The 185,357-nt window shown below is 29.4% G+C and carries 141 protein-coding genes, 1 pseudogene and 2 riboswitches (1 of these 144 only partly in view); of the genes and pseudogenes, 17 read left to right on the top strand and 125 right to left on the bottom strand.

Annotated features, from left to right (window positions below):
• Positions 1-70: 70 nt before the first annotated feature.
• The gene (locus AAT22_RS02755) at positions 71-1,366 is read right to left on the bottom strand and encodes a M18 family aminopeptidase (RefSeq protein ID WP_016205670.1); all 1,296 of its coding nucleotides are present in this window, start codon (positions 1,364-1,366) and stop codon (positions 71-73) included.
• Positions 1,367-2,084: 718 nt separating this feature from the next.
• Here AAT22_RS02755 and AAT22_RS02750 point away from each other — a divergent pair.
• Entirely contained in the window at positions 2,085-3,263 is a 1,179-nt protein-coding gene (locus AAT22_RS02750; RefSeq protein WP_047000175.1) for a cation diffusion facilitator family transporter, read from the top strand.
• Positions 3,264-3,449: 186 nt separating this feature from the next.
• Here the strand turns inward: AAT22_RS02750 and AAT22_RS02745 are convergent, their stop codons facing one another.
• The 7 genes from AAT22_RS02745 to AAT22_RS02715 form a co-directional block, all read right to left on the bottom strand.
• Positions 3,450-4,397: a BadF/BadG/BcrA/BcrD ATPase family protein gene (locus tag AAT22_RS02745; RefSeq protein WP_047000174.1), complete on the bottom strand. Its 948-nt coding sequence runs from the start codon at positions 4,395-4,397 to the stop codon at positions 3,450-3,452.
• Between the two features lie 14 nt (positions 4,398-4,411).
• The gene (locus AAT22_RS02740; protein WP_047000173.1) at positions 4,412-5,506 is read right to left on the bottom strand and encodes a MupG family TIM beta-alpha barrel fold protein; all 1,095 of its coding nucleotides are present in this window, start codon (positions 5,504-5,506) and stop codon (positions 4,412-4,414) included.
• Between the two features lie 67 nt (positions 5,507-5,573).
• Entirely contained in the window at positions 5,574-6,911 is a 1,338-nt protein-coding gene (locus AAT22_RS02735) for a PTS sugar transporter subunit IIC (RefSeq protein ID WP_047000172.1), read from the bottom strand.
• 67 nt (positions 6,912-6,978) lie between these two features.
• Positions 6,979-7,290 carry a PTS sugar transporter subunit IIB gene (locus AAT22_RS02730; RefSeq protein WP_047000171.1) on the bottom strand — a complete coding sequence of 104 codons (312 nt, stop codon included), beginning with the start codon at positions 7,288-7,290 and terminating at the stop codon, positions 6,979-6,981.
• A gap of 155 nt (positions 7,291-7,445) precedes the next feature.
• Positions 7,446-7,778: a hypothetical protein gene (locus AAT22_RS02725; protein WP_047000170.1), complete on the bottom strand. Its 333-nt coding sequence runs from the start codon at positions 7,776-7,778 to the stop codon at positions 7,446-7,448.
• 38 nt (positions 7,779-7,816) lie between these two features.
• Positions 7,817-8,134, bottom strand: a complete 318-nt coding sequence (locus tag AAT22_RS02720) for a PTS lactose/cellobiose transporter subunit IIA (protein WP_047000169.1) — start codon at positions 8,132-8,134, stop codon at positions 7,817-7,819.
• A gap of 396 nt (positions 8,135-8,530) precedes the next feature.
• A complete protein-coding gene (locus AAT22_RS02715) occupies positions 8,531-11,050 on the bottom strand; it encodes a tetratricopeptide repeat protein (RefSeq protein ID WP_047000168.1) in 2,520 nt (839 codons plus the stop codon).
• Positions 11,051-11,344: 294 nt separating this feature from the next.
• On the opposite strand from AAT22_RS02715, the gene AAT22_RS02710 reads away from it, so the two are divergent.
• The gene (locus tag AAT22_RS02710) at positions 11,345-11,728 is read left to right on the top strand and encodes a VOC family protein (protein WP_016205676.1); all 384 of its coding nucleotides are present in this window, start codon (positions 11,345-11,347) and stop codon (positions 11,726-11,728) included.
• A 137-nt stretch (positions 11,729-11,865) separates the two neighbouring features.
• On the opposite strand, the gene AAT22_RS02705 is transcribed toward AAT22_RS02710, so the two are convergent.
• The 8 genes from AAT22_RS02705 to AAT22_RS02670 form a co-directional block, all read right to left on the bottom strand.
• The gene (locus AAT22_RS02705) at positions 11,866-12,627 is read right to left on the bottom strand and encodes an alpha/beta hydrolase (RefSeq protein ID WP_016205677.1); all 762 of its coding nucleotides are present in this window, start codon (positions 12,625-12,627) and stop codon (positions 11,866-11,868) included.
• A 91-nt stretch (positions 12,628-12,718) separates the two neighbouring features.
• Complete coding sequence (locus AAT22_RS02700) at positions 12,719-13,339, bottom strand: TetR/AcrR family transcriptional regulator (protein WP_047000167.1); 621 nt, start codon at positions 13,337-13,339, stop codon at positions 12,719-12,721.
• Positions 13,340-13,535: 196 nt separating this feature from the next.
• The gene (gene glpK / locus AAT22_RS02695) at positions 13,536-15,032 is read right to left on the bottom strand and encodes a glycerol kinase GlpK (protein ID WP_047000166.1); all 1,497 of its coding nucleotides are present in this window, start codon (positions 15,030-15,032) and stop codon (positions 13,536-13,538) included.
• A gap of 33 nt (positions 15,033-15,065) precedes the next feature.
• Positions 15,066-15,821: an MIP/aquaporin family protein gene (locus AAT22_RS02690; RefSeq protein ID WP_040436363.1), complete on the bottom strand. Its 756-nt coding sequence runs from the start codon at positions 15,819-15,821 to the stop codon at positions 15,066-15,068.
• A gap of 92 nt (positions 15,822-15,913) precedes the next feature.
• Complete coding sequence (locus AAT22_RS02685) at positions 15,914-16,474, bottom strand: glycerol-3-phosphate responsive antiterminator (protein WP_016205681.1); 561 nt, start codon at positions 16,472-16,474, stop codon at positions 15,914-15,916.
• Positions 16,475-17,265: 791 nt separating this feature from the next.
• Complete coding sequence (locus AAT22_RS02680) at positions 17,266-17,988, bottom strand: amino acid ABC transporter ATP-binding protein (RefSeq protein ID WP_016205682.1); 723 nt, start codon at positions 17,986-17,988, stop codon at positions 17,266-17,268.
• On the bottom strand, positions 17,975-18,622 hold the full coding sequence (locus AAT22_RS02675; RefSeq protein ID WP_040436367.1) for an amino acid ABC transporter permease: 648 nt from the start codon (positions 18,620-18,622) through the stop codon (positions 17,975-17,977). Before AAT22_RS02675 ends, AAT22_RS02680 begins: the two co-directional genes overlap by 14 nt.
• 54 nt (positions 18,623-18,676) lie before the next feature.
• On the bottom strand, positions 18,677-19,498 hold the full coding sequence (locus AAT22_RS02670; RefSeq protein WP_016205684.1) for a transporter substrate-binding domain-containing protein: 822 nt from the start codon (positions 19,496-19,498) through the stop codon (positions 18,677-18,679).
• A gap of 369 nt (positions 19,499-19,867) precedes the next feature.
• On the opposite strand from AAT22_RS02670, the gene AAT22_RS02665 reads away from it, so the two are divergent.
• Positions 19,868-20,956 (top strand): PRK06851 family protein, encoded by a 1,089-nt coding sequence (locus AAT22_RS02665; protein WP_047000165.1) that lies wholly within the window; start codon positions 19,868-19,870, stop codon positions 20,954-20,956.
• A 67-nt stretch (positions 20,957-21,023) separates the two neighbouring features.
• Here AAT22_RS02665 and AAT22_RS02660 read toward each other — a convergent pair whose 3' ends face one another.
• From AAT22_RS02660 to AAT22_RS02600, 14 genes are all read right to left on the bottom strand, one after another.
• A complete protein-coding gene (locus tag AAT22_RS02660; RefSeq protein ID WP_047000164.1) occupies positions 21,024-21,311 on the bottom strand; it encodes a hypothetical protein in 288 nt (95 codons plus the stop codon).
• A 6-nt stretch (positions 21,312-21,317) separates the two neighbouring features.
• Positions 21,318-23,309 carry an NAD-dependent DNA ligase LigA gene (gene ligA / locus AAT22_RS02655; protein WP_047000163.1) on the bottom strand — a complete coding sequence of 664 codons (1,992 nt, stop codon included), beginning with the start codon at positions 23,307-23,309 and terminating at the stop codon, positions 21,318-21,320.
• Between the two features lie 408 nt (positions 23,310-23,717).
• Positions 23,718-27,023: a UvrD-helicase domain-containing protein gene (locus tag AAT22_RS02650; RefSeq protein WP_047000162.1), complete on the bottom strand. Its 3,306-nt coding sequence runs from the start codon at positions 27,021-27,023 to the stop codon at positions 23,718-23,720.
• 596 nt (positions 27,024-27,619) lie between these two features.
• A complete protein-coding gene (locus AAT22_RS02645; protein ID WP_047000161.1) occupies positions 27,620-28,336 on the bottom strand; it encodes a pseudouridine synthase in 717 nt (238 codons plus the stop codon).
• Positions 28,337-28,699: 363 nt separating this feature from the next.
• Complete coding sequence (locus tag AAT22_RS02640) at positions 28,700-29,443, bottom strand: lytic transglycosylase domain-containing protein (protein ID WP_016205690.1); 744 nt, start codon at positions 29,441-29,443, stop codon at positions 28,700-28,702.
• Between the two features lie 56 nt (positions 29,444-29,499).
• Positions 29,500-31,548, bottom strand: a complete 2,049-nt coding sequence (locus tag AAT22_RS02635; protein ID WP_047000160.1) for a triple tyrosine motif-containing protein — start codon at positions 31,546-31,548, stop codon at positions 29,500-29,502.
• Between the two features lie 126 nt (positions 31,549-31,674).
• Positions 31,675-32,118 carry a YaiI/YqxD family protein gene (locus tag AAT22_RS02630; RefSeq protein ID WP_047000159.1) on the bottom strand — a complete coding sequence of 148 codons (444 nt, stop codon included), beginning with the start codon at positions 32,116-32,118 and terminating at the stop codon, positions 31,675-31,677.
• Complete coding sequence (locus AAT22_RS02625; RefSeq protein ID WP_016205693.1) at positions 32,118-33,470, bottom strand: glucose-6-phosphate isomerase; 1,353 nt, start codon at positions 33,468-33,470, stop codon at positions 32,118-32,120. The genes AAT22_RS02630 and AAT22_RS02625 overlap by 1 nt, the downstream gene beginning before the upstream one ends.
• Before the next feature lie 228 nt (positions 33,471-33,698).
• Positions 33,699-35,585: a ribosomal protection-like ABC-F family protein gene (gene abc-f, locus AAT22_RS02620; protein WP_047000158.1), complete on the bottom strand. Its 1,887-nt coding sequence runs from the start codon at positions 35,583-35,585 to the stop codon at positions 33,699-33,701.
• Between the two features lie 277 nt (positions 35,586-35,862).
• Positions 35,863-36,009 carry a hypothetical protein gene (locus tag AAT22_RS19235; RefSeq protein WP_172654997.1) on the bottom strand — a complete coding sequence of 49 codons (147 nt, stop codon included), beginning with the start codon at positions 36,007-36,009 and terminating at the stop codon, positions 35,863-35,865.
• Positions 36,010-36,224: 215 nt separating this feature from the next.
• Positions 36,225-36,578 (bottom strand): DUF1667 domain-containing protein, encoded by a 354-nt coding sequence (locus AAT22_RS02615; protein WP_047000157.1) that lies wholly within the window; start codon positions 36,576-36,578, stop codon positions 36,225-36,227.
• A gap of 2 nt (positions 36,579-36,580) precedes the next feature.
• Positions 36,581-37,834 carry an FAD-dependent oxidoreductase gene (locus AAT22_RS02610; RefSeq protein WP_047000156.1) on the bottom strand — a complete coding sequence of 418 codons (1,254 nt, stop codon included), beginning with the start codon at positions 37,832-37,834 and terminating at the stop codon, positions 36,581-36,583.
• Positions 37,835-37,845: 11 nt separating this feature from the next.
• Positions 37,846-39,273 carry an NAD(P)/FAD-dependent oxidoreductase gene (locus tag AAT22_RS02605; protein ID WP_047000155.1) on the bottom strand — a complete coding sequence of 476 codons (1,428 nt, stop codon included), beginning with the start codon at positions 39,271-39,273 and terminating at the stop codon, positions 37,846-37,848.
• Positions 39,274-39,597: 324 nt separating this feature from the next.
• Positions 39,598-40,416 (bottom strand): N-acetylmuramoyl-L-alanine amidase, encoded by an 819-nt coding sequence (locus AAT22_RS02600; RefSeq protein WP_047000154.1) that lies wholly within the window; start codon positions 40,414-40,416, stop codon positions 39,598-39,600.
• A gap of 189 nt (positions 40,417-40,605) precedes the next feature.
• Between AAT22_RS02600 and AAT22_RS02595 the strand changes: the two genes are divergently transcribed.
• A complete protein-coding gene (locus tag AAT22_RS02595; RefSeq protein ID WP_016205698.1) occupies positions 40,606-41,028 on the top strand; it encodes a GNAT family N-acetyltransferase in 423 nt (140 codons plus the stop codon).
• A gap of 67 nt (positions 41,029-41,095) precedes the next feature.
• On the opposite strand, the gene gltS is transcribed toward AAT22_RS02595, so the two are convergent.
• On the bottom strand, positions 41,096-42,292 hold the full coding sequence (gene gltS / locus AAT22_RS02590) for a sodium/glutamate symporter (protein ID WP_047000153.1): 1,197 nt from the start codon (positions 42,290-42,292) through the stop codon (positions 41,096-41,098).
• Positions 42,293-42,596: 304 nt separating this feature from the next.
• Between gltS and AAT22_RS18510 the strand changes: the two genes are divergently transcribed.
• Complete coding sequence (locus tag AAT22_RS18510) at positions 42,597-43,037, top strand: hypothetical protein (protein WP_156174274.1); 441 nt, start codon at positions 42,597-42,599, stop codon at positions 43,035-43,037.
• A 143-nt stretch (positions 43,038-43,180) separates the two neighbouring features.
• On the opposite strand, the gene AAT22_RS02580 is transcribed toward AAT22_RS18510, so the two are convergent.
• From AAT22_RS02580 to AAT22_RS02570, 3 genes are all read right to left on the bottom strand, one after another.
• Positions 43,181-44,920 (bottom strand): ammonium transporter, encoded by a 1,740-nt coding sequence (locus tag AAT22_RS02580; protein WP_047000152.1) that lies wholly within the window; start codon positions 44,918-44,920, stop codon positions 43,181-43,183.
• Between the two features lie 168 nt (positions 44,921-45,088).
• Entirely contained in the window at positions 45,089-47,809 is a 2,721-nt protein-coding gene (locus tag AAT22_RS02575; protein WP_047000151.1) for an ABC transporter ATP-binding protein/permease, read from the bottom strand.
• A 102-nt stretch (positions 47,810-47,911) separates the two neighbouring features.
• Positions 47,912-48,766: a MerR family transcriptional regulator gene (locus AAT22_RS02570; protein WP_047000150.1), complete on the bottom strand. Its 855-nt coding sequence runs from the start codon at positions 48,764-48,766 to the stop codon at positions 47,912-47,914.
• A 215-nt stretch (positions 48,767-48,981) separates the two neighbouring features.
• Between AAT22_RS02570 and AAT22_RS02565 the strand changes: the two genes are divergently transcribed.
• From AAT22_RS02565 to AAT22_RS02555, 3 genes are all read left to right on the top strand, one after another.
• Complete coding sequence (locus tag AAT22_RS02565; protein WP_047000149.1) at positions 48,982-50,064, top strand: dihydrodipicolinate reductase; 1,083 nt, start codon at positions 48,982-48,984, stop codon at positions 50,062-50,064.
• Between the two features lie 723 nt (positions 50,065-50,787).
• Positions 50,788-51,618: a MerR family transcriptional regulator gene (locus AAT22_RS02560; protein ID WP_047000148.1), complete on the top strand. Its 831-nt coding sequence runs from the start codon at positions 50,788-50,790 to the stop codon at positions 51,616-51,618.
• 13 nt (positions 51,619-51,631) lie between these two features.
• Entirely contained in the window at positions 51,632-52,606 is a 975-nt protein-coding gene (locus tag AAT22_RS02555; protein WP_047000147.1) for a serine hydrolase, read from the top strand.
• Between the two features lie 83 nt (positions 52,607-52,689).
• Here the strand turns inward: AAT22_RS02555 and AAT22_RS02550 are convergent, their stop codons facing one another.
• From AAT22_RS02550 to chbG, 3 genes are all read right to left on the bottom strand, one after another.
• Positions 52,690-54,015, bottom strand: coding sequence for a maltose-6'-phosphate glucosidase (locus AAT22_RS02550; RefSeq protein ID WP_047000146.1), 1,326 nt, complete (start codon positions 54,013-54,015; stop codon positions 52,690-52,692).
• Between the two features lie 39 nt (positions 54,016-54,054).
• Complete coding sequence (locus AAT22_RS02545; protein WP_047000145.1) at positions 54,055-55,617, bottom strand: PTS transporter subunit EIIC; 1,563 nt, start codon at positions 55,615-55,617, stop codon at positions 54,055-54,057.
• Positions 55,618-55,688: 71 nt separating this feature from the next.
• Positions 55,689-56,474, bottom strand: a complete 786-nt coding sequence (chbG, locus tag AAT22_RS02540; RefSeq protein WP_047000144.1) for a chitin disaccharide deacetylase — start codon at positions 56,472-56,474, stop codon at positions 55,689-55,691.
• Positions 56,475-56,909: 435 nt separating this feature from the next.
• Between chbG and AAT22_RS02535 the strand changes: the two genes are divergently transcribed.
• The 3 genes from AAT22_RS02535 (at position 56,910) to AAT22_RS02525 (ending at position 58,621) form a co-directional block, all read left to right on the top strand.
• A complete protein-coding gene (locus AAT22_RS02535) occupies positions 56,910-57,638 on the top strand; it encodes an SIS domain-containing protein (RefSeq protein WP_047000143.1) in 729 nt (242 codons plus the stop codon).
• 370 nt (positions 57,639-58,008) lie between these two features.
• On the top strand, positions 58,009-58,377 hold the full coding sequence (locus AAT22_RS02530; protein WP_047000142.1) for a hypothetical protein: 369 nt from the start codon (positions 58,009-58,011) through the stop codon (positions 58,375-58,377).
• Positions 58,370-58,621 carry a hypothetical protein gene (locus AAT22_RS02525; RefSeq protein ID WP_242849778.1) on the top strand — a complete coding sequence of 84 codons (252 nt, stop codon included), beginning with the start codon at positions 58,370-58,372 and terminating at the stop codon, positions 58,619-58,621. The genes AAT22_RS02530 and AAT22_RS02525 overlap by 8 nt, the downstream gene beginning before the upstream one ends.
• 477 nt (positions 58,622-59,098) lie before the next feature.
• Here AAT22_RS02525 and AAT22_RS02520 read toward each other — a convergent pair whose 3' ends face one another.
• The 16 genes from AAT22_RS02520 to AAT22_RS02445 form a co-directional block, all read right to left on the bottom strand.
• A complete protein-coding gene (locus AAT22_RS02520; RefSeq protein ID WP_047000141.1) occupies positions 59,099-59,824 on the bottom strand; it encodes a VTT domain-containing protein in 726 nt (241 codons plus the stop codon).
• Positions 59,825-59,889: 65 nt separating this feature from the next.
• A complete protein-coding gene (locus tag AAT22_RS02515; protein ID WP_047000140.1) occupies positions 59,890-61,236 on the bottom strand; it encodes a HAMP domain-containing sensor histidine kinase in 1,347 nt (448 codons plus the stop codon).
• A 4-nt stretch (positions 61,237-61,240) separates the two neighbouring features.
• A complete protein-coding gene (locus AAT22_RS02510) occupies positions 61,241-61,903 on the bottom strand; it encodes a response regulator transcription factor (RefSeq protein ID WP_347456684.1) in 663 nt (220 codons plus the stop codon).
• Between the two features lie 168 nt (positions 61,904-62,071).
• Positions 62,072-62,686, bottom strand: coding sequence for an L-2-amino-thiazoline-4-carboxylic acid hydrolase (locus tag AAT22_RS02505; protein ID WP_047000138.1), 615 nt, complete (start codon positions 62,684-62,686; stop codon positions 62,072-62,074).
• Between the two features lie 8 nt (positions 62,687-62,694).
• Positions 62,695-63,351: an L-2-amino-thiazoline-4-carboxylic acid hydrolase gene (locus tag AAT22_RS02500; RefSeq protein WP_047000137.1), complete on the bottom strand. Its 657-nt coding sequence runs from the start codon at positions 63,349-63,351 to the stop codon at positions 62,695-62,697.
• Positions 63,352-63,372: 21 nt separating this feature from the next.
• Positions 63,373-63,969, bottom strand: coding sequence for a class I SAM-dependent methyltransferase (locus AAT22_RS02495; RefSeq protein WP_047000136.1), 597 nt, complete (start codon positions 63,967-63,969; stop codon positions 63,373-63,375).
• Positions 63,970-64,075: 106 nt separating this feature from the next.
• The gene (locus tag AAT22_RS02490) at positions 64,076-64,810 is read right to left on the bottom strand and encodes a protein kinase (RefSeq protein ID WP_047000135.1); all 735 of its coding nucleotides are present in this window, start codon (positions 64,808-64,810) and stop codon (positions 64,076-64,078) included.
• Positions 64,811-65,132: 322 nt separating this feature from the next.
• Positions 65,133-66,014 carry a cation diffusion facilitator family transporter gene (locus tag AAT22_RS02485; protein ID WP_047000134.1) on the bottom strand — a complete coding sequence of 294 codons (882 nt, stop codon included), beginning with the start codon at positions 66,012-66,014 and terminating at the stop codon, positions 65,133-65,135.
• 14 nt (positions 66,015-66,028) lie between these two features.
• Entirely contained in the window at positions 66,029-66,424 is a 396-nt protein-coding gene (locus AAT22_RS02480) for a zinc-ribbon domain-containing protein (protein ID WP_047000133.1), read from the bottom strand.
• A 98-nt stretch (positions 66,425-66,522) separates the two neighbouring features.
• The gene (flgB, locus tag AAT22_RS02475; RefSeq protein ID WP_242849777.1) at positions 66,523-66,906 is read right to left on the bottom strand and encodes a flagellar basal body rod protein FlgB; all 384 of its coding nucleotides are present in this window, start codon (positions 66,904-66,906) and stop codon (positions 66,523-66,525) included.
• A 153-nt stretch (positions 66,907-67,059) separates the two neighbouring features.
• A complete protein-coding gene (locus AAT22_RS02470; protein ID WP_047000131.1) occupies positions 67,060-69,579 on the bottom strand; it encodes a cation-translocating P-type ATPase in 2,520 nt (839 codons plus the stop codon).
• Between the two features lie 110 nt (positions 69,580-69,689).
• A riboswitch (NiCo riboswitch) is annotated at positions 69,690-69,796 on the bottom strand.
• Between the two features lie 366 nt (positions 69,797-70,162).
• The gene (locus AAT22_RS18505; protein WP_052953891.1) at positions 70,163-72,184 is read right to left on the bottom strand and encodes a relaxase/mobilization nuclease domain-containing protein; all 2,022 of its coding nucleotides are present in this window, start codon (positions 72,182-72,184) and stop codon (positions 70,163-70,165) included.
• Positions 72,175-72,732, bottom strand: a complete 558-nt coding sequence (gene mobC / locus AAT22_RS18730) for a plasmid mobilization relaxosome protein MobC (RefSeq protein ID WP_156174272.1) — start codon at positions 72,730-72,732, stop codon at positions 72,175-72,177. Before mobC ends, AAT22_RS18505 begins: the two co-directional genes overlap by 10 nt.
• A gap of 111 nt (positions 72,733-72,843) precedes the next feature.
• The gene (locus AAT22_RS02455; RefSeq protein WP_047000130.1) at positions 72,844-73,359 is read right to left on the bottom strand and encodes a hypothetical protein; all 516 of its coding nucleotides are present in this window, start codon (positions 73,357-73,359) and stop codon (positions 72,844-72,846) included.
• A complete protein-coding gene (locus AAT22_RS02450) occupies positions 73,352-74,284 on the bottom strand; it encodes a ParM/StbA family protein (RefSeq protein WP_047000129.1) in 933 nt (310 codons plus the stop codon). Before AAT22_RS02450 ends, AAT22_RS02455 begins: the two co-directional genes overlap by 8 nt.
• Before the next feature lie 151 nt (positions 74,285-74,435).
• A complete protein-coding gene (locus tag AAT22_RS02445) occupies positions 74,436-74,714 on the bottom strand; it encodes a hypothetical protein (protein ID WP_047000128.1) in 279 nt (92 codons plus the stop codon).
• A 220-nt stretch (positions 74,715-74,934) separates the two neighbouring features.
• Here AAT22_RS02445 and AAT22_RS02440 point away from each other — a divergent pair, with 220 nt between their 5' ends.
• Together AAT22_RS02440 and AAT22_RS02435 are read left to right on the top strand one after the other, a co-directional pair.
• Entirely contained in the window at positions 74,935-75,603 is a 669-nt protein-coding gene (locus AAT22_RS02440) for a helix-turn-helix transcriptional regulator (RefSeq protein WP_052953890.1), read from the top strand.
• A gap of 197 nt (positions 75,604-75,800) precedes the next feature.
• Positions 75,801-76,985, top strand: coding sequence for a site-specific integrase (locus tag AAT22_RS02435; protein ID WP_047000127.1), 1,185 nt, complete (start codon positions 75,801-75,803; stop codon positions 76,983-76,985).
• A gap of 195 nt (positions 76,986-77,180) precedes the next feature.
• On the opposite strand, the gene guaA is transcribed toward AAT22_RS02435, so the two are convergent.
• From guaA to bglX, 13 genes are all read right to left on the bottom strand, one after another.
• The gene (gene guaA / locus AAT22_RS02430) at positions 77,181-78,722 is read right to left on the bottom strand and encodes a glutamine-hydrolyzing GMP synthase (RefSeq protein ID WP_047000126.1); all 1,542 of its coding nucleotides are present in this window, start codon (positions 78,720-78,722) and stop codon (positions 77,181-77,183) included.
• A 370-nt stretch (positions 78,723-79,092) separates the two neighbouring features.
• A complete protein-coding gene (guaB, locus tag AAT22_RS02425; protein ID WP_047000125.1) occupies positions 79,093-80,541 on the bottom strand; it encodes an IMP dehydrogenase in 1,449 nt (482 codons plus the stop codon).
• Positions 80,542-80,695: 154 nt separating this feature from the next.
• Positions 80,696-80,793, bottom strand: a riboswitch (purine riboswitch).
• A gap of 202 nt (positions 80,794-80,995) precedes the next feature.
• Entirely contained in the window at positions 80,996-81,694 is a 699-nt protein-coding gene (locus AAT22_RS02420; RefSeq protein WP_084820707.1) for a response regulator transcription factor, read from the bottom strand.
• Positions 81,669-84,374, bottom strand: a complete 2,706-nt coding sequence (locus tag AAT22_RS02415) for a sensor histidine kinase KdpD (RefSeq protein WP_047000123.1) — start codon at positions 84,372-84,374, stop codon at positions 81,669-81,671. The genes AAT22_RS02420 and AAT22_RS02415 overlap by 26 nt, the downstream gene beginning before the upstream one ends.
• Positions 84,375-84,434: 60 nt before the next feature.
• A complete protein-coding gene (gene kdpC / locus AAT22_RS02410; protein WP_047000122.1) occupies positions 84,435-85,028 on the bottom strand; it encodes a potassium-transporting ATPase subunit KdpC in 594 nt (197 codons plus the stop codon).
• A 15-nt stretch (positions 85,029-85,043) separates the two neighbouring features.
• The gene (kdpB, locus tag AAT22_RS02405; protein ID WP_047000121.1) at positions 85,044-87,110 is read right to left on the bottom strand and encodes a potassium-transporting ATPase subunit KdpB; all 2,067 of its coding nucleotides are present in this window, start codon (positions 87,108-87,110) and stop codon (positions 85,044-85,046) included.
• A gap of 16 nt (positions 87,111-87,126) precedes the next feature.
• On the bottom strand, positions 87,127-88,866 hold the full coding sequence (kdpA, locus tag AAT22_RS02400) for a potassium-transporting ATPase subunit KdpA (RefSeq protein ID WP_047000120.1): 1,740 nt from the start codon (positions 88,864-88,866) through the stop codon (positions 87,127-87,129).
• Between the two features lie 285 nt (positions 88,867-89,151).
• Complete coding sequence (locus AAT22_RS18970) at positions 89,152-89,310, bottom strand: hypothetical protein (protein ID WP_156174271.1); 159 nt, start codon at positions 89,308-89,310, stop codon at positions 89,152-89,154.
• Between the two features lie 59 nt (positions 89,311-89,369).
• Positions 89,370-90,998: an alpha-glucosidase gene (locus AAT22_RS02395; RefSeq protein WP_047000119.1), complete on the bottom strand. Its 1,629-nt coding sequence runs from the start codon at positions 90,996-90,998 to the stop codon at positions 89,370-89,372.
• Positions 90,999-91,012: 14 nt separating this feature from the next.
• Positions 91,013-92,281, bottom strand: a complete 1,269-nt coding sequence (locus AAT22_RS02390) for a glucoamylase family protein (RefSeq protein ID WP_047000118.1) — start codon at positions 92,279-92,281, stop codon at positions 91,013-91,015.
• Positions 92,282-92,296: 15 nt separating this feature from the next.
• Entirely contained in the window at positions 92,297-93,562 is a 1,266-nt protein-coding gene (locus AAT22_RS02385) for a glucoamylase family protein (protein WP_047000117.1), read from the bottom strand.
• A 126-nt stretch (positions 93,563-93,688) separates the two neighbouring features.
• Complete coding sequence (locus AAT22_RS02380) at positions 93,689-96,094, bottom strand: beta-galactosidase (RefSeq protein ID WP_047000116.1); 2,406 nt, start codon at positions 96,092-96,094, stop codon at positions 93,689-93,691.
• An 85-nt stretch (positions 96,095-96,179) separates the two neighbouring features.
• Positions 96,180-98,378 (bottom strand): beta-glucosidase BglX, encoded by a 2,199-nt coding sequence (gene bglX / locus AAT22_RS02375; RefSeq protein ID WP_047000115.1) that lies wholly within the window; start codon positions 98,376-98,378, stop codon positions 96,180-96,182.
• A 515-nt stretch (positions 98,379-98,893) separates the two neighbouring features.
• On the opposite strand from bglX, the gene AAT22_RS02370 reads away from it, so the two are divergent.
• On the top strand, positions 98,894-99,745 hold the full coding sequence (locus AAT22_RS02370; protein ID WP_047000114.1) for an AraC family transcriptional regulator: 852 nt from the start codon (positions 98,894-98,896) through the stop codon (positions 99,743-99,745).
• A gap of 130 nt (positions 99,746-99,875) precedes the next feature.
• Here AAT22_RS02370 and AAT22_RS02365 read toward each other — a convergent pair whose 3' ends face one another.
• The gene (locus AAT22_RS02365; RefSeq protein WP_047000113.1) at positions 99,876-102,257 is read right to left on the bottom strand and encodes a glycoside hydrolase family 31 protein; all 2,382 of its coding nucleotides are present in this window, start codon (positions 102,255-102,257) and stop codon (positions 99,876-99,878) included.
• A gap of 87 nt (positions 102,258-102,344) precedes the next feature.
• Between AAT22_RS02365 and AAT22_RS02360 the strand changes: the two genes are divergently transcribed.
• Positions 102,345-103,088 (top strand): alpha/beta hydrolase family protein, encoded by a 744-nt coding sequence (locus tag AAT22_RS02360; RefSeq protein ID WP_047000112.1) that lies wholly within the window; start codon positions 102,345-102,347, stop codon positions 103,086-103,088.
• 51 nt (positions 103,089-103,139) lie between these two features.
• On the opposite strand, the gene AAT22_RS02355 is transcribed toward AAT22_RS02360, so the two are convergent.
• The 34 genes and pseudogenes from AAT22_RS02355 to AAT22_RS02190 all read right to left on the bottom strand — a co-directional run.
• A complete protein-coding gene (locus tag AAT22_RS02355) occupies positions 103,140-105,491 on the bottom strand; it encodes a beta-galactosidase (RefSeq protein WP_047000111.1) in 2,352 nt (783 codons plus the stop codon).
• Between the two features lie 84 nt (positions 105,492-105,575).
• Positions 105,576-106,568 (bottom strand): LacI family DNA-binding transcriptional regulator, encoded by a 993-nt coding sequence (locus AAT22_RS02350; protein ID WP_047000110.1) that lies wholly within the window; start codon positions 106,566-106,568, stop codon positions 105,576-105,578.
• Between the two features lie 185 nt (positions 106,569-106,753).
• Positions 106,754-107,695, bottom strand: coding sequence for a carbohydrate ABC transporter permease (locus AAT22_RS02345; RefSeq protein WP_047000109.1), 942 nt, complete (start codon positions 107,693-107,695; stop codon positions 106,754-106,756).
• Between the two features lie 26 nt (positions 107,696-107,721).
• Positions 107,722-108,591: a sugar ABC transporter permease gene (locus AAT22_RS02340; RefSeq protein WP_047000108.1), complete on the bottom strand. Its 870-nt coding sequence runs from the start codon at positions 108,589-108,591 to the stop codon at positions 107,722-107,724.
• 2 nt (positions 108,592-108,593) lie between these two features.
• A complete protein-coding gene (locus AAT22_RS02335) occupies positions 108,594-110,804 on the bottom strand; it encodes a DUF5696 domain-containing protein (RefSeq protein WP_052953889.1) in 2,211 nt (736 codons plus the stop codon).
• Positions 110,797-112,812, bottom strand: coding sequence for an NHL repeat containing protein (locus AAT22_RS02330; protein WP_047000107.1), 2,016 nt, complete (start codon positions 112,810-112,812; stop codon positions 110,797-110,799). The genes AAT22_RS02335 and AAT22_RS02330 overlap by 8 nt, the downstream gene beginning before the upstream one ends.
• A 12-nt stretch (positions 112,813-112,824) precedes the next feature.
• Entirely contained in the window at positions 112,825-113,697 is an 873-nt protein-coding gene (locus tag AAT22_RS02325; RefSeq protein ID WP_047000106.1) for a carbohydrate ABC transporter permease, read from the bottom strand.
• 15 nt (positions 113,698-113,712) lie between these two features.
• The gene (locus AAT22_RS02320) at positions 113,713-114,669 is read right to left on the bottom strand and encodes a sugar ABC transporter permease (protein WP_084820706.1); all 957 of its coding nucleotides are present in this window, start codon (positions 114,667-114,669) and stop codon (positions 113,713-113,715) included.
• Between the two features lie 4 nt (positions 114,670-114,673).
• Positions 114,674-117,595: an extracellular solute-binding protein gene (locus tag AAT22_RS02315; protein ID WP_052953888.1), complete on the bottom strand. Its 2,922-nt coding sequence runs from the start codon at positions 117,593-117,595 to the stop codon at positions 114,674-114,676.
• Positions 117,596-117,628: 33 nt separating this feature from the next.
• Positions 117,629-118,996 (bottom strand): extracellular solute-binding protein, encoded by a 1,368-nt coding sequence (locus AAT22_RS02310; RefSeq protein WP_052953887.1) that lies wholly within the window; start codon positions 118,994-118,996, stop codon positions 117,629-117,631.
• 317 nt (positions 118,997-119,313) lie between these two features.
• On the bottom strand, positions 119,314-122,673 hold the full coding sequence (locus AAT22_RS02305; protein WP_047000105.1) for an amylo-alpha-1,6-glucosidase: 3,360 nt from the start codon (positions 122,671-122,673) through the stop codon (positions 119,314-119,316).
• A 211-nt stretch (positions 122,674-122,884) separates the two neighbouring features.
• On the bottom strand, positions 122,885-125,749 hold the full coding sequence (locus AAT22_RS02300) for a vWA domain-containing protein (protein WP_047000104.1): 2,865 nt from the start codon (positions 125,747-125,749) through the stop codon (positions 122,885-122,887).
• Positions 125,750-125,766: 17 nt separating this feature from the next.
• Complete coding sequence (locus tag AAT22_RS02295; protein ID WP_242849776.1) at positions 125,767-126,375, bottom strand: prepilin-type N-terminal cleavage/methylation domain-containing protein; 609 nt, start codon at positions 126,373-126,375, stop codon at positions 125,767-125,769.
• Positions 126,376-126,380: 5 nt separating this feature from the next.
• Positions 126,381-128,456: a hypothetical protein gene (locus AAT22_RS02290; protein WP_047000102.1), complete on the bottom strand. Its 2,076-nt coding sequence runs from the start codon at positions 128,454-128,456 to the stop codon at positions 126,381-126,383.
• Positions 128,457-128,478: 22 nt separating this feature from the next.
• Positions 128,479-129,384 carry a prepilin-type N-terminal cleavage/methylation domain-containing protein gene (locus AAT22_RS02285; RefSeq protein ID WP_047000101.1) on the bottom strand — a complete coding sequence of 302 codons (906 nt, stop codon included), beginning with the start codon at positions 129,382-129,384 and terminating at the stop codon, positions 128,479-128,481.
• A gap of 9 nt (positions 129,385-129,393) precedes the next feature.
• Positions 129,394-130,644 (bottom strand): hypothetical protein, encoded by a 1,251-nt coding sequence (locus AAT22_RS02280; protein WP_047000100.1) that lies wholly within the window; start codon positions 130,642-130,644, stop codon positions 129,394-129,396.
• A gap of 1 nt (position 130,645) precedes the next feature.
• Entirely contained in the window at positions 130,646-131,194 is a 549-nt protein-coding gene (locus tag AAT22_RS02275; RefSeq protein ID WP_047000099.1) for a PilN domain-containing protein, read from the bottom strand.
• Between the two features lie 12 nt (positions 131,195-131,206).
• Entirely contained in the window at positions 131,207-132,403 is a 1,197-nt protein-coding gene (pilM, locus tag AAT22_RS02270) for a type IV pilus assembly protein PilM (RefSeq protein WP_047000098.1), read from the bottom strand.
• Positions 132,404-132,536: 133 nt separating this feature from the next.
• Positions 132,537-132,956 carry a prepilin-type N-terminal cleavage/methylation domain-containing protein gene (locus AAT22_RS19505; RefSeq protein WP_047000097.1) on the bottom strand — a complete coding sequence of 140 codons (420 nt, stop codon included), beginning with the start codon at positions 132,954-132,956 and terminating at the stop codon, positions 132,537-132,539.
• Between the two features lie 318 nt (positions 132,957-133,274).
• Complete coding sequence (locus AAT22_RS02260; protein WP_047000096.1) at positions 133,275-134,477, bottom strand: type II secretion system F family protein; 1,203 nt, start codon at positions 134,475-134,477, stop codon at positions 133,275-133,277.
• A gap of 16 nt (positions 134,478-134,493) precedes the next feature.
• Complete coding sequence (locus tag AAT22_RS02255) at positions 134,494-136,185, bottom strand: GspE/PulE family protein (RefSeq protein WP_047000095.1); 1,692 nt, start codon at positions 136,183-136,185, stop codon at positions 134,494-134,496.
• 137 nt (positions 136,186-136,322) lie between these two features.
• Positions 136,323-137,072: an A24 family peptidase gene (locus AAT22_RS02250; protein ID WP_047000094.1), complete on the bottom strand. Its 750-nt coding sequence runs from the start codon at positions 137,070-137,072 to the stop codon at positions 136,323-136,325.
• Positions 137,073-137,247: 175 nt separating this feature from the next.
• On the bottom strand, positions 137,248-137,727 hold the full coding sequence (locus AAT22_RS02245; protein WP_047000093.1) for a hypothetical protein: 480 nt from the start codon (positions 137,725-137,727) through the stop codon (positions 137,248-137,250).
• A gap of 168 nt (positions 137,728-137,895) precedes the next feature.
• Complete coding sequence (groL, locus tag AAT22_RS02240) at positions 137,896-139,521, bottom strand: chaperonin GroEL (RefSeq protein ID WP_047000092.1); 1,626 nt, start codon at positions 139,519-139,521, stop codon at positions 137,896-137,898.
• 14 nt (positions 139,522-139,535) lie between these two features.
• Entirely contained in the window at positions 139,536-139,820 is a 285-nt protein-coding gene (groES, locus tag AAT22_RS02235) for a co-chaperone GroES (RefSeq protein WP_047000091.1), read from the bottom strand.
• Positions 139,821-140,051: 231 nt separating this feature from the next.
• Positions 140,052-141,332 carry an O-antigen ligase family protein gene (locus AAT22_RS02230; RefSeq protein ID WP_047000090.1) on the bottom strand — a complete coding sequence of 427 codons (1,281 nt, stop codon included), beginning with the start codon at positions 141,330-141,332 and terminating at the stop codon, positions 140,052-140,054.
• Positions 141,333-141,486: 154 nt separating this feature from the next.
• Positions 141,487-142,980, bottom strand: coding sequence for a 4Fe-4S dicluster domain-containing protein (locus AAT22_RS02225; protein ID WP_016205726.1), 1,494 nt, complete (start codon positions 142,978-142,980; stop codon positions 141,487-141,489).
• A gap of 353 nt (positions 142,981-143,333) precedes the next feature.
• A complete protein-coding gene (locus AAT22_RS02220; RefSeq protein ID WP_047000089.1) occupies positions 143,334-144,662 on the bottom strand; it encodes a class II D-tagatose-bisphosphate aldolase, non-catalytic subunit in 1,329 nt (442 codons plus the stop codon).
• Between the two features lie 191 nt (positions 144,663-144,853).
• Complete coding sequence (locus AAT22_RS02215; RefSeq protein WP_047000088.1) at positions 144,854-145,711, bottom strand: tagatose bisphosphate family class II aldolase; 858 nt, start codon at positions 145,709-145,711, stop codon at positions 144,854-144,856.
• A 94-nt stretch (positions 145,712-145,805) separates the two neighbouring features.
• The gene (locus tag AAT22_RS02210) at positions 145,806-146,969 is read right to left on the bottom strand and encodes an SIS domain-containing protein (RefSeq protein WP_047000087.1); all 1,164 of its coding nucleotides are present in this window, start codon (positions 146,967-146,969) and stop codon (positions 145,806-145,808) included.
• Between the two features lie 63 nt (positions 146,970-147,032).
• A complete protein-coding gene (locus tag AAT22_RS02205; RefSeq protein ID WP_047000086.1) occupies positions 147,033-147,761 on the bottom strand; it encodes a GntR family transcriptional regulator in 729 nt (242 codons plus the stop codon).
• Between the two features lie 257 nt (positions 147,762-148,018).
• Positions 148,019-154,801 (bottom strand): discoidin domain-containing protein, encoded by a 6,783-nt coding sequence (locus AAT22_RS02200; protein ID WP_052953886.1) that lies wholly within the window; start codon positions 154,799-154,801, stop codon positions 148,019-148,021.
• A gap of 407 nt (positions 154,802-155,208) precedes the next feature.
• Positions 155,209-155,733, bottom strand: a complete 525-nt coding sequence (locus AAT22_RS02195) for a hypothetical protein (protein WP_047000085.1) — start codon at positions 155,731-155,733, stop codon at positions 155,209-155,211.
• Positions 155,733-155,996, bottom strand: a pseudogene (locus AAT22_RS02190) (amidohydrolase family protein); the annotation flags it as partial. The pseudogene AAT22_RS02190 and the gene AAT22_RS02195, both read right to left, overlap by 1 nt.
• Before the next feature lie 90 nt (positions 155,997-156,086).
• On the opposite strand from AAT22_RS02190, the gene AAT22_RS02185 reads away from it, so the two are divergent.
• Together AAT22_RS02185 and AAT22_RS02180 are read left to right on the top strand one after the other, a co-directional pair.
• Positions 156,087-156,470, top strand: a complete 384-nt coding sequence (locus AAT22_RS02185; protein ID WP_047000083.1) for a transposase — start codon at positions 156,087-156,089, stop codon at positions 156,468-156,470.
• The gene (locus AAT22_RS02180; protein WP_242849775.1) at positions 156,467-157,324 is read left to right on the top strand and encodes an IS3 family transposase; all 858 of its coding nucleotides are present in this window, start codon (positions 156,467-156,469) and stop codon (positions 157,322-157,324) included. Before AAT22_RS02185 ends, AAT22_RS02180 begins: the two co-directional genes overlap by 4 nt.
• 204 nt (positions 157,325-157,528) lie before the next feature.
• Here AAT22_RS02180 and AAT22_RS02175 read toward each other — a convergent pair whose 3' ends face one another.
• From AAT22_RS02175 to AAT22_RS02060, 24 genes are all read right to left on the bottom strand, one after another.
• A complete protein-coding gene (locus AAT22_RS02175; protein WP_047000082.1) occupies positions 157,529-158,482 on the bottom strand; it encodes a BadF/BadG/BcrA/BcrD ATPase family protein in 954 nt (317 codons plus the stop codon).
• 510 nt (positions 158,483-158,992) lie between these two features.
• Positions 158,993-159,934 (bottom strand): DNA glycosylase, encoded by a 942-nt coding sequence (locus AAT22_RS02170; protein WP_047000081.1) that lies wholly within the window; start codon positions 159,932-159,934, stop codon positions 158,993-158,995.
• 324 nt (positions 159,935-160,258) lie between these two features.
• Complete coding sequence (locus AAT22_RS02165; protein WP_016205737.1) at positions 160,259-161,101, bottom strand: 3-hydroxybutyryl-CoA dehydrogenase; 843 nt, start codon at positions 161,099-161,101, stop codon at positions 160,259-160,261.
• 26 nt (positions 161,102-161,127) lie between these two features.
• Complete coding sequence (locus AAT22_RS02160; protein ID WP_047000080.1) at positions 161,128-162,132, bottom strand: electron transfer flavoprotein subunit alpha/FixB family protein; 1,005 nt, start codon at positions 162,130-162,132, stop codon at positions 161,128-161,130.
• Between the two features lie 21 nt (positions 162,133-162,153).
• On the bottom strand, positions 162,154-162,933 hold the full coding sequence (locus AAT22_RS02155) for an electron transfer flavoprotein subunit beta/FixA family protein (protein WP_016205739.1): 780 nt from the start codon (positions 162,931-162,933) through the stop codon (positions 162,154-162,156).
• A gap of 17 nt (positions 162,934-162,950) precedes the next feature.
• Complete coding sequence (locus AAT22_RS02150) at positions 162,951-164,090, bottom strand: acyl-CoA dehydrogenase (RefSeq protein ID WP_047000079.1); 1,140 nt, start codon at positions 164,088-164,090, stop codon at positions 162,951-162,953.
• 78 nt (positions 164,091-164,168) lie between these two features.
• Positions 164,169-164,951: a short-chain-enoyl-CoA hydratase gene (locus AAT22_RS02145; RefSeq protein WP_047000078.1), complete on the bottom strand. Its 783-nt coding sequence runs from the start codon at positions 164,949-164,951 to the stop codon at positions 164,169-164,171.
• A gap of 248 nt (positions 164,952-165,199) precedes the next feature.
• Entirely contained in the window at positions 165,200-165,841 is a 642-nt protein-coding gene (locus AAT22_RS02140) for a redox-sensing transcriptional repressor Rex (protein ID WP_047000077.1), read from the bottom strand.
• Between the two features lie 427 nt (positions 165,842-166,268).
• Positions 166,269-168,506: a heavy metal translocating P-type ATPase gene (locus AAT22_RS02135; RefSeq protein ID WP_016205743.1), complete on the bottom strand. Its 2,238-nt coding sequence runs from the start codon at positions 168,504-168,506 to the stop codon at positions 166,269-166,271.
• A gap of 16 nt (positions 168,507-168,522) precedes the next feature.
• Complete coding sequence (locus AAT22_RS02130) at positions 168,523-168,882, bottom strand: metalloregulator ArsR/SmtB family transcription factor (protein WP_016205744.1); 360 nt, start codon at positions 168,880-168,882, stop codon at positions 168,523-168,525.
• Between the two features lie 135 nt (positions 168,883-169,017).
• Entirely contained in the window at positions 169,018-169,611 is a 594-nt protein-coding gene (locus AAT22_RS02125; protein WP_156174270.1) for a zinc dependent phospholipase C family protein, read from the bottom strand.
• A 228-nt stretch (positions 169,612-169,839) separates the two neighbouring features.
• On the bottom strand, positions 169,840-170,913 hold the full coding sequence (gene ytvI, locus AAT22_RS02120; protein ID WP_047000076.1) for a sporulation integral membrane protein YtvI: 1,074 nt from the start codon (positions 170,911-170,913) through the stop codon (positions 169,840-169,842).
• A gap of 193 nt (positions 170,914-171,106) precedes the next feature.
• Complete coding sequence (locus tag AAT22_RS02115) at positions 171,107-171,721, bottom strand: PH domain-containing protein (protein ID WP_047000075.1); 615 nt, start codon at positions 171,719-171,721, stop codon at positions 171,107-171,109.
• Between the two features lie 49 nt (positions 171,722-171,770).
• Positions 171,771-172,163 carry a hypothetical protein gene (locus AAT22_RS02110; RefSeq protein WP_047000074.1) on the bottom strand — a complete coding sequence of 131 codons (393 nt, stop codon included), beginning with the start codon at positions 172,161-172,163 and terminating at the stop codon, positions 171,771-171,773.
• Positions 172,164-172,566: 403 nt separating this feature from the next.
• Positions 172,567-175,092, bottom strand: a complete 2,526-nt coding sequence (locus AAT22_RS02105; protein ID WP_047000073.1) for an SIR2 family protein — start codon at positions 175,090-175,092, stop codon at positions 172,567-172,569.
• A gap of 46 nt (positions 175,093-175,138) precedes the next feature.
• Positions 175,139-175,855 (bottom strand): SprT family zinc-dependent metalloprotease, encoded by a 717-nt coding sequence (locus tag AAT22_RS02100; RefSeq protein WP_047000072.1) that lies wholly within the window; start codon positions 175,853-175,855, stop codon positions 175,139-175,141.
• Positions 175,845-176,303: a hypothetical protein gene (locus tag AAT22_RS02095; protein WP_047000071.1), complete on the bottom strand. Its 459-nt coding sequence runs from the start codon at positions 176,301-176,303 to the stop codon at positions 175,845-175,847. Before AAT22_RS02095 ends, AAT22_RS02100 begins: the two co-directional genes overlap by 11 nt.
• A 43-nt stretch (positions 176,304-176,346) precedes the next feature.
• A complete protein-coding gene (locus AAT22_RS02090) occupies positions 176,347-179,541 on the bottom strand; it encodes a type I restriction endonuclease subunit R (RefSeq protein ID WP_047000070.1) in 3,195 nt (1,064 codons plus the stop codon).
• Positions 179,542-179,665: 124 nt separating this feature from the next.
• The gene (locus AAT22_RS02085; RefSeq protein ID WP_047000069.1) at positions 179,666-180,349 is read right to left on the bottom strand and encodes a hypothetical protein; all 684 of its coding nucleotides are present in this window, start codon (positions 180,347-180,349) and stop codon (positions 179,666-179,668) included.
• Entirely contained in the window at positions 180,339-181,727 is a 1,389-nt protein-coding gene (locus AAT22_RS02080; protein WP_047000068.1) for an AAA family ATPase, read from the bottom strand. The genes AAT22_RS02085 and AAT22_RS02080 overlap by 11 nt, the downstream gene beginning before the upstream one ends.
• 542 nt (positions 181,728-182,269) lie before the next feature.
• Entirely contained in the window at positions 182,270-183,082 is an 813-nt protein-coding gene (locus AAT22_RS02075) for a hypothetical protein (protein WP_047000067.1), read from the bottom strand.
• Positions 183,069-183,527 carry a hypothetical protein gene (locus AAT22_RS02070; protein ID WP_047000066.1) on the bottom strand — a complete coding sequence of 153 codons (459 nt, stop codon included), beginning with the start codon at positions 183,525-183,527 and terminating at the stop codon, positions 183,069-183,071. The genes AAT22_RS02075 and AAT22_RS02070 overlap by 14 nt, the downstream gene beginning before the upstream one ends.
• 29 nt (positions 183,528-183,556) lie before the next feature.
• Positions 183,557-184,837 carry a restriction endonuclease subunit S gene (locus AAT22_RS18500; protein WP_052953885.1) on the bottom strand — a complete coding sequence of 427 codons (1,281 nt, stop codon included), beginning with the start codon at positions 184,835-184,837 and terminating at the stop codon, positions 183,557-183,559.
• 12 nt (positions 184,838-184,849) lie between these two features.
• Positions 184,850-185,357, bottom strand: partial view of a type I restriction-modification system subunit M gene (locus AAT22_RS02060; protein WP_047000065.1) — the 3' end only. It continues 1,010 nt past the right edge of the window; the window shows 508 of its 1,518 coding nt (coding positions 1,011-1,518); its start codon lies beyond the right edge, outside the window — the gene reads right to left on this strand; the stop codon is at positions 184,850-184,852.

Raw genomic sequence — 185,357 nt, 5'->3', positions numbered from 1 at the left:
CACTAATGCGACAGCTCCTTGAGTAATTGTTTGTATTTAATTACTAATATTTAAATCTAAGTCATATATATTAAGAATTATAGAATTCAGTAAATAACTTTATAGTATAGGAATTATCTTTTACTGATGCTAATTCTCTTATTGAGTGCATTGAAAGTAAAGGTGCACCCATATCCATAACAGGAATTGTTAATAATGATGATGTTATAGGGCCTATAGTTGTTCCTCCTCTAACATCTGATCTGTTAAAGAATTTTTGATATGGAACTTCTGCTTTTTTGCAAAGTCCTTCAAAAATAGCTGCATTATAACTATCTGTACTATAGCTTCCTGAAGCAGCAGTCTTTAATACTGGTCCTTCACCTAAAACTGGTCTATTTGTTGGGTCATGTTTTTCTTCGGCATTTGGATGTACTGCATGAGCTAAATCAGCTGAAATCATTATTGAATTTGCTAATGCTCTATGCATTCCTTCTCTATCTTTTCCTAATGATAAAGTTATTCTTTCTAAAATATTTAATAATAATGCTGAGTTTGCTCCTTGAGCTGTAAGACTTCCTATTTCTTCATTATCCATACAAACCATAACCTTAGTTGATTTGTTTACTTTACTATCTATTAAAGCTTGAATTCCTGTATAAACCATCCACATATCATCTAATCTACCAGCTGATATAAACTCTTCATTTAATCCTATTAAAGCTCCCTTTTCTACTTCATATAATCCTAAATCAAATCCTAATATTTCATTTGCATCAACTTTTAATTCATCAGCTAAGACATTAACTAAGAATCCATCTTTCTCAAACTTATCATTTATAAGGCTTAATAAAGGTAATGTATCTTTTTGTTTATTTATATTAAACCCTTCATTTACTGTTCTATTCATATGAATAGCAACACTTGGTATTATAAGAAGCGGCTTATTAATATTAACAAGCTTTACTTCTGGCTTTAAAGATGATTGTCCTTTTAATGTTACTTTTCCTGCTAAACCTAAAGGTCTATCAAACCAAGTATAAAGTATAGGGCCGCCATAAACTTCAGTATTTAACTTTAAATACTTTCCTTCTGAAACCATTTCTGGATTTGCTTTTACTCTAAATCCTGGTGAATCAGTATGTGCTCCTATTAATTTAAATCCATCTTCTTCAACATCTCCATTCCCAATAATGAATGCAATAAGTGCTGAATCATTTTTTATAACATAATACTTACCCTCTTTTTGTAAGTTCCATTTTTCACTTTCTTTTACTTCACTAAAACCATTTAAATCTAATCTTTCTTTTATAGTTTCAACTGAGTGATATGCTGTTGGACTCTTATATAAAAAGTCTACTAAATCTAATGCTAATTCTCTTTCCATTTGTTTACCTCCAGTTTGTAAAATTTTGCGAAGCAAAATTTCTAGTGCACAGTTCACAAGGCACAGTTCACAGTTTATGATAAAACTACTTCGTAGTTTCTGAATTTTAAGTTATATCAACTCTTAAATTGTTGATATAACAATTTCTTAATTCAGCAAAGCTGAATTGTTCGCTGTTCCCTGTTCCATGTTACCTATTACCTGTTCCCTGTTCCCTGTTACCTGTTACTTATTACCTGTTACTTTATTCCCAGAACTGTGAACTGTGAATTGTGTGCTGTAAACTATATAAATTGTTTCGCAAAATAAATCTATTTATAACTTTTATTATAATTGAACTTAGTAAATTTTAATATACCTTTTTTATATCTTAAATCTACTTAACTTTAACTTCTTTTAAATTTTATTGTAATTGAAATTAGTAAATTTTAGTATATAATAATTCTTATATATTTCAATTAATAATAGGTTAAATTTAAAATATAATAATATGAATCTGTTTTATATTTTAAATTTAAGAATATAAAGTTAATTTATTTTTAGTAACTCGAAGAACATTACATCAATAATTATATATTTTATTTGTTACCTGTTACCTGTTTACCTGTTACCTGTTCCCTGTTCCCTGTTCCCTGTTACTTATTATACCTGTTTCCTAAAAAAGTTTGAATATATAAATAACTACTTGGGAAAATATTATATAGATAGGAGTGATACTGTGATTTCTAATTTTTTAGTTAAGTCATTTGTTAAAAATAATGAAGATACAAAAAATCCAAAGGTACGTAATTCTTATGGTACTTTAGGTGGAGTTATTGGAATTATAATTAATTTTATTTTGTTTGTAATAAAATTTTCAGTTGGTATGCTAGTTGGATCAATTGCGATTTCTGCAGATGCCTTTAATAATTTATCTGATGCTGCTTCATCTATAATTACTATTATTGGTTTCAAAATGTCAAACAAGCCTGCTGATGCGGAGCATCCATTTGGACATGGTAGAATAGAATATTTATCAGCGCTTTTAGTTGCTTTCATGGTAATGCTTGTTGGTGTACAATTTGTTAAATCCTCTATTGAAAGAATTATGAATCCCGAAGTTATAACTTTTGAATTGATACCATTTATCTTGCTTTTAATTTCAATTGGATTTAAAGTATGGCTTTCAACCTTTAATAGATTTATAGGAAACAAAATTAATTCTTCTGCATTAAAAGCAGCTGCTACAGATGCTTTAGGTGATGTTTTTACTTCCAGTACAGTTGTAATCTCATTTTTATTTGCTAAATTCACAAGTCTTCCTATAGATGGATATATTGGTATATTTGTGGCACTAGCGATTTTATATGCTGGCTTTGGATTAGTAAGAGAAACTTTAAATCCCTTACTTGGAGAAGCACCAGATCCTGAACTTGTAAATGAACTATGTGAAAAAATATTAGCTTATCCACTTATATCAGGAGTTCATGATTTAATAGTTCATAACTACGGTCCTGGAAGAATTATAGCTTCATTACATGCTGAAATTCCAGCTGATGTAGATATAATGGAAATTCATAACGTAATAGATAAAGCTGAGCGAGAGATATCTGCGGATTTAAATTTACATTTAGTAATTCATATGGATCCAATTTGTGTTCTTACAGATGAAATAAAAGAAACTTGGGATTACGTTGAAAAAATTCTTAGAAAATATCCTGAAATAAAATCAATGCATGATTTTAGAATAGTTGGTGAAGGCGATATTAAAAACTTGATATTTGATATAGTCTTAGAAGCTTCAGAATCAGGAAATAAGAAAAAACAAGAAAAAATGATAGCTGATATAAAGACATCTATAAAAAAAGAACATCCACAATACAATTGTGTAATCACTGTTGATTATGATTTTATGTAATTAATAATGGAAAATGAAAATTCATTTTAAATAAATATTTGAAATTTCAGTGAAAGAATTAAGAAATAAATGCCTTGAAATTTTAAAAAATAAAAAGAGAAATTCGGAAGAATTTCTCTTTTTATTTACATAACTTCTTCATTTTTTCCTATAATTCAGATTACCTAAATTATTTTTTTGAATTTCTCATTCTTTCATTTTTATTATGATTTCTTTAGTAATCTTATTTCCTGAATTAATATATGCAAGCAAACATGCACCCAAATCTGGATCTAACTGTGGCTCTACTAACTCAATATTGCATCCTTTTAAGTTTTCTCTTAATGGTTTTAGAATTAAATCTCCACTTTTGAATACTCCGCCTGTATATGATACTTTTACTACATTTTTATCATAATTTTTTGCTAATGTTCTTATCATTTGTGAAAGTTCTATAGCAGCTTCATTAAATATTGCTATTGCACCCTCATCTCCTGATTTTGCAGCATCAGAGCATAATTTAGCAAGCTTTGCTATTTCACCTCTATCACCTTTTAATTTTTCATTTACATAAGAAACTATTTCAAAATCTGTCTTTAATCCAAGTTCCTTTTTAAATATTTCATATAATGGTGCTTTTTCTAATCTTCCATCACTTTGTTTGCTAAATAAAGCTAATGCTTTTTTACCTATCCAATATGCTGAAGCTTCATCACCTATAGAGTAGCCCCATCCACCACATCTTAAGACTTTTTCATCTTTTAATGCTAATGCTATTGAACCTGTACCAGCGACAACATTAATACCATCCTCGCCTGCTAATGCACCTGCTATTGCAACTCTTACATCATTATTTAAGATATAATCCATTTTACTAAATACTCTAGAAACAACCTGTGCTATTCCTTCTGCAATTTCTTTTACTATTCCATAGCCAGCTAATCCTAAATAACTTTTTGTAATTTCTTCTTTAGAAATATTACTAGACTTTATTATTTCTTCTAATCCTTCTGTTAATAATATCTCTAGATTAGTAAATCCTATTTGAGCTGGATGACAAGTTCCCTTTATAACTCTATTAATAACTTTTCCATTTTCATTTATTAATGTGAAGCATGTTTTAGTACCGCCACCATCTATCCCTAAAAAATACATAAATTAACCTCCAATTACTTGATTAAGTTGAAGTTGAATTTTTGCCATGGTTTTATATAATCTAAAATAAATATTTCATCTTCTTTAATATGTCCTACAACATTAGATTTTCCACTATTCTTCATATCACTTAATGCAATTTGAAGTTCGCCAGCATAATGACCATATTCACTGCTCTCTATTACTATATCACCTCTTTTTATTATTTCTGGTGCATTAAATAGTTCAAACTTATGTCCTTTATACTTAACTCTGCTTTGTGTTGATCTAATTAAATTATCTGAAAAGTCTCCACGATTAAAGTGCTTTTCTTCAAATAATATTTTTCTTTCTATTTCTGGGGTAGACTCTTCAAGATAAACATCGAAGGTTACCATATCTTTTCTCATAGTACCTAGCTTTTTCATTTCTTCTTCTGTAGGATAACAATTTGATATTATTATGTCATTTATATTACCTAAAGCTATTAAATGCTTTGCTTGAACTTCTATTGGTAAGTTACGATGAAGTTCTAATGTAGGAAGCCCATCTGTAACTGGCCAAGGACCAAATGTTCCTTCATTTTGACTTGTTATAAACGCAGCTGTTCTTAATCCATGCTTATTAAATCTTTCTGTACATTTCATGAAATGTTCAAAATTTAAACCGCTATATCTATGTGGATAGAAGTTATGACAAGCAATTAAATTATCTTTATTAGGCATATAATCAATTATTGTATCTATATAATTAGTATTATTACTCATATTGATTTCAATTTTAAGATTTTCATCATTAAAAGTCATTAATGATTCTTCTGAACCAGTGAATCCCATATCTAACCTAAGTCCATCTGCTCCAATTTCTTTAAAGAAGCTTAAATCTTTATAGCTTATTCCTAATTCGTCAAAAACTCTTGGACTTACATCTACTATAATTTCAAAGCCCTTCAATTTTGCATATTCATTTATTTTTTTAAATTTATTTTTTATATTTTCTTTAGTATCATTTACTGAAAGTAAACAGGAAAATATTCTACTAAATCCATATTCACTAGCTGTATCTATATATTTATATATTGCTTCCTCTGTTGTTTTTTCTGAGTAAATTGATATTCCTAACTTTCCCATATTGTTCACCTCTAAATTTTTTTAAAATAAAGTGGTGAATTTCTTCACCACTCTAATGATTCTTATTTTATTCAGCTATAGCTTCGCCTTGTTCTTCTTGTAATAACTTCTTATCATACATTTTAACAAATGGATAATAAATTACTACTGAAATTATTATACAAACTACATTTAGTACTGCCGCTCTCCAGTCATTTGTTGCTATAAATGCTCCAATTGGTCCTGGTAATGTCCAAGGTGCTGTTACTATAACTCTAGATACTAATCCTACAGATGTAGCAATCCATGCTAATGTTCCTGTTACTAATGGAGTAATTATAAATGGTATTATTAATGTTGGGTTTAAAACTACTGGTGCACCAAATATAATTGGCTCATTAATATTAAATATACCTGGAACTAAAGCAACTCTTCCTAGTTGTTTAGCATAACTTGATTTAGCAAATATCGCTAAACATATAACTAATCCTATTGTACATCCTGATCCTCCAATCCATATAAACCATTGGAAGAAAGGTTCTGCTGCTATTGCTGGTAAAGTTTGTCCAGCTGCTGCTGCAGTTGAATTTTGTTCTAATAAAACTAACCATAATGGTCTTGCAATAGATCCAACTATTGACACACCGTGGATACCAAATGACCAGAAGAATGTAACTAATAGTACTAATATCCAAACACTTGGTAATGTATCAGAAGCTGATACTAATGGTGCAACTAGCTTTCCAACAAATCCATGCCAATCAAATTTTGCATAGTAAGTTATTGAGCCTATTAATAAAACTATAATTGCTGCTGGTGTTAGCGCTTCAAAACTTCTTGCAACTGATGGTGGAACTTGTTCTGGCATTGAAATTTTAAATCCACTTTTATTTGTAAATCTAAATATTTCAACTGCAAGTATTGATACTATAATACCAACGAACATTCCGCCTCCACCCATGTTTGCCATAGGCATTTGGAATCCTTGAGGTACTCCTTGATACCATTTTAAAAGATCTGGATTTCCCTTAACTATTTCCATTAACTCTGGAGCTAATGCTGCTGCACTCTTTGGTACAAGTGTTAAGAAAAATGCTGCTGCTGATAATGTACCTCCAGTAACTCCGTCAAGTTTATAAGATCTAGCTAAACTATATCCTATTCCCCAACAAGCATAAATTGTCATAATATACATTGTCATTCTAAAAGGAAGTACTATTGTTGCGGCATTAGCCTTTAATGTTTTAGTAATTCCCCATGCTTCTGGAAGTGGTGGGTTTGCGATTATTAAGAAAAATGATCCAACAATGATTAATGGTAATGTAGCTATAATACCATCACGCACAGCACGCAAATGACGTTGCTCTGCTAATTTTGCCATTGGCGTAGATAATTTCTTATCTAAAAATTCAGCAAAATTGTTCATAAACTGATTCCCCCTTATAATAAATAAAATAAAATGAAAAGTAAATTTATTTAAAGCTTGTATAAAACTATTTAGCTTCTACAAGATCTTTAACTTGTTTTAATAGCTTTGGTCCACCTAATGGGCTATAAGCTTGAGGCTGTATTAATGCACATGGAACATTAGCTGCATCTGCATATTCTTTTAAATAATCAAAACGATGTCTAACTTGTGGTGCCACCATTGCTACGTCATAACCTTCTTTAACTTCTTCTTCAAATTCTTGTGTACTTACAGCTTTTACTTCCATTGATACACCATTTTTTTCTGCTTCTTTCTTTAGCGCATTTACTGCTATGGCACTTGACATTCCTTGTGAGCATACAAATAAAACTTTCATAAATAATACCTCCAATTTTTTAATTTTTCTAATTATTAGAATAATTTTTATAATATGAATTCTTTGTCTTTATTATAAATCGTTTTCAAAAATTATTCAATATTTTCTTTCATGTTTTTTTAAATTTTATGAAATTATGTTTCATAAGCCTTAAGTTATATGAAGAAATTTAAGTATTTCCATAAATATGATATAATTCCAAAAGAAAATGCAAAAAATGCATAGTTCATCCAAAAAGCTTTACAATATCCCTTTTTAGTTTCTATAAAATATCTTGAATAAGTAATAGCAAAACTTGTTATAAATGTATTTCCTAGCAATATACTAAAATTTGTACTTACACCTAAAGTACTTAAAATCATTGGTAATATTATGGTTCCAGTTATAGCTCCTAATAATATTACTAAAGCACTTTTATATCCAAAGGTTGGTATATTATAATCTGTTCTTTTGGCTTTTAAATCACTAACAACAGATTTTCTTCCCATAAGTTTAAATACCTCCTTTAACTATAAATTTCAAATTATTATTTATCTGCAATTTTTTTGTGTAACTTTATAATGTGTTCAATTAAAGTTTTGGCTTCAATTGCTGTCATTAAATGATCTTGAGCATGTACAAATAATACTGATACTTCTGTTTTTTCGCCTCTTGCTTCTGCTTGGATTATACTAGTTTGTATCTTATGTGCTTCTCCTAAGCATACATCTGCTTCTTTTAATAACTCTTCTGCCTTATCAAAGTCTCCATCTTCTGCCGCTGCTAAAGCTTCATAAGCTAATCCTTTTGCTGTACCACCTTGACTAATAATTTCAAATATTATTACTTCCATATCTTCTGCCATAATTATTACCTCCTGATATCGTTTTACATTTAAGTTGTATTATTTTACCTTAACTATAATTCTATTATACACTAATATTTTTTTATTTCAATATTTTTTTAATTTTTTGAAATTTTATTTTATTAAGATAATTATATTGTTAATTTTTAAATTTCTTCAATAAATATTTTTTAAATACATAATTATTATATTTTTTATCATTATATATTTTTTAGAATCATATAATTATATATTGGCATTAATGCTACATATGCTTAACATAATAAATTAATAATCAATATTTTATTAAAATTTCTAAGTATCTTATGAAAACTTCATGAAATTCCTTTTTATAAGATATATAAGAGACTTTATCAGAATTTATATTAAAATTCTGATAAAGTCTCTTCATTCTCTTTAATTGCTTATTCCATAATAAACTGACTTTTGCTTATATTTAAACAATTCAATTAAGTTACTTTTAGTTTTTTCCTCATTTTCATAATAATCTATTATATCTTTTATAGCATCATAGAATCCTAAATGTACACTTTTCTTTAACTGCTTAATTCCTTCTTTTATTAAACTGTAGTTATTATCTCTTTTACCTTGCTCTATTTTATTTTTTCCCTCTATGAAAATACTCTTTCCTCTATCAAGTTTATAATTTATTTTTTCTATAGTTTTCTCTAAATTTTCAAACTCATCTATGCTTCTTCCTCTTTTATATAAATAATATTCTAAATTTGAATATGCTTTAGTTTCACCTAGGGAAATAGCCTTTAAATAATACTCTACTGCATCCTCTTCTTTTTTATCAAACAAATTTTCTTCTGCTAGCTCTCCTAAAAAATTGAAAGCTTTTCCTTCATCTAATATCAATAATTCTTCTATATATTTACCGGCCTCTTCTTTAGATGCCTGTACACCTATTCCCTTTAAATAATAATATGCTAATTTCAAGTTTCCTTCAACAATATTAATTTCCTTTAAAAGATATGCTCCCTCTAAAGCTTTTTTATAATTTTTATCTATTCCTATTCCTTTTTCATGAATCTCTATTATATTTAATAAAGCTTCTGTATTATAATTTTCTGCTGCATTTTTATACCATTCTATTGCTTCTCTTGAATTTGCTTTAACGAATATTCCATGTTTGTACCAATGCCCAAGCTTTATCATTGCCTTTTCAGATCCCTTTTCAGCTGCTTCTAAAAAGTATTTAAAGGCTTTTTCATTGTTTTTTTCTACACATGCTCCATAAACATGAAGTAATCCATAGTAATATATTGCTTCTACCATTTCATGTTCTTTAGCTGTAGTTATATATTCTAACAATTCATCTTCATTTATTTTCTTTTCATTTACTAAATCTAGTAAGTATTCGCTTGCAAGAGCCTCTGCTGCATTATAAGAACCTTTATCATAAGCCAATTTTAAATATTTTATTCCTTTTTTTCTGTCATCCTTTAGATATGCTATACCTATAACATAAAGTGAGTGTGGATCTTCACTTTCTGTAGCTAACTTCATATAAGTTAATGCTTTTCTTTTATCTATTTCAACTATTTCTCCATTGTAATACATTATTCCAAGTCTTTGAGTAGACTTCAAATCTCCATTATTATGTCCTTTTAAATAATTTAATAATGCCATTTCAAATTTATTTTCTTCTTCATATAATTTTCCAACTTTATAGTAAAGACTTGTATTACCTTCTTCTATACTTTTATCATATAATGAAAATGCTTTTTCCTTATCTTCATCTACATATAATCCCCAATAATACATGTCCCCTAGACTTTCTAAGCAACTAATATCATTTTTTTCTGCTCCCTTAGACAAATAAAAAAATGCTTTTTTATAATTAGTTTCTATATTATTACCTTCTAGATAGGATTGTCCTAAAATATAATAAGCATCTTCAAAATCGTTTTCCGCTGATTCCTCTAACCAATAATATGCTTTGAAATTACTTTGCTCACAGCCTTCCCCATTCTTATAAAGATAAGACAGTGCATATTGTGCTGGAGCAAAACCACTTTCTGCTGCTTCTTTGTACCACTTAAAAGAATATTCTAAATTCCTTTCTACTTCTTCTCCTGCAAAATACATATATCCCAGAGAATATTGTGAGAATGAATTTCCTTTTAAGGCAGCCTTCTTATACCAATATAAAGCCTGTTCTATATCCTTTTCTCCGCCATACCCTTTTTCATAAAAAAGTCCTAAATAACTTTCTGCATATTCGCTACCTTCTTCTGCTGCTTTTTCAAAGTATTCCTTAGCTTTGCAATAGTCTTTCTCAACATTCTTACCTAAATAATATAATTCTCCTGCTAGTAAATATTCTTCTGCTGAATTTATTTCATCATCTTCTTCATCTTCTTCAATTTCCTTTTGGTACTCAATTCCATTTATAGAATTTAACAAATCTGTGGAATAATTATTTTCATCTCTTTCATCATAATTTAAATATTCATTAAAAACATTTTTTTCAGCTTCACTTAGCTTATCATAGAAAAGAGAATAATCCTCCTCACCGCAGTTTATTACAAGCCATACGCATACTCTATAAATTACTTTTTCATCCTTTAATAAATCCTTATACTCTAATTTTTTTGATATATCCACATTGTCATCATTCAATATATCTCTTATATAATATAAATTTTCTAAATAATTTATTATATATTTCATAAGCTCATATGGAATTATATCTTTTCTAGATAAATATTCGATATTTTCTACAAGTGAATTTTCACTATTATAAAATAATTTATTATTTAAGTGGATTGTTATAATTATTTCCTTAAATACCTTAATTAGCCTTGAGCATATTACCTTTAAATCAGTCTCTTTTCTTATTTTTTCTAAAATATAATATAAATCCCTAAATTCAAGTAATAAAAAATTAAAGTCAAACTTAAGTTTCATTATTCCCCCATAAACTATATTTAATTTCTTACTACTATATTTATTTTCTTATTTCTTTTATAGAACAAAAAAAGGGATAGATATTATATTCTTTGCTCCGTCGCAAGCTCCAAGTCGCCAGAATATAATATCTATCTCCTTATATACTAAAGGTAATAATTCCTCATTTCATTCGGAATTATGAAAATTATCCATATATTTAGGAATTTACTCCTTAATTCTACATTCATGATTAAATGTTTAAAAAGGATGCTATAATTAAATAACAAATAAATTCAATTTATGGAGGTATTTATGAAGATAGAACATATTGCAATGTATGTAGAGGACTTAGAAAAAGCAAAGGACTTTTTTATTAAGTATTTTGGGGCAACTTCAAATGATTGTTATCATAATAAAAACACTAATTTTAGGTCTTATTTTTTAACCTTTGATGATGGTGCTAGATTAGAGATAATGAATAAACCACAAATGGAAAATGGAGAAAAAACTTTAACTCGTACTGGATATATTCACATTGCTTTTAGTGTAGGTAGTATGGAAAAGGTTAATGAATTAACTTCTAAATTAAAAAGTGATGGTTATGAAGTTATAAGTGGTCCAAGAACTACTGGAGATGGCTATTATGAAAGCTGCATTATTGGTATTGAAGATAATCAAATTGAAATAACTGTTTAGATAAATTCTAATTTCCTTTAATAATTAACTCTAACAACAACTAGTTGTTAGGGGGCAATTTAAGTACTGGTTTAAAATAACTATTAATATAAAAAATGAAACCCCAATAATATATTAATTATGAGACTAATATATTTCTATTCGCCTAAGATGGATGTGGTGAAAATAAGATTTTCTAATTTCTCTACATATTGCTCTGGGTGATTGATGCTTAGTTCCCCATGATAATACCCATCTAATATTTCTAATTTACTTCCTTTAATTATCTCTTGTGTTTTTCTAGCTGAAGCTTTCATTATTGCTCTTTCTTTTCCACCAACTAATATTAGTACTTTGGCAGAAGTATTTTTAAGAGTACTTTTAATCTCATACTTAGTATTAGCTTTCATAAAAGCAATTAGACTTTCCTTATTAATATTACAACTATCATAATAGTATTCATTAAACAAATCTTTTCTAATTTTTAAAGAATTGAATTGCAACTTTGAAAACCACTTTTTTGAAATTAGACCATAGAACATAGAAAAAGAAAAATCCACCATTTTATTAGTAACTTTCATTGGTATTGTTAAAGCACTTTCTATAATGGCATAGTCACAAATATCACTTTTCTGAGATAATATTTCAATAAGTATTTGTCCACCCAAAGAAAGCCCTCCCATCATTAGAATATGTCCACTACAATGTTCATCAATATATTCAATTATCCGACTTGCATTTTCTTCAATAGATATAAATTCTGCATCACTTCCTGAATGTCCATCTAAAATTGGAATAATAATATGAAAATTGTTTTTTAAATATTCAATTTCATATTTATAATTCCACCATGACAATCCACCACCATAAAGTAGCATTATAGTTTCTTTGTTTTCATTTCCATATTCTTTTATTATCATATTAATCAGCCTATCCTTTCATAAATAAACCTTGTAATTTCAAAATTAACCTTATTGGGATTATCACTATTGGTAAAATACTTTTTATCTTTTATTTCTCTTGTTCATTGTGCATATATACTTTTTTCCAAAATTCTATTAGTAATTTCATTTCCTTTTCAATTTCATCAACAACTATATTTTGAGAACGATACTTATTAAGCATAAATCCATCAACAGAGTACATTATCTCTTTATACATAAGTTTTAAGTCTATATCTGAACGAAAAACAGAAGTATCTATTTTTTCAAATACTTTAATTTCACTATCCAAAGTTGCATCTGCAAAACTTTTCTGAATGGAGTCCGCAATATCTGCTAACTGCTCATAATAGGCATTAAGGGAAAATGCATATATGTGAGGATATTTTTTCATAAGTGAACACTTAGCCGATAATGCCCTATATAACATTTCAAAAAAATCCTCCGTATCTAAGACACTATATTTTGAAGTAGCTTCCCTTGTTATTTCTATAGAGTGATTCCATAAATACATATATAATTCTTTTTTATTGGTAAAATAATGAAACAGTAATGACTTTGATATTCCACCCTCATTTGCAATTTCAGACATTGAAGCCTTTTTATAATTGTTTTCTGAAAAAACTTTATAGGCAGCATTTAATATCTTTTGCTGTTTATCTATTGGTAAATTAAAGAATTTAATATTCATAACAGCCTCCATTGACCATATCGGTTAATATGCTCTAATTATAAATCTATTGACCATTTCTGAGAAGACCATTGAAAATATAAATTCAAAAACAAATTTCTCCATTATCAATATTTTATAAACTCCGAAAGGAGTTTTTTCCTTAATTCTACATTCTTCATTAAAAAAGGGTTGCTTTCGCAACCCTATTTTTATCTTATTCTTCTTCCCACTTTAATGATCTCTTAACAGCTTTTTGCCATCCATGATAATACTTATTAACTTTATCAGCATCTAACTGTGGCTCAAATTCATCTGACATATGCCAGAACTTCTTAATTTCTTCTTTATCCTTCCAGAATCCTACAGCAAGACCTGCTAAGCATGCAGCTCCTAAAGCAGTAGTTTCTGATATTATAGGTCTAATTACATTTGTACCTACTATATCTGCTTGGAATTGCATTAAGAATTTATTTCTACTTGCTCCTCCATCTACTTTTATTCCCTTAAGTTCAGTTCCTACATCTTCCTTCATAGCATCTATAAGATCCTTAGTTTGATATGCTATAGATTCTAAAGCAGCTCTAATTAAATGGTTTCTATTTGCTCCTCTAGTTAAACCAAATATAGCTCCTCTTGCATACATATCCCAATGTGGTGCTCCTAGTCCAACAAAAGCCGGTACTATATAAACTCCTCCATTGTCGTCAACCTTAGTAGCAAAATATTCAGTATCAGCTGAATCATTAACTAGTTTTAATTCATCTCTAAGCCATTGAACTACTGCTCCACCAACGAAAACGGAACCTTCTAAAGCATATTGAACCTTTCCATCTAGTCCAATTGCAATAGTAGTTAAAAGTCCATTTTTACTTTCAACCATTTCTTCTCCTGTATTCATTAATAAGAAACATCCAGTTCCATAAGTATTTTTAGCTTCTCCCTTTTCAAAGCATGTTTGTCCAAATAATGCTGATTGCTGATCTCCAGCTATTCCAGCTATAGGAACCATTATATCACTCTTACCACCAAGGTTAGTATATCCATAAACTTCTGATGAATTTCTTACTTCTGGTAACATTGATTTTGGAATATTTAATTCTTCTAAAATCTTATCGTCCCATCTTAATTCTTTTATATTATAAAGCATTGTTCTAGAAGCATTTGTATAGTCTGTAACGTGAACTTTTCCGTTAGTTAGCTTCCATACAAGCCATGTATCTACAGTACCAAATAATAATTCTCCTCTTTCTGCCTTTTCTCTTGCACCCTCTACATTATCTAATATCCACTTAATCTTAGTTCCTGAAAAATATGCATCAACAACTAATCCAGTATTTTCTTTTATATATCCCTCTAACCCTTTAGCTTTTAAAGCATCACAAATATCTGCAGTTCTTCTACATTGCCAAACTATTGCATTATATACAGGGTTTCCTGTATTCTTGTCCCATACTATTGTAGTTTCCCTTTGATTTGTTATACCTATTGCTGCTACTTCATCTTGGCTAATATTTGTCTTAGCAATAACTTCTTGAAGAACACCATATTGAGTAGCCCAAATTTCTAATGGATCATGTTCTACCCATCCTTCTTTAGGATATATTTGTGTAAATTCCTTTTGGCTAATACCTAAAATATTTTGTTCCTTATCAAATACAATTGATCTTGAACTAGTCGTACCTTGGTCTAAAGCTATAATGTATTTTTTCATAATCTCTCACTCCCTCATCTACAATCCTATTTATTATAATTTTAATACAAAATCAAAAACTAAGCTACCAACAACTCCCCCAAGTATTGGTGCTATTACTGGTATCCATGCATATCCCCAATCTGAATCTATTTTGTTTTTCATTGGTAAGAAAGCATGTACTATTCTAGGTCCTAAATCTCTAGCTGGATTTATTGCATAACCAGTTGTTCCTCCTAATGATAAACCAATTGCCCATACTAATATACCTACTAAAAATGATGCCATAATTCCTACTGTACCAACGATTTCTCCACCAGAGCTTTGGAAAGTAGTTTTAAATACTTCACTATAAGTTATTCCTCTTATGCCTATTAATAATATAAAAGTCCCAGTAAATTCACAGATAAAATTGTATAAGTTACTTCTTATAGCTGGGGCTGTACAGAAGGTTCCTCTTACGTCTTCTCCAACTGTTGTTTCATCATAATGTAATTTGTAGTTAGCATATACTAGAAGCATTCCTACCATAGCTCCAAGCATTTGAGCAACAATATACATTAAAACTTTATCCCATGGAAATAATCCTGATGCTGCAAGTCCAATAGTTACTGCTGGATTTAAATGAGCTCCACCCATCCATCCTGTAATATAGGCTGCTATTGCTACAGCGAACCCCCATCCTGCTGTAATTACGATCCAACCTGAAGAATTTCCCTTTGTTTTTCTTAATACCACATTTGCAACAACTCCGTTACCAAGTAGAATTAAAATAAGAGTACCTAAGAATTCTGAAAAATAAGCTTGCATTTTGCTCTCCCCTTTTATAATTTTTTATAAAAAAACTACATAGAAATGCATAAAAAACACTCCTATGTAGATTTCTCTCCAGATCTCCATTTCTACATATACCAAATTTCCTTTTTAGTTGTAGATATACATGTTGCTCCACTTTTTAGTGTCTCCATTACATCTTCCTTATCAGAGATTAATCCTCCTGCTATTAAAGGCTTATTAAGAGTTAATGAAAGTTCTTTAATTATCTTAAATAGCAATCCTGGTAAAATTTCTACTGCATCACATTCTTCTACCAAATGATTCTTCATATTTTCCTTTGACAAACTATCTATCATAAATACTCTCTGTATCGCTATAAATCCAAGTTTTTTACCTGCCCTTATAACTTGAGATTTGGTACTTATTATGCCCTCAAATCTTGTGTTTTCCTTAATAAATCTTAACGCTACTTCCTTGCTAGAAATTCCTTCAACTAAATCAACATGTAATATTCCAGTTTTATTACTTTTATATATCTTTTCACTTATGGTCTTAATATTTAATATATCACCAAACAAAATAAAAATAACTTGAATATCACTTTGTAATGCTAGATCTAGTTCCTTTTCATCCTTTACAGCTGCTACTATAGGGTTGTCCTCTAAAAGACTTTTAAAATTATTCATCTCCCTTTAACTCCTTCTTTGTAATCATTTACAAAAGTGCTATTAAAATACTTAAGTATACCTTAATGACTTCAATATTAGTCTAAATACATATTAGATAAAATAGTAAATACTAAAAGTTTATCTTATTATAAATTCATTTGATACTTAGCTTTATATTTTTTAAAACTAAAAAAGAGCTTAGCAAAAAGAGGATATTACATCCTAGACTCTTGTGCTTAACTCTACATTCTCTTGCACTTATATAATAATTTTATCTTTATATTCTAATTCTATAATTAATATCTATATTTTACTATATATAAAATTAATAATCTATACAATTATTATAATACAAAATAAGTTTAAATTACAATATATTTATATTAATTTACATTTTTTTCAATTCATATCCTTTCCAGTTAATATTTCATATTTTTCTCAATATAAAATTAATAATTTAGAAATAAAACACTATATATTAATAATAATTAGTAATTAGTCATTATCATTTTTTTATCTGGCAAATATAAATACTCCATATCTTTTCATATCTTAACTTTCTTATACTTTTATCTTTCACTATTTCATTATTATATATATTATTATAATCTAATTTTATAACAAAAAATTAGAAAAGGTCATATAAGTTTCATTATTCCAACCTTTCACTCTAAGTCAACATGAACCTATATATGAACCTTCGCCACTAAAGGAAGAAATTATAAATACTTATTCTCATGATAAACTTTTTATAATTTATTAAAGAAAAAAATCAGCTTCGTATAAATACAAAACTGATTTTTAAATCTCTAAAGTACTTTTGATAAGAAATCTATAGTTCTTGGATTCTTAGGATTTGTAAATATTTCTTCTGGTACTCCTTGTTCTACTATATTACCGCCATCCATAAATATTATTCTATCTCCAACTTCCTTTGCAAATCCCATTTCATGAGTTACAACAACCATAGTCATTCCTTCTTTAGCTAGGCTTTTCATAACATTTAAAACTTCCCCAACCATTTCTGGATCTAAAGCAGATGTTGGTTCATCAAATAGCATAACATCTGGTTCCATAGCCAAAGCTCTTGCTATTGCAATTCTTTGCTTTTGTCCACCTGATAAAGATGATGGATAAGCATCAGATTTTTCTAGCAATCCAACTTTTGCTAGTAAATCTTTTGCTATTTTTTCAGCTTCTGCTTTTGATTTATTTTTTACATTTATAGGCGATATAGTTATATTTTCTAAAACTGTCTTATGTGGGAATAAATTAAATTGTTGAAATACCATTCCCATTTTTTCTCTTATTTTATTTATATCTATATTTTTATCTGTTATATTTTGACCTTCAAATATTATCTCACCATCTGTTGGTGCTTCTAATAAATTTAAACATCTTAGAAAAGTGCTTTTCCCAGAGCCTGAAGGACCAATTACAACCACAACTTCACCTTTTTTTATGTTTTCATTAATGCCTTTTAAAACTTCGTTTTCTCCAAAATACTTATGCAAGTTATTAACGTGAATCACTAGCCTTCATTCTCCTTTCTATATAATTCATAATTCTTCCAAGCGTAAATGTAATAACAAAATAGAATATAGCTGCAACAATTAAAGGTTCAAATGCTCTAAAAGTTTTTCCTGTAATGACTTTTGCACTATACATAATTTCTCCAACCCCTATTACAGATGCCATTGAAGATTCCTTTATTACTGTAACAAATTCATTACCTATAGCAGGTAAAATGTTCTTAGTTGCTTGTGGCATTATTATAAGCCTCATAGCCATAAATTGGCTCATTCCTAGACTTCTTGCAGCTTCTAATTGTCCCTTATCTACAGCATCTATACCTGCTCTTATAATCTCAGAAACATAGGCTGCTGAATTTAAAGAAACTGCTATAATACCAGCTGGTAGAGGATCCATATTTATATTTAATAACTGATCAAATCCATAATAAACTAACATAATTTGTAATAACATTGGCGTTCCTCTAATTATTTCTATATATGCTGTTGCCAACATACTTAGAGGTTTTACTTTTCCAATTTTAAATTTTGATCTTTTCATAAGAGTTAATAATGCACCAAATATAACTCCAAATAGAACACTTAAAAGTGATATTAATATTGTCCACTGAACACCCTTATAGAAATAATCCATATTTCCAGCTAATACACTAAAATCTAATGACAAGGCTTATACCCTCCTTAATAATTATTTTTGCTTTTCTGCCAATTCATTTGCTTCTATAATAAATTTATCTAATAACTTTTCTTCTTTAATTCTATTGATTGTAGCATTTACCTTCTCTAATAAAGCTTCTTGATTCTTTTGAATTCCTACTGCAGAACCACCTTCAGTATCTTTTACTTTTTCTTCTCCGATTGTAAGTTCTGGATTATTTTTAACTATCATTTGAGCAACTGGTAATTCTACTACTAAAGCTTCAATTTTTCCACCCTTTAAAGCAAGAACTAAATCATTAACATTTGAAAGTAATTGAAGATTTGCTTCTGGCACTTTCTCTTCTGCTATTTCTGCTTGAATAGCACCCATTTGTGCTCCAACCTTTTGTCCCTTTAAATCTTCAAATGTTTTATATTTATCTTTATCAGCTACTCTTACTAACATACCATGTTCAGCAGTGTAATATATATCTGAGAAATCTATTGATTTTTTTCTTTCCTCATCTGGAGTCATTCCTGATATAGCTAAATCTATTTTACCTGAAGAAACTCCAGCTACTAAATTTTCAAAATTCATATCTTGTAATTCTAATTCTACTCCAAGATCCTTTGCTATTTCATTTGCTATATCAACATCAAATCCAACTATTTTATCTTGTCCATTCTCATCTAATATATGAAACTCGTATGGAGCATAGTCTGCACTTAAACCAACTACTAATTTGCCTTTTTCTTTTATTTCTGAAAGTTTATCTTTAGCATCTTTCTTTCCACCACAGCTTACTAAACCTAATCCCATAACCCCAACTATAGTTACAGCTAAAATTTTCTTTATCATTCCTTTTTTCATTTCAAATTCCCCCTCTTTATAATTAATTACTTATTATGATTAAATATACAATCTCTCAAAATTGCGATAGCATAATTATACACCTATTTTTTATTTTTATTCAATACTTTTTTTGATTTTTTTTATATATTTTTATTTTTTATAATATTTTAATGAAAATATTATAAAAAACCATATTTTTAATTTGTAATATTAAAAGTATATGCATTTTTTTGTCTTTTTATTAATTGAAACTTTCTGTATATTTAAAAGTTGTTAGTTAATATTATACATAATATTAAATTTACTAATATTGTTTCACTTTCTAAATATACACATATATTATTATTGAAAATTAAATGAATAAAACAATTATTAGGAGTGATATACTTGACTTATCCAAAAGAAAGGCATCTTTTTCCAGGAGGAAATACTTATAAGGGATTTTTCTCATTTTATAAGTATATATTAACACAAAAAGATGCGAATAGAATTATCTGCATGAAAGGTGGCCCTGGAACAGGCAAGTCCTCTTTAATGAAAAAAGTTGCTGCCCACTTTAAGAATAAAGGATATTCTATAGAATATCATCATTGTTCTTCTGATAATAATTCTTTAGATGGAATTGTTATAAAGGAACTAGGATTAGCCATTTTAGATGGTACATCACCTCATATGGTTGATCCAATTCATCCAGGCGCAGTAGATGAAATCCTTAATATGGGGATTGCACTTGACACTGATGCTCTTTCTTCAAATAAGGGGAACATTATAAATATTTGTAAGGATATTAGCAATAATTTTCAAAGAGCTTATACATTTCTATCTTCTGCAAAGTCTATCCATGATGACTGGAGTAGATTAAATTCTAGTGCTTTGGAATATAGTAAAATAATAACTATATCTGAAAGCCTAAAAGAAGAAATCTTTAATAAGCAAAAACCTGGATTTGGTGATGAAAGACATTTATTTGCAACGGCATTTACTCCAAATGGAATAATCACTTTTGCTAATGACCTTACTAATGAATTTAAGCATAAATTTGTATTAAAAGGCGGTCCTGGATTTAGTAAAACAACTATTTTATTAGAAATAGGTAAACTTGCTCAAAAGAAAGGCTACTTCGTGGAATATATGCATGATCCGTTCATTCCTGAAAGAATAGAGCATATTTTAATTCCTGAAATTTCTACCTGTGTCTTAACAGAAAATGAAATTAGTCAAACTTCCTTTAATGGAAAATTATATAATATTGAAGATTTCTGTAATACCTCTATACTTTCAAGAAATAAGGAAGATATAAATTACAATAAAAAAGTTTTTTATGACTTAATTAATAAAGCTATTTTTTTAATTTCTGAAGCTCATAGACTTCATGATGATTTAGAATCTTATTATATAAACTCTATAGATTTTAAGGTATTAGATAATATTTATGAAGATGTAATTCAAAAATTTGAGAAATATGTTCCTCTTTAAAATCACAACTAAAATAATAAAATAGAAGTAGATTTTAAGCCTACTTCTATTTTATTTATTAGCTAATTTATTTTACTAAGTTTATTATAAAAAATAAACTTATAACAGATATAATTATACATATTGATGAATATATATATTTTTCTCTACCTGATCTGTATATAAAAAATCTTATTGCCCATAATGCCATAGTTAAGCATATTCCTATTTGTAATAATAGATAAGAATTAAATATAGGCATGATATTTATGAAATGATATGTGGTTAAAAAGGTAAGAACTATAATTACACTAGTTGCTATTGCAGCTAAAGTACATATTAATGTAAAAAAATCCTTAGCTCTAAATTTACCCATTTCTACTTACTCCTTTATTATAGCTTCAAACTCCTCTTCATTTAATACATTTACTCCAAGTTCGATAGCTTTATCCAATTTTGAACCAGCTTCATCTCCAGCTATTACAAAATCAGTTTTTTTACTTACACTTCCTGAAACCTTAGCTCCAAGTAATTCAAGCTTTGACTTAATATCTGTTCTTGAATAATTTTTTAAAGTACCTGTTACAACTACAGTTTTTCCTTCAAAAGGACTTGCTATTATTTCTTTTTCTTCAAACCTAGGATTAACACCAAGTTCTAAAAGCTCACTTATTGTATTTAATGTCTTTTCTTCTTTAAAGAACTCTAAAACGCATTTAGCTACAATTCCACCAACATCCTGTACTGAAACTAACTCATCAAAAGTTGCTCTTTTTAATCCATCTAATGACTTAAACTTATTAACTAAATCTTTAGCAGTCTTAACTCCAACATTAGGAATCCCTAAAGAATATATAAATCTATATAATTCACAATCTTTACTTCTTTCAACTGCATCTAATAAGTTTTGTGCTTTCTTTGGTCCAAACTTCTCTAACTGTAATAATTCATCTTTTTTAAGCTTATATAAGTCTGCTATAGATTTTATATCTAGCTTTTCAAATAACTGTTCTGCTGTTTTTTCTGAAAAGCCTTCAATATTCATAGCATCTCTTGATGCAAAGTGAACAATAGTTTTTACCATTTGAGGTTTGCATGAAAGAGTATTTTCACAGAAATAATGAACTCCATTTTGAACAAGATGTGCTCCACATGCTGGGCAAGCATTTGGAACATTTATTTCTTGTGTCTCTTCTAATGATTCTGTAACTACTCCCATTATTTCAGGAATAACATCATTAGATCTTCTTACAAAAACTTCTGAGCCTATTTTCACACCTTTTCTTCTTATATCATCTATATTATTTAAAGTTGCTCTTTTTACAGTTACTCCAGCTAGCTCTATAGGTTCTAGTATGGCAGTAGGGCCTACTCTTCCACTTCTACCAACATTCCATTCTACATCTAAAAGCTTTGTTGTAGCTTCTTGTGCTTCAAATTTATATGCTATTGCCCACTTTGGAAATTTCACTGTATATCCCATTAGCTCTCTTGTTCTTATATCATCAATAGCAATAACTACTCCATCAATATCATAATTTAATTCAAACCTTATTTCTCTTATATAGTCTATTTCTCTTTCTATTTCTTCAAGAGTAGTACAAAACTTAACATAATTATCTATTGGAAGACCTTTTTCCTTTATGAAGTCCAACATTTCTTCATATGTTTTAAAATCTCCGCCTTCTTTATATCCTACATCATAGAAAAATGCTGATAAATTTCTTTTAGCCGTTTCTTTTAAATTAAGATTTCTTAAAGCTCCCGCTGCACCATTTCTTAGATTTTTAAGAGGGATAACAGCATCCTTATTATAACTTTCAAAAGCTTCTGTAGTCATTATAGCTTCACCGTGAACCTCAAATACATCTTTACAATTTATTTTTAATGGTATTGATTTTATTGTTTTTACTTGTGCAGAAACCTCTTCACCCACTTCTCCATTTCCTCTTGTAGCTGCAGATGATAGTATTCCATTTTCATCATAAGTTAAATTTATAGTTAATCCATCAAATTTCTTTGTTAATACATATCTAGGAGCTGGTAAATTTTCTCCCCTTGAATTCATCTCTTTTATAAATTTTAAATTTCTATTATGCCAATCCTGTAGTTCTCCTACACTTTGAGCTTTGTCTAAGCTCCATAGTCTAGCCTTATGAGTATATTTAGTAAATCCTTCTAATATTCTATCTCCAACCCTTAGGGTAGGAGAATATGATAATACGTATCCTGTTTCGTCTTCTAAAGATTTTAGTTCATAATACTTTTCATCATACTCCTTATCTGTAACAGATGGATTATCTAATGAATAATATTCATAAGCATATCTATTTAATTCTTCTACTAATTCTTCTATTCTTTGCTTTTTATCCAAATAAAACACACCTCTTTTCCAGTGCACAGTTATCAGTTCACAGCGCACAGTTTTATTCAGTTGAGAGTTATCAGTTCACAATTCACAGTTTTTTGTTTCTAAGTTAATAGCTTATTTCAGTTTAAAGTCTTCCTGAATCTGTTTACTAAAACTTCTTTCATTCCTTATGGTAATTATTCTTTCTAAAGCTTAAACTGGCTATGAATTGTGCGCTGTTCCTTGTTACCTATTACATATTCTTTAATCGCTCACAACCCAAAATCAACTGTGAACCGTGCATTGTAAACTAATTCCTTTTACCTGACACTTGTTACCTGTTACCTAATGCCTCTTATTTAATCACTCACAATGCAAAATAAACTGTGAACTGTGCGTTGTGCACTGTAAACTAATTATACTGTTCCCTTTTTACATAAGTTCTAGGTTTGCTAATGAAAGCATTAATATTTTTACTCCTTGATTATCAAAAGCTATTGTAAGTTTTTTATCATCCCCTGAATTTGCTATTGATACTATTGTTCCAACACCAAATTTACTATGCTTTACTTTTCTTCCTATAGTAACATCATCCTTTGAAAGAGATGATTGTATATTTTGTTCCTTAGGTTTAGGCATATTTATTGAATTGTTTCTTAAACTATGTGGATTATTGTTTCTATTATCTCTTGGAAACATTGAAGTCCTAGCACTTTGTGCTGAATTATTTCCTGACACATATTCCTTTAAATCAGATTTTATTTCTGCTATAAAATCTGATTGAGCATATGCAACAGTTCTACCAAATTGTCTTCTAACTTCTGCTGATGTCATGAATAATTGCTCTTTTGCTCTTGTTATACCAACATAACAAAGTCTTCTTGATTCCTCCATTTCAGATTCACTATCAAAGGATGCTGTTCCTGGGAATATTCCATTTTCCATTCCAACCATAAATACAACTGGAAATTCTAATCCCTTAGCACTATGCACAGTCATTAAAACTATAGCATCATCTTCTTCTTTTAGTTTATCTGTATCTTGAACTAAGGAAACTTTTTCTAAATATGCTAAAAGGGTTTTATCTTCACTGCTTCTTTCAAAATCAACTGCATCAGAAACTAACTCCTTTAAGTTTTCTATTCTGCTTTTATCTTCTATTTCTTTTGATTTTTCTAATTCTGATATATATCCAGTTTCCTTTAATATAGTTTCAATTAAGTTAGATACAGGTAGTATTTCACTTAATTCCATGAACTTATCCATCATTTCCATAAAAATTTCTATTCCACCACAATTTCTTGCTGTAAGAGTTGGAATATTTCTTACTGTACTTAAGGCATCCCATAAAGGTAATTCATAATCATCTGCAAAGTCAATAACTTTATTTACCGTTGCATCTCCAATACCTCTCTTAGGTACATTTATAATTCTTCTTAAGCTTACACTGTCTGTAGGATTAACAAGTACCTTCAGATATGAAATCATATCCTTAATTTCTTTTCTATCATAAAACCTTGTTCCGCCTAAAATCCTATAAGGTATAGCCTTTCTTCTTAGACTTTCTTCAAATATACGTGATTGAGCATTTGTTCTATAAAGAATTGCAAAATCTTTATACTTTTTCTCTTCTTCTTGCTTTATTTTATTTATTTGAGTTGCAACAAAATCACCTTCATCACTATCTGAATAAGCTCTATAAACTTTTATTTTATTTCCTGATTCTTGTTCTGTTCTTAAAACTTTACTTTTTCTATTTGCATTATTTACAATTACAACATTGGCAGCATCTAATATATTTCCTTTTGAACGATAATTTTGCTCAAGCTTTATAACTTTTGCCTCTGGATAATCTTTTTCAAAGTCTAATATATTTCTTATATCTGCACCTCTCCATTGATATATACAATTATGAACAACTACATCATTAGCTATATAATTTCTTGCATTATCTATATTTAAATCATATACATAACCTTCATAATCTTCGATTTCTACTGAAGTTATAATATCTTCAATTACCTTTTTTCCCTCTAAAACTGCAATTGCCATTCCTTCCTTCATGCTTCCCAAAGGCATGAATTTAAAGGTATTATCTGATGTTAATTTTGCTTTTCTAAAAACCTCATAAGCATCTTCTACAGATGCAAGCTTGCTTGAAAATTCTTCAGCATCATCATACAAGGCACGTTCCGTTTCTACTCTAAAGGTATTTCTTTGCCCATTTCTAACATTAAATCCAGCTTCAATAAGCTTATTTTTACTTTCTTCCCCTGATGAGTTTAAACCTATTCTATGTGAATATAAACCTCTTTCTTCACATTTACGTCCACCAAAGAAGCTTACATTTACTATCTTTCTTACACTTTCTCCCCTTATTACAGCTGAACTTATATGATGAGGATAATCTAAATAAAGATATTCTTCATCCATTAGCTTTTGTGCACTATCATATGTGTTTATTTCTTTAAACAATTTATTTATTTGTTCTTGAGTTAACGAAATATGTCTTCCTCTTGAATTAAACACAACCTTTGGAATGCCATATTTTACAGAATAGTATTCTTCATAATAAGTGGCTTCACCTCTTGAATTACAAACCTTTATTATCCACATTTTATCTGCTTGCTCTCCATTTAGTCTTACAGCCAATCCACTTACATCAATACCTTTTCTGCTTCGTACTGCTGAAGTTTGACCTATTCTATATCCAAAACCTTTTTTATACATCAAATAAACATAGTATTTATCTTCTCTCACAGTAACTCTTGCAAAACTTATGTGATTTGGTGTTCCCTTTATTATCTTTCCAGTATTTGTAGTTATCCTTACCACTGTTCCATTATATTCTCTTTTAGATATATCTTTTATTTTTAATAAAGTACTTTCTCCATTTCCTGCTGCCACTCTAATTTTATCTGAAGCCTTTAATTCCTCTATTTTATAAATTTTATCTTCACCTTGAATTAATGTTCCTTCAACTAGGCATTGGTCATCATCACCCACCACACATACATTTTTGTATTTTTCCGCTAAAAGTCTAACTAATTCATATTGGACCTTATTAGTATCCTGATATTCATCCACCATAATATATTGAAATTTTCTTTGATAAAACTCCAATGTTTCTTTATCGGTTTTAAATAATTCTACAGTTTTGGCAATTAAATCATCAAAGTCTAAAGCATTATTTTCCTTAAGCCTCTTTTGATACATTTGATATACATCGGCTATTTTCTTTTCTCTAAAATTACTTTCATGCTCTCTCATGAAACTTGCAGGGCTTTGCATATTATCCTTAGCCTTACTAATTTTACTCATTATCTCTTGTTCTGTTATATCTTTATCATTTATATTTAAAGCTTTCATACACTCTTTTATAAGTGTCTTTTGATCTGAAGTATCATATATTGTAAAACTTCTTTTATATCCTAACTTTTCTATTTCTCTTCTAAGGATTCTTACACAAGTTGAGTGAAAAGTAGATATCCACATATCCTCAGCTCTTTCACCTATTAAAGCTTTAACTCTATCCTTCATTTCTTTTGCAGCTTTATTAGTAAAGGTAATAGCCAATATTTTATATGGTAAAATTCCTAAATCATCTATCATATGAGCCATTCTATGTGTCAAAACTCTGGTCTTACCTGAACCAGCTCCTGCTAATATTAATACTTGACCTTCTATAGTAGTAGCCCCTTCATATTGTTCTTTGTTAAGTAATGACTTTAAATCCATTTGTACAGACTCCTTTCCTATTACTAACATATTATAACATACATATCTTTTATATTGTTGCCTAAAAGCATTAATTAGATTACAACTATTTGTATATATTTTCCTTATTGTAATTTTATACTCTTACCTTATTTCAGTCAATCAACATAATTAATTTATCTTTTTGCAATAATACTTTCATTATTTAATATTAATGATTTTTTTATTTCAAATAAATCATACACAATTCTTAAAAATGCAATTTTTAAGAATTTAATATTCATAAAATTACATATTAAAATAATGTTTAGTTTTATTTTAATATATAGTCAAGTAATTCAACAGACCTCTCTGAAAATGTTTACCTTCCTTAAATGTTATAATTTTATATAAGGTAAACGTTTATATATAAAAATGAACAACAAAAAACGCAACCCTTGGGGCCAGGTTGCGCTTTAGCAATAAGCAATAAATAAAAAGGGGGCTATTTATTCCTTTTATTTATCCTTGCAAAAACATTATAGTGCATCTCATTATAAAATGCAAGATATTTTGATAATATTATTGTAAAGTTTGTTCTTTGTGAATGTTAAACATTCACTATATTTAAACGTTCGTTAAAATCCTTTTAAAGTAGCTACTTCCTCATCTGTTAATTCTCTATATTCGCCCTCTTCTAAATCCTCATCTAATTTTAATGTTCCAAACTCTACTCTTTTTAAATAAGTTACTTTTTTATCAACTGCTTCGAACATCCTCTTTACTTGGTGGAACTTGCCTTCTTGAATAGTAAGCATAACCTCTGACCCCTCTTCAGAAGCTTTAATAATTTCAAGCTTAGCCTCTTTGCAAATATATCCATCATCTAACGTTATTCCACTTTCAAATTTCTTTATATCACTATCTGTCACCAATTTATCTATTTTTGCATAATAAATTTTATCCACCTTCCACTTTGGGGATATAAGCCTGTGGTTTAACTCACCATCATTTGTAAGTAATAATAACCCAACTGTATCCTTATCCAACCTTCCTATAGGAAACGGATTAAACACTTGATGCTCTATTTCTAATAAATCAATAACAGTTTCATCCCTATTATCAAAAGTTGCAGAAATAACCCCATCAGGCTTATTCATCATTAAGTATATGTACTTTCTATAAAATATTTCTTCTCCATTTATAGAAATCCTGTCTACTTCAGGATCAACCTGCATACCATTATCCTTTACAATTTCACCATTTACCTTAATAAGTCCCTTCTTTGCAACCTGCTTAATTTCTTTTCTAGTTCCATATCCTAAATTAGATAAAACCTTATCTAGTCTTTCCATTAAAGCACCTTCTTTCTTAATTATTATATTGAGCCTTTATCACTTATTTTATTACTTAAAATCAAAAGACACAAGGAGAGAATTAACAATTGACAATTGACAATTGACAATTAACAATTAACAATTAACAATTAAAGTTAATTTTTTTACATAATCCTTGAAATTAAAGGTGAAAAAGTTAATAATAAAATCCTTTTATGCTCTAAATAAATTGGCTAAATCAAAAAAATAATGGACATAATCCTCAAAAATTATATCCATTACTAATTATTCATAACTCATTATTTTATTTTTTATAATTCTGCATAGACGAATTATTTCCCTAACTTTTTACTCTTTACCTTTTTCACTCTTTCATTTCTCTTACGCATTATTACTATAGTTTCTATAGTTGCTTAGTATTTTGGGAACATAATTTTGAGTTTCTTGTGGCATTTTATATAAATCACTAGCAGATTTAACCCCTCTTCTCTCCATTGTTCCAGGCCCACCGTTATAAGCCATTAGTGCCATTTCTAAATTTCCATTATACATATCTAAATATGATTTAATATGTTTAACTCCAGCTTCTATATTTTGATCGATGTCATATGGATTGGTTAATCCATATGCTTCTGAATTAAAGTCCATTAATTGCATAAGACCCTTTGCACCTGCTGATGAAACAGCATTAGGATTAAAATTTGATTCTTGCTTTATTATAGCTAGTACTAAATTTTTATCTACTCCATATTTTTGTGAGTATTTATCAACAGTAGAATATATTTTTTCCACATCAACTGTAGTATCTTGACTTAAATCTGTGTATAAGTTATCAAAACTTATGTTTAAACTTGTATCACTATTTGTTCTATTTAAATATAATTCCCCTGTTTTTATAGGTTCAGTTCTTATTCTAAGAGGAATATTTTCAAGTTTTTGTCCTACAGCTGCGGGAATATAACTTTCTGAACTTTCTTCATTATTGCTATTAAAAATATTTTCTTCATTACTGTTTAATAATGCTTCATAGACAATATCAAATTCTGGTCCATCGCCTATTGCTTTTTTTAAAGCTTCTTTACTAACAACGCTTCCCATAAACTCTTCTACTTTAGAAATATTCACATTTGTTCCCCCCGAATTTTACTTTTGCTATAAATATCGTATTAATTATACTATTCTTAAGCCTTAACTTCAAATTCTAATAATGTATAATCTTCATAATTAATCTTTTTATAGTAACTCTTGCTAAGTACTAAAATTCTATAATTTCCTATTGAAAATGGTAAAAAAGTATAATAATTTTTTCTACTATAACTTTGTACTCTTACCCAATTTCCCTTTTCCATAATATAAAATTCATAACATACTTCTTTTCCGCCTTCGCTACTTACATCAAATGTTACTTCATTATTAGCAATAATATTATTATTTCTTATTATTATTTTTGTGTTACTAACTGGAATAGCTTCATGAACATAAAGTGATAATTCTTTTTTTATATCATACTCTTCATTACATAATATATTTTTCGCATAAATTTCAAAGGTATATTTCCCTGAACATTTTGGCTTTAATCTCAATCTTTTACTTTCAATAAATCCTGTGTCTTCAACTTCATGTCCATTTATTTTCGTTACATACCTTAATAAAATATTCTTAGTATTTTGTACTATTGTTTCAAGTTCAATAATATCTCCAACTAAATATATTTCTTTTGGTGAAAGTAATACATAATCTATTTCAGCTTCTTCATAATCTCTCACTTTAAAGAATATAAAATCATGACAATCATATTCTTTAGATGAATATTTATCTATTACTCTAATTTCAACTTCATATTCTCCACTTTCCTCTGGAGTAAAGTTAACCCAATTTGTTATTCCATAATTACTTCTTTCTTTTTCTTTGCCATTCTTATAAACAACAAAAGAATATTTAAGTTCTGTTCCACCCTCTGCTTTAACCTTAATATTTATAGGTTCATTTTTTATGCATCCTCTTGTTTTGCTTGCTGTTATATCTGTTATTTTTACAGGTTTTTCACCCTTCTTATCTATTTTAAAATTCAACTCTCTTATATCTTCATAATCACCATCGAAGGAAATATCTTTAACTTTTAATATTATTTTATAATCTCCTTCAATTTTAGTCTCCCAATTAAAGTTTCTTGATCTTATATATCCTGTATCTTCAGCAACTGGTCCTTCAACTATATATCTATACAGTATTTCCTTTCCCCCTATTACCGAAGATTTAAATAGTATATTGCTTCCTTCAACTTGAGGTGAATTTGAATCAGAAGAAAATTTTCTTATTTTTATTTCATCATAGGCTTTTACAGAATATATCATGCAAGCTCTATCATCATATTGCTTATTAGAAAAAATATCTCTCACATAACATAATAACTTATAATCTCCCTTTTGCTTTTCTGAAATTGATATTATATTTTTAGTGGAATAATCCTGTACACAATTTATTCTTCCATTACTATCCATTCTTAAAAACTTATATAAAATTGTTCTACTATTATCACAGTTTACGCCTACCTTAAATATCAATTCTTCATTTATTAATAAATTTTCACTTAAGCATTCAAAAGCATTTATTTCTATAATTGGCTGCTCTTTTACTTTAAATATCACAGTTGTAAAATCATCTACATTTTCCTTTGATGATGGTCTTTTGCATTCAATTAATATTTCACCATCTTCTGCCTTTGTTGTTGTATAAGTTAACTTATTTTCTATACTGTAGTCTTTAAGAGGTTCCCATCCTTGCTTTCCTTTAACCCAAAATCTATATAATAATATTTCTTCATCTTCTGATGCAAGAACTTCTAAGTTTATTTTATCTCCTATAACTAAAGATGTCTTATCTATTATTATATCTTTTATCAACTTATTATTTTTATTGTTGTTTTCTAAAACATCTTTTTCTTCTATCCCCTTTATTTGATAACTTATCTTTGTATTTTTAATCTTTTTCGAATTTTTATCTTTATATTGGACCATTATCATATAATCTCCTGATTTTCTTGGTCTCCATTGACATTCCTTTTTATCTGAAAAATCTTGAATTGGCTTCCAAGTTAAATTTCTTTCTCCTGGAGCACCTTCTAAAAACTTGCACTCTACTTCGCTTTCTTCTGGCAGCACTTTTATATTTATTTTTTCATCTACTAATGATGGACTTTCTTTATCAAAAGTTATTAATAATTCACTCATATCTACCCACCCTATTTTTCTCAATTTTCCCTAATATTATTATACAGTTTACATAACAAAATATAAAACGAAATTTGTCATCAATAAAAAAAAATAAGGATAAACCGTCCTTTATATTTCTACAGTTTATCCTTTTAAATTACATTCTATTATTCTTATTAAGTTTTTCTTTAGCCTTATATCATCTTCTATTGTTCTTTTCTTTGGATTTGAGGTTCTTCCACCTGCTCTTCTAATTTTCTGAGAAATATGCCTTTCTTCTAGCATTCTATCTATATTCTCTTCTGTATATAAATATCCCTTTGGGTTTAATATATGAGCTTTTTTTCCTAAGCAAATTGCTGCAACACCGTAATCTTGACTAATTACTACATCATTTGACTTACAATAATTAACTACATACATATCCACACTTTGAAATCCACTATCTACAACTTTAACTTCTCCGTAATCTAAAGTTATAAAATGATGTATATCACAAAAAACTATTAATTCTAATTCATATTTTCTTGCTACATCTTGAATTATGGAGATACCCGGACAGGCATCTCCATCTACTATAATTCTCATTATTTTAATTTTGCTTCCAATTCAGCTTTTAATTCTTCATATCCAGGTTTTCCTAGTAAAGCAAACATATTTTTCTTATATGCTTCAACTCCTGGTTGATCAAATGGATTTACTCCTAGTAAGTATCCACTTATTCCACAAGCTTTTTCAAAGAAGTAAACCATGTATCCAAAGTAATATGGGCTAAGTTCTGGGATATTTACTACCATGTTTGGAACTCCGCCATCATTATGTGCTAATAAAGTTCCATTAAATGCTTGTTTATTAACAAAATCTATAGTTTTTCCAGCTAAGAAATTTAATCCATCTAAATCTCCTTCAGCTTTTTCTATAGTAAGCTCTCTCTTTGCCTTTTCTACATTAAGAACAGTCTCGAACATTATTCTATTACCCTCTTGGATAAATTGTCCCATTGAGTGTAGGTCAGTTGAAAAGTCAACAGCTGCTGGGAATATTCCTTTTTGATCTTTTCCTTCTGATTCTCCAAATAATTGTTTCCACCATTCATTAAAGTAGTGTAAACCTGGCTCATAGTTAACTAAGATTTCTATATCTTTACCTTTGTTGTATAATGCATTTCTCATTGCAGCATATTTATAACAATCATTATTTTTTAAATCTGCTGTAGCATATGCCTCTCTTGCATCTGCAGCTCCTTGCATCATTTCATCTATATTAATTCCTGCAACTGCTATTGGTAGTAAACCAACTGCAGTTAAAACTGAAAATCTTCCACCAACATCATCTGGAATTACAAATGTTTCATACCCCATTTCATTAGCTAATGATTTTAATGCCCCTTTACTTTTGTCAGTAGTTGCATAAATTCTTTCCTTAGCTCCATCCACTCCATATTTCTTTTCCATATAATCTTTAAACACTCTAAATGCTATTGCAGGTTCTGTTGTTGTACCTGATTTCGAAATAACATTTACACTTATATCAATGCCTTCTATTGCATCTAAAAGATCTGCTAAATATGTTGAACTTATATTATTTCCAACAAAGAATACCTTTGGGTCATTTCTTTTATCATTTCCTAACACATTATGAAAATTGCTATTTAACATTTCTATAGCTGCTCTAGGTCCTAGGTATGAACCACCAATTCCTATAACTATCAAAGCTTGTGAGTTTTTCTTAATTTTTTCTGCTGCATTTTTTATTCTTGAAAATTCTTCTTTGTCATAATTGACAGGTAAATCAAGCCATCCCAAAAAGTCATTTCCTGCACCTGTTTTGTTGTGAAGAGTATCATGTGCTGCTTTTACCATTGCTTCCATATGGTCTAATTCTTGTAATTTCGCATATGGTTCTACTTTAGATAAATCTAATCTTAAACCTTTATTCATAACTATACCTCCGAATTTTTCATTGTGTATTTTTCCTTTTATTTCTTTTATATTATATCATATTTATAAATCTATGCTTTATTTTTTTCTTCTACTTAAACTTTTTTCGTAAATATATCTAAAAAAAACTCTAGTATTATTATTAATTCTTAATAATCTTTTATACTAGAGTTTTTTGTTTATTTTTGATTTTGAAAAAACATAATATAATGAAGTAAATAATATTTTTTAATTGTTATTAAAATACTCTTCCATTAATATTTCAAGTTCTTTTTCAAAATTTATTTTTTTATTGTATAATTCATTTAACTTCTCATAGTCATCACAAAACTTATTTATTTCATCTTCTATGGTTTTTAAATCTTCTTCTAATTGTTCTATATCCTTTTCTAATTTATCTACTTTCCACTTATTATTAGATTTCTTTTCAAATATAAAAGATTTTTCTTCTTTAACTTTACTTGCTTTAGTATCTATAGTAACATTTATAGCTTTTGCCTGCACTACTTTTTCTTTATAGTATTCATAGTTACCATTATAAGAAATAAGAGAACCTCTTGATAATTCAACTACTCTACTAGCTATACTATTTATGAAATATCTATCATGAGATATAAATAAAAGTGTCCCGTTAAACTCTTTTAAGAACTCTTCTAATTCTTCTCTTGAATCAATATCTAAATGATTTGTTGGCTCATCTAAAATCAATAAATTTAATTCATTGTGCATTAACATAGCTAATTTAAGCTTACTTCTTTCTCCTCCAGAAAGGCTTCCAACCCTTTTAAAAACATCTTCGCCAAAGAACATATATTTTGCTAAATACTCTCTTGCTTTTCCTTCACTTATAACTATGTCATTCCTAAAGGCTTCTAATATAGTTTGCTCTTCATCATCAAATATTATATTTTGTGGAAGATAACCTAATTTTATAGAACTTCCTAAAGCTGCTATGCCACTGTCTGCATTATCTGCTCCAAGTAAAATTTTAATCATTGTTGATTTTCCACAACCATTTTGACCTATTAAAGCTACAGCTTCTTTATTTCTTATAAGTAGTTGTGCTTTATTTAAAAGAACCTTTTCTTCGTATCTCTTACATAGATCCTTTATTACTATGACTTCATTTCCTGACCTATCTGCATTTTTTACATTAATATTAATTCTTTCCTTTTCTAAAATAGGTTTCTCTATTCTTTCAATTTTATTAAGCAACTTTTGCATACTGGCTGCTCTTTTAAAGAACTTTTCATTATCTCCTCTAGCTCCCCAATCTCTTAACTGAGATATAGACTTTTCAATAGCCTTAATCTTTTTTTGTTGTTCTAAAAATTCATTCATTTGAAGTTGTAGCTGTATTTCTTTTTCCTTTACAAACTCAGTATAATTACCAAAATAAGTTTTTGACTTCATATCTTCTATTTCAATTATTTTAGTTACTACATTATCTAAGAAATACCTGTCATGAGATACTATTATTACTATACCTTTATACTGCTTAAGATAATCTTCAAGCCATTCCATCGAATCTAAATCCAAATGATTTGATGGTTCATCTAGCAATAATATATCCGGATTTTGAAGTAGTATTTTTCCTAATATAATAGTAGTTTTTTCTCCTCCACTTAAGTTGCAAAATAGCTTTTCCTTAAATTTATTATTTATCTTAAGCCCAGTGCATACCTTGCTTAACTTTTCTTCTTTTTCATAGCCACCTAAACTTTCATAAGCAGATTGAAGATTTGAATATTTATTTAAAATTTTTCCAATATCACATTCACTAGACTTTGAAAGTTGCTTTTCCATATTTCTTAATTCTTGAGCCATTTTATCAATATCCTTAAATGCTGAATTTAATACATCAATTACTTTAAACTCTTTTGGATAAACTGGCATTTGTTCAAGATATCCTAATGTGGCTCCTTTTTTTATAGATAAATTTCCTTTTTCGTATTCTTCAATGCCCATAATTATTTTTAAAAGAGTACTTTTACCGCTACCATTTCCACCTACGATGCCTACTTTCTCAGAAGTTTGAACATCAAAGGTTATATCCTCTAAGACCATAGTTGCACCATAATATTTTTGTAATTTATTTAAAGATAATTCTATCATTTTTAATTCCTCCAAAATTTTTCTCTGCTTTATTTTAAATTTTTATTAAAATTCTTAGATAAATAAAATAAGCCCCATTTAATAACTTATTTCTAATTTAAAATAAGTTATTTAAAAGGCTTATGAGAGAAATTGCGTATAAAAAGGACTCAAAGCATAAAACCTTGAGTCCTAAAAATCTTTACTTAATAGAATTATAAATTTATATATAGCTAAAATTTGTCTTAAATATAATCAAGCTTAAATATAATAAATTTATTAACTGTAAGATATAGAATCATGGATTTATACAATAGTCAGCATTTATTCTAAAAATGGACGCACTTCTCCCGTCAAAGCCTAAAATTGCACTTTTTTGTACTGAGCTGCTATATTTCCATTGTTTATTTAAAACAAACTTAGAATTACTAACTATATTAGCCATGATCTACCCTCCTTTTGTTATAATTAAATTTATTATATACTACATAGCTGTTATTTACAATATTTTTCAATTATAAATTTTCACTCTTTCATTTTTTAACTAATTCTACTTAATTCAATGTTTTAATTCCATATTACTAACAAATTATTTTATATTCATAATTCATCAAAGATGAATTATCCCCTCAACTTTTTCACTTTTAACTCTTAACTTCTTCACCTCTCTTCCATGTTTCTACTAGCAATAACATCTACTCCAGTTCCAAGTATATTTTTAACAATAATATCTCCCATTTTTACTGGAGCCTTTACTGTTATTTCATTTAATACTTCAACACATTTAAAGTTTAAATCTTTTGGTATTGCACTTTTTGTTTTCACAGGTAAAACTGCATGGCTTCCACCCTGAATTTTCACTGTTGTAGTTACTACTCTTACAGGATTTGTTACTTCATTTATTCCATATATCTCGCCTCTTTTACAGCTATTGCCTGTTACAGTTTGTTTTTCTGTATCTACTTTCAAATGACATCCCATAGGACAACTTATGCATATTAATTCTTTAACCACAATTATTCACCATCCTCTAAAGATATAACTATATTTCCTTCGATTTCTTCTAACAGTTTCTTATTTAAAATTATTTTTTCCATTTCAGAAGGTGCTAAATGCTTTCTTTTAAAACTAGCTATTACCTTATCTTTATTTTTTACTGTAATAACCTTATCTTTGTAAATATTATTAACCCTCATAAATATTGTTAATTTATCCTGTACAGCTTCAACTGATACCTTCTGAGGAACGGTATAATTAATATTTTTCCCATTTAGAATATCAATATCTTCGCTTCTAACTAAATTATCTTTTACATATTTAGCTGCTGATAATCCAGCATGTTTGGCTTCTCCTGTTACAAAATCAACTAAATCATGAACATGAACAACGTTTCCACAAGCAAAAATTCCTTCTATTGAAGTTTCCATACTTTCATTAACTATAAGTCCATTAGTTCTCTTGTCTCCATTTAATCCAACTTTATTTGATAATTCATTTTCTGGTATTAACCCTACTGATAACAATAAAGTATCACATTCAAATTCAATTTCTGTTCCTTTTATAGGTTTTCTATTTTCATCAACCTTACATATAACAACCTTTTCTAATCTTTTATCTCCAACTATATTTACAACTGTATGAGAAAGATAAAGTGGTATATCATAATCATTTAAACATTGCACTATATTTCTATTAAGTCCATTTGAATATGGCATAAGCTCAACTACAGCTTTAACCTTAGCTCCTTCTAAAGTCATTCTTCTTGCCATTATAAGACCTATATCACCAGATCCTAAAATAACAACTTCCTTTCCTGGCATATATCCTTCAATATTCATATATCTTTGTGCTGTCCCAGCATTAAATATTCCTGATGGCCTATCTCCAGGGATATTAATTGCTCCTCTTGTTCTTTCTCTACATCCCATAGCTAGAATTATTGATTTTGCATTTATCTCCATATATCCATTATCTGAATTTATTGCATGTATTGTTTTATCTTTTTCAATATCTAGTACCATAGTATTTAACATCACTTCAATTTTAGTTTCTTTAATTAAATTAATGAATCTTTGAGCGTATTCTGGGCCTGTTAGCTCTTCTTTAAATGTATGAAGACCAAACCCATTATGAATACATTGATTCAATATTCCTCCAAGTTCCATATCTCTTTCTATAATCAAAATACTACTAACTCCATTATTATAGGCTTCATAAGCTGCAGCTAAACCTGCTGGGCCTCCTCCAACTACTACTAAATCATATCTCATAATTAATCCCCCTACTTTGTTTTTTCCACTAAAATATAAGAATTTTCTTTTTCTTGATAAACTTCCTTAAAGTCTTTCTTCTTTTCTCGTGCTATAATTTCTAAGACCTTTGGACCACAAAATCCACCTTGGCATCTTCCCATTCCTGGTCTACATCTTCTTTTTACTCCATCTAATGTTATATCTCCAAAAGACCTAGATATGGCATCAACTATTTCTCCTTCAGTTATCACTTCACATCTACAAATTACATTCCCATAAGAAGGATTTTTCTTTATAAGTTCTTGTTTTTCATCCTTAGATAAATCCATAAAATAAAGTTGCTTCCTATTTCCATTAAAAGTTTTATTTTTTTCTTTAGTCAATCCTATAGATTGAAGAATTTCTATTGTCTCTAGTGCAATTGCTGGAGCTGAAGATAAACCCGGAGATTTCATACCCGCTACATCAATAAATCCTTTTACATCCTTTGCTTCTTCTATTATAAAATCATTTGTATCAGGTATTGCTCTAAGCCCTGCAAAATTTCTAATACTTTCTCTAAAGTTAATATTTTCTGTTGTTTTTTTAGTAGTTTCTCTCACATATTCAAGTCCTGTATTAGTTGTTCCAACATCATCTTTATCTTCAAGATTTTCTGCATCTGGACCTACAATAAGATTTCCATGAACTGTAGGTGTTACTAAAATTCCTTTACCAAGAGTTGATGGGCATTGAAAAATTGTATGGCTAAATAAATTACCTTGAGACTTATCCATAACAAAATATTGTCCTCTTCTAGGAGTTATTTTAAAGCTTTCATTACAAATTAAATTGTGAACCTTATCAGCATAAACACCTGCTGCATTAATTATAAATTTTGCTTCTATTATTTCATTTTTACTAGTTGTAATCTTAAAATTCTTATCCTTCTCTATTTTTATTACTTCTGAATCTAATATTATCTCTCCCCCATTTGAAACTCCATTTTCAGCTAAGGCGATTGTATATTCCATAACACCAACTATTCCGCCTGTTGGTGCATATAATGCCTTAAGAACCTTATCTGATATATTTGGCTCCTTATCTAAAATTTCTTCTTTTTCAAGTATTCTTAAATTTTTAACTCCAATTTTTGTTCCATTTTCATATAAATTATTTATAGATTTAACTTCTTCTTCATTAAAAGCAAGCACTAAAGATCCATTTCTTTTAAAAGGAACATCTAGTTCTTTACAAATGTCTTCAAACATTTCATTCCCTTTAACATTAAGTTTTGCCATTAAAGTTCCTTCCTTTGGATCGTATCCAGCATGGACTATTGCAGAATTGGCTTTTGATGTTCCCATAGAAACATCATTTTCCTTTTCAATTATAGCTACTTTTACATTATATTTTGTTAATTCCCTGAAAATAGATGTTCCAATTACCCCAGCACCAATTATTACTACATCATACATATTTTTTACCTCCCATAATTTCATAAAGAATAAAAAAAGCCAAGACAAAATAAAGGTATTACCCTTATTTTGTGCTTGACTCTTATTCTCTAATCGCACTTTATTTTGAAAACAAACTATTTTAGCTATAAGCTTATATAAACTAAAACAAGTTGCTTCGAACTTCTATTATTAAATTCTTTTATATTTGTCTTCATTATACCATATTTCTATATAAAAAAATAGAGTATTCATGTAATTATAAATATTTAATTATTTAAGTTTATAAAAAGAGTAGATAAATTTATAAACTTATCTACTCTTCCATTTTAACCTTTCATTATATTATGCTAGTATTAAATCTTTTAAATACACCCAACTTGTTATTTCTTTTAATAATGCTTTATTATCTACTATTTGGCTAACTGTGTATGTTCCTTGCTTAACCCAATCTGGTATTACTTCCCCTGTTGCATAATTATTTCCTATAACTTTTACTTTAGATCCTACTACTATATTTGAAACTGGATATATTTTAACGCCACTACTATTAAATACACTATACCCAGGATTTGCATCTGCACAATCTTTTGCATTTTGCAAGTTACTAAATGCTCCTATTTGTGATGCTGCATCTTCCCATGTTTTTCTAACCCTATATAATTCAGTTGTTGGTGGGTTTAATATATCTAGTTCATCTTGAATCATATTTAAGAACCTTTGCCATCCCATATCTAATGTTCTATGAGGGCAATATTTCCCACTGAAATCTTGATGTTTTCTAATTTGAGCTATACCCCATCCATATTGTTTTAATAGTGCTGCAACTTCCTTTGCTGCTCTTTTTTCAGCATTTATAAATTTAGTTCCACCTGATTTTGAATAACAAATTTCAACAGATATATAATTTCTGTTTCCATCTCCAGTTGAGCCATCTCCTGCATGCCAAGCATTACGATTAAAAGGTATTCCTTGAATAGCTTCCACATCATCTATTGCAATGTGGAAAGATACACTGTTAGTATTTGATTGCATATAAGATATTTCATTTGATGCAGTTGCATCATTTGCAGTGTTATGAATGCATATCCCCTTTGGTGTCATAGAATATGGACACTTTATACTGTATTTGTCTGATGATATAAGTCTTTGTACTAAAGCCATTTTAAATCCTCTCCTTTTTAATTTAATTTTTATTTTTGAAGCTAGCTTCCTACATCTATTACATATGCACTTTAAAAAATTTTTTAAAAATTTCCTTAAATTATTTTGTAAGTATTTTTTAACTTAATAGATATAGACTTTATGCTATAATATAAATTAATTTTATAGATTAAAATGAGGTGTTTATTTATGAGCTTGAGAGTTCAAGATAATTGTTTAAATGTAAATTGGAATGATGTAGTTAAAATATTAAAAACTGTTGGTATGTCTTATTCTGATAATGAGACTCACAGAATTTCCTTTGAAAACAGTCATACTGTTATATTTGTTTTTGATAATGATACTTTAATAGGATTTGGAAGAGCTATTTCAGATGGTATTAGACAAGCAGCTATTTATGACTTAGCAATAATTCCAGAATACCAAGGTAAGGGAGTTGGAAGATTAATTTTAAATAATATAACTAAAAGACTTCCTAACTGTAACTTCATTTTATATGCTGCAAAAGGGAAGGAGCCTTTCTATGAAAAATTGGGATTCGGGCATTTAAAAACAGGTATGGGATTGTTTATTGATATGGAAAGAATGAGAAATAAAGGATTAATAGAATAATATAAAAAAGTTCCAATACAAAACTACTTTTGTATTGGAACTTTTTAATGAATATAATTTTTATTTATTATCCAAATATATTTATAAATAAAGTAATTACAGCCGAATTTATGAAATCAATGAATAAACCACCTACAATTGGTACTACAAAATATGGGGTTTCACTAAATCCATATTTATCAGTTAATGCATCCATATTAGCTATTGCATTTGCTGTTGAACCCATTCCGAATCCACAAGCAGCTGATGCAAAAACTGCTGCATCATAATTTCTTCCCATAATCCTAAACATAATTATATAAGCAAAAACTCCCATAAGTATTGTTTGAGAAACAAGCATAACTATCATTGGAATTGCTAAATCAAATAACTCCCACAGCTTTAATCCCATTAATGCCAATGAAAGATAAAAAGAAAGACTAATTCCTCCTATAGTTTCTATTTCCTTATCTTCAAGTTCAACTTTCTTAAAATCTAGTATATTTTTTATAACTGCTGCTACAAGCATTGCTCCTATGTATGATGGGAACGTTAAGCCTAGACTTTGAATATATTTAGTTATAATTGAACCTATTCCCATTGCTATAAATATCCATGATGATGCCTTCATAATTCTATTATATGATAGAACTGCAGTTTCATCATGATGAAAGTCACTTAAAGGAATATCTTTATCATGATATTCTTTAGAAGTTTTTATTTTATTTTTTTCTATTAAAGTTTTTGCGATAAATCCACCTAAAATACTACCCATTACTAATCCAAATGTTGCTGATGCAAAAGATACCGTAGTAGCGCCACTAACACCAAGATTCTCTAAAAGCGGTCCAAAAGAACCTGATGTTCCATGTCCCCCAACTAAGGGAATCGACCCTGTAGCTAAACCTAATAATGGATTAATATTAAATATTGATGCTAATGAAACACCAACTATATCTTGCAAAATTACAAGTATTACTGACAGTGTCAGAAAAATTGCTACTTTTACTCCTCCATTTTTTAATACTCTAAGACTAGCTGTATATCCTATGCTTGTAAAAAACGCAGTCATAAAAACATTTTGTAATGTAGTGTCTAAACTTATTGATGCTACATTTGTTAACCTTAAAATAAGAGCAATTATCGAAAAAATCATACCTCCAATTACTGCAGACGGTATACAATATTTTTCTAGAAATCTTATTTTTTTTCGCAAGTATCCTCCAAAGTAAAATACAACTGTTGCTAATGCCATTGTTTGAAATATATCTAGTTTAAATTCCATGTATTCACTCACCTCTCTAATATATAAGTCTTATATATTTGTTTTTCTTAAGTTAAACTATATTTAATGAAATGAAATCGTATAAAAAAATAATATAAAATAAAAAAGAGATGCTAAAACATCCCAAATTGGTATAAGGTTCCATTACATACTATCTCTTAACTAATATAAAAAAGATAGAATTAAATATAGTACATCATATTATAAATTAAAATAAATTACTTTTCAATAAAAATTACTCATTTCTATTATGTAATTTATTCAACTCTGTAACACTTTTGATATAATTAACATATTATAGACTATGTGTATTATAAAAATAAATCTTAGTGGAGATGAATTTGCTATGACATGTAATTCAAATAATAGATTCTATAATGATTACACTGATTATGATAATGAATATTATGATGATAATAATTATAATAAGAAAAATAATCATGAAAATGATTATTATGATAGATGTTGTAAAGAACAAGAAAGCAATAAGCATGATAGATGCTGCAAAAATAATGATGACTATGATAAACACGATTGCAAACACCATGATAAATGTTGCAAAAAACAAGAAAATAATCACGAAAATAAATGTAATGGCAAGAAGCCTGCTTCTTGCTATATATGCTGTATATGTTGTAAAAAAGTTCATGATGATAAGTGCGACAAGAAATCTAATAAGTATGACTATGAAGATTACTTTAATTGGTGTAAATACAATCACGAAAACTCTAGAGAATGCAAATAAATTAGTTATTTTATAACTATGTAATTAAAAATTTATAGACTGTATTTAAATTACTTTATTATAAAATAATTTAGATACAGTCTTTTTACTCTTATATTATCTATATATTTTTATTTAAATTATATAATTTTTTTAAGATGTCACTATTCTTCATCTTGTAATGCATCATATCCATGTTCATTAGTACGAATTTTAATTACGTCTTCTACATCATATATAAATATCTTTCCATCACCAATATTACCTGTATAAAGTACCTTTTTAACTGTGTCAACTAAAGTTTCAATTGGAATCTTACATATTACAACATCTACTTTAACTTTAGGAAGTAATCTTGTGTCCATAGGGATTCCCCTAAAGAAGGTAGGATTTCCCTTTTGCATACCGTGTCCAAGAACATTTGTAACTGTAAGACCAGTTACTCCAAGATTTCCAAGAGCATCTTGTAATGCAGATAATTTGTTTTGGTTTGTTATTATAGTAACCTTTGTCATCTTATCACCTGAATGTTCTTTATGAACTACAGGAACTGCGACATTTGCTGGAACAGTATCTTTAGAATTATCTGTAACCTCTATATTTATATCTTCAATACTATTTATATATCCATTTCCACTTGCAACTAAAGCAAAATCTGGATAAGCTATATTTCCATGTTCACCAATATCAAGACCAGCTATTTCTTCTTCAGCAGATACACGAATTCCTATTGTCTTTTTTATTAAATACCAAACAAGTAGAGATGAAGCAAATACGAAGGCACCTACAGCAACTATTCCTATAATTTGAGCCCATAACAACTGGAATCCACCACCATAAAATAAACCATTTTGAGTAGATAGGCTTGTAATTCCTTCCTTTGCAAATAGACCAACACAGATTGTCCCAAAAACACCACAAGCTAGATGGACTGCTGTTGCCCCAACAGGATCATCAACCTTTATCTTATCAAAAAACATTACTGCATATACAACTAATATTCCTGCAATAGCTCCAATTAATAAAGAAGCTTCAATACTAACATAGGCACAACTTCCTGTAATTCCTACTAAACCTGCAAGACATCCATTGATAGTCATTCCTAAATCAGGCTTTCCTATTATAATCCAAGCAGTGGCAGTAGATGTTAATATAGCTGCAATAGCTGCAGTATTAGTTGTCATTAATATATGCATTACATCATCTGGATTTTGAAAGCTCATAGTAGAGCCTGGATTAAATCCAAACCAACCAAGCCAAAGTATAAATAAACCTATAACTGCTAAAGACATATTATGACCTGGAATTGCTTTTATCTTACCATCCTTGCTGTATTTTCCAATACGAGGTCCAAGGATTAATGCACCAGCAAGTGCTGCCCAACCGCCAACTGAATGAACTACAGTATCGCCAGCAAAATCCATAAATCCAATATTTGCAAGCCAACCGCCGCCCCATATCCAGTGACCTACTATTGGATAGATAATAAGAGTTAATACAAACGAGAAAATAATAAATGATAAATATTTTACACGTTCTGCTACAGCACCAGAAACTATAGTTGCTGCAGTTCCACAGAAAACTAATTGAAAGAAAAATTTGCCCCAAAAGGGAACATTTGATGTTAATGTGTCATTATAGAAAGATAAGTCCGCATTTCCTAAAATAAACAAATTTTCTGTTCCTATAAATGGATTATCTCCCCCAAACATTATCCCCCAACCAAGCAGCATAAACCCTAAGGATGAAACTGCAAATACTATAAAGTTTTTTGATAGAATATTAACTGTATTCTTTGATCTTGCAAAACCTGCCTCAACTGATGCAAAACCAAGATTCATAAAGAAAACTAAAATAGCTGCAAGAAATACCCAAACGGTGTCAATTATCATTGTAGAATTCATAATAAATACCCCCTTTATAAAATAAAAAAAGAGAGCAAAGACTTTCTTAATAGAACGTCTTTGCTCTCTCTTTTTTTAATGTTCTAATGATATCACACCAAATATTTGCTGTCAATATTTGAAAATCTATATTTTTAATATTTTTTCTAAATATTTTCCCCTTTAAATTTACTCTGTTCTTAATGCAGTTACCGGATCTTTTTTAGCTGCTTTTTTCGCAGGAATCAAGCCTCCAATTAATGTTAAAATCACACTTAAACCAATTAATATGAAAGCACTACTTACCGGTAATCTGGCATTTATTGTTGTAGTATCAGTTAATGAGTGAATCACTATATTTGTAGGTATTAAAAGCAATAATGTAACAGCAATACCTATCAAACCAGAAAATAACCCGATAATAAATGTTTCTGCATTAAACACTTGACTAATATTACCTTTTGAAGCACCTATTGCACGTAATATACCAATTTCTTTTGTTCTTTCAAGTACTGAAATATAAGTAATAATCCCAATCATTATTGAAGAAACAACTAATGATACTCCAACAAATGCAATCAATACATAAGAAATAACATCTATTATTGTTGTGATTGAAGACATTAATAAAGCAACATAATCAGTATAAGTAATTTTATTTTCTTCTGAAGCACTAGCATTGTATTCTTCTATACATCTTGAAATTTCTTCCTTTGCCTCAAAACTATCCGCATAAATATTAATTGAAGTAGGTGCATCTAAACTAACAACTCCAAATGCACTTAAATTATCATCATAATTACCTGTAGATATATATTCATCATATATCTTAATTAATGTTTCATCACCAGCGCTAGCTAAATATTGATCAAACATACTAGCTAATTCATTTTCCCCCATAGCCATCATTTGTCCTAACATCATATTTTCAGATTTCATAATGGACATAGCTAAGCTTGCTTTATCAGATATACCTAATTGTTCAACATAAGTTTTAGCATCTTTAACTTTTGTTGAATCATCAGCTGGTGTAAATGTCATTCCATTTAATACATTAACTTCTTTATTATCTAATTGTGATTTCACAACAACACTTTCATTTGCGTAATTAATAAGATAATCAGTAAGTAACCTTGTGTATCCTAATGTAGAATTAATGGATAAATTAGCATCTTCCTTTTGACGAATAACTCCGCTAATTTGAAGTTTAACTGCACTATCTAATAATTCTTCAAGTTGTGCCTCATCCTCAATCAAATCAAATGTGCCATAATGATTCTTTACATATTTATCACTAGCAGGAATTAAGTAAAATTCTTGTTTTGCTATATCCTCATAAGTCCATTGTCTTGTTTCTAAACTAACCTCTTTACCCTCCTCCATATCTTTCATTACCTTTTTATATTCAGAAGCAGGCAATATTCCTAATTCATATAAAGTTTTTGAAGAAATTTCATTATTTTTATTAAGGGCCAATACAACTTCATTATATTTTGTTGGCCATTCACCATATAAAATATCATAACTATCTTTTAAAGCATCGCTAATAACCTTATCACCAGTACCAGGCATCAATTCAGAAAAATTAGAATTTGATCTATTTCCTCCCATAACTGATGGCATTCCGCTAGAGTTACCTCCCATAGCTGGTGGCATTGCCATAGAATTAGAATCTTCAAAAGAACTTCCATCTGTATTAATAAATTTATTTTCACTATCATAAGTAAATGCATCAAATTTCACATCATAAGAATAGACAATACCATTTTCACCAATAAATTGATGAATTTCACTATTTTCATCATCTAAATATTTCTTAAATTGTGTTAGATTGTTTTCACTAATACTTGTTGTCATACTTGATGTCATTTCCAATTCAGTATTATTAGAATAAATTGCATCTAATTCATGATTAACATCTTGATCTTTATTACCAGAATTTTCTCTACCACTTTCAATTATTCCACTTAAATCAAAAGCTTGTGATTCAATGGCAATTGGATAAGAAGTCATTGTATCTTTTTGAATATCTTCTATATAGGTATTTACACCTGTGGATAAAGATAAGATTAATGCTATACCAATAATCCCTATAGATCCTGCAAATGCAGTTAAAAATGTTCTGGCTTTTTTAGTACGAAGATTATTGAAACTTAATGATAAGGCTGTAAGAAATGACATGGAAGATTTACCCATATTCTTATGTTCTATTACTTCTTTCTCTTCTTCGATAATAAAAGGATCAGTATCCTCTAATATAACCCCATCCTTTACCCTTACAATTCTAGTTGCATATTCTTGAGCTAATTCTGGATTATGAGTAACCATAACAACCAGTCTCTCTTTAGCTACTTCTTTTAATAATTCCATAACCTGCATACTAGTATCACTATCTAAGGCTCCTGTTGGCTCATCAGCAAGTAGAATATCAGGGTTATTAACTAAGGCACGAGCAATGGCAACACGTTGCATTTGGCCACCTGACATTTGATTGGGTTTTTTGTGAATTTGATCACCTAAACCTACTTCTTCTAATGCCTTAATTGCTTTTTTTCTTCTTTCACTCTTAGATATACCTGAAATTGTTAGAGCTAATTCTACATTTGATAATATTGTTTGATGAGGAATTAGGTTATAGCTTTGAAATACGAATCCTATTGTATGATTTCTATATGAATCCCAATCTCTATCAGTATACTTCTTCGTAGAAATATCATTGATAATTAAATCTCCAGAATCATAATTATCTAACCCACCAATAATATTTAATAATGTTGTCTTTCCAGAACCACTAGGTCCTAAAATAGCAACAAATTCATTATTTCTTAAATTCAAACTAACATCATTTAAAGCATTTTGTACCAAATCGCCAGTTATATATTGTTTTTTAATATTTTTAATTTGTAGCATCTTAAAACTCCTTTCCTTTTGTATAAAGATTATTTTACCATACTTTAATAAATTTAAAATTAAATATATAATATTTTCCAATAACTTTTGAATTGTTTTTTCTTAATTAATAGAATTATGAGTTTTCATTATTGGAACTTGCATTTTATATTTCATGTATTTATTTTGTTTTTTATTGTACGGTGTAAATAGAATAACTTCACAAAGATATTCTCCTGCTATCTCATAGCCTTCTTTCTTAATTTCGGAGTATATTTTCTTTGCATATTCATATTCTTGTGAAGTATCATCTGCATAAATTGTCATATACATATTTTCTGGTAAAATACGTTGAGATTTACTTACAGGATAATCATCATCTATAAATATAAACACTTTATTTGATTTTAGTATTTGTTTTGTAAAATCATCCTTTTCAATAAGTGTTCCTGCATTAAAGAAATATGAAAGTGGTAATCCATTTTTAATCATATAGCTTTTAAATTCTCTTAGCATTTCCTCATATCCTGAATATCCCTTTTCAAAAAAATCAATATCTGAAGTAAAAGTGTCTATCCTTCTTTCAGGTAAATACTCATATATTATCTTTCCTATAGGAGGAATAGAATTTAGGCGACTTAGATTTGATGTGAATCTCCTTATTGTATATAAACTTCTTGTAAGCTGTTTAATTTCCTTGCTTAATTTTTTCTCTTGCTCAATAAGAGATTTGTGAAGATCTTCTTGAGATGCTTGAGTTAGCTGTTTGTGAATTTGTTCTAATGTCATTCCACATATTTTCATAGTATGAATTAAGTCTAATTCATCACTTTGGGCTATATGATAATAGCGATAACCATTCTGTGGGTCTTGATATTCTGGCTTTAGCAATCCTTTTCTATCATAAAGTCGTAGTGTTTGAGTTGATACATGGTTTAATTTTGCCATTTGTCCTATTGTTAAATAATTCTCACTCATATATGTACCCCTACCTTATACTATAGTATAGTCTTTCCACTTTAATATACTTATATTATAAAACATAAAGAATTAAATCATCAAGCTATTAACTCTTATACATATGTTAATCCCTAGAATGTAAAAAATTTAACAATTTATTTGACTTTATACTTACTATAAGCTTTATAATGAAATCAGAAAATTCAATTTTTTAATATTAGGAGGTAACTTTAATGGAAAATAAAGTTAAAGTAGTGCAATATGGCTGTGGAAAAATGAGCTTATATCTTATGAGGTACGTATTAGAACATGGTGGAGAGCTTGTTGGTGCCTTAGATTTAAATCCAAAAGTAATTGGAAAAGATGTTGGTGAACTGTTGGGTATGAAGCCACTTGGTGTAAAGATAAGCAGTGTTGAAGAAGCTGATAAATTGTTAAAGGAAACACAACCTGATGTTTGCGTTATCGCTACAAGATCAACTATGGAAGATTTAAAACCTGCATTTACAGTTTGTGCTGAAAATGGTATAAATGCCATAAGTACCTGCGAAGAAGCCTTATATCCTTGGAACTCATCTTATGATATTACAAAAGAATTAGATGAACTTGCAAAGAAAAACGGTTGTACATTATGTGGAAGTGGATATCCTGATATGTATTGGGGAAGCTTAATTACAACTTTAGCAGGATCAATGCATAAAATTACTAAAATAAGAGGTGTTAGTAGCTATAATGTAGAAGATTATGGAATTGCTCTTGCAGAAGGTCATGGAGCTGGTCTTTCTATTGAAAAGTTTGAAAAAGAAATTGGTAACTATAATGGATTGAATCATGAAGAAACTGCACAAGCAATTAAGGATGGTAAAGTTGTTCCTTCTTATATGTGGAACCAAAATGGATGGTTATGTAGTCAGTTAGGCTTAACTATAAAATCACAAACTCAAAAATGTATTCCTATGACACATAAAGAAGACTTGTATTCTTCAACGTTAGATATGACTGTTAAAGCTGGAGATGCAACCGGAATGTCAGCTATTGTTACAACCGAAACTGAAGAAGGAGTAACTTTAGAAACTCAATGTCAAGGTTATGTTTATGGTCCTGATGATTTTGATAAAAATGATTGGACATTTGAAGGCGAACCTGAAACATCAATTAAAGTTGATAGACCTGCAACGGTAGAATTAACATGTGCTACTCTTGTTAATAGAATTCCTATGTTAATTGATGCTGAAGCTGGATATATCACTACTGAAAAACTTCCTGTAAATCATTACCTTGTTAAATCAATGAATGAATACGTTAAAACAAAATAATTAGTATAAAAAATCCCTAATAATTAGGGATTTTTTTATGGCTCTATTTTAAAGTTATGTTGATAATGGCAGCTATAAAAGTATATAAATCTAATTATTACCTTTTAATTCGTAATAGTTATAAATTGCGAATATAAAGGCTACGATAAATAGATATGTTTCATAAGCTAAATAGCTACGAAAAGAAGTACTAGGCTCGGAGAACTACTATGCCAAGAGTTTTCGTTAAACTCGCTGCGCTCAGACAAACCAACAACACTAAGGCATAGTAGTTCTTCCTTCACCAAGTACTTCTAGTTTCTCGCTATATGCTTATTTCACATATCCTATTTACCTTCACCAACTTATATTAAGAATTTAAATTAATAATGAATTAATTTATTAGTAAAAAATAATTGGTGAGGGAAATTAAAAACTTAGTTAAAGGGAGCAAACTATAATTGAGCTTGTTCCCTGATACCTGTTCCCTTTTCCCTAAAAAAATAAAAACAATTGTGTGCTGTGAACTGAAAAATGCTTCGCATTTTAATACAATTGTGCAATAATATATATTTTTATTATATACCCATTTAGTATATACTTCCATAAATAACCACAATAACCAACTTAGTTTTATTCAATATTATTCATATAATCCATGTCCTTTATATCATTGACTTTTCCCTTAGGATAAGGTGTAAGATAAAGATATAAAGATTTAACGAACTAAAAGGAGAATACTATATGTTATCCATTGGAGACTTTTCGAATATATGTAAGGTATCAACAAAAACTCTTCGCTATTATGCTGAAATAGGATTAATACTTCCTGAAGAAATTAATCCTGAAAATGGTTATAGGTATTATTCTATTAATCAATTACAAACTATGCTATTAATCAAGCGTCTAAAGACATATAATTTTTCTTTAGAAGAAATCAAAACAATTCTTCACTCTGAAGACTTAAAGGAAGAAAAGCTTTATATGTCCCTTGTTAGTAAGAAAAAAGAAATTGAAAAGCAAGTTAAAGAATTTAAAAATACATTAAATCAATTAAATACTGATATCTCAAATTTAAAAGAGGGAAAATCAATTATGTCATATCTAAAAGATATTGATATTAATCTTGTAGAAGTACCAAAAATGAATCTTTTATATATTAGAAAAATGGTTCAAGAGCCTGAATTTCCTGAGGAATATAATAATTGTTTTTGTAAATTATTAAATAAAATTCAAGAGGATAAATTAACCATAGTAAATCCGCCAATGGTACTCTTTCACAGTTCTGAATATAGCCCCTTTGGCTTAGATACTGAATTTGCTATCCCAATAAAGGAGTATGCTAAAGGCACAAGAGATTTTAACCCAGGTTTATGCTTAAAAACAGTTGTATATGGTTCTTATTCTGATCTATCCTCTGTTTACACTAAGCAAATTCAATGGGCAGAAAAAGAAGGCTATGAATGCGTAAGTGCACTTTTTGAAGTATATGTAAATGATCCTACTGAAGTTAAAAATGAAAGCGAATTAATAACTGAGGTTTATTATCCTATTAAAAAGAAGATTCAATTTTAAAGGAGAGAGTTATATGAATGAAGAAAAAATATTGGAGTTAGAAAAAATAATAAATAAGGACTATAAGAACATTGCAGGGCTGATTGTATTAAAGGATGGTAAGACTCTATATGAAAATTACTTCAATGGTTGTACTGCTAATAGCAAACTTCATATTTATTCAGTAACAAAGAGCATTATTTCTATATTGATTGGAATTGCGATAGATAAAGGTCACATAAAAAGCGTAGATACCAAGGTATTAGATTTTTTCCCAGATTATATAGTTAAAAAAAGAGAAAAAGTAATACAAAAGATTACTCTTAAGGATTTACTTACAATGACAGCTCCATATAAATATAGGTTTAATCCTTATATTAAGTATTTTACCAGTGATGATTTTGTAAAATTCAGCCTTGATTTATTAGGTGGAAAAGATGATATTGGTAAGTTTAGATATGCTCCACTTATAGGTCCAGATATTTTCTCTGGCATTCTTTTAAAAGCAACTGGTAAACCTCTTCTTGATTTTGCAAAAGAAAATTTATTTGAACCACTAGGAATTACAGTTGCTGATAACATAACTTTTAATAGTAAAGAAGAGCAACTAGCCTTTAATAAATCTACAAATATTAGTGGTTGGGTTTCTGATTCTAAGGGCATAAACACAGGGGGATGGGGACTTACTTTATCTGCTACTGATATGGCAAAAATAGGTCAATTATACTTAAATGATGGAATATGGAATGGAAAACAAATTGTATCAAAAACTTGGATAGAGGAAAGTACAAAGGAACATAGTAGATGGGACAAACTTAATATTCCATATGGATACTTATGGTGGATTAGTGAGGATAATGATCTTGGATATTCAGCTATGGGTGATGGAGGAAATACTATCTTTGTTAATAAGGATAAAAAAATGGTAATTTCCATTGCTTCTCTCTTCATACCTCGTGCTAAGGATAGAGTTGAATTTATTAAAAAATATATTAATCCAATTTATTAAATGTAAATGCAAAAACAGGGATTAAGGTTCCCAAAAGAACCCATCCCTATTTTTTTGCTTACATTTGATTTATTATTAATTACTTACTTTAATTCAGGCCATAACCCTATATTAGCTTGGTATAGCTCATCTAATACCTTCTTCCCTACAGTATAATTAGGTATTGTTTTGTTCAGCATCACAGCTTCTAAGGCTATTTGGTAAGATCCAGATAATGCTGCATCAACTGTCATTTTTTCATAGGCCTTTTGCATTTCCATCAAACCTTTTTGGAAGGTTGGTATTTCACCAATATTGATGGTTTCAGCTCCCATTGAACCAACATAGGCTGGTGTTTCAACAACTGCCTCTGGATCGAAATTGAAGATTGCACCGTGATTCTTTTTATTAACTATAAATCTTTCCCTAGTATTATGAATAATCGCATAAGCAATGTCAACAATATAATTACCATGAACACCTGCATGTAGTGAAGAATCTTTAGCTGACCCTGCTGCAATAACTCGACGACATTCATCATAGATACGCTTTTCCCTACCTTGCATTACATAATCTCCACGAGTAAAGGAAACGTCATCGTGTGCCACCATTTCATCTGGAGTTAAATAATACTGTAAGTAACAATTAGGAAAATAATCTGGAAAGCGTTTAAATAGACTAATCATTTGCTTATAGGTATCTATCCAGTACTGATCTCCAACGGTTTCATCATTTGACATCAAAAGTGTATCGATTTTACCAGAAAGAACATCTTCACGTAATTGTGGTAACAAATCAAAACCTCTTTCGTCATAGATATTAGTCCACCATCCAAAATGATTTATTCCAAAGTATTTAAAGGTTAAATTGCGATGCTCCTTATTAAAGTACTTTGCAATCGCGCCTTCAATTGAAATCGGCATATCACAAATACATAAAACATTGGCATCTGGAAACTCACGATAAATTGCTTCAGATAAAATAGCCTCTGGATTTGTATAGTTTAAAATCCAAGCCTTCGGGCAAATTTCCTTCACCTTTTTAACGATTTCTAAAACAGCTGGGATTACCCTCATAGCAAATGAAAATCCACCTAAGCCACAAGTTTCTTGTCCAACAACACCATTGTTTAAACATATTTTTTCATCAATAGCTCTCTGTTTATTCAAACCTGGACGAATTTGCATAAATAAGAAATCTGCACCTTTTAAAGCTTCATCTATATTTGTTGTGTAGGTAACGTTTACCTTGGAACCCAATTCTTTATAATACATTTTTGTATATTTCCCAAGTAAAGAAACTCTTTCCTCATCAATATCATATAAAACTAAATCCTTTAAATTTAATTCTTCTGCACGTTTTCTTAAAACTTCTAAAATACCAGGTGACTGAGTAGAACCTCCACCAACCATTACAAACTTATTGCCCATTTTCTGTCTTCCTCCAATTTTTCAAAAACTATTTCTCACTTATTCATGTTCTTTTTTAACATATTCTATATAAGCTTCAATTTTTTCACGTTCTTGTTCGACACCCATACCAATAACTACTTGGATATGTTTACCTTTATCAACAATTCCGGAAGCTTTAACTTTTTCTTTTAACATTTTAATGTTAACTTTATTTTCATCTTTTACATCAACACGCAATCTTGTGTAGCAATTAATGATGTTTTCAATATTGTCTGCACCACCTAAACCAGCAACAATATTTAGAATTTGTGGTTCAAATTCTGAATCAGAATGAACTCCAATAGAATCAACCGCTGGCTCACTTACCATCTCAGCTGCTTCGCGACCTAATGTTGGAATATTTAATTTCACAATCAATTTTTTGAACACAAAATACTCTAGAACAGCAGTTGCAATAAAGATTACTGGAATTAAATATTGGTGCCCTAATCGTGTTGGAAACGCGAAACTATTGATAATCATATTGATTCCTGTATCGAATTGGATATTAATTCCTACTAGGTTTGTAATGAGCAAACTCAATCCATATACTACAGAATGCGCTAACCATAAAACTGGTGATAAAAACAAGAATAAAAATTCTAGTGGTTCAGTAACACCAGCTAGGAAAGCTGTAATTACAGTTGGAATTAAAATCGTAGCAACCTTCTTTCTATTTTCTGGACGTGCAGTTTTCCAAAGCGCAAAGGCAATACCTATTGGTAAAGAAATTGAACCAAAGTTTGATAAATAACCTATAGATGGATGCATAGTTGTTATTTGACTTACGTTTCCTAGTTCTGCCAACCAGATGTTGAATGCACCATTATATAATTGACCTGCAATTTCTGCAGTACCACCAAGAGGAGTATAAAAAAGTGGCATCCATAAAAAGTGATGTAGCCCTAACGGTAAAAGAAGACGATTTAAGAAACCATAGAAGAAGAATCCCACTGACCCTGCAGTTGTAGTTGTTTTTACCACCGCTTCAACTATTGAATTAACAATTGGCCAAACATAAGTAATACCCATTGCAAATAAAATTGTCGCAAATACTATTAAGATATAAACGGACTTTGTACCAGAATATGGTGATAAATATCTATGTAGCTTAATATCACCAAACTTATTTACCATCCAACCTACAAATACACCTAAAGAAATTCCTAGAAAAACTCCCATATCAGTTACTTGAATACCAAAAACCATCCCTTGTCCAGTACCATAAAGTCCCTGTTCACCAGCAATAGCTAATCTATTCGTAATTGTTAACCAAGAATTATTTGCATATAAAAATATTAAATATGTAATAATCCCTAAAATTGCTGCATCCGTTTTATATTTTGGTTTTGCTAATGCCGCTGCAATCCCTACACAAAATATCGCACTTAGCTGACCAATCATACCCCCAGATAAAATATTAAAAATAAAGCCTCCAATATTCTTGGTGAAGTTTGGCATCATTTCAAGTTTCAAAATTGCGCAAACTGATAAAATAATTCCAGTCACCGCCATAAACATTACTGGCTGAATAATTGCTTTTGAAAAAATACTAGCTGATTTAATAAACTTCTCTTTCATATATCTTTCCCCTTTATTATTTTTAATTTAATTATTCCAACTTTTTGAAAAAGTTATTACCCAACAAATACTTATAAATTTTTATAGCTACATGTCACAATCTTATTTTTTTCTAAGAGTTTCTTCATTTGTGAGTCACATAAAATTGATACTTCCTTCATTCGTTGAATATTGAATGAAGAATTAAAATATAAAATTTCATCTACATAAGCTGGATGAACCATCAGCTCTGTTATCTCATTATCTTTAACTTTGTCAAGCACTATTTGAATTTCTTCAAAACATTTTACTGGGTTTTTATAGAACGGTATTGTTAAATCACGAATAGCTGTATGATTCATTAAATCAAAAAACCCCTTAATTCCCTTTTGAGCAGGTAGCTCTATATTTTCCTCTAAGTTAAAGATATTTCTAAAACATAAATTATATTTATTAGCAATTCTTTTCGTTATCTCCAAATTTTCAGGAAAAGAATGTACATGATGATGACTATCTAAATGGGTCAAATTCAATCCTTGATCTATCAAATAATCAATTTGATAAGACCACTCTTGGAAAATTTCCTCATCACACATTTGTTTACGATGTTTTTTATATTCAACTAAATTATAAAAATCTCCTTTTTCATCTATGAGCGAAGTCACTTTAGTTAAAGGTTTGCCACAAGTTAAAACAAGGTGAGCACCTACTCCAAGATTTACATTTTCTTTAGCAAGTAGAATAGCTTCATCACATCCTGGCATGTTAGCCATTAAAGTTGTTGAGGTCAGAATCCCATCTTTGTGGGATTTGATGATTCCTTGATTTACTGCCGAAGAATAACCAAAATCATCGGCATTAATAATTACTCTTTTCATAACTTCCTTCTTTCATTAAAGACACTCTATTAATTTATATGAACATCTTTCTTTTCAACTCTAGGAAATATAATACGTTTGATTAGAACTAATTATCATTCATTAAAGTAGAAGAGATCAATGAACAAAACAAATATTAGATATCCTCGCTGTCACTACAATAAATTATATAATTTAATTATCTTTACAGATCTATTTCACATGTGAATAAAAATAATCAAACTTATATAAATTCCAAAAAACGAGAAACCTAAAATTTATTAAGCTATTTTTTATAACAACTTAACAAATTTATTAAAGAAACTACTTTCATACAATTGTATTTGCTTTCTTTATAGCAATAGTATAGTATATAGAAAGAGTGTCCACAATGCTTATACCGCAGCATGGTTACGCTTTCATTTTATGAATATACTTTCACAGGAGCGTGAGATTATGGCCAAAATATACTATTTAAATCGTTTATTTCCAAATAGCAACTTTCGCGATGAAGATGAAAAAATAATCGAGAATATTATAGATGCAATTAAAAGCAAATCTATCCTCGACATTCGTAATATTGCACAAATGAATTATACATCTCAATCTTCAATTAGTCGCTTGGCTAAAAGAGCTGGCTTTAATAATTTTAAAGAATTTATTTTTTTCCTTTCAAATGAATTTTCACATAAATCCACAAATCAATTGGAAATATTGCCATTTGTGGTAGCAAGCCAAGACTGGAATCAAATAGATAGTTATTTTAATAATGCTTTTTCAAATAAAAAAATTTACTTATTTGGTGAAGGGTTTTGTCAAGTCTTAGTTAATTATACTTATCGTAAATTACTCTTAAAAAAAATTTATGCTATTGACTTAGAAGGTGTAGAAATTAGCTTAGTGTCTGATCAAACACCTTATACATTAATTACATTTTCTCAATCAGGTGAAAACAAAAATGGTTTACTCAAAATAAAAGAGTGTAAGAATTATGGCGGAAAAGTTATTGCCTTGACAGCTACAGAAAACAGTAGCTATACGGCTAAAAGTGATCTTTCCTTTATAGTAGAAAGTGGATCCACTGGTATAGATCATGAAAATCAGAATTTAAATTATTTTTTTGGTAACTCTTTAAATTTGATGGAATATCTTATTAATCGTTATACAAAAACACCAAAAGCATAAATCTTTTGGATTTATGCTTTTGGTGTTTTCAAAGCCATGATAAAAATATAACCAAGAAAGCTCATATCCATTGCTTTCTCTATGTTTCATATATTATTCAAGTTCGTCCCGAGTAAAGTATCACGGACGGTCAAATGCTGATAAATGGCGGTTTCCAGCCCACCTATTCTTTAAAATGTTACGCTTTCCGCAACTTTTTTCATTCTTTTAGTAGCAATTTAGTAGCAGACCAAATCATCTGAAGGCTTGATATAATCTACTTTTTGTTACTACTTGGCAGTTGTTCCTTGTGGCTTTCGAGTCGCTGAAATAATTGCTGCTACTAAGAGAATTATGGCGACATGTCGCCACTTTTTGAAAGGAGTTTGCTATGAGCAACCAACATAAAAATCCAACTATAAGTTTCAGAATATCTGATGCTGAAAGAAAACAAATTGAAGCCAGAATACTTGCCAGCGGTATGATGAAGAAAGATTACTTTGTCCGTTCCTGTATCTATAACCACATCTGCGTTGTCGGTAAAAAAGAAACTATTTATCCACTTGTAGAAACCATTTACAATCTTTATCAACAATTACTTGTTATGCAGACTGCATTTCTTGATAGTACTGCTGCCGAATTACCAACTACCGAGGAAATCTCAGCACTTCAAACGGATTATGAAAATATGCTCAAAGCTATCATTGATATGCTTGATGGGGCTAAATATCTCTGGGAAGATGGTGGTTCTCATGAGTGAATTACAATTTCAATTCGCTATGTATAATCCGGTAACCGATACCGTAGAAGTAAATGCAGGTCCTGGTTCTGTGCAATATATTAGATGTAAGGAATTTAATGCTACAGTCCGCCTTGATGATCCTAATGATATTGTTTACCTGTATCGGTTGGCTGAGGAACAGCCACTTGCTTATGCTAAATTTGCATTATCTGATACTGGATTGCAGGATTATGTGGATGCTATGAATTGGTTTAATTACTAATTTAGTTACAGGTTGCTACCCCAAATTTTTCTCACAATTCTTAATATTATCTACTTATCGCTCGTTTTATCGCTCAGTTTAATGAGCGATAAATTGAGTGATATATTAATATATGAGTTCAGAAAGAGAACTGCATTTCGAGTTAATTACTAGATTTTCTTACTCATAATGAAACAGCAAATCAATTCACTTAAAAGCATACTCCTTTTTCAACAACTACCGAAACGTAAGCTCCTACACAATTTCCTTACTCAATAATCGAATACCGGCAAATCATGATTCTTGCATTTCCTCTTCTCTCGATTCTCCACAACATAGATTTGCTTCACATAGTATTCAGCATCTTCTCTGAGCTGATCCTATTATACTTTAGATAACGTCTCCTGCGTGATCACTATGCCCTTTGCTGTTTGTATACTTTCCCACCGCATCTCCCTTGTAGATACATTCTCCATCCAATTTATTTCCTACGTTTTATTAAACCCTTGAATTCTCTTCATATACGGAATTCTTATTTTCACTCATCTCGTACCTTTTGTAATATGTCTTCAAAGCAAAACTTACTATCAATAAAATTACCAGACCTATAACTGTTATTATCATACTTTTTGAACTTTTTTCATACATATTAGCTCCAACTGATACCCAAATTAATGTTCCTGGAATTCTAGAAAGCGCATATACAAAAAATAATTTTGATGCGCGAACAGGCGTTAGTCCAGCAATATACATCATCAGATCTTTTGGTATAAAAGGGATAATACAAATAATAAACATACCAATCATTCCTTGGGTTGAGTTTATTACTTTACTAACCTTCTGAATTTTCGCCTCCGGTATAAATTTAGAAATAAAATCATAACCTAAAAATCTCGAAATGTAAAATGCCATAATAGAGCCTAACATAATTCCAATGATAGATAATATAAATCCCAATGGAATCCCATAAATATAACCTCCGCAGATATTAAAAACATCTCCTGGTATAACAACCGTTAGAACATGAACTGACTGTATTAGTACATACACCATAAAGCCTGCATTACCAAATGAGCGAAGATATTCACGCACTTTTTGAGGTTCCTTTGCGTTTTCCGATACCCACGAACCATACTTCAAGGCAATACCAAGCATAATTGCCCCAAAAATAACAAGCAATATAAATTTAAGTATGTTCTTTTTTTCAATGTTAATACTTTTCATAACTATACCTACCTTTCATTTATCTGAACAAATTTTATCATTTTAAAATGAAAAGTAGATTAAAACTAACGGAAAATAAACTTAAAAATACTCCCTCTATCTATTTCAGATTTTACCGAAATTTCTATATTTAAAATGTTACAGATACCCTTGGCAATAGACAGTCCAAGTCCACTACCACTTGTTTCTTTATTTCTTGCCATATTTTCAGTATAAAATCTATCAAAAATATGTGTAAGTGTTTCTTCACTCATTCCACAACCTGTATCTTTGATTTGAAGTACCGTATGAGTATTTTCTTTATTGCATATTATCGAAACTGTCCCACCATTTAGGGTAAATTTGAAAGAGTTATCGGTAATTATTCGAATTAGTTGTCTTATCATTGCCTTATCGGAAATGATATATATATCTTCTTCAAAAGTACACTGAACCAAATGGTTTTCATTATATATCTTCATTTCCTCTACCATTTCTGATACTAGCTCAGATAAATTGATTTCTTCACATGAAACTGCTTGAGCAGCATCCATTTTTGCAAGAAATAGCAATTTATTGATAAGCTGTGTCATATTATCAGTTTCCTTTTGTATCGCTTCTATTGATTTTTCAAGTGCTACTACATCATCTTTCCCCCATCGACTGATCAAATTCGCGTATCCTTTGATTGCGGCAATCGGTGTTTTTAATTCATGAGAAGCATCAGCTATAAAGTGAGTCTGTTTCCGAAACGAAATTTCTATCCCATCTGCCATTTCATTAAATGTCTTTGAGAGCATATATATTTCGTCTTCAGACTCTGGCAGAGAAATACGCGAGGAAAGGTTATACATATTCATATTTCTTGCCGTTTTCGTAATCTCATCAATAGGTTTTAACAATCGCTTTGTAAATAAATATCCGGACAGTACAGCTATCAACATTCCCACTGTATCAATACCCGCAATAACGATAAATAATATCTTCAAGAAATTTTTTTCAATGTTTAAATTTTTAACTACATACAACTCGTAGCTTACTTCATCTACTTCAAAATTAGATTTTTCAACAAGGTAGTGCTCTTCATCCTCATCATACGTCCATATATTACCAATCGGAATCTTTGTTAAAAAAGGATAATCAAAATTTTCTGACTTAAAAATTGTCTGTCCTTCTTGTTGTACCATTATTTCAATATTTTTATTTGCTGAGAGCTTTACCGTTTTTTTCATTTCAGTAACATTTAATTTTTCTGCAAGAATTGCTTTTTTGACAATTTCAATATCATTATGAGAAGCATATGCTTGATAAAACTCCACACTATATAATACACCTGCACTAAGCAGAAATAACGTAACCGAAAATACAAAGGCATAAAACAAGGTAAACTTTCTTGTAATCGTAAGTTTTCGAAACAGTAATTTGATTTTCACCCTGTTACCTCCTAATGACGTATCCATATCCACGTACCGTAGAAATTATTCTATGTTGATTATCTCCCAATTTAATTCGCATGTGCTTAATGGTTACATCTACCACGTTGCTATCACCAAAATAATCGTAATCCCATACCGTTTGTAAAAGACGACTCCGACTCATTACAATTCCTTTATTACAGAGAAGTTGTTCAAGCACATCAAACTCTTTTTTAGTCAACTCCACCTTTTTATCATTACAAATTATCTCATGCGTTTCGATATCCATTACAATTCCATCAGCAGTAAGTTTTTTTGTTTGTTCTACATTCTGAACTCTTGTTACCACTCGCATTCGGGCAAATAGTTCCTCAATATCAAATGGTTTTGTAATATAATCATTTGCACCACTATCTAAACCGATAACCTTATCAGAAATATCTTCCTTTGCGGTCAGCATGATAATTGGTATATTAGAAAATTCTCTAATACGTTTGCATACTTCAATTCCATTGATAAATGGTATCATAATATCAAGTAGAATAATATCAAACTGAATAGTTTTAACTTTTTCAATTGCTTCTCTGCCATCAATGGCAATTAAAGCCATATATCCTTCATGTTCTAGTTCCATTTTTATGAAACAAGCAATTTGTTGTTCATCTTCAACTATTAGTACATTCATATCTAACACTCCTCTTTACCATACTTTAACACCTTAAAATGAATATATAGTAATTATTCTTACATAGAAAAACAAAGGAGTAAACCGACGTCTCTCCTTCGTTTCCAAATATAATATGCTCTTATCAAAGTGAATAAATGGAATTTCATTCTTGACTTTATCCCTTAATCATATCCGTCCTTTTCTAAAACAGAAATCACACTTTGTTCCTGTTTTTGCCAGAGTTTCATTTCTCTCAAATATAACGGATGGCGCAAGCGGATCATATGTTACATGATCGGTTTTGCAAAATACTGGGCAAAGTTCCAGCGCATTTCTTTTCTTAAGTTCCTCGCAGTATAGACATGTCGTAATATTAAAACGAATGCACTGCTTATTATTTTCCATCCATTCTATTGTCCATCCTTCTTTTGGAAAACCAATTTTAAGTCCAAGCTTAAACAACACATTGAATACCTTAAATCCATATTTCTTTGTACTTAGTAATTTACAAATCTTAGCCATTTTTTGTGCAGAATTACACATTAACCTTTCTACAAAATCAATTGCTATCTTCTTTTCTATTCCAGAATTGATTAATGCTTTGTAGCAAGCATAACCGGGAAGGATACTTTTCTTTAGATGGACACCTATCATCTTATTTCCACGATCATTCATTTCATTTATTTCTTTCACAAGAATGCGACAAGCTTTTTTATAAATCTTGTCAGCACATAAAAATTGTTTATCCAGTTCAACTCTCAACCCTTTAATTTGTGTTTTTGAAAATACATCCCTCTGCAATCTAATCCCTACTTTCTATCAATAAATCCTTTTTCAGGTGACCATTCACATTTTCCTGTTATTTCATAATGACAGTTGCAACAGTCATCACCATCGCCCAACGTTTTGGTGCGTGTAAAACCGTTTTTCATAAGGCTTGCAAATAGATAATCCATTCTACAAATGCCCGGCAAAAGTTCGTCCGCAGCGAAATCATGTGCAAGTTTTTTAATACCACAGGTTTTTATATCGATTTCAAAGCAATTTACATCAATGTTACGAAACTCAATCTGCCAGTCATAAGGATGAAGTTTATTATCATTCTGCCGAATAAGGTGTTCATTAGCTTTTTTACGAAAACTATTGAAATACGTTTTTCCTGTTACATGTAGAATTGCCTTAGGAATGGTAGTTACCATTTTTTCGTTCATTGCCCAGATGTTCTTAATGGTTTCATTCTGTGATATTCCAAGTTCCAAAAAGGTTTTGTACCATGCTATGTATGCAGGAGCAAACTTGTAATTAAATGAAAAAACACTCTTCCCTATATCTGGAGTTTTTTGCAAAATCTCATGCAGTAACTCACAGGAACGTTTTTTGAATTTGTGCCAAAAATCACTGCCATATTTTGCTGTAAACAATTTTTTATTTCTGAACATCGTAAGGTTATAAATCATCTTGTACATATGCAGCGTACTCCCCTCCCTTTATTTTTCTGCTATTCCTTCATATAAATATCCAACAAGTGTTCTCGGATAAACCCTCGCTTTATGGATTTTGTATTCAACTATATTAAATTCTGCACACTTCAGTTCTTCCACATAATCCCGCGTAATGTTGCAACCATAAGCAAATATGTTATACAGGGGATTAAAAATCTTTTGCAATATTTTACAAGGTTTATTCGTTGCTTTTCCATGCTCAAGAAACAGTAGTCTGCCACCTGGCTTCAATACTCTATTAATTTCCGTTAATGCGTTAGCAAGATTATTCATACTGCAAAGGGAAAATGTCGAAACAACGGTATCAAAGGTATTATCTTCAAAACTCATTCTTTCGGCGTTTTCTGGTATTATTGTCACAAAAATACCAGATTGGGGTAATTCTCTCACATAAGGGTCAATCGCTGTGAGGTTGGAAATTACCTTTGGATATACCGTAAGATTTGTTCCCGTACCGATTCCGATTTCTAAGATATTTCCTTTTGCACTTTTCAACAAATGTTTACGGTATTTCATAATTGACGGTTTCCCAATATTTATCTTCATCAAATATGGGAAAAGCATATCACGATACCACTTCAAATTCTCACCCTCCTTCAGAACAAAATTAAGTTTAAGTAAATATCCAGTAAATATAAATCCCTAAGCGGTTCGCCAAATATTTTACGTACAAAAGCTTACATTTACTTTAAATGGTGGTCTCTTTGGGTTTAAAATATTTTATATAATCACATTTCACTTCAATTATATCGCTGTAAGGAGGCTCTAATCTTAGAAGTCTTTTTATAAATAATTTTTGATTGCAGGTAATACGTAATTCTTCATACCATGCGTACTTTTTGCTTTTTTTAGGCTTTTCAAAGGTAGAATATATAAGATATAACAACAAATCACCAAAATAAGAAAAGTCAATATCACATTTATATTGCTTGCCATCAATCCATCTGGCTAATCCAAAATCCACAAGAGAAATATTATTACCGTCATACAAAACATTGGCACACCTAATATCTCTGTGAACCACACCGTTATAATGTAAGTACTTAATAACCTCAATTAATTGAAATCCTATATTATATATCTCTGAAGCGTTGAATGTATAATTTTGCTTGAATAGCATTTCTTCAATCGTCTTGCCCGGCTTAAATTCCAAAACAAAGGCATAAAATCCTTTATTATTTATTACTCCTAACAATTCTGGAATTTTTTCGTGTTTGAGCTGTGAAAGGATGACTGCTTCGTGTATATTTTTTTCTTTATACTTCTTAAGCATTTTGGATTTAAAACGCTTAATTATTACAGGTGACCCTGATGGAGAAGATGCAAAATAGCACTTTCCATATCGACCTTCCCCTACAGAACAAACGACCTTATACCCATCAATCTGCTTTTCCAAATATTCTGAGTTAAATGCTAGTATCATAATACTGTATTTCTACTCCTTTTATGATGTCTTTTCCATGCCTATTAATTTTCAGGGATTCTAAATTATTGACACAAGAAAATCAATTAACCATAACAAAATAGCTATGAAGCCAATTATAGCGCAAAGAAAAAGGGTATATTTTGTATTACAAGAAAAACTTGTTTTTCGAAAAAAAGATTTCTTTTTAGTAAGATATTCTTTTATTTTCACAGTGGACACCTCCTACTATTTTGTTGGAATACTTTTCTCACATTACATATTGAGATAGTTTCCCAACTGGCAATATAGGGTTTCATAACATTCATAACAAATTAATTTATTAAACAGACTCGTAATATGGTTCAACATGTATTATGGCTGAAATCTGGCTACCAAATTTTGATTTAAGTACATTTTCAATTTTATGTTGCAACGCATGTGCCTCAGAAACTTTCATATCTGGGATAACCAATACATGCAGGTCTATAAATACTTCATCTTTTCTTCCTCTACTTCTTATCTTATGACACTCTTTTACTTCTTCACATGACATTGTTACTTCATATATTTCTTCACTATTCAGAACCGCTGAATCTGTTAATGTTTTGGTTGCTTCCATAAATATTTCAAAACTTGCTTTAAATATAAACAATGAAATTAATAATGATACGCATCCATCTATAATTGGGGGAACGCCCATTTGCAATAAAATCATTGTAACAATAACCCCACATGTGATAAGTACATCACTTTTTGTATGTTCCGAATCAGATACTAAAACATCACTTGATAGTTTTATCCCTTGTGATCGTTCATATATAACAACAAAAATATTTACTATCAATGTACTAATCATTACAACAAAGCTAATCATGGATATCTCAGGTGTTTTTGGATGTATTATATTAGTAATAGAATTAAATGCAACTTTACTTCCTACAACAAATAATAACATCCCTATTATCATACTTGAAATAGTTTCAAATTTCTTGTGCCCATATGGATGATTATTGTCTATAGGACGACCGGCAATAGACAAACCAACAATTCCTACAATATTGCCGCTTCCATCACTTAAAGAATGATATCCATCTGCGATAATACTTCCACTATTTGCGATTGTTCCTATGGCAATTTTAAAAATAGCAACTCCAAAGTTCAATCCCATGATAATCCATAGCACCCATATTGCTTGTTTTGTATTTCGTGTTTCTTTATTCATTGATTCTCCTTTTTCTATATCTTTGTTCCACAATTCATGCAGAATTTTGCATTTGGCAAAAGCTTTTCCTTACAATTATGGCACGTCAATTCCAAATTTACCCTTTCACCACATTCCAAGCAGAATTTCGAACCCGCAGGAATTTTAGAATTACATTTACTACAAATCAAATTGTTATGCTGACCTATGGTCTGATTTTGCATAGACTGATTCATTTGTATTGGTTGATTAGGATTCATTTGCTGATTTTGGTATGGTTGGTAATAAGGATCATGATGATTCCTTGAATGACTTCCTGAAAAAACAGTATTAAAAAGATTACCTAAAACTCCTTTTTGTCCATAATGATTGTACCCGTTATTGCCTTTTTTATAATGATGTCCTTTTGATGATTTAGAAAAAAAACTCATAGTTATCACTCCCTTTTTGAATTTATGTTGAAAGTTCACTTGCTACAATTCATAGCGAAAATGTTACAATACCAATATTATAGAGAAGTGTTTATGTTTTATTTAATACCTAAAACGAGTTTAATATTAGAATATCCTGCGCTCTGCATCAAAGCATTATAGCGAATTGAATTTTCGGCTAACGCTACAGATTCTGTATCTATATCTACGTTATTTCCATCAAGTCTATAACTAAAATTAGTATTTTCTTCTGCTACTTTTATATCAATGTTTTTTACATCACTATTTTCAAAATCACTTTTGCTCATTTCTTGATGCAATTGTTCTTCAAAGGATACTGTTTTTCTTTTATAATTAGGAGTATCAACATTTGCAATGTTTTCAGATATTGTCTGGTTACGCACCCAAGCTACATCTAATGCCTTGTGTACTATATTTTTACTCTCTAATATTTTATCAATCATTATTGTATCTCCTCTCACAGGGAAGGGGTATTGTTTTTTGAATTTGTACATTATTTTTTCAACAAAGATATTTAATTGACTAATCATAAACCCTCAATATCTGACGAAACCTTCAAAACACAATACCGTCAGATATCAAGTAAGCTATTTTATTAAATGTTAAAACATTTATCATTTTATAATTTTCTTTACTAGTTTCACAAGTTCATACCACATTACAGCTACCGCTGCAATTCCTACTGCACCAAATAACTGACTAACTGATAATGGTTCAAATTTTAAGAAATGGTTAACAGGTGTATAGAGGATAATGAGCAGTCCAAGGACCGTGAAAATATTAACCGCCCACATTACCTTATCCTTTGCAAGACGAGCAATCGATTGAAACGCAAAATCGTGATCCGAGCTATTAACCTGAACCAAAAATAGATTAGAAAGCATAATAATTGCAAGACCCATTGCACGAGCTAATGGTGCATTATCCGGATTACCACCAAGAGTGGTAAAGTAAGCGCCAAAAGAAGCTGCAAAAATAACAAGTCCTTGAATAATACTTTTAATAAATATGCCAGTATTTAACAGTTTCTCTTTCGGATTGCGAGGTTTCCTATCCATAATGTCTGTTTCAGCGGGTTGACGCTCTAAAACGATGGAACAGGTTGGATCTATAATCAATTCCAGCAAAACAACATGAAGAGGCAGAAGAAGAATCGCTGCAGGTGTTATTCCTAAAATTGGTGCTAAAAGGGATGCAAATGCTATTGGAATATGAATTGTGAAAACATATCCGACCGCCTTACGGATATTATCATATATTCTTCTACCATCTTTCACTGTTTCAACAATTGTTGTAAAATTATCATCCATTAGTATTAAATCAGCAGCTTCTCTTGATACCTCACTACCACGCTTACCCATTGCAATACCAATGTCTGCATATTTCAGTGCCGGTGCATCATTTACACCATCACCTGTCATTGCTACAATTTCTCCATTTTCTTTAAATGCTTTTACAATACGCATTTTATGCTCTGGAACAACACGGGAAAAGATACTTACGTCCTTAACTTTTTCACATAGTTCTTCGTCGCTCATTTCATTTAACATATCTCCAGTTATAATATGATCACTGTTTGGCATACCAATTTTTTTTGCTATGGAGGAGGCTGTAATACCATTGTCTCCTGTAATCATTACTACACGAATACCCGCTTTGTTGCAGACAGCTATATCACTTTTTACGCTCTCTCTCGGAGGATCGGCAAGTCCAATCAATCCAAGAAGCGTAAGCGAACAATCTGTGATTTTTTCTGGAATGTCTTTTTCGGTCTGTGGCTTCATAGTAGCTACAGCAATAACACGTAATCCTTCCTTAGACATTTCAATGATTTTCTGTTCAGCAATCTCTAGATCGTTATTAGACATATTGCAGACAGTCAAAATTCGCTCTGACGATCCCTTAGCAGCAATGATGATTTCGCCATTTCTGCGCCATACATGCCCCATCATTTTCAGTTCATTTGTAAAGGCATACTTTTTAATAAGTTCTCCGCCAAACAAATGCTCTTTCGAAATTCCATGATTATCACAATAACTTAACATTGCTTTTTCCATTGGATCATAAGCATCTGTCTCACAACCAAGTCCCATAGTTTCAATGAGAGAATGTGTATCATCACTCAATGCCCATGTATTCTGCACCGTCATCTGGTTCATGGTTATTGTTCCTGTCTTATCAACGCATAGTACAGATACTGCACCTAAAGTCTCAACAGATGGTAATTTACGCACAAGGGATTGTTTTTTTGCCAAGCGCCAAGCTCCCATAGATAAAAATACGGTTAAAATAACCGGAAATTCTTCAGGTATCATTGCCATCGCAAGCGTAATGCCAGAAAGAATACTTTCAATAATTCTATCCCCAAAAACATGATCAGGAATATTAAAATAGGTAACCACTCCGACAAGTGCAAACAATACAGCTGCGATTCCTGCACAAACCTTTACCAAACCACCTGTTTGTTTCTGGAGAGGGGTATCTTCATTTGGTGCTGTGGCTACATTTGCTCCAATTTTGCCATATTCGGTCGTTGCACCTATTTTATCGACCAATACAGTTGCTGTTCCTTGTGTTACCAACGTTCCCGCATAGCAATAATCTTTACGCCAATAATCATTCGTAGGCTCTGCGTTTTCTTTAGTAATCTTCCAAACTCCTTCTGCCTCACCAGTAAGAGAAGATTCATCTACGCAAATGGCACTGCATTTTATCACAGTACCATCAGCCGGAATTTTCACTCCCTCGTAAATCATCATTAAGTCACCAGGTACAAGATCAGAACTTGCAATTACTGTTTCTTTTCCATCACGAATAACCGTGACGTGGGGCGCTGATAGATCTTTTAACGCATTTAAAGTTTTATCCGTTTTCCATTCTTGAATAACATCAATGCTGATAATACCTAAAACAAAAATCAACATGATAGCACCATCTCTTGGCTCACCAAGGATAAAATAAATAACTGCAGCAACAATCAACAGTAAAAACATTGGCTCACAAATGATATGAAAGATCTTCTTGATGAAGCTTTCTTTCTTTTGTGGAGTCAATTCGTTTTTACCATATCTGTCCTGCAGTTTCTTAGCTTCGGCGGAGCTTAGTCCCGCCATGTTTTGTTTGTAGTCTGTCATAAAAGTTACCTCCATTTAGCCTATTTGGCATTCGATTGATAGCTCTATGGCACTCCATTCAAGTTCATTTTGTTCCTTTTGGTATAAAAAAACACACCTATGGAACATACTACTGTCCCACAGATGTGTATAATATCACATTCTGCTGCCACATATTGCGGCCCAGCCCCATGACCTCATTAAAAACAAGGTTCATCGCCTGCTCAGATTGTACTGTTGATCTCGCATCTCATATAAGAAATGTAATGCAGCGCAAAGAGTATTATTATACTAACACATTACCATTTAGTTGTCAATATTTTAAAATCTTGAATTTTTATACTGAGTTTTCTATCATTTTTGCAAATTGTTACAATTTATTTAAAAACACTCCTACATTCTGTTTAAGCAGAAATAAATTCAATCGTCACTATAATGATACTTACTAGTTATGCTCCTATCTTGATTTACCATCCTTCTTTGTCTCAATATTTTTTACTTCTGGTACAATTTCAGATACATCCTTCGTGTACTTTTGTATAGGGTGCTTCATGAAAAGTTACTCAAAATCGAAAATACCCCCACAGTACCAGCCAGCTCTCTCTTATCTCCTCCATTCCTTTTCATCTTTCTTCTTATCTGTCACACTTTCCTTATAAACCTCGTCAAATTCCTCATAGACTTCCATCAAATCTTTCTGTATTCCTAGCTTTTCAAGAACTCCTCGATATACCTTAATTCCAACCTTATAATCCAGTTCATCCAGATGAAAGACCATTGCTCTTATATCCGCATTTGCCTGTTTGAACAATTCCGAAGACATACCCATTTCATCACATAAATACATTGATTTCTCAATTTCATGCTCAACCAGTTTTTGTTCCTGCATCTTATCGTAAAATTCTGATATTTCAGCAAATTCATCATATGCTTCGCTAAATCCCATATTGCTGCCAATCTCCGTCAAATAATTCATAAAATAATCAAATGCCTTATCATCCGTATATTTTTCAAATGGGAATCTTTCTGCTTTTTCTTGCAATGACAATCTTTGGTATTCATCTAGTGTCTTTGGTAATTCCCTAATTTCTTGAGCAGTGTTTTGTGGAATATATAATAAAGTTTCCTCAATCTCAAAATTTATTTTCGCCTCATTCTCTACCACATCAACTATTTCCGTTATCGGTTTAATAACAGATTCTGGAATTATCATTGACTTTGGTTCTATCATGGGTTCTATTACCGCTTCTACCACCGGTGCTATTTGTTTTGGTGCAATTACTTCTTCTACCTTCACAGCAGCTTCCTTATACGGATTCTCTGGCACATCCACATCATAGATATCACCAATATCCTCCATATCACCAACTGGTATCATTCGTTCCAGTACTTCTTCTGCCCTAGATAATTCCTTCTTATAACATCTGTCCGCAATCTGAATCTGATCTTTAATCTTGCCCTTTCGTTCCTTTAACGCTTCTAATTCACGTTTATACTCAGGCTCATTACTTCGGAACTTTTCAAAATCTTCAACCTCCTTGCATTTACGTTTCTCAATGCCATGATTAGAATACATTTGGTTTTGTTCCGTCTCCACATCTTTTAGATCCTGCTGAAGCTCATTGGTCAGGTTCAATAAATCTGTGAATGAATTCACATCATTATTTACCACCAATAGATACTCTTCTTGTAGTAAATGCATCTGCTTGATAGACTCATAATAATATGCTGATTTATAATTAAATCGCTTTTTCTCAATTAGTCTCAAGCGGTACATTCTCGCGTAATACTTCTTTTGAAACTGTGACAATTTGGCACGTTTCACATAGATTGGATTAAAGGTATTGACCTTCGGTCTAGCACTCTTACTGTCTCCATAACGAATTAATATATCTAGATTTTCTTTCGATAACTGTTCGTCTATAGTATCAATACGTTTAAAACGTTTCATCCCTGGAGCCTTAACCGCAATATGTTTACCTTCTTTTACATCATATCCCAAACTTTTTAGTAGAAATATAAAATGCTGATTACTCTCTGCCAATATTGCACAATAAAATGCATCACCTTTTATCAGTGTAGAATAGGATTGTTCCCTCTCCCACTCAGGTCTTGACATATTCTTAGGATCTTCGCTATATTCTGCCGGCATTATCTCAAGTCCATACTCCTCACATAGCTGATTTGTTATGGGTTGTAAAATGTGCTTCCAGTCTCCGTTATGATATTGGAACTTATATCCTTCTGTCATATCAATACTGTTAAATACAATATGTGCGTGTAGATGAGCTCTATCTGTATGAACTGCTACAACTGCTTCATACTTGCCTTTTAGGAAAATATCAGTAAATCTCATTGCTATATCATACATAATCTCAGGTGTTCCCTCTCCCGGCTTAAGTGAAATAATTAAGCTATACCCCTGCCTTCCACCAGTTTTTTGAAACATCTCCTTGGTTGCCTTCATCTGCTCATATGCAATTTCCAACGGGCAGTTAATACCGCCCGCCAGATTGACCATTCCAAGTTTCATAGGATTCAAAATATAATTGATACTGTTCTTCAGATGAATGTCTTTTTGTTTTTTCTTACTAGCCTTCATACATCCGACCTTGGTTATCGCCATTTCTTTATCACCTCCATCATTAATTTTTGGATTTCTTTTAGTAAATCCACTACCTGTTTTAATATAGAATCACTAACTAGCTTATTGGTATTAGCCAGTCGTGTTAATTGGTTAATATTATTACCAACAGAAGAAATCTGATTGATAAGATTTCTTCTGTCCAACGCAAATGAAGTATCAATTGAACCACCATGAAGAATTAATTCCCTAACATACTCACTGGGGTTTAATCCATTTGCCTCGGCATCCAACTTCATCTGCTTCTCTTCTAATTCCGATAATCGAATCGTAAAATTTCTTCTCGGTTCGACCATTTGTTTCCTTCGACCTATAAGCTGCACCTCCTTTTTATCTGTGCTTTGCTTTTGTTTTGGTTCTTTTACATCCTTTACAAAACCACCTAAAGATAGATTTTGCCAGATACGTATAACGCAGGGCGTTAAACAAAATCTGGTTAGGGGACCGCAATCCCCTAATACCCCTGTTATATTGTAAGCACAGAATGTGATAATTCCATCTGTACTTATTACAATTTGTATCACTGCCACTGGGACTGTTATTACAAATTGAGATATGAATTTGTGGATGTAATACCTTTTGTATCACTGTTTTCATCCTCAAATCCAACTATTTATCATAAATATAAGCAATTCCAATCCTTAGAAGCCGTTCAAAAAGCTTAGTGCTGAAGTAGGAAGTTCGTCATTTCCATCCGCTTCTGGGAGAATACCCATTTTCGGAACAGTTACCTCTGTCCGAACTGCTTTGTTACTCTGCTCCGCTGTTGTTACTACTGGAAGAGCAACTGATACTCCACCAGCTACCACTACTTTTAGAACCTCTGTTACTGCTTTTGTTACAGCAAGCTCCACTTCTTTTTCAAGCATTCCCATAATCGACCCAGATTCTTTTTGAACTGCCTCTATGAGTTCATACTGAGCCGACTGTATGAACTCCTTTTTCAAAGAATCCAGTTTTCCCTTTGCTTCGTCAAAATCAAATTCATCTCTGGCATATTTCGCTAAAACCCATTTAATAAACTTGCTTCTGTCTCCATAGAGACTTTTCCTTGGCTCTTCGTCTATGGATAATAATAATTTCCAGACCAAAGCATCTTCGTCATGATTTAGGTTTAAGCGAAAAGGTACTGTCTGAAACATATCCTTATCACTCACGCAACCACCTGTCCGCTTTCTGTAATGCCAGATATTCATAACCAATGGCATTTGCCTTTACATCTTCTTGATAACAGATATTTGCGCCTCTAATTCTTCCAAATAATTTCATTACAGTAGCTCCGCCGCCTACATACACAATTGGCGTTAGTTCTGGATCAAACCCATTTTCTTTCAGCTGAGCTTCTACGTTTTCAGCGAAGATGCAAAGCTGATCCTGTACAATTTCCGTGATTTCTTTTGGAAGATTGGATGTTCCAGTCATCATCACATCCTGAATATCACTTTCATCCAGATAACGGTTTTTCCTTCGAAATACTGCTTTATTGACGTTAGCCATACAATTAATTAATGCTTCTGGGATGGTGATACATTCCCGTTCCACTGGAACATAATTCTTGTTATGAATAATATCAATGGTCTTAGAACCTATATCTACAATCAGCTGATTCGGTGCCAGCTTTCCTAAAATATTTGCTACTGCTGCATAACACTGTGGGTATAATAGAACTTCTTCAATTTCTATGAAATACGTTTTCCCTTCATATACAAAGGTTACAACTCCTCTTTTTAGATAATTACTAAAGCTAAGCTTCTCTTCCCCAAATCTGGTAAATGGAAGTCCTGCTGCAACTACGACCCTGATCCCATCTTCACTAGACAAACCATAATATTCGATTTCCTTTGCAATTGCCGCATAGGTGAGCAAAAGATAATCTTCATCTTCTATTTTAGTGTCTTTCATAGGAAGTCTTCCTTCTCCGATTTTATAAAAAGTATCTTTGCACTCCATGGTCTTAGCTTCTAATGTTGCTTCTGTACCAATTTCTTCTACCCCATTGTCAAATATAAAATGTGGCGTCTTAATTGTTGAAAATCCATGGTCAATGGCACATAATAAAATATTTTGTTCTTTAAAATACATAAATTCTCCTCCTGCCGTTACGGCTAATATACTGTTAATCGTTTCATTCCTATGAACAAAAGTTCTGATTGTAACAGCCGGAGTCCTTTGTTATACTGTATTTGCGAGATACATAGAACAAGTTCCGGCTTGTTACTATCAAGTCCTTTCCCTAATCGGTAAGGGCTTTTTCTTTTGCTTCATAGTTACCATCTTCTGCTACCATTGACTGATTTTTTTCAAGATCATCAGCCGGATTGTAGTAATCTGCATATCCATATACCTTCTGTTCAAAGTATTTTCTTGGACATCTGCCTCGGATAATTAAAAATCCTTTTGCAGCAAGTTCTGCATTATACTTTTTGATAATGGAATACGCCTTTGTCTTGCCAACTCCAAGCATCTGTTGTACTTCATCAACTTCAATAAAAGTCTCTTTCATTCCTACCATACGCAATCTCCTTTCATCATATCATTAAACATTTTGCTATCTTATTCATAAACACGCAATCTGTTTTCGTGTTTACAGTATATTTCATTCGTTTCGTGTTGTCAATAGATTTTCTTCCAAAACACGAACTTGACTTTCGTGTTAATCTGTTATATACTTTTCACAAAGTTACAAATAGTACTTTTAATGTAAATATATTTCGTGTAAAGGAGTGAACACAATGGCATCTCAAGCACTAAGCCCAGAACAAATTGCAGATACTATTAAGAGAAAAAGAAAAGAAAAAAAGATTAGCCAGAAAAAATTAGCGGAACTTATTGATAAAACAGAACGAACCGTTCAAAATTATGAATCTGGTCAAACTGATTTTTCAATGTCTATCATTAAAGATATTGCAATCGCACTAGACATAGATTTTCGAGAATTACTATCTACACCAGAGCATCAAGATGGTATGAATGTTGGGATTGACGGAAGAAATTCCTATAGAAACAAGTACATGTTAGAATCCTTTGCGGATGTAATCAATGTTTTATTTAAAATCCAAGAAACTTATGATTTTACTATGAAACTAGATATTGCAAAACCACCAGAAGATAAAGAATGGAAAGCTTCTATCTCCGTTGACGGAAAAGGAGCCAGCAAATACGATATGGACTTTTGCCTATTTTTAGAAAACTGGAAAGCAAAAATGGACCAGTTATATAATGGAAAATTAAGTATTGACAGATACATGGACTGGCAAGCAGAAACCATTGCTTATTACGCATCCAGTACTTTGACTCCAATGTTTGAAAGACCAGACTTAGAAGAATACACATCAGAACTGGGCAACCAAGCATATCGTTGGAAAAACCCATTTTCAACAGAAGATGATAAGAATAAATAAGAAATAACGAAAAAATAGCCCCAATGTAATTTCTTTTGCAAAAGAAATTGAGCACCGGAGCTACTATGTAAGTGATTCAACCTAAACGGCTGATGTAATCACCCTAGACAAGTAGATTATATCATAGCCTTTAGATAAATGCATTGGGAACATTTATTCGTTCCAGATGACTAATTCATTATAAAGGAGATGATTTTATGCCAGCTTACAAAGATGATAAAACTGGTAAATGGTTTGCCAAATTCTATTATACGGATTGGCAAGGCAACAACAAGCAAAAGTGGAAACGAGGATTCGCCACCAAAAAGGAAGCCTTAACATTTGAGAGAGAATTTCTAGAGAAACAGGCATGTAATCCCGATATGACATTTCAATCACTATATGAATCCTATATTGAGGATATGGAAGGAAGATTAAAAGATTCCACCATCCAGCATAAGCGTAATATCTACGAAACAAAGATTCTTCCATTCTTTAGCAAGATTCCAATTAACGAAATTAAAGCTACTGATATTCGAAGATGGCAGACAAAACTTATGAAGGACGAGTACAACTACAAGCCCACTTATCTAAAATCCATCAACAATCAAATGAACTGTATTATGAATTATGCTAAACGTTTCTATGACCTTAATACCGATCCATGTGGGAAGGCCGGAAGTATGGGACGAAGTGATGCCGAGGAAATGGACTTCTGGACATTGGATGAATATCTTGCTTTTCGGGAAGGTATTAAAGACAAAGCTGTTTCGTATTTATGCTTTGAAGTTCTTTATTGGACAGGTATGCGAGAAGGAGAATTACTTGCTCTAACAGCAGAAGATATTAATCTAGTTGATAAGACAATCCGTATTTGTAAGTCTTATTCACGTAGTCATGGGAAAGATATTATTTCTACCCCTAAGACAAAAAAGAGCAAACGTGTTGTTCCTATTCCTGATTTTCTTTGCCAGGAACTAACAGAGTATATGAATTCCATGTATATGCCTCGTCCAAAGGATAGACTATTCCCTTACACAAAATCCTATCTCGCACACGAGATGCAACGAGGATGCAAGACAACTAGCATTAAAAAAATACGAATTCACGATCTCCGCCATAGTCATGCTAGTTTGTTAATCAATCAAGGCTGTGACGCTCTCATGCTTGCCGACAGACTTGGACACGAAAAGGTATCCACAACACTCAATACTTACTCTCACCTATTTCCACACAAACAGCAGGCATTGGTGCATAGTCTTGAATCACTTGTTGGGGTCACTAATCCAATACCAGAACCACCCGTAGGTGTGCCAGGTATTCCACCAGTCATAGAATCTGAAGTACCAAAAGAAAAAGCATCCGGAAATGTTATCCAAATGCCAATTCGAAAAATTATTTAATCATTTTGTTGAAGCCAACAAGATGCTAATAACATCAATTTTGCAGACAGTATCTGCAAAATCTTATCACCAGAAAACTTGTTTTCTACTAATATCTAAAAGAATGAAGAATATTTCTTAGTAGCAAAGTAGTAGCAGAGGCAAAAGAAAAGTCCGGGAGTGCCCTATTTATAAGGCTTCCCAGACTTGTGGATGCTATTCAAACTCAATAGTTGCTGGTGGTTTCCCTGTGCAATCATATAATACACGGTTAACCCCTTTAACTTCATTTACAATTCTAGTTGTTACTTTTCCAAGTACTTCCCATGGAAGATCTGCTGATTCTGCTGTCATGAAATCACTTGTAGTTACTGCACGAAGAACTACTGCATAGTCATAAGTTCTTTCATCTCCCATTACACCTACTGAACGCATATTAGTAAGTGCTGCAAAGTATTGACCTAGCTCTTTATCAACTCCAGATTTTGCAATTTCTTCTCTGTAAATTGCATCTGCATCTTGAACTATTCTAACTTTCTCAGCTGTTACTTCACCAATTATACGTATTCCAAGACCTGGTCCTGGGAATGGCTGTCTGTAAACTAGCTTTTCAGGTATTCCAAGTTCTAAACCAGCTTTACGTACTTCATCTTTAAATAGTAGTCTTAATGGTTCTATTATCTCTTTAAAATCTACATAGTCTGGAAGTCCTCCAACATTATGATGTGATTTTATAACTGCTGATTTTCCAAGTCCACTTTCAATTACATCTGGATAAATAGTTCCTTGTACTAAGAAATCTACTGTTCCTATCTTTTTAGCTTCCTCTTCAAATACTCTTATAAATTCTTCGCCTATTATTTTTCTCTTTTGTTCAGGCTCTTCTACTCCAGTTAACTTTTCGTAAAATCTTTCCTGTGCATTTACACGAATAAAGTTTAAGTCATATTGTCCATTAGGTCCAAATACTTCTTCAACTTCATCTCCTTCATTCTTACGAAGTAATCCATGGTCTACAAATACACATGTTAATTGACTTCCTACAGCTTTTGAAAGTAATACAGCAGCTACAGATGAGTCAACTCCACCTGATAATGCACATAACACTTTACCATTTCCGACCTTTTCACGTATTTCTTTAATTGTTTTTTCTACAAATGAATCCATTTTCCAATCACCAGAACATTCACAAACATTATATAAGAAGTTTGATATCATCTTTGTTCCTTCTTGTGTATGCATAACTTCTGGGTGGAATTGAACTGCATATAAATTCTTTTCTTGGCACTCCATAGCAGCAACTGGACATACTGGAGTATTAGCTATTATTCTAAATCCTTCTGGAGCTTTTTCTATGTAATCTGTGTGACTCATCCAACAAACAGTAGATGGCGATACTCCGTCAAAAATCTTTGAATCTACTTTTACATCAACCTTTGTTTTTCCATATTCACTTACAGGAGCTGTTTCAACCTTTCCTCCAAGTACATGAGCCATTAATTGTGATCCATAGCATATTCCAAGTATAGGTATTCCTGCTTCAAATAAAGCTTTTTCACATAAAGGAGAATCCTCACCATATACACTATTTGGTCCCCCAGTAAATATTATTCCCTTAGGATTCATTTCTTTTATTTCATTAACGCTTAAAGTATGTGGATGAACTTCACAGTAAACACCACATTCCCTAACTCTTCTTGCTATTAATTGATTATATTGACCACCAAAGTCAATAACTAATACTAACTCTTTATCCATTGGCTACCTCCAATTTAGTTTTTTGTTTATTATCTACATGTTAATTTTTTGTTTATTATCTACATAAATAAGTTTAAATGAAAAAGTGAGAGAATGAAAGAGCAAAAAATTAATGAAAGAATGAAGAAATGAAAAAATTATGGTAATTATTCAACTGTAGTTGAATAATAAAATTATATTTTCTTTTTTAACTCAGCTAAACTGAGTTATTTCTTCAATTCTTTCATTCGATATTTAAAATTTTAATTTTAAATAAGAATTTTCATTCTTCCATTTTTCCATTAACTCAGCTCGTCTGAGTTATTTCCTTAACTCTTTCACTATAACTCAGTTTGCCTGAGTTATTTCCTCAATTGTCCATTATCAATTACTACTTGCTGTAGTTTGGTGATTCTTTAGTTATATTAACATCATGTGGATGGCTTTCTCTTATTCCTGATGCTGTTTGAACTACAAATTTTGCATTTTCATATAAATTATCTAATGTAGGTGCTCCTAGATATCCCATTCCAGATCTTATTCCACCTGTTAATTGGTATATTGTATCTGCCACATATCCTTTGTAAGCAACTCTTCCTTCAACGCCCTCTGGCACAAACTTCTTAGTTCCATTTTGGAAGTATCTATCACTTGATCCTTTTTCCATTGCTCCAAGTGATCCCATTCCTCTATAAACTTTATAACTTCTTCCTTGATATATTTCCATTTCTCCCGGTGCTTCTTCACATCCTGCAAACATTGACCCCATCATTGCAACAGATGCTCCACCAGCTAATGCTTTAACTATATCTCCTGAGTATTTTAATCCTCCATCTGCAATTACTGGAACTCCATGTTTTTTTCCTTCTTCTGCACAATCCATAACTGCTGTTAATTGAGGAACTCCAACACCTGCTACTATTCTTGTTGTGCATATTGACCCTGGTCCTATACCAACCTTAACACAATCTGCTCCTGCTTCTATTAAATCTCTTGTAGCTTCAGCTGTTGCTACATTACCAGCTATTATTTGAAGGTCTGGATACTTAGCCTTTATCTTTTTTACTCCATCCATAACACCTTTTGAATGTCCATGAGCTGTATCTAATGTAATAACATCAACATTAGCTTTAACTAAGGCATCTACTCTATCCATCATATCTTTAGTTATCCCTACTGATGCTCCACATAATAATCTACCTTTTTCATCCTTTGCTGCATTTGGAAAAGCTTTTGCTTTTTCTATATCTTTAATAGTTATTAATCCTTTTAAATTATTCTCATCATCAACTAAAGGAAGTTTTTCTATCTTGTGCTTCTTTAATATTTCAAGTGCTTCTTCTAATGTCGTTCCTTCTTTAGATGTTATTAGTGGACTCTTCGTCATAACTTCTGAAACTAGTCTATCGTAATTTGTTTCAAAAACTATGTCTCTATTAGTTATTATTCCAACTAATTGACTTCCTCTTGTTATTGGAACTCCTGATATTCTATATTGAGCCATAAGTTCTTGAGCTTGTCTTATTGTATGGTTTTCTGATAAGAATATTGGATCTGTTATTACTCCATTTTCTTGTCTTTTTACTCTATCAACTTCTTTTGCTTGCTCTTCTATAGTCATATTTTTGTGAATTATTCCTATTCCACCTTCTCTTGCAATTGCAATAGCCATTTTAGATTCTGTTACAGTATCCATACTTGCACTCATTAGTGGGATATTTAAAGTAATTTTCTTTGTTAACTTAGTTTTTAAACTAACCTCATTAGGTAAGATTTCTGATTTATTAGGTACTAGTAATACATCATCGAAAGTATAAGCAGTTTTAATTATTGTTGCCATTAGTTCTCCCCCTTAAAATAATTTTTTTCTTGCATATTTATAATTTTATGATTGTAAAATTTCTTTTTTTATCTATTTTTATGTATAAAAAAAGACATATTAATCTTCTAAGTGAAGTTAATATGCCTAAAATACTATATAAAAAATATAGTATTAGTATATCAAAATCACTCATAGTCGGAAATTTAAGGTTTCCGGTAGATACTTCCTGCCGTATTCAGGGGATATATGAGTTGTTATATATGACTCTTTTTAAGTTAAAGATATTATATATCTATGGTCTATTATTGTCAATAAGTTTGCAATTTATATTTCAAGTAAAATTCATGAATTGCTGGTAATTATTCTAGAAAATCCATTGAATAAATTCAATTATTAATTTAAAAATCTTTTTACTTTTATTTTGTAATTTATTTTACTATATCCTAATATAATAAAAGATAATTAATTTAACTTAATCTTGTATTCTTACAAGTCTATACCCAACCCCTATATGAGTCTGTATATAAGCATTTTTCTCACAATTTTTCTCAATCTTTTTTCTTAATGTTGCCATAAAAACTCTTAATGATGGAACTTCACTTTCATATGCTACTCCCCATATCTCTTTTAAAATATAGGTATGAGTAAGAACTTTACCTACATTTTTAGCTAAAAGACACAAAAGCTTATATTCTATCGGAGTTAAATGTGTTTCTTCTTCTCCTACAAAAACACATCCTGATACATAATCTATCTTTAAATCTCCATTTATAAATTCAGTATTTTCTTCTTTTTTTGTATTATCATAATTCATTTTTCTGATAGCTACTCTAATTCTTGCTAGTAACTCATCTACACTAAATGGCTTAGTTAAATAATCATCTGCACCAGAATCCAAAGCCTCTATTTTATCTTTATCTTCACTTCTAGCACTTACAACTATTATTGGACAATTAGACCAAGCTCTTATTTTCTTTATTATATCAACACCATCTATATCAGGTAATCCTAAATCTAATATAATTATATCAGGCTTATTCGATGTTGCTAGTATTATTGCTTGCCCCCCATTTTCTGCTGTAAAACACTTATAAGAATGAATATCTAAGGTAGCAGATATAAAATTTCTTATTGCCTTGTCATCCTCAACTACTAAAATTGATACCTTCATTATTTACCTCCACTTGTGATAATGTAAATCCTATTACTGTTCCATGAGGTTTATTATTTCTAACGTAAATTTCTCCACCGTGAGCATTTATTATAGACTTACAAAGAGCAAGTCCTAACCCTAAACCTCTTCTACTGTCACCTTTATTTCCATTAACAGTAAAGAACATATCAAAAATACACTCTTTATTTTGTTTGCTTATCCCTATTCCATTGTCTGCTACTTCTACTACCACCTTTTTACCTTTAGTAAATACGTTTATTTGAATTTCACTTCCTGGTTCAGTATATTTAATTGCATTATCTACTATATTTATCATTACTTGAACTATCAGTCTTACATCTACGTCTACCATTAGTAAATCATCTTTTAAGTTGACTTTAACTTTATAATTTGAAATTTTACGATTTACATGTTCAAGAGCTTCATTTATTATTTCTTCAATTAATTGTGGCTCAGTATTTAATTGCACATTTCCATTATCTAATCTAGATACTGATAATAAATTTTCAACTAAATTTATTAACCAAACTGAGTCATCATAAATATCTAATATTAGTTTTTTCTTTGTCTCTTTATCAAACTCATTATTTAAAATTGAACTAGCACTTCCAGATATACTAGTAAGTGGTGTTCTTAAATCATGAGAAACTGCTCTTAATAAATTTGCCCTAAACCTTTCATTTTCAGCTTGCATTAGTGCATTCTTTTTAGATTCATTTAAAATATACTTTTCTATTGCAAATGAAATTTGATTAAGCATTGCTTCTAGTAATGACTTTTCTCCACTATCAATATTTTCATTTTCCATCATCAATATTCCTATTACAACCATAACATCATCTTGCCCAATAAGTGGTATATACATAGCTTTTGCACCTGGAAGCGTATCTGTACTAACCCCAGCTCTTTTTCTATTCCTTATTACCCAACTAACTACTGCCTTTTCATCCTCACTTGTAAATTTCTTATCTATTTCACTGCCATCTTCAAACTTATAATTGTATATGCTTTTTATATTTTCATTAGATACTTCATATATTATAATTGGCTTTTTTAAAAACTTATATAATTGTCTTTGAGTTGTTAATATTATATCCTCTAAATTATCAGTTCTTTCTAAATCTCTACTAGCTTCTAATAATATATTTGTTCTATTAGCAATCACTGCTGATACATTTGCTTGATATTTAACTTTATTAGTTAAAGTACTTGTAACTAATGCGGATATCAACATTATAATAAATGTAACTAAATATCCTGGATCATAAAAATTAAGTGAAAATCTTGGTTCTGTAAAAAGAAAATTAAATAATAGTACACTTGCTAATGAAGCTATTCCTCCATAAATAATTCCATCAGTTTTATTTGATATTAATAAAACCCCAAGTATAAAAACTGTTATCACATTAGCTTCACTAAATCCAAGCTTATATAAAATTGCACCTATTATTACTGATAGACCTAATGTCTCTATTGTTTTCATTACATCAGAACTTGATAGTTTTATATTTTTAACTTGATACTTCCTTTTAGCAACAACATCTTCACTATCTGGTATAACATATAGATCTATTTCCGGTGCTAGTTCTACAATTCTATCTACATATCCTAGCTTAGACTTAAGAAAGAACTTTCTTCTTTTTGTCCTTCCAAGAATTATCTTCGATACACCACTTAATTTTGCAAATTCTGCAACTTGATATGGTACATCATCTCCGTATACTGTTTCTACATTTGCTCCTAAATCCTCCGCAAGCTTTAAATTTTCCCTAAGCTTTTGAATATTCTTTTCATCTAATTCCTTTGAAACTATTGTTTCCACAAAAAGCGCTGTAAACTCAGCATGAAAAGCCTCTGCCATTCTAGCTGCTGCTCTTATAACCTTAGCATTTGAAGGTGAAGAACTTAAACATACTAATATATGCTCATTTGTATGATATATACCTTTGCTATAGCTCTTATTAACAGTAACTTCCTTATTTACTCTATCAGCAGTTTCCCTTAATGCAATTTCACGTAATGCTGCTAAATTTTCTTTAGAAAAAAAGTTATTAAGTGCCTTTTTAACTTGATTTTTCTTGTATATTTTACCTGCATTTAATCTATCTATAAGATCTGAAGGCTCTATATCTATAAGCTCAACTTGGAAGGCATCATTGAAAAATCTATCTGGCACTCTTTCCTTTACTACAACATGAGTAATTGATGCAACTATATCATTTAGACTTTCTATATGCTGAACATTAACTGTGGTATAAACATCAATACCTGCACTTAATAACTCTTCTATATCACTATATCTTTTCTTATGTCTTAGCCCTTGTGCATTTGTGTGTGCAAGCTCATCTACTAATATTAACTCTGGCTTTCTTTCTAATGCTCCATCTAAATCAAACTCTTTTAAAGTTATTCCTTTATATTCAACTTCAAGTTTTGGTAAAAGTTCTAATCCATCTAAAAGGGCTAAAGTTTCTGGTCTTGTATGTGGTTCTATATATCCAACCACTACATCTACTCCAACTTTCTTTGCAGCATGAGCAGCATCCAGCATAGCGTAGGTTTTACCTACACCAGCTGCATAACCAAAAAATATTTTTAACTTTCCTCTTTTATTTTCTAATTCTTCTTCATTAATTTTTTTTAATAATTCTTCTGGATTAGGACGAGTTTCATTCATTTATAGCACCCCTGTTTTCAATTAATAATTGACAATGGACAATTGTCAATTCTACATTGTTCATTTTAAAACACCATCTAATGCAAGATTAACTTGTAATACATTTACAGTTTCTTCTCCAAATACTCCAAGTATTCTTCCCTTCGTATATTTTTCAATTATTTGCCCTACTTCATTTGTACTTATATTACGGATTTTTGCAATTCTATCCACTTGATATTCTGCTGCTGCAACTGAAATATGAGGATCAAGTCCACTTCCTGATGATGTAACTAAATCTACTGGAATAGGATCATCTTTTTTATCAGGATTTGATGCTTTTATTTTTTCTATTCTCTCACTTACTAGCTTTTCATATTCTTGACTTGCAGGACTTAAATTTGAAGGAGTTGCATACATTAATACTTTTCCATTTTCATCTGTAAATGTACTTGTATCTAAGTTCATTACACGACCCCATAAATACTCATCTCCAGTGAATTCTTGAGCAAGTAATACACTACCATATTTTTTTCCATTAACTTCTATAATACTACCATTCGCTTTATCTTTAAATAGTAATTGTGAAGCACCTGTTATAAAAACTGGATATATTAATCCACATATTATCATAAATAATAGTATAAACTTAAATGCTTTACTTATGACTTTCATAATTTATACCTCCTATTATACTAATCCAAGTACAGTTATTATTACATCAATAATCTTTATTGCTACAAATGGGGCTATTATTCCTCCAAGACCATATACTAAAAGATTTCTTGATAACAACTTACTAGCTGGAACTTCTCTATATTTTACACCTTTTAATGCTAATGGAATAAGTGCTATTATTATTAAAGCATTGTATATAACAGCTGAAAGTATTGCACTTTCTGGACTACTTAACTTCATTATATTTAATTTTTGTAGCTCAGGATAAAGACCTAAAAATAATGGTGGTATTATAGCAAAGTATTTTGCTATATCATTTGCAATACTAAATGTTGTTAATGATCCTCTTGTCATTAAAAGTTGCTTACCAATTCTAACAATTTCTATAAGCTTAGTTGGTGATGAATCTAAATCAACCATATTACCGGCTTCCTTTGCTGCTTGAGTTCCTGTATTCATAGCAACAGCAACATCTGCTTGTGCTAAGGCTGGGGCATCATTTGTTCCATCACCTGTCATTGCAACTAAATGACCTTTCCTTTGGAAATCTTTTATCATATCTAGCTTTCCTTCTGGTGTTGCCTCTGCTAAGAAGTCATCAACTCCTGCTTCTGCTGCTATTGCTGCTGCAGTAAGTGGATTATCACCAGTTATCATTATAGTTTTAATGCCCATTTTTCTAAGATCTGCAAATTTTTCTTTTACTCCTTGTTTAACTATATCTTTTAAGTGTATTATTCCTAATACCTTATTATTTTTAGCAACAACTAAAGGAGTTCCCCCAACCTTAGCTATTTCCTTAACCTTTTCTTCACATTCCTTTGAAAAGAAACCTCCTTTTTCTAAAACATATTTTTTAACTGCATCTGAAGCTCCTTTTCTTATTTCATTTCCATTGAAATCTACTCCACTCATTCTAGTTTTAGCTGTAAATTCGATAAAAGTTGCATTAAGACTACTCATATCTCTTCCTCTAATGCCAAACTGTTCTTTAGCTAGAACTACTACGCTTCTTCCTTCTGGAGTTTCATCTGCAAGAGACGCTAATTGAGCTGCATCTGCTAATTCTTTTATATCTACTCCATCAACCGGTATAAATTCACTAGCCTGACGATTTCCAAGGGTTATTGTTCCAGTTTTATCTAACATTAATATATCAACATCCCCAGCTGCTTCTATTGCTCTACCACTCATAGCTAATACATTTGCTTGGTTTAATCTACTCATCCCAGCTATACCTATTGCTGATAATAAGGCTCCTATAGTTGTTGGTGCCAAGCAAACTAATAATGCAATTAATGAAGTAATTGAAGTATTATTTACCATGCCTGCTTCATTAGAAATAAATACTGAGTAAGTGTATAAAGAAACTGTTACTATAAGGAAAATTATCGTAAGTGATACTAGTAATATTTCAAGAGCTTTTTCATTTGGTGTTTTCTTTCTAGCCGCCCCTTCTACCATAGCTATCATTTTATCCATAAAGCTTTCACCTGGATCATTACTTACTTTAATTACAAGCCAGTCAGAAATTACTGTTGTGCCACCAGTTACTGCACTTCTATCTCCACCACTTTCACGAATAACAGGGGCTGACTCTCCTGTTATTGCACTTTCGTCAACTGAAGCTGCCCCATCAATAACATCACCATCTGCTGGAATTTGCTCTCCAGCAAAAACAATAACAATATCACCTTTTTTAAGTTCAGTTGAATTTACTTTCATAACTTTATCTTTTTCTTTTGCTGATGGTATTTTACTTGCTACAACATCCTTTTTTGATGAACGTAATGCATCTGCTTGAGCCTTTCCACGTCCTTCTGCAATTGCTTCTGCAAAGTTTGCAAATAAAACTGTAAACCATAGTAAAACTGTTATTCCTAATATGAAGCTTGGAGAATTATCTTTAATTCCAAGTAAAGCTACAAAATATAGAATAGTTGTTATAATAGAAGCTATATATACTATAAACATTACAGGATTCTCTTTTTGTATCTTAGGATTTAACTTTACAAAAGAATCCCTTATCGCTCTTTTTACCATTTTCTTATCAGATAAAATACTATTATTATTTTTCATATATTACCCCCCCATTCTATCCTATCATTTGGAAGAATTCAGCTATTGGTCCTAATGCAATTGCTGGAAAGAAACTTAATGCTCCAACTAAAAGTACTACAAACACTAAAAGACCTATAAACAATGCATCATGTGTTGGTAATGTTCCTGCACTTACTGCTACCTTCTTCTTTTTAACTAATGAACCTGCAATGGCAAGTGTTGCTATCATAGGTACAAATCTTGCAAATAACATAACTAATCCAATACTAACATTTATAAATGGTGTATTTGCTGCAAAGCCTGCAAAAGCTGATCCATTATTTCCACCTGCTGAAGAATACGCATAAAGCATTTCTGAGAAACCATGTGCACCTGAGTTATTAAGACTATCTAATACACTTGGAACTACTGCTGCTATACCACTTCCTATTAAAGTTGCAATTGGTGTTGCAAGACAAACTAACATTGCCATCTTCATCTCAAATGGTTCTATTTTCTTTCCTAAATATTCTGGAGTTCTTCCAACCATTAAACCTGCCATAAATACTGCTATTATTGCAAAGGCTAACATTCCATATAATCCACAACCAACTCCACCAAATATAACTTCACCTAGTTGCATAAGTAACATAGGTACCATTCCACCTAAAGGAGTATAACTATCATGCATTGAATTTACTGATCCATTAGAAGCTGCTGTTGTAAATGCTGTCCATGTAGCTGATGAAGCTATACCAAATCTAGTCTCTTTACCTTCCATATTTCCACCAGCTTGATCTATTGTAGACACATCTATAAATCCATTTTGAGTAAGTTGAGGTGTTGCATTAGCTTCATTTACTGCTATTGTTGAAAGAGCAATAACTAACATTAAAAACATTGCAATAAATATTGCTCTACCTTGCCTCTTATCCTTAATATTTCTTCCAAATGTAAAGCATAAAGCTGCTGGAATTAATAATATTGATATCATTTCTACTACATTTGAAAAAGGTGTAGGATTTTCTAATGGATGAGCTGAGTTAACTCCAAAGAATCCACCACCATTAGTTCCTAATTGCTTAATTGCAATTTGGCTTGCTGCTGGTCCTTGAGGTACAACTTGTTTTGTTATAACCGTTCCATCCTCAAGAGTTATAGGTTGTAGTAAATCAACTTCTTGATATGCTGAAAAATTTTGCACAACGCCTTGAGATGCTATTAATAATGACACAACTATTGATAATGGCATTAAAATATGAACTATACTTCTTGTAGCATCTACCCAGAAGTTTCCTATAGTCTTTCCTTTTACTCTAGTAAATCCTCTTATAAGTGCAAATAAAACTGCTATACCTACTGCTGCTGATACAAAGTTTTGAACTGTTAATCCGAGCATTTGAGTTAGATAACTTAACTGACTTTCTCCTGAATAAGATTGCCAATTTGTATTAGTTACAAAACTTGATGTTGTATTAAAACTTAAATCCCAAGTAACTCCTTTAATTCCTTCAGGATTCAAAGGCAATATACCTTGTACTATTTGTAATAAAAATAAAATTACAAATCCTATAACACTAAAGGCAATTATTGAAACTGAATACTTTTTCCAATTCATTTCCTCATCTTTATCTATTCTTAATATCTTGTATATAAAGTTTTCTATTGGATTTAATATTTTACTTAAGAAAACTTTTTCTCCATTCATTACCTTCCCAATATACTTTCCTAATGGAATAGCTAGTACAACTAAAATTATCAAATATAATGAATACTGTATTATTGAGTTAATCATTCATTATCACCTCTTAATAAAATATAAGTTAAATAAACAAATAGCGATAAGGCTGCTAAACCAATTAAACTAGTAACAACTATCATTATTTCCTTCCCCCTTTATCTAAAATTATATAAAAATCAATATAAAGATAGTATTAGGATTAATCAGGATGACTTTAAGATTGTATAAAGATTATTTTAAAATAATCTTTTTAAATTAGATAATATGAAATTTTAACCTATATTTTTATTAAATATCTCTTAATACTTTAGTTAAAACTTAATATCATAAGTTAGCTTTTTATTTATATACTTCATTTCTTATACCTGAAATACATTTATCTAATTTGTACAAACCTATCAAGATAAAGAAAAAGGATTCAAATTTGAATCCTTCTTCTTTATCATAATCTATACATATGTCATTTTTAATTTCTTTATATATGTTACATAATCCCACAGCAGTTCTCTATATTATGACTAGATTCTGTATTATTATATAAATATATTATTATTATATTAATTAATATAATAAGCAAAGGCTTCATATGGCCTTAACTTTATAGTTTTTTCATTAATAATAATATCTTTATAGTTTGATATTATTAATTTACCTATATTTATATCATCGCATAAAGTAAAGCTTTGTTCTTCTTCATAAAAATTAGCTACAACTAATAATTTTCTTCCTTTATATTCTCTTATATATGCAAATATATTTTTATCTTCCTCTAATAAAAGCTTATATTCACCATATACTACAATATCATTTTCTTTTCTAAACTTAACTAATTCTTTATAATAATAGAATATAGAATCTTTATCTTTCAATTCATCTTCTACATTTATATACTTATAATTTTCATTAACTTTTAGCCAAGGTTTTCCTATAGTAAATCCTGCATTTTCTTCTGAATTCCACTGCATAGGTGTTCTTGCATTATCTCTGCCCTTAACTTCTAGAGATTTCATTATATCTTCATGTTTATATCCAGAAGCTATTCTTTCCTTATAAAGATTTAATGTCTCAATATCCCTATAGTCTTCAACATTTTCAAAATATGCATTGGTCATTCCAATTTCCTCACCTTGATAAATATATGGGGTTCCTTTCATAAAGTGAAGTAATGTTGCAAACATTTTTGCTGATTCTACTCTATATTCTTTATCATTTCCCCATCTTGAAACTACTCTTGGTTGATCATGATTGCTCCAATAAATACTATTCCATCCTTCATCACCTAAAGCAGTCTGCCATCTACTTAGAACTTTTTTTAATTCTACTAAGTTCAATTTTCTTAAATCCCATTTGCTTTTTCCTGGAATTTCATCTAAAGCTATATGTTGAAATTGAAAGCATGTTCCAAGTTCTTTTCTCCTAGGATCGGTAAATAGCTTTGCTATATCTATAGTTGCCCCACCTGTTTCCCCTACTGTAAATAAATCTTTATTCCCAAAGGTATTCATATTCATTTCATGGATATATTCATGGGTTTTTTCTGTATTTCCCAATATCTTATTATCAATATCTTTACCCACTAAATCTATAACATCCATCCTAAAGCCACCAACACCTTTATCTATCCAGAAATTCATCATATCATAGACTTCTTTTCTTACCTTTTTGTTATCCCAGTTTAAGTCTGGCTGCTTTTTGCTGAATAAATGTAGATAATATTCTCCTGTTTCTTCATCTAATTGCCAAGCTGATCCACTAAAAAATGATTTAACATCATTTGGCTCTTTTCCATCTACTGGCTTTCTCCAAACATAAAAGTCTCTATATGGATTATCTTTAGATTTTCTTGCTTCTATAAACCAAGGATGTTCATCTGATGTATGATTTACTACTAAATCCATAACAATTTTTATATTTCTCTTTTCTGCTTCTTTTAATAAGTTATCCATATCTTCCATAGTACCAAACTCTGGCGCTATTTCTTTATAATCGCTTATATCATAACCATTGTCATCCATTGGAGATTTATATACTGGAGACATCCATATAATATCTATTCCTAATAATTTTAAATAGTCTAATTTTTCTATTATACCATTAATATCCCCACTGCCATTTCCTGTGGTATCTTTAAAACTTTTGGGATAAACTTGATATACAGTTGAATTATGCCACCACTTTTTTTCCATTATAATACCTACCTTTATATGGTTTCTACCACTGATTCTTCTATTGATTTTTCACTTATATTAGCTTCTACATTATTATTTGTAATTTCTAAAAGTTCCATAGCCTTTTTAATATATTTATTTTGCATAGTAAGATTCCATATTAGTCCACTTCTATAGTTTTCTATCATAAGTATACTAATGCCTTTATCTATTCCAATTTCTACTTTACTGAACCATTCCGGTGTGACATCTAGGTTATAGGCATCCTTAAATCCATATTTTCCCCATAGCTTGTCCTTAAATGTTTTATAATAATAATTCATTGCATCTATTGATTCTTCTGGTGTAAATACTATTGATCCAATAGCTCCACATGGTGGTACTGTTCCATCAGCGGTATGAACTGTTCCACCCTTAGCTGATGGTAGTGTTCCTTGACTTCCATCATATCCATGATGAGTTTCACAAGCAGTCATCCCCCAAGCATTTTTGTGAAAGCTCTTAGAATTAACAGGATTATCTATACAATATTGTCTATTAGATAAAGATGCTTTTACTGAATTTTCGAACCAATCAACCCCTAGCTTGTCCTTTGTGTTCCTAAAATCTATCCATGCATGTGAAAATTGATATGGGAATATAGATCCAATGGGTGTATATATAAATTCATCTCCACCATAACTTCCAATATCTCTTCTAAAATCGTAGAACATTGATGCTGGTACAGGATGCGTTGGTGAAGCCACTCCTAAGAAATACATCATAAATTGTTCGGCTGTCATGTCCCAAGCTCCAAAAGGCCCCTGCTCTTTACTATATCCCATATAAAAATGATTTGTTTTTGGATTTCTATAAAATTCCCAATTTATTCTTGAATATATTCTTTCAAAATATTCTTCAACTTCGCCTTTAAAATATTCTGCACAAGTTAATGCTCCCATTATAGCTATAGCTGTATCTATTATTGAAACTTCACTATTCCACTCTCTTTTACCTGAGTTCATATTTACAAAATGATTAAAAAAACCTTCTGTTTGTTCTACATCATTATATAAAGTTTTTAATGTTCCAAGTGCTCTTTTTTCTCCTTCTTCTTTAGTTATCCATCCTCTTTCAACTCCTACTATTATTGCAGATAATCCAAATCCTACTGAAGCAACTGAGGCAACTTTTTTATGTCTTTCTGAATTTGTTGTGTTGTCTCTAATTAAACCAAAACCTTCTCCTTCTGTTGTTGCTTCATTCCAAAAGAAATCAAAACATCCCTTAGCTTCTAAGTCTAAAATATCTAATCTATCCATTTATAAATCCTCCACTTATTTAATTTCTAGCTTTTCTAAACCTCTATTTATATATTCATTTTTCATAAATTCTTTCCAAATTTCTTCATCCTCATAATTACCTATCATAATCATGGTAATACCTTTATCTATACCTATGTAGTCATTTGCAATCCAACTTTTATCAAGGTTAAATGCATCCTTATATCCATATTCTCCTTTAAGTCCATCTATTTTGTCAAAAGCTTTAACAGCTTTAATACTTTCTTTAGGAGTAAATACTATTGATCCTAATGCTCCTGCTGGTGCAATAGTTCCTTCAACTTTATTTGCTGTATTCGATGATCCTGAAGGTGCTGATCCTAGTAATCCATTATATCCATTTGGAGTATCACAAGCAGTTAATCCCCATCCCCCTATAGCAAAGCTCTTATACTCATTCTTTAAATCCATTGAATAATTATAACTTGCTAAAGAAGCATCTACTGAATTATTAAACCAATTAACACCCTTTTCATCAGATTTATCTCTAAAATCTATCCATCCATGAGAAAATTGATAAGTAAAAATAGATCCAAACCATGAATGTATAAATTTATTTCCTTCTCCATATTTATCATAAATTCTTGTAAAACTATTATAAACTTTTTGATCTATTGGAAATGTAGGAGAACCTGCACCTAAAACATACATCATTAACTGTTCTGCATAATAATCCCAATGACCTTCAAATCCCTTTTCTGGGCTGTATGCCATATAAAACTGATTGTTCTTATTATCTACAAACCAAGGCCAATTTACTTTTTCATAAATTTTGTTAGCTTTGTCCTTTATTTCTCCACCAAAATACTCTCCAGCATGTAATGCTCCACAAATTAGTATTGCTGTATCTATATTAGATAACTCACTATTCCATTCTCTCTCTCCAGTATTTATATTTATAAAATGATAATAGAACCCTTCAATAGTTTCCATATTTAAAAGGGTATCTAAGGTTTTGTTAGCTCTATCAAAAGCATCTTCCTTTGATAATAACTTTTCTTCCACCGCTATTGGTAGAGCTGATAATCCATATCCTGTAGCCGCAATACTTGCTATAGAAGGATTCCCTGGATATCTATCTCTAACTAGTCCATATCCTGAGCTATTTTCTGCAGTATTACTTTGTTCTAAGAAATATTTAATTGAAGAAACTTTTTCTTCTTTTAACAACCTGGAGTTACTTCCAAAAAAATTTATACAAAGTGCTATTAAAATTATAACTGAAGTACTTAAAAGTACTATTTTACTTCTTTTTTTCAATAATATTTAACCTCCTTAAAACTTAAAATCATATAATTTTTAAATTTTAAGCCCTTCTTCTACTTATTTATATTAAGATTTTGGAAGAAGAGCTCTTTTATACATGAAACTTTTACATTAATATATTTACTTAAATCCTACTTCTAGAATATCATCTATTTTGGCATGCTTAGTTGACTTTATTATTTTTAAGTCATCTTTTTCTTCAACTATAAAATCATTACTTGAAACTATAGTCATTTTTGTTTTTATTGCTATCTCATCTTCTGATTGAGTTAGCCTAAATGTAAATTTATTATCCTCTACTTTTATTATTTCTGCTGTTGAATAGCTAATTTCCAATTCACCAAAATTAACTTTTATTGGAAGCATAACAGCATCTTTACTAAATAACTCAATTTCTTTTCCACCAAATAATTTCTCTTCATTAAGATAAACATTAAACCTTTTATCAAAACCATCAAGATTAAGCATATGAATATATCTTTCACCAATTTTATTTGATGTTGTTGTCATAAAGATTCCATGATATTCACAATCATTTCTTAAATCTCTTTTAGTATTCAATCTTTCTAAGCATTTATTTATAAGCTCTAAATCACAACTATAATTTGTTGCTATAACTATTGCATCTCCATCACCTACTTTAGTTTCAAATCCACAAATTGAATTACTTCCATAAACTCTTAAAATAGGTGTCCCTTCTTTTATCTTAAAGGTTTGAGCATATCCAGCTCTTACTTCTGGTGAATTGTTAGCAAAATTATCTGCGTATACTGATAAATAATAATGTTGACCAGCTTCCTCTTTATTCATTTCTGTGATTTTTAAAGCATCAGCTAATATAGTACACTTATTTCCTTCCATATCGTATTTAGGAACTTCTCCATAAATAAGCACTTTACCACCTTTGTTAAGATGATTCTTAATCTTTTCTTGAGATTCTACAGGCATATATAATGCTGAAGGAATTACAAGAGTTTGATTTTCTTTAATATCTTTATTTTGAAGATCTACAGCTGTAAATCTATAATTTAATAATAGTATTCCTCTAATAAATGCTTCCCAATTCCAATGAGCTCTATGTTGCGTAAGATTCGATATCATATTTTTCATTTTTTCACTATTCGGATAGTGGTATTCTGTCATAAAATAATCTGGAATAAATCCATATACTAGATTATCATGATCTTCATTCATTGAAGCTATTTTTTCATTATTTGCCAGCATTGCCTTAATTGATTTACTCATTCTATCATAAGTGTAATTAAGCTGTCCTTCAGGTCCTATTGGTGCTGCAAAACCATGTCTTTCTCCTGTAAGTGCAATTCTGTCATTACCATCCTTAAGGTCTAAATCCATTCTGTAATTTTTCCCACCAGCGAATAAATAGTAGTTTAACATTCTATTTCCTTGCGCTATACACATTCTTGTCTTAAAGTCTACTGCTGATATATCATATCTTGAACTAAATATTGAACCATAATTTCCATCACCACATTCAAATTCTAAAGAAGTTAACGGCTGATCCTCGTTATGAACCGAATCCATCATCCCATTTATTATATATAAGTCTTGGAAATTATCCATAGTAAGTGATCCTAAGTATATGTCTGAACCTGAAATATATCCGTCCTCTTGAGTGTAAGATTCATATAATTGACTTATTCCTATTGGGTAAGTAAATCCTCTTCCCCCACCTGTTCCATGTATATTAATAGCAAATGGTACATCTTTGATACCATATTCTTCAGCATATCCTCTTAATATTCTTACATACTCTGCAAATCTATACCTCATATAATAACCAAGATCTTTTAATAGTTGTAATGAATATTCTTCTTTAGGTGATCTAATTCCGTCTTTAACAGCTTCAAAGTCATCAAAGTTTATTGGATATCTATTTATTAAATCTTTTTTATACTTTTCTTTAAGCCACTTTGTAAATTCTTCCAGTAGAAAATCTGTTAAATCTGGAGAATTACTTACCCAGGATAACATTCCTATTTCATTATCTAGTTGTACTCCAATTACATTTCCACCATTAGTACACAGCCTTTTTGCTATTACAGGAATTATAGCACTATACCACTTTTTTACTTCCTTTAGGAAACTTGGTGAAAGATAATCTAATGTTGGATTTGGTGCTGTTTTATTATCCCAAGTCTTTGGAATAAGCTCTGGATATTTTTTAGCTATCCAATGAGGTATCCCTTCATTCTTCATCTCTGCCATAATAAATGGACCTGGTCTCATAAAACACATTAAGCCATGAGAATTACATAAATCCATAAAGGCTCCTATATCTAATATATCCTTTGTTTTTCCTTCAACATCTATTTCACCTTCTATTGGCTCATGACATATCCATGGAATATATGTTGCAACAGCATTACATCCTGAATTTTTCAGCTTTATTATTCTATCTTCCCACTCATTTCTTTCTAATCTGTAGTAATGTATTTCTCCACACATTATAAGCTGTGGTTTACCATCTATTAAAATTTGTTTCTCTTTTATTTCTATATTCATAAGACACCTCTATCCATATATTATTTACATATATTATTGGAGAGTTTACTTTAAAATATAAACTCTCCCATACATTATAAAATAATTACTTTAATTCAAAATTTAATTCTTGAACCTCTTTTGAATTTGCTCCAACCATAGCAATAAATTTACCCTTTTCTGACTTAAACTCGTTACTTAAGGTATGGAATCTTAGCATCTCTTCATTTATTTCGAAAATAACTTCTTGTTCTTCGCCTGGTGCTAATGTTAACTTCTTAAAGGCTTTTAATTCCTTAACTGGTCTAACTACACTACCAACTACATCTCTAATATATAGTTGAACTGTTTCTCTGCCTTCCACATCTCCAGTATTTTTCACTTTAACCTTTAATGAAATAACTTCATTTTCTCTTAAAATATCCTTATCTAGCACTGCTTCACTATATTCAAAAGTTGTATAACTTAATCCATATCCAAAGGGATATAGTGGAGCATTAGGAGCATCTAGGTAATGTGTACAGAATCTTTCTTCGCCAAATTTATGTTGATCACCATATTCCTTTATTTTTGGTCTTCCAGTACTAAAGCAATTGTAATAAACTGGAACTTGACCAACGTTATATGGGAATGCCATGCTTAATCTCCCTTGTGGATTTGCATCTCCAAATAATATGTTAGCTATTGCATTTCCGCCTTCTGTACCTGGATACCATGCTTCTAAAATAGCATTTGCTTCATTTGAAAGATCAGTTATCTCTAATGGTCTTCCATTAAATAATGCAACTGCTGTTGGTTTATTTAATGCTAAAATTTCTCTTGCAAGCTTTTCTTGAACTCCTGGAAGTTTGATGTCAGTTCTGCTTCCACCTTCTCCACTTAAATCATGGTGTTCTCCTAAAGCTAAAATTACCACTTCAGCTTCCTTTGCAATTCTCATTGCTTCTTCAAATCCCTCTTCACATAATGAATCTTCTACTCTCTCTGGAATTTCATTTGAGCATCCATTAGCTACTAATACTTTATCTTCACCTAATTTATTTATTAAACCTTCTTTTAGGCTTACTGTTTCTTCAAACTTTCCTTGCCATGACCATCCACCTAAAATCATATGGTTATCTGCAAATGGTCCTATAACTGCAACTTTCGAAACATCCTTACTTAGAGGTAATACTCCTTCATTCTTTAAAAGAACTACTGAGTTTTCTGCTGCTTTTCTTACTGATTCTCTATGCTCATCACATAATATCAATTTTGCTTCTAATTTCTCATCTGCACCTCTATAAGGATTTTCAAATAACCCTAAATCTTTCTTTAGTTGAAGTATTCTAAGAACACATTCATCAACTAACTTTATATCAAGTCTTCCTTCTTCAACTAAATTTGCTACATGATGTACATAATGTGGAGTCATCATTTCTATATCCACTCCTGCTTTTATACCTTTTTCAGCAGCTTCCTTTCCATCTTCAGCAACTCCATGAGGTATTAATTCTGCAACTGCACCCCAGTCTGATATTGCAACTCCATCAAAATTCCATTCATCTCTTAATACATCTCTCATAAGCCATGTATTTCCTGATGACGGTACTCCATCAACAGTATTAAATGAGGTCATTAACATTCTTGCCCCTTCTTCAATAGCTGCCTTATATGCTGGTAAATAATATTCTCTTAAATTTCTTTCTGACATATTTACAGTATTATAATCTCTTCCGCCTTCTGGTGCACCATAAGCTGCAAAGTGCTTTACACAAGCTGCTATATTTTCATCACTGGTTAAATCTCCTTGATAACCTTTTACAAAAGCTCTTGCATAAAGTGAGTTTAAATATGGATCTTCTCCTGTTGATTCCATAACTCTTCCCCATCTTGCATCTCTAACTAAGTCCACCATAGGAGAAAATGTAACATGTATTCCTCCTGCTGCTGCTTCTTTAGCTGCTATTCTTGCTGACTCTTCTGCTAAATCTGTATCCCATGTACATCCTAATCCTAGTGGAATCGGATATATGGTTCTATAGCCATGTATAACGTCAGCCATAAATAATAGTGGGATTTTCTTTTCATGATTTTTTAAATATTCTGATTGTATTTCTTTCATTTCCTTAGCGCCAGAAATTCCAAGTACTGACCCCGACATATTAATTTGCCTTGAACTTATTCCCATATCCTTCATAGGTCCTGTTATCTCACCTTTGTTACTATCACTAAATAAAAACGGTGCTAACTGCAACAATTGACCTACCTTTTCTTCAATTGTTAAGCTATCACGCAATTCTTTTATATCTATATTATTACTCATAATCCTATTCCTCCCAGAATTAAACTTTATTGTTTAAAATAACACTTATAGGAAACGTTTCTTGCGAATTTAATTTAATTAATCTCGGTTTTATTTAAGTTGTAGTAATCTAAAAACAGTTATTACAAGAAACGTTTCTATATTAGTGAATGTTGATGTAAAGGTTTTACTTTATACTTACATATTATATTCTTTTGATCTTTTTTACAATAGTATTTTAAATTTTTAATTACTTTTTTTATTTTATTTCTTTTAATACTACTCTAAGCGTTACTTTTTCGCTTATCTATTATTGTTTTTAATATTTATAATTATAAATTGTGATTTATATGATAAATATTATTTGATTATTTGCTTTTTTCCCTTATAACCCTTATTATACTCCCTCCTTTTTTCTTTCTACTATATAATTTAATTATAAAAAGTTTATTGAAAATAAAAATGTATTATATTAAACTAAAGATGTATTTTTTTATAAAAACGTTTCTTATTGATTTCATAAGGAGATTTATTTTATGTTTGAAAATGAAAATAATATAGATAATTATAATCCTCAAATTCTATTCTTATTTGATGGAAAATATAGCTATTCAGGTGAAATACCTCAAACGGAGTATCATTGTCATACAGATATGATTGAAATATCTGTTATCTTGTCAGGCAATGTAGATTATTTAATTAATGACAAATTATACAACGTAAAAAAGGGGCAAGCCTTGATATTTAACAAAGGAATATACCATCAAGAATTACTTAATAAAGATACTATTTGCCATGAACTACATATAGGACTAAACAATATAAATTTATTTAATAACAAAAATTCAATTAACTTTAATGGTGATGGTATATTAACATTCATTAAATATAAAGATGAATTTTTAAAGTGTTGTGAGGAAATAATCTCTGAGCAAAGTAGTCATGCACACAATTCTCACTTCATGCTAAAAGCCCTAATTATGAAATTATTAATTATAATTTCTAGAGAAATCAATGAAGATGAAGGTAAGACTGTCCAATCCGGTTTATCTTTTAATTCTCATGAAAATAAAGTGCTAGTTAAAAATATTACAGATTACTTTGAAAAAAATTTTATGAATGATATTTCTTTAAACACAATATCTCAAAACATGTATCTAAGTCCTGTTTATATATCTAAAATATTTAAAGAGCTTATGGGAGATTCCCCTATAAATTATCTTATAAATATTCGTTTATCAAAAGCTAAAGAGCTTTTAGAAAAAGAAAATTTAGCTATAAAAACTGTTGCTAAAATGGTTGGATATAATGATCCCTACTATTTCAGCAAACATTTCAAAAAATTTTATGGTGTATCTCCTAATAAATTTAGGGCATCCTACAGGTGATTTAGCTAAGTATAGACTATTTATTGCAACTTATATAATAAAAAAATTTACATATATTAATTTAATAAATAAATTAAGCTATACTACAAAAAATATTTTTTATAGTATAGCTTTTATTAATAATTTTTAACTATCTATTATTGATAACATCAATTATAGCTTCTTTTATATTTCCTGTTACTGGAACTTCTAAAAGAGTATCTAAAATTTGAATATTTTCAACTAATATTTCATAATTATCGTATATCCAGGCCTTATCAGTATTTGGTAAACTACAACTCATCAATAGATTTTTCAACTTTTCTTTTTGCCTGCAATCCTTGTTTACTATATATCCTTGAGTTTCTAATTCTATAGTTAATCCATTATTATTTCCTAAAATAAGTTCTTCAATTTTTATAGTTGCTTCTTCCTTTATATAAGTATATCTCACACTTATATCTTTGTTATTTATTTTTGCTTTTACATAAAGCGGACTATTAATTCCCTTAATGTCAAAACTATATTTTCTATTTTCAGGTATTAATTTATTATTTTCCTTTGGAGAATCTATCTTTATTTTCATTATATTATTTTTGCTTTCTTGAGAAATTGTTGTTACGCAATACTCTCCGAATAAATATTTTTGTGTTTCTCCATCATCTTCATATAATTCAAAGGAATTACTTGCCCCAGGAAATATTATTAACTCCAAATGACTTGGATTAGCTATATCTCCAAAATCTGATGTTTTATTTAGCGGTACAATAGCCCCCCCTTTAGCAAATACAGGAACTTCTTCGAGCTTACCATAAAGTACATAATCTCTACCACCTTTAAAATGCTCTCCGTTAAATAAATTGAACCATTCTCCCTCTGGCAACCATATACTTCCTCTTGTAAGATTGACTTTCTCCAATTTTTCAGATACATACGGTGAAACTACTAATTCAGTTCCAAAATAATACTGATTTTTACGATGATATGCTTTTTCTTCTGAACTATAATAATACATAGGTGCTACTAACGGTATCCCTTCCTTACTTTTATAGTTTATAGAATACATATACGGAATCATTTTATGTCTTAAGTTCATATATTTTTTTATTATATGATAGCATTCTTTATCGTAAGCCCATGGCCTTCTATCTTGAAATATATTTTTAGCACTATGAATTCTAAATATTGGACTAAATACTCCAAATTGAACCCATCTTGTAAATATTTCTCCACTTTCTATTCCACACATATGTCCTCCAATATCATGGCTCCACCAAAAACATCCAACATTGGATGCAGTTGAAGTGAAGTACGGTTGAAAGGCTAAAGATTCCCAGCTTACTATTGTATCTCCAGAGAAGCCTATAGGATATCTATGATTTCCTGTCTTACTCCATCTAGAAAACATCATTGGTCTCTTTATTCCATCTCTACCTAAATCCATATAGTGAATATGATTTAACCACCATAACACTTCTAGTTCTTCTATTTTTAACACTTTTTCTTGTTGCCAATCCATCCACCAAAAATCTATTCCCTCAGTTTCCTTTGGATGATGCATTAACTCAAAATATCCTTTTAAATAATTTTCATCATCTGGATTAAATTCTATTGTCTCCTTCGTCTTTGGATCCATCCCTACTATTTCAGCTACTTCTTCATACATTTCCTCATGACTTCCAAGGCCTTGGGCTGGATGTAGATTTAAAGCAGTTTTTAATCCTCTTTCATGAAGCTTACTTATAAAATCTTTTGGATTCTTAAATAAATTTCTATTCCATGAATATCCTGTCCACCATACTGGAGTATGCCAATCCATATCTACAATACATACAGATAACGGGATATCATGATCTTTAAAATCATCCATTAAATTTAATAATTCTTTATCTCTATAAACAAAATACCTACTCCACCAATTTCCCAAAGCATATCTAGGTAACATAGGCGATTGTCCTGCTATGCTAAAAAAATCTTTTAAAAATGACTTATAGTCATCTCTATAGTATATAAAGTATAAATCCTTATTATCTAAATTGTTTCGTCTTTTAATTCCTCCATCTTCGGTGATAATTAAAGTCTTAGAGTCATCTATTATTGTCCATCCATCCTTAGAAATAAAACCATCTGGTAGTTCCACTTCCCCATTTATATTATCTAAGGTAGTTATAGTGCCTTTTAAATTATTCTTTTGAATATCAGAATATCTCCACATTTTATTATCTTTTTTTATTGTTATCCAAAAATTATCTTCATTTAGCTCTTGGCTATCTAATTTATAATTAACCAAAAGTTCATCTGTTTCTACCTTTAGTATATTTTCATTTTCTATAACATTAAAATCAACCTTGCCCAAATCTCTATTTAATATAGTTTGACTTGGTTCATCTTGAAATGTTTTATTTGGACCATATTCTACTCTTATAAGATTACTCCCTATAACTGTTAGTCTTATATTATCCTTAACAATTATATTTTCTTCATTAGCTTTTGGGTTACAATTAGGTTTAAAATGTTTATATCCTTCAATCATAATTTCTCCTTTTTTTCAAATATATTGAATATATTTTAGTTTATGTTATAATAATATTAAACGTTTCGAATTGGAAGGGGTATTAAAATGAAAATTATTAATCATACAATTGAATCAAAATCTCTTGGTTATAGTACAAGCTTTAATGTATTAATTCCTATGGACAATGTAAATGATTCCACTGGAACTTTATATCTTTTACATGGTGCTTACGGAAATGAAAATGATTGGCTTAATCTTTCACCTATTAAAGAATTAGCTGCTAATCATAATTTTATTATTGTTTTTCCAAGGGGTGAACAAAGTTTCTATACTAATGCATTAAATGGTCCACAATATGAAGATTTCATATCAGAAGAATTAAAATCCTTTATAGAAAATACCTACAAAGTATCTAAAGATAGAAAGAATACTTTCATAGCAGGCTTATCTATGGGAGGATATGGTGCATTGAAAATAGCATTAAAAAACAAAGATAAATATTCATTAGTTGGATCATTTTCAGGAGCAACTGATATTGCTGAATTAACACCTAAAAGAGATAATGCTATATTTAGATTTGATTTAACCTTTGGAGATATCAGCAAATTAAGAGGCAGCAAACATGATTTATTTAAAATATCTTCAGATGTCCTTAATGATAAACAATATGATCTTGATATATTTCTAATGTGTGGTACTGAAGACCATTTATATGAGGATAATGTAAGGTTTAAAGATCATTTATCTTCTATTAACTACGACTTTACCTATATTGAAGGTCCTGGGGTTCACGATTGGGATTACTGGAGTAAATCTATAGCTGAATTTCTTAACTTTATGAAAAAATAAATTTAATTTATTAATGGAGGAAGTAATTTAATATTTCCTCCATTTTTAATTTTATATAATAATTTTTATTTTATCTTCATTTGCTAATACTTTTAATTCTTTATTATTATCTATTATTGAAGCACCTTCAATTTTTAAACTACCATTGTCCAAAGTTAAAGAAAAGTTATATTCTTTTCCTCTTATAGTGCTAAATTCAAGAATTGTTTCTTCACCTTTTTCTATAGATGTTAGTTCTGCTGTTGCCCAATTAATATTTATTTTTTTAGAGATTTTAAAATTAACTGGAAGTATAACTCCGTTTCTCCCTTTTATAGATACAAGATTTCCATTAAATGCTTCTTTTCCTTTTATCATAACTTTTAAATCTTTATCTATTTCATCAAAATTATTTATCAATATAAATGATGTATCTTTTCCTTCTCTTAAAGATGCATTAATCCAAGTATCATTTACCTCTATAGACATAGTTACACCTAACTTTTTGCATAATTCTTTTACTAAATCTATTTTATAATTATAGTCTTGACAATTTCCAACCCCTAAATAAAGTATTCTACCCTTACTCACATTATTAATAAATCCACAAGGACTGCCATCTTCATCGATAGCAATAACTTCACCCTTAACATTCTCAAGAATCGTTTCGAAACTTGAAAATACAGAATCCATATGAAGTATCTTAGGATATAATCTTCCCCATCTACTTTCTTTAATTTCTATATTTAAGAAATCTTTTAATAGTGTACATTCATCTCCATTTAATTCATACTTAGGCACAGTTGGATACAATACTAAAGTCCCGCCTTTTTCTACGTATTGTTTTAACTTTTCTTGCATATATCTATCCATATATTCAGAAGAAAATACCCATAAGGTTTTTACTTTATCAACATCTATATCCTTAGTTACTAAATCTATGGCTTCATATGATATATTAGCTTGAGTTAGGGATTTTAGCATTCCATCATATTGAAATGCATCTCTCATTCCTGCTATACCATCTAATACAGGTGCATCTTTCAAACTTTTATACTCATTCATATAATAATCTGGATTAAATCCTATATAAATATCATTTACTTTCTTTGTCTTAACTAATTCTCGTCCTATAGTATTTAATATTTCTCCTATAGATTTTATTTTATTATAGTGTGGTCTTACCTCACCATTAATCTTTAATGGCGCTTGCCATTCATGCCGTCTTCCAAAGAGCCCTATATTTTCATAATTCTCTCCTGAGCAAAACATATAATAATTTATTGCATTCATTTCACTTGCTATACAAACTCTTGTACTTAAATCTATATCAGATGGCTGAAGTCTTGGTCTATCGGATAATCCTCCCCCTTGAAATTCTGCAGAAAATAAAGGTTGTTCTTCATTTTGTATTGCTTTAGTAAAAGCATTAGATATTATAAGATCTGGATAATTATCAAAAGATATATTTCTTATATAATAATCTCCTGCTAATATTACATTAGGTATCTTTCCTGCTTCATATAACTGAGATAATCCTATTGGATATCTTATCCCTCTTCCTGAGTTGCCATGATCTTCAAATCCATGAACATTTACTATAAAAGGAACTTCAATACCACATTCTTCTGCATACCCTTTTAATGCTTCTATATATTTTCTAAAATAACCTCGCATAAATTTGCTATATTCTCTTCCTATTTTTAATGAAATTTTTTCATCTATATAATTAGATCTCAATAAATATTCATTAATGACTTCATCTATACCTTTTGCTGATATTTGTAATATCTTATTAATTTCATCTAAGGATTTATATTTTTCAATTAAATACTCTTTAAAGTAATTAGTTGTAGCTTTATTATAATCTGCCTTATTAGTAACCCATTGTAGCATTCCAACTTCATTATCAAGCTGTACCATTATAATACTACCATTTTTAGTGAACTGATAATAATCTAAGATATTACAGACTTCCTCATACCAAATCTTAACTCTTTCTAAATATGTTTCATGCATATAAGAAATAACCTTTGTATCATGTTTATTTCCATCTATATCTTTAGCTATTATATCTTCATACTTGTCTAATAACCACTGAGGAATTCCTTCATTTTTGATTTCTGACATTACATAAGGGCCTGGCCTAACAATACAATAAACTTCCTCTTCTTTAAGTATTTTTAAAAATTCAACTAAATTTCTTTCTTCCATGGTTTTGCCAATAAAATCAAATTTACCTTCTTCAAATTCATGCCAGCACCAAGGTATATATGTGCTTATTAGGTTACATCCTGCTTCTTTTGCCTTTCTTATAAGCATTCTCCAATTACTTTTTGGAGTCCTAAAATAATGAATTTCGCCTCCAAAAATGAATTCTTCAATACCATTGATATTAATAGTATTATTTTTAACTTCTATCATTACTCTCTCCTTCAGAAATCTTTTTTCCTTTTATTCATAAAAAATAGACATTTAAATGCCTATTTTTTATGAAATTATATCTAATTATTTTTCTCTCTCTACCAATGTTTCTCTTATTATAAATTCTGTAGAAAGCATTTTACTTCTTCCATCATAATTTCCTTTTAGATTATTAAATAGAGTATGTGTTGCTAAAACACCTAAATCATAAGCTGGTCTTCTAATAGTAGTTAATTTTGGAGTTATATATTCACATAATGGAATATCATCAAAGCCAATAACTGCTACATCTTCAGGTATTTTTATATTATGTTCCTTTAAGGCTTTAATTGCCCCTATTGCCATTTCATCATTTGCTGCACAAACAACTTCAGGTAAGTTACCACTCTCAATAACCCTTTTTAATATTCTATATCCACTTTCTTCTTCAAAGTTTCCTATACAATCCCAGTCATCTTTTAAGTTAAGATTATATTGTTTAATTCCTTCTTGATATCCTTCATAACGCTTTTCACTATCGTAAGTTCCTTTAGGCCCATTTATTAATAGAATATCCTTATATCCTTGCTCTGCAATAAATTTTATTGCATTGTATGCTGCATTTTTATTGTCTATAAGAACACTTGAAATAAAGTCTCCCTTTAGTTCTCTATCTAATGTTACAATAGGAAAACTTTTTGATGCATACTCTTTTATAATCTTATCACTTATATCTGCTGATAAGACTATTGCTCCATCAACTATTTTTTGTCCGAATAGTCTTGTAACTGTGTTTTTGCTAGCCATACATTCAGCCACAACTACCTCATAACCATTTGATTTAGCTATATCTCTGACTCCTCTTATAATTTCACCATATATAGGACCATTGAAATTATTTAAGAATATTCCTATAATCTCTGTTTTCTTAGTCTTTAGACTTCTTGCTATGCCACTAGGCCTATAATCTAATTTTTTGGCTGCATCTAATATTTTCTTTTTAGTTTCATCACTTACATTTCCTGTGTTATTTAATGCATAAGAAACAGTAGAAATAGATACATTTGCTAATTTTGCTACATCCTTTATATTACTCATTTTGTCCCCCTTAATTCTGAAATGATAACCTATACACCTATCTAAATTCTACCATATATTCATCCTTAGTTAGTATAATTTTTAATATACATTATATAAATTCATATATGTTATAGTATCTCTTCTTAAATTTCTGTAATTTTAAGAAGCTTAGAAGGTTAATTACCTTCTAAGCTATAGCCTTATTATTCTCCAGTAATACCTACTTTATCAATTCCTTCAACAAACCATTTTTGTGCTATAAAATATACAATTAGTAAAGGAATTATATTCAAAAATGTCCCTGCCATTTCAACTGCTTCATTTAAACTTTGACCTGTTACTACATTTGCAGGGAATAGCTTTTGAAATGCTGCTGCAAACTGTTGAAGCTTCATAGGCAATGTTTGGATTTCACCACCTAGGAACATAGTTGCTAGATAAGTTTCATTCCAGTACCAAACAAATGAGAATAAGAATGAAACTATATATGCTGGTACAGACATTGGAACTGCTATTTTAAAGAATATCCTAAATGCACCTGCTCCATCAACTTGAGCTGCTTCTTCCAATACTTTTGGTATCATCTTAAAAAATTGAAAGAATATTAATATAAATATAGCACTTTTTATACCTTGCCCAAATAATGCAGGAAGTATATATGCTAATATACTTTCAAGTAAACCTAAATCCTTAAACATTAAAAATTGCGGTATTACTGTTATTTGTGGGGGAATAATAAATGTTGCAATTACTAAGAAGAATAATACATTTTTCCCTGTAAACTTAAATCTTGCAAATCCATACCCAATTAAAGAGCATGATATTGTTTGAATTAAAGCCGGAATAGCTGTTACATATATTGTTTTGAACAATACACTCTTAAAATTTAATACTGTGAAAGCTTTTTCATAATTTCCTAAATATAATTTGGATGGTATCCAATTTACTAATGGATTAACTATATCGCTTGAATCTTTAAAACTATATGAAATCACTGTAAGTAATGGATATAGAAATATGAATCCAACTGAAATTAAGAAAAAGTAAACAAATATTTTATATACCATTCCATCATTATTATTGCCTAGAAATTTCTTTTTTAATTTTTCTTTATTTATAATAGAAGATATTTTTTCTACTTTCATTTTAATCACGCCTTCACTTATACATATTATGTTCTCTTGATCTTTTTATCACTTTTAGGTTTAACAATTAAAATAAATATACCTAATATAACTAATAAAACTACAAAGTATATCCATGACATTGCTGATGCATAACCTAATCCCCATTTATCATCGAAGGATTTTGTTTGTATATACATTATTACTTCATTTAGTGAGAACATTGAAATTGTTACTATAGTATAAACAACATTTAACATAATCATTGGATTTATTGCTGGCAATGTTATTTTCCAAAAGCCTTCCCATTTTGAAGCACCATCTATACTTGCTGCTTCATATACAGCTCTATCTATCTTTTGTAGCCCTGCTATAAATATTAATATAGGTACTCCCGAAAACCATAGTATTGTTATAAATGATGATAGCACAGTAGTTATAATATTACCTAATGCTCCTGGTACTGTACTTGTTATAACTCCACTTTCTACTATATTTGTAATACTTGGAATGGACATAGCACCTTTATCTATTAACTTTTCTACAACTGGTCCACTAATTATAATTACTGGTAAGAAAAATATAGTTCTAAATAATCCTTTAAACTTAACATCCATATTTAACATCATTGCCATCGCTAATGAAAATACTAATATTATAGGAACATAAATTACTATTTCCCCTAAATAACTTATTAAAGTATCTACAAATTTAATATCCATAAGTATAGCATCTTTATAATTTTGAATACCTAAGAATGTTGTTTTTATTCCTTCTGTAGTTACTTTAACTTTATTAAAACTTAAATATGCTGTTCTACCTATTGGGATAAGGGTGAAGACTAAAAACCCTATAATCCACAAAGATATAAAACTATAGCCTATTAGACTTTCTTTAGTTTTATTTTTTAGCTTCATCCCTAATTCCCTCCAATTACTTTGAAATCTTTTCCATCTATTAAGACTCCATTATATTCATAGGCTGATTCATTGTAATTCACTAGTATTCTCGTATTGTTTGAGTATACTGTCTCAACAATTCCATCTTCTAATATATTTCTATCTATAATAGTTTGGCCTTCTACATTTTTTAACGCCGAATTTATAAAGTTATACTGCTCTATAATTTGATCGTTCCATATATCAAATTTAGATGTATATAGCCATCTACTAGAGGTATTTATTAGTTTTACTGAATCTTCTTTTGTTATGTAGTAGCTTGGATATGCAGAATAATCTATCATTTGTAACAGTGCATCCTTAGAGCCTGCTATAAAATTTAGTTCTGGTGCAAAATAATTAACATATCCTTTTAATACTATCTGCACGAAAGGTACATTATCTGTTATTAAGGTATAGTTAGAAGAACTCATCGGTATTCCATAATAACTATCAGTATATTTCCATAAATAATCATTTGGCTCATACAATGCATTATTTGTACTACTATTTCCTAATATTTCCTTACTAATTTCCATAGCTTCTGTTCTTGTTGATTGATTTTTCTTATTATAATTTGAATATAAATTATAACCTATTGAATCTATGGCTATATTTTTTATTCCATACTTTTGAAAATATTCTTGATCATTTTCAAAAAAGTCTTTAGCTGTTTTTGGTGCCACAAAATTAAATCCTAAATAACCTGATTTAATTATTTGCTCTGATATTGTTTGTGCACTGTCTTTTACTAAGGAAACCCCCTTAGCATTTTCAAAAACTTTACTATAATCAGTGTACATATAAGTTAATATATCTTTATTTTCTAATTCCTTATTAAGCTTTTCCCAGTCTGAAGATGATCCTACCTTATTTTCAAAAGATTTATGATTTAAGGCTGCTCCTCCAGCTCCGCCTTTAGTCCATCCCCTTGCAACAATCTGGAGATTATTTATATTTTCATCTATTAAACTTGATGTAATATTTCTTATATCTTCGATGGTTGTCATTTCAACTAACTTTCTTCCTATAAATGCTTTTTCATTTTCACTCATAAGAAATTCTAATTTCAATGGAATATTTGATTTTTCATTTTCTTTTTTAGTCAATGTTCCATTTTCTAAAAGTACACTTTGGTATTTTTTAGCCATGCCTATATAATTTGCATCTTCTTTACTTAAGAAATTATAAGTAACTGATATATCAAATTTATTAGCTTCTTTTTGATTGACTACAACTCCATCACCCTTTTTATTAGTTTGTTGAAAATAAGAATCTCTAAATATAAATCTGGAAGTTATCCAATTATATTTTGTTGTTATTCCACTTGGATATGCATTTATTTCTCCAAACTCTGAACCTTTATCAATAATTGCTAAAAATCCATTTTCATCTATGTTATGAACCATACCAAATACAGGATATTTTATTTTTTCTACTTCATTCATTCTTATTCCTGAATCTGTGACGCCTTTAATCCCATAATCATCCCCATATATTTTATTTACATATGGTTCTGTTGAGATACTGTTTTTTTCCTCTAATCTAATCAATCCACCACTTCCATCAGGGACAAACATATATCCTGAAATATCTTGATTTTTAGTTGCTCCCATAAATGGATATACATATATTGATTGTAACTGTATTTTTTCTTTCTTTTCTTTTATTGAATCATTATCTATAGATACATTAAGTGAAGTATCCTCTAATGTTACTTTCATTTCAAATTCAAAACCTAGTTTATTGAAATCTAGTTTAACTTTAAAGCCATCGCTAGTCTTATTTATATTCATTTTAGGTTTTCCATTAGAAATAGAAACTTTTTCTACTTTACCTTTTTCATTCATATATTCAATAGTTATAGCTGATTCTGCTAAGCCTTGCCATATTTGATTTAAGTCTTCTTCTTCTATATCTATTGTTGAATCCCAAATGTATCCTGTAACTTTATTTTTAACCTTTATACCTAATGTATTTTCATTTAAATATAACTCTAAATTACTATTTTCTGAAACCTTTGTATAACTACTTGGTATTTCTTTATTTTGTATTATTTTATTTTGTCCTTCTTTTCTAGTTCCACTATTATTAAGATGTACTACTTCATTATTAGTAGCTAAAGCAACTGTTCCTATATTTAAGGTAAGTATAGCTGTAACTACTATTGCTAATATTTTTTTCTTACCCACGTATCTTCAACTCCTGTATAATCGAATTAATAAAATCTAATTGATGATCTATCAATATAAATATTATAGCTACTAATAAAACTATTATTACCATTCCAAAAGCAGTCAATAATATTATCTTAACAGTTTCTTTACCTGAATAATTGTGAACTTCCTTTGCCATTAAAAACATTAATATCGCACACCATGTATATATAATTAAAGTACCAAAACTATATACAAAGCCTTCATTCAAACTTAAAACATTAGTTATTAATTGTAATGGTAACATCCATATTAAATATGGTGTCAGTGCATAAATAGTTCCATTATAGACATCCTTTAATTTACCTTCTCCATCATTAATGGTAGCTATCATATAATTTGCTATAATCCATAATACTAATGGTACTATTACAATTGATATTTCTTTTAATAAATTTACATGTTGTACTATAACATTTTTAAATAAATATCCTTTTAAATATATACCTGTAATTTGTAGTACTATAAACCATATATATAAAATTGTAGATGAAATTACTGATACTTTATTCATTCTTTTTAATTCATAATATGAATCTATTGGTTTTTTAATAAATCGCTTTGCATAAAGTATTTCCGCAATTAATTTATTATTTATTATTTTTTCCTTTTGTCTTCTAATTGGATTAAATATCCTTTTCTTTCTATCAACAAATTTTAAAGCCGACCAAATAATCGCTAAGATTATAAGTATTACTATTATTTTTGCCAAATTACTTTGTAACCATTGATTTCTTATCTCCCAAAATGCTTGTGAATATCCAGCTTTATCTTCTGCTAATTTAAAAGAAGTTAGTGCCTCTTCATTTAACCCTTGTTTAAAATAAGATTTTGCTAAAGCCTGATAAGAAAGAATAAATGAACTATTCATCTTTAAAATATTATTCCAATTATTTTCACTTTCTAGATAAAGTCCTTCCTTATATAAAGAAACCCCTAAATGTAACTCTTTAGTAAAGTTTGTAATTGAATATTCCTGAATCATATTTTTTTCTTTGTCTAATACTAATAAATTTCCACTATCTTTTATAGAAATAGCAATTGGATTTTTTGTTAGTCCATTTATCTCTCCCTTAGTACTTATTCCTCCAAAGGCAAATAGTAAATTCCCATAACTATCATATTCAAAAATAGAACCTTGCTCGTCCATTGCGAATATGTTTCCATCCTTATCAACCTCTATATCTATAATTGTATTAGTCAGTTCATCAACTTTTCCATTTAGTATATTGCTTCCTGAAACATTAAACTTTTTAATTACATTACTTTCTATTCCGTATGTGGCAGTATATACTAACCCCTTCTCATCTATTACTACATTAGTAGGAGATGGTGGAGCATTTTTAAATAATTGTCCTTTTTGATTTTCAGTAAAAAATATTCTTTGTAATATCATTTTTAATGTTGTTTGTGTACTATTACTTCCAAAATATCCTGTAAATTTCCCTTGATTATTAAGCTGAATTAACCCATTACTAGATCCTTCACTTACTACATATATATTTCCTCTATTATCTACTGATATTTTTTTTGGAATAAACTGAGTATTCTTCCCAAATAAAGGTTCTGTAGGTCTTTCGATTTCTTGTTTTAAGGATCCATCCTTACTGAAAATATAAACTTTTTTATTTTCACTATCTGCAACATATATGCCTTCTGAATTTACGTAAACCCCTGTTGGCTTCTTTAATATATTTACACCAATATTTTTAACTTCATCATTTTTTAATACTAATATTCTTGAATTTCCTGTATCTGCTATATATAATGTATTATCTTCATCTAAAAACATATCTTCCGGAGAATTTGTCTGTAGCTTTAAAATATTAGATGGTTCATAAGCTGTTTGTGTTTCCACAATCTCTTTATTTGGACCGCCGGTATATGTTTTATATGGTGCTTTAGCAAAAGCTTTTAAAGGTGTAGTAATACATAATATTAAAGCTAATAGGACTGTTATTTTTGCTAATCTCTTCTTCTTCATCTTATCACCACACTATTTAATCCCTGAATGAGCCATTGTGTTCATTACTTTGCTTTGCATAAATATAAATATTAAAAGATTTGGTATAAACATTATTAAAGCTGATGCGGCTGCCATACCTTGCCCTGCAATTCCTGTATTAGCTGACGTTAATGTTGACATATAAAATGCAAAGTTCTTTAAAGATTCATTATTTATATATAAAGTTGAGGGTTCTATATTATTCCATGCTGTTTGGAATGATAATATTGCAATAGTAGCTAAAGCCGGTTTTACTAATGGCATAACTATTCTAAAAAATATAGTCAAGTCACTTGCTCCATCTATTTTAGCTGCCTCTATAAGGGCATCTGGAAGTTGATCCATAAATTGTTTTACCAAGAATATTCCCATAGGCATTGCAAGCACTGGCAGAATATGTGCCCAAAAATTATCTATTAATCCTGTTTTTACTATTATTAAATATCTAGGAATTCCCACTGCTATTGGTACAAACATTAATGCAAGGGTATTTATTTCAAATATAATCCCCTTTAATTTAAACTTCTTTTTGGATAATGCAAATCCAGCTAGTGCACTTATTACAATTGTTAAAACAACAATCAATAAAGTTGATGTTAAACTATTAAATAAATATCTAGTAATAGGAACTCCTGATAAATCCATAGCTGCAAAAAGACTATCAAAATTATCAAAAGTAGGGTGACTAACAAAAAATCTTGGTGGATATGCAAATAGCTCATCCATAGGTTTAAATGCATGTGATATAATATAAACTATTGGTAATCCCATAAATATAGCCATAGGTATTAATACTAAATAGAACTTTATCTGGCTTTTATCAAATTTATCAGGATTTATTTTAGTACCATGAAAACTTGCCATTTAAATTCCTCCTAACTAATCATTTTCTCCGAATAATCTCCAAACAACTTTAGAGCTTAACCATATCATCAATAGTAATGCAACGGATATAGCTGCTGCATACCCCATTTCATATCTTATAAATCCAAAATCTTCTATATGGTTTACTATCAGTTGCCCTGAATATTGTGGTGTCGGATTAGCACCCGAAAGCTGAACTCCTATTGCCCCCGCCTGGAAGGTTCCAACAACAGCCATTACTGCTCCAAATAGCATTTGAGGCTTCATTGATGGAATAGTTATATGAATTATTTCTTGGAATCTATTAGATATTCCATCTATATATCCAGCTTCATATATCTCAGTATCAATATTCAGAACTCCAGCAAGCATTGCTAGGAATCCAACGCCCATGCTACTCCATAAAGTTACTATTATCATAATTATCATAAGGTATTTAGGCGATTGTAACCATTGTATTGGATCAGTTATTACTCCTAGATTAATAAGTACACTGTTTAAATACCCTGTTTGGTCACCACTAAACAAAATAGTCCATACTACAGTCATTGCAACTCCTGCTGTCATAGATGGAGAGTATAATATCAAAGCTAGTATTGTTCGTGGTTTTTTAGGTATTTGTGCAAGCATCCATGCTAATATGAATGAAAGAAAATAACCTACAGGTCCAGCTATTAACGCAAATTTTATGGTGTTAGGTAGTACATATTGCATAAATTCTGAATCTTGAGTTAGTAAAGTTATATAATTTTTTAATCCTATAAAGCTCGGTGCTTCTACAGCATTAAAATTCGTTAAAGAAAGTCCCAAAGCCATTACAACAGGTAAAACAATAAATAATATAAATAAAATTAAATATGGACTTAAAAATAAATAAGCATTTAGAGCTTCTTTGTTTTTTTCACCTTTATTAGTTTTTCTTATTCTATTTATTAATTTGCTGCTTTTAATTGTTTCAGCTGATTTATCCATATTACTACTCACCCCAACTTTCTAATTTTTCAATTGTTGGAATTCTATATTGTTTTATTATTTTGCCATCTTTCATATATCCGAACTCTTCTAACTTACGTTTTAATTCTCTATTCATGGTGATTACAGCATTATCAATTGCTGCTCTTGGATTTTCATCATTAAATACTATTTTACTCCAAACATTACTTAATTCTCTTTCTACCATATAACCACCTGGTAATTTTGGAACTTCTATTAGCCACTTCCATTGCTCTAGTATAGCATTCTTATCTTCTTCGTCTATTGGAAGCTGTTTAAATGCTTCTAAGTTAGCTGTACTCCAAACATATTCAGGTCCATAGATATTTTGTAATTGATATGCAAAATTTACTTGTGTATCTGTGGATAGCCACCACTTTAAGAATTCCCAAGCTTCTTCTTTATTTTTTGTGTCTTTGAAAATCATACTTGATTGTGCTGATCCAGTAGCCCATCTCTTTACAACTCCATCTTCTCCTTCAATTCCTGGATGTGGAGCTAAGGCCCAAGACCCTTCTAATTCTGGTGCAGCATTTTTAAGTTTTAAATAATTTTCCATATTTCCTATTCCAATAGGTAATGTTCCATATCTAAAATGATTATAGAAATTAGGTACTTGCAGAGGTAATCCATATATACTAAATATATCTGTCATTAATTTTATTCCATTTAAAGCTTCTTCTGAATTTAAATCTACTTCCATAGACTCTTGATTATATATATCTCCACCATTTTGATATATAAATGGAGCTGTAAACATAAATGGTTTAGATCCTGCTGATAATGCAAGTGGAGTATAATAATTCATACCATACCTTTGTAATTCAGGTAATATTTCTATAACCTCATTCCATGTATCTGGTACAGGAATTCCTAATTTACTTAATATATCTTTTCTATAAAAAGTTACATAAAAATCTTGCGTTTCTGGTAATCCATAAACACCGTCTTCCATCATGTAGGATATTAAAGCTCCTGATGAAAAGTTTCCTATAATATTTTTGAAATCTTCAAATTGTGTTAAGTCTAATGCAGAATTTCTTATTGCAAACTCATATGGAATAGTAGTACTTAAACCCAATGCTATATCTGGCTGTGTTCCTGCTGAATTGGCTAAAACAAGCTTTTGCTCATTTGGCATTACAGAAAAGTTAACTTTTATTCCCGTAGTACTTGTAAATTCTTCATCTGCTATTTTTTGCAGTATATCTACATAACTTCTTGCTCTATTTACCCAAATGTTTAAAACAACTTCATCTTCTTTAGCCTCCACTTTCTGCTTAGAAACAAAAGAATGCGCAAATCTTTTTATGCCTTCTGATACTTTTTTCAATATTGAAGTACTATATTCTGGTAATTTCATATCATCTGAATATAAATATATTTGATCTAACATTAATGGTTGTGATTCTAATAAAGCTATTACATCTCCTAGCATTTGTGATGCTGAGCCTGATCCTTCAGATAGTTGTCCAAGTTTATTTGGTAACTTATTAGGGTCAGAGGCTAATTCTCTTAACTTATTAATAGCTATCTTTAGCTTATTAAACTCCTCAACATCTTCACTACCATTTTTCTCTATAGAAAGCTGTAATTCTTTTTCTATGTTATCCGCCATAGCAATTAAATCTTTTTCTATACCAGGTATATAATCTGTTATATCCCAATCTCTATAGGGATCATCATTGTTTCCAATTATCTTTTTAATTTCAAGACTTAAATCATTAACATCACTCATAACTTCAGATAATGTTGTGATAATATCATTATGGGTACTAGCATCTGCTTCTAATCCTATCAAATGCGTACCTTTTTCTAAAAATATTTCAAAATTCCCATTTTCATTTCCAAAAGAAACTGTTTGCCATTTTTTTGTACTATTAAAAGCAAAGGATTTTGCTTCTGCAAATGGAATTTTATTGTCTATAGTTATAGTTCTATATACTTTAGCATTAGTTTTAGAATCTTGCTTGATCTTAAATGCTAGGTTATATAGCCCTGATTCTTCAACTTCAATTTCATAATAAACTGTTTGACCACTTTTTTTACTATTAAAAGTGTTTAATAATAATTTATTTGTATCGTATGGTGATACTGCTATATCCCTACTTGAATAGGCTCCAGATGCAGTATTGTTTTTATATTTATTCTTTTCACCTTCTTGTATAATTAATACTCCAGTTTTTTTATTTTTATTTTCTAACCCATTTCTATATTCTTCATATGTATCATACTTAATTGGTGCTGATATAGTTATATCACCTATTAAAATCTCTCCACTACTTCCTAAAATTTCAATAGTATTAATTCCTGCTTTTAGTTTAATCTTTAAATTTTCTGGTTCCCTATAACTTGAGTCTCTAAAGCTTGTATTAAGCCATGTTTCTACTTGTTTTTGAAGTGGCATCACTTCGTTACCATTTCTATCAAATTTAAAATCTAAACTTTCATTTTCCCATAATACTGGAAAAACAAATCTTCTTGCCTCAAAGTATTGAAATTCATCATTTACTTTAATTTGTCCTTGTATTGGAACTAATCCATTACTTAATGGAAAATAATCTACACTAAGTTCATATAGTCCTTCTTCTTTTGTCTCTATTTGAAATTTTACTGATTGATCTTTTTTTAATTCTACTACCTTTTTACCATAACCCCTTGAATCTTTTTTATCTAAAATGCTCTTATTATTGCTTACCGTAAATTCTTCTGAATATATTTTGGAGTAAAAATCATCACTGACTTTTACTCCTTCATTTCTCCAGGTAGAATAAACTGTAGAATATCGCTCTTCAATAACATCTGTTTTTTCTTGTGTCTCTCCTAATACCCTTATAGAGTCTCCAAAAAAAGTAAAACATAATACCATGATAATTAATGGAATGATCTTAAATCTTTTGAGCACGATATTCTACCTCCTTAATCCAATTATTTTCTATTATTTTTCTACTACTTTTTGAATTGCTTCATTTGCTTCTTTATAATTTTGGTTTGCTAAATCATTTATTTGTGATAAATAATCTTCTGGTTTAGTAGTTCCTCTTACCATATCAAATATTACATCCCCAACGTTTGCATTTTCTTTATCACCAATCTTAACGCCAGTTGGTGCTTCCCATCTTGATTTCACATATCCAGGAACAACCTTAACAGCTTCAACTATACTATTATCTAAGTTTTCGTAAGCTTCTAGAACTCCAGGAATATTATTCCAGTTAAAGTACTTTTCATTAACTTCAGTATCATTTAATATTGGAAGTGATCCCCATGCTAAGTCATTAGCTTCTGCTAATTCTATTCTCTTTAAAGTACCTTCTTTTGAGAATGTCATCCATTTTGCAAATTCATAAGCTTCTTTTGCATGCTCAGATTTATTTGAAATACCCATATAGTCATTAACTATAACATTCTTATTGTTTGGTAATCCAATGAATTGTGCTGAGAAATTAGCATTTTTTAAATTGTTAGCTGACCAAGTTCCATCATATCTTATAGCAATTTGACCTTGTAACCAAACTTCTTCTTCATTAGTTCCATTGAATTTATCTTTTTGCTCTTGTGGTAAAGCATCGTACACTAATCCATTTTTAACAAAAGAATTTGCTTTTTCTAACACTTCCTTGAATGATGGATCTGTAAGATTATAATTTTGACCATCAAATGTATACCATCCATATTTTTCATTTGTTAATGCTGGATACCATTCAAGCATTGATAATTCAACACCCAACCCAGCTACATTTTTACTTGGTTGATTCATAGCCTTTATAGCTGCTTCTAAATCTTCAAATGTATATCCTATTTCTGGTTGCTTTACATTTTCTCTTTCAAATAGATCTTTATTTACTACATATCCAACTAAAAATTGACCTGCTGGAATTGCATATGTTCCTTTTCCTACTTGTGTTGACTCAACAACTGGTTTTGATATCTTGCTCCAGTCTTTATCATCTTTAATAAATTCACTAATATCCATTAACCATTCATTTGATAACCCTGTAGGTATATTTTGTAACATAACTACATCTGGTAACTTTCCACCAGCAGCTGCAGTTGTTAATGAATTCCCATAATCTGCCGTATCTATATAATCTGCAATAACAATGTCTATATTAGGATTTTGCTTCTCATATTCTTCTATCATTCTTCTTTCTATATTGTTTTCTTCTTCTGTAGCAAGGTTCCAGTTAATATAAGATATTTGAATTTTTTCACCTTGATCCTTACTTTCTTTTTTCCCACATCCCACAAAAATAGATGCTGACATTACGGCAGCTAATGCTAATGATAAATACTTTCTTTTCATTATTAATTCCCTCCATACTCTTTTTTGTTATATACATTGTTAATATATTTTATAAAATAACTTTTGCGAAACGTTTTTTTAGATAAGAAAAAAAATTCCTTTTTGGATTTTCATTGAAAATTTAGATTATCCTTAATAATATGTATTTTTTTTCTTTTCTTTGTGTTTTTTTACTATTTATTCGAAAAAACATTATAACTTTTCACAAATGATATTGTTTACAGATTTTATTATACCACATTTGCTATACATTTCAATATTTTTTCAAATATAATTCGAAATGTTTCGAATTATATTTGAAAATAATATTTTATATCTTATACTAATTTAATCCTTATGATATTTTCGTCTTTCGTAAGTAAATTATTTACTTTATTTCTATTTATTTTTACTCCAGATTCTCTATATAAGTTTTCCAAACTAGAGGTTTCAACTTTGATACCATTAATCAAGACTTCTTGTATTTCATTATTTCCCTTAACCTCATATATAAATATTGCCTTTTTATCTCCAATTTTATAACTAAAGTTCAATCCGTCTAAATCCGTAGGTATAATAGGGTCTATTATTACGTCTTCTGCTGTAAACCTTAGCCCTAAAACATTAGATACAATTTGATTTAAGTATATTCCTGGACCACTTGAATATATTCTCCATCCAGCCTTAACCTTAACATCTCCACTACGTAACTTTGAGAAATTTTCTTGGAATTCATAACGATTATTAAAGCATCCATCTGAACTACTAAAATAAGTATTACTTTGACGAATTTCTGCATTTTTTACTTCATCTTTTATATTTATTGGATTTATTGTAAAAATACCTTTCCATGCATCTTCTGCTCTTCCGAACTTAGCCATTGATTCTATAAATCTTATATGTGCATGTACATATTGTAATCCTATTTCACGACCAACATTTGATGCCTGTTCTGCACGTTGGAAGAACTCTATTACTCCACCTTTATAGGTTGCTGGATTATTCATTAATCTTACTCCATCAGGACACATTAAATGCTGTTCTATAAGTGCAATATTCTTTTTAGCTTGTTCTTCACTTACTAATTCACTTATTATACTTCTTGTCATAGGTAGTAATCTATAATTTATTCCTGTTTTATTATCATCTGGATGCAGCATATACTCTATTTTCTCTGAATCCTCACAATAAGCAAAACCAGCTATAACTCCATCTTTTATTAAAAGACTATTAAAATCATCCTTTATTCTATTTGCCATTTCCATTAATTCATTAGAATAATTTTCTTCTTTATCAATTAAAACTTCTGATAATTGTTTAATGCTTTGATATGCTAACGCCATAGTCCAAGAACTTACTAGTTTTTCTTTCAATTCCTTATTAGCTGGCTGTAACGTATCGTCCCAATCTCCACCTGCATAAGATATTAACGCTGTGTCATATAGGAACCTGCCCTTTATGCTCATTATTGCTTTTTTAACATGTTCTAAAATGGTCTCTTTCTCTGATATCTCTCCATGTGGGAAATGTCTATACTCTACTTCTTCTTCAAGAATAGATATATCTCCTGTAGCCTTTATATAATCTCCAATAACCTTTAAAGGCCAAAAAACTACATCACCATGACTGTCATCTTGCTGCATATTATAATTGTCAAACATGAACCATTGTGGCCATTCACCAGTTTCTTTAAATTGATGTCTAAATATTTCTTCAATTATGTTTCTTGATAGCTCAAAATGCTGAGTTGCCATAAAATATTCTAATGGTCCTTGGCAAACATCACGAGTTCCCCAAGCAGCTCCCCCTGGTTGCTCTAATCCATGTGGTACTGCATAATGGGTTAATGCATTATGTGTATACCACCAGAATATCTCATTAATTTTATCTATATTGTATTCAGAGTTTTCTTTTTCTATTGAAAGATTGAACCCACAAGTTAATCTTGTATATAACTCTTCAAATTTTTTCTTTTCTATTTCTATATCATAACATTCTAAAACTTCATCTCTACTATTGTCCATGCAGCCTTGAATCACTATTTTGAAATTTGATGTATTATCTGTCTTAATTGTTAATAAGGTACCATTTCTAGCTTTTCCATCTTCATAGAATATAGAATCATTACCCACTTCAAATTTTGCTTCAAGTACATTCATGTTATAGTGTATTTCTGGACAATTACTATATAAAAATGTATCTTCTTCTGGTGAAATAACTATTTTATTATCTACTCTTATAACCTTGCATGGTTGTTCAAATTCATTTGATCCCATAACTAGTTGATTTGTTATTAGGAATTCATATTCTTTATTATTTTCTGATTTGACAGTAAGAATTATATCAGCCTTATCCCTAGCTGCATAAGATTCAATTATTATCATATCATTTTCCAACTTATAGAACCATTTTGAGTGATTTACTCCTAATTCATAAGCTGCTGGCATAGTTAATATTCTAAACTTATTCTCATATTTTACATAAATACGTTGACCTGAGTTTTTTAAAATATTTAATAATCCTCTTGTTGTTGACATTAGTTTATTTAAACTTGTATTTCCACAAACTACCTGTGCATTAAATACACCAAACATATAATTTGTTGAAGTAATTAACCCTGAACTAACTCTCATTTCATCAATTCCAGTTGTAATTATATGTCCATGAGGACGCTCAGTTTCTATTTCTTTTTCTTGAAGAATTATATGTCTATGATCATTAGTAAAGAAGGACACTAGTTTTCCATGGTGTACTTCCTCCATCATTCTATTTGGAAAATATCTATCTATTTCTTCTTTAGTTAATGTGCTTGATGTTAATACATCTCCCGCAAATTCATCTTTAATCTTTATATCTTCACTTCGTATTAATTTATCTTCTTCTGTAGAGTTATTTAAAGATTTTAATGCTAAATTTACTTCATCACTAAATTCTATATCTGTAACTGCTAACTCATGGTTTGCTTTAAATACACCATAGAAAGTTACATTTGATTTATTATCTAACATAAACGTTTCTGTTTGAAGTGCAGTATATGAAAGTTCATATTGATAATTTACATTTGGTAAATTCTTATCCAAAAGTTCTGGTTCATCAGTTAACTTATATTTCTTCCCAAAAAACTGCATACCATCAGTAGAGTATCCAATTATCTTTGTATTAGTTGATCCTTGTTGTAAATATGGAAATTTATTTCCTTGGCTTTGATTTTGTCTTGAACTAACTACAAATCCATTTACACCTTCTATAACTTTATGATCTAAATACTGACTCATGTATAACTCATTTGTTATAGTGCCACCTTTGTTAGCTACACTTATATCCTGGGCATATAATATATCAACTTTCTTATTACTTCCTTTAAGGTCAATGTTCCAAAACCATATTGATTCATTAACCAATTTAAATACAACTTCATAATTTATGCCCTTGCATTCACCACTCCATACAGCTTTGTCATTATTATATCTAAATTCACTTGAAGACTTAATTCCTAGTAATGGAAAAACTTCTATTCCTTCTTCTTCATAGACTCTTAAATAAATATTATTAGCAGATCCAGTAATTGTATTGCCTAAAAATTGATTTATTAATATATCTTCACTTAAAAATTGAAATATATCTCCAGTTGGTAGAAAATCAACTTTAGTATTATCTTTACTAAATGAAATCAGTTCTACATTTTGGTCTAATATCATTTCGTCATCTCCATTCTTAAAATATTTTAATAACTTATCAGTTATAATTACTTAATTAGTTTTCGAAACGTTTCTATAATTCGATTAAATTATAACATCATCCATATTAAAATGCAATTGTTTACAAGACTTTTTTTAATTTTTATAATTCTTTAAACATAAAAAGAGCATATTAAGAAGATATCCCTCTAAATATGCTCTGAATTTTAAATTAAAATAAATCTGGTAAATTTGGCTTCTCGTCCGATTTACTTATAGTACTTATTTTAACATCCTTTGATAAACTAGATGTTACTATAGAATTTGTTAAAGTTTCACTTTGGCTAGATTCTTTAATTCTTGCCTTATAAATAACTAGTATTTCTGTATCATTATTTAATCCATTATCTTTGATATTATTAATAGATAATTTAAAATTATTTCCTCCTAAACTATCTATTTTTTTATTGATATCAGGTATCTCTATAAGCTTAATATTTCCAGATGAATCTTTTGAAACTGTATAGATTTTTATATCATTTTTATTTACAGTATTGAATTTGTTATCTATATTTAAGTTAAGGTCAACACTATTTCCACCTACTACAAACTTAGAGCCAAAATTTACTGTTGAGCCTTGAGCCATTTCAAAACTTGAATTATCATTGCCTTGTTGGATATTTATTAAATTATTTTCTATTCCATTATATAATCCATGAGTTAAGTCTTTCACTTCTTGCTTTACTGTAACTGTAGGAGTAGTTATATTAGTAGTAATAGGATTTCCTAAAATACTTTTATATACCATAATATTATCTGCCTGCCTACCAAAAGAATAACTTCCACTTGCAAGATTATTAGCTTTTAATTTAATCTCTATTACATTGCCCTCTGCATGATAATTATTATTTTGAGTTAAATTATATACTATAGTTGGAATCTCTACTATTCCTATATTCTGCTTACCACTTTCTGTAGATCTTATAATTCCTGATACTGGTTCAAAATCACTTCCTATATTTAAGTTTATAACTGGCTTAAATTCATAAGGTTTAGCAGCTGCATATGAGACTATTTTTTCTCTTACTAAATCCATTCTCGAATTATTTATATTATTGTAATCATTATTTATGTTAAAAATGCCCTCAGATTTACCACCTAAATCACTATGAAGTTTATATAGATTTTTATTTAAATTCTCAGTTTCTAAAGATAAACTTACTATATTATAGCCTTTATTCTTTATATTATCAGAAACTTGTTTATTATAGTTAATATCATTATTAGATATTATTACAATATTTTTTGTTGCTGTAGGTCTAGAATTCCTTTCTAACTCTTCATATGCATTATTTAAAGATTCACTGATATCTTTTGTTGAAGATTCAAATATACTACCCTCTTTTAAATTATCTATAGTAAGTCTAATATCATGATAATAGTTATTTGAATTCTCAAAGCTTTTTAATGATGCCTCTTTTTTAGTTTCATTATTATTAAAAGTTATTAAAGAAAACTTGGCCTTCTTTTCATTTTGAAATGGATCTGTTAACTTATTTTTAATACCATTTTTTAAACTATCTAAATTTCCTTGTTTTCTACCAAGTTCTACAATTACAACAACATCTATATCTCCTGAATTAGATGAATTGTTATATACAAAATCTTGTGGACTTATCTCATATTTAAGAGTTATTTCTTCATCTTTTTTAATTTCCAATTTATTTTCACTTATAAGCTTAGCTGAAATATTAGGTAATTCATTTGATATTATATCTACTTTTACATCCACATTTGAACTTACAGTCAGCTTTTCATTTTCAAATAGAAAATTAACATCTATCCTATCCAATATGGATTGTAAGTTCCCAACTTGACTACCCTTTACTATAAAACTAAAACTTACAGGTTCTGCATGATATCTAACTTTTCCTGTTACTGTATCTTCGGATATCTTATTATAAATTATATTTCCAACCTTAACCTCATTTCCACCTATATTAAGATTAAATGATTGATTTAAATCTATATCTAAAGAAATTTCTTTAAGTTCATAGCCATTCTTTATATTTTCTGCTATTTCATTAAATATTTCTGTTATTGAACCATCACTTTTTGAGAAGAAACCATCACCTTCATTTGGATCTATATCACTTGCTAAATTCTTCATAGATGAATGTATCTGTTTTAAATATGTGCTTCCTGAACTATCTAGCCCATAACCAATTGAATAAGCATTATATTGCCTAGCTCCTATTTGATCTTTAGCTAAATCTAAAGTATATATCATTGTATCTTTATCTGTCGAATTACCTTGCCCATATATTTTTGGATTTGTATCATCTAATTTATCATATTTAGAATAATATGTTGGATTTCCATCTGTCATTAAAACTACAGTTTTATTTGCACTACTATTTCCCTTATTCAATAAATATGTTGCTTTTCTTAAGCCTTCTCTTATATTAGTTCCACCATTTGCATTTAGCCCATTAATAGCTGTAATTAATGATGAATCATTAGCAATTTTTAAATCTGATACTATTGTTGCATCTGACGCATATTTTATTATTCCAATTTTCAAATTAGGTACACCTTGCATAGACTCAATAAATGATTTTGCTGCTTTTTTTAGTTCACTTATCCGAGTGGAATTGTGATTTTTGCTAGTTGTGGCATGATCAACACAATAATTTTCTACCCATTTATGACTAGTTGGTATAGGAAATCCCCAACTCCATTCTATATTAGAATGATTAGGTTCACTACTTCCATGCGATGTACAATATCTTACTCTTTCACTTGTGCAAATATCTTCTATTTCATACTTCATACTACCAGAAGTGTCTAGGACTAGAACTATTTCCTTAGGTTGTGAAGTTGTTTCAAAGTCTTCAGGAACTATCTTTCCTGAAACTAATATATCCTCTCCTACTTTTGCAGGATTTGGTGTGGCACTTAAATTTGTAATTGTAAAATTGGGTTTTGATGCTATATTACTTGCTTTTGCATTAATATTATTAAGGGATATTAAAGTTGTTATAACAAATAAAACTGTTACAATACTTATTATCTTAAATTTCTTTTTACTAATCATTTTATCCCCTCCCCATATCACTTATTTCTAAACTTAACTATAACACTTAGTGGCATAGTTACATCTGAATATCCTTTTTTCTTATTTAAAATTAATGAAATTTCAAGTCCTGTAGTTTCTTTAAAATTTCCTGTTGGCTTCATTCTATAATCTATTGGCCTAATCTTAAATTCAGTAATATTAGATGATAAAACCTTTGGAAGACTTAAATTTGGATCTGAAATCTCAGCTCCACTTGCATCAACCTTTTTTAATGTTAATGTACTATTTCCCTCGTTATATATAAATGTGAAGTATTCTAATCCTATTTTAAATCTTAATTCAGTAACATCTAATTTTCCATTACTATCTGTTATTAATCCTTCATAATTATATTTATTAGCCTCCGTAAGCATAGTATCATTAAGTTTGCTGATTTCCTCTGCTTGTGTTCCATATAGTAATAATTCTTTTTGAATTGTCTCTGATTCTAATTGAAGGTCAGAATTAATTTCTGTAGTTGTTAATGTTTTACTATTACTAAAGAAGAAAGTATACACCACTCCAAGAACTACAACTGTTAAACTTAATGTAATTATAAGTTCTAATATAGTAAAACCTTTTTTCCTTTTTCTCAATAATTCCACCTCTTTTATTTAACAATTCTCCATAAAGATCTTTCTAGGAATTTGTCAGCACTATATAATTCTGAAGCTGAAGTAACTTTTATTTCTTCTCTCTTACTTTGTGATTCATTAAATATATCCTTTAAAATATCATAATTTAAAGTTAATATACTTCTCATAACTTGAGGATCATAGGTTATAGTTCTCTCACCAGTACCTTCAAAATTAATGTTTCCTGTAGTTATTATATTTCCCGTAAAATCAAAATTTCCTTTTATAGTTATATTTCCATTAGTTATAATTAAACCCTTTTTAACTTCTTTATCACTTATTTTATTATTTTCTATTACAATATTTTCATTATTTCCGCTTAATATAACTACTCCATTTTCATTTTTTATATTTTGAATATTTATATCTTTAACTTTATCAAAATTTATTTGATTACTAACAGTTCTTTTAACTTCCTGCCCATTATATAAATTTTCAAACCCTGTAGCATCTCCCATAGCAAATACATTTCTAGCAAATTCATTTCTTTGCTCATTTACTAAATTTAAATCTTCGCTTGTTATATTAGATTTTTGTATATTTCCACTACTATCTTTAACACTTGTTCCAACAGATTTAACAGCTCCCTTAAGATTTACTCCACCATCATTAAACTTGTAATGATTAGTATTTTTAGAATAATACTCCGCAAAATAATCTGCCTTCATAGATGGATTAGATTGTTCATTTTTACTTTCTAATAATTGCAATGGTGAATAATACTTTAAAGAAACATTATCTTTTCCATTTAAAATATCTTCAACGTCAGTGTATGCCAAGTAATTTCCCTTTACAGCTACTGACTCGCCTGTTTGATATTTATTTCCACTTTCATCTGTTGCATTTAAATAAGCAACTCCCATAATATACGAATCTTTATTTACTGTTATTGTTGAAGTTTTACTTGTATCATTTACAATTATACTACTTGAATTTAAAGCTTTATTTGCTGTTAAAACTTCTGCTGTCTTTTCATTAATTCCATAAAAATTATTTTTTATCATTATATTACTATTTGTTGCATTTAAAGCTAAATCATTATTTACAATAACATTCTTTTCAAAAGATATATTATTAGATTGTGAAACATTAGAATTTATAGATTTACCTACATAAATATTTTTAGCATATATGTCTCCATCTACTGATGCTTCACTTACTGCGTTGTTTAAATGAAATGTATTTGAAGTATATATATTTCCATTTATATTGAACTTTGTATTTTCTAATTTTATTCCACCTTTATACTTTTCAAATGTGTATTCTGGATTATCACCTAAATTTTCATTCCCTTTAATCCATATATCTCCACTTATTGTTAAATTTCCATTTGATAAATCCATGTTACCATCTGCAGTTATGGCTTTGCCATCAAAAACAGGATATATGTTTATTGAAGTTATCTCTGAATTATAATCTGGCGCTGTTACTACATATTTTGTAGTAACAGTTTTCTTATTTTTAAGCTCACCTTCGCTATTTTCAAAGGTTGATTTTAACTCTATAGTTATATTACTTACTTTTCCATTATTAGTGTTTTTAATATACCCGCCTTCTGGTATTTCAATTATAAAGCTATTTTCTCTATCAATTATAGCTGATTCAAATTGTAATGTACCGCTTTCAAGTATTGATTTTATATACTTCCTTTCTAAAATTAAATATTCTAAAATATCAACATTTTTAGGTACATTATTAACATTAATTGTTTGTTTATTTTTTGTGATTAAAAATTCATAAAATTTATCTTTAAATAATTCATTTATCTTATCTTTACTTCTATCTTTATCATCTAATTTTGTAAATTCCTTTTTAACTTCTTTATCTGCATATTTTATGGCTTCTTGTGAGGTTTTTATTATTATATTTTCAACTACATCTAATCCTGAGTCTGCTTCATAAAGATTTTGAAGTTTTTTACTTTCATTTATTCTCATTTTATAATCATTTGCTGTAACTGCTAATATAGTTGTCCCAGTTGTAAATATAACTGCCATTACTACAACCACTATTACAAAGGTTGAAGCTTTTTTCTTTTTTCTTTTTTTCACCTCTAATTCACCACCCATAAATTTATTCTATATATAAGTTTTTACTTGAAGATCCTTCAAATAATATGTTTTCATCATTATCTTTTACTGTAACCTTATAGTTATACATATTAGCAATTTGATTTTTATCTACTTCATTTTCTTCATAAAGAATTATCTTTCCTTTACTTGAATATAAATTTAACTTCCCTAATGTACCCTTATTTTTAATAAGATATATCTCAATAGTATTACTTGTATCATTCTTTATTTCTATATTTGTATTCTTAGTATAAGTACTATCAAGATATAAAAGAAGTTTATTATTAATTGGTGCTACTTTTGTATTATCTATAATTGGACTCTTATTATTTTTTTTATAAACTTTTAAGTTAAGATTATTACTTAGTTCAATCATTATATCTTCATTATCAATTGAACTACTATTAGCTATATTGGAAGCTAATTGTATTTTATCAACTCCATTTTCTTTTAAAAAGTTAAGTCTAAAATCAGCATTATTATATTCACTTAAATTATTATTATCATCATATTGAAAATTAATATCTTTTTGTATTTCTACATTAACTTTATAAATTCTTTCATTTGAACTTTCAGGCTCTAAAGGACTTCCATATATGGTTCTTTCAAAATCTCCTACAAAAGTATTTCCAGTTAAGTCTTTAACTATTTTATCACCATCTAAAAGTTGAAAATATCTTTCCCCAGCATCATTTCTTAAAATTATTTTATCGTAAGCCTTTAATTCTTCTAGCACTTTTTGCCCTACATAACTTGCCTTTTGTCTATACTCTGAATCCTTATTATTCTTTAAGCTTGACATTACAAGACCTGATAAAGGCACTATTAATATTGATAAAAGGGTAACACTAATTATTACCTCAATTAATGTCATCCCTTTTTTTGCTTTAAGTTTATTATTTTTCATTACTGACACCTACTTTTTAGTTACATTTACAGTATAACCTTCGCTTGTTACTGTAACTCTAGGATTTGAAGTATCATCATCTTTAACTATTATCTCAACATTTTTATCTGTATTATTTATAATCTTTAACTTTATCCCTGAATTATCAGAAGTTCCCACTCTACTTTCACTTAATATTTCAAGTACTATATCCTTTGATTTTGAAGTAAATTCCTTGCCTTGTGATGAATTATCTTTAGGATAATATGATGTGGAAGTTTTATATTTATAATATGTTTTTCCATCTATCTCATCAAAGGCTACTTCTACCTCTTCTGTTTTATCATTATCACAATAAATATAGCTTTCTCTTGAATCATCCTTAGCTTTTCCTATTGTTACTGTAGGTAATTCTGATGTAGATGATCTAAGCATCATTACAAAGTCATTAACATCTTTTTCAGTACTTTGTTCTTCTATAGTAGATGCATATGCACCACTTGCTGCTCCGCTACTAAATAAAACTTCTTTTCCATATACATTATTTAATGTCCATATTAAATATTCCATATCTTCATCAGATAATTTAGGAACTGCATGGAATTCTAAATTCATAATTCCAGATAACTCGTCTTGAGATTTTGATGATATTGATATATTAGTGATTACTACTTTTCTCTCATAATTTTGTACTGAAGCAATAAAACTTTTTAATACTTCATAATTTCCAGAGAAATTTATTGCAACCTTTAACTGTTCTGATGTTGCATTATTTTCTGAAGTACTACTTTGAGATTGTTGTTCCCCGCTATTTGCAGTTACTTCATTATTACTATTTGAATTATCAGAAGTACTCGCTCCTCCATTATATTCATCTACTAAAGCCTTTAAAGAGCTTTCTGCCTTTTGTATTTCTGGTGATACCATTTTTTCTACTGATGCTACTTCTATAGGACTAAAAGCAATATTCCCTTTAAGTCCACTATCAGTTAATAGCTTGTCTATTTCTATTATAATCTTTTCCTGCATTATAGTTGGATATAGCCTTTTAGATTTATCTAATACATTTGCTTTTAATATCTTTAAGTTTTCTTCTTTAGAATCTAAATTAGCTATAGCATCCATTACTTCATTATATCTTTGCTCAACTTGGTTTTTTTCTGCTCTTTTATTATTTAACTTTTCAACTTGCTTAACATAAATAAATTGATAATAAACAAAACATATTAATACAGCTAACAGAATTCCTATTAAATACTTTTCTCTCTTACTTATATTCATATTATTCAACATCCTTTAATACACATTTTATATCAAAGGTATATTGCTCATCCCCTGATATTCCACCAATATATACATCTTGTATAATATTTAATTTCTTTAAGTTATGCTCTATTTCTCCTATTGCAACTCTACTTGTTGAAACAGCTTGAATAGAAATTTCTGTATTTGTTATGTTTATGCTATTAAAAGTTACTTCTGTTGGTAAACTTGAACTTAGTTTATCTAGTAAATCAGTCGTTACTACTTCTCTTGTATTTAAAGCACCAACTATTTTACTAAGCTCTGTATCATATTTTGTTAATATATCATTTTTTTTGCTTATATCATCCCATTTAGAAATTTTTTCTTTTACATCTTCTTGTTCTAGCTTTTCATTATAATTTTTTATCTTATTATTAAGTAATAGTATATTTGTACTATTCCAAGCTAATGTACCAACTATAACTACAGATAAAAATCCTGCCATGGAGTAAACATAAATATTTTTATTTTTTTGTTCTTTTTTCTGACCTTGATAAGGTGAGAAAAAGTTCATATCTCTTATCATAAATGTCTCCTCCTACAATCTTATAATAGCACTTATAGCATTTAGATACTGCCCAAGATCTTCATTAATTAAATCCTTAGATGTAAAATCTATATTAGGAATATCTTCTATTTTATCTACAGAAATATTTATTTTATTTTTAACATATATGTCTATATGCTTTAAATTAGAAGTTCCTCCATAAATATAAAGCTTATTTATTGTTGTATTTGATTTATTGCTGTAGAATTGAAGTATTCTTTCCAATTCCTCTAATATATCATCAACAGATTTTCTTATAGTTAAGTTTAAAACATCTTCTTCGTTATCTTTCAATAAATCTCCATCTTTTATCTTTAAAGATTCTGTTGATTTTATTGACATATTTAAACTTTGGCTTAAGGCATAATCTATATTATCCCCACCAGATTTTATCATCCTTGTAAAATCTAATTTGCCATTTTTAAATATTGCCACATTAATAGAGGTAGCTCCCATATCAACAAAAGCAACAGTACCCCCTATGGTTTGCCCATTCTTTGATGTATATTGTGAATAGTTAGCTAATTTATTTATTGAATTATAAGTTACATCTAAAGCATATGGATTTAATTCTAAAGCATTTATTACGTTGTAATAGGTATTAGCCATTCTTTCTGGAAATGAAGTTACATTAATTTTTAACTTTGCTCCTGTATCATCAACAATTTCATCTAAAACTATAAATTGAATTATATAATCATCTAAATTTATGGGTAAATATTGTTGTATTTCATATCTTATAACAGTTTCCATTTCCTCTTCTTGAACTACAGGTATTAAAATATCTCTATTTATTATTGAGGATGAATTAGTTGTAAAAATAACATCCTTAGCTCTTATACTATTTTCCTTTATTAAAAAGCTTAATACATCTATAATAGCTTGAGCATTTATTATTTTTCCATCAGCAATACAGCCTTCTGGTGTTGGTATTTGAACAACCTTATTTAAACTTAGCTTATCTTTTTGATACTTACCTTCAGCTACCTTTATAAAATTGGTTCCTAAATCTATAGATAAAACAGGCCTAGATTTTTCCTTAAGCCTACCCTTTTTTTCAACCTTATTAACTTCATAAGAAGAATTTACATCCTCAGACTTATCTTTTTTAAAAAGTTTTCCTATGTCCTTTACGTCCATACTACTTATTTCCTTAATCTTTGATAAGTTGAATTTTTTACCTGGCATTAAATCACCCCATTTTACAATTGATAATTAACAATTAACGATTAACAATTATTGTTGATTTTTAGATTAGCTAAAAATCTTTTTATATAAGCAAAATGCAGATTGAACCTGCATTTTGCTTTTAACTTATATATTAGTCAACTGATGTTGCTGCAACTGGAAATAAAGGAACACTACCTGATGCAGCATCCTGTGCTGTTTCCATTGTTATTACTGCATCACCTTTTGTTACAACAACTTTAAATACATTATAACCCTTTGTCTTAGGTGCAGGTGAATTTTGAAGATAATTTTCTATAACATTATCTGCATCCTTAGTACCGTCTACATAATAAGTTCCATCAGATAATTTACTATCTGTCACAAGGGTTGCCACTGAATTAGCAATAGTTTTTGAATTGGCTACATCAGATTTAAATGCAGCATCTTTTCTAACCTCACCAAACTTTGGAATAGCTAAAGCTGCTAGTATAGCAATAATTGCTATAACTATAATAAGTTCAATAAGGGTAAAACCCTTCTTTTTCTTTTTGTTGTTAGTGTTCTTAATCATAATAAATCCTCCTTTTATTTTTGCTTATAGCTTTATATTAATTTTTAAATATAAACATTGTTTATATCAGTTCACAGTGCACAATTCACAGTTCACGGCTTTATTCAGTGCACAGTTGTCAGTGCACAATTCACAGTTTTACTCAGCTTTTAAATTTATAATTTAAAAACCTTTTTACCTGTTATCTGTTATCTGACACCTGTTACCTGACACCTGTTTCCTGTTCCCTGCCACCTATTCCCTGTTATCTATAAAATAACTAACTGTGCTCTGTGCTCTGTGCACTGTGAATTGTGAACTAAAAAGTGCTTTGCACTTTTACATCTGAGTGTACATATCAAACATTGGAAGCATTATTGAAATTACTATTCCTCCAATTACTACTCCCATGATAACTATTAGTAGCGGCTCTATTAGTGAGGTTGTTGTTTGAATAGCTTGTTCAACCTCATCATCATAAAAGTCTGCTGTTTTGTTTAGGATATCATCTAGTGAGCCTGATTCTTCTCCTATTTTTATCATTGAAGATAGCATTTTAGGGAAAATATCATTTTCTCTTATAGGAGTACTCAATCCATCTCCTCTTACAACTCTTTCTCTTATTCTTAAAATTGCATCTTCTGCCACTTTATTTTCTAGTACTCCTGCAACAGTTGGCAGTGCTTGCACTAAAGATACTCCTGATGCTAATAAGGTAGATAAAGTTCTTGTAAATCTAGATACTATTATTTTTTTATTTAAATTTCCTATAATAGGAAGCCTTAATTTTAAATTGCTTATAGTTACTACTCCATTTGAACTTTTTTTGTAAATATTAAAAATTATTACCATGATTACTATTGTTAGTATTATGATAATTAAGTTATTGCTTAGAAATTTACTTGTGCCAAGCATAAATCTTGTTATCAAAGGAAGGGTTATACCTTCACCTTCAAACATTTCCACAAAGGTTGGCATTACGAAAGTCATTATAAACATAACTGCTACCAGTGCAACTATGCTAAGTACAGTTGGATATGTCATTGCTGACTTAACTTTATTATTTATTTTATTTTCTTTCTCAAAATGTACAGACATTCTAAGCATCATTTCATCAATATTTCCACTAACTTCGCCAGACTCTACCATACTTATTAAAAGTTGAGGAAAATGCTTACTGTGCTTAGCCATTGATTCTGATAATAGTTCTCCTTTTTTAACATCATCCTCAATAGTTGATAAAATTTCTCTTAATTTCTTATTTGGTATTTCCTTTGATAAAATATTTATACAATTAGTTATTGTTACACCTGCATCTAACATAGTATAAAATTGTCTGCAAAATATTGCTAAATCCTTTGTTGTTACTTTCTCAAATAGCTTAAATTCTATTGACTTGCTCTCAACTATTTCTTCTATCTTTAAAGGATAATATCCACTTGAAGTTATCATATTTATTACATCATCTTTTGAACTACCTTCGAATTTCCCTTCTATTTTAGTTCCATCACTCTTCATAGCCCTATATTTATAATTTTTCATAACTTCTTATCACCCCTTATATATCCCTTAATAATGTTACAGTTGCAAGTTCTTGTATAGTTGTTGTACCATTTAGAACTAATATTTTACACTCCTCTGCAAGTGTTGTCATACCATGCCTCATTGATATATCCATTAAAATATTGGAATCTCTCGTTTTATTAATTGCATCTCTATGTTCTCTTGTTATTTCCATTATTTCATATACACCTATTCGCCCATTATATCCAGTATTATTACAATGTCCACATCCCTTACCATGATATAACTTTAGAACTTCCTTACTATCAACATTAAATATTGACTTTTCATAATCAGATGCAATGTATTCTTCTTTGCAGTTGTTGCATATCTTTTTTACTAATCTTTGAGCTATGATTCCTGAAATTGAAGTGGCAACTAAATATGGCTCAACCCCCATATCAACTAATCTAGTCATTGAAGATGGTGCATCATTAGTATGTAATGTGCTTAGCACTAGATGCCCTGTTATAGCAGCCTTTATAGCTATTTGTGCAGTTTCTTCATCTCTTATTTCTCCAATCATAACTATGTCTGGATCTTGTCTTAATATACTTCTAAGTCCACTTGCAAAGGTTAAACCAGCCTTTGTATTTACATTAACTTGGTTAATTCCATTTAATGTGTATTCAACAGGATCTTCTATTGTTACTATATTTACATTATTAGAATTAAGTTCACTTAATATAGTATAAAGTGTAGTTGATTTTCCACTTCCTGTAGGTCCTGTTACTAATACTATTCCATGAGGACTAGATATTATATTGTTTAATTTTCTGAGATTTTCTTTGCTTAATCCAAGACTTTCTTTACCAACTTTATAACTATCTCTATTTAAAATTCTAATAACTACCTTTTCTCCATTTACAATTGGAAGTACAGATACTCTAAGATCTACATCAGTATTTCCTACTTTTGTTATTATTCTTCCATCCTGAGGTACTCTTTTTTCTGCTATATTCAAATTTGCTAAAATTTTTATTCTTGTTATTAGTGGAGCTAAACTTTCTATGCCTAGTGTATTAATAGTGGTTAATTCACCGTCAATTCTATATCTTATCCTAATATCCTTTTCATATGGTTCTATATGTATATCTGATGCTCTCATTTCTACTGAATTTCTAAATAAATATTCAATCATTTTAACAACTGGAGCATTCTTTACGTCATCAATTTCTTCTACATCTAATGATATATTCTTTGCTTCTAAACTTTCTTTTAAAAGCTCCTCTGCAGCTTTATTAACTTCTTCGCTGCTATAATTTATTTTAACGAATTTATCAATATCCCTTTTAGGAGCGATAAAAGTCTTAACACTTAATCCCGTTGATATAGAAATATCATCTATAGCAAATATATTTAATGGATCCGATAATGCAACCATTATTTTATCTTCTTCAAATCCAAATGCAATTAAATTATATTTATTACAAAGATTTTGGGGTACTATCTTAATTGCTCTTTTATCAAAAGCAACATTATTTAAATCTATCTTTTTTATGCCTGTTTGAGCTTCTATGGCATTTATAATATCTTCCTCTGATACAACACCACTTTCAATTAGCACTTCTCCCAACTTCTTACCTAAAATTTTTTGAGTTTTCAATGCATTTTGAAGTTGAAAAGGAGTTATTTTTTCTGCCATTACCAGGATGTCACCAAGTCTTTTCTTTTGAACTATAGCCATAAACTCCCCTCCGTAGTTTAATTTTAATTATATTTTTAAAAATTCTTCCTTTTTTGCCCATTATTTGTTTATTCTAATATTAATATAGCTTTATTGTTTTTTCAATCTGAATATCACTTTTAATTTAATTCACTTTATTAATAAAAAAAACTTAGATATAACGACAATATTTCATGTCCATAAAATATACATATAACAGCTGCTATAGCTATATATGGTCCAAAAGCTATTTCTGATTTCTTATCTTTTAATTTAAATAAAAGTATTATAATCCCAACTAGTCCTCCTAATATTATAGAAATAAAAAGAGTTACTAAAATTCCTTTAATACCTAAAAAGAGTCCACAAATACCAGCTATCTCCGCATCTCCTTGCCCCATACCATTTGTGGCTATAACTATTAGATAAATAATTGCATATCCTATAATTCCACCTAGTAAGTTATTTATAATATTAACCTCTCCAATATATGCTCCTACTAATATATAAATACATCCAATTACTGCGCCTAAAATAGTATTTGAAGTATATATATATTTACTATCTAAATCTATAAAAGAAATAACAATTAGTAAGGATGATAGTAAACTATAAAATATAAAATTTAAGCTTATTCCAAATTTAATAAATATTAATAAATATATTAATCCATTTAAAAGTTCTATCAATGGATATCTTAATGATATTTTTTCACCACATTTTCTACATTTTCCTCTTAAAAATAAATAACTTAGTATTGGAACTAAGTCATATGCTTTAAGATTATAACCACAAGTTGTACAATGTGATGGTGGAAATGATATAGATTCTTCTTTAGGAATTCTATATATACAAACATTTAAAAAACTACCTATACATAACCCTATTATAAATACAAATATCCCCATAAATACCTCCAATAAATTATTTAAAATCTATATTAATATAAATTCTACATTACATACCCATTTCCTTTTAAAGTTTAAGGTTTTTGTAATAAATTGGATATTATTCTATCTTTTTAACCCACTAAATTGTATCTATTATTATTTAATTGAAATTCTTATATACCTCTTAAGAATATTATATTATATCAATTTGCTTATATATAGTGGTAATATCCGCCTTAATAAAACTTAATTTCTTGTTATTAATTATTTTTAAAAAGTTTCCTTCTTTATCTATTTCAAAATCTGCTGAATCAGTTATTATTTGTTTAGCTTCTTCTATCTTTAAATATTTTATTTTTTCTATTTTTTTTGAATCATCAATATAGTTTTTTATTATACCTAAAATCTTATCATTATTATCTTCCATTGATTTAATAGACTCTGAATCTAAAATCTCAATATCATCTTTTATCTTCGCAATTTCTACTGCCATTATAAAATCTTGTATTGCGCTCTTTACTTCTGCCTTTTTTGTATCAACTGAATACTTTTTAAAGTTAGGTATTAATATAGCCATTAATGCTATTATTAATACTATTAATGTGATCATTTCAATTATAGTGAAATTATATTTTTTATATTTCTTTTTTTTCTTATTACTATACTTGGTCATGATATTACCTCTCTAATTTATATTAATACTAACTATATTATACTAATGATTACTACGGATTACTTACTTATTTATTTAATATCTTATATTTCCCTAATAAATTATATCACTACAATCACATAAAAAAATAGAGACTTAGTAAAATCTAAGTCTCTATTTCTATTAATCTTAGTACATTCCGTCCATGCCCATTCCTGGAGCTCCTGGCATTGGTGATTCCTTTTGTGGAATATCAACAACAGCAGCCTCTGTTGTTAAGAATGTTGATGCTACTGATGCAGCATTTTGAAGTGCTGATCTTGTAACCTTAGTTGGATCTACTATACCAGCTTTAATCATATCAGTATAATTTCCATTTAAAGCATCATATCCAACTCCTGCTTCACGTCCCTTAACATGATCTATAATAACTGAACCTTCAACTCCTGCATTTATTGCAATTTGTCTCATTGGTTCTTCTAATGATCTTACAATTATATTAATACCAACTTGAGTATCTGCTACATCTGAAGTTACCTTAGTTACTTCATTAATTATATTTACATATGCAGCTCCACCACCTGGCACTATACCTTCTTCAACAGCTGCTTTTGTTGCTGCTAAAGCATCTTCTATTCTTAATTTCTTTTCTTTTAATTCTGTTTCTGTTGCTGCACCAACTTTAATTACTGCAACTCCACCTGCAAGTTTTGCTAATCTTTCTGTTAATTTTTCTTTATCAAATTCTGAAGATGTTTCTTCTATTTGAGCTCTTATTTGTGAAACTCTTTCCTTAATAGCTTCGCTATTTCCTTTTCCATTAACTATTGTGGTATTTTCTTTAGTAACTTTAACACTTTCACATTGTCCAAGCATATCTAAAGTTACTTCCTTTATATCTATACCAAGTTCTTCTGATATTACTGTACCACCTGTTAAAACAGCTATATCTTGAAGCATTTCTTTTCTTCTATCTCCAAAGCCTGGTGCTTTTACAGCTACACATGTGAATGTTCCTCTTAATCTATTAACTACTAATGTAGTCATTGCGTCGCCTTCAACATCTTCAGCTATAATAAGTAATTTTTTACCTTGTTGAACTATTTGTTCAAGTATTGGAAGTAATTCTTGGATATTAGAAATTTTCTTATCTGCTATAAGAATTACTGGATTATCTAAAACAGCTTCCATTTTTTCAGTATCTGTTACCATGTAAGCTGACACATATCCTCTATCAAACTGCATACCTTCAACTACATCTAATTCAGTTCCCATTGATTTTGATTCTTCAACAGTTATAACTCCTTCGTTACCTACCTTTTCCATAGCATCTGATATTAACTTACCAACTTCTTCATCTGATGCTGAAATAGCTGCAACTCTAGCTATATCTTCTTTACCATTAACAGGTTTAGAAATCTTTTTAATTTCTTCTACAGCCTTATCAACTGCCATTTTAATACCATTTCTAATTAGTATTGGATTTGCTCCAGCTGTTACATTTTTTAATCCTTCTCTTATGATTGCTTGTGCTAAAAGAGTTGCTGTTGTAGTACCATCCCCTGCAACATCATTAGTTTTTGTTGCAACTTCTTTAACTAATTGTGCTCCCATATTTTCATATGGATCTTCTAACTCTATTTCTCTTGCTATAGAAACACCATCATTTGTAATAAGCGGTGCTCCAAACTTTTTATCTAAAACTACATTTCTTCCTTTTGGTCCTAAAGTAACCTTAACTGTATCTGCTAATGTATCAACACCAATTTGCATTGATCTTCTTGCATCCTCGCTAAATTTAATCATCTTTGCCATAACTTTTTCCTCCCTTATTCAACTATTGCTAAAATATCATCTTGTTTTAAAATAGTGTATTCTTCACCTTTAACTTTAACTTCTGTACCTGCATATTTTGAATAAAGTACTTTATCTCCAACTTTTACTTCCATCTCTACTCTGTTTCCATCTACAATTGCTCCTGGTCCAACTGCTACAACTTTTGCTTCTTGTGGTCTTTCTTTTGCTGTTCCAGTTAGAACTATACCACTTTTAGTTGTTTCTTCTGCTTCTAATTTTTTTATAACTACTCTATCTGCTAGTGGTTTAATATTCATAAAAAATCCCTCCTATTTATATCTATAATTTAATTACCCTTTTATATTAGCACTCACCACCAATAAGTGCTAACAACTTTATGATAATATTTTACTTTATATTTTTCAAATGTTACCTCATATATTATTACCCTATATATAATAATTATTACTCTTTTACATTAAATATTTCCATTTTCCTCATACTTTTGTTTATTTTCTTCATTTTAAATATAATTCCATTTATAAATCTTATTGACTTAAGTTGTAAGTATTTTTATTTATACATATCCCCAAAAATATCCAAAAAATAGGTGCCACCATTACGACACTTATATTAAAAAAGGATTGTACTAAATATCCTATTAAAGTTAAAAATAATGTCTTTGATATATTATTGTTAAAGTTTTTTATTAGCTTATATAATATTACTCCTATTAATGTTAAATATGTTATTAAATTAAAAATACCATTACTGACTGCATATTCTAAATATTCATTGTGTGATTTATCAATATATGATCCATTATTTTCTAAATATCCTTGATAGCTTTTATGATAATCAGAATCTAATCTATAACTTAAAGTATCAGGCCCCCACCCTATAAAAGGACTATCTATAAATGCTTTCCATGAAATTTTTAATATCTCTATTCTTCCGCTATCTTGAATTTTTGTATTTCCTTTTTCATCTACTGATATAGTATTATTTGCTCTACTAAAAATTTTTCCACCTGAAGATATATTTATTAATAGAAATATTCCACAGAACAATATAAAAATATTACCTGCTCTTTTTATCTTTTTTATATCCTTAAAAATTAGAATAAATCCTATAATTGAATATATTATAAAAGCAAGCCATCCACTACGTGTTAATGTACAAATTAAAGCTGAAAATATTATTACTGAATATATTAAATATTTTCTTCCTCCATTAAATATATAAATAGCCATGCTTATAAATAGAAAAATACATAGGTAAGAAGAAAAAAAGTTTCTATTTCCTATTAACCCAATAGAATCTCCAACTGATATATATCCAAGCATCCAGTATTGTACAGGATCAATATTATAAAACTGTATTACTCCATATGAGGCCATAATGCAAGCAGATATTAGTATTATGTCTAATATTCTTTTGTTTAATATTAAGTATTTAGAAGCTAGTATAAATAATATTATATAAATACAGTAAATTATAAATCCCTCACCTCTAGTGATATTTCCCATAAAAGCTACATACTTTTCCTTTGATAATATACTTGGAATTAACATTGTTAGGAGAAACACTAATGCTATCTTATGCTCAATACTAAATTCTGTTACCTTTAGTTTTATTAACGATAACAGAGAAATTATTCCTACAATATAAAGAAAGATTAATTTTCCTACTACATATCTTGGTGATGATACATTTACAACTATAAAAGGCATAATAATTATTACAGAATATAATATTATGTTTACTAGCCTTTCTGTATCAATTTCTTTTGTGAAAATTCCTTTTATTTTTTCATATATATTTTGCACAATTTACCCCTACCAATAGATTAGTATAAAAAAATTGCGAAGCAATTTATTTAGTTCACAGTACACAATTCACAGTTCACAATTGCTGAATTATTTCCATAACTGTGAACTGTGCCTTGTTAACTATGTACTAGAAATTTTGCTTCGCAAAGCTCTACTGTCTTTCTAAATTTATATTTTTGTATTCACTAATTTTTTCATTATCTATAACAGCTTTCTTAGTAGCTTGTGAATTTATCTTATTAAATACAGTCTTAGATTTAAATGGAGTTACTAAAGTACCTGCTCCATTTATACAACCTCCATCACACATCATTCCTTCTATGAAGTTACCTGGTAGTCTTCCAATCTTAGCCATAGTCATCATCTTCTTTATTTCTATCCCTCCAGATACCTTTACTGGATTGAAATTTACTTCTATTCCTTGGCTTCTAACGTAATTTTCTATAGCGGCTGTTAATCCTCCATGTGATCCAAAACCTCTTCCATATATTGATGCATCATCCACAACTTCATTTTCACAAGAATCAATATCTATATCAAAAGCGCTAAATAAAGCAAGTAGTTCTTCAAATGTTATAACATAATCTACTGCATCTTTTACTGACTCTCTAACTGCTTCACTCTTTTTAGCAGTACATGGTCCAATAAAGACAACTTTCGCTTCTGGATCATTGTGTTTTATAAATCTCGCTGTTGCTATCATTGGAGATACTGTTCCTGATATATTTTTTACTTCTGATGGGAACATCTTTTCAATATAACTTAAGAATCCTGGACAACAAGAATTGGTCATGTAATTTTGACCTTCTTCTAATCTTTCTAAAAATTCTCCACTTTCATGTACAGTTACTGCATCAGCACCACAAGCTGCTTCTACCATATCTACAAAGCCTAATTTCTTTATTGCATTTTTGATTTGTCCATATGAAACTTTTGCTCCAAATTGTCCTGTTATTGCTGGTGCTACTACTGCATACATTTTTCTCTTTCTTCCAAGTCTTTTTGCTATAGGAACAATTAGACTTTTATCAGAAATAGCTCCAAAAGGACATGCATTCATACAACTTCCACAGTTAACACATGTTTCTTCTTTTATCATAGCTCTTCTATCTTCTATATTTATATCTAATGCACCAGTTGGACATACTCTTTTACATGGTCTCATAACTTCAGCAATAGCATCGTAAGGGCATGCTTTTTTACACATTCCACATTCTCTGCAAAGTTCTTGGTTTATATATGCTCTTCCTGCAACATAAGTTATTGCTCCAAAGTTACAAGCCTCATGACATTTATGTGCCAAACAATTTCTACATGAATCTGTAACACTATATTTATTTATAGGGCATCTATCACAAGCTGCTTCAATGACATATATTATTTGATCATCTTCTTTGATATCAACAAATTCATCATCTATATTATCTCCATTAGCTAAATACCCTGCTGCTAGCTTAGCTCTTTCTAAAACAATGGCTCTTTCTTTATAGACACAGCATCTATACATAGCTGTATCCCCCTTAATAATTTCATAAGGAATTTTTTCAATTGATTCTGTTGTTAGATTTCCATCCTTAGCTAGTTTAGCAACTTCTGTCAATACCTCATGCTTGAGCTTTTTTAATTGAGTTTCAAATTGGAACATACCAAAATCCTCCTATATAAATAAATTTAACCTATTTATCCCCTATATTATTATATCAGTTAATTTATCCCAAGTTGTTTTATTCTAAATATTCTGAAAATATAAAATGCGAAGCAATTTTATTCAGTTTACAGTGTACAATTCACAGTTCATAGTTTTTTGGATAAAGGAACAGGTATCAGAGAACAGGGAACAAGTTATAAATTTAAAATTAAGAATGAAAAAATCATTAAAGGATTTTTTCATTCTTTCATTTATAAATTGATTTATAATTTTATATCACAACCTGTTACCTGCTACTTGTTCCCTTTTACCTATAAAATAACTGTGAATTATACCTTGTGAACTGTTCTCTATAAGGTTGTTTCACAATTAGCTTCAATGGCATATATATAGTCATCTAAATATTCACCAATTCTATCTTTTAATAATTCCTTAGCATTTGGCTTTAATAATCCTTCTCTAACCTTTTTATATTGTTCATGCATAAATTGACTTATAACTGTTATCGGAATTTCCATTCCTTCTAAATTACTCATAAGCTTTTCTAAAGCAAAGTTAACTTCATCTTTAGGCATATAATATCTCGCTCTATCAGATAAGCTATATTTTCTTTCTATTTTTACTTTTTCTCCTGTACCTGAATAGTGATGTACCCAATCTTTTGGATTCTTTACCATACTAAAATCTAATATTTCCATAAAATTAGATAATTCTGCATTTGAATCGTATTTTAATATTTCATTTTCAATAAGATTTAATGCAAATATACCTTCTCTAAAGCCAAATGTTAAGGCTGGTCCAACTTTTAATATTATAAACCCATCTTCAACCATTTGTTTTAGAGCTTTAGGTGTTTGATAATCAGTTGAATGTGCTTCAAATATTAATTGTGGATAATCTTTTAATCCATTTATTAATTCTTTAGCTTCTTCTCTGTTATAATTCCACACTTCATCACTGCTAAACTCAACACCTGGTTGTACTACAACACCTATTACATATTCCCAAGCATCTCCTACCCCATAGCTTTCAAATGCAGATTTGAATGTTTCTACTGTAGTCTTAAAACCTTCTACGCTAGTAACCTTTGGGCCTTCTTCTTCTTCAACTTGTGCTCCTCCTGGTATCGGAACTTCACTACCTATAATATAAACTGGATGAAGAGCATTTTTGTTTTCTTCTTTTAGCTCTAAGTATGCTTCTTCTGCAATTTTACATAGCACTGATGCTCTATCAGCTATTAATGCATCTCCAAATTTACCACTTTCAATATCTCCTTTTAGTGGCATACTTGTATCTATATGAATTTTGGTGAATCCTGCTAAAACATATTCTCTTATTAAACTTTTAGCATTTTCCATAGCTTCACTTGGATCTATATTTTTCCAGGTTAATGGTCCTAAATGATCTCCTCCTAAAATTATTCTTTCTTTTGGAAATCCTATTCTTTCTGCTATTTTATAAATATACTCTACATAATCTTTTGGTTTCATTCCAGTGTATCCACCAAATTGGTCAACTTGATTTGCTGTTGCTTCTACTAAAAGCGGTATATTTTTATTTAAAAGCTTTTCCATACTTGCTTCTATTACATAATTATTAGAGCAACATACAGAAAATATTCCTACATTTTCACCATTTTTATATCTATTAACGATATCCTTCATTGGATGTATCATTTCTTCACCCCTTATTATTTATATATTTAAGGATTATTTATATCCCTAAAACTTCATTTATATATGAAAGAAAATAATATTTTAGCAGGTGCTTTAATATTATTTTCTCTCAATTTTACTGCAATTTATATATACCAATTAACAACTAATTATACACTTACTGTATAATTACTAATAAACGACTTATTTAATTAAGCCTTACCATTACTTCCGCAAACCATTATCTTATGCTCAACTATCTTTTTCATAGCTTCTTTTCCAGGTGTCATATACTTTCTAGGATCATTAGCATCTGGATGTTCATTAAAGAATTTCTTTACTGCATCAGAGAATGGTATTTTTAAATCTGTTGCTACATTAACCTTGCATATTCCAAGAGAAATTGCTTTTTTAACTAACTCATCTGGTACATCTGATGCTCCATGTAATACTAGTGGAACATCTACCATATCTCTTATTTCCTTTAATCTATCAAAATCAAGCTTTGCTTCGCCTTTATATAATCCATGAGCTGTTCCTATTGCTATTGCTAATGAATCTATTCCTGTTTTTTCAACAAATTCCTTTGCTTGTTGTGGATTAGTGTACATTGCATCTTTTTCATCTACTACTAAATCATCTTCTTGGCCGCCTAATCTTCCAAGCTCCGCTTCTACTGTTGCATCATACTTATGTGCATATTCTACTACTTCTTTAACAGTTTTTATATTATCTTCATATGATGAGTGTGATGCATCTATCATAGTTGAGTTAAAGCCCATATTTACATAATGCTTTATTTCTTCTACATCTTCAAAGTGATCTAAGTGTATAGCTATTGGAATATTGTGTTTTTGGGCTGCAACTTGAGCCATTGCCACAATGTATTCTCCACCTGCGTAATCTATTGTTGATGGTGTTCCTGCTAAAATTACTGGTGATTGTAATTCTGCTGCTGTTTCTACCACTACTTGTAATGTTTCTAGGTTATGAATATTAAATGCTGGTACAGCATACCCTTCTCTTTGAGCCTTTTTTAACATTTCTCTTGTTGATAATATTTTCATCATTTACTTCAACTCCTCTTAGTGAAATTTTTTGATTTTTACAATATATAAAAATTATTTTTCTTTTGTTAACTTTAACTAAAGCTTTCATATAAACTTATTTATTGTATTTATGAATAACTACTCCCTTAACAACTCTATTAACTGTTCCATCTGGTCTTGGATTGTCTGGTGAAATTCCTAATCTAATTGAATTAAATAATCCAAAAATTTGTCCAAATAACATATAATTAAATACTGTATATACTTCTGGAATTGTTTGTCCGTCTATTCCTATATATTTATCACAGACATCCTTTAACTCTTCATTTCTTTCATAACTTATTACCGCCAATTTATGATTCCCTGAATCACCATTTATTTCTTTTATAAGATCCATATCATAAAGATTAGTGTATTTATTGGTAGAATTCATAAATATAACTAAAGTTTCATCATTAATTATTGATTTTGGACCATGTCTGAATCCTAATACAGATTCACAGACACTTACTACTTTCCCACTTGTAAGTTCTAAATTTTTCAAAGCCATTTCTTGGCATAATCCTTTTAGTGCGCCTGATCCTAGATAAACTACTCTTGATGAATTTAATTCTGTTAATTCTTTTATATCTTCCCATTTAGTATCTAAAATTGAATTTCCTTGATTAATAACTATATCAACATATTTCTTATTTTCCTCTAAATTATTAATATCAAATATTAATAATGATGCTAATAACATGCAACTAAAAGAACTTGTCATAGCAAAACTTTTATCATTTGAAGCTTCTGGCATTAATACACAAAGATCTCTATCACTTATGGAAGCCTTTTTAGCAAGTTCTCCTTCGGAATTACATGTAATTACCAGTTGTGATATATCTTTTACATTATCTTTAAATAAATTAAATGCTCCAACGCTTTCTGGACTATTTCCAGATCTTGCGTAAGAAACTAAAATTGTTGGTACATTTTCTTCTATGAACTCTTCTGGATTTGATACTAAGTCAGTTGAAGCAATAGCTTCCACTCTTAAATTTAATTTCTTTGCTAAATACGTATAAATTGTATCTCCAACATAGTCTGAAGTCCCTGCTCCAGTCAAAATTATTCTGGTATTTTCCTTTAAACCTCTGTTTAAAAAGTTCTTTATTTTCTCTTCATTTTCTTTTACTATATTGTAGGTTTCTTGCCATAGCATAGGTTGCTGTCTTATTTCTGAGACAGTATGAACTGCCCCTAAGCCTTCCATTTTTTCTTTATTCATTCCAAAAATCATTTTAATACCTCCTGCATCTGTTAATGTCATCATTACCAGTAATCCTAAAAAAATTTTTTTATTTTAATTATTATTTAATTTTACTCTATATTTAAATTTATCTCCTCTAGCTACACTAACAGTGTACTCTATCACAGATTCATTTTCATAGGTCAATCTTTCGATTTTCAAACTTGGTGATCCTTCTTTAATATCCAAATAGATACTTTCCAATTTATTAGTTAATATAGGTTGAAAGAACTCCTCTGCTGATGTTAACCTTGCATTAAATTCTTTTATTAATACATCATACATTGGCTTTTCTTCTAATTTCTCTCTTGTAATACCTTTAAATCTATTAAAAGGAAGATATGTTGTTTCATATAACATATGAATTCCATCTGCCATTCGTATTCTGGATATTTTATAAAGTAAATCTTCACTACTTATTCTAAATATAGAACTTATCTTATCACCGGCTTGAATAATTTCAAAACCAGTAACTTCTGATTTAGGTTTTTTGCCGAGCTTTTTCATTTCTTCTGTAAATGAATAAAAAGAAATTAAATCTTGATTCATTCTTCTTGGTGATACAAAAGTACCTTTTCCATGTACCTTGTATATATATCCCTCTTTTTCAAGCTCATCCATCGCCTGTCTAACAGTTGTCCTACTTACATCATAAATTTCACAAATTTCTCTTTCTGAAAGTATTTGTTCATTTTCTTCTAAAGTATTTTCTATTATATCTATTAGAATATTCATAAGTTGTAGGTATAATGGCGTTCTAGAGGTTTTATCTACAGTAGTCATTAAATCCCCCCATTTTTTATATTACCATATTTATATTTAAATTATATCATAATTCTTAAATAAAAGAAGCATTAAGATGCATATTTTATTATTTAAATTCAAATAAGATTATGACCTTTATTCAGATTTCATTGTAAATTATACTCTTACCTATGTCAACACTCTTATTCTTATATTTAAATATATGTAGATTTGTAGAAATAGTAGATAGATATGTTTAAAACTAAATCTACCTACTATTCCTATAAAATTTTTAATTATTTATTTTTTCTTTTTATAGTTACTACTCCAGCAATTGACATCAACGTTGCAAATAATCCTAAAGCCATAGGTGAACTTCCACCAGTACTTGGTAAGTTGTCATTTTGTGTATTCTCCTTGCCCTTATCGGTATTAGTATTATCTTCAACTTTTTTCAACTTGTTTATAGCATCATCTAGATTGCTTATAGCTGAATTTACATCTTCTTCATTAGCGTCCTTATTATTTAGTACTTCATTTGCTTTGCTTAAAACTTCCTGTAATTTATCCCAAGTTTCTTTTGTATATTTTTCTTTATTTAAACCCTTAGCCTTATTTATTATTTCTTCTAAATTAGATTTATCTACTTTTCCAGGCTCTACAGGTTTTTCTTCATCGGCTTTAACTAAGTGCTCTATAGAATCTTCTAATATTGAAAGTGCTTCATCTACTTGTTGTTGAGTTGCTACTTTATCTGATAATATTTCCTTAGCTGAATTAAGAGCGGCTTTAAGAGCTTTAAAGCTTTCAACTGTATAGTCTTTTTCTATTAAAGCTTCTGCTTCATCAATCTTTTTAGTTAAATTTGATTTATCTGCAACCTTAACTAGTTGATTTATCTTGTTTTGAAGATTTAACTTAGCATTTTCTAAAACTTCAGCCTCTACATCATCTTTTAATAATAACTCTTCAAGTGCATATTTTGCATTTAAGAATTCATTATATGAAGCTTCTGTATATTGATTTTCTACTACATCATTAGCATTTTTTAATGCAATATTTATTTCACTTATATCAAATAATTCTTCAACTGCCTCTACAAGTTCCTTATTTGATACTGAAAAGTCTTCTTCTGTAGCAGCTTCATTAGCTAAAACTGAATTTGCCTCTTCAATAGCAGATTTTAATGCCTTAAGTGATGCTTTTGAGTATTTACTTGTTTCTAATATTAATTTATTTGCTTCCTCTAATTTAATCTGTAAGGCTTCTTTATTTGTTCTTACCGCTAAGGCTTCTCTTGCTACTTCTAAGTTTGCCTTAGCTTTATTAACTTCATTTTGAGTTGAGCCTTCTCCTAAGGCTAATGCAGCATCATAAGCTTCTTTAAATGTATTCCAAGAGTTTCTAGAATATTTAGCTTCTGAGCCTTCTTCATTAATAATCTTCTCTGATTCTGAAACCTCTAAATCTAGCTCCTCTTTATTAAGTATTACAGTCACAGTTGCTACTACTTTTTTGCCATTTGGTATAGTAGCTGTAATAGTTGTTGTACCTACTTCAACTGCAGTAACATTGCCACTTTCATCTACTGTTGCAATATTATTATCAGCAGAAGCCCAAACTATAACATCTGTGCTATCAATCGGATCTAAAACAGGAATTAGCTTTTGAGTAGTGTTTCCACTAATATTTAACTCAGTATTCTCTAAAGTAATGTTTTCTGCCGCTATAGGAGCTATTTGTCCATAGAATCTAAGTTCAGCTATGCTAGCATACTTATCACGAGTATCACCTAGAGTTTTTAACGCAGTAAATTTAACATATTGAGCTTTAGTTGTATTGAATCGTATTGGATTATATCCTTTATTTTCTAAGCCTGAACCATCACTTGCTTCCTTAAATGTACCAGTTCTAACTGCTTCCCAATTTTGGTTATCTAAACTAACTTCAATTGAATATTCAGTCACATGACCATTTTTACTATTTTGTCTTGGCATATAATCTATCTGATTAAGATTATAAGCTTTGTCTAACTTAACTATAATTGAAACTGGTAACTTATCACTAGCTTGATATCCTGAATGCCATATTGTATTTTCATCTCCATCTATAGCATTTCCTTTTAAATCACTATCAGCTTCTGTAGTTGCATATATAGCTTCTAATTTATTAAAGTCTATTTTATCTTCATCAACTGTATTACGCTCTCTTAATGCATTTATTGCTGTTCTTATTGATATAATTGGAGCGCTTAATTCCGCTTCACTCTTTGCATTTTCTAATACTTCTTCAGCATTTTTAATAGCTTCTAGTAAAGTCGAATAAGTTTCCTCTGTATAAATTTCATTAAGTTTTTCATATGCCTTAGCACTTTCAATAGCCTCAACTAGCTTTGATTTATCAAATCCATCAACTACTGTAATTTCATGTTCTACACTTAACTGTCCATCAGCAGTTGTAGCCATTACTTTTGTAGTGCCTGACTTAATTCCTCTTAGATAATAAGTTACTGAATTATCATTATCTATACGGATAACCTTTACTATTTCTTCATTTGCTGAAGTAAGTCTATAGTTTAAATTATTTGCACTTTCAGGTAATACTTTTGCAAATACTGGTGTTAGCTTATTTACATATATATTGTTTGGAGTATTTTCTAAAAATTCTATTGATGATGGAGTTTGAAGCTTTTGTTCATAGAATTCTATTTCATTGATTGCTAAGGTATTTATATCTTTAAAAGATTCTAAAGCTGTAATTACAATCTTATCAAATACTTGGTTATTTAATTCATATATAGTTTTTGCAACTGCACTTGTGGAATTAACTTTTTCACCTAAATCAGTTGCTACACCATTTAGATAACCTACTGCTTTCACCTTTTTTAATGCTGCAGCACTACCTGTACGGTTGTAAATTGTGAAATTACTAAACTTCTTTGGCTCATTAAAAGTAAATGTCATTTCAAATGGAAGCTTACCTTTATCCACTTGATCTGGAGTATATACCCACTTTAAATCCATACGAGAAGAATCATCACTACTTGTAGTTCCATCAATCAATTTACTTAATCTCATTCCTGTTTGTAACTGTGATTCATCACCAGTTACAGTAATACTTTCTTTTCCAATCTTCACTAATGAATTTTGTCCTTCTGGTAATGGAGAATCTGGATTAGTAATATTAGCAATTGCATTTTTAGAATTTAAGTTACTGTCAACTACTAAGGCATTAGTTGGTGCTAAAGCAAAGTTTATATCACTTTTTGCTTTCAAAGTAATTCTTGCAATTGTCTCCGTTCCATTAACCTTGATATTATCACCTACATTTGTAAATACAACATAAAGGTCTTGTTTATTATTGCTATGCATTCTAATCTTTGATAAATTCCTCATAGAAGTTGTTACTACTGTAGTTTCTGTTTTAACAAACTCATATTCATTTGCTTCTAAAGGTATTTCTATACTGAACGCATTAACATCTGATAATCCAGTACCTACAACATCAACAGTAAATATTTCATTTGCTGAAATACTTGTTTTGCTTGGAACTAGCATAACCTCTCCAGCAACTTTTACTCCATCAGTTGGTATTACACCGCCTTCTAACTTACTTGCAACATAGCTAATATCATAAGCATCAATAACATTGTTAAAGTTTAAATCTGCCATTGAAACATAATCCCAATCAGCATCTACAGATGATAACCCTGTATAGTTTTGAAGGAATGTCAAATCTCCCTCTTCTATTGTTCCGCCATTATTCCAGTCACCAACAACTTGTCCGTTAGTTCCATCTACCTTATATGGACGGAATTCTCTCATAGCCAGGAAGTTACCAACAGATTCCTTTGTTACAATCTTAAAGTAACGAGCTTTTATTGGAGAACTAAAGTTTATAGTTTTTACTTGTCCATCAGTAGTCCATGCTGCATTTCCTGAATTTGCTGCATTTGTAAATACCTTTTGATAGTTTACTCCATCTATACTACTGTATATTTCTGCACGTTTTACAGAACCATTTCCACTAGCTCTAAATAATAAATCTAGTTTTTCAATTTGATAAGCTTTTTGCATATCAATTATAAATGGTTTATCTATTGCATTTCCTGCTGAATGGAATTGAGAAGTATCATTACCATCTACAGCGTTAGCAGGTACATCACTACTATAGTGCCCGTCCGTCCACTTAACTGTCATTCCATTAGGAACATTACGATATGGATCTAAAGCTGTTCTAACTACTAAATTTTCACTCCAAGGTGAATAACCATCTTTATTTATACTACGTATACGATAGTTATACTCAGTATCAAAATTTAAGTTATTATGGATATATTGATTTGATGTTATATTTTTATACACAATACCATCAATTTCAATTTCATAAGTTTCTGCATTTTCTACTTTATCCCAGTTTAAAGTAATAGAATTTGGAGTTATTGATTCTTCTGGTGCAGTAAAGTTTGCAGGAACACTTAAGTCTGTATTAACTTCATTCTTAGATATCTCTTGAGTATTTATAAAATCATTAATTGTTAATTCAACTTCGTTTACTTTTACGTTAGTTTTTTCTGATTTTACATAAAGCTTAGGAGCTGTAGTAATTTCTATATTTTCAAACTCTGAGCCTTCAGTAGAATATTTATTAAGATTTGGACTTGCATCATAGAAATATACATTTGTTCCATTTTCAAATTCTTCTAATGATTTTGCCTCTGTTAATTGAACCTTTTCACTTCCAACATTTAATGATAAATCTGTTGGTTTTTCACTAACATTTACTATAAATTCTGTTGACCTCTCTGTAACAATTCCTTCATAGTCCCCATTTAATACTCCTGCTTTAATTACAGCTTTTCCTTTTCCTGTTTTAGGAGCAGATGAAGTTATCATTGTTGTTGCTGATTTTCCTTCTTTATAGTCGGTAGTTAGTCCATCATCTTCATAAATCTCAAAGTTAGTGTCTCCACTTGGATATACTTCAATTTTCCTTTGTGAATCATCTATTGTATCTGGAGTATTATTTTCATTATTCATAGGAATAATAGCACCATTTTTTACAAACAAAGGAAGTTTCCACATAGGTGCATCAAAGTTATTTAATACTCCTCCACCTCTATATTGTTTACCTGTAAAGTAATCAATCCATATTTGATCTTCATCTGGAAGATATATATCATTACGTATATCATTTCCTTTTGAGTCAGCTGCAGTATTTTGATATACAGGTGCTACCAATAAATTTGGTCCCCACATATATTGATATTGGGTGTTTGTTCCATAGGTATATGCGTTAGGATATTCTAACATCATAGCACGTATCATTGGAGTTCCTTCAGTAGTTGCTTCATTCGCTATTGTATAATTATATGGCATCATTTCTGCTTTCAATTTTAAATACATACGGTTAATTGAAGTATAAGGTTCTCCAAATATATAAGGCTTTTTAGGATTACTTCCCCAACCATCCATATCTATTTCTATTGGTGTAAATGCCTTCCATTGAATATCACGAGTTTGAATCAAATTATTTCCGCCAAATATTCCATCTATATCTGATCCTACGTTAGGCTGTCCTGATAATCCTGATCCTATATAAGTTGGAATATGGAAACGAATATATTCCCAATTACCGCCATATTGGTCCCCAGACCATATACCTGCGTAACGTTGAGTACCAGCCCATCCATCTAATGATACAACAAAAGATCTTGCACCATCCTTAGAGTTATTTTCTATTCCTTCCGCTGCTTGTCTTACGGCATTAAGAGCAAATGAATATCCAGCTCCTACCCATGCAACGTCTGTTTTAACTGCATTAGTTCCTGCAACTCCAACTTCTTTATCTATATCACGTTGAAGATAAGCTGGTCCACTACCAGTTGGTTTTAAATCACTTTGTGTCCAAAGCCCCACTTGTATACCTTTACTCCTTGAGTAATCAACAAACTGCTTTAAGAGATCTATATTTCCATCAATAGTATCTGCTCGCCCATATCCAGCACCATAACCGTCATTTGGTAAAAACCATCCAATAGGCATATCATTATTAACATGCTCATCTATTACTTTTACAGCGTCTACCGCTAAAGTTTCTTGACGATCAAACCCTGGCTTTTGAGTTTGTGATTCTTGTCCTGTTGCATCATTGATCCAATCTCGAGCATAGGCATTGGCATGACCTATATAAAATGCATACTCTGGTAATAATATTGGTTTACCAGTTAAATCTGTAAATTTATTAATAATCTTTGTTGGAGTATCGTCCACAAAATAATAAGCATCAAATCGTTTTTCTTCATGCTTTGTAATAACTTTTCCCTTTTCGGTTGAGTCAAAAGCATATTGCCCTGGTTTAAATGTATGACGCATAACCCCATATCCATTTGTTGAAAAATAAAATGGTGTTGGGCTTGAAACTCCTCCATCTACCCAGTTATTTTCATTTTTTATGTTTATAGTTTTCCCCTTATGTGAAAAACGTCCATTTTGTTGTCCGCCACCATAAAAATATTCATCATCATTAGTTTCTAAAGTTTGAATAGTTTCGTTAGATTTATATTTTAATGGTTCTGCCTCTTTCCAAATTGTTTTATTTGTTATCTTATTGAAAAGTTCCATTTTACCAGTTTCTTTTTCTATTCTTAGTTCAATAGTATCAGTAGAGACTTTTATTATGCTACCATTTTCTACTGTTGGAGCTACTTTGTTATATTCATCCTCTGTTCTATCAATAATTTTTGTTATATGATCCTTTGAATTTGGAATTGGATCTTCTTGAAAATTACCTTCTGGATCCATATATATTCTGAATATATCATTTTCTAGGAAGGATACTCTAACCTTCTCTCCAGTAGTCATTTGAAAAATAACTTTATTTTCTGATTGAGTATAGCTTTCAACCCCTCCTATTTCACTGTAGTCATTTACTAGTGATTGAATAAATTGGCCTTCTTCATTAGAATTAGTTGTTATTGAATAAGCATAAGCAGATGTTGTCTGAATTGTAAGACTTGATGTAAACGCTGCGGTTAAAGCAAGTGCAGTTAATCTTGCTATTATTATTTTTCTTCTCATAATTCCCCCTAAATTTCTATTTATTTTAATTTATACTTACTAGTAAAATTAATCTTATGTATATACCCTTATCATTTATTCTTATGTATTTTAACTGCTTTATCTTTAGGTTCTTAACTTTAGTAAATTAAAATCATTTACTATTAAAGAAAGGATCTTATTGGTTTTTTTCTGTAGAGTAGAAATGTAAATCATATATTTTCTTAATTTTTTATTCTTTATTTAAAATAGCATCACCCCCTTCAAAATTATAGAAACCTAAACTGATAATGTCGTCATTACCAGTTTGGTTGAATTTTTTTATTTATATAATTTATTAAAAACTATATTTACATTATGAATAAAATGGAAATTTTTAAACCTTAAAAATTTCCATTTTATTAAATTAACTTCATGAAATCAGTAAATTATAATTTTTTTATTCTTCTAAAAGCAATAATATTAATGATTCCTATATAAATGCTATATACTGCTCCTAATATACTTAAAGTCAAAAATAATGCGTTAAAGTTTTGTTGTATTGCATTTAAAATTAGAAGAACACTTAACAAAGCATATGCACATGCTTTCATTACTATTTTTTCTTTTTCCTTACTATTAACTATACTTTCCAATTTTGAAGTTTTACGCTCTCTTTTGAAATTCTTTATGACCTTTAATTTATTTAAGAAGATAGTCCTAAAGTATATCTCTACTAAAACTGTAACTACAATTCCAATTAAAAATGTATTTTGTAAGGATTTAAAATAATCTCCCATTAGTACCATAAAAATAAATATAATTGAATATCTATAGTAAAATATCTTGAATTTTTGTTCCATTTGCTTTGATATTATATATCCATTTTTATTAAAAATATTATAATAAACAGCATCTCCATAAAGGTCTAAATATATATTGTTCCCTGATAGATTTACAATATTCTTTTTCACTATAACATCGCCTTTCCTAAGCAATATGTTTGATGCACCGAATAGTCATTGTTAAGAATAACCAAATCGCTGTCATATCCAACTCCTATCCTTCCCTTGCGTTTATCAACACCTAAACACTTAGCAGGATTTATAGTACATGCATTGATAGCATAGTTAAACGGTACCATTGCATCTTCAACTAATATCCTGAGTCCATCATTCATCTTCAATGTAGAACCTGCTAATCCCTTTGTGCCTACTAAGTGTGCACTTCCATCTTCTGAACTTGTAAAATGAAAATAGACATTATAAAAAGTAAAATTTTTATAATGTCTATTTTTGCATATAATTAAATTATCGGAGGTGTAATTATGAATAAAGTAGGAAGGCCTAAAGGTGGAAAAAATAAAAGGTGGACTCCTGAGGAGAAGGAAAGAATAGTTAAACGATATTTCGAAGGTGAAATATCAAGAACACAGCTAGCTAAAGAAGAAAAAGTTACAGATAGTATGCTTCATCAATGGATTAAAAACTATGAAAATGAAGGAATTGAAGGTTTGATTTCTAAAACAGGAAAGCGAGGAAATGCTTTCGCCGCGCTTCATAGAAGCAAGGATTTGCCAGAGATAAAACGACTTCAACTTCAAGTCGCACAACTTGAAGTTGATATAGAACGCTTAAAAAAAGGTTATATAGTGAAAGGAGTTGGTGCAAACAAGGAACTCATTACTACAAAAGACTTGAATTCCAAGTGATTTATGAATTAAATAATAATTATCCTATTACATTTCTTTGTAAAATAATGAATGTTAATAGATCAGGTTATTATAAATGGAAAAACAGACTTAATAAAGAAAATATATATCAACTGAATAGAAGAATGCTTACTAATTTATTGAATGAAGAACATGAGAAACATCCCTCATATGGGTATCATAGATTAGCTCATTTGATACGTAAAAATACAGGCTGGATGTTTTCTGATAATTTAGCACATAAATGCTGCAAGAATGCAGCTATTCGATCAACTGCAAGAAAAAAATATAAATACTGTAAACCCGGCCATGAAAATGTCCGTTTTAAAAATATAGTTTCGGGTAAATGGAATGCTAAAGAACCACTTCAAATAGTAGTGTCTGATATGACAATGCTTAAGCATCGTGGGAAAAATTATGAATGGACATATATCTTGGATACATTTGATAATTCTATTATTTCAAGTCATATTTCAGGACGTCCTGGAGATATTAGAACTTACTATGAGTGTCTTAATGATTTAAAATTACTTACAAAACAAAAAACAACTCCCACAGTTTTGCACACCGATCAGGGAGCTGTCTATTCATCACGACCTTATAATAAAGATCTATTTAATTATAACATAAAACGTTCTATGTCTCGAGTAGGAACTCCCACTGATAATCCAATAATTGAATCTATAAATGGATGGATTAAGAGTGAAATAGCTAGTGATTATGACATCAATGAATATTCAGATATAAGTAAATTTCTTCAAGAATTTGTTAGGTATTATAATAATGACCGACCAGCGTATGCGCTTGGATATCTTTCACCTAAAGAATATAGACAATATTATGGATTTACATAAAAAGAGATATAAATTATCTCTAATTTATACCTCTTTTTTTAAATGTCTACTTTATATTGACAAGTTCACTTGCTATTTACTAGCAGTCCTCTTTTTTAGTTCACAGTTCACAGTTCACAGTGCACTGTAAACTAGAAAAAACTGTGAACTGTGCACTGTGAATTCTTAACTGAAAAAACTGTGTGTTACCTATATCTTATACTCTTATTTTAATATTTCTTTTACATTATCAGGTACAGTATTACCAGCTAAAGTATATGCTAATAAAACAGATCCATTCCAAGGATCAAGTTCAGGCTCTTGCAAGTAACACTTTAATCCAGATTCCTTTATCATTTCATTTAGTGGCTCTAAAACATGCTTACCTGCTTTAAAAACTCCACCAGTATATGAAACAACAAATTCTTCGTTGAAATTCAGTTCCTTTGATATAGCATATATATGCTCAAATATAGCCCTTGCCGCATCTTTAAATATTTTTTTGCAAGCTAAACAGCCTGCTTCTGCTGCTAAAAAGCATATTGTTGAGAATTTAGCCAGCTCTGTTCTATTGAACTTTAATCTGTTAAATGCAATATCAACTATTTCATATTTATATGATATGTTATATTCCTTTTCTAATATATCAACTAAAACTGTTTTTTCACTTCTTCCATCTTTTTGCTTTGTATATTCATTAATAGTTCTTAAAGCAATCCAGTAAGCACTTCCATCATCACCTATTCCTGGTCCAAAGCCACCACACCTTGCAAGCTTTCCTTCTGCATTTCTTCCATAAGCTATACTTCCTGTACCTGCCACTACATTTACTCCTGGCTTACAAGCAGTTCCTCCAGCCCATCCATTTACAGCATCATTATCAATTGAATATGGTACCTCCATAACTTCTTTTATTGCTTCATCAATTTTTACCATATCATCTAAACTTTCGCCATAGCCTGGTACTCCTGCAAAAGCATAAGCTATATCTTTTGTAGATATGTTTACTTCTTCACATATCTTTGAAATGTTTTCCTTAAGTTGACTTTTTATTCCTTCTACCCCAACTTGATGAATGTGTATAGTTGATCCTTCCCTTTCACATACCTTTTGTAAACCCTCATTTACTAATAGGTATTTTGTTTTAGTGCCTCCACCATCAATTCCTAAATAATACATTGTTTTTCCCCCTACAATATTTATATTATTTGATTAAGCATATTAAATGTATTATTACGCCCCTTATTATCTATAATCTACATTTCTTACTTTATATTTTATATTAAAACTTATCAATTTAATTATATATTTATTATTATTAAATTCCAATAGTTATAAAATGCGAAGCATTTTTCAGTTCACAGCGCACAGTTCACAGTTCACAGTTTTTGGAATAAAGTAACAGGGAACAGGTTATGATATAAATTGCAAAGCAATTTATAAATGAAAGAATGAAAAAATTAAGGTTATTTTGCTACACAAAACTAACTACTGTCCCTAAGCTTACCTTGAAGTAGATGTTTCTTAATTTTTAATTATAGTTTACATCTAGTACTTGTTACCTGATACTTGTTCCCTGTTACCTAAAAAAATAAAACAACTGTGCACTGTGCCTTGTGAACTGCAAACTAAAAATTTTGCTTCGCAAAACAAAACAACTGTGAACTGTGCGCTGTGAACTATATAAATTTAAACTTCAATTTTATTTTCTCTCGCGTAATAGAACAAATATTGCTGAGCCATTCCTGATAATGCTCCAAATTTATCTCTTGCAAATATTCTCATCTTATTTAAAGATACATCTGGTGCTACATAAAAATGAATCATAGCTCTTTTGACCCATACGTCTACTGGGAAGGATGAATGTTTTGCCATTGAAAATAGCATTATACAATCAGCTACTTTAGCTCCTACTCCCATAAATTTTTGTAGAGCTATATGACATTCATCATCACTTAATGACTTAATATATTCTAAATCAAAATCTAATATTTCTGGTCTTTCTTCATACTTACTAGGACTTACTTTCATATCTTCTTTAACTTCTATGGCTTCATTTACTTTTTTAATTGTATCAACTATGTACTTACTTCTAAATGATGCACCTGTTTCTTGAATTTCTTCTAAAGTTGCATTTTTAATGAAGTTTGGAGTTGGAAAAGAATAATATTCATTCCCCTTATACTCTACTTTATCTCCCCATTTTTCACATATCTTCTTAACAGTTTTCTTTATTGAAGGAATACTGTTTCTTGCAGATATTATAAAACTTATAAGAATTTCAAATGGATCTTGATTTAGAATTCTAATTCCATATCCAAATTCAACACTTTTTCTAAGTATTTCATCTTTTGCAAGAACATTTTTTATTTCATCATAATTTCTTTCTAGGTCAAAATAATTCTTCCATATATTCTTAAAATCTTCTTCATTTGAATTTAGTATAACAACTTCATCATTATTTTGTATTACCTCTATAACTCTTCTATACGCAATAATAATATAATTGTTATCACTTATTTTTTCCCATCTAAAACATTGCCCACACTCTAATATCTGCTTTATGTTAAAGTTCTTTAAGCCTTGTATTATTACCTTGTTATCTTCAAATATTGTATTTTTGAAATCCATTTTTTCACCTCATACATGTAATTAATATATCCTTAATATATTATTTATCCCCGAGATATAAAAAAACTATTCTAAGTCAGTTATCCTTTCCCCTAAAAGTCTAACTAAATATTAATAATTTTTATCTTTATAAATTATATCATATTATTAATAAAAAATGGATAATTAATACTTAATAATAATCTATATAATTTAAATAGATTATTAAATATTTAAATAATCTACCTAATATTTAATTGTATATAAATAAAGATAGAGAAATTAAACAAACTTCTCTATCTTTATAAGCATCAACAAATAAAATTATATTTTTATAATGTAATCTTAGTAATTATAGAATCCTCTTCCAGTTTTTCTTCCAAGATATCCAGCTCTAACGTATTTTCTTAAAAGACTACTTGCTCTGTATTTGCTATCTCCTGTTTCATTGTATAAAACATCCATAATAGCTAAGCATACATCCAATCCTATAAGATCTCCTAATGCTAAAGGTCCCATTGGATGATTTGCGCCATATTTCATTGATGTATCTATATCTTCAACTGATGCTATTCCTTCTTGAAGGATAAAAGTAGCTTCATTGATCATAGGGATAAGTATTCTGTTAACAACAAATCCTGGAGCTTCAGCTACTTCTACTGGTTCCTTACCTATTGCTACTGATAATTCCTTAACAGCATCAAAAGTTTCTTGAGAAGTTGCTATTCCTCTAATTACTTCTACTAACTTCATTATAGGTGCTGGATTAAAGAAATGCATACCTATAACTTTATCAGCTCTCTTTGTTGCTGATGCAACTTCTGTTATTGATAAAGATGATGTATTAGAAGCTAATATAGTAGATTCTTTACAAATTCCATCTAATTCAGCAAATATTTGCTTTTTGATTTGCATATTTTCAACTGCAGCTTCTATTACTAAATCGCAATCTTCAGCAAGAGCTAAATCTGTAGTTCCAGTTATTCTTGAAAGTATAGCTTCCTTATCTTCTTCGCTCATTTTTCCTTTAGCAACTAACTTAGTTAATCCTTTGTTGATTCCGTTTATTCCTCTTTCAACAAATTCATCTTTTATATCTCTAACTATTACTTCATATCCCTTTTGAGCAAAAGCTTGAACTATTCCTGCTCCCATAGTACCTGCGCCTATTACAAAAATCTTTTCCATCTTCAAAACCCTCCCACTTTCTTTCTTTAATTTTCCTTAAGTGCTTTTACTTGAGCTGTCATTTCTGGTACAACTTTTAATAAGTCTCCGACTATTGCATAATCAGCTGCTTTCATTATTGGAGCTGATGCATCTTTATTTATAGCTATTATTAAATCTGAATCTTGCATACCAGCAACGTGTTGTATTGCTCCTGAAATACCACAAGCTATATATATAGTAGGTCTTACTGTTTTACCTGTTTGACCAACTTGATAATCTCTTTCTATCCATTCATTTTCTACAGCAGCTCTTGAACCTGCTACTGTTCCACCTAGTGCATCTGCTAATTCTTTTAAAATAGCAAAGTTTTCTTTTGAACCTACTCCTCTACCACCTGATACAATAAAGTTAGCTTCACTTATGTCAACAATATCTTTTGCTTCTTTTACTATTTCAACTATTTTTGTTCTTATATCTGAATCTTGTAATTTAACTTCTACTTTTTCTACAGTAAAGTTTCTATCTTCATCAGCAAGCTTTGAGAAAACTCCTGGTCTTACTGTAGCCATTTGAGGTCTATGATCAGGGCAAGCTATTGTAGCCATTAAGTTACCACCAAATGCTGGTCTTGTAGCTAATAAGTCAGCTTTTTCAACATCAACATCTAAAACTGTACAATCAGCTGTTAATCCTGTTGATAATCTTGCAGCTACTCTTGGTCCTAAGTCTCTTCCTATGAAAGTTGCACCTATAAATAAAATTCCTGGTTTTCTTTCATTTGCTAAGTCACAAATAACCTTTGTATAACCATCAGTTGTATAGTGTTTTAATAATTCATTTTCTGCAACTATAACTTCATCTGCTCCGTGTCTTCCTAATGTATCTGCTAAATGATTAATATTATCTCCTAATATTAATGCTGTTAATTTTACTCCTAATTTGTCAGCAATTTTTCTTCCTTCACCAAGTAATTCTAAAGAAACTTTTTGAAGTTCCCCTTCTCTTTGCTCAGCAAATACCCAAACGCCTCTGTAATCTGCCATACTCATCTTTTTTACCTCCCATATATCTTAGATATAGTGCTTTTCCTTTAATTTTCCTAATACATATTTTGCAGCTTCTTGTGGGATTTCATTTATTATTTCTCCAGCACCTTTAGCTTCTTTAGTCATTGATTTTTTAACTTTTGTTGGTGAACCTTTAAGACCTAACTCTTCTTTATTCACTTCTAAGTCATCTGCTGACCAAATTTGTATTTCCTTTTTAGCTGTTTCAAATATATATTTAACATTCATATATCTTGGTTTATTTAATTCTTTTATAGCTGTTAAAAGAACTGGTGTGTTAACTTTTATTAACTCATATCCATCTTCTAAAGCTCTATTTACTAATAATCCATCTTCTTCTACCTTAACATCTTGAACATATGTTACTTGAGGTATATCTAAATGTTCTGCAATTTCTGGTCCAACTTGAGCAGTATCTCCGTCTATAGCTTGTCTTCCTGCGAAAACTATGTCATACTCTAATTTTTTTATTGCTCCAGCTAAAGTTTTTGAAGTTGCTAATGTATCAGCTCCTGCAAAAGCTCTATCTGTTATAAGTATAGCTTCATCAGCTCCCATACATAATGCTTCTCTTAACGCATTTTGTGCTTGAGGAGGCCCCATACTTACTACTGTAACCTTTCCTCCTACGTTATCCTTTAAAGTCAAAGCTGCTTCTAATGCATGCTTATCTTCTGGATTTATTATTGATGGTACACCATCTCTTATAAGAGTTCCTGTTTTTGGATCAATTTTAACAGCTGTTGTATCTGGAACTTGTTTTAAACAAACTACTATATTCATTTATAAATCCTCCCCTATTATCTTAAAGCGTTTCCTGAAATAACCATTTTTTGAACTTCTGAAGTTCCTTCGTATATTTCAGTTATCTTAGCATCTCTCATCATTCTTTCAACTGGATATTCTTTAGTATATCCATATCCACCAAATATTTGAACAGCCTTAGTTGTTACATCCATAGCTACTTCTGCTGCATAAAGCTTAGCTCTTGCTGCATCTACTGAATATGGAAGTTTTGCATCTTTTAAGAAAGCTGCTTTATAAACTAAATGTCTTGCTGCTTCAATCTTTGTATCCATTTCTGCTATCATCCATTGTAATCCTTGGAAAGCTGCTAATGGTCTTCCAAATTGTTTTCTTTCTTTCATATAATTAACTGCTTCTTCAAAAGCACCTTCTGCAATTCCTAATGCTTGCGCTGCTATACCTATTCTTCCTCCATCTAGAGTTTTCATAGCTATACCAAAACCCTTACCTTCTTGCCCAATTAAATTTTCCTTTGGAACTCTACAGTTACTCATAACTAATTCAGTTGTTGAAGATGCTCTAATTCCAAGCTTATCTTCTTTTTTACCTATTGAGAAACCTTCAAAAGCTTTTTCAACTATAAAAGCTGAAATTCCTTTTGTTCCCTTACTCTTATCAGTCATAGCAAATATTATGAATGTTTCTGCTACTCCACCATTAGTTATAAATATTTTTGATCCATTTAATATATAATGATCTCCATCTAATACTGCAACAGTTTGTTGTCCAGCTGCATCTGTACCTGCTCCAGGCTCTGTTAATCCAAATGCTCCAAGTTTTTTACCTGTTGCAAGGTCTGATAAATATCTTTCTTTTTGATCTTTATTTCCAAATTGATCTATTAATGAAGCACAAAGAGAAGTGTGAGCAGATAATATAACACCTGTAGTTCCACAAACCTTTGATAATTCTTCTACTGCTAAAATATAAGAAAGTGTATCTCCACCAGCTCCACCATATTCTTTAGCAAATGGAATTCCTAACATTCCTACCTTAGCCATCTTCTCAACATTTTCCATAGGGAATCTTTCTGTTTCATCAATTTCAGCAGCAATTGGTTTTACTTCATTCACAGCGAATTCTCTAACCATTTGTCTTACTAATTCTTGTTCTCTAGTTAATTGAAAATTCATTTATTATACCTCCTCGATATTGCACCCTTTTTACTTATATTATCTTTTAAATATTGTAAGTTAGTTATAGTTATTTTTTTATTTATTTAAGAAGTTTTTATTTCTCTTTTCTATAAATGCTGTCATTCCTTCTTTTTGGTCTTCTGTAGAGAAGCATTTTCCAAAGTCTTCTGCTTCTATTACAATAGCACTATCCATATCAACTTGCATTCCTCTATTTATAGCATCCTTACAAAGTTTAACTGCTATTGGAGCATTTGCTATTATTAGGTTTGCCATAGCTCTTGCTTCATCCATTAAGCTTTCTAGTGGAACAACTTTATTAACTAATCCTATTCTAAGAGCTTCATCTGCTTTTACCATTGCACATGTATAAATAAGTTCTTTAGCTTTTCCTTCTCCAACTAGTCTTGGTAATCTTTGAGTTCCACCAAAACCAGGTGTTATTCCAAGACCTGCCTCTGGTTGAGCAAATCTTGCTCTCTCTGAAGCTATTCTTATATCACAAGCCATAGCTAATTCACATCCACCACCAAGTGCAAATCCTGATATTGCTGCAATAACAGGTTTGTCCAATTTTTCTAATCTTCTGAAAACTTTGTTTCCTAAAAGGCCAAATTCTTTTCCTTCTTCCTCTGATAGATCTTTCATTTCTGAAATATCAGCTCCAGCAACAAAAGCTTTTTCTCCTGCCCCAGTTAACACTACACAATAGATATTTTTATCAGATTCTAAGTTTTCTAAAACTAAATCTAAATCCTTTAAAGTTTCTGAATTTAATGCATTTAGTGCTTTAGGTCTATTAATAGTAACTATAGCTAGATTTCCTTCTTTTTCAAGAATTATATTTTTTAATTCCACAATAAAATCCTCCTTTATCTTGCTTATCTTATATTAAATTTGTTTAATAAAAACGATTATTATCTGAATATTTCTAAATTTATAAGTAATTATTTTTACTTTAGTGTGTATCATAAATCAACAATTTGTTAATCTTATAACAATCTAAATTAAAAAATAATTGAAGCATTTGCTTCAATTATTATTATAAACTGTTAAATTTCCTTTTGCAATAACTATTTGTAATTTAATCCAAATAAAAAATGTAATTACTTACTTTCATCCTTATCATGCAGTAAATATATCAATGTTAGTAAACTTTCCGATAAATGAACGTTTTCAACTGTCACTTCCTCTGGTACTAATAAATCTACAGGTGCAAAGTTCCATATACCTGTAACACCATTTTCTACTAATATGTCACTTACCTTTTGTGCATTTATTCTTGGAACACAAATTATACCTATATCAATTTTATTATCCTTTAGATAATCTTTTAACACATCTATATCTTCTATCTCAATATCTCTTATTCTCATTCCTATTAATTTGGGATTTGCATCAAAAATGGCCTCAATATTTAATCCTATTTGAGAAAATCTACTATAGTTAGCTATCGCTTGCCCTATATTACCTGCACCTACTATTATCCCTTTATATTCTTTATTCAAACCTAAAATTAAGCTGATTTGATTATATAAATCTTTTACGTTATACCCATATCCTTGTTGCCCAAAATCACCAAAACAGTTTAAATCTTGTCTTATCTGAGATGCAGTAAAACCTATTTTCTCACCTAATTCTTTTGAAGATATTCTATCAACATCATTTCTTAATAATTCTTGTAAATATCTATGATATTTTGGCAATCTTTTTATCACAGCCATAGAAATATTCTTTTTCTTATCCATAACAATCTTCTCCTAATCCTCTTTATTATTATATATTAAAATAATACTATTCTTATTTACAATAGTTATTTTACCACTATTATTAAAAATTTAAAACATATTCCACCATATGTTAAAGAAACTTATAAACTTATAATATTATCTTACTTTATATTTTATTATCTCCATTTTAATATGTTTTTTATTATAATTCCATATTTTTATTGTTTTTTAATTTTATTATAAAATAATAAAAAATAAGACTTATGTATAACGTAGCAGATCCGTTATACATAAGTCTATTTAATTTATACAAAGCTTCTACGTACTTTGTAAACAAGATAATGATCTTGTATGCTTCCCTTTGCCTAAAAAGTTCTCAACCTAGTTTATTATATTTAATATGATGAAATTTGTCAATAAAAAAAGTTTACCTATGAAATTTTGTTTATTTTAGACATCTTGTTGAATTTATTACCGCAATTACAGTAACTCCAACATCTGCAAATACCGCTTCCCACATATTTGCCATTCCAAAAGCACTTAAAATTAATACAAGAAGTTTTACTCCTAATGAAAAGATTATATTTTGCCATAAAACCTTGTTTGTTTTTCTTGCTACTTTAATTGATGTAACTAACGCTTCAGGATCATCTTTCATTAGTACTACATCTGCTGCTTCGATAGCTGCATCTGAGCCTATACCACCCATAGCAACTCCAATATCAGCTCTTGCTAAAACTGGTGCATCATTTATTCCATCACCTACAAATATGACTTTTCCTTTAGTTGAGTTATTTTTAATTAACTCCTCCACCTTTTCAACTTTGTCTCCTGGTAATAATTCAGCAAATACTTTATCAACACCTACTAATGCTGCTACTTTTTCTCCTACTGACTTATTATCTCCAGTTAACATAACTGTTTGAGATACACCAATGCTCTTCAATCCTTCTATTGCTGATTTAGAACCTTCTTTTATCTCATCTGAAATTACTATATTACCCTTATATTCATTATTTATTGCTACATGAACTATTGTCCCAATTGAATTTACATTATTATATTTTATATTATACTTTTCCATTAGTTTGTAGTTTCCCACTAGTACATCTAAAGAATCTATATATGCTTTAATTCCATATCCTGATACTTCTTCATAATTACTTAACTTTTGTGAATCTATTTCTTTTCCATATTCTCTTATAATAGATTGTGCTATTGGATGATTTGATAAACTTTCTGAAATAGCTGCAACCTTTATTAATTCTTCTTTAGATATATCAACATTATTTATTTCTGTTACCTTGAATACACCCTTAGTTAATGTTCCTGTTTTATCAAAAACAACAGTATTAACATCTTTAAGTGCTTCTAAATAATTTCCACCTTTAACTAATATACCTTTTCTAGATGCACCACCAATTCCTGCAAATAATCCAAGAGGAATTGAAACTACTAATGCACATGGACAAGATACTACTAAGAATATTAATGCTCTATAAATCCAATCATAGAAATTTGCATCTTTAATTAATAAAGGAGGTATTATTGCTAATGCTAATGCTGAAAATACAACTATTGGAGTATATACTCTAGCAAATCTAGTAATAAATTTCTCAGTAGGTGCCTTCTTATTAGAAGCATTTTCTACTAACTCTAGTATTCTAGAAACTGTTGATTCTTTAAAGCTTTTAGTAACTTTTACCTTTAAGACACCATTAGTGTTTATAAAGCCTGCTAAAATATCTTCTCCTACTAAAACTTCTCTTGGCACTGATTCTCCTGTAAGTGCTGATGTGTCAACAAAGCTTATTCCTTCTATTACAATACCATCTAATGGTACTCTTTCCCCTGGCTTTATTACTATTAAATCATCTATATTTACTATTTCTGGATTAACTTTTTCTTCCTTGCCATTCTTTATTAGATTAGCATAGTCAGCTCTTATATCCATAAGTGAAGTAATTGATTTTCTTGACTTATTAACTGCATATGATTGGAATATCTCTCCTATTTGATAGAATAACATAACAGCTACTCCTTCTGGAAACTCTCCTACAAAAAATGCTCCTAAAGTTGCTACTGTCATTAGAAAGTTTTCATCAAAAACTTCCCCTCTTAATATATTCCTAAAAGCAGTTAAAACTACATCTCCTCCAATTAAAACATAACTGCTAGCAAAAAGAATTATTGATATAGGATATTCTTCTTTGAAAATTATAGCAAGTACATAAATTGCAACCCCTATTATCAATCTAATATTTTCTTTTAGACCTACTGCATTCCCATGAGAATGATCATGTGAATGTCCATGGGAGTGTTCATGTGAATGACTGTGTGAATGTTTTTCATTATGGTTATGACTTTCTTTATCAATATCATTTTCCGGTTTACAACAAGACTCACTTGTACACTTCTTAACATCTTCTTTGTTAATTGCTCTATTTTCATCCTTATCAAATACTTTAACACCTGGCTCTAATTTATTTACTATAGATTTTATTTCTTTAATTGCATCTTCTCTTTCTATTGTTCCATTTAGCTCTATAATTAAAGTAGATGTTGCAAAATTTAAAGTAGCTTCATTAATACCATCTAAGTTATTCACTTTTGTTTCTATTTTATTTGCACAATTTGCACAATCTAACCCTGATAAAATTAGTTTTACTTCATTACTACTCATACTTTTCACCACTTTCTTATTCTATAATATGCTTAAACCCTTCATCAAATATATGCTTAACATGATCATCTGCCAATGAATAATATATAACTTTTCCGTCTCTTCTAAACTTAACTAATCTATTTGATTTTAATACTCTTAGTTGATGTGAAATTGCTGATTGTGTCATACTTAATAATGCTGCTAAATCACATACACATAACTCTTCTTGAAACAAGGCACATAATATTTTTATTCTTGTAGAATCACTAAAAGCTTTGAATAAATCAGCTAAATCATATAAACTTTCCTCATTTGGTATAGATTCTTTTACTTTCTCAACAACATCTTTATGAATTATTGTACAATTACAACTTTCTAATCTATTTTCTTCCATAATATCCTCCTTGAACATATGAGCAATTGTTCATATGTTTGTTTAATAATATTATATGCTAACTTTCACAAAAATGTCAACTATTATAAAGATATTCTAATTAAAATTTAAAAAAAATAGAGAGTCATTGACTCTCTATATAACTAAGGCAATATGCTCTTTTAATTTTTGATTTAAAACTACTTCATTTAGTACCATATTTATAACTGTTGTACAAATATGACTAGCAAAAAGTAAATCTTTTTCATAAGAAATTTTACCTTGATACTCTTTTTGTAAATTCATAATATATTTTCTTATTTCTTCTGAGGTTAGATGATAATTTATATCTTGTTTAATATTATAACTTTTAGAAAATTTATTTAAGTCATTTTCGTATAGTACATGCTCTTTCATAGCATTAGCACTTTTAAATTCCCATCTTTGAAAGTGAGGAATACAAAAATAATCACATAAGAAGTGACATACAACACCTAGTTCTTGATTAAATTTATTTGGTGAATACCTATTATAAATATCATCCAATGTTAACGAAGATAAAAATTCTATTTTTTTAATAATCATATCAAAACTTTCATCTATATAATGTTTTTTAAATTTATATTTTGATACAGAATCAGGTTTTAAATTACCCCATATAAAATGTCCTTCATTTATTATAAAGACTTTATCTTCTTCTACACTATTTATGAATTTTTGTGCTAAAGCTTTGTGAGTATTCATCATCATAGTTTCTCACCTCGCTTTTATTTTATATTTATATGATAATACTATTTCAAATAGAAAACAAATATGTTTTTCTGTATATATGTCCACTTATTATCATATAAGATTTAAATTATCTTTACTAACTATTATAAATAACTATCCATTTTTTGTTAATTTTATTTTTAATTATTTACTTACTTATTAAAATATATTTTCTTAACTTTGTGTATTTTTAGTATCTTATTTTAATTATTTGAATATATGTATTTTTCCGCTATCATTTAGATTCTTTAAAATTATAACTATTACTGGTAATACAAATAACCCTAGGAATCCAAATATCTTTACACCTATAAACATACACATAAGCATTATTAATGGATGCAACCCTACTTGTTGTCCTACAACCTTTGGTTCTAATACATTTCTAACTACTGTTATTACAACATAAAGTATTGTTAATCCTATTGCTAAAGCTATGTTTCCCCTAATTAATTCTATTAATATCCATGGAATTACTATTCCACCAGTTCCAAGCACCGGTAATACATCTACACAGGCTATAAGAAGAGCTATTGTAATCGCCCCTTCAATTTTTAAAATCGAAAGTCCTATTGCTAATTCTATAAAAGTTAACGATATAATTATTGAATAGGCTTTTATAAATTTAAATAAAGTTCCAACTATATAGTTTTTTACTTCAAATATAATACTTGAACTTTTTTCTGAAAATTGCCTTGTTATAAAACTTGTAATACTTACATAATCCATCGCAAAGAAGAAAGATGATATAATTGAAAATATTACCAAAATAAAAAATGATGGTACTGAGGAAACTGTTGATGATACAAATAAAACTACACCAGAGGATATATTTGTTATTATTGTTCCTAATGATTTAGTTAATGAAGATATCATATCTCTAATAGCTTGCATTAAAGCTGGATCTAATTTCACTAATATTTCTTCAAAGTTACTTGATATTTGAAATATTGAAGGTTCTATTGTTGTTATATATATATTAGGTAACTTCATAAAAACTTCTTTTAATGCTACAAATATCTTAACTATAATTAATGTAAATAGTGCTCCTACAGTTGTATAAAATATTAGTACAGTTATTCCAGCAACAACTTTTCTATTAATTCGTAACTTTTTTGATATGAAATTAATTAATGGTTTTAATATAAATGCTATTCCAAACCCAACTACAAATGGAAAAAACCAACCTAATCCATATTTAATTGTTATATAAATTATTGCTGCAATAATTAAAAAGTATATTGTATTTATTATAAACTCCCTTTTTTTCTCTACACCCATTATTTAATCATCTCCTAATTTTTTCTTTGATTATACAATAAATTATTTATATTTTAAATTCAAATTTTTAATATTAAGTTAAACTTAAGAAAAGTATAAAATGAATTTATTTTTGAACAATTCAAATATAATAATTAAAGATAGAGAAATATTAATACTTCTCTATCTTTATTTTTGTCATTTTAGCTTATTTCTAATTATTAATATAATTCTTAAATACATCTGTAAAATCTTTTTTAATATAATTTTCTCTGCTTATCTTCGTCCAATTAAATGCATACTCATTTATATCTTTAAATATTTGTGCAGCATTACCATCAACTACTTTACTTGATGCACAAGCACTTGCTGCTATCTTTAATGTTTCTTCAGATTTACCAAGCATAATTTCATTTTCATCTGATATATGTGATATTCTAACTAATGATTTATATAAATCCTTTAACTGTTCTATTTGATTTTTATCTACATCTATAGAAAACTTAGTTTCTCCAATAATAAATTTAATTTCACAATCTAAATCTATAGTTCCTGCGGTTTCTATAGCTACACTTCTAATAATATTTTTATAATAATCATATCTAGTTACAAGTCTCTTTTTACTTACAGCAGATGTTCCATCTACATGAATAAGCGCTAGATTAGTAAAACAATATTCATCAGTTCTTGATTTTATAAGAAAAAATATTTGCTCTCCATCTTCATGCATTATATAATCATCTGCATCTACCTTATTAAAGTCCTTTTTATCAATTATTTTTCCAATGTCACTTAGTCCTAAAGCATCTGAAGCTAATTTTTTCAACATAAATAACCCCTCCAAATTTTATATTATTTTTTTATAATTTTATTTAATGTTAATCCCAAAATATGTTTCTAACACTCTGAAGATGTTCATAATTACAAATTGGACATTTGCTATTTATTACTTCTTCTTCACTTATTAAATTACATTTACCTTTACATAATTTGCATTCATAATCTAATTTAAATACTTTATTATTATCATAATTAATTTCAACATAAGGAACAGTTGATAAATTTCCGCATTTCTCACACTTTGTGTATACATTATAATGAAATATCTTATTTATATTATTATTATTAATTATAAAGTCTATAATTTCATTTTCTTTTTTAGTAAGCTCTCGTCTAAATACTTCAAAGTCTTGCGTTCTACTTCCCAATCCTTCAAATAACGTAGTACTATAATCACACTTTTTACACTGAATACTTACTCCATTTCCCAAGTTTAATCCTCCTTAATTTAATTAATCAATATATATATATTTTATCATAGATTTTATAGAATATGTTTACATAAAAATAGTTAAAATAAAAAAGTGGATATACGTAAATTTGCTTTTTCCGTCGCTTCGCTCCAAGTCAACACAAACTTATATATATCCACTTGACGTCTTTGAACATTGTAATCTATTGAAATATCCTACCAGCCTTCAATTTTCTAAATTATATGCTGTTATAGAATTTAATTCATAAATTAATCTACCTCCAATATTATTTACAATTAACTTTATATTTCAAAATAAAAAGAGAAAATATATAAGTGAATCTTTTTTATATTTTCTCTTTATTTTTATACTTCTATATTAGGTTTTCAGGTGGTTGCAGTATACCACAACTGCTCACTTGCTAATAAACCTTTATCTTTCTCTCTAATATTAATTTATTTATTCCAGAGTATTTTGAGTTATTAGTAAATTTTATAACTCCATATATTCCTTTTTCTTTCAACAGTCTCATAAATTTTGTTAATAAAAAAATATCTCTTTCTTCGTAATTACCATTTCTCTTATTTATCATAATCTCCATATATTCATAAATCTTCTTACATTCATTTTGACTTATTTCTAATCCAAACTTATTTATAAAATTTATTTTTTCATGCAAATAACAATTTATAGAATATGCTATAGGCTGTTTTATTTCTTCATTTTCTATCAATCTGATTAATATCTCTTCTCCTTTTTCAAAAAGAGGAATTGCAAAATTTATATCATCTACATAATTAGCATGTCTTAAATAATTTCTGCCTAATGCATGTTGAATTTGATAAGTATTTGGTCTTATACTTTCTGCTTGTTGAAGATGATTAGATGCACTTTCAAAATCTGAGCTTGCTTGTTCTATCAATCCTAATTGTAACCAATAATAACTTATGTTTTCATACCAATTTTTAATTTTATAATATAACTTTTTAATATCTAACTTTGAAAGTTTCACTTGATTTCTAAGCCTATCTTCTTTAGTCAATTGTTCAAACATTTCTCTATACGTATTAGCTTTGTCTTCATTTACAAATGCCGCAATATTCACAAGTACGTTGTACAGGCATTCTATCTTTTCTTCATTTTCTGCAAAATTTAAAATATCTTGTGCATAATATAAGTTTCTTATTTGTATTCCGTTACTTGTTACTTTTATCATATTAAATATTCCATCGCTACTATTTAATAAATTATCAATGCTAGAATTATAAATTGGTTTTAACAGCTCTACCGGAAAATAACTTACATCTAAACTATCAAATAAAGCTAAACTTATCATAATTTTCTTATTTATATTATCTATATTAATTGCTTTATCTACATCTCTTTTTATATTTTTCTTAAACTTTACTCCATTATTTAATTTAAGCATAAAAGTTAATAGATCTTTTTCTTTAGTTATTAATTTTAATTTTTCCTCTTCCTTTTTTTGAACTCTTAAATGCCCTTCAAATCCTTTATCTGACAATTTTTCTAATATACACGAAGCATATTCTCTATCAATATTATTTTTTAATATATATTCTCTGAAACTTTTAAAATCATCTTCTAAATAATACTTCTTTTTATTATGATAATATTCTCTTGCACCAGCTAAAATTATTAGCTCTTTATTTATCCTTTTATCTTTCAATAAACTTTCAATAATAGGATAACCTGAACTAGCATTATCATATAACAAAACAAATTTACTATTAATTGATAAATTGATGTATTCTACTAATATATTCTTATTAAATTCTGTTCCTGTGTACTCGATAACATCATATCCCAAATTAAAAAGATTGGCTGCTACTCTTTTTAATATTGTACTTTTTCCAGTATAAGATTTTCCAACAACAGTAACACAATGTACATTTGATTTCACATTAAAGTTATTTTTATTTTTTATGTCATTAATAATATCTTCTTCTATAGGGTGAATAAAATCCCATTCATAAAATATATCTTTCCAATGAATAGATTCTCCTTCGTATAGCTTACTGAAATATGATAAATCACCTTTATATATTTCTCTTATCTCATTAAGTCTAAAGAAACCTTCATATTTCATTTGTTTTATTAATTTATCGATTGTTTGTGGATTATAATTTAATTTATCAATAAACTCTAAAAATTCTTCTGTTGTCCATTTTATAATTACAGCACCTAACTCCTGAGCTTTCCTCTTTAGTTTTAATGTAGGAGAAGGATTAATGAATACTATTTGTCCTCTTTTAGTTTCATATCCTGCATTTCTATAAAACTCCAAATAATACTCTATATCAGGTTCTTCAAAACTTGTTCCAATAAAAATAATATCTTCTTTTTGAATATCTGAACATAAAGTTAACAATCTATAATCTAAATTAACCATCATATTAGTATATTCGCCATTTGAAAATGTAAATCCTTCTGATTTATTATTTATACATCCATGTAACTTATAGTAACTTAAGCATTTCTCACCTTTTTTTAAATTTATATTTTCTTTTTTAGAATTTTGGATATTTATTGCTATATTACTTTCCTTATAGATTCTTTCTATCATATCATCAATATTAGTTGTATATATTTTTCTCCAATTATATTTAGTAATTTTTTTATGAAAATCTCTTGGCTTTAATCCGGAGTAAGTATCAATTAAAAATTTTTCTAATTCTTCTTTAGATTTAATATCTTTAACATACGAACACGTTTCTTTTAAATCATATCTCAATATTTCTTCATAATCCGAATCATCACTCTTCAAGTTTAGCAAATTATCTTTTATAAATTTTTCTAAATTCTTAGGAACTTCAAAATTATTATCAAAACTTTTAATAGCTCCAAAAGAAAAACCTGCTCCTGTAAACAAAATTGGAGATTTTTCTATTAATAAATTTCTTAAAATCTCATTTTCTTTTCTCATAATTTTCTACCTCAAATCTTATATTTTTCTTTATATCAATTAATAATTATAAATCCATTCTTATACCGTAATCTCTAAGCCATTCTTTTCTAATTTCATAATCACTCATAACTGAAGCTAATAAATCCCAAAACTCCTGTGAATGATTCATATAATACATATGACACATCTCATGGACAACAATATAATCTAAAGCTGGAGCCTTTGCCATAGCACATCTCCAGTTAAATAGAAGCTCATTCTTTGATGTACAGCTAGCCCATCTTTTCTTTTGTTCTTTAATTTTAATATCACTTGGTTTCTTGTCAAAAAACTTTTGATAATACTTAATTCTTTTCTTTACTTGCTCTTCTGTTTTTTCTCTATACCAAGCTTCCATAGCAACTTTAATAAGTTCATCATTTTTCTCCTTAACATAAACATGGAACTTTCCTCTAAAAAGTTTAACTTTTGAGTTATTCTGTAAAGTTTTATCTATATATATTTGAAGAGAATAATTTCTTCCTAAGTACATAAAAGATTCTCCATTTACAAATTCTCTGTTAACTTTTTTAGACTCTATATTCCTAAATTCAAAAAGTTTTTGGACTATCCAGTAGCCCTTTGATTTTACTATATCTTTTATTTCATCTTCGGAAGTTCCAGTGGGAACTACCACTAAAATATTATTAGGTGGCTCTACTGAAATGCTCATAGTATCTCTATCTCTAAACTCAACTTTGAATTCTAATTCTTTAGTTCCGTATTGCACTTTATGTTTCATTTTTTACTCCAAGTTTAACAAATTGCTTAAGCTTTTTCTTGAATAAATCATTCTCATTTATCATCTTATTACAATTCCCATTGTATAGACTTTTTTTCTCATAAATTTGTTCGATTTTTTCTTTTAGTATTTTTGCTTCACTATTGCTTTTTAGAATATTTTTATATTTTTTATTAACCCTCGAACTCCCATAATTACATCCACAACTTTTACACCAACTGCATTTAAGCCATCCACATCTAATACAAAACTCATCAGATGAATATACACCTTCTGTGCAAGTAAAGCATTTATCTTTATAGTTTTTATCTACTACTAAATCCTTAAGTTCTTTTAAATATTTTTCTCTTTCGTTATCTAAATTCTTAATTTTTTCTCTTAAAATACTAATTTCATAATTATTAGAAGAAATATTATATTTTATTTTTATAATTTCTTTTGATAGCATATTATAGAACCCTTCTTCCACGAAACAATTTTTATGTTAGTAATTAAGATAATACATCAAAATGTATCTTTGCTAAATTTAATAATGGTTCCATTATTTTCTCTCTAACATCCCTAGATAATTTCTTAGCATATTTCTTAATTAACATAAGCTTTATAGCCCTTTGTATATCATTAGTTTTAGTAGGGTTTGTAACCCAATCAATCATATAATTATCCCTAACTACATTTTTGACATCTTTAGCTATTTCTTTAGATAATTCTATAGTTTCATCACTTACATAAGTTTCTCCATCCTCATTAACAATAAAATCTGCTTCTCCATTATTATTTTCATCTAGATACTTTTTAACTATTTTAAAGAAAGCAAATTCTTTTTCATCAAGTCCTAAGTTGTTAGCTTCATTTGCTGCTCCTTGTTCTACATCATTATTAATGAATTCTTCAAGTCTTTTCTTTCTTTCAATCCAATTAATTTTAGTTTCTTCTAATATCTTCCGAAGTCTTTCTAGTAATGATTCATAATAAGCTGGATTTTCTTTCATTCTAATATTTATAGTGTGCTTTATAGCATGTTCCATAGCTGATGCTTTTGCTTCATCTGACTTTAATGTATTAATCTTAGCCTTAAAGTCTTTTTCAAATAAAGTTATTGGAGCAATCCAGGCTTTAACCCCTAGTGACTTTAAGTTATTTTCTATTATTTCCCTAACCTTTTCTCCACAATCAGAAATATCTATGGCACCACTTGGATTAAATTTAGCTTTAGCTGCTGCTCTAATATATGAAAGCCATTTTAGATCATTTAGTATATCTGTATCTACATGTCTAGGCAATAAACTCTCTACTGCTCCTGAGAATTTTTTATACATAAGTTCAAATTCTGCTCTTTTATCCTCTGGTTCAATTTTATTAACTAATGCATCTAAGTCATTTTTATTTATTCCTCTAAACATACCCATTATAGATTCTCTATAATCTAGCATCTCATTGTATAAATCATCTAAAGAATCCATTGGCTTACCTAATTCTTCTTTATCAAATATAGCTAATGCTTCTTCAAGATAATTAGATATTCCATAATAATCAACTACATATCCACATTGCTTTATTATGTTTTCTTTTACTACTAAACTAGTTTCAAGTGTTCTTTCTACTTCTCTAGTAAAGGTTCTATTAACTCTTGCTATTGCTTGTAATAGAGTATGTTCCTTTAATGGTCTATCGAGATACATAACTTGCTCAATTGGAGCATCAAATCCTGTTAATAACATATCCTTAACTATTAAAAAACTTAATTTATCTTTATTTAAAGGTTGCTTAAATCTATTTATTATTTCATCCTGCTTTGTTTTTGTTGTAAAGTGGTTTTTTAAGTGAACTGGATCATTATTTTTTCCTGAAAATATTACTTTTGCTTCAAAACCTTCTCCTAATGTATCCTTCATATGCTTATTTAAAGCATTATAATATTTAACACATGCTTCTCTTGATACACATACTATTTGTGCTTTAAATCCATTAGGAAGTATCTGTTCTTTATAGTGATGTAATAAATCTATTACTATATCATTTATTCTACTTTCTGATTCTACAACCGCTCTTTTATTAGCATACTTTTCTTTTATAGCTATTTTTTCTTCATCACTTTTATCATCAAAAGCTTCATCAAATAACTCTTCTAAAGATTCACTAACTACTTGTAAGTCTGGTCTCCTTCCTTCATATACAATCTTAACTGTAGCTCCATCATCCACTGCTGATTTAATAGAATATTTATCTATGTATTCTCCAAAAGTTCTTTTTGTTGATTTATCTTCTTTATCTATTGGAGTTCCTGTGAATCCAATAAATACAGCATTAGGCAATGCTAATCTCATATTTGATGCCGTATCTTTATATTGACTTCTATGAGCCTCATCTGCTAAAACAATAATATTTTGCTTTGTACTTAAAACTGGATATTCCACAGCATACTTTTGAATGGTTTTCTTACCTTCAAAAATAACTTGCTTCTCTTCAATTTCATTTTGGAACTTCTGAATAGTTGTCATTATTATTTGTGGCTGTGGATTAGATAATAAGTTTTTCATATACTCGATTTTGTCAGCTCTAACTGGTGTTGTAATCTTTGATAAAGTTCTATTAAATGTTCCAAATATTTGTTTATCAAGGTCTATTCTATCTGTAACTACTACTATGGTGGAATCCATTAATCCCTTAGTTCTCTTAATCTTCTTTGCCAAAAATACCATGGTTAATGACTTACCAGAACCTTGAGTATGCCAAATAACTCCACCTCTTGACAACTTGTCTTTGCCATGTTCAATTCTATCTATAGATTTATTAACAGCTCTAAATTGCTGATATCTACAAACCTTTTTAATAATAGATCCATTATCAGCTTCAAAAACAATGAAGTTTCTCATTAAATCAAGTAAATTTTTCTTTTCCAAAAATCCTTGAATAAAAATATTTTGTCCACAATCATTATAATTCTCTATTTCTTTTTTCTTAAATGGATATGGATCTTTCCATTGTAAATAATGATTATATTTTGAACTTATTGTTCCAACGTAAGCATTATATCTATTTAAAATCCCAGTAAAGAAATTGCTATAAAATAATCTTGGAGCTCCTTCACCTAAAGATTCATCTCTAACATTCATATATCTTCTTAATTGTTCAAAGGCTTCTTTCTTTCCAATATTCTCATTGTTTCCTCTTTCCAAGAAAGGGGATTTAGCTTCTAAAACAACTACAGGAATACCATTAATAAAAATAACTATATCAGGGAAAATGGACTTTCCACTTAAAGTTTGAACTTCAAATTGACGAACTACTAAAAAATCATTATTATCAACATTTTCCCAATCTATAAATTCAACAGTCTGATTCTTTTTTTGACCATCGCCATTTAAATCTTGTTCAACTGTAAAAGTTAAGTTTACTAAAACATCATAAATTTTCTCATTTATCTCTAAAAGACTAGTTCCTAAACTATCTGCTCTACTAATATATCTTATAGCTCTATCTAAATTTTCTTCATTCATCCATGGATTAATCTTTTTTAATGCTGCTCTTAATCTATCTACCAATACAACATCAGTTAAAGAATCCCTTGCTCGACTTGCAGGAATCAGTTCTTTTCCATGAATAAAATTATACCCTAATTTCTTCTCTAAATACTCAATTGCTGGTAGTTCTACTAAGGTTTCTTCATTTCCTAAGTACGACATTCAACTCCCCCTAACCTCTATAATACTACTTTAATTATACACTATTTTACAGTTATTAACCTTATTATGTAAATAAAAAAAGCCATAGATTATTCTATGACTATATATATTTTTTTCTTAATAATTATAAATTGTTTTCGAAAAACAATCCAAGATTTGAAAATCTATTTAGAGAATTATTATTAACTTTTATAAAATCCCAAGTTTCTTTATAACTGCCTTTAACTGAAAACTCACTATTCTGAATAAAATTTTTAAATTCTAATTCTTTACCATAATATTCATCTTCAAAATCATAAGAATATTTTGTTTTTAAACTATCATCTAAATTTTGTTCATTATGAAGAACATGTTCCAAATTACATGAAAAATAATACATACAATATGGAATTCTAGACACTTTAGAATTAGTAGATAATTTATCTAATATGCTTGTCTTTTTCCTATTTCTCTCAATAGTTAATTCTACTTTATCAGTTAACATACAATCCGATTTATAAATTATATTATTAGTACTATCTAGTTTTACAAATTCATCTTTTATATATACTCCATCTGTATCTACAAGATGAATCACTTCTAATATATCATTTTTTTTAAATTTACTTATACTTAGAAATTTATTTATTTCATCATTCACTTTTGTTATACAATTTTGAATTGTTGTATTTTTGTTTGTTGTTATATCTCCACCAACTATATGAAATCTTATATGACTATTAGAAATTAATTTAGATAATATTAATGAAAGTGAGTTTTTATCTGTAACTCCCTCAACAATGAATAGAATTACTTTTTTACTCTTCATCTAATATCCTCCCTGCCCTTCTAAATGCATAATTTATTTCATAAGTATTAGTTTCTTGATATATATCCTCTTTTTGCCCTCCTAATGAAATGACTCTTAAATAAAAGTCCCTAAGATTGTTATTACTCTTTACATTTGTTAGTTTTATATATCTATTTTTAGGATTAGTAGTTGTAAATATTATTGATTCTTTATTTAGTTTTTCCAATGCTCTAAGGTTATGAGATGTAAAAATAAATTGTCCCTTAGCATTTTCTTGTAATACATTTAAAATTTCCCCTAAAAGATATTCAAATATTCCAGCATCTAACTCATCTACAACAAGACATATATCCTTTTTATTATACATAGAGATCATTGCACTTAATATTGAAAGTATTTTTTTTATACCATCGGATTCATATCTAAGTGGAACTTTATTTTCTCCTCTTACAGATACTAATTCTACCTTTACCTTCATATCTCCATTCTCATCAAGTTGTTGTCCATAATCAATGACATCTACTATCAATCCTGGAATAATAGCATTTATAACTATATTTATCTGATTAATTATTTTTTTAAGTAAAATAAAGCTTTCTTCGCTTATGGTTGATGTACCAAATAATGTTGCATAATCTCCTGAAATAATCCTATTTTCACTTTCTAATCTAAATGTTAAAGGTAACAATTGATTCATATTTACTACACCCAACTGTTCACTTTTAATAACAAATAAATTTAACTCTGCAAATCTCTTTAAGCTATTTATTATATTAGAAAAAATTATATTTTTTTTGAATCCTTCATCAAATATTTTTATACTTCTATCGTTAAAAATAAATGATGTTCCCTTTTCTAATGCATATACTTTTGAAACACCTAAATTTACAGCATTGTTCTTATCTGAACTTATAATTTCATTATATCTAGCTATAGGCTTTATTATATTTTCATTATCCATATCAAAATCTATTATCCTAGATTTCGGTGCCCTTTTATTATCTAATATTGGTGAAAAACTTATTGTCTCTTTACTAATTTTAGCATTATTTTTATTGTCACCTTTAGTAATTTCTACTGAATAATAAACAAAGTATTTTTCATTTAATCTTTCAATAAAAAATGTAAATTGTAACACTGCTTTTTGACTCACTGAATTAATTAAATAATTCATATCCTTAGGCAATTCTTCACCTGAAAGAAGTAATTTTAATACTTCTAGTGCATCTACCAATGCTGTTTTTCCTGAACCATTTTGCCCATAAATCCCCAAAATATCATTCGCACTTCTATTTTCATTAAAATTAGCATAACTTTCTAAAGAAACTTTACCATACTCAACATTTTTAAAATTGTTCATAATAATTTCCTGTAAACGAACAACTACTTTATTCATAATAACTCCTCCAGAATTATTTTATATTATATATATCATTTTAACATATTTATATGATTAAATAATACAAAATGTTTCTTTTTTTAATTTTATTTTTATTATACCCTGATTTTAAATTTATTATACTGAATAAAAAGCCATAGATTACTCTATGACTCATTATTATTTGTTTGCTTTATATTCTTTTCTAAGGTGTTTTTCTTCATCTAATGATAAATCACACTTCTTAACAATTATTTCATATCTTAATATATATCCATTAAATTTTTAGCTATTTCTTTTTATTATATATAGATATTATTTTCCAAATGCTTTTGTTATTAAAATTTTTATCTAGCTTTTTTATTAAAGGTCTTTTTTAAAGTCTCCCACAATCCACTACCAAGCATAGCATCAGCAATATCTAGAATTTGTTGTATTAGATTTAGCACATAAGCCTTATTTTATATATGAAAAAAGCCATAGAATTTTCTATGACCTTTAGCTAGCTCTAAATTTATATAATTTATGTAATAATCAATAACTTCAATATCTTATTGAAATTATAAGTTAATTTTTGTCACTACATATTCTATTAGCATTTCAATATTCTTGCAAAGTACTATTGCTGTTGGAATATTTTCAACCACATTTTTTAATCCTAAAATACAACTTTTAATAAGTCCCTTTTTAGGTGAATTATTTGATAACTCCTGTTTTATTGTTTCAATATTTTCCTCTATCATTTCTTTTTCTTCTTCTGGAATATCATTATTTAATGATTCTTTTATTGATTTAATTAAATTACTTAATTCCTCTGTATTTATTCCATTATTTTGAACCGCATTAATTGTAGAATTATCTTTAGAAATATTAACTTGAACTCCGTTTCCACCATTAATTGTAATCATATATTTTTCCTCCTCATCATATCCCATCTCTATACCTATTTTAGTCAAATAAGCAGCAATATATTGAATCAACACTAATGTTACTCTGTTATTAAACTCTTTTACTATATCTCTATATTTATTAGAGCTCGTATATCCTCTTCCTAATTGTCCAATATCAATATTTTTATCATCAATATATTTCAAAACTGAATATACAGTAAATACTTCTTCTTCTTGCGTAATCCCTAAATCAAATATCTCTCTTCCCCAACTTAAATTTACAGAATTAACTTCCTTCTCTACATCATATTCATTTCTCTTACAAATACTAATGTAATCTTTTATTATTTCTGTTTCATCTATATACTTTAAAAATATTTTTAAAACTGATAGAAATTCATTATAAGACGCTCTAATAACCCTATTACCTACACAATGAAAATCATAAGATATTATTTTTAATTCTTTTTTATTTATATTCATAATATAACACCCCACAATAAGGACAATAACTGCCACACATTTTTATTAAAGGCTTTATTTTAGCCTCTTTCTTACAACAATTATATTTTTGTATTTCCAAGTCATCAATTACTGAAACTATAGGTAATTCCTCTTCTTCCTTTGGTCTTTTACCCGCTTTAAAAGAAATACCTTTCCCCTTAACCTTTCTTTCCCATTTCTTCATTTCTTCAAAAATACTATTCCTAAAAAAATTTTCTGCCATTTTCATTCCAAGCTCAATAACTTCTTCTGTAAAGTACTCATCCCCCCTTAAACCACAACAAGGACACCAAATTTCAATGACTTCATCTGACTCCATTTCATCAGGTATTAACTTAAAAAATTCTTTACACCATTCGCATTGTAATAATACAAAGCCCTCATTATCAGTTGGAATAGCTATTTCCATCTGTATATCTCCCATTCCCAATATCACCTACTTATATATTTTAATTAAACAGTCCTAATTTTACCTGTTAACAATTGTTGCATTAACCCCTTTTTAAGCTCTTCTAATTTTTGTTTCTTATTTTCATATTCTGTTATCTTTCTGTCAACTTCTGATAATATTGATTCTATTTCTTCTTGTTCGTTTATTGAGGGTAAACTTATCATTATTGATTCAATCTGATTAGAACTTACATTAGGTTGACCTGTTGTACTACACAGCTCACTTACCTTATTTATAAAATAATTAGATAAGCAATATTGATATAAATATTTGCCACTAACTCTATCTGAACAAATAAATCGTCCAACTCTTTGATTTAATAATGCTGGAATATCTGTTTCTTTAATTTTACATACCTTTATGCCAGATGAAATAATTGGACGTGTCATAGCAATTACTACATCATCAATATTTAATCTATACTCTGAATATTTATCTAAAAATTCTGTAGGTAAAAAATCTGTTTCACTCCATATTAGATCTTTCTGTTGCACATTAGTTATCTTAACTAAATTAATTCCATTATCTATATAATCACTACTTCTAAAAGCATATCCTCCCTGGAACTTCGCAATCTCTCCTATTTTCAATACTTCCCATTCTTCAGGAATCTCTCCAATCTCCGTATGCTTAAACTTTGTATGTCCAATCCCCTTAGTTAAAAGTTGTTGCATTAATCCATTTTTTAGTTCTTTGTTTTTTTCAATAAGTCCATCAACATTATCTATTTGCTCATCTACAGTTGAAAGAATTGAAGCTATTTTTTTTTGTTCTTTCACTGGCGGAAATACTATTGGTAAACTAAAAAATTCACTTACACTTACATTGAGTAATCCGTGATTTCTAGCTCCTTCTTGTGCTATTGATGCTATAGCATTATCAAAAATTGTATGTTCAAAAAAATGTTCATAAAAGTTATTATTCGCCAATTCATTCTTTTTCCTAAAGCATATATATAATGGTGACACTATACCTTTTTCATAATTATTTAATCTCTTTATAGCACCCATTGGATAGCCTGTTGAATAGCTTTTATTATATGCAAAATCATCTTTTTTTAATAAATAGTAATTTTCTGTATTCTTGCTAGCTATATTCTTGTTGAAGAATTTCTCTTGATTTACTAACCCCATTTGTGCAGAAATGGTTAATACATTATTACTTTCATTTTCTTTATTTTTGTCAGTAATTCTTTCAAATATATCTTCTAATTTTTTTATCTGCCATTCATCTGGAATTACTCCAAGTTCAGTCATCTTATATCCGTCTCTAATCCTATTCACTAAATCACCACCTTACAGTACATCAAATCCAAGTTCTTTTAAGTATTCACTAAGTTTATTTTTAGTTTCAGCTTCCTTCTTTTCAAGTTCTGCTATTTCTCCTAAAACTCTTTGAATATCAACTTGCTCTTCTTCTTCAGTTGTATCTACATATCTACTTATATTTAAATTACAATCATTTTCTTTAATTGTTTCAATATCTACAATTGATGCGTACTTTTCTACATCTTTAAAATTACTGAATGTATTTACTATCTTCTCTATATCCTCATTTCTTAGTACATTTTTTACCTTCTCTTTTCCAAAGTCATTACTTCCATCTATAAATAGGACTTTACCTTTTCTTTCTTCTGCTTTTGCTTTATTTAAAACAAGTATAGCTGCTGGAATTCCTGTTCCATAGAATATATTTTGTGGGATTCCTATTACTGCCTCTATTAAATCATCATTAATAAACCCTGCTCTTATTTTTCCTTCTGCTGAACCTCTGAATAATACTCCATGTGGCACTACTGATGCC

The sequence above is a fragment of the Clostridium sp. C8 genome, from assembly GCF_001010885.1.
In the GTDB taxonomy this organism is placed as follows: domain Bacteria; phylum Bacillota; class Clostridia; order Clostridiales; family Clostridiaceae; genus Clostridium; species Clostridium sartagoforme.
This window is presented reverse-complemented; position numbering and strand designations above follow the sequence as displayed.

Bases quoted from the DNA above. Each gene is read 5' to 3' on its own strand.
- AAT22_RS02755 (WP_016205670.1), bottom strand. From the start codon at position 1,366: ATGGAAAGAGAATTAGCATTAGATTTAGTAGACTTTTTATATAAGAGT.
- AAT22_RS02745 (WP_047000174.1), bottom strand. From the start codon at position 4,397: ATGTATTTTTTAGGGATAGATGGTGGCGGTACTAAAACATGCTTCACA.
- AAT22_RS02740 (WP_047000173.1), bottom strand. From the start codon at position 5,506: ATGGGAAAGTTAGGAATATCAATTTACTCAGAAAAAACAACAGAGGAA.
- AAT22_RS02735 (WP_047000172.1), bottom strand. From the start codon at position 6,911: ATGAACAATTTTGCTGAATTTTTAGATAAGAAATTATCTACGCCAATG.
- AAT22_RS02730 (WP_047000171.1), bottom strand. From the start codon at position 7,290: ATGAAAGTTTTATTTGTATGCTCACAAGGAATGTCAAGTGCCATAGCA.
- AAT22_RS02725 (WP_047000170.1), bottom strand. From the start codon at position 7,778: ATGGGAAGAAAATCTGTTGTTAGTGATTTAAAAGCCAAAAGAACAGAT.
- AAT22_RS02720 (WP_047000169.1), bottom strand. From the start codon at position 8,134: ATGGCAGAAGATATGGAAGTAATAATATTTGAAATTATTAGTCAAGGT.
- AAT22_RS02715 (WP_047000168.1), bottom strand. From the start codon at position 11,050: ATGAAACTTAAGTTTGACTTTAATTTTTTATTACTTGAATTTAGGGAT.
- AAT22_RS02710 (WP_016205676.1), top strand. From the start codon at position 11,345: ATGAAGATAGAACATATTGCAATGTATGTAGAGGACTTAGAAAAAGCA.
- AAT22_RS02705 (WP_016205677.1), bottom strand. From the start codon at position 12,627: ATGATAATAAAAGAATATGGAAATGAAAACAAAGAAACTATAATGCTA.
- AAT22_RS02700 (WP_047000167.1), bottom strand. From the start codon at position 13,339: ATGAATATTAAATTCTTTAATTTACCAATAGATAAACAGCAAAAGATA.
- glpK (WP_047000166.1), bottom strand. From the start codon at position 15,032: ATGAAAAAATACATTATAGCTTTAGACCAAGGTACGACTAGTTCAAGA.
- AAT22_RS02690 (WP_040436363.1), bottom strand. From the start codon at position 15,821: ATGCAAGCTTATTTTTCAGAATTCTTAGGTACTCTTATTTTAATTCTA.
- AAT22_RS02685 (WP_016205681.1), bottom strand. From the start codon at position 16,474: ATGAATAATTTTAAAAGTCTTTTAGAGGACAACCCTATAGTAGCAGCT.
- AAT22_RS02675 (WP_040436367.1), bottom strand. From the start codon at position 18,622: ATGGATTATTTCTATAAGGGTGTTCAGTGGACAATATTAATATCACTT.
- AAT22_RS02670 (WP_016205684.1), bottom strand. From the start codon at position 19,498: ATGAAAAAAGGAATGATAAAGAAAATTTTAGCTGTAACTATAGTTGGG.
- AAT22_RS02660 (WP_047000164.1), bottom strand. From the start codon at position 21,311: ATGGGTAAATTTAGAGCTAAGGATTTTTTTACATTAATATGTACTTTA.
- AAT22_RS02650 (WP_047000162.1), bottom strand. From the start codon at position 27,023: ATGGATTTAAAGTCATTACTTAACAAAGAACAATATGAAGGGGCTACT.
- AAT22_RS02645 (WP_047000161.1), bottom strand. From the start codon at position 28,336: ATGGAAAGACTAGATAAGGTTTTATCTAATTTAGGATATGGAACTAGA.
- AAT22_RS02635 (WP_047000160.1), bottom strand. From the start codon at position 31,548: ATGAGTGAATTATTAATAACTTTTGATAAAGAAAGTCCATCATTAGTA.
- AAT22_RS02630 (WP_047000159.1), bottom strand. From the start codon at position 32,118: ATGAGAATTATAGTAGATGGAGATGCCTGTCCGGGTATCTCCATAATT.
- AAT22_RS02625 (WP_016205693.1), bottom strand. From the start codon at position 33,470: ATGAATAAAGGTTTAAGATTAGATTTATCTAAAGTAGAACCATATGCG.
- abc-f (WP_047000158.1), bottom strand. From the start codon at position 35,585: ATGATAGAATTATCTTTAAATAAATTACAAAAATATTATGGTGCAACT.
- AAT22_RS19235 (WP_172654997.1), bottom strand. From the start codon at position 36,009: ATGGCTAATATAGTTAGTAATTCTAAGTTTGTTTTAAATAAACAATGG.
- AAT22_RS02610 (WP_047000156.1), bottom strand. From the start codon at position 37,834: ATGAGATATGATTTAGTAGTAGTTGGAGGAGGCCCAGCAGGTTTAGCT.
- AAT22_RS02605 (WP_047000155.1), bottom strand. From the start codon at position 39,273: ATGTATGATGTAGTAATAATTGGTGCTGGGGTAATTGGAACATCTATT.
- AAT22_RS02600 (WP_047000154.1), bottom strand. From the start codon at position 40,416: ATGGCTTTAGTACAAAGACTTATATCATCAGACAAATACAGTATAAAG.
- AAT22_RS02595 (WP_016205698.1), top strand. From the start codon at position 40,606: ATGAGCTTGAGAGTTCAAGATAATTGTTTAAATGTAAATTGGAATGAT.
- gltS (WP_047000153.1), bottom strand. From the start codon at position 42,292: ATGGAATTTAAACTAGATATATTTCAAACAATGGCATTAGCAACAGTT.
- AAT22_RS18510 (WP_156174274.1), top strand. From the start codon at position 42,597: ATGTGTATTATAAAAATAAATCTTAGTGGAGATGAATTTGCTATGACA.
- AAT22_RS02580 (WP_047000152.1), bottom strand. From the start codon at position 44,920: ATGAATTCTACAATGATAATTGACACCGTTTGGGTATTTCTTGCAGCT.
- AAT22_RS02575 (WP_047000151.1), bottom strand. From the start codon at position 47,809: ATGCTACAAATTAAAAATATTAAAAAACAATATATAACTGGCGATTTG.
- AAT22_RS02570 (WP_047000150.1), bottom strand. From the start codon at position 48,766: ATGAGTGAGAATTATTTAACAATAGGACAAATGGCAAAATTAAACCAT.
- AAT22_RS02565 (WP_047000149.1), top strand. From the start codon at position 48,982: ATGGAAAATAAAGTTAAAGTAGTGCAATATGGCTGTGGAAAAATGAGC.
- AAT22_RS02560 (WP_047000148.1), top strand. From the start codon at position 50,788: ATGTTATCCATTGGAGACTTTTCGAATATATGTAAGGTATCAACAAAA.
- AAT22_RS02555 (WP_047000147.1), top strand. From the start codon at position 51,632: ATGAATGAAGAAAAAATATTGGAGTTAGAAAAAATAATAAATAAGGAC.
- AAT22_RS02550 (WP_047000146.1), bottom strand. From the start codon at position 54,015: ATGGGCAATAAGTTTGTAATGGTTGGTGGAGGTTCTACTCAGTCACCT.
- AAT22_RS02545 (WP_047000145.1), bottom strand. From the start codon at position 55,617: ATGAAAGAGAAGTTTATTAAATCAGCTAGTATTTTTTCAAAAGCAATT.
- chbG (WP_047000144.1), bottom strand. From the start codon at position 56,474: ATGAAAAGAGTAATTATTAATGCCGATGATTTTGGTTATTCTTCGGCA.
- AAT22_RS02535 (WP_047000143.1), top strand. From the start codon at position 56,910: ATGGCCAAAATATACTATTTAAATCGTTTATTTCCAAATAGCAACTTT.
- AAT22_RS02530 (WP_047000142.1), top strand. From the start codon at position 58,009: ATGAGCAACCAACATAAAAATCCAACTATAAGTTTCAGAATATCTGAT.
- AAT22_RS02525 (WP_242849778.1), top strand. From the start codon at position 58,370: ATGAGTGAATTACAATTTCAATTCGCTATGTATAATCCGGTAACCGAT.
- AAT22_RS02520 (WP_047000141.1), bottom strand. From the start codon at position 59,824: ATGAAAAGTATTAACATTGAAAAAAAGAACATACTTAAATTTATATTG.
- AAT22_RS02510 (WP_347456684.1), bottom strand. From the start codon at position 61,903: ATGAATGTACTAATAGTTGAAGATGAACAACAAATTGCTTGTTTCATA.
- AAT22_RS02500 (WP_047000137.1), bottom strand. From the start codon at position 63,351: ATGTACAAGATGATTTATAACCTTACGATGTTCAGAAATAAAAAATTG.
- AAT22_RS02490 (WP_047000135.1), bottom strand. From the start codon at position 64,810: ATGATACTAGCATTTAACTCAGAATATTTGGAAAAGCAGATTGATGGG.
- AAT22_RS02485 (WP_047000134.1), bottom strand. From the start codon at position 66,014: ATGAATAAAGAAACACGAAATACAAAACAAGCAATATGGGTGCTATGG.
- AAT22_RS02480 (WP_047000133.1), bottom strand. From the start codon at position 66,424: ATGAGTTTTTTTTCTAAATCATCAAAAGGACATCATTATAAAAAAGGC.
- AAT22_RS02470 (WP_047000131.1), bottom strand. From the start codon at position 69,579: ATGACAGACTACAAACAAAACATGGCGGGACTAAGCTCCGCCGAAGCT.
- AAT22_RS18505 (WP_052953891.1), bottom strand. From the start codon at position 72,184: ATGGCGATAACCAAGGTCGGATGTATGAAGGCTAGTAAGAAAAAACAA.
- AAT22_RS02450 (WP_047000129.1), bottom strand. From the start codon at position 74,284: ATGTATTTTAAAGAACAAAATATTTTATTATGTGCCATTGACCATGGA.
- AAT22_RS02445 (WP_047000128.1), bottom strand. From the start codon at position 74,714: ATGGTAGGAATGAAAGAGACTTTTATTGAAGTTGATGAAGTACAACAG.
- AAT22_RS02440 (WP_052953890.1), top strand. From the start codon at position 74,935: ATGGCATCTCAAGCACTAAGCCCAGAACAAATTGCAGATACTATTAAG.
- AAT22_RS02435 (WP_047000127.1), top strand. From the start codon at position 75,801: ATGCCAGCTTACAAAGATGATAAAACTGGTAAATGGTTTGCCAAATTC.
- guaA (WP_047000126.1), bottom strand. From the start codon at position 78,722: ATGGATAAAGAGTTAGTATTAGTTATTGACTTTGGTGGTCAATATAAT.
- guaB (WP_047000125.1), bottom strand. From the start codon at position 80,541: ATGGCAACAATAATTAAAACTGCTTATACTTTCGATGATGTATTACTA.
- AAT22_RS02420 (WP_084820707.1), bottom strand. From the start codon at position 81,694: ATGAAGGTATCAATTTTAGTAGTTGAGGATGACAAGGCAATAAGAAAT.
- AAT22_RS02415 (WP_047000123.1), bottom strand. From the start codon at position 84,374: ATGAATGAAACTCGTCCTAATCCAGAAGAATTATTAAAAAAAATTAAT.
- kdpC (WP_047000122.1), bottom strand. From the start codon at position 85,028: ATGAAAGTCATAAGTAAAGCATTTAAGTTTATACTATTATTTATGATA.
- kdpB (WP_047000121.1), bottom strand. From the start codon at position 87,110: ATGAAAAATAATAATAGTATTTTATCTGATAAGAAAATGGTAAAAAGA.
- kdpA (WP_047000120.1), bottom strand. From the start codon at position 88,866: ATGATTAACTCAATAATACAGTATTCATTATATTTGATAATTTTAGTT.
- AAT22_RS02395 (WP_047000119.1), bottom strand. From the start codon at position 90,998: ATGGAAAAAAAGTGGTGGCATAATTCAACTGTATATCAAGTTTATCCC.
- AAT22_RS02390 (WP_047000118.1), bottom strand. From the start codon at position 92,281: ATGGATAGATTAGATATTTTAGACTTAGAAGCTAAGGGATGTTTTGAT.
- AAT22_RS02380 (WP_047000116.1), bottom strand. From the start codon at position 96,094: ATGAATATAGAAATAAAAGAGAAACAAATTTTAATAGATGGTAAACCA.
- bglX (WP_047000115.1), bottom strand. From the start codon at position 98,378: ATGAGTAATAATATAGATATAAAAGAATTGCGTGATAGCTTAACAATT.
- AAT22_RS02370 (WP_047000114.1), top strand. From the start codon at position 98,894: ATGTTTGAAAATGAAAATAATATAGATAATTATAATCCTCAAATTCTA.
- AAT22_RS02365 (WP_047000113.1), bottom strand. From the start codon at position 102,257: ATGATTGAAGGATATAAACATTTTAAACCTAATTGTAACCCAAAAGCT.
- AAT22_RS02360 (WP_047000112.1), top strand. From the start codon at position 102,345: ATGAAAATTATTAATCATACAATTGAATCAAAATCTCTTGGTTATAGT.
- AAT22_RS02355 (WP_047000111.1), bottom strand. From the start codon at position 105,491: ATGATAGAAGTTAAAAATAATACTATTAATATCAATGGTATTGAAGAA.
- AAT22_RS02350 (WP_047000110.1), bottom strand. From the start codon at position 106,568: ATGAGTAATATAAAGGATGTAGCAAAATTAGCAAATGTATCTATTTCT.
- AAT22_RS02345 (WP_047000109.1), bottom strand. From the start codon at position 107,695: ATGAAAGTAGAAAAAATATCTTCTATTATAAATAAAGAAAAATTAAAA.
- AAT22_RS02340 (WP_047000108.1), bottom strand. From the start codon at position 108,591: ATGAAGCTAAAAAATAAAACTAAAGAAAGTCTAATAGGCTATAGTTTT.
- AAT22_RS02330 (WP_047000107.1), bottom strand. From the start codon at position 112,812: ATGAAGAAGAAGAGATTAGCAAAAATAACAGTCCTATTAGCTTTAATA.
- AAT22_RS02325 (WP_047000106.1), bottom strand. From the start codon at position 113,697: ATGGCAAGTTTTCATGGTACTAAAATAAATCCTGATAAATTTGATAAA.
- AAT22_RS02320 (WP_084820706.1), bottom strand. From the start codon at position 114,669: ATGGATAAATCAGCTGAAACAATTAAAAGCAGCAAATTAATAAATAGA.
- AAT22_RS02310 (WP_052953887.1), bottom strand. From the start codon at position 118,996: ATGAAAAGAAAGTATTTATCATTAGCATTAGCTGCCGTAATGTCAGCA.
- AAT22_RS02305 (WP_047000105.1), bottom strand. From the start codon at position 122,673: ATGATATTAGACCAAAATGTAGAACTGATTTCATTTAGTAAAGATAAT.
- AAT22_RS02300 (WP_047000104.1), bottom strand. From the start codon at position 125,749: ATGATTAGTAAAAAGAAATTTAAGATAATAAGTATTGTAACAGTTTTA.
- AAT22_RS02285 (WP_047000101.1), bottom strand. From the start codon at position 129,384: ATGAAAAATAATAAACTTAAAGCAAAAAAAGGGATGACATTAATTGAG.
- AAT22_RS02280 (WP_047000100.1), bottom strand. From the start codon at position 130,644: ATGAATATAAGTAAGAGAGAAAAGTATTTAATAGGAATTCTGTTAGCT.
- AAT22_RS02275 (WP_047000099.1), bottom strand. From the start codon at position 131,194: ATGATAAGAGATATGAACTTTTTCTCACCTTATCAAGGTCAGAAAAAA.
- pilM (WP_047000098.1), bottom strand. From the start codon at position 132,403: ATGCCAGGTAAAAAATTCAACTTATCAAAGATTAAGGAAATAAGTAGT.
- AAT22_RS19505 (WP_047000097.1), bottom strand. From the start codon at position 132,956: ATGATTAAGAACACTAACAACAAAAAGAAAAAGAAGGGTTTTACCCTT.
- AAT22_RS02260 (WP_047000096.1), bottom strand. From the start codon at position 134,477: ATGAAAAATTATAAATATAGGGCTATGAAGAGTGATGGAACTAAAATA.
- AAT22_RS02255 (WP_047000095.1), bottom strand. From the start codon at position 136,185: ATGGCTATAGTTCAAAAGAAAAGACTTGGTGACATCCTGGTAATGGCA.
- AAT22_RS02250 (WP_047000094.1), bottom strand. From the start codon at position 137,072: ATGGGGATATTTGTATTTATAATAGGGTTATGTATAGGTAGTTTTTTA.
- AAT22_RS02245 (WP_047000093.1), bottom strand. From the start codon at position 137,727: ATGACCAAGTATAGTAATAAGAAAAAAAAGAAATATAAAAAATATAAT.
- groL (WP_047000092.1), bottom strand. From the start codon at position 139,521: ATGGCAAAGATGATTAAATTTAGCGAGGATGCAAGAAGATCAATGCAA.
- groES (WP_047000091.1), bottom strand. From the start codon at position 139,820: ATGAATATTAAACCACTAGCAGATAGAGTAGTTATAAAAAAATTAGAA.
- AAT22_RS02225 (WP_016205726.1), bottom strand. From the start codon at position 142,980: ATGTTCCAATTTGAAACTCAATTAAAAAAGCTCAAGCATGAGGTATTG.
- AAT22_RS02220 (WP_047000089.1), bottom strand. From the start codon at position 144,662: ATGATACATCCAATGAAGGATATCGTTAATAGATATAAAAATGGTGAA.
- AAT22_RS02215 (WP_047000088.1), bottom strand. From the start codon at position 145,711: ATGATGAAAATATTATCAACAAGAGAAATGTTAAAAAAGGCTCAAAGA.
- AAT22_RS02210 (WP_047000087.1), bottom strand. From the start codon at position 146,969: ATGATTTTTGGAATGAATAAAGAAAAAATGGAAGGCTTAGGGGCAGTT.
- AAT22_RS02205 (WP_047000086.1), bottom strand. From the start codon at position 147,761: ATGACTACTGTAGATAAAACCTCTAGAACGCCATTATACCTACAACTT.
- AAT22_RS02200 (WP_052953886.1), bottom strand. From the start codon at position 154,801: ATGAGAAGAAAAATAATAATAGCAAGATTAACTGCACTTGCTTTAACC.
- AAT22_RS02185 (WP_047000083.1), top strand. From the start codon at position 156,087: ATGAATAAAGTAGGAAGGCCTAAAGGTGGAAAAAATAAAAGGTGGACT.
- AAT22_RS02175 (WP_047000082.1), bottom strand. From the start codon at position 158,482: ATGTATTATTTAGGAATTGATGGTGGAGGCACTAAAACAAAATACCTA.
- AAT22_RS02170 (WP_047000081.1), bottom strand. From the start codon at position 159,934: ATGGATTTCAAAAATACAATATTTGAAGATAACAAGGTAATAATACAA.
- AAT22_RS02165 (WP_016205737.1), bottom strand. From the start codon at position 161,101: ATGGAAAAGATTTTTGTAATAGGCGCAGGTACTATGGGAGCAGGAATA.
- AAT22_RS02160 (WP_047000080.1), bottom strand. From the start codon at position 162,132: ATGAGTATGGCAGATTACAGAGGCGTTTGGGTATTTGCTGAGCAAAGA.
- AAT22_RS02155 (WP_016205739.1), bottom strand. From the start codon at position 162,933: ATGAATATAGTAGTTTGTTTAAAACAAGTTCCAGATACAACAGCTGTT.
- AAT22_RS02150 (WP_047000079.1), bottom strand. From the start codon at position 164,090: ATGAATTTTCAATTAACTAGAGAACAAGAATTAGTAAGACAAATGGTT.
- AAT22_RS02140 (WP_047000077.1), bottom strand. From the start codon at position 165,841: ATGGATAAGAAAAAGAATATTTCTATGGCTGTGATAAAAAGATTGCCA.
- AAT22_RS02135 (WP_016205743.1), bottom strand. From the start codon at position 168,506: ATGAGTAGTAATGAAGTAAAACTAATTTTATCAGGGTTAGATTGTGCA.
- AAT22_RS02130 (WP_016205744.1), bottom strand. From the start codon at position 168,882: ATGGAAGAAAATAGATTAGAAAGTTGTAATTGTACAATAATTCATAAA.
- AAT22_RS02125 (WP_156174270.1), bottom strand. From the start codon at position 169,611: ATGATGATGAATACTCACAAAGCTTTAGCACAAAAATTCATAAATAGT.
- ytvI (WP_047000076.1), bottom strand. From the start codon at position 170,913: ATGGGTGTAGAGAAAAAAAGGGAGTTTATAATAAATACAATATACTTT.
- AAT22_RS02115 (WP_047000075.1), bottom strand. From the start codon at position 171,721: ATGTTGAAAAAATTAGCTTCAGATGCTTTAGGACTAAGTGACATTGGA.
- AAT22_RS02105 (WP_047000073.1), bottom strand. From the start codon at position 175,092: ATGAGAAAAGAAAATGAGATTTTAAGAAATTTATTAATAGAAAAATCT.
- AAT22_RS02100 (WP_047000072.1), bottom strand. From the start codon at position 175,855: ATGAAACATAAAGTGCAATACGGAACTAAAGAATTAGAATTCAAAGTT.
- AAT22_RS02095 (WP_047000071.1), bottom strand. From the start codon at position 176,303: ATGCTATCAAAAGAAATTATAAAAATAAAATATAATATTTCTTCTAAT.
- AAT22_RS02090 (WP_047000070.1), bottom strand. From the start codon at position 179,541: ATGTCGTACTTAGGAAATGAAGAAACCTTAGTAGAACTACCAGCAATT.
- AAT22_RS02085 (WP_047000069.1), bottom strand. From the start codon at position 180,349: ATGAAGAGTAAAAAAGTAATTCTATTCATTGTTGAGGGAGTTACAGAT.
- AAT22_RS02080 (WP_047000068.1), bottom strand. From the start codon at position 181,727: ATGAATAAAGTAGTTGTTCGTTTACAGGAAATTATTATGAACAATTTT.
- AAT22_RS02075 (WP_047000067.1), bottom strand. From the start codon at position 183,082: ATGAATATAAATAAAAAAGAATTAAAAATAATATCTTATGATTTTCAT.
- AAT22_RS02070 (WP_047000066.1), bottom strand. From the start codon at position 183,527: ATGGGAGATATACAGATGGAAATAGCTATTCCAACTGATAATGAGGGC.